The sequence below is a fragment of the Ketobacter sp. GenoA1 genome (assembly GCF_003671475.1).
GTDB lineage: Bacteria > Pseudomonadota > Gammaproteobacteria > Pseudomonadales > Ketobacteraceae > Ketobacter.
Genome location: NZ_RCHM01000030.1, coordinates 1 through 194,477 on the forward strand (window position 1 = coordinate 1; position 194,477 = coordinate 194,477).

Consider the following 194,477-nt stretch of genomic DNA (forward strand, 5'->3'; position numbering starts at 1 on the left):
GCCGCAAGATCAACCAACATCCTAGAGAGGATACCATTCCAATAAAACCCATACTCACGACATCGCTTAATTGTGCTGAGCTTGGTAATCGTATGATCACAGCTACCAATACTCCAATTATCAATCCCCCTCCTAACATGGGCCATAATTTAATAAATTTAAATTTATACAGCAGCATAATGCCTGGAAGCCCAAACAAGACCATCGCTGACATTGAATAAAAATAGAAAAGTGGAAACAAACCGATGGCGGATAGAAATTCTATCCGCCAACTCACCAAAATGAGTAAAATCCCTAGCATTGCCGAAATGACAGGAGTAAAAAGAATTACAGTCAAAAGGGCTCTAACTCTTTGCATCCACATTCAGAAAGCATCCCACTCATCACTTGCCTGTGATCGAAGGCACTGCCCTGCTCGCTGGCACATTATTTTTAACGGAGTGATCCACCAGGAAGCGGGATAATGGTTTGTTGTTTGAGGGTTGGCACGGTGGAAGCCTGGCGCCTTGCGTTGCAGGTCTTTTTTGCAACGCATGTGATCAGGCGGATTTAGAACACTAAACGGGTATCTCGACTGCTGACCAACACTCTCACTAATTCTGCTCCGTTGTCTATCGGGCGGTAATACAACACATAACGATCTACCGGGAAGCTTTTCATGCCTTCGCCCAGTTCCGGGCGTTCCACACCCAGATCCGTTTCCGCCAGCTTCTGGGCTTTGTCATTCAACTTATCCAGGAAGCGGTCGGCATTCACTGGGCTGGCTTCAGCAATGTATAACCAGATCTCGATTAAGTCTGCTTCGGCTTCCGGTGAGATGATCAGTTCCGGCATTAATCTCCGTTCCTTTTGTTCAGTAGCTGCCGCCCTCGAGCTTTGATCTGCTCCATATCCAGGGGCTTACCCTCGCCCCGCTCCAGGGAGTCCAAGCCCTGCTGGATGTCGGCTTTGAGGGCTTCCAGCTTCATGGCTTGCAGGCTGTCCCGCTCTTCCAGCAGGCGCAGGGCTTCGCGCACCACTTCACTCACGGAGTTGTACATGCCAGTGGCAACCTTTTGTTTTATATAGTTTTCCAGTTGAGGTGTCAGGGATACATTCATGCTCATCACCAGGGGTATTAGGGATTCAAACAGCCCTATAATAGCAATCTTTGCTAATTATTGTTATTCCCAGTCCTCCCCTTCCTGTTCCAGGGTATCCAGTACAGCCTGGACGCTGGGTTCGGCGGTTTCTTCTTCCCCCCACCCCGGATCACCCGCTTCATCCGCGCCGGATGGGTCAAGGTATGCACTTCTTTCAGCTTCTTGATGCTCACCTGGGTATAGATCTGGGTGGTGTCCATTCGGGCATGGCCCAACATCGCCTGGATAAAGCGGATATCCGCCCCGTTCTCCAGCATGTGGGTGGCCATGGAATGGCGGAACAGGTGGCAGGAGCCTTTCTTGCCGATATTCGTGGCGTTGATGTAATTGCGCACCAGGGCGGTTAACCGATTGGGGTGGAACAGTGTGCCCAGGTTGGTGAGGAACAGGGCCTGTTCGCTCTGGGCGGTGGCCAGCTCCGGGCGCACTTCGTTTAAGTATTTTTCAACCCAAGCCACGGCCCGTTCGCCAATGGGCAACATGCGATCCCGTTTGCCTTTGCCCTGGCGAACCATCAGGGTGCCTCGATCCAGATCAATGTCGTACAGACCCAGGTGGATGAGCTCTAATCGTCGTATACCGGTGCTGTAGAAGGTTTCGGTCACGGATGCCTAAAACCGCGGTGGTGCCGGTCTGGTTCAGTACTGTGGCCATTTCACTTTCGGTGAGGATGGCTTTTACCCAGTCTTGGTAATTCCAGTTCCGAGGCCGGGTTATACAGAATATGGTTTTCCTTGGTCAGCCATTTAAAAAAGGCTTTCACCGGCACCATGCGGGTGTGCTGGCTGTTGGCACTCAAGGGATCACCGTTCTTTTTACGGTGGTGATGCAGGTGCTTTTGATAACGCTCCAGAATCGGCTTGGTGACGTGCTGGGGCCGGATGACGGCCCGTTGGTAGCACCAGTCAATAAAGTAGCCCAAGTACTCCCTGCGGGTGCGTACGGTGTTGGGGGAATATTGTTTGACCGCCATCCACTCGAAGCAGCGTTCGGCATAAGCTGTTAACCCGTGCGGGTCGGCCACATAGCTGTGGTAAGTGCTGGCTTGGGATAGGTCACCGGCCTGACTCATGGCTTTGCACTGAGCGACTAACCCCCGACACCCCACCGACCTGGGGCCGACCTAACCCCGGCGGCACTTTGTTTTGCCCCGACCACTTCGCATCACACTGTAATGTTTCAGGGTCAATCAAGCCGGTTAAATGATGCTGACCGTGCATGGATTCCTGACTGAACAGCAGTTCATACACGAACGCCTGACCTCGACCACTGCGGTGTACCGGCACGTATTCCATGTCTTCCAGTCGCTTCATGTGAATTTTCAGTTGGGTATTGCCCCACCCGGTAAACGCTCTCACCTCTTTGCGAGTAAAACGGTAATCCGTTTGTTTCAACCGCGATGCACAATCACTTTAGCAAGTCACAAGACCCGACGCACGATTTCGCTTATGCGGGAACCGGGACATTCTGCTAGCGGGTTGTTCACTTTGGTTGCCCCAAGAGCCGCCGCACGGTATTTTCATCGGTTAATATTGCGAAAATATGCAAGCACGTAATGTTGTTCGATTTCAATCCAAAAAATCAAACTTGCTTTATCTTTTTCAAACGGAGCAATATTTTTATAAATCATCCCATTTAACAATGGATGGAATATTCCGTCCTCATTCAATGCTAATGAAACAAGCCCGAAATATTCATTAATATCTTCAATTATTACTTTTGTTAGATAATTCCATGCGCGTTCGTTTGGTACATGTTCTTTAGCCAAAAAGCCATTAAAAACCATGCTTTCTATATTCTTGAAAATTGAAACATGATCAGCTTCTTCGTACTTCAGCTTTTTTTCCGATATTTTCTGCCCAAACGTGTCAAGATCTTCTTTCTTCGAATAGAATCGCGCTCCAAAGGCATAGTTTGTACCACAAAGCCTTTGGAGCGCTTTCAAATATCCATGTAATTCGAACACATATTTTTCTGCATTCATAATGTTTTATTGGACCAGCAGTGAGCATTTCAGATACAGTACTGAACAAAATATTAATCTGATCAGTACGCCTTTTCCTTTCGAATTTATAGCCTACTTACAATCAGGCAATGCTGCCTCAAGGTTTCTCAGCGCATCTGTTAGCCTGTCTATTCTTTCCCAATGGCCAGGATCTCCTCCATTATTATCTTCACAATTCTGCTCCCTACCTTTAATGCGATTCTTCAAAGCAGTAATTGCCTCAATAAGAAGTTCACACGACTCTTCACCTGTAAGGTTTTCGCCTAGATTGAGGGCATCATTTTCATCCCCTTGATCATAGCCACCATATGGATCTGAATAGGTATCATCATCCCAGTCACCCCAATCTCCATCCCAACCACTAAGCTGAATATTTGTATTATTTATAGCTGCCAACAACGATAGTGCAAAAGCTGTTGTAGTGGTCAATCCAAGTGCCGGAGCAAACAGGAGAAAGAAAAACTGCCCATCCGGATCGTAAGCCATAAGGGGGTTCTGACCCGCATACCCGTAGGTATTAATCCCGCCCTCTAACCCAATCGGATCAGGTGTGATGTATCGTCCGCCTACGTGCGATCCTACCTACAATCGGTCACAACCCCAACGCCATCAATCACTTAAAGATCCTACACCCCGATGCTATTTCACTTTAGCAAGTCACAGGCCCCTACGCACGTTTTCGCTTATTTTTGCACTCGCAGGTAAGGTGTTGGGAATCACCAGTTCCGAGGCCGGATTGTACAGTAAATAGTTTTCCTGGGTCAGCCATTTAAAAAACTGTTTGATGCTGGTCAGGTAGTGGTTACGGCTGGTGGCTGACAGCGGTTCACCGTTGGCCTGGCGATAATAAAACAGGTGTTTTTGGTATTCCTCCAATATCGGCTTGGTGATGTCCGGGGCTGTTCCAATCCGCGCTCATCACACCAGCCAATAAAGGGCCGGATGTCGCTGTCACGGCGGTGCAGTCTAATTAAACAGTCTTTTTCCAGTTTGTGGTGTAAGCCCTGCAAGGTGCGTTTCTGGCGTTGAGCGGCGTGGATGGCTTGGGTTTGTTCCCGGCTTTCGTTCACCGACAGCACTACGCAACGGTTTAATAGCTCTTCGTCAATATCAATGGCCGTGGTGTTCATAAACAGCATCACTGGCCCTTCTACCTTGTATTCCTTGGTCACCAGATTGTCGGTAGTATCGTCCTTGCCGGTGCTGGCAATGGTCACTTCGCCTTCACTCTGCAACAGTTGCAGGTTATAGCTAGCGTTGCTCGCGCCTTCTTCTTCACTGATCGCCAGTATTTTGTTTTTTAAGTTGGTTTCACCCATGTAAAACAAGCTTTGGCCGGTCATGGCACTGTACTGCACCCGTTCTTCTTCCGGCATCAGGGCTAAGATAGCGTCCATCAAATTGCTTTTACCGGCGGCACTGCTGCTTTGGATCATCACCGCCAGCGGCTTTTCTAATTTACGGGATACACAGGCCAGATAGCCGGTTAACTTGTTGGTTTCCTCGCCCACCACTCCGGCGTTGGTAAAGTCCGACAGAACGCGGGTAAACAGATCGGGATCGTGCAACAGTTCTAGCGCGGCTTTACGGTCTTCCGGTACCAGGGCTGTGGATTGCTGGTCGTCGTCATCGGTGTGCTGTTGGCTTTGCTGTTCTTCCAGCGTCAACAACACTTTGCCCAGGTCTTTTTTAAGCACCTCATCTTTAACACCCAGCTCCACACTGGCCTGGTTGATAAACACTTGACGCTGTTTGCTGCTGTAGAGATCCAGCTTATCCATGTGGAACAGTTCATCCCGCTTCACCAGCAACTGGATTTTTAGCTGATCGTAGCCGGTGTTTTTATCCAGGCCACGTATTCGGTAAAGCCGATCACTCAAGGTAATAAATAATTCGTTATCACCATGCTGAACCGAGATACCCGACGAAGGTAACTTTGGCACCGGCGTGGCATTTTCATTAAGCTGTTTTTCTGGCGGTAGCTCACTGGCAGCCGTAATACTGATTTTTTCTTCGTTGGGTACCATTTCCGGTGGCTTAGCAGCTGGAGCAGCTAAAGAAGGAAGCGCTTCCTGTATCTCTGCATCTTCAGCCACGGTGGTAATCTTCGGGGCTTGCCCTGATCCCATCCATTCCTCTTTGCGAATCACCAGCGCCAGACTTTTCTGTGGCGGCGTCATTTTTAACGCATATTCATTTGCATCCATACCCTTGGGGAACAGGATTCTAAAGCAATCATTACCCTGCTGGTTTAACCGCTTCGCTACTTCCACAGCGGCTTTATTCCTGCCTCATCCCGGTCATAAGCAATCAATACGCGCTTAATCTTGTTGGTCAGTAACACTTGTAGAAGCTCGTCGGTAAAACCGTTAATGCCGTAACTCGTGGTCACATGCCGGAAGCCCCAGCGCCAGAAGGTTAAAGCATCGATCAACAATTCGCACAGGATCACTTCGTCCGTGTTGTTTAGACCGACTTCTTTGAACACCCCGGCATGAGGCCCAGGTAAATAGGTGTGCTTGGGCGTTCCGGGGCGCAGGTTATCCAACAGCTTGCGACCATAGACTTCATGAATCACACCATTGGCATCCTGTACTGGAATCACCAGTGAGCCGTTAAAGCGTCCCGGCCCGTGTCTCGATACAGGCCAATACGCTGTAACTCCTCCCGGATGGCTTTGCCGGGTTTTCGGTTTTTTGTGGCAGACGTAACCCCAGGGTACGGTTGGCATAGCCCAGCTCAAACGGATTGATCAGCTCCGCATCGTCCAGATCGCGTTTTTTTAGATAAGCCTGCGCCTCGACTTCCTGCTTCAAGGTCTGGTGGTAATACTCAATCACCTGGCGCAGCATGGCTTGGTCGTCGGCGTTTTCTGAGACTGGGGTTTCCAGCTTGGGCACGGTGTTGGTTTTTACCACCGTATCAGCGGCTAAAGAGGAAGGATCATTGCGCAGCAATTCCACCACGTGCCGGAAGCTAACCCCCCTGGATTTTCATTACCCAGTCGATCACACTGCCCCCTGTACCGCAGGCCCCCAGGCAGTGCCACAGGTTGGATTCGGGACTGATCACCAGGGATGGCGTGCGGTCATCGTGGAAGGGGCACCGACCCAAATAATCTTTGGCGTGCTTGTTCAGCACCACCCCAGAACCTTCCACCAGTCGCACCAGGGAGATGTCCGTTTTCAGGCGGGTTAATTCGTCGTCGGGGATGCGTGCCATATAAGAACGCTATCAAGTAGACTAAACTAGCTTTTAATTATATCATTAATGCTACCTTTGACACCCCATGTATGAAACGGGGATTATGATGCAGCTTTCCCAACTGCGGTTATTACAGCTTATGGATTTCCCCCAACGCCTGGCCACACTCCGCAAGGAGAAGGGCTTTACTCAGCAAACCCTGGCCGATGAGATTGGTCTGCATATCTCACAGCTCAAGCGCTATGAGGCCGGCACGTCCCAGCCTACCCTGGAGGTCTTGCGCAATCTCGCTATTGCGCTTAGCGTGAGCGCAGATGTGCTGCTTTTTGACAAGGAGGAACGGGGGCCGGATGAGGATCTGCGCTTGCAGTTTGAGGCGGTGCAGCAGTTCACCCCGGAAGAGAAGCAGGTGGCTAAAACGGTATTGGAGGGCTTGATCCTCAAGCACGATGCCACTCGATTTAATCGGGTTTCCTAGCCGCTAAAGGGTAATAAATGCAATATAATTACGAATGGGATAGGCTCAAGGCCAAGCTCAATTTGAGCAAGCACGGGGTGGATTTTAAAGAAGCCTGCAAGGTGTTCGATGATCCCATGGCCATCACGTTGTTTGACGATGAGGAATCCACCCCGGAAGAAGACCGTTGGGTGACCATCGGACAAGCCCAAGGCCATTATTATCTGGTGGTGGCACATACCTTTCGCAACCCCACCGAAGACGCCGTGACCATCCGCCTGATCTCAGCGCGACCGGCCACAAAGCACGAGATTCGACAGTACGAGCAAGGGTGATTTTATGCGTGACGAATACGATTTTTCCAAAGGTGAACGGGGTAAGTTTTATAACCCCAATGCCAAGCACAACATACCGGTTTATTTGGATTCCGAGGTGCTGGATTATTTTGTGGAAAAAGCCAAGGTTAAAGGCGTTGAGCTGGATGCCATGGTGAATGACTTGCTTAAAAAGGATATCGCACTGATAGAGGGAGTTAAATAACTCCCTCTTCAATACTGTGATTTTTAATGCCTCAGAATTGAATCCACGAATTAATTTCTTGGTATTGAATCCAACAAATGAAATATAACTGTAACTGAAAATGATAATGACCCTGCCAAAGAACAACCAACAATCAGAACTTCTCGCTCTAGAATCCTATATAAATTAAATACAATAAGAACTGACAAGATTACCGAGATTAATGCGCCAACAAAATTTAAACCAAATACAAAAGGCTCATAAAGTAAAGCTATCGCCTGTTGAACAAACATTCCTGTAAGCAATAAAGCACTCACTAATATAATAATAAAATCGACAATTCTCGTGGCTTGCAAAAAGCTAAAGGATATTAGCACTGACCCTGCTGCAATATAAAAATATAAACTATTGCTTCCCTCATACCAGAACACAGAAGACACAAAATCTTCAGCAATAAACCGAACACTCTGATTAACACTAAATAACCAAGGCAAAGCAACAAAAGAAGCGTTTGAAACCAAAAAAGCTCTATTTATCACAATCTTCACATTCCGACGCCATTTTCTGATCGATATTTTTATTTAATGTATCTTCTCCTAGATCCTTCCATTTATACCATGGCGGGTCTGTGTCTACGGAGAAATTAGTAAATCCATCAGCATATGAATACAATTGACCACTTGGAGATACTCCAGTTTTCGATATCGAACCAAGGGCAGTTTGACCCTGCGCATCACCGCCTTGCCCTCCACCTGTCACGGTAAATGTTTTCTTGTCGCCGTTCGGGCAAGAACATGTGCATTTATAAGTAAACTGCTTTCTACCATCTAAAACAGTTCCATTACCTCCACCAGTATTCGTATTTATACAACTGCATTGATACAGACCTAAAGGATCAATAAAAGAGATAGGATTCCCACCAACATAAGCATAGGTATTCAGCCCACCTGCTAGCCCAATGGGATCACTTTGAACGTATCGTCCGCCTGGTCGTCGTCAAAATTTCAGCAAGAAACATAGCCGCAAGATCAACCAACATCCTAGAGAGGATACCATTCCAATAAAACCCATACTCACGACATCGCTTAATTGTGCTGAGCTTGGTAATCGTATGATCACAGCTACCAATACTCCAATTATCAATCCCCCTCCTAACATGGGCCATAATTTAATAATTTTAAATTTATACAGCAGCATAATGCCTGGAAGCCCAAACAGGACCATCGCTAACATTGAATGGAAATAGAAAAGTGGAAACAAACCGATGGCGGATAGAAATTCTATCCGCCAACTCACCAAAGTGAGTAAAATCCCTAGCATTGCCGAAATGACAGGAGTAAAAAGAATTACAGTCAAAAGGGCTCTAAATGCTTTCATGAATTACTCTTTGCATCCACATTCAGAAAGCACCCCACTCATCTGATTGCCCCAATTTGTAAGTGCTCTCTCAACTGATGCAGCAAATTACTGCTTTCATTCAAGCCCGTGTGTGGACACAGGCCGAAGCCGCTACCCGTTGTGGCGTCACTCAGCCCAGGATTAATGATTTACTGCGGGGTCGGGTTTCCAAGTTCTTTTGGATGCGTTGGTGAAATTCGCTGCCGAGCTGGGGCAGCGAGTGACGGTTGAGATTGAGGCGGCGTGAGCCGCCTCATCGGTTACTGCTAGGTCATTCTTTGAGAGCTTCAGCTAACTCAGATTTAAGCTTAACAGCAGGTTTTACTAGCTTAATATCAATCAGCGACTCAAGATCTATCTGTTTCCCATATTCTTGGGATTCGCATCCACTAGATGCCTTTTCCCTCCAGAAGTTGGACGACTCTATATCCACTTCCTTTCCATAACCACCTTTCGCATAACAGATAGAAAGAAAATGGCTTGCACCATTGTCCCCTTCTTCCGCTGCCTCCTCAATTAGCATCATCGCTAACTCAGTATTTTTTGGAACGCCTCCGTCTCCCTTAAGAAACATACTTCCCGCATTCCATTTCGCATTAACGTATCCTTTCTTTAGAGCCTGGCAATACCAATAAAGGCCACCAAACTCATCCTTCTCCACAAAATTACCTGATGCCAGCTTGGCCCCTAAAATATTTTGCGCCTCTGGATCACCATCTTCAGCTAAACTTTGCTGAAAAAAAATCTCTTCCGCTTTCTCCGCGATTTTTTCTCTGCTTAATTTCATTTTTACCTCTGGGTTCTACCACTTCTAGGGCACCGAACAGGCTTCCCATTCTCGAAGCAAGGAGAATGTATTCCCATAACCCCAGCCCCCTATAGTGCTCGGGTGATTTTCGCAGTCATCAAATGTTTGCACATTACATCTTACGTATACCTTCCATCTACCACTTTTGTCTCTCCAGGGCCTATCGTTGACCGTGCTGTTAACATTGTTCACTGCCTGGTCTAGTTTATAGGCGAGAATCAATGTAAGACCAGATAGAATTGTTGTGCCTATAATATCTCCACCAGCAATTCCACCAACGGCTAAAAACCAGAAAAACTACCCTGTCGGGTCATAGGCCATTACCGGATTCTGACCAGCATACCCATAGGTATTAATCCCACCCTCCAACCCAATCGGATCTGATGTGATGTATCGTCTTAAAAGTATCAGTGAGCTGATGGTTGAACAGTTTCAGCCTGAGTGATTATTGTGAGTGAGGCAGATTGAGCTGCTTCACTCCATTGACTCAGCAGGACAATCAAAAGCTAAAGACCTGACCCCGTTTTCTCAGACCCCGCTATTCTCGTGCTGAGATAGATTTCAACGCTCTCACTGGACAAATTGGTGAATACAGCCGCCACACCGGGTGAGTGCTTGAATAATGTATAGAGGCAACTCCGCCCCTATTCATTAAATCAACGATCTGCACCCTTTATCTTTAGTCTATTCTGTACGCTTCATGTACAAGTTGTCGATCATATCTAATCGATAACTTGTACAACCTACATATTATTTAGTTCGTTAACCACGGATTCACACACATCAAAAGCACAAGTCTCACAAATGCGTACATTATTTAATCCCTCTACACAGAATAAATACTGCCCTTTACCGCGCTGACAAAATGAACAGTAGGGCGGTGTTGGGTGCGCATTTCTACTAAGCTCGCTAAGCTTTAGTTTTGCTTTCAAAAGCTCACTCTTAGCCCGCTGAAAATCTAACTCGCTATCAATGTCACTCATATTTTTTGCTTACTCGATTCAAGTCACAATGCTTCGGATCTTATCTGCTGTATATGTCGTCCAAAGATGGCGGCTCGGAATATGGCCCGCATTTTTTTTCAAATGCTGCTACCTGCGCTTTAAACCACACTCGTTGTAATGCCACATAACCCATCCTCTGGGGGTCACCTTTCGCTGCCTCCGCCATATTTTCAATAGCATGAAAAGCCTTATTAAGAGTTCTGCGCCATTGTTCACAGTCTGGTGGTTCGTCACCACCGCAATAATCTTCATCATTTGCAGCAGAATCACCCAAAAGATTAGAAAGATCATGGGCAGTTGCATATACCGCTCCAAGACCAAGCAACGACCAAACAAATATTTCAGCACCAGTAACACCTGTGCCCGCACCAGCAAGTAAAAACCAAAACCACTCACCGGTCGGGTCCAGAGCCATAATGGGATTCTGCCCAGCATACCCATAGGTATTAATCCCACCCTCAAGCCCAATCGGATCGGATGTGATGTACCGCCCTAGGCCGGGATGATAATACCGGTTCAAGTTATAATACAGCCCGGTCTCCGCATCGTAATATTGGCCCGGGAACCGAAACGGTTGCTCAACCAGGGCAATCTCCGGGTCCTCTTCTCCGAAGGGTGTTCGATTGCTCTTCCACACCACGTTGCGCTCAGCGTTGGTCACCAGTTCAGGTGTGTTCATATGATCCGTATGAACGTAATAGATGTCATCCGCTGTGGCAGAATTGGCCAGTAATCCCAGTGCCACTCCTATGCCGATAATGCCGCGTTTTAACACTTTACCCACGCCGAGTTGCTTATAGGCAGCCATACCCAATATTACACCAGCAATAATCAGTAATTGCGTCAAAACGGAGGCTTGAACAAAGGCGGCCAACGCAATAATGGGAAGCAGCAATACCCGTACCAGGGGTTTTAACCACTCATGTTGGTTGATAACCCTCACCAAATCCGGTGAATTAGCATAATAGTAGTGCACAAAAGCAGCACCCGGCTCATTTACCAGTAGATAGTCATCCCGGAAATCTCTCAGCACATGCAGATACTGGTGTTCGTAGCTACCGAACGCAGCGGTTGCAATGAAGCAGCCTGAACCGGCTTTCTTAATGGTGTTATTGGCCAGGTTGGGGTCCGTGGTGGAGCTGGTTACGCTGGCCGTCACCGTTTGACTGATATCCACATCAACCGCCGCGGTGATCGTTACCGACAGAATCGTGGTTGATCCGCTGTTCAGATCACCCAGTTCACAGTTAATGGTTTGGCCGGACTGGCTACAGCTACCCTGAGTCACCGTGAAGTTATCAATCGTTATATTGGCCGGCACGTCATTGGTCAGTTGAACGGCGGATGCCGAATCAGGGCCCAAATTTTCCACCGTGATGTCGTAGTTAACCACATTGCCACTGCGTTCACTGGCCAGTGACACGTTCAAGTCAGCCACAGGCTCACTCTGACCCACATCCACCTCCACAATGGAAAGCAACCGGTCTCCCAGATAGATGTATTCCTTGCTGATTCCCCCATCAATATCCGTTTCAGCGATTAACTTACTGGTTAACCCGTAGAGAAAATAGCGAGTGTCTGATCCAATGGTTTTGGAAACCCGCTCAGAGATCGCATTATAATCGTAACGAGCGATGGTATTGGCGCCCTGAAACACACGGGATAAGCGGCCACGTACGTCGTAGTCATAACCGTACTGCCCATCGTTGGTGATGTTGCCCACTTCATCGTAAACATAGGTGGCATTCTGACCGCCGGTGCCTGCCGCGCTCACCGCGTTCAGTCGATTTGAGTCATCCGCAATGGTGTAGGTTTCCGCATAATTCTCGCTCACGGGTGACGCTGCTGTGGCACGTAAAACCCGGTTGCCTACATCATCATAATCGTAGCTTTTTATGCCATACGGGCCAGCGGCTTCGATCAGCCTGATGTTGCCGTCGTAGTCAAAAGATTTACTGTTGTCTGCGTTTACAAGGTCCAGGATTTCAGACAATTCGTTATTGTCATTAAACCCATAATCCAGTGCCTGCAGGTCTGTGGTGCCATCCAGGGTTTGAATCACATCGGGTCGGTAGTGCAAATCATAGCTCTGAGCAAACGCCAAGCCGTTGCCATAGGTAAAGGCACTCACCGGTCCGAATGGCTGATAGTTCACGTTATCCGCCAGGACTATCCAACTGTCTGCGCTTGTTTTTCGCGTTCTGATGCGTTGAGTTCGCGACAGGGAATCTTGAATGTATTCTACTTCCCGGCCGCTCGGGTATATTATTTTGGTCATCGTACCCGCCAGGTCATACTCATATTGAACATTAAAGGATTGACCTCCTATTGTCCGAATATCCCGTACTATCTGGCCCAGATCGTTATAGATCCAACTGGTCTCAATGCCACTTGCTTCAACGATTCGGGTAAGCCGGCCTACCCCGGCATTGGGGAAACCGCTGGTGTTGGTTTCATCATAAAAATAGGTAATATTTTTTTCCGGGGCACTGGGAAAGGTAACCGTTTTGATGCGATTCAGTGCATCGTAGGTATAGTTGATCACCACACCGCGCGCATCGACTTTAGCAAGCAGATTCCCCGCCAAATCATAATCAGTATACTGAGTAATACCGGTATCGGGGCTGTTTAACTGGGTTAGAAAACCAAACCCGTTGTAATCGTAATCCGTGACGTTTTCATTGGCATCAGTAACCGTATCCACCTGGTCCAGATCATCGTACTGATAAACCGTTTCACCACCTTCACGATCCGTTACCGTCTGCAAACGATCAAGGCCATCAAAGCCCTGTACAACGTCAAGCAAATTATAATCCGTTATACGGGTGATATTACCGTTGCCATCGTAAGTGTAGGTTTCCAGTTCCTGGTCGTTGATTCCGAACTTCTTCAGGAGCCGGCCCAACTCGTCAAATGCAAAATTATGCTGTCGCACCAGTTCCCCGTTGCTGGCATGAATGCGCTCAACTTCACGATTACCCAGGGCATTCAGTTCGTACTCAACATACTGATTCAGATTGTTGGTGATACGGGTTAAGCGTTTCGCGTCATCGTACTCATAGTCCAGGCGTACGCCATTGGGTTGCACAATGCTTTGCACCAGGCCATTGGGATAATAAACGTAGTCTGTAATGACATCACCCAGCGCGCTTTTAACAGTAACGGTGTCCAACCAACCACGGGTAGTGTAGCGTAACTCGGTGACCACGTTATTCTCATCGATCATGGTCTGCGGCAGGCCTTCGGCATTGTGATCCTGGAACTGGGTTCGGTGTCCCAGCGCGTTGGTGGTCTGAATCAATAACCCCTGCTCATCAAATGTTTGCACTGTGGTGTCTGCGACATCGGTGCGGGGGCCATCGATGGTAATGGTTTCTACCTTCAGGTTTGCTGCATCATGATAGGTGTAACGGTAATCCCATTGACGTGTTGGATTCCCGGTGGTGAGTAAATCCGTTTGGGTAATCAGGTCAATCCGTTTATTGACGTAGTCGTAATCCGTTTGCCGGTGGCCTGCCACGGTAATGGTATCCGGCCGATACAAACTTTTAATCCAGGTACTGCTGATGGTTCTTCTCACCGGTTCCGGTGCGTTGGATGCTTCTATTCTTTGGGTTTCAAAGCCATCCGCATCAATATCGTAATCGGTAATGTTACCGGCGAAATCAGTGACCAGATCCTTATTACCATTACTGTCATAAGTAATACTGCTGTTGTAGCCCAGGCAATTGGGGCTGGGTTGCCCTTCCACACTGACCAGGCGGGTCATGGTATTCTCAGCACTGCCTATGGTGTTGAAATTGTAGATGGTTTCCTTACCCAATGCATTGCGGATGGTAACGGGTGAAAACGACAGTATCTCAAGTCGATCAGCACCACCGGCATGTTCTGAGACAATTGCCCGGCCCCGGCTATCATAGGTGAAGGTTGCATAACGGTTGCCCCGCTCATCGGTGATACCGGTCAGATGGGTTGGGTACAGCCGTTCGCTGGTGTCTCCGTCGCCATCCCTATCATTGACGTCTAGTTGACTGTCTTCATAATGATAACGAACACGGGGATTATCACTGGTGTTGGCGGGTGTTTCATCGGGATAGATCGCGTATTCAAGGTTCCCCAGGCCATCGTATTCATAACGAAAGACTTTATTGCCCGGAGCAGTAATCGATTGAATATGGTTGGTGCCATCGGCATAGTAGGTGTATACCAATGACCGATTAAACGAATCGGTGATGGTTTCAACTCGACCCTGGACGTCGTAACTGAAGATATGCTTTAAGCCTTGCGGGTTTTCCCGCCACATCAAACGCGATGTAAAAGACCCGTTGGCATTAAATTCAGCCAGATTCATGTAGTATATTTCTTTGCTGCCATCAACCAGCTTTAACTCCCAGAGCTCCTCACCCTGAGTATCGTTGTACATGGTCAACACTTCTTTGGTTTTGGCTTTATGTGGGATAGTGTCACCGGAGCCACTGCCCCAGCGGAAACGCAGCTCACTGCCATCAGGTCGACGTACAGTATATTGATCCACACCATTGTAGTTATTACTGTAAATTGTTGCCGTTTCAATGGAGTTCCAACCGTTGCCGAAATTGCCGGTTATATCGAACTTGCTGCTGCTGTAGAAGCGGGTGATTTCAAGCGGGTATTGGCCACCACCGCTGTAATCCGTGATGCTCTCGTGTTTGGTTCCGCTGGTAATATCGATGGGGTTTCCAACCGGACATTGGTCGGCACCAGCGCAAAATGATTCGCAGAAATTGGTAATGCCAATGGAGGGGCAGCCACCCAGATTCGCCGGCACGCCGCCAAAACACTCCCAAAAACAGCCGTAAAATCCGTTTGGATGATTGGGGCCAAATTCCAGACGTGAAGTATTACAATCCGCAGCAAACGAGATTTGACTGAAAAGCAGTAACGCGAACGCAATAATCTTGGGCATGAGACAAGCGCCGAACCGACTAGCCATGTTTATAGTCCTTTATCTGTTTTTATAGTGTCGTTTAATTGGCTGGCGTCATAAAGCTCAATACCAGACGGACAACACGATAAATAGCGTCGTTATAGTGGTCAGGAATCCGAAATAGATATGGCAAAATAGTTATCTATCAATAAATATTTTGCACTTCCCCCGGTTATCGGCTGGATGCTGGCTGTAGCATAAACAGAGTAATGGCATCCATGCCCGGCCCGCTGTAGGCGAGCAGAGGTTACACTACCGCAATTTTGTTGGCTGGATTGGGATATTTTTATTGAAAAGTGAAATGGTTCATATTTTTTATCCGATGGCGAACTTGAAGGTGGACGTCGTGTTAATTACTGACTGCAATTAACCAACCTATAAACATCCAATTAAGCACCTGTCCGTCACCGGCCCAGGATAAGCCGATTCTCTTGCACAACACGCGCCGTGAACTCTGCCACATCACAAGGGCGTCCCAGCAGGTAACCCTGCACGTAGTGACAGTTTCGTTTCCGCAAATAAGTAAGTTGCTCTTCGGTTTCCACCCCTTCCGCCACCACCTGAATATCCAATTTTTCGGCCATCGCCAGAATGGTTTCGATCAGGGTTTCACTGGTGGGATTAACACCGATACAACTGACAAAGGAACGGTCAATCTTCAGTTTGCTCACGGGGAAACGGGTCAGATAACTCAATGATGAATAGCCCGTGCCAAAATCATCAATGGATATGTCGATTCCCAGTTGCGCCAACTCACGCAGAACGCTTTCAGTGCGGGTGGATTCCGCGGTCAGCAAACGTTCGGTAATCTCCACAATAATTGGTACGGTGGCACTGGCGGAGCGCACCAGTTCGAGCCAGCGATCCAAAGCCTGATCCTTGGTTTGAAACAAGCGCGGGGATACGTTGACAGAAAGCGCTATGGGCTCGGCACGGTCGGCATTGATCCCTTGCAGCGCTGCCACGGCTTTTTCCATAATCATATAATCAACCTGATTAATCAGGCCGGTCTCCTCGGCGATTGGTACAAATTCCACCGGCGAGATCCAGCTGCCATCGGCACGCTGCCAACGGGCCAATGCTTCGCAGGCTGTGGTTTTGCCACTATGGGTAGTAATGATGGGCTGCAGGTGAAAGGTCAGTTCATCATCGAGGATGGCGGTCACCAACGCGTTATACAGATGATGGCGCTGTTCAGATTTGTGTTGCATCTCCTCGGTGTAGAAGTGCCAGCCGTTACGGCCGCTTTTCTTCACTTCATACATGGCCTGATCGGCGTTGATGATCAATTCCTCCGGCACCTTGGCATCAGCCGGGTACAAAGCAATGCCAATACTGGCACCACAATAGACCTCCACTCCCCGCACTGTGAATGCCTTACTGAGGGTGGCCACCAGGGTTTCTGCTATCTTGGCGGGTACGGTTTCATCTTCAAGATCGTTCAGAATCACCGTGAATTCGTCGCCACTGTGGCGGCTTACGGTATCGGAGGCGCGGATACACTGCTGGATTCTGTTGGCCGCTTCACACAGCACCAGATCGCCTTCCCGATGGCCATAGTTGTCATTGATGGTTTTGAAATTATCCAGATCCACAAACAACAGGGCGATGATTTTGTTGTTTCGCTGCGCCTGCGCCATGGCGGTTTGCAACCGATCATTGAACAAAACCCGATTGGGTAAATTAGTTAGCCCATCGTAGTTCGCCTGATGTTCTATCTTGGCATCAGCCAGTTTCTTTTCGGTGATGTCCTGGATTGCGCCGATGACTTCCCGATTACCCTGGTCATCTGTGACAGGATCAGCGATCAAACGCAACCAGGCCTTACGATTCTGCGATTGCAGTTCGAGGTCAATTTCTTTGCCCTGTTGCATCACCTCCCGCAAAGCCTGCGCCATGTCAATGCCCTGTGGCCGGCTGAACAAGTCTACAAACGATTCCAGTGACATCTCCGATTCCATCGAATTCAGCCCGAGCATCATTTGCGCCTGTTCTGATAGTTCATAGACCTGGCCTTTGTTATCCATGCGCCAACCACCCACTTTGGCCACGGTTTCCACCTCCCGCAGGAATTCCGCGGTCTGTCTAACCACTTTCTGGTAATGACGGCGGCTGCTCATGCGCTGGGTTTGGGTGAACAGCAGCAGCATGATCAGCACTCCCACCAGGGTAAATGCCAGGCGCAGGGCAACGATTCTGGCCGGAAGCGTTTCATCATGGGTTTCGGCCAGGGCGGCAATCTGCCAGGATCCTCCGCTGAAACTGATGGTCTGGGTCACCACACCCGCCGTATCAAACAACTCCCCCCGGCCATAAAAGACCTCACCGTCTTTTCCCATACCATCCTTACCCCGGATGGCGATCTTCAGATCCAGTGTTGGATCCAGCATTCCGGCTTCCCGATACACCGCGGCCACATCAACCGGCGCCGACACAATGCCCCACAACCGATGTTCACCCTGCTGGTTGAGAATGCGCACCGGGGCTCTGCCGATCAATGCGGTACCGCCCTGCACCAGATCAAGCGGGCCTGCCACCACCGGCTCATTGAATTCGATGGCGCGCCGAATCGCGGGCAACTGTTGGGCATTAAATCGGTAATTCAGGCCCAGCGCCGCTTCATTACCTGGTAAAGGATAGATGTATTTGATCACCAGATCTGGCGCCGCCGCCAGATTGATCAGTTGCGGATCAACTTTGAGCACGTTTTTCGCGTACTGACTGAACGCCTCCTGGGTCAGGTCCGGATTGGCGGCGATGAAGGCGGCAACCCCGGTCAGCTCTGTCAGATTACGGGAGATCGCCTGTTCCAGTCGGGAACGGATGGTGGACAGGGTTTCCAGTGTACGCAGTGATTGTTGTACATCGTTATCCCGCTGAATCCAGGTTTCCAATCCCTGTTCCACCAGCAGCAGTAACGCCAACACCGCGATCTGTAAACCATAGGCCGGTTTGCCGCGCACCAGGGCTGCGCCCAACAGGATGGCTGCCATCGCCACCACCCCAAGCAACCAGCTCATATCATGCCAGGGTTCCTGGCTGATAATGGGTTTTTTGAACAGCATCGACGCCGGGTCAAAGGGTTGCTCGATTTCTTCCAGGCGTTCCAGAATATCGTAGGTTCTCTGCCAACGCTTGATGTTCACATGTCCCAATTCAACCGCGGGATAGAAGGTGTATTGATCGATACTGTGCGCAAAGGCAAGGTTATAGGCTTTGAAATCTTCATAGCGATACAGGTAACGCGGCAATGTGGCTGAAATGCGATTGGCAATCTCCACCTTGTTGTCCAGCGCGTAGCGCCAGCCATCGAGCGTCGCGCGCCGGAAGCGCGCCACCAGTTCCGGTTGCCGGCGGGCAAGCTCGCCGCTGGTGTAAAGTGTATCGCCGTAAAACTGCACCCCATACTCAGTGGGATGCATCAGGTTCAGCGCCAGCCCCAGCTCACTGGCCCGGCTTTGCGCGGAAACGCTGTAGGTAACCAGCGCATCCGCTTTATCGTCCAGCAGGGTTTCCATGGTCAGGGGTTGATGGACAAAATTGACCCGGTTGGCGTCCACGCCGTTCATTAAGAACATGGCCCGGGCTTCCAGCATGGAATCGTCCACTTCCACCGCCGCCAGCCGCAACTGAGCGGTCTGTTCAATGTTCTGCAACGGGGTCGAGTCCAGGCTCACCAATGCCACCGGGGATCGCTGGAAGATGGGGGCCACCACCACCAGATCGTAACCACGCCCCTTGTTCACCATGATATCCGTGCCGCCGATGGCAAATTGCGCCCGGCCGCTGATCAGCTCTTCCAGCGGCGACACCACCTGGCCGTCCGGCCTGGCCCAGGAACGGATTTCCACCGCCAGGCCTTCACGCTCGTAATACCCCTGCCAGAGTGCCGCATAATAACCGGCAAACTGGAATTCATGTTCCCACTTCAGCTGCAGCACCACCTTGTCGGCACTGAAAGCATGGCTGCTGCAGAACAGCAGGGTGAGGACCTTGAAGGCTGACATGATCCAAGTGGCTGTATAACGCATAGGATGGGGTTGAGCGTCTCCAAAATTAAGGCGCGGGCTGGTTTGCGCTTATCAATACGCTGAGAACTTTGCTTAAAATATAGCGAAAAATTGCCGCAAGCGTTCTTTATATAACATCACAACGCTGCCTATTCATCATTGTGATCAGCACCGTGTAGGCATTGTAGCTTGATGCTACGCTGTTTCGAATAGAACCGGTAACCTTTGCTGCTCGCTGCTGCTTTAGTACCCACCCCCCGGCCAAAACCGAAATCAGATCCGACTATGGGGTACCCCCTGTGAACCCCCAACCCAGCTGCACGCCCATTCGGCAAGGGCTGCCGACCACTCCCATGACCCGAATTGAACCCGAACATTTGATCGGATTAGCATGCCATCCACTAATGAGACATTTATAAGGGTATACACTATGACGGCAGCGATACCCGGTCCGGCACATGGATTTTCAGTTTGATGCCCGGGAATTGGACGATCAGTTCTACCTCAAGACAGAATTTGCCACCGCGTTCTTTGAAGCCCTGTCGATCTTTTTAACCTTCGGCGAAGACCTGGTGATCGATACCGCCCGCTACCATCGCCAGTTTCTGACCGATCCACAACTCAAGCAGCGGGTTACCACCCTGATCGCGCAGGAAGCCATCCATTCAAGAATGCACAACCAGTTCAATGACGAACTGGCCAAGCACCGCTTCCCGGTGCCCCTGTATCGGTTTCTGGCCGACAAGGTCTTTAAGTACGGCTTCAAGCAACTTCCCCACCGCATGCAGTTGTCGCTGATGGCGGGCATCGAGCATTTCACAGCGGTGTTGTCGGAATACATGATGAAGCACGAACAGGTGTTTTACAGTACCGAGGATGAGAAGCAACGGGCTCTGTGGATGTGGCACATGCTGGAAGAATCAGAGCACAAAGACATTGCCTATGATGTCTTCCAAACCTTATCCGGCAGCTATCCCCTGCGGGTCGCCGGATTTGCACTGGCGGCCTTCACCATTTTGGTACTGGTGCCGTTGGGGGGATCGGTGATTCCACTGTTGCGCAAACCAACCCTGGCATTGCACCCGCGCTACTGGAAAGACGTGGCATACAGCTTAACCTTATTGGCCGGCCCGAAAGATGGGGTTTTCGGCAGCACAATGGGGCACATTCTGGACTACCTGCGGCCGGACTTTCACCCCAGCGACCACGATACAACCGAGTATCTGGAATACTACAAAGAAAAACTGCTGCATCCGGAAACCGGTTTGCTCACACCTTATCTGGTGCGGGAATTTGTTCCCGCCCTGCGTGCCTGAAAGGAATAATCCATGGTCAACATTTTCAATTCTCGCGCCAAGCGATCCAGCCACTACGCCTACGCGGTTGTCACCGGCGCCGCCAGTGGCATCGGCCGAAGTTTCGCCCTGGAACTGGCAAAACGCGGCAGCGCCGTGGTGTGTGCGGACATGAATCTGCCCGCTGCCGAAGAAACCGCCGCACAGATAATAGAAAGCGGCGGCAACGCCTACCCCGTGCACTGCGATGTGGGTGAGGCGACACAGGTGGAGCAACTGGCGCATCAGTCTGAAAGTTTACTGGGCCACCCGGTTACACTGGTGATCAACAATGCGGGCGTGGGTCTGGGCGGCAAATTTGATGAGTTGACCCTGGAAGACTGGAAGTGGTGCATGGACGTGAACCTGTGGGGTGTCATTCACGGTTGTCATTACTTTGTCCCCGGTTTCAAGCAGCAAGGTGGCGGTGCCATCATTAATGTCGCCTCCGCCGCATCCTTCACCGCTGCACCGGAAATGAGCGCCTACAACGTGACGAAAGCCGGTGTGCGTGCGCTGTCGGAAACACTCTATGCCGAACTCAGGAAAGACAACATCCGGGTCAACGTACTGTGCCCAACCCTGGTGCCCACCAACATCATTAAGGATGGCCGAATTCCCGCTCGCTATTCCAAACTGGCGGACAATATGCTGATGAACTACGCCATGACCACCAGTGATGCCGTTGCCAAACTCACCCTGAACCGGCTCGACAAGGGCGAGCTTTACACCACACCGCAGGTGGACGCCAAGCTGTTTTGGCTGATGAAGCGGGCCGCGCCGAATCTGTACGCGGATATGCTGGGCCTGTCTTACAAATTCATCGGCTAATCAACGGGAACCATTGATCAATGACAACACCTATCTATGATACCTATATCGTCGGTACCGGCCTTTCCGGACTGGCGGCGGCCATCAAACTGAAAGAGCAGGGCCTGGACCATTTCAAGATCATCGAGAAAGCGGATCGTGTGGGCGGCACCTGGCGTGAAAACACCTATCCCGGTTGCGGGTGCGACGTTCCGTCCGCCCTGTATTCCTATTCATTCGCACCCAGCAGCCGCTGGAGCCGGTTGTTTGCCGCGCAGCCGGAAATCTTAAGCTACCTGGAACAGGTAAGCCGTGATTACGGTATTGAACCACTGATCACCTTCAACACAGAACTGAAAAACGCCCGCTGGGACGAACGACGCCATCTATGGTTGCTGGACACCAGCCAAGGGCAGGACCTGGCCCGTACCGTGATCTTTGCCACGGGCCCCATCACGGAACCGCAGACACCGTCACTGCCGGGGCTGGAAAGTTTTAAAGGCGAGATGTTCCACTCCGCTCAATGGAACCATGATTACGATCTCACCGGCAAACGGGTTGCCGTCATCGGCACCGGGGCCTCGGCGATTCAGTTCGTGCCCCAGATTCAACCGAAGGTTCAATCCCTGTTCGTGTTTCAGCGCACCGCCCCCTGGGTGTTACCGAAACCGGATATGCCGCTGGGCACAGCCGGCAAACTGTTGCTGGAGAAAGTTCCGGCAATCCAGCACGCCTGGCGCGAAACGGTGGCATCCTCATTGAACGTCATCAACCTGGGATTGCGACATCCCAGCGCCCTCAAACCGGTGAGCCAGGCGGCAAAACAATTATTGAAATTACAGGTAAAAGACAAGGCGCTTCGAAAGGCCGTGACCCCCAACTTTACCCTGGGTTGCAAACGTATCCTGTTTGCCAACAACTACTATCCAGCCTTGCAGGCCGACAACACCACCCTGATTCCCCACGGCTTGGTACGCGTGGAGGGCAACACCGTGATCGCTGCCAACGGTGAGCGACACGAAGTGGATGTGATTATCTGGGGCACCGGCTTCGACGTTTCACATCCACCCATTGGCCAAAGGGTGGTGAATGCCAACGGGGTGCGGCTGTCCGATTTGTGGAAAGACAGTTCACCGGAAGCCTATCTGGGAACGGCGCTGGCCGACACACCCAACGCGTTTCTGGTTCTGGGGCCCAACGTACTGGTCTACGATTCCTTTTTCCGCCTGTCGGAAGCACAGCTTGGCTACATTGTGGATGGCCTGAAAAAGATGAAGCAAAAAGGCATCAGTAAACTTGCTGTTAAGGCTGAAGTACTGCGCTCCCACAATGAACTCGTGCAAAAGCACATAAAAGGTACCGTGTTCAACAGTGGCGGTTGCAAGAGCTACTACCTGGATCAGAACGGGCGTAATTTTGCTGCCTGGCCCTGGTCACTGGCGCGGCTGCAAAAAGCCCTTGGCCATTTCAGGTTGGGTGATTACGATGTTGTATTCAGCCCCCAGGCGCAACGCAAGGCTGCATGACGGATACAATGCGCTCCCACTGCACAAATTGCATGGGAGTCATTTTGCAGGACATTTTATTTAGAGTGGATCGACCACACTTCAGATAAGGTGTTACGCTCGGATACGAAAGAAAAGGTAAGGGGCGAGCGCTGTCCAGATCAGTATCAGGATCCAGACCCGCCCCTGAATAATATTGTAGTCGTGCAACAACGTCTGCCAGGCATGCCCCATCACATAGTGTCCAAAACCGAACTCAAACAACAGAGTCAGCAACAGCCAAACACCTCCCACAACCAACGCCATGGCAGCAGAAGGCAGTTGCCAAAGTCCGGTTAAAATCCAGATATAAAAACCGAATAACACAATCCCCAACAGTGTCGACAGTTGATGGGCGGATAACTCTGTGAGGTAGGGGCCATAGCCTTTTTCCCGCAAGGTACCGTTCATAATCGCCAACACCACCAGGCCAAACCAGGCGGCAACGTAGATCAGAATTGTCTTCATATTCACTCCCATTCCGTGCGGTTATTTGTGTGTTGCTGCCATGAGTGGCAACATGGGTGTATTGCTGTGCTTGAATGAACAGGGGATCACATGGGTTTAGCTTCACATCATGTCCGGTGGGCATTGTTCGCCTGCTGTTGGCTGGGCTTAGCCCTCATCACCGGGCAGGTTCACGCTCGGGATTTTAACACCATTCAACAACAGGGTACGTTAAGAGTTCTGTACTGGACCGGCTTTGAAAGTTACTTGCCGCGGGCCGGCTTCCCGCTGGAACAGGAAAAGGCGGCTGTCTCCCGCTTCGCGGAAGCGCATAAACTGCAGGTTGAATTCATCGCCATTGAGAACTTTGACGGCCTGATACCCGCACTGGCAGCGGATCAGGGGGATCTGATTGCCACCAACCTGACGGTGACCCGGGAGCGTTCCCTGGCCGCTGATTTTACCCATCCGTTAGCCTATACCATGGAATTTCTGGTTGCCCGCAAAGGCAGCGCGCCGGCGCAGGTTGCACAGCTCAACCAGTATGAACTGGCGGTGCCCAAAGGTACCTCCTTTGTCAACACCGCGCAGGGTTTGCAGAAGGCTTATCCGGGAATGACCCTGCGCTACCTGCCATCTGACCTCTCCACCGATCAGGTTCTGGATAAGCTGGTGGCCGGTGAGATTCAACTCACCATTCTGGATGGCAATACACTCAGCGCAGTACAGAAATACCGTAATGATGTCACGCGCAGCTTTCAGGCCAGCGGCCGGCGTTCCATCGCCTGGGCGGTGAGCAAAGGCAACCAGAGCCTATTGAAGCAACTCAACGGGTTTCTGGTCAGCGAGAATCTGGCGGCCAATAGCAAGCCCAAGATAAAACCCAAAAATCGCTGGCAAAAGATCAAGCAGGAGAAAGTAATCCGCTTTGTGATGCGCAACAATATGGCATCCTACTTTATCTGGCGGGGGGAGCTACATGGCTTTAACTATGAAATGGCCCGCCATTTTGCCAAACAGCATAACGTTCGCTATCAGATCATTGTGGCGCCGGATCATAAAAGCATGCTCGACTATCTGGTGGACGACAAAGCAGACATCGCCCTGGGCTTTCTCACCCCCACTGCCCAGCGTAAAGCCATGGGCATTGCCTTTTCACGGCCTTATCACTATGCCTCGGAGCTGGTGGTGGCCCGCGCCGACGAACCCGGTATCGACCAGGTGACGGCACTCAAGGGCCGCGAGATCTATGTGCGCCCCTCCAGCTCATACTGGTCTACAGTGAGTGCCCTGCAAAAGCAGGTGCCGGGGATAAAGTTGATGGCAGTGGCCGAGACACTGGAAACCGAAGAACTGATCGACGGAGTGGCCGAGAACCGCTACGACCTGACCATTGCCGACAGTCATATTCTGGATCTGGAACTGACCTGGCGTGACGACGTGCAGTCCATCATGGCGCTGGGCGACCCCAAGGAACAGGCGTGGGCGGTCAACGCCCGGCACGGCGAGTTACTGAAGGTGGTGAATGCCTATATCGGCAAGCAGTACCGCGGCCTGCACTACAACGTCACCTACAAAAAGTACTTCAAGAATGAGCACCGCCTGCTAAAGGTGCGCAAGGATTACGAAGCGCTGAAACAGGATGGCCGCCTCTCCCCTTACGATGACCTGGTCAAAGAGCATGCCCAGAAATACAACTTTGACTGGCGCCTGCTGGTTTCCCAGATGTACCAGGAAAGCCGGTTTGATCCCCAGGCCGAATCCTGGGCCGGGGCACAGGGCCTGTTTCAGGTAATGCCGAAGACCGCCAGGGAGCTGGGGGTGGAGAATCTGGAAGTGCCGGAGAACGGCATTCGCGCCGGTGTTGCCTATCTGGATTGGGTACGGGACAGAGCAAAATACATGAACCCGAAGAACGACGAGGAGCTAATGTGGTTTGCACTGGCCTCCTATAATGCCGGCGCCGGCCATGTGCGGGATGCGGTAAGGCTGGCCAAGCAAAAAGGCTGGCACAGTGATGTCTGGTTCGATAATGTTGAGCAGGCCATGCTTTTACTGTCAAAACGGGAATATGCCCGCAAGGCACGGTATGGCTACGTAAGAGGCGAGGAGCCCGTCAAATATCTGCGTAATATTCGCAAGCGTTATCGGGCGTATCAGGAAGTAACCGATCGCTGATCCTCGCGTTGCTTACTTTTTGTGGACACCACTGACTTTTCAAGGACAACCTTATGCCATGGATCATCCGGCTCATCGTATGCCCACTGCTGCTGATGTGCGCTTTCAATAGTATCGCCGAGCAGGTTCCCAGTAAGAGTGTTGAGCAGTGGCGCGCACAAGGTCACTACTTCGAACACAATCAGCAGCGGATCTTCTATCGGGATTCACAGACTGAACTCACATCAGCCCAGCACAAACCCGCCATCGTATTTCTGCATGGCTTTCCTACATCATCCTGGGATTGGCACAAGCTCTGGGCGTTGCTCAAAGATGACTACCGGTTGATTACTCTGGATTTTCTGGGCTTCGGCTTTTCGGATAAACCCAAATCCGGCTATTCCATTGCGTATCAGGCCGATCTGGTGGAACAACTTCTTGGGCATCTCGGGGTAACAACAGCACATCTGTTGGTGCACGATTACGGCACCTACGTTTCCCAGGAACTCGTGGCGCGACAACAGCAGTGGACACCGGCCCAGCGCCCGTTTGTCATTCAATCCCTGGTGATGTTGAACGGGGTCGTCTATCCACAGAGTTTACAGTTGCGCCCCATTCAGAAAGCGCTCAACAGCCCCTTCGGTTGGCTCGTTTCACAGTTTGTTTCGTTCAACCGGTTCAGCAAGAACTTTTCCGCGGTGTTCGGCGCGGGCTCTCAGCCGGACCCAGCCGCGCTAAAGGATTATTGGTATCTGATCACGTTGAACGACGGACACCGTATAAGCCACAAGCTGATTCACTACTATGACGAAAGCCTGCAACATTCCACCCGCTGGGTAGGGGCGCTGAGTAAAACCGATGTGCCGGTAATGCTGATTACCGGGTTGGCCGATCCGGTAGCAGGGAAGCCCATGGTGGACAAATTTGCGGAACTCATGCCCCGGCAGCAGGTTCATGTTCTGGCCGAGATCGGACACTACCCTCATGTTGAAGATGAACAACAGGTAGCCGCTTATTACCGGGCGTTCCTGGAAAAACACACCACCAGGGTGGGGGCGCCACTGCACACCAGATCCGATTCTGAATTCAGTCACGCCCTGTGAATACCGTTTTAATCCGCACCATGAACCGGTTACGGGGCCTGCCAACGGGTCAGTTCATTCTTGGAATCATTCTCTGCATTACAATGTAGGGTCAGGGTAATGGCATCCCGGGGGCCCATAAACAGAGTATCGTGATGGAAGCAGGTTCCCGCTGAATACGTTTCCGGCTCATAGCAGGTGGCAACAAAATAGTCCCAGGGTTCGGTACACAACGTAATCTGGCCAAAGGTACGGTAAGGGGTAGGTCGGGCATCCAGCAGAATACGGCCATCCCGGTCGTAAAGGCGCGTGGTGACCCGGTTTAAGGTACTGCCGGCAACACTGCCGTTGGCCAGTATGGAGCCTTCGATCTCCTCGATCGACAACCCAATGCCAATGGGCCCGCTCAGGTCATCTTCCGCGGATAAACCAAGGCTGCCATCCTCCTGTACCACCACTTTATCCAGCCCGCCCGGGATGGTGGTGTTAAAACAGTTTTGCAGCGCAATGTTGTAATCATAGCGGCAGAATTCCCAACTCTGATTGGAATTAAGCTGAAACCTGGCAATGTAGAATTCGTTCTCACCATAGAAGACTGTACCTCTCTCAAACAGTTCGGCGCCCGTCTGGCGAGATCCATCCGCATAAAAGAATTCGTACTCCCGATTGGTCACCGGTGCGGACACATATCCTGCTACAAATCCGTTGAACACTGCGCGAACCTTCACCTTTTCCGGTAACCGATAGTCCGCCACCGGATTCAATTCAGAATCCAGGAACAACATAAACCCTCTCTGTTGGCCGGTGTCATCGGCGTCGCTAACACTCCCGGTCATCAGATAGCCACTGTTTTCGCGCAGCACGTAAGTATCGATACCATAGTATGATTCATTGATCCGATAGTAAGAGAGCTCACCCGTAGCCGTTATCCTGCCCAGATATTTCTGGTAGCGCTGAATTTCATCATAGCCGTTGATGCTGATCACAACGCCGTCGGGCTTGCTGCTGATGACATTAACCGTGGGCTCGGGCAAGTCGGGTGGCAGCGCATCGGTGGTGGCGGGGCTCACGCTTTGCTGGTTCAGGTCAATCCGGGTAAGCCCCGTCACTTCTGCCTGGCTGTCCTGGGCGTAAACAATGCCACCACCAGCCTGATACAGGCCAACCCGCGCGGTAACTCCCTCCAGTATCCAGGTATCCTGAACCGTGCCCTCCACATCGTACCGGGTGAATGTCAGTGGCTGGTCGTCACGAATATGGGTTGCAAGATAGAACGTATCCACCACCGTACCCGGAACCAGCTGTGAGTATCGAGTGGCACTGTCGGCCTCTTCTATCCACAGCGGCATCAGCACTGCGCCGCAGGCACCCAGTGCAATCAGAATCGCACTCATCAAAACTGGCGTTGAACGGTTCATCATGGTTGCTTCCTTGTCATTGTATGATTGCCTTCCCCGCTATTTTTGGCCGAAGACAGCAGTACAACAATGACCGAGCATTCCAGTTTTTTGACTTTACATGCCCGAGTGACAAGGTGGACCATACCGGTACGCACAAAGCGGACACTCCAGCAGGATATGTCCACTTTGTGCCGTGATCAACGAGACGTCAGTGCAGAACCGGATAGTACGCCTTGAACACCATGTCCTTACCAGCGTTGCTGGCATGACAACCGGCGCAGCTTTCAGCCGGCGCAGCCTTGGCGGAGGGCATATAAGGGGGGGCATGATGACCAAAGTTGAAAAATCCCCAGCCGTTTTCCGAAGCGTAACGCCGGCTGTCTTTCACCATCACATCCATGCCTTGAAATTCGCCGCCGAAGTATCCACGGCCCGATGGCGCCAACTTGGAACCGTCGGGATAATCCCCTTTCTGTAGCAGCACCAGCTCCTTCACAATCACTGTGCCATCGGGAAACACGCCGGTTTGCTGATACACCTCAAAGGCGTCCGGGTTCACGTACACGTGGTGAAACTCCGGGAACCCGGCTTTTCCATTGTTCAAGCCGTGCGGTGTCAACGGTGCACCGATGAATACCCACTGCCGGTAACCTTGCGGCAACAGCAGACTCCCTTTTTTATTGAACACTGCCGCGCCAATGTTCTCCGGCGGCTGCGCTGCCGCCTGCATGCTGGCACCAACTCCGGCGGCCATCGCACAGGCCAGTACCCCGGCCCTGATTAACGTTTTCATCGCCTTTCTCCTTGTTACGCGTGCTTACAGTCGGCTCACGCCACCGCATCCAGTTTCAGCAGGGGAAAATCCACCTCGGTGCCCGCTACCCGGTTGACATAATTGGTGAGCGTATTCAGCGCCACCTGACCCACCACCTCCAGGATCAATCCGTCATCCAGCCCTTGCGCCCGGGCGGCGCTGAGATCCTCATCCGCAATGCCGCCGCGGGCTGCCGTGATGCGCAATGCCAGGCGTACGATTGCGGCGTCTGCCGCTTCAATGGCGATGCCATCACGGGCCCGGGCCACGTCCTCATCGCTGAGACCGGCGCCTTTACCCAGCGCGGCATGGGCACTTAAACAGTATTCGCAATGGTTTTCCTGTGCCACGGCGATGGCGATCATCTCCCGTTGGCGTGCGTTCAAACACCCCTGGCTCAGGGATTCCGATAACTGCAGATAACCGGTCAGCACCGCAGGGGCATGGGCCAGGGTGGTGAACATGTTGGGCAATACACCCAGTTTTGCCTGCACCGCTTTCAGGGTGGCGGCGGTTTTGGCGTCGGCGTTGTCCAGAAGGACAGGTTGAATACGCGTCATGATGTGGCTCCTTGGTTAAAGATAGTTCAGTACATTCCGTGAATGCAGAGCCATATTGACAGCCAATTGAATACTTGTGGTATCTTATGGTCTATATTTCCATACTTATCGTATTATCCAGGATTCAAAATGGAAGACAGACTGGTTGAGCTGCTGAAACGCTTTGAACTCCATGCCCGTGTGTTTCAGGCGGGTCCGCTCTGCAACACCACTGAGTTCTATGAGGGGGATAACCTGGGCTACATCCATGTAGTGAAGCGCGGCGCCATGCGCGTGGAATCACCCCAGCATCCTACCCTGCTGATCGATGAACCCAGCGTCTTCTTCTATATGAATCCCACCCGCCATCGGCTGCTGCCCATGGACGATTCCGTTGCCACCGTCTGCGCCTCGCTGGAGTTTGGTGCCGGGCTGGGTAATCCACTGACCCGGGCCCTGCCGGAGATCATGATGATCCGCTTACGGGATATGCCCAGCCTGGACCAGGCCCTGCAGCTGTTGTTTCTGGAGGCAGCCGAAACCCATTGCGGGCGCCAGGCCGTACTCGACCGGCTGATGGAGGTGGTGTTTATTCAGGTGTTGCGGGATGCCATGGATCAGCAGCGGCTGCAGGTGGGCTTATTGGCGGGGTTGGCGGACGAACGCCTGGCAAAAGCCATCAATGCCATTCACACGGCGCCGGCCGAGCCGTGGACGCTGGAGCAACTGGCGCAACAATCCGGTATGTCACGGGCACGGTTTGCCACCCACTTTCATGATGTGGTGGGCATGACACCCGGCAATTACCTGACCCAGTGGCGACTGGCCGTTGCCCAATCACTGTTACGTCAGGGCAAACCGGTGCAGTGGGTGTCGGACATGGTGGGCTATGGCAGTGCCAGTGCCCTGTCGCGGGCGTTTCGGTCACAGGTGGGCATGTCGCCAACGCAATGGCTGGACCATTTCAGCTGATGAGCCTTCCCTTCCTACAACCAACCTAGCTACCAACGTTCCGGCAACCAGCGTCATGCCAGCTTGAATTTGGCTTCCAGTTGTTTGAGTTCCGCCACCAGCTGGCTCAAATTAGTGCTGTTCTGACTGGCCTGGGTCAGGGCCGTTGCCACTGAATCCGTTCCCGTACGGATGTTCTGGATGTTGTGGTTGATTTCAGAAGACACCGCGCTTTGTTCTTCCACCGCCGCTGAAATCTGAATGTTCATATTATTGATTTCGTTGATTTTGGCCACCGTATCATCCAGGATCTGCTCGGCCGATTCCGCCTGCGCCACGCTTCTTTCAGACAGTTCCTTGCTGGCCGACATGGCGGCAACCGCATCGGACGAGCCCTGTTGCAAACGCTCGATCATGCGGTGAATCTCATCGGTGGATTGCTGGGTTCGGTTTGCCAGGGTGCGCACTTCATCTGCCACCACCGCAAATCCACGACCCTGCTCACCTGCCCGTGCCGCTTCGATGGCGGCATTCAGGGCCAATAGATTGGTTTGTTCGGCAATCCCTTTAATGACATCAATGACCGAGCCGATGCTTTCCGTTTCATTCTTCAGGCCGTTGATAACGCTGCTTGTATTGTTGATTTCATTGGCCAGCTGATGAATCAGCCCCTTGGTATTGATCACGGCATCTTTGCTCTCCATCGCCTGGGTATCGGCCAAGCCAACCGCCTGGGCGGCAACCGCTGCGTTGCGCGCCACCTCTTCAACACTGGCCGCCATCTGATTCATGGCGGTGGAGACCATCTCCGTTTCCGCCAACTGAGTGTCCACCGTTGCAAGTGCATCCTGGGCGGCGCTGGACACCTCCAGTGCGGACTGATCTATGGTTTTAATATGCTGTGCCAGTTGCAGGATGGTATTCTGCAAATCCGCCACAAAACGGTTGAAGGAGTTGGCCAGCGCGGACAGTTCATCATCACTCTTCACCGGCAGGCGTTGGGTCAGATCGCCGTCCACGTCCGAGATCACGTGCATGGCATGGGCTGATGTTTCGATGGGCCTAAGCACATACCAACGTCCACCCAATGCAATAAACCCGATCACCACCACAGCAAGCACCGTCACCAGGGACAGCAACAGCAGCATGGTGGACATGGTTTCAGCGGCAAAACTGCGCTGACTTTCAACCTGAGAATCACCCAGTTCTTCCAGCGCTTCCACGGTTTCAAGCAGCCTTTCAACCGCTACGATGTAGTCCTTTTTGCTCTGATGGAGTTTATCCGCGCTGACTCTGCCCGCCAAAACCGCGCTGTGTACTTTCAACAGCGTATCTTGCGCGCTCTGGTATTGTTCTTTATGGCGCTGGAATTCGGCAAGATCCTTATCATCGATAAGGCCGGAAGCGGTCATGCGCGCGAACGCTTCCTCGGTGAATGCGCGAGCCTCATCCACTATCCCCAGCACGGTCTGGCGTTCGGCCTGGCTCTCGGTCTCCAGCAATGCAAATACTTCGATCATCTGCCGCTGGATACCGATACTGCCCTCCATGGCGCCGTCAGCGGCGTCCCAGGCCTGGGTAATCACAAAATCCAGAATTGAACTGAGCCGATTCGTACCATAGAAACCCACTGCGCACGCCAACACGACCACACTGAAGAGCACCACCAACCCGGCATACATTTTCGACTTGATATTCATAAAGCTACGGCCCGCATTGATTCCCAAATATAGTTAGCTTAGATATTGAGTATAGTCAGCCCGGGTGGGATCTCAACGAATTGGACGACCGTACCGGTTATAAGGTGGCTTGAAGATTACCTGACAGGTAATTGCGGCTTTTGTTGCGGGCCGTATGCTTCCCATAAAACGGCGGAGCAAACACAGGTATGAAGATGGTTTCGGCAATTCTCATTGGCGTGGGGATCGTGCATTTGATTGCGCTAAAAGCGGTACTGGGCGGTGATTGGATTACGGGGTTGTACGGTGTGGACCCCCTGGACAGCAATCTGGAATTGCTGATCCGGCATCGGGCGGTGCTGTTCGGATTGCTGGGTACTTTGCTGGTAATCAGTGCATTCCAGCCTAAGTTGCAGATTGCGGCCATCGCTGCCGGGCTCATCAGCACATTCAGTTTCATTGCGCTTTCATGGCAAACGGGCCAACCCAATGAACTCATCAGTAAAGTAATACTGGTGGACTGGGTGGCCGTTGTGTTGCTGGTGGTGGCAGGCGCCATTCGCTTAACGCTCCCGCAGACCGGTTAATCCGCCATGAACCCCTTCTTCATCAACCACTCCACACATCGTCCGGTGGCCTCATCCAGTTTATCCTTCTGCCCAAAATAATAGTGATTGGCCCCTTTGACTTCGTACAACTCCTTATCATCGTGCCCCACGGCTTCATACAGGCGATGGGTGTGGCTGGGCGTACAGGCATCATCCGCCGTGTTGCCGATCACCAGCGTGGGCACGCTGATCTGCGCGGCGCAGGTGAGCCCGTTGGCATTGGAATCATCATAACTCCACTGTGACAGCCAGCCCCGCAGAGTACAGAATCGCGCTAACCCTACGGGGCCGTTGTTCACCACTTTCGGATCACCCAGATAGCACCAACCGGGAGCACGATCGTTGGGATCGATGGTGGGGTCCAGCCAGCGGGGATCGGCCATGGTCCCATGAACCACAAACGCAAACTCTTCGCTGGTGAGGCCATCCCTGCGGAAATCCTCCAGCTTCTGTTTGACCCAAGCGGTGATTTTGCGGTTGCGGGCGATCTGGACGGCGCGGTACTTATTTACAAAATCAGCGGAGTAGGGTGGCTGGTTGCGGTTGTTGGGATCGTACAGGTCCAGCTCGGGATCACGCCGGCTTGGATCGTTTTCATCCAGGATGGAGGCATCCATCCACTCGGTCATGGTGCCGGCGCGGCTGATGTGGGCGGCCAGCAACATCATGCCATCGGCCGGGATCAGGTTGGCACCCACCAGGTCCAAAGGATCACCGGCCGGCGTTTCAGTGATGGTGGGGTGTTCTGCCTGGGCCTGATAAAACAGCGACAGGGAACCACCACCGCTCCATCCCGCCAACACCACTTTTTTGTAGCCTTTCTTTTCCTTGGCATCCCGCACGCAGGCGGCCATGTCCAGCACCACCTTTTCCATAATCAGGGCACTGTCGGTGCCGCGGTAACGGCTGTTGCAATAGATAACGTGGCAGCCTTTTTTCGCCAGGGCAGACACCATGGGCAGGTAGGCGCCACCGCCGATGGGGTGCATAAAGAGGATCACTGTGTCACTGGGTTTGTCTTTGGGTTTCAGCCAATAGGATTCCAGGGCCACCAGGTCGGCACTGCCACCATAGGTGTCCTTGAACTTGGATTGCTCAGCGAAGGCCAACAGATAGGGAATGCGATCGTATTCGTACTTGGTGGTCATTATTGTGCTCCCTCTTGCTTCACTTTCGAGAAGTCCGCTTTACTCATATCAATACCGCGCTGGTCCAGCATGTGGGCATCCAGGCGTTTGAGTTTGCCGGGGCGGGTGCGCTCGGTCCATGCTTTCAGCGTGGCGTGGGCCTTGGCACCGTCCTCCTCCAGGATGGCATCGTAGTTCGTGTCCTTCACGGTAAGCTCCACCTGCACACCATTGGGATCGTACATATAGATGGAGTGCACAAAGCCATGGTCAATGGGGCCGAAGCAGGGGCGGCCCATTGTGTTGATATGACGGCGCCAGGCTTTCAGCTGTTCCATGCTGTCCACTTCAAAGGCGATGTGCTGATCAAAGCCGTGGCGGGCAATGAACATTTTCTCTTCCACATCATCGGGCACATCAAAGAAGGCAATGAAGTTACCGTCGCCGGTCTGAAAGAACAGATGCATGTATTCCCGTTGCTTCGAGGCACCGGGTTCCTCATCAAAGATCATGGCGGCGGCCAGTTTAAAGCCCAGTACATCTTCATAGAACCAACGGGTCTGTTCCGCGTCGCGGCAACGGTAGGCGGTATGATGCATGTTGTGCACGGCCCGGCGAGCAATAGTGGGTTTGCTTGCGGGCTGGTTATCGGCTGGCTGGTTCATGGCTGGCTCCTGGTCCTTCTCTGTGCAGTGCTAAAGGGTGCTCGGTGATTTTTGGGTTGACTTATGGGTCATGTTTATAGATTGTATACAATCATAATGATCGATTAGTTTCAACCACTAAATAAGGCCCGTTTTTCGGTTTATTCGACTTGAAGTCTGCCAACGAAAGCATCAATTGCATACAAAATACGAACATCAGAAGGTTTGCCCATGAGCGCTTTGTCCCACATTACGATTCTTGATCTGACCCACATGTTGTCCGGCCCTTATGCCAGCCAGTTGCTGGCCGACATGGGTGCCCATTGCATCAAGGTGGAACCCCCGGGCCGGGGTGAAGGCACCCGTAAGCTGCTGGCGGACGATGAAAAATACTCCATAGACGGAGTGGGCGCTTACTTTTTAACTCTGTCCCGCAATAAAAAGAGCGTCGCCATCGATCTCAAGAAGCCTGCGGGGCTGTCCCTGTTCTACGAACTGGTGAAGAAGGCGGATGTGGTGATCAACAATTTTGGCGCGGGGGTACCCAAGCGACTGGGCATCGATTACGAGGTGTTGAAACAACACAACCCCCGCATCATCACCTGTTCCATCACCGGTTTTGGGGAGACCGGCCCCGACCGGGACCGCGCCGCCTTTGATCTGGTGGCCCAGGGCATGGGCGGTGGCATGTCCATCACCGGAGAGGAAGGGGCACCACCACTGCGGGCTGGGATTCCCATCGGCGGTCTGGGGGGCGGCCTGTTCGCTGCCATTGGTATCCTGGCGGCGTTGAACCAACGGGACCAGAGCCCCGGGGGCAGGGGTCAGCATGTGGACATCTCCATGCAGGATTGCCAGGTGTCCATGCTTAACTACATGGCCACCATGTACCTGATGAGCGGCCAGCAGCCGCCGGCGGTGGGCAACAATCATTTTGTACATGTGCCCTACGGTACCTTTAAAACCCGCACCCGCTACCTGATCCTGGCTTGCATGGGTGATGCATTCTTCGGCAAACTGGCGACGATGTTCAACGATCCTGAGCTAATGGACCCGAAATTTTCCACTCAGCCGGTCCGCTGGGAGCACCGCCACTTTATCAACACCCGGGTGCAGCAGCATATCGGGCAGGAAACCTGTGAACACTGGCTGGAGCGGTTAAAGGAGCATCGTATTCCCGCCGCACCGGTGAACGATTTTGAACATGCACTGAGCGATCCGCAGATTATGGCGCGGGATATGGTGGTGGAGGTACCCCTGGGTAATGACAAAACCGTAAAACAACCAGGCAACCCGGTAAAGCTGTCATCACAAAGTAAGCAAGCATTCACTTCACCCCCCGCTCTGGGGCAACACACCAACACCGTGCTGAGCGAATTACTGCAAATGAATGATTCACAAATAGCACAATTGCGTCAAAATGGCGTAATCGGTTGATAAAGGCGATGTCTGTTTATTTATAAACGACAGTGTTGTTTAATAGTTGGCATATTCACTGGCATAAGAATTCATATCATGCGCGAACGTATCTACATTAATGAAGTGGGCCTGCGCGACGGCCTGCAGAATCAACCCAATCCGGTATCCACCGCGGCCAAACTGGATATGGCCCGAGCCCTGCTGGAGGCCGGGATAACCAGCCTGGAAGCCGTGGCGTTCGTCCACCCCAAAGCGGTGCCACAGATGGCGGATGCGGCGGATGTGCTGGCGGGCCTGGCCACAATCCCACTTAAGAATGATGTGGAGATCTCGGCATTAGTGCCTAATATGCGGGGCTACCAGCGGGCCCGTGACAACGGTGTGCAGTCCGTTGCCGTGGTGGTTTCCTCCACCGACACCTTCAATCAGCGCAACCTGAATATGAGCACACAACAGGCCACCGAGGTTTGCCGCCAGGTGATTTCACAGGCCAGGGCCGATGGAGTGAAGGTGCGCGGTTACGTATCCGGCGCGCTGTCCTGCCCCTACGATGGCAAGACCCCGGTGGACGTGGTACACCGTTTGGCGGCGGAGATGATCGAGGTGGGTGCCGACGAAATTTCCATCGGCGACACCATCGGTGCCGGAAACCCGCGGCAGATCAATGATATCCTGAGTCCACTTGTGCAACAATTCGGGCCTGAGCGGTTCAATCTGCATCTGCATGATACCCGCGGCCAGGCGCTGGCTATGGCCTGGGCCGGGATTACCCAGGGCGTACGCCGCTTTGACAGCTCCATCGGCGGATTGGGTGGATGCCCGTTTGCCCCCGGCGCTTCCGGCAACGTGGCCACCGAAGATCTGGTGTACATGCTGGAAGAAGCCGGTTTTGATACCGGCATTGAGATGGCCAAACTGCGCTTGGCCGTGGCAGCCGCCGAACGGGCCACCGGCCAGCAACTGGGTGGCCGCATCCTGCAATGGATGAAATCCCAGGAAATTCGGGAACAAAACAAACAAAATCCCTGTATATAAATAGAAGACCAATACGGGTTTAACGAAAAAGGTCGTACTACGCATTATGATGAGACACTGCGCCAAACGGGTGGTGGCTTGCCTGGTGGTGTTGTCGGGGGCCATGTTGCCGGGGTTAACCACCCTGGCGGATAAAACCGATCGCATTATCGAAGGTGAACAAGCCAATACCAAGTCCGCCGTCCAATCCCAGGATCGGGTCAACACCATTGCGGATAAAACCCAACAGCTGTTCCAGGATTACCAACTGGAACTGAAACGCATCGAGGATCTGACTTCCTACAACACGCAACTGACTCAACAGATTCGCCGCCAGCAACAAAGCATGCTGGAAACGGAAAAGTCCATTGATGATGTCGCCATTATTGAGCGTCAGGTCACGCCCTTGATGGAGCGCATGGTGAAATCCCTGGAAACGTTCATCAAACTGGATGTGCCGTTTCTGTTGGAGGAACGCTACGAACGCATTGCCTTTCTCAAACACACGCTGGCGCGGGCCGATGTCACCATCGCGGAGAAATTCCGCCAGGTGATGGAGGCCTACAACGTAGAGATGGATTACGGCAACACCATAGAGAGTTATCGCGGCACCCTCAAGATCGGTGAAAATGCCCGCGAGGTGGAGTTTTTGCGGGTGGGCCGCATTGGGCTGCTGTATCAATCCCTGGACGGCAGCGACATTGGTGCCTGGAACAACGAAACCCGTGACTGGCAGGAACTGGGTGGCCGCTACGCCCGCGACATTCGGTTAGGCCTGAAGGTTGCCAAGAAGCAGGCCGCTCCGGAATTGCTGACGCTGCCCATGCCGGCGCCGGAGCCTGCCTCATGATGCGCTATCTTATGCTGACCTTGCTGTTGTGTGTGGGAACACTGCCGCTGGCGGACCCGGCCCACGCCATTTGGAAACCGAAACAGGAAATCGAATCCCTGGACGAACTGCTGGATCTGGTGCAGCAGGGCCGGGTTGAACAATCCAAAGAAAACAAAGAGCGGGAACAGCGTTTTCTGGCGCAAAAGTCAAAGCAGGAGCAACTGCTGCAAGAGGCCATTGCCGAACGCAAGAAACTGGAGCGGCGCAGCGAGTTGCTGGAAACCACCTACGCGGAAAATAAAGAACAACTGGATGAGCTGACCCGGCGCCTGGAAAAGCGCATGGGTTCATTAAAAGAGCTGTTCACCCATCTGCAGGCATCCACCTCCGAAACCGCCAATCTGCTGCAGCATTCCATCACCTCGGTGGAGTATCCCTCCCGCCACCTGGAGATGGAAGATCTGTCGGATTTACTGGGCAGCAACCGTTCCCTGCCCAGCATCAACAACATCGAACAGTTGTGGTTTCAAATGCAACGGGAGATGGTGGAATCCGGCAAGATAAAACACCTCAACCTGGAAGTGATCACCACCCAGGGTGAACCGGTAAAAGCCGATGTGGTGCGCGTGGGCGCCTTCAATCTGTTATCCGGCAACCGATACCTGCAGTACATTCCGGAAACCGGCAAGGTTATTGATCTGAATCGGCAGCCGGCCCGTTATATGTTGGGTTATGTGGAAGATTATACCCAGGCCACAGAAGGGTTTAATGCGGTGGCCATCGACCCTACCCGGGGAACTCTGCTGAACATGCTGCTGGATGCACCGGATTTTGTGGACCGGGTTGAACAGGGCGGTTTCATCGGATACGTGATCATTATTCTGGGCGCCATCGGTGTGATTCTGGCACTGGAGCGCATCATGTTCCTGATCATCACCACGCGCAAGGTGTCTGATCAGATGCGCCTGCAAGAGGTCAAGCGGGACAACCCCCTGGGGCGCATCATGCTGACCTATGAACAGCACAAAAAGCTGCCCCTGGAATCGCTGGAACTGAAACTCGGCGAAGCCATTCTGCGGGAGCGCGGCCCATTGGAAAAACACCTCACCATGATCAAAATCATATCCGTAATCGCACCGCTGCTGGGGCTACTGGGCACGGTTACCGGCATGATCAACACCTTTCAAACCATCACCCTGTTTGGTACCGGTGATCCCAAGCTCATGGCCGGAGGCATTTCCCAGGCTCTGGTAACCACCGTGCTGGGATTGTCGGTGGCCATTCCCGTGGTGTTTTTCCACACCCTGGCCAGCACCCGCAGCAAAGCGGTGATCTCGGTACTGGAAGAACAGAGTACCGGCCTGGTGGCGGAAAAAGCGGAGCAGGAGAACAGCTGATGTGGGCGGTGATGGAAGCCTTTGCCATTGTGCGGGATTTCCACTTTGCCGGTGGGGTGGTGCTGTGGACCATCGGTGTCAACACCCTGATCATGTGGACACTGATCTGCGAACGCACCCTGTACTATCGCTTTGCCCTGCCCAAGGAGATCAATCGCGTCACCCACACCTGGTTCTCCCGGGATGATCGCCGCACCTGGTATGCACAACACATTCGCCAAAAGCTGGTGGCCGAAGTCTGCAGCAACGCGCACTTTTCACTGCCGGTCATCAAATGCATGATCACACTGTGCCCGCTGTTCGGATTGCTGGGAACGGTCACCGGCATGATCGAAATCTTTGATGTCATGAACGCCTTCGGCATGAACAACACCCGCTCCATGGCATCGGGTATTTCCCGCGCCACCCTGCCCACCATGGCCGGCATGGGGGCCGCCATCTTCGGTCTGATGGGGTATCGCGCCCTGTTGCGATACTATGAAATTCAGGTGCAGACGATTGCCGATCAACTGTCGCTTTCCACACGAGGTGCTGCCACATGAGACGGCCTTTCTATCACGTCACCGAAGATGAAGATACCGGCATCGACATGACACCCATGCTGGACATTGTGTTCATCATGTTGATCTTTTTTGTGGTAACCGCATCCTTTGTTAAGGAAACCGGTATCGACATCAACCGGCCCCAGGCCAAAACCGCCATCACCAAGGAAACCGCCAACATCAAGATTGCCATTGATCATGAAGACGTAATCTGGATTGATCGCCAGCAGGTGGATGAGCGCAGTGTCAAAGCCATTCTGGAACGCCTGCACATTGAAAATCCACAGGGCGGTCTGATCGTACAGGCAGACCGTAAATCCACTAACGACAAACTGGTGCGCGTGATGGACGCTGCCCGGCAAGCGGGCATTACCTCCATCTCCATCGCCGCCTCCGATAACTGATCATGGCGCGGCGCTATCTTATTGCGTTCCTACTGGCGTTCAGCATCGTCACCTTCCTGTTTGCATTGTTGATTACGCTGATCAAAACCAGCGAGGTGCCGGTGAACCGATCCGGCGCGCTGAATCTGGTCAACTTCATTCGGGAAAAGAAAGATCCGAACCTACGGCTGGAAGATCTCAAACCGGAACCCCCACCCAAGCCGGCCGAGCCACCACCACCGGCGCAACTGGAGATCGAAACCATGAGCCCCAGCGGTGAGAATTTTGCCATCGCCGATCAACCCATCAGTGAAAACTTTTCCATTGATCCCGGGCTCGGCATCGGCGAAGGCGATGGGGAATATCTGCCGATTTACCGGGTACCACCGCAATATCCACGGCAGGCGCTGTTCGATCGTACCGAAGGCTGGGTGGTGGTGGAGTTCACCATTGATACCCAGGGCCAGGTCAAGGATGCCCGGGTGGTGGATTCAAAGCCCCGTGGCGTGTTCGACCAGGCGGCACTGGATGCGGTGAAACGATTCCGCTTCAAGCCCCGAAGCCTGGGGGGTACCCCCATCGAAGTGCAGGGCGTGCAAAACCGAATTCGATTCAAGTTAAAGAAATGACGGGTTGACTGACGATATGATGAGTAAGGTACGGGTGCTGATAATGCTGTTGGCCTTACCCTGCTTTCTGGGCACGGTAAGCCCTTGCGCCCGGGCAGAATCATCGGCGTCACTCACTGCGCTGGTGTACAAAAAAATCGTTGAATCTCAACAGGCGCTGCGGGAAAAAAAGCTGGAGGCCTCGCAATCCATTCTGGAAAGCATTGCCGAAGGCTCCCGCAATACCGCCTATGACAACGCCATGATCTGGCACATGCTGGGCTACGTTTATTATGAACAGGGGGATTTGAAAAAAGCCGCCACCACTTTCGAAAAGGTATTCGACTATTCAATCCCGCAAAGCCTTAGCGTCAGTAACCATAAAATTCTGGGGCAGGTGTATATGGCTTTGTCCCAGTTTCAGGAAGCTCTGCCCCATTTACGCCTGTGGCTGGAATCCGGCGACGAGGGCAAGGAAGAAGCCCACGCACTGATAGCCCACTGCTATTACGAAATGAAGCAGTACCCATCAGCCGTATCCCATTTACAGGCGGCCATCGATGGCTATCGCGCGCAAGGCAGAACGCCGCGTGAATCCTGGCTCAATCTGCTACAGGCCAGCCTCGCCCACGTGGATGATGTTGAGCACCGCATCGACACCATTAAACTGCTGCTGGCCTGGTTCCCCAAGAAGGAATACTGGCTGGCGCTGGCCAGCGCCTACGCTCAATTGGAACAGATGGATAAATACCTGGCCATTCTGGCCCTGGCGGAACGGGATGATCTGCTCACCAGCGAATCCCAGTACGTCTCCCTGGCCAGCGTGTACTTTGCCGAAGGCGCGCCGCAGAAAACCGCGCAGATTCTGGAGCAGGGCATGCAACGTAACCTGGTACGGCGCAATATCCGCAACCTGCGCTTTCTGGCCTCCGCCTATTCCATGGCGCGGGAATACGACAAGGCCCTGCTGCCCCTGCAGGAAGCCGCCGCGCAATCCAAAGACGGCGAGCTGGACATCATGCTGGGCAACGCATTGTATCAACTGGCCCGCTGGCAGGACGCCAGTAAGGCGTTGGCGAAGGGCCTGGATAAAGGCCTGGTCAAAGGCCCGGATGACAAACGAGGCCGGGATCAGGCCACCACCGCCTGGCTCATGTTGGGACAAAGCCTGCTGAATCTGAAACAATACGACCAGGCCATCGCCGCCTTTGAGCAGGCGGCGCTGGACGAAACCCGCGGCGAACAAGCGCAGCAGTGGATCAAGTACGCCCGCTATGAACAGGAACGACAGGAAAACCTGAAGTTGGAGGCCAACCCGTCATGAGTACCGCAACCATGCACGCCATTGTTATCCAGACCGATCAATCCCTGCACTGGCAACAGCAACCACAACCCGCACCCGGGCCGGAGCAGGTGGCCATCCGGGTGCGTGCCAGTGCCGTCAACCGTGCCGACCTGATGCAACGCGCCGGGCTGTACCCACCACCACCGGGAGCCAGTGAGATTCTGGGCCTGGAATGTGCCGGAGAGATCAGCGCAGTAGGGGATAATGTAGCGCAGTGGCGGGTGGGCGACCGGGTCTGCGCCCTGTTGGCCGGTGGAGGGTACGCCGAAACCGTGGTCTGTCACGCCTCCCATGTATTGCCGATTCCCACGGGATTGGATTTTGTGCAGGCGGCAGCCTTACCGGAAGTGTTTGCCACCGCCTGGCTTAACCTGTTCATGCTGGCGGAACTGGCGCCGGGCCAGAAAGCCGTTCTGCACGCCGGGGCCAGTGGCGTGGGCAGCGCCGGCATTCAGCTGTGCAACGCCATGGGCAATCCGGTGTTTGTGACCGTAGGCAGCCAGGCCAAACTGGACACCTGCATCGCACTGGGGGCCGACACGGGCCACCTGCGCAGCGAAGGGGATTTTGAGGCCGCGGTGAAAGCCTGGGCCGGAAAGACCGGCGTTGACGCAATCCTTGATCCAGTCGGCGGCAATTATCTGGAGCAGAACATAAGATGTCTGAACACCGATGGCAGCCTGGTGATCATCGGCCTGATGGGGGGCCGCAGCGGGTCATTGGACCTGGGCCGGCTCCTGGTCAAGCGCATACGGGTGATCGGGTCCACGTTACGCAGCCGCAGCGACGCCAGCAAAGCTTCCGTGATCCAGGCGTTACGGGAGCGGGTCTGGCCATTGTTTGAGCAGGGCACATTGAAGCCGGTCATTGAATGTCGTTTCCCCATTGAACAGGCGGGGCAAGCCTTTGATCTGGTGGCCAGCAATCAAACCACCGGCAAAGTCATTCTGGAATTACCCTGAAGAATCCGCCTGCAGAAAGCCCATCAGGCTGTTAGAATTATTAATCAGAATAACGTGAAAACAGGGGGATAGGCCGTGGAAGCGCCACATCTGGCACAACCGGATCCGTTGATTGAGACCGGCGATCTGGCCATGTTTTCAGATCAGGAAGATCTGTTTAACGCCGGTGAGACCAAAACATTCAACATGTCCCGCCTCAACCAAACCATCACCGATTCCGCCCATCGCGCCCTGCAGGTCTGTAATGCCCAGGCCCAACTGATGCTGGCCAAGTATCAGACCGAATCCGCCGACGACATGAAGGTGGCCCGGCTCAAGGCCGAGCACATCGCCTACGATCTGGGGGATTCCGAATACGACCCCAATCAGGAACGGGACAACCCCTTCGATGAAACCCTGCTGGCGCAGGCCTGGCAGGAAGGCTATGACGCCGCCCGCAGCGCCAAGCGCTTTCGCCCCATGCTGCAGATCGAGCAGAAGTACTGGGAAGAAGGGGTGAACACCGAAGACGCCCGCTCACAATACGAGCTGTGCGCCCTGCAATTGTTTCGCATCGCCTCCCAGGTGGATGATCCCCACAGCAGTGAACGGGCCAAACGCCTGGCCATGGAAATGTGCCGCTATCACGAAGGGGAAACCCCCTCCAACAACCGCCAGGCGGAGATAGACCGGTTTATGGCCAAACAGGCAGAGCGCATTGCCCGGGCCATCGATTTCTGACGCGTAAATCTCACTTCACCTCGCCCCGCCATGATTCCCGTAGCGGGCCTATTCACATTAAATGTGTGCAGTATTTGGCATCGTTTTTCAAACTACGGATTGCGTAGTTTGTTACTACGCAATCCGTAGTGCATTACTACAGTTTGAGGATTAGAACACCACCGTCCGGCTCCCTACCATGGGCGCATCAAAGAGTTACCCGTATCCACTCTTGATACCAACAACGTTTCAACATAACCCCATGGAGATAATCATGACACGCTCACAACCCAACCTGAAACTCCCCTTACTCGGCGCCGTGCTGGGTGCAACCCTGACCCTGTCCGGCAACAGCCAGGCTCTGCCACCGGTGAATCAGGACCCCACTATTCCGCCGGAGTATGACCGGCCTGCGGCACCCACGCTGGCGCTATCGCGCACTGACGCCGCCATCAGCCTGCGCCTGGCGGACAGTTCCGCCTACGAAGACGGCTACTACATCCAGATGCGAAACAGCAGTAACCAGTGGGTAACCATCCGCAGCAGCGGACCCCTGCTTTCCTATCAAAGCCTGTCCACCACTCAGGCGGGCTTGAAGCCGGATAACCGGTACTGTTTCCGGGGGGCGGCGTACAACCAGACAGGCACCAGTTATTCCGCCATAAAATGCGCCTACACCTATGACGGTAACGATAACCAGGTGTGGCGCGTGCAGCTGGCCATTGAAACCGGCAGCGGCTCGCAAAGCGGCACCAACGATCTGGTGTGGGTGCGCATGAACTCCGCCTCAGGCAACGAGTATCCCAGCGGCAACCTCACCGTGGTGGATTACCCGGGGCAGGATTTCAACGGCGGCACCACTCAAACCGTTGACTTGAACCTGACCGGCCTGTCGCAAATGAGCGACATCAACACCCTTGGCATTTACAAGTCGGGCACCGATGACTGGTGCATCCGCTCGGTGAAGCTGCTGGTGAATAACATTGAAGTATTCGGTGAGGATTACAGCACTGCCGGCAGCGACTGCCAGAATATGCCCAGCCTGTTTTCCGGATTCAGCATGCTGAGCTTCAATCGGTCAGCCCTGCGGGCCGCCAGCAGCTGGCAAAACTACGACGAAGACGTGGCCCTGGGTCTGCTGGGCGCCTTAGGCATTTGGAACACTGAACTGGTGTCTCGCCTGTCCGGTATGATCGGCCACAAAATGTATTACAACGAACTGAGCTGGCGCGACAATTTCGACACTCCGGTGAGCATCACTGCGGTGTGTGACAGCAGCAATCAATGTGATCGCCTGCACGTGGATCTGAACCTGGAGGCCGCCGCCAACATTCTGGATCTGGGCACACTGCACCCCAACGTGGACATCAATTTCGACCTGCTGGTGGATTGCGATACCGATGCCCTGGTCATCAGTACCGAAAACTTCACCGTAACGGCGGATTCTACCCTGGCCCAGGAAATCCTCAGCGTTGGTTTGGTGAACTACGTGGACGGCCAGGTGGAAAGCGCCATCCGCGATGCCTGGGAGGCCATCTCCCAAACCGTCAGTGGCGTACCGGAGTGTGAGGTGATCATCAACCAGGACGGTGACGTATACCTGCAATTAGTGGATTGATCCACCCAGGCTGCGCCCCTGTAGCAGGTGGCGCAGCACAGTCTAATTTATTGATATTCCGCTGGAAAACCTCATTCCATAGACGCCGGCGCAGACCCCTGTCCGGCGCGCTGGCATCACGCCGCAAAGCTCCTACACTTATAGTTATATGTATCACCAAGGAAAGTGTTGCGGTAACCATGGCGTTGGATCTGATCCCCTATCATAAGAAGAACGTGCTGATCATTGAGGATCTGGCGGAAATGCGTTCTTCCATGAAATCCATGCTGGCCAATATGGGTGTTCAGCAAATGGAAACAGTGAACAACGGCGAAGAGGCACTGGCCAAACTGGCCCTCAATCAGTACGACATTGTTTTTTCCGATTATGAACTGGGGCGGGGCAAGGATGGCCAACAGATCCTGGAAGAAGTGCGCTACTCGGGCCTGATCCCCGCCGCCACTGTGTACATTATGGTCACCGCCGCACAGACCGTGGAAATGGTCATGGGAGCACTGGAATTCGAACCTGATGGCTACATCACCAAACCGGTCACACTGGAAATTCTGCGCACCCGCCTTAACCGTATAATCCGCACCAAAGACGTATACCGCGAAATCAATCGGGCCATCGATAAAAACGATATTAATGGCGCACTGGAAGCCTGCAATCGCCTGGCGGTGGAGAAGCCGAAATTCGCACTGCCCGCCTATCGCATCAAAGGCAAGCTGCTGCTGGGCGAAAAACGCTACGAGGAAGCCCGCGACATTTACGACACTGTGTTGGGCATCAAGCGGGTTGCCTGGGCGGTGCTGGGCATGGGCAAGGTGGAGTATTTCAGCGGCAACTACGAAGCAGCCCAGGAGCTGCTGGAAAGCCTGGCCAAAACCAAATCCAAATACGTGGAAGCCTTTGACTGGTTATCCAAAGTGCTGGAGGCCCAGGGCAAGTTCAAGGCCGCACAACAGGTACTGCAACAGGCGGTGGAAGAATCCCCCAAAGCGGTGGTACGGCAACAGGAGCTGGCGCGACTGGCGGAACTCAACGGCGATATGGAAACCATGTACAAGGCCTGTCGTAAAGCCACCGGACTGTCAAAAAATTCCGTGTTCCGCAATGCTGACAATTACATACGCTACGCCAAAGCCCTGCAGGCCAAGATCAAGCACGGCAGCATGCGGGATCAGAAGCTGGCCATCAGCGAAGCGTTCTCCCACATTGAAACGGCGAAAACCGATTTCCATCTGAATCTGTCCCAAATGGTAAAGTGCGGCCTGGTGGAAGCCCAGACTCTGTACAATTCCGGTAAGAACCTGGAAGGCAAGATGGCGTACCGGGCCGTCTGTTCCATGGTAAAAGACGATAGCACGCTGTCGCTGGATGATCAGCTGGATATGCTGGTGGCCAAATTACAATTTGAGGATGAGGCGGACTCCCGCGCCTACGGTACCGATCTGCTGAAAAAAATCGGCAGCAATCGACGCCTGCAATCCAAGTATTACAGTATTCTGGATTTCCACCTGTCCAAACTACCTGAAGCACGCATGGAACTGTTGAAACAACGGGGCAACGAACTGTTGGGCATCAAGGATTATGAAGAAGCCTGGGAGGTATTGTACAAAGCCACCCGCCTGCCCTGCACCGATGTGGATTGCCAGTTGGACGCGCTGAAGGCGGTGGTGAATCTGTACAAGCAGGGCAAGCGTAATTCCGAACTGCTGAACCAGGCCAATGAGCTGTTCAACATTCTGCAAAATATGGACAGCGGTGATCCCCGTTATCCCACCCTGGAAAAACTTCGACTGCAATGGGCCGAGCAAACCCCCGATGACTCACAATCCGCAACTGGCTGATCAGCTTCTCGCTGCCTCCATCCACGAAATCAAAAACCGCTTTGGACTGATGTTTTCGCAGCTGGACCAGCTGCTGGCGGCGCTGCCCCTGGACGACACCCTGAGCCACAACGCCCAGCAGATCAAGAGTGAGGCGGAATTTATCGGTGCCGAACTGGTGCGGGTGCTGGCCAGTTACAAAACTCTGGAAGGGGAAAATATTGTTAACGCGGATCAGCAGTTTCTGGTGGATTTTCTGGAAGAGAAAGTCGCCCGCCATGCCAATACCGTACGCGCTCACGACCTGAACCTTGCGTACGATTGTGATGAAGAGCTGGATGGCTTTTTTGACGCCGGCATCGTCAATATCGTATTGGATACCGCTATTTATAACGCCGTGCAAGAAGGGGCCAAAACCATCCTGCTGACGGCCGATCAGGATAGCGAAGGTCATGCGCTGCGTATCCAGATTCACGATGACGGCCCCGGCTTTCCCGCCGCCATGCTGGAAACCGATGCCGCAGCGGGCACCGGGCAGGGCAGGGTGAAGGCCGATGGCCAGTCCACGGGGCTGGGTTTGTATTTCGCCCGGCGCCTGATAAGCCAACATCAGGAAGCGGACCAAGCGGGCTACGTGGAGCTGGGGGCCAGCGACCGCCTCACCGGTGCCTGTGTGAGCCTGGTTTTACCTCAGTGAAACCGGCGCAGGTAAATCCTTTCATCAATTAAGTTTTCATCCTCTCCTACGGCTTATTTTTAGCTGTTTATTGTCATTCAATTTGTCTATCTAATAGGTTATGGAAATCTGTTCTGGATCGCCCATAACTACATCAAATCTAAACCGGCAACCATATCTTAAGTTAAATCCACTTGGAGCGGACAATGAACAGACCTATCAGAACAAAAGGAAGATATATATATCTTCTCTCTCTTATTTGCTTATATATTCAGATTGCCTCGTGCGGCAGTGAACAAGATCCAGTTACCATTACTTTTGGAGTAACTCCTGGAGTCATTAACTACGGGGACGAAGCTAACTTAAACTGGAACATTAGCCTGGCTTCTAACCAATCCCTGCAAGGAGTGACAATTGACCCAAATATTGGCATTGTAAATGAAAACGGAACCATTACAGTCTCACCCAATAACACCACGGAATACACTCTAACAGCACTTATAAATGATTCTGAGGGCTCCCAAACTCAATACACTAAAAAAATAACTTTACTTGTAGAACAAGGAACAGCATGGGATTGGCAACGTGACGATGTATATTCAGATTTTAATAATATCCAAATTCTCTCTCCGTGGAAATCTGATCAACACTTTGGTGTCGATGTAACCGGATATAGACATCCTGCTGCTGATGGTTGGCGCTTATTCGTAAAACGACTTTCTTGTGACGATTATATTGAAGGCTGCTCAATAGCTGATTTACCTGACTACGAAGATCGTAGAAATTTTCCTTACTTTGCGCTGTACAACATACATTCGGGACAACTTAGAATATTTGTCTACATCAACAAACCAAACTTTACCGGCAGCAAACAGCTCGTTGTAACATCTAGCATCACTGATACTGGATTTCTATCCGATTACGGATTATCACTACAAGAAACCGACTTCAGCCTTCCACTTACTGAGAAGGATCAACAACAAAATCAACAAGTTTTTATAATGAAAAGTTTTGTCAACAAATGGGCTGTGATGGATCGCCATCTGTCATATGATCCAAACGCCATTCCATCTTCACTGGCTCTTGAATTATTTTTTGAGGAAAAAGTAACTGAAGAAGTTAACCTCGCAGGTACTTTTGAATTTAGCTTAACTAGCCAGCAATCCAATGGAAGCAAAGATATTCTTTCAAGTATCTTGAAGTTACCTGGAACTATCAAAAAGAATAAAAAGAACATTGCTAATTCTGGCCAAGATATCATTGACGTTTCCAATGATCTCAGAAATTCTAACAATAGTTTGGTCGACTTTCCGGATGGTTTGCTGGATCGTGCCACGGCATTCGGTACATTTCTAATAGGAAACGCAAGTACGTTTGGTGCTATTCAAGGATTTATCGGAGGTTTAGACATAATTTCAGGATTATCTAATTTTTCAGGTAAATCTTCCTCCGTCCAGTATGGCAGCGGTACGATTACTTTGAATGGGACCATTGTAAACCAATTCCCACAAAACCAGATTGCTATCAATCTCGATGACAATACTTACAGGTTAAATAAAGATTCTTTAGGATTGTTTTCAATTGTCAGGTCACCCCAAATTTGGGTGCAGCCCTACTGCGGCAATACTACAATGCAAAGTCTTAATTTTAGTTGTCCGTTTGTGCACCGTTATATTGAAAATTCCAACGACGAGATTGAATCCGAATTTAGATATACTCCCGCTTCCTTAACGTGGCGCTTTGAAGAAAATCTTAGGGACCTGGTTTTAGTAAACCCGGATTCAGATATGATCTTGACCAATATTGCTGTAGAACCCCTAATTGAGTATAGAGAACCTTATTATCTTAGATTTAAAGACAATACTGGGCAAGATGGTGGTGTTATCGACGACTATCGGCAATTTATTAGTTGGGGCAGCGTAACCGATGAATTCGATTTCTCCAGCAGACTTGCAAAGATCACCTCTACTCCATTTCCAAGCTGGGCCACTTTAGATTCTTTTATAGGAAATAGATTTTTGACAGAAACAAGCACCAAAACTCTAGAAACAAAGGTTTCTGCTTCTAGACAGGTGGTATCTAGAATGGTCGGCCGCTATTACGATGAAGCTGAAACAGGAAACAGATTTCCTGCAGATACTGGTATCACCTGTAATTGCCAGCCTACTCGATTGGAATATCGTATATACCTTTCGTTTGTACATAAAGACGAAGTAGGCTCTACGAATCCCACAATTTTTTCAGAGCACATATTAACCTATAAACCTGAATTAATTATAGGTAGCCCAGGAGACTGAATGAAACTCTAGATCAGGTGTAGGTGTTTACACCTGCGCCTGTGTGAGCCTGGTTTTACCTCAGTGAAACCGGCGCTTAAAAGCTGCCACCACCGCCGTTAAAGTTGGCAAACGGCAGAGGGCCACTGGTGGAGTTGGGGGAGCCCAAGCCTGCGGGCCCCCCGTTAAACATGGGTGACGGCAGTGGCAGATTAACCGGTGCCCAACCACCCGAGCTGGCGCTGCCGAAATTTGCACCCATGGCGGGGGCCGGTGCGGCGGTTGCCGGCAACGCGGCCGCGGCCCGCACCGCAGCCACCTGGGGTGCATGTTCCACTCCGAAATTAGCCCGGAGAAAAGTCGAATTGCACATCTCATCACGGGACATCTGACGGTGTCGGTCACCGGCTGCAAAGCAGTGCAGCATCGCCCAGGCGGCCACAAAGGCGCCGGTACGCCCCTGCCCATAGCCGCAATGCACCAACACACCACCACCGCCAGCCAGGGTCTGCTGCATGGTATTGGCGGCGTTCTGCAATTGAAAAGCGCTGGGCGCGGTGCGATCCTGCACGGAATAATGGTGGTGGGCGATGTTAGCGCCTGCCAACAAGTCGCGGGACTGATCGGTAATGCCCAGTTCATTGGCACTGATGATGCACCGGATGCCTTTCAGCTTCAGAAACATAATCTGCACCATGCTATAGCTTTGCACAGAGTCGTGATGGCTGTTGTATCCCGGCTGGGAGGAGCGGGCCACCTTGCCATCCACCACCCATTGAAAGTTGCTGAACCCCATTTCGGTGCCGGGATTATAGTTGTAACGGTTCAGGCCGTAGAGGGTATCGGTCATGGTGCGTGCCTCGTAACAGGTGCATAGTAGGGGTTGTTATCTGTTATACGCTCCCCGCGCACCCAAAGTTGCAGCCAGAAACGTTTTTTTTCGAAAAACCCGGCGCGCGCCTAACCACCTTGATCATCAAGATAATTTACATGGCCCCCAGACAACTCCATCCAAGTATCGAAGCTTTAACGCTAATCAGGCTATAATAGGCGCCTTTTTGAATTCGAGCGCTTCACGATCAAGGTTTTCCATGAGCGAACAGACTTCCGGCCAAGATAAGCCCCTGACTTTTCAGGAACTCATTCTCACCCTGCAGAATTTCTGGGCCTCCCGGGGTTGTGTGGTGATTCAACCCTATGACATGGAGATGGGGGCCGGTACCTTCCACACCGCCACGTTCCTGCGTGCCATCGGGCCGGAAACCTGGAACGCCGCCTATGTGCAGCCCAGCCGCCGCCCCACCGACGGCCGCTACGGGGACAACCCCAACCGCCTGCAGCACTATTATCAGTTCCAGGTGGTGCTGAAACCCAGCCCGTCGGATATCCAGGAACTGTATCTGGAATCCCTGCGCCTGTTGGGCATCGATACCCGCGCCCACGATGTACGCTTTGTGGAAGACAACTGGGAATCCCCCACGTTAGGCGCCTGGGGCCTGGGCTGGGAAGTGTGGCTCAACGGCATGGAAGTTACCCAGTTCACCTATTTCCAGCAGGTGGGCGGGGTAGAGTGCTACCCGGTTACCGGTGAGATCACCTACGGCCTGGAGCGCCTGTGCATGTACCTGCAGGGTGTGGATTCCGTCTACGATCTGGTGTGGACCGACGGCCCCTTCGGCAAGGTCACCTACGGTGATGTGTTCCACCAGAATGAAGTGGAGATGTCCACGTACAACTTTGAGCACGCCAATGTGCCCAAGCTGTTTGAACTGTTCGACTACTACGAAGCCGAATCCAATAAACTGATGGAACAGGAGTTGCCGCTTCCCGCCTATGAGATGGTGGTGAAGGCCTCCCACACCTTTAACCTGCTGGACGCCCGCCGCGCCATTTCCGTCACCGAGCGTCAACGGTTCATTTTGCGTGTGCGTACCCTGGCCCGCAACATCGCCAAAAGCTACCTGAAAGCCCGGGCCAAACTGGGCTTTCCCATGGCCGAGGCCAGCCTGCGCGATGAAGTGCTGGCGAAACTGGCACAGGAGGACGCGGCATGAGCACACAGGATTTTCTGGTGGAACTGGGCACCGAAGAGCTGCCGCCCAAAGCACTCAATCAGTTGTCGCAAAGTTTTTGCGCAGGCATTGTCAGCGGCCTGGAAAGCGCCGGCCTGCCACACGCCGAGGTGCACGCCTATGCCGCCCCCCGGCGCCTGGCGGTGCTGGTGAAGGCATTGGCCACCCAACAACCGGATCGGGTGCAGAATATTGACGGGCCACCGGTCGCCGCGGCGTTTGATGCCGACGGCAACCCCACCAAGGCGGCACTGGGCTTTGCCAAAAAGAACGGTGTGGACGTGGCTGAGCTGGATAACAGCGGCCCTAAACTGCGCTACGTGAAAGAAGTCAAAGGTCATCCGGCCCGCGACCTGCTGCCGGACATCGTGGCCCAGTCGCTGAATGATCTGCCGATCCCCAAGCGCATGCGTTGGGGTGCTTCCCGGGTTGAATTTGTGCGCCCCACCCAATGGCTGGTGATGCTGCTGGGGGATCAGGTGGTGGAATGCGATATTCTGGCACAGACTGCCGGGCATGAATCCCGCGGCCATCGTTTTCACCATCCGGAGAAAGTCCGCATCAGTGCACCGGCCAACTATCTGGAAGATCTGCGCGCCGCCTGGGTGGTCGCGGATTTTGCCGAGCGCCGAGCCATCATCGAACAACGCGTGCATGAGCTGGCGGCCCGGGAAAACGGCACCGCCATCGTACCGGAAGCACTACTGGATGAAGTCACCGCCTTGGTGGAATGGCCGGTGCCGCTGGTGTGTTCCTTCGAGGAGCGCTTTCTTGAAGTACCGCAGGAAGCCCTGATTCTCACCATGCAGGATAACCAGAAATACTTCTGCCTGCTGGATGCCAACGGTAAGTTGCTGCCGCGCTTTATTACGGTGGCCAACCTGGACAGCACACAGCCCGAGTTTATCGTACAGGGCAACGAGAAAGTGGTGCGACCACGGCTCAACGACGCCGAATTTTTCTTTAATCAGGATAAGAAAACCACCTTGGCATCCCATAACCAGCGCCTGCAACAGGTGGTGTTCCAGAACGAGCTGGGCAGTGTCTTCGACAAGGCCTCACGGGTTTCCCAACTGGCGGGGTTCATTGCCGCTGCCTTGGGTGCCGATCAGGGCCTGGCGCAACGGGCCGGTTTGCTGTCCAAGTGCGACCTGTCCACCGAAATGGTAGGGGAGTTCCCGGAGCTGCAGGGCATCATGGGTACCTATTACGCCCGCCACGACGGCGAGGCGGAAGAGGTGGCACTGGCCTTGAACGAACAGTATCAACCTCGCTTCGCCGGCGATGAGCTACCGTCCACCACCACCGGTCAGGCGGTGGCCATTGCCGATAAAGTGGATACGCTGGTGGGTATTCTGGGTATCGGCAAACACCCCACCGGCGACAAGGACCCGTTTGCGTTGCGCCGTGCCGCACTGGGCGTGTTGCGCATTATTGTCGGCAGGGAACTGCCATTGGATCTGGCCGCCCTGGCACAGCAGGCCGCGGCCCTGTACGGGGATAAACTCACCAACAGCAATGTTCAGCAGGATGTTATGGCGTTTATGAACGGCCGCTACCAGACCTGGTTTGTGGAAGAGGGTATCGGCGTGGACATCGTCAAAGCGGTGTTGGCGGTGAATCCCACCCAACCACTGGATTTTTATCGGCGGGCCAAGGCGGTACAGTCGTTCAAGCAACTGCCGCAAGCGGACGCGCTGGCTGCTGCCAACAAACGGGTGGGCAACATTCTCTCCAAGCGTGATCAAAGTCAGCCCCTGCCGGCCATAAACAGTGACCTGTTGCAGGATGATGAAGAAAAAATGCTGGCCAGTGCCATCGCATTGCATCAAACCGACAGCAACATGGATTACCCGGCCCGGCTGCAATCCCTGGCTGCCTTGCGCGAACCGGTGGATGCGTTTTTTGACAAGGTGATGGTGAACGTGGACGACGAGGCTCTGCGCAATAATCGCCTGGCACTGCTGGATCAACTGCACCAGCTGTTTTTGGATATTGCGGATATTGCCGAGCTGCAGTAGCCCCTGATTAAGGAAGTCTGACGCACTCCATGAATACCGTTCGCGGATTGATCTTCAATGTGTTCTACGCCCTCAGCGTACTGATGGCCAGTGTACCGGTGGTGATCCTGGGTCCGTTCCTGGGATTTCAGGGCCGGATCCGGTTGTTCGCCTTTTGGACCCGGGTGGTATTGTGGTATCTGCGCATTATTTGCGGCATTCGCGTGCGGGTCATCGGCCAGGACAACATTCCCTCACAACCGGTGGTGGTGGTGGCCAACCATCAAAGCACCTGGGAAACCTACGCCCTGTATCATCTGTTGTACCCCGTCTGTACCGTGCTGAAGAAGGAGCTCACCTATATTCCGGTGTTCGGTTGGCTGCTGCTGTGGGCGCGCCCCATCGTCATCGACCGCAGCAAAAAGGCCACCGCGTTGAAGGAAATTCTACGCCAGGGGCGCAACCGGTTGAATTCGGGCCTGTCCGTGCTGATCTTTCCTGAAGGCACCCGGGTTCCGCCCGGGGAGACCCGTAGCCATCTGCCCGGTGGCGCCATGCTGGCGGTGAAAAGCGGCACCCCGGTATTGCCAGTGGCGCACAACGCCGGTCTGCATTGGCCGGCCCATAAGCTGGAAAAAATCCCGGGGGAAATCGTGGTGAAAATCGGTGCGCCGATTTCCTCCGAGGGCAAATCAGCCAAAGAACTGAATGCGCAGTTAGAACATTGGTTGAACACCGAAAAGGCACAATTGTTGGCCACCAATTAGCCAATGTTTCCAGTCTTCCCGTAGTGCGTTCCTATTGGTAACAAAGTTATCCACAGACTGACTGTTTACTCAATTAGATTGATTTTTTCGGGCGAAATGTAAGCCATCACTTACTGCAGAGCCGCCGGAGAGCCATTGAAACCAACATAACTCACTGTTTTTAAAGACAAAATTTCTCAGAATCCCGAAACCGGGGATAGTGGCCGTAGCAAGTACTCACCTTCAAGCACCGTTCACTGCGCCACTGGAACTGCGCCCCTTATTCACATTTTTATCCACAGCTTTTTCCAGAGCAGATCGGATAAGTTCCATATTGACCGGTTTGAGCAGATGATCGCTAAAAATCGAACGGGCCCGTTGCGCAGACGAAAATTCATGACCGGACAGGGCCACCATGGGTGGTGGTTTATCATCCAAACGCTGTAATTGCGCCGCCAGCTCTTCCCCGGAACAGTCCGGCAGGCCCATGTCCATCAGGATCAAGTCCGGCTTAAGGGCGGCATAGGCCTGCTGCGCGTCGGCTCCACTAGCGGCGATTTGCACCTGCCAACCCAGGCTCTCGATCAGCAAGGCGGTCATCCTGGCCGCATCTTCGTCGTCTTCCACCAACAGCAATCGCCGTTGATTCTCTGCCGGTGCCGGTGCCGGTGCAGGATCAGGTGATGGCGAAGGCGATGACTCCAGCAGGTGGAGAATGCATTGCACCAGGCGCCCCTCATCCACCGGTTTGCTGAGATAATCGGTACAGCCCGCAGCCAGACAGCGCTCCCGCTCCCCCTCCATGGTGGCGGCGGTCAAGGCTACAATAGGGCCACTATAGCCCTGCTTACGCAACTGTGCCGTGGCCTCCAGACCATCCATCACCGGCATCTGTATATCCATCAGTACCAAATCAAACGGTTGCTGCTGCTGCGCCGCCATCACCTTCTCCAGCGCCTCGCGGCCGTCAACGGCCACCTCCGTGCGCACACCCATGCCCGCCAGGATCTGCCCCAGTAAAACCCGCAAATCCGGCACATCGTCGGCAACCAGGATGCGTGCCTGTAACCGGGGCAGCTCCGGCGGCAAGGTACTGGCCCCCAGCCGGTCCAGCTCCAATGCAACCCACGCCACATCCTCCGGCAGCCCCACCGCAATCTTTACCGTAAAACAACTGCCCTTGCCCAGTTCGCTCTGCACCGTGATATCGCCACCCAGGCGCTGCGCCAACTGACGGCTGATGGCAAGCCCCAGACCGGTACCTTCGCTCTGCGGGCGCTGTACCGCCGGTGCCTGGGAAAACGGCTTGAACAATTTCGGCAAAAACTCCGGAGCGATCCCCATGCCCGTATCGGTTATTTGCAGGTTCAATATCCAATCGTCCAGCGCCTCTTCCAGGGTCACCTGAAAGCTCACCTGACCCTGGTGGGTAAATTTGATGGCGTTACCCAGTATGTTCAACAACACCTGGCGCAAACGTGTTGGATCGGTATGAATCACCGAGGGTAAACGTTGTGGTGCCAGGAATTGCAAGCGGATGTTCTTGTCGTCGGCCCGCACCCGCAATAAATGATAAACATCACTGAGAAAGCGGGGAAAATCCAGCGGGTGTGTTTCCAATTCCAGTTTACCCGCTTCAATCTTGGATAAATCCAGTACGTCGTTAAGCAGGCTCAACAGGTGATGGCCGTTGCGTTTGATCACACCCAGATAATCCACGGTGTCATCGGAACTTTGCCTGATGAGCAAGTCGGTGTAACCCAGAATGGACGAGAGCGGGGTGCGCAATTCATGGCTCAGGTGAGCCAGAAATTCGGACTTGGCGCGGTTCTCGGATTCGGCCCGCAGCCGTTCCATGCGTTCCACTTCGGTTTCGCGCCGGGCAATGGCGTAACGAATGGCCCGAGCCAAACGGGATTCCGTCAGATTGGATTTGACCAGATAATCCACGGCGCCGGCAGACAATGCCTGCTCATCCAGATGCTCATCATCCTGACCGGTGAGCATGATAATCGGACGGTTAAAGCCCAGCGTTTGCGCTTCCTTCAATAAGGACACACCATCACTGGGGCCCAATGCGTAATCCATCAGACACACATCATGCTCATTGAGACTCAGCAACTCACGGGCAGATTGCAGATCCGCTGCCCAATCGAGCCGGTAAGCACCGCCGGCGATATCATCCAGCAGATCGCGAGTGATGATATAATCATCCTCGTCATCTTCCACCAGTAACAAACGAATCTCTCGCACGGCGGGTTACCCGTTGCACTCACCGTTTAGGGTTTGCGGCAATTCCACAAATTCCACCCAGTAGGTACCCAGGGCTTTCATCAACTCCACCAGCCCTTCAAACGTCACCGGCTTGGTAAGATAAGAGGCAGCACCCAGATCATAACCCTTGAGCATGTCTTCTTCGGTTTTCGAGGTGGTGAGGATCACCACCGGTATGCGCCGTAACCGGGGATCAGCTTTGATTTTCGCCAGTGCCTCCCGGCCGTCCATCCGTGGCATATTCAAATCCAGCAATATAAGGCTGGGCCAGATGTGTTCCTGATCCTTGAACTGGCCTTCTCCCCGCAGATATTCCAATAACTCAACCCCATCGTTCACCAGAATCAAGGTGTTGTTGACCCGGCTTTCCTGCAACGCCTCCTGAGTCAGCAGTTGGTCGTCTTTATCGTCATCGGCCATCAGAATCACAATAGGCTTTCCGTTGTTCATGATGTCTCTCTCTCGGCTGCAAACTGCAAAGGCGGATTAAAAGGAAGCTCCAACTCGAAGGTAGTGCCCACACCGGGCTCGCTGCGTGCGGTAATCTCACCGCCATGTCGTTCCACTATGCGGCGGCAGATAGCCAACCCGATCCCGGTACCTTCGTATTCATGGCGGCCGTGGAGCCGCTGAAACGGCGTGAAGATCTTGTCCAGGTACTGATCATCGAAACCGATGCCATTATCTTCGATGGCAAGGCGATAGCGTTGTTCCTGCTGCTCACAACGAATCCTGATATGGGGGGCCCGGTCGGTGGGCACAAACTTTAACGCGTTGCCGATAATGTTCTGCAGCAACTGCTTCATTTGCGACGGGTCCGCATTCACCACCGGCAGCGTATCCTTTTCAATGACCGCACGGGTTTCTTCGATTGGTACCGCCAGATTATCCAGCACTTCTGCCAGCACCAGATTTAGATCCACCTTAAGAAATGGTTTGGCACGAGTGGATACCCGCGAGAAAGTCAGCAGATCATCGATCAGCTTGGACATGCGCAGGGCCGCGTTCTGCATTCGTTGTATGTAATCGGCACCATCACCGATCTGGTCACCATAACGGGATTTCAACCGATCGCCAAAGGTGCGGATCTTGCGCAGGGGCTCCTGCAGATCGTGGGATGCCACAAAGGCGAAATCCTGCAACTCCCGGTTGCTGCGTTTCAGCTCTTCTGAATAACGCTGCAACGCCCGGGTTCGCTCTTCTACAACAGCCTCCAGGTGGGTCGCTTCCAATTGTTGGCGGCTGATGGCCCGATACAACAGCACCGCGATGAATATCAGCAGCATAAGCACCAAACCGTTGGCCACCACGATGGTTTGCATGACGGTTTTACGGCTGCGGCCTGCCTCACGGGATTGGGTTTCCAACAGTTGGTATTCAGCCTCCTCCATCTGCATGATCAGGTTACGGATATTGGTAAGGCTCTCATGGCTGGCAAACATGTTGCTGGATGACAGCCAATCCAACTCCGCGTTCTCACTGCGCAGATTAATGTGATCGGTCATCTGATCCAAACGTTCCAGAATCGCATCCTCCAGATCATTGATACGCTGGGTTTGTTCCGGTAACTCAGGGTTAAAACTGCGCAGATGGGAGATGTGCTGCTGAATGTTTTCCAGGGAGGTAAAGTACGGCCGCAGGTGATCCGCCTTGCCGGTAATCAGAAAGCCCCGCAAGCCCAGCTCAGCATCCTGGACCGACGAAAATACATCCTTGATCGCCCGCAATATGGATTTAGTGGTGCTGGCCCGTTGCTCATTATGCACCAGCTTTTCGATGGCCTGATAGGATTGCACTGCGTTAATACCCATCAACAGGACTAAAGCGAGGATGCTGAAAAGCCAGACCCGGTGTAAGACACTGATGCTATGCTTCATAAACCGTTCGTGACAACCTCAACGTTGATTCAAATAACGGGCGCAGTGCTTACATTCCTGCAACATTTTTTCAACACTATCCAAAACCTGATCGTTAGGCACATCCTGTTGTACCATCAGTTTAACCAGTTCGGCGTTCATGGTGATGTTATTGAGCATGTTCCTCAGTGCGTGTCGATCCAGTGGTTCGTGTTCGGTGTCGGTCATACCCACCTCCTCAACCGGACTCCAGGCTGATATTCGATGACTGTTGATATTGATTTAAACGGTTATACAACGTTTTCAAACTGATACCCAACATGTCCGCCGCTTCGGGTTTGGCACCCTGTGTGGCTTTCAGCGTTTCGATTATCAGTTGCTTTTCGACTTCTTCAATGGTTTTACCTGCCTGTAATGCTGTAGGTGATGCCGCCTCACTGGCAAAAGGTGAACTCAGTTCATCAGGCAGTTGCAGCAGTGCTTCCTCCGGTGCGGTGAGGATATGCGCCCGCTGGATGGCATGCCTCAGCTCACGGATGTTACCGGGCCAACTGTACTGCTGCAAACGCTCCATTGATGCTTCATCCAGGCGGTAAGCGGTGTTCTGCTTTTGATTGAACTCGTTGAGAAACGCCTGTGCCAATAAGGGAATGTCATCCCGACGCTCCTGCAGTGATGGCAAATCAATGGGAAACACCGCCAACCGGAAGTAGATATCTTCACGCAGATACTGTTTCGAGGCCAGCTCCTCGCGGCTGCGGTTGGTGGCCGACAGCACGCGACAGTCAACGTCGATTTCCTGACTGCCTCCCACTCTGCAGATTTTACCGGTTTCCAGAACCCGCAATAGATTAGGTTGCATTTCCAACGGCATTTCAGTGATTTCATCCAGGAACAGGGTGCCACCCTGCGCCCGCTCAAACAGCCCGATCTTACGGGCACTGGCTCCGGTAAACGCTCCTTTCTCATGGCCAAACAACTCACTGGCAATGAGTTCGGTCGGTATGGCACCACAGTTTGCCGCCACAAACGCACCTTCACAACCGGTGGCATTGTGGATGGCGCGGGCTACCAGCTCCTTTCCCGATCCGCTTTGGCCTTGAATGAGGACATTGGCTGAAGACGCGGCAACGCGCTCAATCATTGTGTACAACCCCTGCATTACCGGAGTTTCGCCCACCAGTACACCGAAATGCCGGGTAATACCTTCATCTTCGTGATTGTCGTTGTCAGACACAACACGGCTCAACAGGTTTCGGATCTTGTCGACGTCAATGGGCTTTAACAGAAAGCTGACCTCCGGGCCCGCCACTGAACGTATGATGTTCTTCACCGCAACGTGTCCGGTAATAAAGGCAATGTGTGCCGACCGGTTAAAACGGTAAATGGAGTCAAGCACTTCAAACCCACTGCCATCGGGCAACATGATATCCAACAGCACTATATCGAAGCTGGTTTGCTGCAGACAGCTGCGGGCCTCTTCAACGGAACCGGCCACCTGCACCTCGTGCTGCAAAAGTTGAATAATTTTAGCGGTCGCTTCTGTGAAGCTGGCGTCATCATCCACCATCAAGATGTTTGCCACGGCTGAAATACCCTTCTGTTATCGTGAAAGCAATAGATATTACACAGTACCAAATGATGATTCCATGGCACATTTCTCGCTGCTGGCATCCCGGCGCCTGGTAGTAATTGCAAAGTGAGCAGTAACACTTACAACCCCCCCTTGAATGTTGATCAATTATTCATCGCAGGTACTGATAATTGATTGATCGGCTTAACTTTTACCTGGGTGGCACAAAACTGGCTAAGACCCCATGCGACGATTGCATCTGACAGGAGATCCAACATGAAACCAACTGTTCACCAATATACATTGATTGCCTTGTTACTCGGCGGTGTGGCCATCAGCGGGTGCAGCTCTACACCCAGCGCTGAACCGGTGGAGGAACCCGTGGCGCAAACTGAGCCGGCACCGGTTTTTGTGCCCGTTCAAAAACCCACTCCAGAGGTCACCGCCGTTGAAGCGGAACCGGTTTTGGCCGTGCATAAAAAAACCGTGTATTTTGAATTCGATTCGGCGCAGCTCACCGAAGAATCCCGGCGCGAACTGAAGCAGTTGATTACCACTGCCCAGAAGAGTGACCTGGAAAACAGCCGCATTGTTATTCAGGGTCATGCCGATGCCATTGGACCTGAAATCTACAACGATACCTTGTCCCGGGAGCGGGCAAAGTCGGTGGAATCCTTTCTGAAATCCAATCTGGATCCGGAACAATGGAAAGTGGAAGGCTTTGGTGAAAGCCAGCCCATCGCCAGCAATGAGAACCCCAACGGCAGAGAGCAGAATCGTCGTGTGGTGGTGGAATATATCTCCTCCAACAAGCCTCTGGCGATGATGCAGTAGAGAAAATCCACTATAACAGAAAGCCGGCACAAAGCCGGCTTTTTTGTTTGTAGCACTTGCATAGAGTTTGTAATCCATTCCGGTTCCTGCCCCACCTGGCTTTGCCGATAACCTGCTACTGATCTGCTTAACTTGCCTGCAAGGCCCATGATGGAAGGGCCGACCCGCTTTGCACGGAAACTGGCATGGTAGTTGAAACAACTAACCTGACACTGACCGAAGGAGAACATCATGCGCTATCTCATTTTTGCGTTTATTACCGCCCTCTCTGTTGTTATTACCGCTTGTGACGTTAACGAAGGTGGAGCCGAGGAAGCCGGCGAAAGCATCGATGAAGTGATGACCGATACCGGCAATAAAGTGGAAGACCTGTGTGAAGACGCCAAGCAAACCATGAATGCGGATAACGAAAACTGTTAATCCGATCGATTCATACACCAAGGAGGAATCTATGAAGATTTTAGTCAACGCTTCTGTCATCGCCACTCTCATGTTATCGGCCAGCTGGGTGGCCGCCGCCGGAAGCAATGGATCAGGGCCTTATCTGGGTGCCACCTATGGTTACCTCAAGGTAAAAGACAATGATGATTTCGAGGACGATAATGATGCCTATCAACTGATTCTGGGTGGAGACCTGAACCAATTCTTTGGCGTTGAAGGCAGCTATATTGATTTTGGTAAATATGGCGGCAACCTTGCCGAGGCCGACACCGACGGCTTTACCCTGGCAGTTAAGGGAACATTACCGATCACCGATTTCTTCTCACTGCATGCCAAAGGCGGTCAATTGTGGTGGGACACCGATTACGAAGTTCTGGGTTACGACGGCAGTGCCGATGGTGAAGAGCTTTTCTGGGGTGTGGGTGCAGCGTTTTCCGTAACCGAAAGCGTGGACATCACTTTTGATTACACCCGCTACAACGTGGAGTTCACCGAAGATGAAGTTGGTCTGCTGGCCAATGATTCATTGCGCGCTGATACCGATCTAGATCACGCCAGCGCCGGTGTGCGCTTTAAGTTCTAATGTCGACTTTTATTGCTTAATCTTTCCATCCCCATGTGTTTAGCCCAATTCCCCCAATTGGGCTTTTTTTTATCATACTGTGACGTCATACTCTGGCATGGTTCTCGCTTTACCTTACTGGACACTGCGTATTTTTATTTTCGTAAGAGGAGCACAGCGTATGTTTAGTTGGGCACTGACTTTTCTGGTTTTAGGACTCATTGCGGGCTTACTGGGTTTCACTGGTATCGCCGGCACCGCTACCCACATCGCCTGGATACTCTTTGTGGTGGGTATCGTTTTGGCATTGATCTTCGCCGCAACCGGCAAAACCCGCAACAATCTGTAAACCGTATTGCCATCACTTTCCATGCACCCGCCCCGGGAGAACATTGTGCATGAAGCATTCTGCAGTGATTAGCAAGACTCTATTCACCCTGGTGGCCGCGTTACTGGTGATGATCTCCGGCGCATCACTGTTCGCTGCCACCGAGCCCAACAATCAGCAACCATTGGATGAGCTGATAACCACTCTGGAAAGTGAGACCGGTCGGCAGGAACTGATTGCACAACTGAAAACCCTGCGGCAAGCCAGAGCGGAATCTCATAACGAAGCCAATGGGCTGGTGGAATGGCTTAAGATTGATGATCAGAGCAGCGCACTGACCAGAAAGATCGCTACACAATTGGACGATCTGGGTGTAAGTGATACCCGTCTATTACAGTATCTTTTGGCGTTGGGTTCAGTGCTGGTCTGGTTGGTGTGTATTCTGCTGAATAACCTGTTGGCCCGGTTTCTGGAACGACGCCTGCAGACGCTGCGCCGGCGCTTTCATCTGTCTGATGGGCGCTTTAATCTCTGCATCAAAATCCAGTGGGGATTCGTTATTGTTTTGAGCCTGGTTCTGTTGCTGTACAGTCTGGGCGAGATTCTTGAATTCGCCGATAACGGTATTCTGTTTGGCGTGCCGTTCACCTCAGTCATGACCCAGTGTTTCACCTTGTTCTTTATCGTTTTGCTGTTTGCCAGCCTATGGGAATTCAGCAACGCCACGCTGGAGTACAGCATGGCCCGCAGCCATTACGGACACAATACCCGCATTCAAACACTGTTACCGGTGATCAGAAATATCTTACTGGTGGTACTGGTGACACTGTCATCCCTTATCGTGCTCTCGGAATTGGGTGTCGATATCATGCCGCTGTTGGCCGGTGCCGGGGTATTGGGTATTGCCGTTGGCTTTGGTGCACAGACGCTGGTTAAGGATTTTCTCACCGGCATTACCGTTATCCTGGAAGATCTGCTGCAAATTGGGGATGTTGTGCAAGTGGGGCAGCGCAGCGGCCGGGTAGAGCGTATCACCCTGCGCAAGATCCAACTTCGGGATTTGGAGGGGATCGTCCATACCGTGCCCTTTGGTGAAGTGTCCATTGTGGATAACTACACCAAGGAGTACAGCTACTACCTGTTCGATGTGGGCGTGGCCTACAAGGAAGATACTGATCAGGTGATAGAGCACTTGAAAAACATTGATGAAGGCATGCGTGAGTCGGAGCAGTATCAGGATCTGATCCTAGAGCCGTTGGAGATTCTGGGTGTTGATCAGTTCGCCGACAGTGCGGTGGTAATCAAAGCCCGTATCAAAACACGGGCGCACGATCGCTGGACCATTGGCAGGGAATTCAAGCGTCGCATTAAATACACATTTGATGAGCATGGTATTGAAATTCCGTTTCCTCATCAAACTGTCTATTTCGGCGATAGTACATTGAATCTGCATTCATCGGAGCAATCCCCCGATCGTCAGTCATAAGGTGGCGCGGTTTGTAATGCTTACAGATTCACATTCCAAATCTGGTGATAATTACAATAGGTTGGTGGGCACGACAGGATAAGCTTGTGTCGTATACAGACAGCCTGATTTGGCACGATGTTCGCAAAGAATTATCGGTAAGAGAAACTAAAAAGCAACGAATGCACATGGTAAAGTACCTCAAGGAGAAGCGTCATGCACAGGCAATTTGGAACAGATTCTCACTTACATGTAATCAAGCGTATCGCACTGGCAGTCTGTGTGGGTGTCGCCTCTACAGCGGCCATTCACACCTATGCGGAAGAGCCCGCCATACAGCAAAAGATCGAGGCCATGTCCCAGGATACCAAGCGCTATTTCAATAACGGTTTACGGGAAGGTAAGATTGAAACCGCGTTACTGTTCAATGAGAATCTGAACAGTTTCACCATTGATGTTGAAGTAACGGATTCCAAGGCCATGCTCCGGGGCAATGTCAGTAATGGTGTAGAGAAAGAACTGGCTGAAGAAATCGCCCTCAGTGTCGCGGGTATCGAGGAAGTGGATAACCTGTTATTGATTTCCGAGGATGCCAAAGCAGAGGAGGAAAAAAAAGAGGGTGACAGTTTCCTGGCCGCTGTCGAAGACGCCACCATTACGGCAAAAGTTAAAATGAAGCTGCTGGCCAACGAATTCGTGGATGGTGTCGACATCAACGTGGATACCAACGAGAACGTGGTGACCCTTGACGGTGAAGTGAAAACGGAGGCAGAAAAGGATCTGGCCGAACAACTGGTGAAAAATATGGACAGTGTCAGGTCAGTGGAAAACCTGCTGAAAGTCGCCGGCTGAAACAAGGGTGTGAGTACATTGGTACAAGTGAACCGGTTGACGATGAGCAAGTTAAGTGGTGCATGCCGCACCACTTAACACCCATTAAGCTTTTTTGTGCTTTCGGGTATCCCGCACCAGGTAAGATTTCCCCTGGCCGTGCTTGATCTCAAATAAGTCGATGGATCGAAACAGGCTACTGAGGTTTTTAAAACCGTAGTTACGACAATCAAAGGAGGTTCGATTGGATATGTTCGCACCCACACTGCCCAGATCAGCCCAACCATCATCGTCTTCGGTGGCTTCAATGGCCTGACGTAACAGGGCAATTAACTTGGTGTCCGATTTTATATTCTTGGGCTTTGAAGTACTTTTTGATTCAACCGATTCGCCCTGGTCCAGGTACAGAAATTTTGAACAGGCGTTCACAAACGGCGCCGGGGTCTTACGCTCTCCAAATCCCAACACCACCTTTCCCTCCGCCAAAGCGCGGGTCACCATAGGTGTAAAGTCGCAATCGGAGGACACAAAGCACATCACATCGATGTTTTTGGTGTACATCACATCCATGGCATCGATGACTAGAGCAATGTCTGATGCATTTTTACCTTTGGTAAGATCGTATTGCTGAACCGGCTGAATGGCGTATTCGTGGATCAGTTCTTCCCACGATTTGAGGGTTGGTGATTTCCAATTGCCATACGCTTTGCGGATGGTGACCACACCGTATTTTGCCACTTCACTTAACACTACATCGAATTTACTGGCCGGTGCGTTATCTGCATCAATAAATAATGCAATTTTTTGCTGAATTTCGTTCACACCTGCTCCTGGTTAGGTGGTAACACTGAAATGTGTGAATTCCAGGGTAACTGTGCTGTTTACGTTGTTTCGCTAATGAACCGCATGTGGCTAAATGTACCGCATGTGCCTACCTAAATACCAGCTACCCGCCAAAACGCAGGCGCAATACAGAAATGAATCTGCACAGACGTTAGTAGTATAGTGTTTACGCAATATTAGATTAACGCAGTATTGGTATTGAACGGGGTGATGTTATGAAGGGCCAGAGATTGGTACATAGCGGGACAGAAAATTCAATTGATCCCGAATGTTCGTTTCAAAAGCCTCGCCCACATAGATATCAAAATGGCCGTACGGATAACGATTGACGATTCCCCTGGGTGCTTGTACGGCGTATTTCAAGGTGGGCCCGGCCGGTGCCACACTGTCGTGCTCACATACATTAAACAATATTGGGCATCTTACCTTGCGGGCCCACTTACCCGGTTGATGGGTGAGCAGCTGTAACCCGATTCGGGCGGTTATCCTTTCAGGTACATCCGTCGCACCGGTACTATCCTTGATTGCGTTGTAGCCTTGCAGGGAATCTTCTGATGTCATCAATGCCGTGGTGCCCGGTTTCCCTACCAGGTCTACCCGTACCGGCTCTTTGCCGAGCCAGGATGATATTTTATCGCGGACACCCAGCGCCGCCAATTTAGCATTGGTAACCATGTTGATAGCAAAAACGGATGAGGGCCCATCGGTAAAAGGGCATTGGGAAATAGCAGCCGTGATCTCCGGGTGCCTGGCAGCGGTAACGATGACATGACCGCCGCCAAATGAGGTACCCCAAAGCACAATACGATTCGTGTCTACCGCCGTTAGTGTTTTGGCATAGGTTATAGCTGCGTCCCAGTCAGCCAGCTGACTGGGAATGTCCAGCCATTCCCTGGGTTCGCCACCACTTTCACCAAAGTATCGATAGTCAAACACCAAACACGCGTAACCCGCCTCGCTGAACCGCTGCGCAAAGTTCGGCAAACCTGCCCGCTTCACACCCCCCAGACCATGCGCCATGATGATCACCGGGCGTTTTTGCTCACTATCCGGCCGGTATAGCCAGGCATGACAGGTATCCTGTCCCGATGGAAACCGATGATCCTCGATGGTAAAAGATGGCATAGTCTAACTCTTGAATTGTGATCAAGAGATAGACTATCATTGGTCTTAAATGTCAGTCAAGAGGCGGCTATGCCAACCAATCGATTGGACCAACCCAAGGCCGAAAAACGATCCGAGCTGGTACAGGCAGCATGCCGTCTGTTTCTGCAGGATGGTTTCGATCGTACCAGCATGAGCCGTATCGCTAGTGAAGCAGGGGTCACCCCCAATACTATTTACTGGTATTTCAAAGACAAAGACGATTTGCTACTGGCAGTGAACGATCAGTTTGTGCAGGAATATATGAAAGTTTATCTGGCAGATATGGTGGATAAACCGCTATCTGAACAACTGGTTTGGCTGGTGAACCAACTAAAACCCTTTAACGGTCTGATCACTACGGTGCATAACCGGATTCATTCTTCGGAGGCCGTGCACAAGTGGCATGCAGGTTTTCATGCGCTGATGGAACGGCTCTTGATCATGCAATTGCCCGGCGCACAACCCACTGATGGTTTTGATGCCGACATTCAGATCATCAGTTTTACTATTGAGGGGATGATATCCCACGACCTGAATCAGAAAGATATTAATAAGATCTGCCAGGCGCTGACGCAACGCATCGGCGGAGTTTGATTTGATGGATCGCACGACTGCTATGTTGGGCATACCAGTCGTGCAGGGTGAGCTCAGTGTAGGATCCCATTATTTGCAAAATCATATCTTATTGATTTTTAAGCCTTTTCATAATTTACGGTATTATTTCAACCTCAATGAAATCCCGTAAACTATGCTCTACTGCCCACCAAATCCCGTAAATCATGAAGTCTTTTTAAAATCATATACTTAATGGATATCTAAACAAATCCAGAGTTGCGCCTATCAAGCATACGACACAAGGGACCCTGACTCTTTTAAAGGCTAAAGTTATGCACAATCTTACCCACAGCCTAGGTATCGTATCAAGTAATTGGCACGATACTGCATTTTCTATTCGACTGCACAAAGTTTAGTCATTTTAGATTGCATGCCGCAGCATACTACAAGTCACCCAGCAAGGCTTTATACCTTTCCTTCTTTAAGAAATCAGAATCGACTTTGACCAATTTTCCATCTTCAGCGCTTACGAATGCGAAAGACTTGTTCTTTCCACCCGAATATCTAACCGTGTAGCCTCCAACTTGCCAAAGCTCTACATCCTTATTATCAATAAAGGTTTCTCGCATGATGCTTAAGTTTTCAGCATTACAGGTGGAGTCATCACCGGAAAACAGGTCATCAAAGAACACTTTGATTGGGCAACCATAGTCTAAAGACTTATCGTTGGTCATATCAGTAAACGCGATGTAGTTTTTCCCCTTATCACTCCCATATCGGATAATCAGGATGTTATCCTCACCACCGACATCACCAATCAATGTGAATTGGCCTGGTAGCTTAACTTTCAGATCCGAATATAAGAGTTCCACTTCAGGCTCGGCATGAACGCTCATCGTTAGCATCAGAAAGAGTGTAGCTATCGTGGTCTTGATCATAATCAAATTCCTCTCAGTGCCATCACAATCTCAGATTTAAAGTTCACACCTACCTTCACTTTACATGTGTTGTATATAGAAGTATCACCGGACAAAATTCTCTTACCAATCTTCGCTAGTTGCTTGATTGCATAAGTTGAGCTGGGAACACCCATCGGCCTAGGCACGAGATCCATAGAATCAGAACAAATATTGGTCTGCTCTAGTGCACCATAAGCCACTACTGCTGCCGACTCATTTATTGATTGTGGCGTGGTTAAATTCGGCCCCCAAAAGTAATTAATCACAGCGGCAATATAGTCACGATCATGTACATCCATTTATAAAAGCTCCCTTATCATGGGGTAAAATTAAACTTTTTATATAGCTAACACACAAAGAAAGGGATCAGATTGCATGTTTTCTCGAGAATTTATTATATAAATAGACACCTTCCACATAAACTCAAGCGCCACACGATAACCGTCAGCTTGTGTTGTGTGCTATTAAGAGAACAGCGCACTATCTATGATAGTTGTGTCAGTACTTCTTTGCTCATTTGAAAACTGAACGGTATAGCCCATCGTCTTGTAGCTCTTCTCTCGTTTATTGAACATGCGCTGGAGCATGGGGAGGCCACAGTCAACGTAGTCGTGAATGGTCACCTGCGTTTTGCCTTCTGATTCCCGATGAATCCTTCCCGCATATTGTGCCAGGAAACCTTTCCAGGCGATTGGTATAGCGAGAAACAATGTGTCCAGTCTGGGTAGATCAAAGCCCTCTCCCACATATTTCCCGGTAGCGACGACAACCTGTGCTGAATGTAAGCATTCGTCAACACGCTTGCGTTCTGCGGCCTTCATCGCCCCTTTCAAGATGACTGAATCAATACCGCTTTCTGCAAGAAGATTGTTTATCATCTGCGCGTGTTCTCGTCTTTCTGTTAGGACGATTGGGTGCCTGTCTTCACGAACGCTATTGATAACATCTGAAACAATACGTTGAGTTCGTTTATCGTTTTCCATGATCCATCGGTAGGCATCTGAAATCTTCGGCCGCTCTTCGGATCGAGAAAGATGCAGCGGGGGCGTATCGTAGAGTTGGTGAATTTGAACATCCTGCTCAAACTTTTCATCGTTTGAGCTTTTAACCTTGTGCCTGATGGGGCCGGCTGCCATAAAAATGATCTTTTGGTGGCCGTCCTGTCTTTCCGGTGTGGCTGTAAGACCAAGCACGTATTTCGCCCGAATTTCGTTTAACACCATTTCAAAGCGTGGCGCGGATACATGGTGACATTCGTCGACGATCACATGTCCGTAATCCTGAACCATGGGGGAAATGGTATTGTCTTTCTTGTTAATCAGGCTTTGATACGTCGCGATATCAATAACGCCGGTTGGCTTTTTCTTTCCACCCCGTATGACACCGATCTCCGCTTCCGGCAAAAATGAGCGTAGTCTTTCCTGCCATTAGTCAAGCAGTTGGCGGCTGTGCACCAGAATCAGTGTGTTGACTTTGCGCTTGGCAATCATTCCGATAGCCGTGACGGTTTTTCCAAACGCTGTGGGGGCATGCAGTATGCCAGATTCATGTCTGCACATTTCCTTTACGGCAGACTGTTGGTTTTTTCTCAAGGTTAATAATGGTTTTATACCTGAAAGCCTGGCGCCAAGCTCACGCTTGTCATCGATTTGGACCTCTATATTGTTCTCTTTCAATAATTCGAGAGCATCGTCCAGGCATCCGCGTGGCAATGCCAGATAACCATTTTCAATACGTGCACAGGAAATAAATCGAGGAATGCCATGAGTCGAAAATCGAAGCGCCTGTGTTTTAAAGAAAACTGGATTTGAAAAGCTGGCCAATCGTCTTAATCTGGCTGAAAGTGCGCTTGGTAGTTCCTTCATCGCAAAATACACGTGGTTGGCCAAGGTTACGGTAACTTGCTGAGGAGGGGGTTCAAGCGTCAGGGGTTTGGATTTAGCGGTTATTTCCCACGGCGGCCGGGTATCGGTGATGTTCTGATCTGACATCAGGCTTACGTTTGAGGAAATCTGCGAAATTAGCGTGCTTAAATCCTGCTTGGACAGACGCTTTATCCGCGAAAGATACTGCCATTGATCGTCAATGATATTTAATTCTGCATCAACAAATGAGCTATTGCCTGCGAGTCTCGCTTCGCGTTGCAGTGGTAGTGCAATTAAATTGCCAAACCCTCCTTCGGGAAGAATATCCTGATTGGGAAACAGCCTGTCATAAGAATCGAAAGACAGGTTAGGGTAAATCTCCATCGCCTTATCGAGCAGGCCAAAACCCAATAAGCGAGCTTCGTTGGCGGGAACTTTGTCATCAAAAAATATCCAGAGGTGCGCGCCGTTTCCAGAGCGGGAAATCTCTACTGCGTGAGGTACGTTATATTCGGTGCAGGCTCTGGACATCGCTTTTACTTCGTCTTGCCAGTTGCCTTTATCGAAATCGACAGCCAGTAGAAAGCAGGTATTATCCTGGAGTAACGGGTAGAGGCCAACTATCTGCTGTCCAGCCAAGTGGCGATAAATAACCTGATCGTTTAATTCACTAAATTGGCGGTGAGAACAATCCTGGCATTTGATACGTGGTTTGTTACAGATCCCTTTTACCCACTCGTTGTTACAAGCCACAGCATAGCCACTTCGTCCTTGTTGATTCTGCCAGCGGTTGGCAAAAATATCAATGCGGCCATGGAACAGGCCTCTGAAAATTGCTTTTTTTTGTTTTGTAGAGAAGGAGCCTGAAACAGCAGGTATTGGCTTGGATTTTAACAGTTCTTCCCTGAGAGCTATGAGTTGCTGCTTTTCCCGCTCAAGCTCATTCAACCTCGCATCAATGTTGGAGATGTCCCGAAATTTATCTGAACGATTAGGCATGCGCTTGTGGTGGTTTTATCAACGACTCTGCCGGAATGCCCAGGCCCTCATGCAGTTTCCAGATCATCTTCAAAGTCAGCGAGCGTTTGTGATTGAGAATCTCGTAAACTCGGTTGCTTTTTCCGATCATGGGCTCCAGATCTTTAACGGTTAAGCCTTTGCGTTCCATTTCAAATTTGATCGCTTCTACAGGGTCGGGCAAATCCATCGGAAAATGCCTGGCCTCATAAGCCTCAATCAGGGTGACCATGATATCCAGCTTCTCACCTTCAGGTGTGTCTGGGCCAGCCATCATCAGGCCTTCTATTTCTTTTAATGCCGCTCGGTAGTCGGCATCAGTTTTAATGGGTTTGATGTCCATAGTCTTTACCTTTCGTTTCTACTTCTTGGGCAACTAAATAGTTTGTACGTCAATCTTGTCATACTGCGCATGAGTGCCAATAAAGCGGATGTATACAACTCGATAGGCGTAGTTGATCCAGACCACCAGTCGGTACTTGTTCCCTGCAATATTGAACACCACCCGACCATCTTTAAGGATGCTGGCATTCCTGAAGTCCTGCTTTACCTCGGCAGGTGAGCTCCAATCGGCATGCAAGGTATGACGGTGCCAAGCTAATGTTGGCTCCTTTGCATCCATATACTCCGGGCTTTCTTCCCAGAAGGCTTTCAGTGTCGACAGTGCGATGATTCTCATATTGCCAACTATAGTCCCATTATGGGACTATAACAACAAGTTTTCGTAGGTGGGCAGACAAGTGCTTATAAGAAAACGAGATGATCCCCTCATAACCAATTGAATTTATAGAATAATTTCGAACAAGCACAAGGGTGCCCCCTGAATAGCCCCAAGCTCTCGTAACTCACAGAGCGACTATTCCTATGAATCAGCCTTTCGGTACCTACTTCATAGATTCCCCACCCAAATAATGGCTATAACTCCACGGACTATAATACTCAAAAGCTTAATTTAGATAATTACAAAAGAGCATCTTTCACAAAAGCTAATAGATTTCTAGGTCGACACTACCAAGAAATTTGAACATGTTACTAATGTGTGCTTTCAGTAACAGCAATCTAAATAATTTAGGTTGCTGTATCATTTGCATTACAGTGTGCCAGTCGACGAATTACGAGACGCCAATTCACGATTGTGAGACCTCAGTTCACGAATTATGAGATCCCACAAGTACTTTCTAAACATCCAGGTTGGAAACATTCAGCGCATTGGTTTCTATAAAGTCTCGGCGCGGCTCGACCTGATCCCCCATCAATGTGGTGAATATTTGATCAGCCGCAATGGCGTCCTCGATGGTAACCTGAAGCATACGTCGCGTTTCCGGGTCCATGGTGGTTTCCCACAGTTGATCCGGGTTCATTTCCCCCAACCCTTTGTAGCGTTGGATCGCGTGGCCCCGTTTGGATTCCGTCATCAGCCAACTCAATGCCTGGTCAAAACTATCCACAGGTTGTGTCTTTTCGCCACGCTTGATATAGGCCCCTTCTTCCAACAGCGTCATTAATTTTTCGCCCAAGGTGGCAATGGCTTTGTAATCATCCGATACCAGAAATTCCCTGGAGAGTATGTATTCCGTGGGCACTCCATGAGCCACCTGCAGAATCTTGGGAAGAAATATATGGCGCTCCTGGTCTTCAAACGTACTGACTTCATAGCGTTCTGTGGCCGGTGATTTACCTGCCAAATGGGCATTCAGCTGCAGGCTCCACTTTGCCACTGTTTCTGATTGGGTCAGATCAGCTTCATACAGAGTAGGGGAGTAGATCAGTTGTTCCAACACAAAGGCAGGGTAGACCCGTGACAGTCGATCGATACGCTTATAGACAGTACGGTATTCTTTCACCAACTCTTCCAAAGCGGAGCCGCTAATACCCGGTGCTTCCGCATTTACGTGCAGGGAGGCTTCGTCCAGGGCGCTTTGTGTGAGGTAGTTTTCCAGCGCTGCGTCGTCTTTAAGGTACTGTTCCTGCTTGCCTTTCTTGATTTTATACAGAGGTGGTTGGGCGATGTAGACATAGCCACGTTCGATCACCTCCGGCATTTGCCGGAAGAAGAAGGTCAGCAACAGGGTGCGAATGTGGGAACCGTCCACATCCGCGTCCGTCATAATGATGATGGAGTGGTAACGACATTTATCCGGATCGTACTCATCCTTACCAATGCCACAGCCCATGGCGGTAATCAACGTGCCCACCTCAGCGGAGGAAAGCATCTTGTCAAAGCGGGCTTTTTCTACATTCAGAATCTTACCTTTCAGGGGCAGAATAGCCTGGGTTTTACGGTTACGGCCCTGCTTGGCCGATCCTCCCGCAGAATCACCCTCCACCAGGTACAGTTCCGACAGCGCCGGGTCTTTCTCCTGACAATCCGCCAACTTACCGGGCAATCCCGCAATATCCAGAACACCTTTGCGTCGGGTCATTTCCCGGGCTCGGCGGGCTGCGTCGCGGGCCCGGGCTGCATCAATGATCTTGTTGCAGATTATTTTGGCGTCGTTGGGGTTTTCCAGCAGATAATCCTGCATGCGCTCCATCATATGCTGTTCCACCACCCCTTTAACCTCAGAAGACACCAATTTGTCTTTGGTTTGGGATGAAAACTTGGGGTCCGGCACTTTTACCGACACGATGGCGGTGAGCCCTTCCCGGGCATCATCGCCACTGGTACTGACTTTTGCCTTCTTCTGTAAGCCTTCTTTTTCGATGTACGAATTCAAGCAGCGGGTGAGGGCGGCCCGGAATCCAGCCAGGTGGGTGCCACCGTCCCGCTGGGGGATGTTATTGGTGTAGCAATAGATATTTTCCTGGTAGGAATCATTCCATTGCAACGCAACTTCCACGGTGATGCCTTCGTCTTCCCGGCTGCCCTGGAAGTAGAATACCTGGTTAAGTGGGGTCTTATTCTGGTTCAGGTACGATACAAAGGCGGACAAACCACCCTCATATTGGAAAACATCTTCTTCACCGGAACGCTCATCCACCAGCACAATGCGTACACCGGAATTGAGGAATGACAGTTCTCGCAAGCGTTTTGCCAGTATGTCGTGGGAGAACTTGATATTAGTAAAGGTTTCAGAGGAAGGCCAAAAGTGTAATTCAGTACCGGTGCTGTCCGTATCCCCCACCGGCGCCAGGGGAGCTTCGGGAACACCATCCTGGTAGTGTTGCTCCCATACTTTGCCTTCCCGGCGGATGGTGATTTTCAGTTTCGTGGACAGGGCGTTAACCACGGATACCCCTACACCGTGCAGGCCTCCCGACACCTTATAGGAATTGTCATCGAATTTACCGCCGGCATGGAGCACTGTCATGATGACTTCGGCCGCAGATCTGCCTTCTTCGGGGTGAATATCAACTGGTATGCCACGACCGTTATCCGATACGGAGATGGATTCGTCCGGATGGATGACTACCCGAATCTCGGTGCAGTGGCCAGCCAATGCTTCATCGATGGAGTTGTCTACCACTTCGAATACCATGTGGTGGAGACCTGTTCCGTCATCAGTATCACCGATGTACATGCCCGGACGTTTCCGGACAGCATCCAAGCCTTTTAATACTTTGATATTGGATGAATCATAGGTGTTATTGGAATCATCAGACATAAGTGCGGTGTGCTCCGGGTTCTGTATCAGCGTGTTTCGGTAAAGGTTCCATGTTCCACGTGGAACATCTTGTGTTCTTCCAGTGATGACAGGATTTCATCCGTAATCGATTGGTCGTTGATGGCGGTAATAAACGCCTGGCATGGAAACTCTTTTAAAAATCGAATTACATTCTTGATATTCTTTTGATCAAGCTCAGCAGGAAGATCATCCAATAGAATCAACGGTGACACTCCGGTACGCTCTATCATCAAAGCGATCTGAGCCAGCCTAACACCGTATAATACCAGCTTTTTCTGCCCTCTGGAGCATATATCTTTAGCCAATGTACCCTGCCACAGGATATCCAAATCCGCCCTGTGTGGACCGTACAGGCAGCTCCTGCGCTCAACCTCTGTTTCAACCTTGATATTAAGGCAATCAGCGAAATCCGGCACCTGATCCATAGGCCAACCCGGCCTGTACCGTAATTGAACAGGTTCATGCACATCAAAATACGCGGACAGTATACGATTCAATTGTTGTTCCAGTACGTCCGCGTAGGCACAGCGTTCCTTATGTAGCCGCGCCCCGTAGCGGGCCATCACGGAATTCCAATGTCGAAGATCCGAAACCTTGATGCTTTTTGAATGTTTAAGCAGGGCGTTCTTTTGCCGTAACGAATCCCGGTAGTGAATCCAGATTTCCATAAAGGAATGTTCCACGTGAAACATTCCCCAATCCAACATACCACGGCGTGAAGACGGACCTCCCTCAATGAGCTCTATCGAGGTGGTATCAATGGAAATAGAAGGGACGAGCTTGGCCAATGCGGAGACGCGATTCTGAGTCTTACCATCAATACGGGCTGTGGTATTGCCTGCAGTATCCTTGGAGAACCCCACTCTAGCCGTACCAAAACGCTCGGAATAAACGGTACTGAACACGACAAATTCTTTGGCTTCTTTGCGAATCAGCTTTTTAGCATCGGGGGCACGAAAAGATCGTCCATTGGACAGCAGCGAGATGGCCTCCAAGAAGCTGGTTTTTCCACTGCCATTGGGGCCAACGATAAAATTAGTACGGGGATTGGGATCGATGGAAACATGCTGGAGATTACGCACATTGGTAATCTCCAGGAAGGACAGCCGCATGAGGACCCTACAGACGCATGGGCATTACAACGTACATGGCAGAATCGTCAGTGGCATCCGTCACCAAAGCGCTGCTGTTGGAATCGGCCAACTGGATCTTGACCGTTTCACTGCGTATCACATTCATGACATCCAGCAAATAGTTAACGTTAAAACCAATCTCCAACTCGTTGCCTTCGTAATCGACGTTGATGGTTTCTTCCGCTTCTTCCTGCTCCGGGTTATTGGCCACGGTGGTTAAGCTTCCACTCACCAGCCGCAAGCGAACACCACGGTATTTCTCATTGGAAAGAATGGACACACGGGAAAAGCATTGCTTCATCTCATTCTTGTCGCTAAGAACCGTCTTGTCACTATTCTTGGGCAACACCCGCTCGTAGTCCGGGAACTTGCCGTCTATTAATTTTGACGTAAACCGTAAATCGGTGCTCTCAACGCGAATATGGTTGGGGCTCAATGCCACGGACACGTCAGAGTCCACATCAGCAAATAACTTGGCCAGCTCCAGCACCCCTTTTCGGGGAACAATGGCTTGAATGGGGCTCTCAACTTCTACCTGAATCTCGGCGTTACACAACGCCAGGCGGTGACCGTCTGTGGATACCGCCTTGAGCAGGTTAGTGGATACCTCAAACAACATGCCATTTAGATAAAAACGCACATCCTGCTGGGCCATGGCAAACCCGGTACGGTCGATTACTGACTTCAGATAACCCTGATTAATGGAGAAGGTAACATTACCGTCGGTCTCCTCAAGATTGGGAAACTCATTGGACGGCAGAGTCGCCAGACTGAAGCGGCTGCGCCCGGATTTCACCATCAACTTTTGTTCGTCCGTGACAAACTGGATCGTGCTTTCGTCGGGTAACGATTTGCAAATATCCAGTAATTTCTTGGCCGGCACCGTGATTTCAGCGTGATCGTATTGGTTATCCAGGGGGATGTGGGCAACCAGTTCCACTTCCAGGTCCGTGCCGGTCAACGACAGCGTATCGCCATCCACAACCAATAGTACATTAGACAACACGGGTAGCGTCTGGCGCCGCTCCACCACACCGGCCACCTGCTGCAATGGTCTTAATAATTTTTCACGCTCTATGGTAAAGTTCATAACCAATCCCAAAGGTTAGTTAGTGCTAACTTATGATGTTAGCAACCTCAATAAATTTGTATAATCTTCACGCACATCAGAACTGCTTTCCCGCAGCTCCTTAATCTTGCGGCAAGCATGCAATACCGTTGTGTGATCACGGCCACCAAAGGCATCCCCAATTTCGGGCAAGCTGTGATTGGTCAGCTCCTTGGCCAGCGCCATGGCGATCTGCCTTGGCCTTGCCACCGAGCGGCTGCGACGCTTGGATAATATGTCCGCAATCTTGATCTTAAAATATTCAGCCACTGTTTTCTGAATATTATCAATACTGACCTGCTTTTCCTGCAACGCCAGCAAATCCTTCAACGATTCTTTAACAAACTCCAGGGAAATAGGCTTACCGGTGAAATGGGCGTTGGCAATAACCCGCTTCAGGGCACCTTCCAGTTCACGCACGTTGGAGCGCACCCGCTGGGCGACGAAGAAAGCAGCTTCGTCCGGCAAATTGATTTTTGCTTCCTCAGCCTTTTTCATCAATATGGCAACCCGGGTTTCCAATTCGGGAGGTTCCACAGCCACAGTCAGGCCCCAACCAAAACGGCTCTTCAGGCGTTCCTCCACACCACTGATTTCCTTCGGATAGCGGTCGCTGGTGAGGATCATTTGCTGCCCACCCTCAAGCAGTGCATTAAAGGTGTGGAAGAATTCCTCTTGAGAACGCTCTTTACCAGCAAAAAACTGAATATCGTCGATCAACAACGCGTCCACAGACCGATAAAAGCGCTTGAATTCATTGATGGCGTTGATCTGCAGTGCCTTCACCATATCGGCCACAAAACGCTCCGAGTGCAGGTACACCACTTTAGCGTTAGGGTTCTGGGTCATCATGAAATTACCCACTGCGTGCATCAAGTGGGTTTTACCCAGACCAACCCCGCCGTACAGAAACAGGGGGTTATAGGCCTGACCGGGATTCTCGGCCACCTGAGTGGCGGCGGCCCGGGCCAATTGGTTGGATTTGCCTTCCACAAAACTGGTAAAGGTGAAGGCGGGGTTAAGATTGGTCTTGTGTTTGATGGTGCCGCCCATGTCCACTTCCCGTGGGCGGTTTTCCTTGATGCTATTGCCTTTATTACCCGCTGCAACGGCAGCACGTTGGCTGACGGCGTGCTCCACAACCGTTACCGAACGCCCGGAGCGCCCGGTGGTGGTGTCCACATTGGAAGGGGTTGGCCTGGACTGGCGGGAACCGATGGCCAACACCACATTCATGGGTTCCTCATCCAGGGTTAATTCTTTCATCAACTCAGAGATGCGGCCCAGAAACTTCTCATTAACCCAATCCAGCACAAACCGGTTGGGTGCCAGCAGGCGCAATTGCACACCGTCCACTTCTGCCTGAAGCGGTCGGATCCACATGTTGAATTGTTGCGAGGGTAATTCTTCTTGTAGTCGATCAAGGCATTGATGCCATAGCGAACTTACCACTTGGCCAGCCCCCAGTGATATCAGCAGTAGAAATCAGAATGAAAGAAGAATGATATACCCCGAATGGTGACTTATCCACAGAAGAAAGTGAGTTTTTTCTTCCCCAACTCCTTGACGAATCATATGAATTTACCTGTGGACAAAACCTGCATGAACGGGGGTATAGGATGGGTACCAAATTGGGTATAACCACATCAACTTACTTATCCACAATTACGTCATCAGCTTCTGATCAGTTAATACCGTTTTCGGCCACAGTGTTATTATGAATATAAGATCATGTTTTTAAAACTTTTATTAAGCTTATCCACAGAAAACATCAAGCCTAGTAACAATAACCATAATCTTTTTTCTATCTATATATTATTTATTATTACGACCTGTGGATTGTGGAAAAACCTTTCCAATTCCATGCATTGACAGTGTTCAAACTTAACCGTAGAATTGCGCCTCTTTTTCCCATGGTGCCGTCCTGGTGTAAGCCACACCCGCGGCGACACTTGAACACTCAGAGCGATCGAATCATGAAAAGAACATTCCAACCCAGCAACCTGAAGCGCAAGCGTACTCACGGATTTCGTGCTCGCATGGCGACTAAAAACGGTCGTAAAGTTCTGGCTCGTCGTCGCGCCAAAGGCCGTCAGCGTCTGTCTGCGTAAGCGCTGAATCGGTGGCGTGAGCCCATTTTCGTTTCAACGTCACCAGCGTCTACTGACACCCGCGCAATTCAAGCGCGTATTTGACCAAACCGATGGTCGTGTCAGTCATTCCGCCTTCCTGCTGCTAGCAAGCAAAACCCAGCCCGAGCAACCTGCCAGGCTGGGTTTGGTCGTTGCGAAAAAGCACCTCAAACGGGCAGTAGATCGAAATACTTTCAAACGCATCGTTCGCACCCGCTTTCGACTGGCCCAGGATCAACTCACCGGACTTGATATTGTGGTGCTCGCCCGTCCCGGCAGCCGCGCCATGGAACCCCAGGAACTGGCCTCGGAGCTGGATAAATACTGGCCCCGACTGATACAGCGATGTCATAATCACCAGCCAGACCGCAAAGCGCAAGCCAGGCATTGAGCTTCGGCTAGGGGGCATTCTGAAACAGATCGCGTTACTGCTGCTGAAATTCTATCGACTGGCTATCAGCCCGTTGATGCCGCCCCATTGCCGTTTCGAACCCACCTGTTCCACCTATGCCCAGGAAGCGATTCAACACTATGGCTTTGCGCGCGGCAGCCTGTTAACCTTGCGGCGGCTATCTAAATGTCACCCATGGCACGCTGGCGGTTACGATCCCGTACCGGGCGCCCGTTGCTGCCGCGGACCTGACCAACCTGAATTCAATCCGACAGACAGTAAGTGAAAGATGGACTGGCAACGAACGTTATTGATTGCTGCCCTGGCAGTGGTTTCTTACATGATGATTCTGCAATGGCAGAAAGATTACGTGGATGCACCTCTGGCCGAGCAGGCAGAATCTTATTCACAAAGTTATCCACAGGATGGCACGGGCGATGTTCCCACTGAAGTGAGCAACGCTTCCACTGCAGATGTGCCGGTTGATCCCACCGTAACCAGCAGTGCGCCGCAACCGGACACCCTGACCCCAACCCAGGGGTTAATTGAAGTGGATACGGATGTGCTGTCGGTGAAAATCAACCCACTGGGCGGTGACATAGTCTATGTGGGGCTGAAGGATTATCCAGCCCAGCTCAGTACCCCCGATGTACCCATTACCCTGCTGCAATCCAATGATGCCCATACCTATATTTCCCAAAGTGGTTTGATCGGGCCCAATGGACCTGATGGCAGCAAAGAGGGGCGGCCCCGTTACTCCAGTGAGCAGAACCGTTACCGAATGGAGGGTGAGACCCTTACCGTCACCTTGCGTTTTCAGCAGGATAACGGCGCCCTCATCAACAAAGAGTTCAAGTTTGAAGCGGGCAGTTATGTCATTGACGTCAATATGACGGTGGAGAATAACAGTGACCAGACCTGGCAAGGGCTTATGTATGGTCAGATCAAGCGGGATAGCAGTGAGGATCCCGGTTTGAACTCTGCAGTGGGATTTGGTCTGCCCACCTTCCTCGGCGGTGCCTACTGGGATCAGGAAAAGGCGTACAACAAGATCAGCTTCGAGGATATGGCCGAAGCCCCCCTCAACAAACAGATTCCCGGTGGCTGGCTGGCCATGATCCAGCATTACTTCATGAGCGCCTGGATTCCGGATCAGGATCAGACCCATCATTATTCCACCCGGGTAGCCAAGGGCTTCAATATCATCGGCTTCACCACACCGAAAGCAGTGGTTGCGCCGAGTGAATCCCATACCTTCAGCGCCCGTTTTTACGCCGGGCCCAAAATCCAGAAAACCCTGAAAGCGCTGGTGCCGGGCAAGGGCCTGGATCTGGCCATTGACTTCGGGCCTCTGTTTTTCATTTCAGAAATTCTGTTCTGGTTCCTGGAAATGTTCCATTCCTGGACCGGTAACTGGGGCTTTGCCATCATCATGCTGACCATGTTGGTGAAATTGATTTTCTTCTATCCCTCCGCCCTCAGCTACAAATCCATGGCAAAAATGCGCAAAGTGGCCCCGGAGTTGACCCGCATCCGCGAGCAATATGGTGATGATCGCCAGAAACTGTCCCAGGAAATGATGAATCTCTATAAGAAAGAGAAAATCAATCCGCTGGGTGGCTGCCTGCCGATTCTGATCCAGATGCCTGTTTTCCTGGCGTTATACTGGGCTCTGCTGGAAAGCGTGGAGCTACGGCAGGCGCCTTTCCTGTTGTGGATCGAAGACCTGTCGGTGATGGACCCCTGGTTTGTGTTGCCACTGATCATGGGTGCCAGTATGTGGGTACAGCAGATGCTGAACCCGGCACCACCGGATCCCATGCAGGCCAAGGTAATGAAGATGATGCCGATCCTGTTTACGGTGATGTTCCTGTGGTTCCCGGCGGGGCTGGTATTGTACTGGGTTACCAACAATATCCTCTCCATTACCCAGCAATATGTGATCACCAAACGCATCGAATCCGGTGCCAGCACCTAGATAAATCACCTGCGTGTCACCACGCCGGTTTTGCCTTATGAATGACACACTTCGTGCATTAGATAACGACACCATCGCGGCACAGGCTACACCGCCTGGCCGGGGTGGCGTGGGTATCGTGCGGCTATCGGGGCCGCAAGCCTACACGATTGCCCGCACCCTGTGTAAACGCAGCCTGGCGTTGCAACCCCGTTATGCCCACTTTGCCCGCTTTCATGATGCTGAAGGCCAGGTCATAGACGAAGGGTTAGTGTTGTTCTTCCCCGGCCCTAATTCCTTTACCGGTGAAGACGTGGTGGAACTGCAGGGCCATGGTGGCCCGGTGGTGATGGCCAGTCTGTTGAATCAGGTGGTGGCCCTGGGCGCACGGGTGGCAAGGCCCGGCGAATTCTCCGAGCGGGCCTTTCTTAACGATAAAATCGATCTGGCCCAGGCAGAGGCCATTGCCGATCTGATTGATTCGTCGTCCGAGCAGGCCGCCCGTGGCGCCCTGCGTTCCCTGCAGGGGGCGTTTTCGGATCAGGTCAACACCTTGGTAGAACAGCTGATCGCCTTGCGCATGTACGTGGAAGCGGCCATTGATTTTCCTGAAGAGGAAATCGATTTCCTTGCCGATGGCAAGGTGCTTAGGGATCTGGACGGCATCATACAACAGTTGGAACAGGTCTTCCGCGAAGCCAACCGTGGTGTGTTGATGAAGGAAGGCATGAAAGTGGTATTGGCAGGCAAACCCAATGCCGGCAAATCCAGTTTGCTCAATGCGCTGTCGGGCCGTGATTCCGCTATCGTCACCGCCATTGCCGGCACCACCCGCGATGTGTTGCGCGAACATATTCATCTGGATGGTATGCCGTTGCACATAACGGACACAGCGGGATTGCGGGACAGCCCGGATGAAGTGGAACAGGAAGGAATCCGCCGGGCCTGGCAGGAAATAGAGCAGGCGGATCGCGTGATTATGTTGGTGGATGCCACCGAGGTGACCAGTGAAGACTTGTCTCCCCAGGCCCTGTGGCCGGAATTCTATGATCAGATTCCCCACCAGATCCCCCTGACGCTGGTACTGAACAAAATGGATTTGGTGTCCACTCCGTTGGTGATGGATGAACAGGGTAATACTGTCATCCCGCTTTCCGCTAAAACCGGGGATGGAGTGGAGGCCTTGCGGCAACACCTGAAATCCGCCATGGGATATGTGGGTGACAGTGAGGGCAGTTTTACCGCGCGCCAACGCCACATTGATGCCCTGCAACGGGCGAGTTCTGCATTGGAACAAGGCCGTCACCAATTGGTCTCGGCCGGCGCCGGTGAGCTGCTGGCCGAGGATCTGCGTCTGGCACAGGAACATCTGGGGGAAATAACCGGACGGTTTACACCGGATGATCTACTGGGGCGGATATTTTCCAGTTTCTGTATCGGTAAGTAGAACAGGCTCCCTTCATTTGTCTCAAGCTGACAAATTGGCCAGTCTCTTGCAACTCTATTACGTTGTACTTTAAGGGTGACAGACAGGGTCAACATCATCGTGAGTCCCGCTGCTGTGCCCTAAATTTCCACATATCGTATGATATAAGCACACTAGTAGTGCCTGAATACCTTACCCATGGTCGGTTTGCGGAAATTCAGTGTTAATGGCTCAGGGTCTGGTTGAGGCAAGTCCATGAACAAAACGATGTTTCTTGTGAGTGTATTGATTCTGGCGGGGCTGAATCTGGCCTTACCATCAGTCGCAACCGCGCAGTCCATCTCACAACAAAACAATTGGTTTGGCCATCACCTGCCGTTTGATCCCAATGGGTCATCGCCTGCTGTCCAGTCGAACAAAAAGGTGTTTGCCCACTACTTTTTACCTTATCCGGTGAGTATTAATAACCGCAGTGGGGATCACAGTTATTACAACAAACATTACCTGAACCCGCATGGGGAAAACGACAAATTTCTCAACAAAGGTGGTTTGTTACGCCAACGACCGCTGCCACGGGTACCGCTTGCCGGTAAAGAGCATTTCAGGCTGAGTGACTTACGGCATGAAATCCAATTGGCAAAGGCCATCGGCATCGATGGGTTCGCCGTCAATATTCTGAGCCTGCACGGCCAACTGTGGCAACAAACTTTGCGCCTGTTACAGGTGGCGGAGGAACAGGATTTTACCATTCTGATCATGCCGGACATGAACGCTCAGTTTAAAGCCGAGCCCGAATACCTTGTGCCTTTACTGAAATACCTTGATCAGTATTCCAATGCCCATCGGCTGCAGGACGGGCGTTTGGTGGTGGCGCCCTATATGGCGGAGAACCAAAGCCCCCAATGGTGGGCGGATGTAATCGCCCAGCTGAATGCGGCGGGTGTGCCCATTGCTTTTGTGCCGGTGTTTCACGATATGACAAAGCAATGGCAGAATTTTCGTCAACAGCTGAAGTCCGACACCAGATCTGTGTTAAGCGGTATTTCAGAATGGGGCCCCAGAACGCCGCTGGGAGCAGACCGGCTGCAGGAAAGGCTGCAACGAATGCACAAAGAAAATCTTTTGGTGATGAGTCCGGTGGCGCCGCAGGACATGCGACCCAAATCGTCCATTTTTACCGAGGCCAATAACAGTGAAGCCTACCGCCGCATGTGGGAGTCAACCATTAACGCCGATGCAGATTGGGTGCACATCATCACCTGGAATGATTACTCAGAATCCACCGAAATCGCCCCCTCGACGGAAACCGGTTATGCGTTTTATGACTTGACCGCCTACTACATCCATTGGTTTAAACAGGGCAAACCCCCAATCCGGCGTGATGCCCTGTATGCCTTTTATCGAAACCAACCCTGGCAGGCCAGCACAACGTTTCCGGGGCTGGATAGAATGAATCCGCGTTTCGGTTATCCGGCCAAGAACGAAATCGAATTACTGGGATTTTTAACTGAGCCGGGTACGCTTCTGATTGGCATTGATGAGAAAGTGGAGCGTAAAGACGTAGATGCCGGCATGGTCAGCTTCAAAATTCCAATGCAATCCGGTACGCCTTATTTTGCCTTGCTGCGAAATGGTCAGCTGGTTCAGAGCATCAAAAGCGGTACCCGAATACGTAACCAGGTGGAAATTTCCAACTTGATTTATCGAGGTGAAACCAGCCGCCGAATCAACCCACAAGCCGGAACAAATGCGGTCAGTTGGCCCTGGCTCAACACAGACTTTGGTAAGCAGGTACGCATTCTCAATCTGATGGAAAAATCCCCCTTTGAACCCCTGACGGATAACGGTGCTTATGTTCTGGAGGATCAAAGCTCGGTGGAGAATGGTGGTATTGGGTTTTCTTTCCCCAAGGCAGAATCAGAATCCTTCCGGATTCAATTTGACGTGAAAGCAACACCAAAGGGTTCGCAGTCGTTGGCGTTTGTTTTCAGTATTCTGCAAGACGCCGGTAAACCCATACCCTTGTTGCATCTGTTGGGTAAAAAAGACGGAGCTGCCTGCCTGGTACTGATGACGCAATCGAATCGTTGTAAGGTGAACATTACCCTGAATACCTGGTATCGGATGGAACTGAGCGCAACGTCACCCCGGAACAATGCCCCGGCTGTTTGGAGATTGAGTCTAAGGGACGGCAACGGCGTGGTGGTGCGGGAAACTCTGTCCATTGCGGATGTGAAGGTTGCCTCGGCAACCGGTTTACTGATCGACAGTATTGCAGCGCCGGAAATACGGTCAAAACTGTTTGTTGATAATCTTGTGGTCACCGCAGACCGATCAATATGATGAACACTGCTACCCAATCATCAGGCACCCTATAGGGAATATGGCGTGAGCGAGACAACCGTTGCTGGAGAAACGAATTCAATGAGAGATCGATTGCGCAAATTAACGAGTCACCGCGTGGTAAGAAAAGGTGCCTCACTTGCATTGCTTCTCTACCTCAGTCCCATTGTTGGCATGATCCTGGAAATCACCTTAATCCGGGTATTCTCTGCGGGGGCTGTGTTGGATTCATTCCGCGCGCTGATGACGTTTATGCTGATGGGACAGGGCGTGGTGACGTCGCAATTGTTGAAATATGCGCTTATCCCCAAGCTGGCTCAATTCAGAGCAAGAAACCAGGATCGTGAAGGCCTGGTGTTCGCCTTCTATTTTACCATGCAGGTGCTGCTCATATTGAGCCCTATCCTGTTTATTGGTTTGGTACTGCCGGATCAGATGTTGCAGTTTTTGGCACCTGGGTTTGATGCCGGCATCCGATCCCAGTCAGCGCATATGGTGCAGGTGGCGACCTGCGGCTTTGGTCTGTTGATCGTGATGGGTGCGATGACAGCGATACTGAATTTTCACGGTGTGTTCTGGGGGCAGCCGGTTGCCACCTTAATACTGAACTCCACGATTCTGATTGCGGTTTTGTGCTTTGGCTACCGGGCTTCAGAACCGTCCACCCAATTTCAATTACTGGAGCTGGCCACCAGTACGGGTTTGCTGTGTATGTTGTTGTTGATGTCGTGGCAATGCATGAAAGTCTGGCTCAGAACGTATCCGCAGGGTGAAGCCCCGCCATTGAAACACACACTCTATACCTCATTGTTGGCACTGATGCCGCAATTGATCCTGGTAGCGGCGGAGTTGGGAAAGCATCTATCGGTTAACCGGGTGTTATCCGAGTTGGGTGAAGGCACTATTGTGCTGTATATGTTGGCCTTTAAACTGTTCATGGTGGGTCTGCTGCCGGTCATAGCCGTGGTTACCATCATATTCCCGGATTTCAGCAGGCTGAAAACCAGCACCGATGATCAGCAGTTGGCAGCAAAAATCAGTAACGGGTCATTAAGGATTTTTCTTTTATCGGCAGCGGCCTCCGTCGTGATCTGGTTGCTGGCGCCGATCATCATCGACATCATCAGCTTCTTTGCCAACATTGAACTCACAGCACGTGACCTGGTGGTGGAAGTATACCGGGCGTTCTTATTGTTCACGCCGTTTTCATCACTGTGTATTTTCTATATGGAATCATCCTATGCGTTTGGCAGAAAAAAGATTGTCCTGACCTATTCCGTGATCAACACCGCTATTATTGCATTCCTGATGCCGGTGTTCGGTAGCCTGGGGGCCTTGAATGTGGTGTACGTTTACACCTGGGTTCAGGGCGTCTGCACAGTGATTTTCGGTTTGGCGTTGTATTACAGTTTGAAGAGAGCACCGGCGCGGGTTTAACCCGCATCCAGTTTCACTTCGTCAAACATAATCCGTTGCCTGACTTTCTTTGCTGGATTACCCCGGTAGATATAAAGGCTTTCAATATCCTTGGTGACGGTACTGCGAGCGGCAATAATGGCACCTTTACCGATGGTCACTCCTGGCGCAACAAACACATCCGTGGCGACCCAGGCTTCATCTTCTATCACAATGGGTTTGGTGATCAAATCAAAACTGGGAACGGTATAATCGTGGGTGCCGGTACACAGGTAAGAAGATTGTGATACCACAACATTGCGGCCGATGCTGATGAGGCCAAGGGAATACAACATGGTATTGTCGCCAATCCAGCTGTAATCGCCGATCTCGATCTTCCATGGATAGGTAATACGGGCACTGGGTCGAATCAATACGCCTTTCCCAATCCTGGCGCCAAACAACCTGAGCAGAAAACGGCGCCAGCCGAACATAAACTGTGGTGACATACCGAACAAAACCGGTTGCACAATCCACCACAGCTGAACAATCCAGGCAGAGCGGCCCCGTTCGCCGGGTTTGAGTTTGAAACTGTTTAGATCCTGGTACATAGATTAAGAAGAAAACTCCGTGATAAGGTTATTCAAGGATTGCCGGGAATGGTTCAACGTGGAAAAAAAGCGTTTGGCCCGGTGTTGCCGATCCGACGCGCTGAAGACCTGCCTGGTATGGGATTCACTCAGGATATCCGCGATGGCTTCGGATAGGGACGGGCTTTCCGAGAGACTGTACCCGCCCAGTGAAGCAATCACTTTTTTCATGCAGCCCCGTTGTGTACCGATCAATAGGGCACCGTGATGGGCAGCTTCGTACAGAACCAGGGGTTCGGCTTCGTTAACGTACTTGGTGGGAAAAATAAACGCATCCAGTTTTTGGTAGAACTGATCCTTGTCGGTTCCGTACAGTGGCCCGATGTAGCTAACCTGTTCCAGGTCTGCCTGGGCCTTATGAATGACTGCTTTTACATTGGGGTCCGATACCGGGCCCGCGATGTGCGCCTCAAACGGAATATTACGAGCCGCCAGTGCGTAACAGACCTCCACAAAGGTATCCAGTCCCTTGTCGAAAGTAAGATTGGCAAGATGGCCTATAACCAGGCGATCTGTCTGGGTTGCCGCCCCCGGATGCGCCTGCTCGGAAAAAAACGCAAGGTTGGATTGTACCCGAATCTGTCTGTGGTCAATGTGGTACAGCGCTACCAGTTTGTCTTTCATATCCTCGCCCAATACGATATGAACCGCGTTGCTTCCGGCAATCCGGTTGATCAGACGAAACAACCCACTGTAGCGGTTCAGGTAACTGAAAGAGTGATGATGAATGTACAGTTTCATTCCGAAGCAGCGACAGATGCTGAAATAGAAAATATCAAAAAGCTGACCGATGCCGCCATTCACGGAACGGTATACCAGGCTTCGGGGATGCACAATGCCGTAGGCAATCAACCGCAGCAGACACACCAGTGTATGCAGAATCTTTAAAGGTAACCATAACGGCGTGTTAAACAATTTGGCCGCATAAGAAGGTACCGTATTGATGGTATGACACCTTATGTTCTGACTCTGCACCTGATCGAGCACCAGACTATTAATGGTGGACATGCCGTGAACCGGTTTCGGTAGGTCAACGAGAAAAAGCATTTTCAAACCTCTGTTCAAACCTGGTGACCATGAGTAAAAACCCCGTCTGCCCCGTCTGAGATATCCTTCATGAAGATTAAATTCCGAAACAGATAAATTCCGCCCAAAAATGCCAATGCCACCAGCATATAGTTCGACACGGTCATCAGGCTGCCGCGCAAAAAGTAGAACTGATAGGTGGCGAAGAAGCAATAAAAGCAACCAATCAATATGGTTCGCCGTTTGGACAATTCAAATAAATAGCGGTACAGCAATCCCAACAGCAACATACCCAGAATAGTGCCGATGAGTCCGCCATCCACATAAAACTCTGCCATCAGCGGGCTCGAGAGATTGCCAAAGGAATAGTTTCTGTCGTTGGCTACGTACATGCCGGTGGGTTCCGCTTTATTCGGCCAGACAAAGCGGGGTACAAAGAACAGTATGGAAGAGGCAAACTGCCTGCCGTACTGAACCCCGTTGTGGTCCACCACCACTTTGGCATTCACCAGTTGCTGAAAAGCATCGAAGTCCGCGTTGTACGTGAGTTCCTTGGCGGGGCTTAGCTCCACCGTGTCTTCCAGTATGTTGAAGTCGAGGGTGTTGCGATATAAATCCGCAATGGGGAACACCACCACCATCAATGTCAGGTTCAGTGTAAACCAGAAAAACGCAGTATTTTTGCGTCGGGCATACAAAGCCAGCAGAACGACCGTCAGGATAATAGCGCCCACCCAGAAACGGGCGGTGGAAATAGGATTGTTGACAACGGCCACTAGAACCACGGTCAGAAACATGAACACAGTATTGATGTTCAACCAGGGTTTGCGCGATACGCTCACCAGCCGATTGTAGAAATCGTACATAAACAGCAACATGATGACGGTGGGAGGAACCCTCATCAGAGCGTTGATCATGGTGGTGATGTGTGTGCTGCCCCCCATCTTCTCCCCGAGTAATGTTGTCGCCTTATTGCGGGGCAGAAACAGCACATCAAATCCGGTGAAAGCAATCCCCAGAATGGTAAAAAACAGGGCGATCATAAACAAGTTGAAAGCCCCGACCGGTGAAATCAACCGGGTGGGAAGGATTTTCACAGTATTGGGGGCCCGGTACCAGGTACCCAACCCCAGATAGCCCAACTCGAAGAACACCAGTGCCACCGCCGTAATTAACCACGATGTTTCCACATCCTCCGTGGTATAGGCATCCACCCAGGGGAAGATACCCACCTCAATCTGCAGCAGTGGTGCCAGAATCATGAAGATATAGAAGAAACACAGGACAGAAATATAGAGAAAGTCCACAGACTCGGTTACGGTTGCCTTAATCAGCAATACCCCGAAAATCAGTATGGTGGCCCAGGCCCCTACACTGGAGTAGCCAAAATCCAGCGCCATGAGCACCGGAATCAGGGCTATGCCCGTTGCTGATACTGTACTGAACCACAATCTCATAGAGGTATCCGGATCGAAAACTGCCGAGTTGAGGGGGATTTACCGGCCACTCTCAATCTCTGGCCGTCATCTGAAAAAAGCACAGAGCATGCCAATCAATCAGCCAAGGGTTGGTGTCCTTGACGATTAACCGTGCGTGACGGAATAGAGTTCCTGCGCCCGGGCAGGCGATTCAGGGGATGATTCTGCAACCCCCTGAAGCGATTTGGCCAGGTGGCTGACGGACTGTTCCCGAAGTTGGGCTAGGGCCTCATTGACATGGTCGAAATCAATATCCTGGTCCAGCCAGCTAAAACGGCCGAGGTCATCCAGTAATCGATCACCCAGGCCAAAGGCGTCCAGTATACTCTTGATCCGGGTGCTGGTTTTCCCAGGTGACAAGGTTACAAAATTCTTGTTAAGAATCAGTGAAAACGCCGTTGCGTGGAAGGAATCGGTCAACACCAACTGGGCATCCATAAAATAGCGCAACAAGGTGTTGGGGGAGCACATGTAAACAAACTTACCTTTTTGCATCACGCTGTTCATGGAACAGCTGAGCCGCACAATGGGTAGCCCAAGCCGTTTACTGACACTTTCTGCATATTCTTCAAAGGCGTCGCCGGAGTGCAGTTGGTAAACCAGTATATACGGAGCCATCTTCAATGGTTTGGCAGCGATGGCCTGCCATTCATCCCGGCTCAGTAAAAAGGTTGGGTCCAGTACGTGGTTGACGTTGGTGAATCCGCAATCGTTCAGAATCTGCTTGGCACTCATTTCACGGACATTGATGGCACTGTACTTGTTCATCATTTTGACCAGCGTGGCGGGATCAATGTCCGGTTGGGTGGTACCGAAGCTGGCGGAATAGGCGATGCAGCGTTTTTCCGCCGGGGCAAAATGCAGGAAGAAAGCTGGATCGTATGGTTGGGTGCCGATGTTTCCCCAAACCTGGTCACTGCCAGTGACGTAGATGTCTGCGCGTGGCGGATTGGATTTCAGTTCAGCGGGTGTGCTGTACAGGGCACCTTCCTTAATGGAGAAGCGTTTACGAAAGCGCTTGAACATGCGGTACGAAAAGCCGTAATTGATCATCTGGCTGAGCAGAAAAACAAGCTTATACAGAGGGTTGCGCTGCGAAACACCCCGGATATGGTAGCGCACAAAGGCCTGACGCCAGCTCTGCTCTTCCCGGGGCACGTAATTAATGATTTCCACCTCATGACCCAGTTTTTCGATGACGTGCTGTGTCGCATAGGTCTGTAGGAGCGAGCCATAATTCGCAACCGCATGTCTCGTGATTACCTTTACCTTCGCCATGAATTGTGCCACTCCAAATAGTCTCTGGCTGGTTTTGTGATGGTCGTGGGTTGAAAAACGCTGAACCAGCAATGTTCCCTGACGTGCTAAGTGCCCTGAATGCTCAAAGTTGATGTCGCAAGAGCCATCCTTCCCTTTGAATCTGCTTCAACACACAAGCTTCCTATCTCAACACACGGTAATGTACATAAATTCAGATGGATTGTTCACATCCGTTGCAGGCGGTTAGTGGAACGGATTTTACATTAGTCTGATTCTACTTAAAGTAGATTACCGAATTGTATTGGCATTTTTTATGCCAATTGAGTTTTGTGAATGAACGCACATGATTTGGACTGTTTTTATGGCCGTGTAAAGGGTGCCTCTTGAGATAGGCAAAGCGAAGTGATTTACTGCGCACCAAAAACAAGCATGGTGAATATCTATTGCACGAATTATATCCTTGCCTGTGTCTCCTCCCGCCGTCAATCGCGTAACCCGGACTAGGAAAGATCAAACAACCTATGTATAACCCTTCTACAGTCACCCCTGCTCACAAGGGTACGACATGTTGTGGTCATAAGAATCTGCTTTAATGGCACGGTTTTATCCGCCCGGGATTTGTGGTTTAAACGCACTAAAGGGATGTTTCCCCAAATATTCATCAGCTTACCCCGGGATGGGTGGCCGGGGCGGTATCAGGGCGGTGAAGTGGTTTGTGGTGTATCTGTCTCTATACAATATCTAACAATGATTGGCAGTATATTTGCAGAATATCCGCAACAATCGAAACCCGGTAATGGAATTAGTGAAATCACATGGTACATCTGGCGCAAACCGGTAGGTTGTTTGAAAGACTTACAAAAAGCTTACCAAAGGGAACGGACTTATACGCAACCTCAGACGCAACCCCACACTTATTGATGAAGGTGCGTCTTGCCGGATTAATCCTTTGCTGCCTGGCCTGGCCGGTGGCAGCCGCTGAAGAGGATACAGCATCTTCGGGTAAAACGGATGTGCTGATGGACGTGAATCTGAGTCTGGATTTTACCGAACAATACGACAGCAATGTGTTCAGGGACGCTGACGATGACCGCAAAGTGGATGACTGGATCAGTATTCTCTCCCCCCACGCCCAGTTGGGCCTGGGCTATGGCATTTTCAGGGCCACGCTGGATCTGGATTACACGCAGGGGTGGTATCAGGAATCCGAAGACGACAACTATCAGGATCATTGGTTAGGCAGTGATTTGCGTTGGCGTTTCAATCATCGAAACGAGCTGGCGTTTCGTTCCCGGTTTGACGCTGCCCACGAAGACCGGGGCACCGAACTAACCGAAGGCGGTGCCCGCGTTGTGCCGGAACCCGTTGAATTCGATGTCCAGCGCCATGAACTGTGGTATCAATTAGGCACACGGCAATCCGTTGGCCGCCTGGTGTTGACCGGAACTTACTACGAGAAGCAGTACAGCAACTTCCGTGAGTTCACCCGCTTTCGGGATTATGAGGAAAACCGGGTAATGTCTGCGTTCTTTTGGAATGTGGCCGGCAGAACCGGGGTTCAGTTTGAGGCGACCGCACGGGACATCAATTATTTAACGGATCCGACACCGGTCTCGGGCCAACCGGATACCCTGGACGCATTGGCCACGGAGTTCCTCACCGGGGTGAACTGGAATGTCACCGGTAAAAGCAATGCCAGTGTGTTGCTGGGCTATCGGCAACGGAATTTTGATGACAATGACCGTGAGGATTTTTCCGGACCCAGCTGGCGCATTGATACCCGCTGGTCACCGAAAGAGCATATGGCATTTACCCTCCTGACGGCGCGGGAAGATCGTGAAACCAACGGATTAGGCAGTTTCATTGATGTGAAGACCACCCGGGCCGGCTGGGAGATGGACTGGAACTCGAGGTTTTCCTCAGTGCTGACCCTGTTGGTGGACAAGGAAGACTATGAAGGAACAGAGGATGGACGGGTGGACACCAACCGGGTTGCCCGCTTTGATTTTGAGTACCACATGCGTTACTGGCTGGATTTCGGTGTCAGTTTGGTGAATGAGAGAAATAATTCGGATATAGACAGATTCAATTATGAGCGAAATCTGTTTTTGTTGTTTATGAAAATTTCAAACGAATAGAAATGGAACCAGGAATCGAGACTATGCACAGGGTAATGACTTTCAAGTTCTTGGTGGCGATAGCATGGCTGTTATCGTTCAGTTCAGTGAGTGCGGCCACGCAAGTGGAGATGTCGGAGTATGTATTGGGATCTGGTGACTCTATTCGAATCCAGGTCTATGGTGAACCCGATCTGACGGTGGAAACCCAACTGACAGACACCGGTATACTTTCCTACCCCTTTATAGGTGAGATCCGCCTGCTGGGAATGACCGTGGGCGAGCTGCAGAAAAAAATAACCGAGGGATTGTCAGGCGATTATCTGGTTGATCCCAAGGTGACGGTTTCAATACAACAGTATCGTAATTTTTACGTTAATGGTGAAGTGACCAGGCCGGGTGGATTCACGTTCCAACCCGGTCTGACGGTGCGTAAAGCCATATCGCTGGCTGGTGGATTCACCGAACGAGCGTCTAAAGGCGAGATCTACCTTATTTCCGAAAAAGAGGAAGGCGCCGAACCCAGAAAAGTGGGCCTCAATACAAGAATCAAGCCCGGAGACATCATTACCATAGAACAAAGTTTCTTCTGATTATCCGGCATCGTCAGATGCTCAGCACAGGACTGGCAAATCATGACCATGAAAAAAGACATTACGCTGTTCGCCCAAACCTATAAACAGGAGGGGGAGAACGATCTGCAACGATACTGGCGTACGGTAAAACTGTATAAGTGGTACATCATGGGATTCGTGGGCACCGTAACCCTGCTTACCATGTTCTATGTGTATTCAATGGATCCCATTTACCGTGCCAATACCACTGTATTGATCGAAAGTCAGGAAACCAAAGTCCTGTCCATTGAAGAAGTGTATGGGCTCAATACGGAAGATCAGGAATATTATCAAACCCAGTTTGAGATTCTCCGCTCCAGGGATCTGGCTGAGCGTGTGGTGAAGCACCTCGACCTCACAGCGCATCCGATGTATGACCCGGCTCAGGCCAAGCAGGGGATGATCGCAGGCCTGATGTCCATGGTGAGCGAGCCTCCGGTTGAACTGACACCAACGCAGACCCTGGAACAGGTCGTGGATACGGTGATGAAGAATCTTTCCATCACCCCGGTGAGAAACACCCAGCTGGTCAGCATTACCTTTCATTCACCGGACGCGAAGGTGGCGGCGGAAGTAACCGACACCTATGCCGAGCAGTACATTAAACACCACTTGGAAGAGCGGGAAGGCGTCACTCTGAAGGCCACCGACTGGTTGAGCGACCGCCTGGGCGATCTGCGCGAAACATTACAGGAATCGGAGCAGAAACTGCAGGCGTATCGGGAATCAGAGGAGCTGGTGGACGTGCAGGGGGTGCAGACTCTGGGTGCCGACGAAATCGAGGAAGTCACCCAACGCTATGTGGAAGCCAAGCAGATTCGATCACAGGCGGAAACCACCTACGAACAAATGCGCGAGCTGGGCCCGAATCCACCGGCATATCAGCTGCTGGCGATACCCTCCATACAGTCCAATGACCTTGTATCTGCGTTGAGTCAGCGTAAGTCGATGGCGGATTCCAAGGTAACCGAACTCAGCCAGCGCTATGGGCCCAAACATCCCAAGATGATCTCGGCGCTTTCTGAAGCCAGTTCGGCCGAAGACCAGTTGTATCAGCAGATTCTCAGTGTGGCCGATGGCATCAGAACCAATTATTTTGCTGCGTTGCAGACAGAAAAGGCCCTGCAACGCCAGTTGTCGACCGCAAAAAGTACTCTGCAGGATATCAATCGGAAAGAGATCAAACTACGCGAACTGGAGCGCGAGGTGGAAACCAATCGCAAGCTCTTTAACATGTTCCTGACGCGGGCCAAAGAGACAGAAGAGGCCAGGGGCCTGCAGGCGGCGCACGCTCGTGTGGTGGATCCTGCGGTGATTCCGCAGAAGCCGGTGAAGCCGAACAAGTCCATCAGTTTTATCGTTTCCGTCTTTCTCAGTTCCGCGTTTGCAATCGGCATCGCGATCTTTAAGGAATCCACCCGCAATACTGTGCGCACCAGTGATGATGTGGAAGAAAAACTGGGTACACCGCTGCTCGGTTTCCTGCCCAGGGTAGCAGGCAACAAAAGTACATCCACCTACCATAGCTTTCTAAGTGATCCGCAAAGCCATTTTGCAGAGTCAATGCGAACGGTGCGAACATCGTTTGTGTTATCGAATATGGATAATAACAGCAAGGTGGTGCTGGTAACCTCCTCGGTCCCGGATGAAGGTAAATCCACCGTGGCCCTGAACCTGGCGGAAGCGCTGGGTAGTATGGAAAAGGTGTTGTTGATAGACGCCGATTTGCGGCGGCCTTCATTAACCAAAGTACTGAGCCTGGATCATCACTTACCTGGCCTGACCCAGTTAATCAGCGGTAAGTGCAGCCTGAAGGAATGCATCTTTGATGTTGAAAGTTCCTCAATCAGCGTAATCACCACCGGTAATGTGCAGGGGGTTAATCCTCTGGAAATCGTGTCTTCCAAACGCATCGGCCTGTTGATCAAACAACTGGCGGAAAAATACGATCGCATTATTATCGATTCTCCACCCATCCATGCGGTGAGTGATGCCCTGGTATTGGCCGCCCAGGCGGATAGCGTCATGTATGTGGTAAAATGCGATGATACACCTGCACCGGTGGCTGCCAAGGGCATCAAAAATCTACGTGCAGTGGGCGCCAAGGTTGCCGGCGTGGTTCTCAATCAGGTTAACGTGAAAAAAGCAGCCCATTATGGCGGGGATGCCGAGCATTATTTCTCAGATTACGGTTATTCCCGGGTTGAAGCGAAAGTATGAGTACTGAATACGGTTGAATGATCACTTATGTATGATTTGCACTGCCATCTGTTACCGGGAATCGATGATGGACCGGAGACGGTCGCAGAGTCGGTGGCGTTGGTGCGTGCAGCCATGGCCGATGGCATAACCCATGCCATCGTTACTCCGCATATACATAACGGCCGCTGGGATAACGACATTGCTTCCATCGGCAAGGCGGGCAGGGCATTGGGTCAGGCCCTGCGTGAGCAGAATATTCCGCTGCGCTTGAAAGCGGCGGCGGAAGTGCGGTTGGATGCTGAGCTGCCGGCCATGGTCAAGGCCAACAGGTTGCTGTTTCTTGGCTATTGGGAGCAACATCAAATTCTGCTTTTGGAAATGCCCCACGGTCGTGTGCTTCCCGGAACGGATAAAATGATCGCCTGGTTACGAAAAAACCATATCATTCCCATGATTGCCCATCCTGAGCGTAATCGGGAGATTATGAAACATCCGGCCAAACTCAAACCACTATTGAAAGAAGGGTGTCTGTTGCAAGTGACCGCTGGATCTCTGGTGGGCCAATTCGGTGAAGGGGCACAGCGTATCGCCAAGGCACTGCTGGATGAAGATCTGATTACCATTCTGGCCAGTGATGCCCATAATATAAAAAACCGGCCACCTAATCTGGCAGCCGGTTATGAAGAAGTTGCACGCGTGGTGGGGGATGAAAGGGCCGATCGTTTACTTCACCACAACTCGCGGATGATATTTGAATCCTCCATCAGCCCTTATATCCACTAACCGGATCCGTGTTTCCGGCGGGTTTAGAGCTCCGTTACCTGTACGTTATCGACCAGTAATCCCGTGGCACCACCGTCATTTTGAACGCAGCGAAACACCAGGGAGCCCAAACCGGAAAGCGGGTTATCGAACGCCAAGTCGGTGGCCATTGCGACGATACCCAGGCTATCACTGATGGTGACATCGTATTTATTCAGGCCGTCTACTTTCATTTCCACACGGTACCAGCGGTTATTCTCCACCGTTGATGGTGTCAGCACGGATTGATTGCTGTCACTGCCACTGGCCATGGTAACCCCGGACACGGCACCGCCATCCAACACCAAGGTGGCGCCGGTATTGCCAGCGGAATCCGCAAGGTTCACCTCATACTGGATATAGCCGTTGCGGCTTGCGGTAATTTGAAAATCAAACTGTACTTTGATCTTAGCCGTGCCGGGTGAGATAAAGCTGTAACCAAAACCCAGATCGCGGTTTGCTGTGGCATCGTAATAATCAATGGCTTTGAAATTGGAGGCCGCCGTAAATGGCGATTTGATGTGAGCACTGAGTAACGACTGCGATGCACTGTAGTTGCCCAGTCGCCAAGGCCAGCTAACCATACTGGGTTGCGGTGGCTGGCGCCGGCTGCTTTGTGCATGGTACAGCATATTCTGAACCCGGATCTGGGATTTGATACTGACACCGCCAGTCATTTCCTGAATTACCTTTCCACCCCGGGTCATACGAAACACCGGCGTGCCGTCGCGCATGGGGGCGCGGAAACTGGTGATACCTGCGGCGGCTACCTGCCTTTGCACTTGACCGTTAATGTCGATCTCGAGGGTGGCAGGAGCGGTCAGGAAAGCTAGAAGCTCCACTTCGTTGTTGGGGGTACCGCCGTGAATAGCATCCATTATCTCGGTTTGTTGGGCATTTGCACCCAGCGCCGTCGCAGTATGGTGTTCACGGTAAAATGCATACAGGGCATCGCGAACGATCTCCGGTTTACCCAGTTTGAACCACTGGGTATAAAAGGTTGCGAGATCGTAAAACCCAAACCGGGTACCGGTGGAGGGTGAAATCTCGGTGCCTTCGGAATAATCGTTCCAGGTGATAATTTGTACCATATCAGCGCCGCCATTGATGGCGCTCATCCACAGAGTGCGCATGGCCAGACTGTTGCGGGACTCGACGTAGGTGGACACTTTGTGACGCACGTCCTGAGGGGCTACCGGCGCCATCCATTTTAACCCATAGGCCTGGGCTTCAACGGGATCGTTCACCAGGCGTTCAGAACCTTCAGGAGTTCGTGGCCCCCAATCCGATACACCATACAGTACGTCCTGATAACTGGTGGGAAACTCACTGATAAAATCCTGCAGATCCGCCCGCCAGCCTTGATAGACGGGCAATAACGCCACATCGATGCCATATGTGCGCAGTTTTTGGACTTGCTCAACCCACCAGGCCGGGGATTGACGCTCTGCGTAGTAGGGTGCGATCAACAAGCGGCCGTCCGCCAGGCGATAGGCCGCCGGTTTGGATGCCAGCTGCCGAATCATGTCCACGAATCCACTGGGGTCGGATAACGAAATCATGTCCGGCATCAACAGGATATGAAAATCATCGTATTCTTGGGCGGCCAAATCCAGAATCTTGACGGTGCGATCCCAGTTGTAGCCGGAATAATTGAGAATATCCACGGCAAAACCATCAATACCCATATCGGCGGCCAGGCGAATTTCCTGGCGCATATCGGTGTTGATGAAATCCTCGTAGGTGGGTATGGGAGCACGGTCCAGCGGCTTTTGCCGGATCATACCGCCCTTACTGTAAAACTTACTGTTCTCGCCGTAAGGGTTCATATAGTGGGCACGGTAATAACCTTCAGAAGGTATCTTATTGCTGAGCGAGATCGGGTAAGGGGTAAAATAGTGGGCGAACACCTTTTTGTTACTGGCGGTGAGCTGGGACCGTGGCGCCTGATCAAAAGGCAATAATGCAGAATCAACAACCAAAGTATTACTTTGATTATTGTTCTCAGTCTGACCACCAGAGGTGGTGTTGTTCGTTTGTCCGGTCTGGCTTTCCGGGTTGGAATTGCTTGTATCGTAATCGGAGCTGGTGTTGCTCGTTTGATCGGATGTCGTCAATTCACTGCTGGCGCCTTCTTCCGCGCCGCATGCTGCCAGTAGCATCGCGCTGCAAAGCGTCGCTGCCAGTAAAAAAAATCTAACTGTCATGTTACTGCCTTTAAATATTCAGCCTTTCATTTTTTTTATGGGCTGAAACAACGGTTAAGAAATGAAATAGCGTGGTAAGTTTATAGGCAGAAAACCGCTAGGAAGTCTTTAAATTCATGTATTTGTAAAATTTGCAAAGTCGCGGGCAAGGATTGAGTGAACGGAGTCAAACTAATTGCGGAACCAGTCGGTCTTTGTATGTTTAATAGACAGAAGACGGGGGATGAAGAGGGGACAGCAGAAAGGGTAAGTTAGCAAATGCCAACCAACCCTTGCAACATTTTAGTGCGTATGAGGAGAGCTAAAACTGGTAACTGATAACGGAGTCACACATTTATCCGCGGTATCGATCCTGGTTGGCAAGAAACCATTGGTAGGTTGCCTGCAACCCGGCTTTCAATTCGATACTGTATTGCCAACCCAGGTTCTTCAGGGTTGAAACATCCATAAGCTTGCGCGGTGTGCCGTCCGGTTTGGAGCTATCGAACACCACCTCGCCGGTGTACTCGGTGACTTCCGCCATGGTGTGGGCCAGCTCGGCAATGGTGCAATCGCGGCCGGTACCCACATTAATGTGGGACAGCATGGGGTCGGTATGTTTCTGAAATGTTTCTACCGGTAGATTCATCACGAAAATGGAGGCGGCCGCCATGTCATCCACGTGCAGAAACTCCCGCATGGGTTTACCGGTTCCCCACACCACCACTTGGGGATCCTGATCCAATTTAGCCTGATGAAAACGGCGCATCAACGCGGGGATCACGTGCGAATTCTCAGGATGGAAATTATCGTTCTCACCGTACAGATTGGTGGGCATCACACTGCGGTAGTTGCGTTGGTATTGACGATTGTAGGATTCGCATAACTTGATGCCGGCGATTTTCGCCACCGCATAGGGTTCGTTGGTTGCTTCCAGTACTCCGGTCAGCAGGCTGGATTCCTTGATGGGTTGTTCAGCGAACTTGGGATAAATACAGGAAGAGCCGAGAAACAGTAAATCATTTATGTTGGCCAGGTGTGCGGAATGAATAATGTTGCACTCAATCATCAGATTTTCGTAGATAAAATCCGCCGGATAATTGTTGTTGGCCGCAATGCCGCCCACCTTGGCAGCGGCCAGGTAGACGGCGTCAATATTTTCACTGAGGAAGAAATTGCGAACCTGCAGTTGATCAAGAAGATTGAGCTCGGAGCGGTCACACACAACCAGTTCAATGGCAGGATCCTGTTGTAACTGACGAACTATGGCGGAGCCGACCATTCCTTTATGGCCGGCCACGAAAACGCGTTTCATATTAACCCTCGAGCGTTACATTGATATCGAAACCATTGGTTTTCAACAACGCCAACTGGCGGGCCTGTTGCAGATCCGACTCGATCATTTCGGCGCACATGGACTCCACGCTGATTTCCGGTTCCCAACCGAGATTGCGCTTGGCCTTGGACGGATCCCCAAGCAAGGTTTCCACCTCGGCGGGGCGGAAGTAATTGGGATCAACCTTAACGATGACGTCACCGACTTTTACACCTGGCGCCAGATTGCCATTGATGCTCTCCACGCACCCGACTTCATTGACGCCGGTACCTTCAAACTTCAGGGTAATGCCCAGTTCTGCAGCGGCCATGCTGATGAATTCCCGCACCGAGATCTGTTTGCCGGTTGCAATCACATAATCGTCCGGTTGCTCCTGCTGCAGCATCATCCATTGCATACGAACGTAATCCTTGGCGTGGCCCCAATCGCGCAATGAATCCATGTTGCCCATGTAAAGACACTTCTCCAAACCCTGCGCGATATTGCACAAGCCCCGGGTTATCTTACGGGTAACAAAGGTTTCGCCGCGCCGGGGCGATTCATGATTGAACAGGATGCCGTTACATGCATACATGCCGTAGGATTCACGGTAATTGACAGTAATCCAATAGGCGTACAATTTGGCGACTGCGTAGGGTGAGCGGGGATAGAAAGGGGTTGTTTCCTTTTGCGGAATTTCCTGCACCAACCCGTACAGTTCGGAGGTGGAGGCCTGATAAAAACGGGTCTTGTTTTCCAGGTTCAAAAAGCGAATGGCTTCCAGCAGGCGCAAAGTACCCATGGCATCCACATCCGCTGTGTATTCCGGTGCCTCGAATGACACCGCCACATGGGATTGTGCACCCAGATTGTAAACTTCGTCCGGTTGAATTTCCTGAATGATGCGGGTCAGGTTGGAGGTATCGGTGAGATCACCGTACTTCATTATGAAATTAACATCACTTTCGTGGCGATCCTGGTAAATATGATCCACACGCTGGGTATTGAACTGTGATGAGCGACGCTTTATCCCGTAGACCTTGTAGTTCTTATCCAAAAGAAACTCGGCCAGATAGGATCCATCCTGACCGGTGATCCCGGTTACCAGTGCAACTTTTTGCTTTGCCATTGCTACTATACCTTATCCATTTTCTGAAGTGGTTCTGATACTGCCCCCGACCAATAACTCCAGGTCGGATCTGAACCGAGTCAGAATAGCATCCTGATTCAAGTTCGTCTCGGCGTAGCGTCTGGCTATTGGATTCACCCCATTGCGTGAAGCAGCCGCCAACTCGCTTTCCAGTCCATGCAAAAATCCATCCAGATTCTCCGGATCGACACAACTGAAGATGCCCGGGTGCTTGGCGGCAATCCGGCCCAGCTCGGTATGGGGCTCCGCTGTGACCACCGCGTGCCCTCCGGCCGACAGAATATTGGTGAGTTTGGAAGGCAGCACCGCGTCGGCCGCCCCTTTGCGCTGAATCACCAAATGGACATCCGCTGCCGCCAACATGGTGGGTACCGATTCCCAGGGCAGAAGCGGTTTGAAGTATACATTATCCAGTCCCCGGGACCGAGATTGATTTTCCAGAACCTCTTTATGGGCACCGGAGCCCACAATGAAAAACTTTATCTTACGGTTATGGGCCATCGCGGCGGCGGCATCCAGTAACAACTCCAGTCCTTGCTTAGCGCCAATATTACCGGCGTACAGCACCAGCTTTTCATCGTCGGCCACCCCCCATTCCTGACGTAGCGGAGCGCCGTCAATCCCTGGATGGACAAAATGGGTATCGGACCAATTGGGAAAAAACATTATGCGCTCAGGATCCACGCCTTTGCTTTGTGCCCTTGCCATCATGCTGTGCGAAATGGTGGACACTGCATCGAAACTGCGCAAAATGAACCGTTCCACACGAAATGCCAGGCGGGCCAGTCTACCCTGGCCATTGGATTTAGACATACTCAATCCAAACATGGCATCCAGCTCGAAATCCTGCACATGCAACAGGCTTTTTATGCCAAACAACTTGCAGAACAACAGTGCCAACGGGGTACAAAACAGGGTTGGCTGTACCACCATCAGTACCCGGGGTTTGCGCCAGCAACTGAAAAACAATGGTACCGCCGAGGTCAGTGCAAACGAAATCAGATGCATCAGGCGTTTAATGGTTGTGGGGCTTTTCGGGATATAGTGCGGACAGCGAGTGACGCTGATGTTGCCCGACTGCTCTGTTTGATACACCTTGTTGGAATAGTCGGAATGGCACTGCCACTCCGGATAATAGGGTGCCGCGCAGATCACCTTCATCGAATCATCTTTGTCGGCAAACCACTTTACCATTTCACCGTTGTACTTTCCGATCCCGGTGAGCTCCGGGCTGTAGTTCAGAGAATACAACAACAGCGTGTCACGGTTTTTCATATAGAACTGTCCTCTGGAAATTCAGGTATTCAGTATGCGTTCTTGTTAACAAACCCTTTTGTTAAGGTTGCCAGCAGAATTTTGAAATCCATCCATAGGGACCAGTTGCGTATGTACTCCAGGTCAAAGTCGATACGCTTCTGCATTTTATCCAGAGTGTCGGTTTCACCGCGCCAACCGTTCACCTGAGCCCATCCGGTAATACCCGGCTTCATTTTGTGGCGCAGCATATAGAACGCCACGCGCTTGCGGTACTCCTCATTGTGAGCCACGGCGTGGGGGCGCGGGCCCACCACAGACATGCTGCCACCCAGAACATTCAGAAACTGCGGTAACTCATCCAGGGAAGTGGAGCGCAGGAATGCACCGAACGGTGTGATCCTGCTGTCGTTGCGGGTTGCCTGAGTCACTTTACTGCCGTTTTCGGTAACCCGCATGCTGCGAAATTTAAGTACGGAAATTTTACGACCATCCAATCCGTAGCGGTTTTGTTTGAAAAAAACGGGGCCGGGGGATGTAAGTTTTACACCAATGGCGATGAACAACATGGGAATGGCGATCACCACCAGAATCAGGGAGGCCAGGACAAGATCTTCCAAACGCTTGAGAAAGGACCAGCCACCCCGCATGGGCGTGTCGTATACACTGACGGTCTGAATATCGCCCACTTGTCCGATGCGCGCGTGCAGCAGATTGTAGATGAAAAAGTCGGGTATCAGATGCACATCCACCGTGGTATCACCGAGACGGCGCATAATCTCTTCGATACGGTTTTTGGCCGAGAAGGGCAGCCCCACAAAGAGCACCTCTGTTGCACCGGCCTTGGCCTCTAGCACACCGTCTTCAACATTACCGCGCACAAAGGGGCGCAGGGTTTCTTCCAACCGGTCAGGCTGGCGATCGTCGTATATACCCACCAGCCGGTAGCCCGTTTCCGGGTGCTCCAGCAACTCCTTGGCCAGCATGCAGCCCGAATCGGACAGCCCGATAATGGCCACATTACGGCTGTTGAATCCCCGGCGACGCAGGTTAAACAGAAACAGCCGGAAGCCTGCACGCCAGCCGCACAAGCTGGTTGCCGTGAGCATGATCCACAGCGCCAGGGATACCCGCGAGTAGTGATCTGCCACCTTGGCAAAGAAAACGAATATCAATAAGGGGAAGAGGGTGATCATCCAGCTGAGCACGGTAGAAAACAGCATCTCCGACAGGGCCCCGGCGCGCCAGGAGCGGTATAACCAGAACATTTCAGCCACAAAGGTGTATGAAACCGTGGCGATCATGGCTAATAGAAAATGCTCAAAGTTGTAATCAATACCCAGCGCCAGAATGATGAAATACCACGTAAACTGGATTATGGCGATGTCCACCAGCCGGTATAAAAACGCAAATTGATTGACATTGTTCCTAACAAATCCCTTGGCCATTTTACTTCACCTTTTGTTTTGACAGTGATCCTGGGGTCCACCATCTGATTCACAGCAGACGATATCCATTCATGATGTACACCTGATGAAACGAGTTCACCGGCGCTACCGGTTACTGTTGTTTCAGATCAATTTCGAGACCTGAATACCCCTAAGTGTGTGTTCGTATACCGCAGGGGCAACGGAACTCAGCAAAAACCAAGCCAGCTGGAGACAGGAAAGATTTATCTTGTTAAACCCAGGAATGAAGGAGCATAGAAAAAGAGCACCAACGATCCTTGTTGTATGCAGATCAATCAAAAGCTGACTTGAATTACTCTGATTTAGTAATCACTTAGAAAAAGTGTCGCTGGTATAGCACACTTCAAAACATTATGGGAAGGAACGCCTAAGCAATTGTGACAGTTGAAAAAAATTATCTGATAACCGTAAGAAAAGTGATGAATTGAAATCCTGAAATGGCGTTGATTAACTGATCAAGGCTGGTGCAGTGGGGAGGTAAGTGCACCAGAACGTTGTGTCCAGTACCCAATGATAACCAAAGATTATTATCGGAAAACCGTAAAGCTTTTTTCTTTTCTCCGCCCCTGACATATAATGTGCGGCCTTTTCCGCCCGTAACCGACGGCTTAACAACGGGCGGAAAACCCAGAGATGCCAACCTTTGCAGGTGCATGCGGGCGCAATCGCGGGCAAAGAGGCAGACGGCAAGAGGCAAGAGGGCAGATTCGTGGATTATCCAAAGCAGTACGGAGTCATCATTATTGGTGGCGGTCACGCCGGTACCGAGGCGGCACTGGCCAGTGCCCGCATGGGGGTGTCGACCCTGCTGCTGACCCACAACATCGAAACCCTGGGCCAGATGTCCTGCAACCCGGCCATCGGTGGCATTGGTAAAAGCCACCTGGTGAAAGAAATCGATGCCCTGGATGGCGCCATGGCCCGCGCCACCGACCGCGGCGGCATCCAGTTTCGTATCTTGAACTCCCGCAAAGGCCCGGCGGTGCGGGCCACCCGTGCCCAGGCCGATCGCATCCTCTATAAAGCGGCTATTCGTGAGATCCTTGAAAACCAGTCCAATCTGGATATCTTCCAGCAGGCCGCCGACGACCTGATTGTGGAAGGTGAGACCATTAAAGGTGTGGTCACCAATATGGGGGTGCGCTTTTTTGCCCAATCCGTAGTGCTCACCGCCGGTACCTTCCTTGGCGGCAAGATTCACATCGGGCTGGATAACCATGCCGGTGGTCGTGCCGGTGATCCGCCTTCCATCGCCCTGGCTCAACGCCTGCGGGAGTTGCCATTCAATGTGGACCGGCTGAAAACCGGCACGCCGCCGCGCATCGACGCCAAAACCGTGGATTTTTCGGTGATGACCGAACAACCCGGGGATACACCGCTGCCGGTGATGTCCTTTATAGGATCTTTGGAAGAGCATCCGCGCCAGATCAGTTGCTATATCACCCATACCAATGAGCGCACCCACGACATCATACGGGGTGGACTGGACCGCTCCCCCATGTACACCGGGGTGATCGAGGGCATCGGGCCCCGTTACTGCCCGTCTATTGAAGACAAGATCCACCGTTTCGCCGACAAGGATTCCCACCAGATCTTCATCGAGCCGGAGGGCCTGACCACCCACGAGTTGTACCCCAACGGCATCTCCACCAGCCTGCCCTTTGATGTGCAGCTGGATCTGGTGCATTCCATCCGCGGTATGGAAAACGCCCATATTCTGCGCCCGGGCTATGCCATCGAATACGATTTCTTTGATCCGCGGGATCTGAAGTATTCCCTGGAGACCAAGTTCATCAACGGCCTGTTCTTTGCCGGCCAGATCAATGGCACCACCGGCTACGAAGAGGCCGGTGCCCAGGGTTTGTTGGCGGGCATGAACGCCGCCCTGCGGGCTCAGGAAAAAGACCCCTGGACCCCGCGCCGGGATGAAGCCTACATCGGCGTTCTGGTGGACGACCTGATCAGCATGGGCACCCTGGAACCCTATCGCATGTTCACCAGCCGGGCCGAGCATCGCCTGTTGCTGCGTGAAGACAATGCAGATCTGCGGCTAACGGAAAAGGGCCGTGAGCTGGGCCTGGTGGGGGATGAACGCTGGCGCCGGTTCTGTGATAAAAAAGAAGCCATCGAACGCGAAGAACAACGCCTGCGCAGCACCTGGGTGCTGCCGGAATCCGCCATGGCGCGGCAGTTAAATCCGAAACTGGGCAACGTCATCGGTCGCGAGTACAGTTTGAAGGATCTGTTGCGGCGGCCTGAATTGAGTTACAGGGATATCGCAGCCCTGACCCCGGAACTGGACGTGGATGCCGCAGTGGCCGAACAGATTGAAATCACCGCCAAATACGAAGGCTACATCGCCCGCCAGCAGGATGAGGTGGAACGACTGCGGCGCAGTGAAAATACCCCCTTGCCGGAGGATTTCGATTACGACGGCATCTCCGGCCTCTCCAATGAAATCAAAGCCAAACTCAGCCAGGCCCGACCACACACCCTGGGTCAGGCCAGCCGTATCCCCGGTGTTACCCCGGCGGCGGTATCCCTGTTGCTGATCCATCTGAAAAAGCGTACGGCCCAATCCCGCAAGAGTGCATAGGGGGATAAAATGAGTGCGTACGGCATCATAGATGGCCATGTGTAGGCAGTTATCGGATTTTCTATTCCATAATTAACACGGTTTAAAATTCGAAGGGCTTAATTTCGAAAAAATTTATCTCTGTTTTGTCTGTGTAGTGAGATCACTATTTTGATTTGCTGCATAGAACTTCGAACTGCTACGACCCAGCATCCAGTTCACGCAGATACAATTATCATTATTCGATTGAATATTTCAGGCAGCATGCACATGGTTGAAGCGGTTGTTTTATTTATATCCGGGACACTTTTATTATTCATGGTTAAAAAGGTATACCCATTTAGTCTGAAAGAATTTAGTCCTGTGGTTTTGTTTATTCAACAACATCCGAAATTCAACCTGGCTGTCGGAATATTGTCATTGCTTTATTCGGTTTTCTTAACGGTTCAGTTAGTTTGGTAGAAATAATGCCCTGCAAACTAAATCTGTTTGAAAGTACCTCTTATGATTTCCAGAACAGATAATACGATGTGGAAGAGTAAAACTGCTTTAGCTGCATTTTTTTTGGCTATCCTGGCATTCGTCATTTCTGCACACAATATCAGACAAAAGATCATCGTTGATCCGCTTTCGAAAGAAGATCGAGACTTCGTAACCAGCGCCATAATGAAGTCTGATGAGCTACGCAACAAAATCGGGTCTGTCCAGGAGGTTGAGTTTCATGGTGGTATCTATATTGAGAAACTTTCTGAATTATCTTATGGCGTTAATTTGATAACGGAACAGGATCGTGTTGGCGCAGACTTGAGAATTAAGAGATTTGAGCATCAGATCGTAGAGGCCAGGTTAGTTCATTTGTCACTTAACGTTCATGAGGCTTTCTTGATAGAACTCTTAGAGGTGGATGATGCGCTGGGTGTGAGACACAGTATGAGCACCACTTCGGCTAACGAGCATGATACTACTCTGGCGAAGACCTTAACCAAGATGGGATGTTATCACCAAGAGGCTATTCGCCTTCCTATCCTTGGCAAAAAGTTCGACAAGTTTTCCCGGCTCAGCAATTCGAGAGCTTCATGTTTAACGGGTTTGGCTCATCTGTTTCGTTGGACACATTGTCGATCACCTCAATGATGGATACATACAACACTATTGGGTCTAATACCAAGTATAATGCCTGGGGTAGTGGGCACGAAAATGATTGGTGGGATAATCAATTAGATCGCTATACAAATTCCTTTAACAATGGTGGTTGGAATAGCAATAATTTTGCTACATCAATATTACACTCAGGGGGAATAGGTTCATATGAAAACTCATTTGGTAGCGCTCCAAGTTTTGGTACGCCTCTTCCGCAAACGGATTGGAGCTGGTAATGGACGCCCAGTTCATATTTTTTTCTATTATGATATGCGTATTTATGTTGATATCAGAATGTATTGTTGTTGCAAAGGTGAGTAAGCGCTTCTTAAGCAAGAATCTTATCAGTATTATCCATTTACTATCGTTGATAGCGATTCTTTGTTTTCTCTTAGGATATTCGATCGCTGGAGATCGCTACGCTGATTGGGAATTAGGTGTATCTGTCGATAAGTACCTTGCGTTCAGTTTCGTTATTGGTCTTCTATCGGTGGTGACATATTCGCATAGGAAGCACCTAATTATTGGAGTTCCTATTTCGATGTTCTCAATAATCTATTCTTTTTATCTTAATAGCATTTTTATTAAGGAAGTTTTTCTATAAGTATTCAGCACAAAAACTTAGTAACATCAGTTTGGATGATGGAAGTTAGTTTTCTAGAGCGACGGCTTTGTATAGGGCAAGGTAAATTGTTGAAGACTTGTGGGATGTGGTTGGATTCGAATAGCGATGCTTTAGCAGTGAACAAAATTGTCAATGTTATGTGCTGTAAGTTCTCCCGCTGTGTCTCAGGTAGTCATTTTTTTTGTGCTTTTGTTACCAAGGTGTAGTTGGTATTGAGGGGGCGTTGGACATGAGCATAGGTTGCTTGTTTTTAAGGCTAATTGCAGCAGCTTATGCCTACAGTGCAAAAATGTATTAGGTGATGGCTTGTTGGTTCGCAAAAGCTTCTTTGTTTTTCAAAAGCAAGTTTTCGCTAAGTAAAATTCGGATTTCAATCAAACGTGTGCCCAGGGAATCTATTAACACTTGGCAAAGAGTGCTTGATAAAAACTTAGTGCCAGTTTTCTAGTGGTGTCAGGAGTGGGAGTGATATTATTTGTTTTCAATTAACCTGCAGCGCCTCCTAAGCAGGCAGTATTTTTTACCCTTTATCCTGGCCGTTGGGGCGCTGTCTTTTTACGCGTACAGTATCAGGCAACAGATCATGCTGGAGCCGTTGTCCGGGTACGAAGCTGAACAATACGCCAGGCAGATACAACAGGCTGACGTGCTGGAGAAACGACTGGGGCCCATTCACCACGTTGAGATGCTCGGTGGGTTATATGAAGAGCAAAGAGCCCGCTGTAATTACGGTGTGATGATAACGGCAGAGAAGCGCCAGATTCATGCGGAACTTTGGCTCTATAAGAAAGGGGGCCGTGTCGACTCAGTCCATTTGGTTCATCTGGCGCTCAGTGAGGATGAACGCTTCAGTATTCAACTGGATGTGGTGAAGCCTAAAGGTGTTAGCCCGCATGGCGGATGAAATAGTTACCGGTTTCCCCCCTGAATTACTGGCCTTTTTTCCCAGATGGTGTAAAAAGCTTCCTATTCAAAACACGTATTTGTCAGGGTACCCCTAGTCACCGTGCAACTAACCGAACACCACGCCGCCACACTGGCCAGCGGTTGTGAGCAGTTGGGCCTGAATCTGAGCGCAAGCCAGCTGCACATCATCCGCCGTTATCTGGAAAACCTGCTGAAGTGGAATCAGGCTTATAACCTCACCGCCATCCGTGATCCCGATGACATGGTGATCAAGCACCTGCTGGACAGCCTGTCCATCGTGCCGCACGTGCGCGGGCGCAACATACTGGATGTGGGCACCGGGCCGGGCCTGCCGGGGGTGCCGGCGGCCGTCTGCGATCCCGGCCAACGCTGGACCCTGATCGACAGCAATGGCAAAAAGACCCGGTTTCTGGTGCAGATGAAAGCCGAACTCAAGCTGGATAACGTCACTGTGCTAAAAGGGCGCATCGAATCCGTACCCACAAATCAGTGCTACGATACCATTACCAGCCGCGCCTTCTCCTCCCTGCAGAACTTTGTCAGTGTGTGCTTACCTCTGCTGGAGCCCGAGGGTGAACTGCTGGCCATGAAGGGCCAGATACCTCATGATGAGGTGGCGGCACTGCAGGATCAGGGCCTGCATATCCGTGTTGAGCCATTGAATGTGCCCTATTTGCATGAAGAGCGGCACCTGATTGTGGTAAAAAGAGCACAGACCGAATAATTCCATCCGGGGGAGATCGATTGTGGGCCAAGTAATATCAGTGACCAATCAAAAAGGCGGTGTGGGCAAAACCACCACCTCCGTGAATCTGGCTGCGTCACTGGTTGCCACCAAGCGCAAGGTGTTGATGATCGATCTGGACCCGCAGGGCAATGCCACCATGGGCAGTGGTGTCAACAAGCACGAACTGGAAGCCTCCATTTATGATGTGCTGATGGATCGAATGCCGGTGGCGGAGGCCCTGATTCATACCGAGCCGGGCTATGACCTCATCGGCGCCAATGCGGATCTGACCGCCGCCGAAGTGGAACTGTTGGACGGGGACCAGAAAGAGCAGCGCCTGAAGTCGGCGCTTGCAGGCGTGCGCTCCCAATATGATTACGTGCTGATTGATTGTCCCCCGTCGCTCAACATGCTGACGGTGAACGCCCTGGTGGCCTCCGATTCCGTGATCATTCCCATGCAATGCGAGTACTATGCTCTGGAAGGGTTGTCGGCGCTGCTGAATACCATCGAGAAAATCCAGAGCGTGCTGAATCCAAATCTGGAAATCGATGGCTTGCTGCGCACCATGTACGATCCCCGCATTGCCCTGGCCAACCAAGTGTCCAGTCAATTGACAGAACACTTCGGCGACAAGGTTTACCGCACCATTATTCCCCGCAACGTGCGCTTAGCCGAAGCCCCCAGCCACGGTTTGCCGGTATTGGAATACGACCGCCGCTCCCGGGGCGCCGTGTCCTATCTGGCTTTGGCCGGTGAGTTGATCCGCCGCGCCGAGCAAAAAATATCCACCGCCGGTGCGGAAACCGTTACCGCCTGATTGCGTCCAAGAGCAAGCCCCTTATAATGTGAAGCCCGCACAGTGGGAACGATTGCATTATTCACCGACTGCAACAGGTCACCGACTACAATAAAGGCGATACATGGCTGCCAAGAAGAAAGGATTGGGTCGTGGGTTGGACGCGTTACTGGGAAGCGCCAACATTCCGCAGAAAGAAGTGTCCACCGATGCCAGCAAGCCGGTCACGGTAAGCAAAGAAGATGTAGATGGTGAGCTCCGGCATCTGCCCATCGAATTCTTGCAGCGTGGCCGTTATCAACCGCGCCGCGATATGGATCCCCAGGCATTGGAGGATTTGTCCAACTCCATCAAGGCCCAGGGGGTGATGCAACCCATCGTTGTGCGTCCGTTGGCCGGTGCCAATCAATATGAAATCATCGCCGGTGAACGCCGCTGGCGCGCCAGTCAGTTGGCGGGTCTGGATAAAGTGCCCTGTGTCATTCGCGCGGTCACCGATGAAGCCGCCATCGCCATGGCTCTGATCGAAAATATCCAACGGGAAGATCTGAATCCCATTGAAGAGGCGGCTGCCCTGCAGCGATTCCAGGATGAGTTCGAATTGACCCACCAGCAGGTGGCCGAAGCGGTGGGTAAATCCCGTACGACGGTGACCAATTTACTGCGACTGATGAGTCTGAGCCCGGAAGCCCGTAAATTGGTTGAGCACGGTGATTTGGAAATGGGGCATGCCCGCGCGATTCTGACGCTGGACAGCGCTAAACAGACAGAAGCCGGCCGTACCATTGTTGCCAAGGGTTTGTCCGTGCGTCAGACCGAGGCACTGGTGCGTCGCCTGCAACAGGAAAAAATCGCCACCGGTGATACCAAAATCGATCCTGATATCAAATTGTTACAAGATAATCTGTCCGACAAGCTGGGGGCGCCGGTGATGATTCAGCACAGTGCCAAAGGTAAAGGTAAACTGGTCATTCGCTACGGTAGCCTGGACGAGTTGGACGGTATTCTGGATCACATCAAATAAACCCGCGCACGAGTCGCTCTACCCGTGTTGCCTGTGGTTGGGAAAGTCTCTATAATCGGCACCGCCTTACACAGGCACCTGCAATCAGCGTTTGAGCTGACCCAAAAGGTCCAAAAGGTCAAAAGAAGTAAATCGCTGGTTAAAGGGCAAACGGAAAAGACTGTGACAAAGCCAAGCACGTTAAACAAAGGGTATCTGGGTGTTTACGTGGTAGGTTCGCAGGCCCTCGTCTCAACCTTGATTCCCGTCATCGTGTTGTGTTTTGTGGGTAAAGCTGCTGCTTTGGCAGCCTTGGTTGGAGGCTGGATTGCTGTCCTGGCCAACCTTTACTTCGCAATACAGGCATTCCGCTTTTCGGGGGCGCGTGCCTCGCAAAATATGGTGCGGGCGTTTTATCGGGGTGAAGCCGGCAAATTTGTCATTGTCATGCTGCTGTTCATCGCAGCGTTCAAACTGCTCCCAGGTGTACGTGAAAGTGCAGCGTATTTGTTTTCAGCCTTCTTTGTAGTGTACGGTGTCGCCTGGTTGGCGCCGTTGTTTTTGCGCAAGTAAGCAAGGCAAAGAAGCTAAAGTCCGACTTCGATTTTAAGGTATTGGGTTACTATGGCTGCAGATTCCTCAGAATACATCAAGCACCACTTGACCAATCTGGTATATGGTCAGCACCCCGATGGTTCCTGGGGCTTCGCACATTCCGCTGCCGAAGCTGCCGAAATGGGTTTCTGGAAATTCCACGTGGATACCCTGGGCTGGTCCGTAGGCCTGGGTGTGCTGTTTCTGGCGCTGTTTGGTTTCGCTGCCAAGCGTGCCACCACCGATGTCCCCAAGGGCTTTCAGAATTTCGTCGAGATCCTGGTGGATTTCGTTGATACCCAAACCAAAGAGAATTTTCACGGCCGCAACCCGATGATCGCCCCCATGGGCCTTACCATCTTCTGTTGGGTGTTCCTCATGAACCTGATGGACCTTATTCCCGTGGATTGGATACCAGCGCTGTTCAACCTGTTCGGCGTTCACTATATGAAAATCGTGCCTTCCACGGATCCCAATATCACGCTGGGCATGTCGTTTACGGTGTTCTTCCTGATTATTTTCTACAGTATCAAGGTGAAAGGGATCGGCGGCTTTGCCGGTGAGCTCACCCTGCACCCCTTCAGCAGTAACAACCTCTTCGTTAAGCTGCTGCTGATTCCGGTGAACCTGTTCTTGGAAACGGTCAACCTTTTGGCCAAGCCGATTTCACTGGGTCTGCGACTGTTCGGCAACATGTACGCCGGTGAGATGATCTTCATTCTTATTGCTTTGATGTTCAATGCCGGTGTGATCATGGCTCTGTTCGGCGGTGTGCTGCAACTGGGCTGGGCGATCTTCCACATTCTGGTTATCACCCTGCAGGCGTTCCTGTTCATGGTGCTGACCATTGTGTACCTGAGCACGGCGCACGAAGATCACTAAGAATTGATTTAAACGTTTTACATTAACCTTAACTTTTAAAAGTAACACCAGGAGATAACATGGAAACTGCATCTGCACTTGTATTGATCGCCGCTGGTTTGGTAATCGGTCTGGGCGCGTTGGGTACTGCAATCGGCTTTGGTCTGCTGGGCGGCCGACTGCTGGAAGGTACTGCCCGTCAGCCGGAAATGGCTCCCATGCTGCAAGGTAAAATGTTCCTGATGGCTGGTCTGTTGGACGCGGTGCCAATGATCGGTGTGGGTATCGGCATGTACATGATCTTCGTATTGGCCTAAGTCCATCGCTTCGTAGAAAGTAGCGTCACACATTTACTTTAACGAGCGAGAGGGTTTGGTATGGATATTAACGCCACCATCCTAGGACAATCTATCGCCTTTGCCGTATTCGTTTTTTTCTGTCTGAAGTTCGTATGGCCGCCTTTGATCAACGCCATGCGCGAGCGCTCAGAAAAAATCGCACAGGGCTTACAGGCGGCAGACCAGGCAGAGCAAGATCTGGAATTGGCAAAAGAGAAAGCCGCCGAGACCTTGCGTGAAGCCAAGCAGCAGGCCGCTGCGCTGATTGAACAGGCAAACAAGCGTGCCAATCAGTTGGTTGAAGAAGCAAAAGATCAGGCCCGCGCCGAAGGCGAGCGTCTGAAAGCGGCTGCACAGGCAGAAGTAGAGCAGGAACTGAATCGCGCTAAAGAAGCACTGCGCGGCCAGGTTGCGGTTCTGTCGATCGCCGGTGCGGAAAAAATTCTTGGCACAGCAGTGGATCAAGGCGCTCATAACGCAATGCTTGAGCAGCTTGCATCTGAACTGTAACGGTATCGGATTATGGCAGAACTAATCACAGTTGCCCGGCCTTACGCGAAAGCGGCTTTTCAGTACGCCGATGAAAACGGCGCATTAGCTGAATGGTCCGATATGCTTGCCTTTGCAGCGGCTGTTTCCAATGATGAAGCAGTGTCCGGTTATCTGCAGAACCCCAAGATCACTTCCGCCCAGAAAGCAGAAGCCTTTGGCGAGTTGTGCAAGGACAAGCTGAATGAACAGGGTAAAAACTTCGTGACTCTTTTGGCGCAGAACAAGCGTCTGACGGCGTTGCCGGAAATCGCGGCGCTGTACGAGACACTGAAGTCCCAGAAAGAACAGAGCGTGGATGTGGAAATCACCTCCGCTTTCGCTTTGTCCGACGAGCAGGCAGGAAAACTTGCCGCTTCCCTGAAGCAGAAACTGGGCCGCGACGTCAATGTCACCACCGAAGAAGACAAGTCTCTGGTTGGTGGTGTCATCATCAGAGCCGGCGATTTGGTGATTGACGGTTCCGTACGCGGCAAGCTCGCTAAACTGGCCGAAAAATTGAATTCTTGAGTTTGAGGACATAAGCATGCAGCAACTCAACCCTTCAGAAATAAGCGAGCTGATCAAACAGCGCATCGCGAATCTGGATACAACATCCGAAGCGCGCACCGAAGGTACTATCGTTAGTGTATCTGACGGTATCGTGCGCATTCACGGTCTGGCCGACGTTATGTACGGCGAGATGGTTGAATTCGAAAACGGCATTTACGGTATGGCTCTGAACCTGGAGCAGGATTCCGTTGGTGCGGTGGTACTGGGTGATTACCTGGGTCTGGCAGAAGGCCAGAAAGCGAAATGTACCGGTAAAGTACTGGAAGTGCCGGTTGGTCGTGGCCTGCTCGGCCGCGTTGTAGACGCGCTGGGTAATCCCATTGATGGTAAAGGCCCGCTGGGCACAACCGAAACCGACGTGGTGGAAAAGGTTGCACCGGGTGTAATTGCCCGTCAATCAGTGGATGAGCCGGTTCAAACCGGTTTGAAATCCATCGACGCCATGACCCCGGTAGGTCGTGGCCAGCGTGAGTTGATCATCGGTGACCGTCAGATCGGTAAAACCGCGATCGCCATCGATACCATCATCAACCAGAAAGACTCCGGTATTAAGTGTATCTACGTGGCCATCGGCCAGAAGCAATCCTCCATTGCCAACGTAGTGCGCAAGCTGGAAGAACACGGTGCCATGGAAAACACCATTGTGGTGGCAGCGGCCGCGGCCGATCCTGCAGCCATGCTGTTCCTGGCGGCCTTCACCGGTTGCACCATGGGTGAATACTTCCGTGATCGTGGTGAAGATGCCCTGATCGTATACGATGATTTGACCAAGCAGGCCTGGGCCTATCGTCAGATCTCGCTGTTGCTGCGTCGTCCCCCGGGCCGTGAAGCCTATCCCGGTGACGTGTTCTATCTGCACTCCCGTTTGTTGGAGCGTTCTGCTCGCGTAAGTGCTGATTACGTTGAGAAGTTCACCAATGGCGAAGTAAAAGGCCAAACCGGTTCCCTGACCGCCCTGCCGATCATTGAAACCCAGGCCGGTGACGTATCCGCATTCGTACCCACTAACGTAATCTCCATCACCGATGGTCAGATCTTCGTTGAAACCAACCTGTTTAACTCCGGTATCCGGCCTGCAATGAACGCCGGTATCTCGGTGTCTCGTGTGGGTGGTGCGGCACAAACCAAGATCATCAAGAAACTGGGTGGTGGTATTCGTCTGGCATTGGCGCAGTATCGTGAACTGGCGGCGTTTGCCCAGTTTGCATCGGATCTTGATGAAGCCACACGTAAGCAGTTGGAACACGGTACCCGTGTTACCGAACTAATGAAGCAGAAGCAGTATGCTCCGCTGTCCGTGGCTGAAATGGGTCTGGTGCTGTACGTAGCCAACGAAGGTTATCTGGAAGACATTGACGTGGCCAAGATTCTGGATTTCGAAGCGGCGCTGCTGTCGTACGCGAACTCAGAAGCCTCTGCATTGATTGCCAAAGTCAATGAGAAAGGCGATTGGAACAGCGACATCGAAAGCGAGTACAAAGCACTCGTTGAGAAGTTCAAGTCCACTCAGACTTGGTAATCATTCACCGGGGCAGGGTCACCTGCCCCGAATACTGAATACGGTACACCTATGTCAGGCGCAAAAGAGATACGTGGCAAGATAGCCAGTGTTAAAAACACGCAAAAAATTACCTCTGCAATGGAACTCGTTGCGGCCAGTAAGATGCGTAAAGCGCAGGATCGTATGGCGGCATCCAAACCTTATGCGGAGAAAATTCGCCAGGTCGTTCGCCACTTGGCCAATTCCAATCCGGAGTACAAGCACACCTATATGGACGAGCGCGAAGTAAAACGTGTTGGGGTCATTGTAGTGTCTTCCGACCGTGGCTTGTGTGGTGGTTTGAACATCAATTTGTTCAAAAAGACGCTGCAGCTCACTAAGGAATGGAAAGAGAAAGGCTGTGAAGTTGATATGGCCCTGATCGGCACCAAGGCCGTTAGTTTCTTCCGCTCAGTAGGTGGCAATGTTGTGGCGACCAAAACCGGTCTGGGAGATCAGCCTTCCATTGAAGATCTGATCGGCGCGGTTAAAGTCATGTTGGACGCATTCGAATCCGGAAAGATTGATCGGTTGTATCTGATGTACAACGATTTTGTGAACACCATGACCCAGACCCCAACCAGCATCCAGCTGCTTCCTCTTGAAGCCAGTAAAGATGAAGCCTACCAGCATCACTGGGACTACATCTATGAGCCGGAAGCCAAAGAAATACTGGATTACCTGCTGGTACGGTTCGTAGAGTCTCAGGTTTACCAGGGTGTGGTTGAGAACAATGCCTGTGAGCAGGCCGCGCGAATGGTTGCCATGAAGTCTGCGACCGACAACGCGGGCAATCTGATTAACGATTTGCAGTTGGTTTACAACAAGGCACGTCAGGCGGCGATTACCCAAGAGATTTCAGAAATCTGCGGCGGCGCGGCAGCGGTGTAACGGACAGGTTTCTTACCTACAGATTTTAATAGTTACGATTCAAGAGGATACAAACATGAGTAGCGGACGTATCGTACAAATCATCGGAGCGGTAATTGACGTAGAATTCCCGCGCGATTCTGTACCAAACGTGTACGACGCACTGAACGTGGAGAACGCTCCGACCGTTCTCGAAGTTCAGCAACAGTTGGGTGACGGTATCGTTCGTACCATCGCCATGGGTTCTACTGAAGGCCTGAAGCGTGGCCTGAACGTGGCCAGCACCGGAGCGCCCATCAGCGTGCCGGTTGGTACTGAAACCCTGGGTCGAATCATGGACGTTCTGGGTAACCCCATCGACGAATGCGGCCCCATCGGTGAACAGCAACGCGCCTCCATTCACCGCAAGCCGCCTACTTATGCAGAACAATCCTCTTCTACCGATCTGCTGGAAACCGGCATCAAGGTAATCGACCTGATCTGCCCCTTCGCCAAGGGTGGTAAAGTGGGTCTGTTCGGGGGTGCCGGTGTTGGTAAAACCGTAAACATGATGGAGTTGATCAACAACATCGCAACCGAGCACTCCGGTCTGTCTGTGTTCGCCGGTGTTGGGGAACGTACTCGTGAGGGTAACGACTTCTATCACGAAATGCAGGAAGCGGGCGTTGTTAACGTTGAGCAGTTCGACAAATCCAAAGTGGCCATGGTTTACGGCCAGATGAACGAGCCACCCGGTAACCGTCTGCGTGTGGCGCTGACCGGCTTGACCATGGCGGAAAAATTCCGTGATGATGGCCGAGATGTACTGTTGTTCGTGGACAACATTTATCGTTACACCCTGGCGGGTACCGAAGTATCGGCGCTGTTGGGCCGTATGCCTTCGGCGGTAGGTTACCAGCCCACCCTGGCGGAAGAGATGGGTGTATTGCAGGAGCGTATTACCTCCACCAAGACCGGCTCCATCACCTCTATCCAGGCTGTATACGTACCTGCGGATGACTTGACTGACCCATCACCGGCTACCACGTTCTCGCATCTGGACTCCACGGTAGTACTGAGCCGTGATATCGCTGCTAAGGGTATCTACCCTGCGGTTGATCCTCTGGACTCCACCTCCCGTCAGCTGGATCCTCTGGTGATCGGTGCGGAACACTATGATGTGGCCCGTGGCGTGCAGACCAATCTGCAGCGTTACAAAGAACTCAAAGACATCATCGCCATTCTGGGTATGGACGAGCTGTCTGAAGAAGACAAGCTGGTGGTATCGCGCGCTCGTAAGATCGAACGATTCCTGTCACAGCCTTTCCACGTGGCGGAAGTATTCACCGGCTCTCCCGGTAAGTATGTGTCTCTGAAAGACACCATCCGCGGCTTCAAGATGATTCTCGATGGCGAACTGGATCACCTGCCTGAGCAGGCGTTTTATATGGTTGGTTCCATCGAAGAAGCCATCGAAAAAGGCGAAAAAGCGTAATAACGCTAGGGAGTTAGAACCATGGCGATAACCGTACACTGTGATATCGTTTCTGCTGAAAAATCCATCTTTTCCGGATTGGTGGAAATGGTTGTCGCTCACGGCACGTTGGGTGACCTGGGTATTGCCCCGGGTCACGCTCCCTTGCTGACGCAATTGAACCCCGGTCCGATTCGCGTCATCAAGCAAAACGGTGATGAAGAAGTGTACTATGTGTCTGGCGGTATGCTGGAGGTGCAGCCCAAGGTTGTCACCATCCTGGCGGACACGGCCCAGCGCGCGGACGATGTGGACGAAGCTGCAGCTCAACAGGCTGTGGAAGATGCCCGTCGCGCCCTGGCCAATCAGTCTTCTGAAATCAACTACTCTGCAGCCGCAGCGATGTTGGCAGAAGCCGCCGCACAATTGCGCACGATTCAAGCCCTCAAGAAGAAAATGGGCAAATAACCACCGGTTGTCGTGAAACGCGCAAAAAAGCATGTTAAAAAGGGTAGCTATTGCTGCCCTTTTTTCGTTTGAAACCGATATGGAATAGCTTCAATGGATCTCAATGTTGTCATCCTTGCCGCCGGCAAGGGCACGCGCATGAAATCGCGCCTCCCCAAAGTTCTGCAACCCCTGGCGAAGAAGCCCATGCTGGCCCATGTGCTGGAAACCAGCTTCAGGTTAGATGCCCATAAAGTCATCGTGGTATATGGCCATGGAGGTGATGCGGTACAAGCGGAGATCGAGCGCTACTTTCCCGATGCGCCCATTGAATGGGTGGAGCAGAGCAAGCAGCTGGGCACGGGTCACGCCGTGAAACAGGCTTTGAATCATCTGCAAACCAACACCCGCACCTTGATTCTATACGGTGATGTGCCGCTGATTTCGGAAGCCACCCTGAACCGCTTTCTCAACGAGGTGCAGCCGGGAGAGTGCGGTGTCATTACGGTAAAATTGCCGGATCCCACCGGCTATGGGCGCATTGTCCGTGACCATGCCGGTGTGGTGCGGGAGATCGTCGAAGAAAAGGACGCCGGTAAAGAGATTCGCAAAATCGATGAAGTGAACACCGGCATCATGCTGGCGGATTCCATTGATCTGCAACAATGGTTGCCCACCATTGAAAACACCAATGCTCAGGGGGAGTACTACCTGACGGATCTGGTGCGCATCTCCAATGAACACGAGGTGCCCGTGATCGGTTGCCGGGTTAAAGATCCTATTGAGGTTGAGGGGGTCAATGACAAACGCCAATTGGCTAAACTGGAACGGCTGCTGCAAAAACAACTGGCGGACAAGCTATTGCTGCAGGGTGCCACTCTGGTGGATCCGGCACGTATTGATATTCGAGGCAGCGTCGATATCGGTCAGGATTGTTTTATCGATATTAATACCGTTTTTGAAGGGAAGAATTGCCTCGGTGATAATGTGCGGATTGGTCCAAACTGCGTGATTGAAAACTCCGTCATCGGCAGTGATACGATCATCAAGGCCAACAGTGTCCTGGAGAATGCGGTCATAGGTGAGGCCTGCGACATCGGCCCTTACGCACGGCTGCGGCCGGGCACCAAACTGGGTAATCAGGCGAAAATCGGCAACTTCGTTGAAACCAAAAACATTCAAATGGGGGATGGCTCCAAGGCCAATCACTTAACCTATCTGGGTGACAGCGAAATCGGTGAACAGGTTAATATCGGCGCCGGAACCATAACCTGCAACTACGACGGCGCAAACAAGCATAAGACCGTGATTGGCGACAACGCCTTTATCGGTTCCAACAGTTCATTGGTGGCCCCGGTGAACATCGGGCAAGGTGCTACAATTGGTGCAGGCTCAACAATCTCAAAGGATGCCCGGGATAACGCACTGACCGTGACCCGTGCCAAGCAAATTACCGTCGATGGTTGGCAACGCCCGCAAAAACAACCTAAATAAAAGTTCTAGGACCGAAACATGTGTGGAATAGTTGGAGTCATTTCAACCCGTGATGTCACCCCCATTTTGTTGGAGGGGTTAAAGCGCCTGGAGTACCGGGGATATGATTCGGCGGGAATTGCCCGCTTCAATCCGGGAGCGGAGATCGAACGTATCCGCCGCGTCGGCAAGGTCAAGGAGCTGGAAACCGCTGTCCTGGAAAGCCAGGGTGGGGGCAGTATCGGTATCGCCCATACACGCTGGGCAACTCATGGGGTGCCTTCGGAAGGTAACGCCCACCCGCACATGTCATCCGATAGTATCGCGGTTGTTCACAATGGCATCATTGAAAATCATGAAGAACTGCGCAAATCCCTGACCGAATCCGGTTATACGTTCACTTCGGAAACCGACACCGAGGTGGTTGCTCATTTGGTGCATCGTCATTTGCAGCAGTCGCAAAGCCTGCTGGAAGCCGTGAAAAAAACCACAGCGGAACTGCGTGGCGCCTACGCGTTGGGAGTCATCTGCAGGGACCAGCCCGACCTCATGATTGCCGCCCGGGAAGGCAGCCCGTTAGTGCTGGGCGTGGGCCTGGGTGAGAATTTCATAGCCTCCGACCAGTTGGCCCTGTTGCCGGTCACCACCCGTTTTATCTTCCTGGAGGAAGGTGATGTGGCAGTGGTGCGCAAAGAAGGCTTCAGTATTGAAGACCGTGCCGGCCATACCGTAGAGCGCCCCATCAAGCCCTTCACCGGTGGCGACAGTACAGCGGATAAGGGCGAATACCGCCACTACATGCTGAAGGAAATTTTTGAGCAACCCACGGCCATCCGCAATACCCTCGAGGGATGCCTGAATGCACAGGGAGTGGATGCAACGCTGTTTGGTGCCGATGCGGCCGATATTTTCCCGCAAGTGGAAACGGTGCAGATCATTGCCTGTGGAACCTCCTATCATGCCGGCCTGGTGGCCAAGTACTGGCTTGAGGGCATCGCCGGCGTACAGTGTAATGTGGAAGTGGCCAGTGAGTTTCGCTACCGCAAAACTGTGGTGCGGCCCAATACGCTGTTTGTGACCATCTCACAATCCGGTGAAACGGCGGATACTCTGGCTGCCCTGCGGGACGCTAAAGGTTACCTGTCATCCCTGGCTATCTGTAACGTACCCACCAGCTCGCTGGTGCGTGAATCGGCCATGTGTTTCATGACCAAGGCCGGCCCGGAAATCGGTGTGGCGTCTACCAAAGCCTTTACCACCCAACTGGTGGCGTTGTACCTGATGACCGTGGCCATTGGAAAATTCCATGACATCGATGCCGAGAAAGAAAAACAACTGCTGAACGGTTTGCAACAGTTACCCGATATCGTTCAGGCGGCGTTACGCTTGAACGATCCCATTGAAGCGATGGCGGAAAAATTCTCCGAAAAGCACCATGCTCTGTTTCTAGGGCGTGGTGTGCAATACCCCATCGCCATGGAAGGTGCGCTCAAGCTTAAGGAAATTTCCTACATTCATGCAGAAGCCTACCCGGCCGGTGAACTTAAGCATGGCCCCCTGGCCCTGGTGGATGCGGATATGCCGGTGGTGACCGTGGCCCCCTCAGATACCATGCTGGAAAAACTGAAATCCAATTTACAGGAAGTACGCGCGCGCGGTGGCGAGTTGTTTGTGTTTCAGGATGCGGCGGCGGCACTGGAACAACAGGATGATGTGCACGTGCTGGACGTGCCCCGCATTGCTGCGGAACTTGCGCCCATTGTCTATACCGTACCGTTGCAACTGCTGAGTTATCACGTGGCCATTATCAAAGGCACCGATGTGGATCAGCCGCGGAATCTGGCCAAGAGTGTGACGGTGGAGTAAACCTGACTCAATTGGTTGCAATGGGCTGCAGGGTGGCTGCGCAATTATTGGTGGGCCGCAGTGTGATGCCGGTTTGAATATGAATGGGGTCGGTGCCACAGCTTACCTGGTAACGTGCACTGATGCCCGCCAGCAGCAAACAAGCCTCCAGCATTGCCAGGTGCTCCCCTATGCAGGTGCGGGCGCCGGCAGAAAACGGCAGGTATTGTGTGCGGTTGAGTTCTAGCCCCGACCATCGGTCCGGATTGAAACGGGCTGGCTGCGGATAAAGATCGGGATTCCGGTGAATCACATAGGGAGAAATCAGAATCAGGCTGTTCGGCTTGATGGATTCGCCCCCCAGCTGCGTCGGCTTTACCACGGTTCGGCCAAACACATACCCCGCCGGATACAGGCGCATGGTTTCACGAATCACATTGTAGGTAAACGGCAGGTTGTGCCGAATCTCGGTGAGATTGGTGAGTGCGCGTAGATCCACCGAGGTGGTTTCCTGTTGCAGGCGCTGAGCGTATTCCGGGTGTTGTGAAAGCAGAATAAAACAGAATGCCAATGTGGTGGCCGTGGTTTCATGCCCGGCCAGGAACAGGGTGACAATCTGGTCCCGCAGGTGGGATGGGTTGATCAGGCCCTGCTCCCGGGAAGCCGCAGCCAGATCGTGCAACAGGCTGCCCTGCTCACGCTGATCTTCGATGTGCTGGGATATTCCAGAATAAATCAATGCATCCAGCCGCTGTACCGCTTTTCGATAGGCTGGGTTGCCGCCCACCGGCAACCAGTCCGGGGTATAAATCGGAAAGCGCAGACGGGGTGCAAGGCTGCCCATCAGTTCTGTCATGCAGCACTCCATTTCCTCCAAATCCACATTGAGATGCATACCGAAAATGCAGCGGGTAATAATGCGGGCGGTGATGCGCGACATCTGCTTGCCGATGTCCACCTGCTGTTGACCCTGCCATTCGGTCATCAGGGTGTCGATCTCATCCAGAATTATCGGGATATAGCTATTGGTGGATTTGGGTTGAAAGGCCGGTGCCGACAGCTTGCGCAGCTGTTTCCATTGTTCACCTTCGGAGGTCAGCAGGCCGTGGCCGAACAGGCGCCGCAGGCGCCGGGCAAAGCTGCGATTACGGACATAGGATTGGGATTTATTGGTGAGCACTTCGTGCACCAGATCGGCATCGGTCACCAGATAGACCGGGGTTTTCAGCAAACGAAACCGGGTAAAGGAACTGACCGCCCCAGCGTCCTCCAGAAAGCCCAGCGTGTTGCTAACAAAGGGTCGCAGATTGCCGAAAATAATATGCTGGGGCGCCAGATGATGTGCCTGGATTGCCGTTGGCTCAACCGCCATAACAGAAGTCCTGAATTATTGTGAGACTGTGGACAGCAAGGTATTGTAACACCAGGACAGCGATGGGAAGGGATCTGAGTGAGAATGTGTGAACCGGTTGGTAGATGGATCGTCAGTCTGTTGTTGCCGCTGGTATTGATGGAGTCGGTAGCGGGTCAATCTGTGCTGATTCCGCCGGATGCCACCGTGGGGTTGGTATTAAGTGGCGGCGGTGCCCGCGGCTTGGCTCACGTGGGGGTGCTGCGGGTATTGGAGGCACAGGGCATCCATCCACAGGTGGTGACCGGCACCAGCATGGGGTCCATTGTGGGGGCACTCTACGCCAGTGGCCGCAATGTGGATGAAATCGATCGCATTGCCCGTACCATGAACTGGCATATCGCATTGAGCGATGCGTCACCCAGGCGCCATCAACCGTACCCCTTTCGCCAGTTGGATGCCCAGATGAGTACGGATCTGAGGATGTCCATCAATTCACAGGGTATCAGCTTCCCCAAAGGCGCCATTGAGGGTCAGCACCTGGATCAGACCTTGGGCAAGTTGTTTGAGAACAATGGCAGGCCCCTGCGGTTTGCAGACATGCCACGGCGCTTTGCTGCGGTGGCGGCGGATATTGAAAGCGGAGCGGCGGTGATCATGGACCAGGGTGAGGTGGCCACCGCTGTGCGGGCCAGCATGTCCATACCGGGGGTGATCGCACCGGTATCCCGCCATGGCAAGCTGCTGGTGGATGGCGGCATCGCCAATAACATGCCGGTGGATGTTGCGCGGGCAATGGGTGCGGATTTTATTATCGCAGTGGACGTATCCTCACCGCTGAAATCCCGCCACGAACTCACGTCTTTCTTCAGCATAGCCAATCAAACCACCGCCTTTCTGGTGCGGGTCAACACAGTGGAGCAGCGGGCCAATCTCAGACCGGATGAAGTGTTGATTCTGCCACCATTGGATGACTTCGGCTCGGCCGATTTTGACCAGGCGGACCCCATCATCGAGGCAGGTCTGACGGCGGCGTTACAGCGTTTTTCCATGGCCAGGGATGAGCTGCCTGCGGCAGTGCAGTCGGCGGTGGAAACCCATGGACGTGTGCCGCAAATTGATTTTATTCGCGTTGAAAATACCAGCGTGGTGAACGATGAGGCCATCAGAAGCCAAATCCGCCAGCCCATGGGGGAGCCCCTGGACCGGGCGTTGCTGGAAGAGGATATGTCGCGCCTGTATGGACTGGATTACTTCAGCGTGATGCGCTATCGGGTGGTGGAAGAGGGCGGTGAAAGCGGCCTGGAAGTGACGGGAATTGGACGGGAAACCGGTAACAACTGGCTGAAACTGGGGCTGGAATTGGCGGATGATTTTCAGGGCAACAGTGTCTTTGGTCTGACCGCCAGCTTAAGGGCAGCAGGATTGAACCAGTACGGTGGCACCGCCTTTGGCCGAGTGGTGCTGGGCACCGCGCCGGAACTGGAATTACGTTTCTTACAGCCGATCACGTCGGATCTGGCGTATTTTGTTGAACCGGCTGTGGGTTACCGGGCGGATTCCCTGGACATCTATGTGGACGACTATCAGAGCACACCCATCTCGGAATATGAGAAACAGGATCTGTGGTCCACGTTGTCATTGGGCCGATTAATCTGGAACGGGGCCGGAGAAATACGGATGGGTGTGGCCCGGGAACGGGGTGCTTTTGATTTCCGGGGTGGCTACGATCTGGAGCGTGAAGGGGCGGACTTGTCCGACTACGATGATGGCTTTTACTTTGGCCAGTTGGGTTGGGACACCCTGGACGATCTTGGATTTCCAACTTCCGGTTATCGCTGGAAGCTAAAAGCCGAGCGCCACATACCGGCATTGGAAGCAGGAGATGATTTCTCCCGGGTTGAGCTGGACGGTACGCTGCCCATCAGTTGGGGCCGCAATACACTGTTGATTGAGGCCGATGGGGAAGTCAGCGACAGTGACGAAGCCAGCTTTGTTGATATCCCGTTTATTGGTGGCTTTCTTGAACTATCCGGCTTGCCGCCCCGTTCCCGCTTCGGGCGCCATCGGGTGCTGATGCGCGGCGTATTCTACCGCCAGTTGAATGAGAACGGGCCACTGCCCATTAATGTCCCTTTGTATTTAGGTGCGTCATTGGAACGTGGGAATGTGTGGCTGGACCGCGATGAAATCCGTTGGCGAAACGCCATTGGTGCCGGTAGTCTTTTTCTGGGCGCACGCACCCCGTTGGGGCCGGCATATCTCAGTTATGGCCGTACTGAGGAGGGTGATCAGAGCGTTTCCATTTTTCTGGGGCAGCGTTTCCGTTAGTGTTGCCGGTGCACAGTGTCAGCTATAAATATGATGAATGCTGCGGCCCGGTTCGTTGAGCCCCTCACGGTTTAGATCCTCTAGAATCCGATCCAGTGTTTTGGAAATCAACGCCGCATTTTTTATCTGGGCCAGTTTTGGCCAGGTAGAGCGCATGCCGATATCAATCAGGTTTTCAATTTCGCCATCCTTGAATTCGAACACGGTTTGTCGCCATTTGAAATCCTGTTTACGCAGAAGAATATTGATGTCGCCCAGATAATTCTGTTCCAGCATACGCACCAGGTAAGCAATCTGAGCGGCAATCCGGCTGCCCATTTCGCCGCGGCGATCGAGAAACCGTTCCGATGTGGAGAGGGATTCATTGAGCACCTTGATGAAAGCCGCCGACAACGTGTGACGATAGCCTTTGGTCTGGCGGGTGGTGACGTCTTCAACAAAGGGTACCACCATGGGATTGATCAGGCTGACAATAAAGTGATTCACCCCATAGAGACGCATCAGGCGTTTGGCCGGTAAGTCACCGGAAACGGAGCCGTCCACCCAGCGGCGACTGGCAAGATAGGGCCGGGCTTTGCCGTTAAAACCCTTGGCATAGAGGCGCTCGGAGGGCATCAGCCCGGGTACACTGGAAGAAGCCGAAACGGCAGACCGAATGTAGACGTTGGGTGAGGTAATGGCGTTCATCAAACGGGAGGACTGATGTTTTTCTGCCGGTGAAATGGACACGTTAATATAGCGACCTGTCATCTCAAACGCTTCCTGAAAGGTCAGATCCAGCGGCACGATCTCATCCAGGGTGCGCTCCCGGGCGGACTTGGCCTCGGCATCGGTAACCCGGCCCATGAATACATCCATGAGCCGGGTGTTCTTGGTTTCTTCATAGTGTTTGCGGCGGAAGAAACCTGCTTTCAGCTCGGCATCGGTTTTCGTGCCCAGTAAAGCGGAAACGATGGATCCGGCACTGGCACCGGAAATCACGTTTGGCAACAGGTCGTGATCAATCAGTTCCTGAACCACACCATGATGAAAATAGATGAGCCCGGCGCCACCGCTCAACAACAATGCGCTGCGCCCATAGCAATGGCTGGCGCGACGGAAAAAATCCAGTTTCTCCGGGTAAGGGATTACCGAGTCGGGGCTGCGATGGATGCATTCCAATGCCTGGGCGATGGTGGCCACGTAACTGTCGATCAGCAGTTTGGTGCCGGCTTTTGCCCGGCTGTAAAGAATGGGGCGGCCCATACCACCCATGTTGCCGTGCACACCTTCATTGAGGGCGTAAAGCAGCTCCTGGTGGGCGCCGGCGTTGAGCAATGTTTTCAATTTGGCGTGGCGGGCTTTTATGGCCGTGTAATCGTAGAGGTGGGTTTTTTCCTGGTCGCGCCACTGGGCAGCTCCGGAACGGGAATCGTGTTCCTGCGCCAATTCAAACCAGTGTTGGTAGTGACGTACCGACGCCATTCGCTTTTCCAGCTGGCGCAACGTGGATTTATTGGAAGAAAGAACAGGAGCGATTAATGGTTGCATAGACACTGCCTCAATAATTCAAATACCACTAACCAGCAAACCGGATTATTGTTGGAATATTACGATGCTCTGCGGCTCGTTTGCTGGACAGCATTTTGTATTGGGCAAAAAATAGGAGCGTGCCAGTGGGGGCAGATGTGCAGTCAAGCAAATATTCTCTGCAATCCGAATCGCACACGATGAGCTTCATAACCTGTCGTGATAACGCTTCGAAAGACTGAAAACCACCACATTGGTGGAATGCTTCCTTGGCAGACACACTAGGGTCACGTTGCCCGGTGAGTTGAACGTTTCACAGTGAACAGCGCTTTATCGCAAATCCACAAACCCCACCAGCCTACCGCCGATGCCGTTGACGGAAAAATCCTTGGGAAACCGGAATTTTACCTTGAGGCACAACCCCTTGTACGGGGCGCTTGGTACACCTCTTCGCGGCTTCTTACGAATACTATTGGACACGCATTTGCTTAGTTGTTCCAGCCGTCATCGAGCCCGAAGGCTTTTCACACCGCAGTAGTGCTCTTCAATAAACTCTATACTCCCGTTGTTGCCTTTGCAATGGCTATTTGAAACGTTGATTCAGTGCATTTTTTGCAATATTTGCTGTGCCTTGTGAGCGTAGTCATCCTGATTTTTGCTCAGTGCGTTGAGCAGGGTCTGGCTCTCTTCCACAGCGCCGCTTTGTTGCTTGGTTAGGGCCAGATAAAAACGGTAGCGATTGTTGTCCTGATGTTGAGGTGCCACGCTGTCCAGTAATGACTGGGCCTGCTCAGGTTCACCCTGAGACAGATGCAACACCGCCAGTTCCACTTTGGATTCGTCGTCCTGGGGAATCTGCTCAACGATTTGTTGCAGATAATTCATGGCTTGTTGCCGGTTGCCCAGGCCCAGTTCGGTCAGTGCCAAGTGGCGCAGCGCATTGGCGTCGGTTGGGTTCAGGTGCAGGGCATTGTGCAGCGCCTGGCGGGCATCACCGAAATTGTTATTGAGAAAACAGGTGATGCCGTATTGAGCCCAGGCCTCGGCGTTTTGATTATCAAGCTGCAGGGCATGGCGATAACAGTTCATGGCCTCGTTGTAGCGTTTCTGGGCGGCCTGGGCAATGCCCAGCCGCACATGCAAGGGGCTGCTTTCAGGTTGTAGACTGATGGCCCGTTGTGCGGCGTATTCTCCGGTTTGAAAATCACCCAGCAGTACTTTGAAGCGGGCCAGGGTATCCCAGGCAATGGGATTTTGCGGATCTTCCGCCACGGCCTGCTCGATGTGACCCAAACCCTCTTCCACCTGATCCAGGGCGATCAATACCTGCCCCAGATTGCAGTGGCTCATGGAAGAGTGGGGGTTTAATGCTATGGCTGAACGCAGATGAATCAGAGCCCCCTGCCATTGCTGTTGCTGGCTTAACACAAAGCCCAGATTGTTGTGCGCGCTGGCGCTGTCGGGGTTCAGGTCCAGCGCCGCCTGATAGGCGGATGCGGCGCCATCCAGATCGCCCTGACTGTGTGCCTGCAGGCCCTGTTGTAATAAATCATTGACGGTATTGGTCATGCGATCCTCCCGATCAGGCCTCTCAACAGTTGATTGGTATCGATATCCGGGACTTCAAACTGCACGTCGTCCAGGGAGATGTCAAAGGGCTCGCCCTCGTGATAATGCACCGGCAGACGGATACCAAAGCGGTAGCCTGAACCGAAGCTGTAGCTGGCGAACTGCCAGCGCTCGTCGTACACGCTGAAGCCCAAGGCGCGCACGCTGACGTAGCCGCCGATATCGAAGGTGAAGCTGGGTTGGGCGTGCACCGCCAGATTAGCGGTGATATCCAGGCCCTCGCTGGGTGTCCAGTCAATATGGACACCGGCCTCGGCGGCGCCCTCAATGCCCAGGGTGCCGCCGATTTCAAGGCCGCCGGTGGCGCTGGCGCCGGTGATGCCCAAACCGATGCCGGCGCGTACCGACAGGCGCAAACCGGCGTCGGCGGGCACGCGCAGGTGGGCGTCACCGGTAACTCGAGTGTCTTCTTCGTGGGCAGGGTTATAGGTGATGCCGATGCTGAGCTCATCGATGACACCGGGCCCTATACCCGCTACGGCACTGAGGCCGCCGCCCACTTCTGCGACGATGCCCGGAACGATGGGGGCCTGCACCGCAATATTGAAAATGGATTTGTTGATTTCGCGACGGGCAAAGATTTCCACCTCATTGGGAATGCCGATTTCGCCGGACACGGTCACTTCGCCGTTGGGATCGAAGCGGATGCCGGCGGTGCCTTGCAGCCAGGGCGCGATCTGAATGGTGGCGGAGCCCGAGCCATAGATGTTGAGGGCGCCATCCGCCATCGGCTCGCCACTGGGCAGGCCGTCCTCGCCGATGGCGCGGTTGGAGGCACCGACGGTGACCCGGCCGGAGAGCATACCGCGTTGGTAAGCACCACTGAATTCAGCGGTGAAGGCACCATCGTCATAGCTCACGGTTAATTGCGAGTCGACGCCCGGGATGGCCGGTTGGGCGGTGCCTGTGGCGCTGACTTTCCACTCATCACCCTGCTTGTTGACGCTGACTTCGATGGAGCCGGAACGGATGGCCGGGTTGGCCGCCAGCTGCAGGTTGCCGCAAATGGTGAGGCCGTTCTCTTCGGAGTAATCCACTGACAGGCCGGCCTCTTCGATACCGGGAATGTCGGGCTGCACGGAACCCTCGGCGGAAAAGTCTCCTTCATTGTATTCCACGGTCACGTTGGCGGAGCGAATGCCTTTGATCTTGTCCGGTTGGTCGATGCCAATGGTGCCGCGTCCACCAAACTGTCCGTTGCGGTACCAGACGTCGATCTCTGCCCGGTCAAACAGGTTGGGATCAAAATTGAACTTGCCCTCGGCCTCGAACTGCTGCGCGGTGGACATGCTGGCGCGGATCTCGCCGCTGCCTACGTTCTGAATGTCGACACCAATTACCCCTTCTGCACCGAAACCACGGGTGCCGGCAAAGAGCCGCAACGAGCTGTGGGTAATATTGATGGGGCGGGGCAAACGGATGCCGTCGATGGGGATGGTGGCATCCACTTCGACATCTTCACCGGTGACGTTAAGCCCGATCTGGGTGCCGGACAGGAGGGGCAGATCGCAATTGATGTGACCGCCGGCAACCAGCCCCACACCCCCTTGCAATTGGGCGTTATTGATTTCCACCGGGCTGAAGCCCTTGGCCCGCAGCCGATTACGCACCCAGCTCTGTACGCTGGCGGGGTCGATGGTGCCACCATACATGACACCGGGCATGGGCACGATATTCCAAGTGAAGGGTTGTCCCATCAGGTATTTGTTCTGACTGTAGGCAAAGCCGGTGACGGTGCCTGTGCCGCCCTCGGTGGTGCCGGCTGCCTGTTGGTAGTTAAGTTGGGTGACGCGAATGCTGGCAGCGGAATTGCGACCGCTGAATCCCCAGCCGGGATCGCGTCCCAGTTCAACCTGTTGCTGGCCCTCGCTCCAGGGAATACTGGCCCGTTGACCGCCGTTGGGATTGGAGAAAATGACGATACGGGTGGGACTGCCCTGCAGGTTGAAGTGTCGAATCTGGCGTTCATTGAGAACGTTCAAGCCATCCAGGTGCACGCCGGAGTTGATCTGGTCAACGGTGTAGTGGTCTTGCGGGTGGCCGGCCACCCGCATGGAGGCCCCATGTTGCTGAATGGTGATTTCATCCCGGGCCCGGGCATTGATGGCACTGCTGCGCACCGTATTGGGTGACCAGACATGGCGGCCCAGGGCCAATAGTGAATCCAACTTGCGATTGAGCTCATTGTTGATCTTCGCGCCCGAGCTGCGGTTGGCTGAGGATTCCAGCAGCCAGAAGTTGCTGATGTCACCATCGCTACCACCTAGCTGAAACTCACGTTTGTGGTCCACATCATAGGTTCTGAAATTGCCTTGCCGGTTCCAGCGCGGCCGTTTCAGTTGCTGCACAATTTGGGGTTTGTTGCCCATGATGAACTGATTTTCACGTTTCAGTTTCAAGTAGTATGCGGGCTGGTTGTTGATGGTCATGCTGGGAGCGTTGGCGACTTTGGTGGTGAGGGCCGAGTCGAGGCTGCCATCCTGTATGGCGCCGTCCCAGACGCTGCTTTGGGTATTGTCGCGGGTACGGCCCGCCTCGATCACACAGGGTGCCGGTGTGAACGGCTTTTTCACCGCGGGCAGGTCGATTCGGGGCAGGGTGATGGTATGGGCGCTGCGATCCATCTCTCCCAGAGTGGGATGAGACAGTACACCATTGCTGCCCAGAGTGGCTCCCCGTTGAGTTGCGCGATCCGCTGGGGTGGCCGCTGCTGGCGCGCTGGTTCCGGTGGTGTTACGATAAATCTTGCGTGCCACGTGGCGACTCTGTTGCACCACATGGGTCAGTTCATGGGCCAGTAACTCGCGGCCCCGCTCGGTTTCCGGTGTAAATTCTCCTGGGGCAAAATAAATATCGCTGCCGATGGTAAACGCCCGCGCATTCAGCTCTTTGCACAGTGCCGCCGCTTCGTTGTCGTTGTGAATGACCACACTGGAAAAGTCATTGCCGAATTGGTGCTCCATATCTTTCAGCACCGTGTCCGGCAGCGGGCTGCCGTGCCCCCGGCTGTTCTGAATCCGTTGCTCCAGTTGAGTGGCGGAGGTTTCTTCCGGCTCAGGATTGGCTTCAGAACTGGTTTGTGCTTCCTCCTCTTCCTGACGCCAGAGTTTGGTTTGTGCTTCCTCCTCTTCCTGACGCCAGAGTTTGGTTTGTGCTTCCTCCTCTTCCTGACGCCAGAGTTTAGTCTGTGCTTCTTCCTCTTCTTGACGCCAGAGTTTAGTCTGTGCTTCTTCCTCCTCTTGTCGATACAGTTTTGGTTGGGCTGCTTCCTCCTCTTCCTGACGCCGGATCTTCGGCATCATCTCCTCTTCTTCCTCTTCATCATCGCCCTGGCGGGCTATGGAACGTGCCACCACCCGTTGAGCCGACTCTACCGGCGCGGCCTCTTCTTGCGGATTGGATCGCGGGCTGCGTTTGACATCGGCAGCAACCTTGTCGGCCTCTTGCTCTTCTTTGTCACCGGGGTCGCTCACCTGCAGTTTGCGTTGCAGATAGGCGGGTTTGCGCACCTTGCGCCGTACTTTACCGGGGCCTTTGTTTTTGGCCTGAGTCTTCGATTGGGTTTTGCTGAGCTGTTGGCTTTCCATGGCTATCGTCCCAGATTATCCAGCGCCGGCGGCATGCTGCGGCCCAGTTTTTGATACTCACGGGCTATGGCTTGGATCAGTGCCCGGGCGGCGAGGGGTTCCTGTGCTGATTGTGTGCCGGCGGCGGTTAAAACCGCATTCCGGATTTGGCCACCGCTTAAATCACAGTGGCTGGCAAGGCTGCGGATGATGTCTGCCCCGGGTGAGCGTTGCCCCAGATGACTGTGCCATAAACGCAGGCGTTCCTGGAAACCGGGCAGCGGGAAATCAATGATCACTTCAATACGGCGGTTAAATGCGTTGTCGATACGTTCCCGATTGTTGGTGGTGAGCACCACAATGCCGGGATGACTTTCAATGCGGGATAACAGGTAATTGGTCAGGTTGTTGGCATAGCGTTCGCCGGTTTGTTTGGCGTCGGTACGGCTGCCGAAGAGGGAGTCAGCCTCATCAAACAGCAGCATGACGTCGGCGGCGGCGGCCTGGTCCAGCAAGAGCCCCAGGTTCTTTTCCGATTCGCCGATGTACTTGTTCATCACGGCACCCAGGTCCACACGATACAGTGGCGCACCCAGCCGGTTGGCCAGATAACTGGCGGCCAGTGTTTTGCCGGTACCGCTTTCACCCACAAACAGCGCCCGCAGGCCAGGGTTGGAACTGGCTTGCATGGTGTCCCCCAGGTTGCACCACAGGGATTCCCGGCGCTGTGCCCGCGCGATCATGTCCTCCAGGTACTGATCAATCAAAGGCGGAAACACCACCGCGTTTTTACCCACATCCCGCAGCACCGGTTGCGCCAGCAGGCGCAGCTTTTCCGTGCCCTGTTGCTGGCGCGCCTGACGAATCATGTCGGCGGTGACGGGTTGATTGGATTGCCGGGCCAGGCGTTGTGCTGAGTGCGACAGCTGCAGGATGGTGGGGCCACTCAACAAGGCACTGCCACTCAACTGCTGCGCCAGGGTGTTGTCGCCCAGCGTGTGCTGCCACAGCGCTTGGCGCTGCGCCTGGTCCGGCAATCCAATAAGGTGTTCCAGGCAGCCTTCCCCCGCCACGGCACCATCCATGTTGATGATGATGACAGCCGGGTGATGGGGTTGGGATGTGGGCCATTGCAGCGCCTCACCCGCGGCCAGATTCACCTGTACCACCGGTAGCCAGTTGGCGTGTTGACAGGCAAGTTGGAATGGGCCGTTCTGCTGCCACAGGGCCAGCGGCGTGGCAATCGGTTGCAGGTCAAGCAGTGCGGCCAGTTCGGCCGCCATCAGGTGACGCCCGCTGTTGGGGTGGCCGCGAATGATCAGGGTACGCAGTTCCCCGCTGTGCAGCATTTCCGCCAGCTTGGGCAGGGCCTGGCGGGATCGGGTGGGCAGTAACTGGCGCTGTGTTTCCGGCAAGGGATGGGTGCCGGGCCAGAGCGGTCTGTGCTCATTCAGTACGGACCACAGCGCGGTGTCCATGCGCAGGCTTTGCAGTGGCAGCGGTACATCGCCTTCCAGGGTTAATACGTTGTGCTGCAGTAAGGGGCTGTTGAGCAAGTCCAGCGTGGTCCAGGGGGGGGTGGGTGCAAACAGGTTGTCCACCAGCTCCAACGCCAGATGTACCGAAAGGCTGCCGTTGCTGTCCGGTTGTTGCAATCCGTGCAGCGCGAAGGTGATATGGGGAACCGTTTCCACCTGGCCCGTCAACAACAGCAGAAACGTTTCCCTGATGTTCAGATTCAGGTCACGGATGCAGTCCGCCAGTGGGCCATTGGCCGGTGGCCAGTGCTGTTGCCACCAATCGTTTTCGGTTTCCCACGCATCACGGGGCTGTTGTTGCTGATAACAGGCCAGTCCCAATGCCACCCAACGCAATAGGGCGGCACGACTGGATTGGGGAACCGACAGCAGGGCAAGATCATTCATTGGGTGTGGCCTCGCTCCGATCAAAATGAAATTGAACCACGCGGCCCAGCCAGGGCAGCCAGCCCGGATTGATATCCAAGCCGGCCAGGCGCAGTTCCAGCTGCACATGGTTGGCGGCCACGTGCATGTCCACATGGCTGGCGCTGTAGTGAACAGTGGCAGGCAGCATCAACAGGGATGGCTGCCATAGGTCGGCCGCCCCATACCACTGCTGCGCCAGTGTCGTGATGCGCTCAGCTGCGGGCAGAGCGGGCAAGCTTTGCAATGCGTCGCTGTGATCGAAACCCAGTTGTTGCGCCAGAAACCGGGCCACCGGATCCTGAACATCCAGCTGTAATCGTTCTGCAACCCGATACAGCCAGATCCAGCCGTTGGCAATGTCTTGCCAGTAGTCGCCCATGATGGTCTGCATGGCTGGGCGATTGAGAAAGTTCAACAGATAGAAGACACCACCCTGGCGGGTATGGAAACAGTGGTCAGCTGCAGTGGAATGCAGGTCTACCTTCATGGATTGTGCAGCAGGCGGTGTGGGAACCGGCTGATCCGTTGCTGCCCCGGGATCGCCTTGCCGGCTGCCGGTGCCTTGAACCTGTGTTATCTCCTGAGCGGTTGTTTGGGCCGGCCCCGTCGCCTTGGCTGACAACGGTTGCTTTCCAGCGGGGATGGCAGCGGTTGACTGCACTGCGGTGGGTGAAGAGCGTTGCGGGTTCACATTCGTTGGCGGAGTGCCGGCCGTTGGTGTATCGGAGCCCGTTGGGGTGTGTGTATTCACGGGTGTCCCCTGCACGGGCGGCTCTGTTGGTGCAGTGGCTAGGGCCCGGTACGCGGTATCAGTTAAGGTTGTGATCAATGCGTCTACGGTGTGGTTAACACTGTGTTGCAGGCTGATGGGGCAACATTCCTGGGCCAGCAACAGTGCGGCCAGACGCACACGGTGGCACTGGGCTGTATGCGCCACCAATACCGGTTGCCAGCGTTGCAGTACGCTGCGGGGAATGGTGGCGGCAATGTTGTTGGATCGATGGGTTATACCGTGCCTTTCCGCGTTGGGTGTGGTTGCCGTCGGTGCGCTTGTTTCAGTTGTTTCCGCATCCCGGTAGCCGTTATGCCAGCACAGTTCCCGCCACAGTTGCAGTGCGTCGGCCTCGGTAAGCCGGCGCCAGACCAGTGGCAGTGTCTGCTGTTGGGACAGGTGTTCCGTGAGGGCGTTGATCTGCTCAGGGTGGTCCGCCAACACTGAGTACAGGGCCTGGCTTACCGGCATGGCGATCAGTTGTCGCCAGCGTTGCCAGTACCAACGCCGGCCGGCATCGCCCCGGGCCAGGTCGGAGAGCAAGGTCGCCAGCATGTGTTGCGTGTTGGCAAAACGCATCACCTGGTTGGGATCGTTGCCGGACAGCACACAGTGACGGGCCTCCTGAAGCAGGCTGGCACGGATCTGATCACGCCGTTGGCTGACTTTGAGTCGGCGCACAAAAACCACCTGTTGGCCGGGAGCTTCCGGCCAGTCTGCCCGTTGCAGATCCTGCTGCACGGCATCCTGGTCCGCCCTTGGGCCACGTACCCTGAGGGTACCGATGGTGGTGTCGTACAATGTGTTCAGCATCGTGCTTCCACGCCTGGGTTAACGGTTTGCCTTACCGACGGGTTCTACCAACAACGGCAAAGCGTGAATTAATGGTGATATTGGGTTGGATCACGTTCACTATGCGAACCTGGGTGCTGTCCGGGCTGTGATCAACAACACTCAGCTCCGCCGCCACCTGTTGATTCAGATCCAGTAGTTGTAAGCGGTTACCGGGCAACACACGGCGATTCAGTTTCACCCGAAAGCGTTCCCCGGGTAACACAACCCGCGGTGCCACAAATACATTGCCGCGCACGATTTCCTGTGGATCACCGAGGGAGGCAAAAATGAGCGTGGCACGGATCATATTGCGCATGGCGCTACGACTGGCGGCGTCGGCATCGTCGCTTAACTGGCGGAACCACCAGGCTATCAGCTCGGAGACCGTGCGGGTGGCGTTGAAGTCATCCTGTTCCGCCTGTTCCAGTCCGGGCCACCAGCTGACCTGTTCCACCCGAATGCGGTCGTCTTCTGCCAGTTGACCCCACTGCAGCCGAATCGAGCCGGGCAGTTGCGCCAGTTTTTCCAGCAGACAGGCCTGACATTGCTCCAGCTTTTGGCGCAGGGCCTGGGCTTCGCTGCGCAGGCTGCGGGTACCGCTTTGCGATAAATCCTCCAACGAAAACACGGTGGCGGCGCGTGCCTGGGTCTGTACACTGCTGTGGGTGAATGCGGGCAATGTCAATCGCGACCACTGCTTCAGCATGGACTGGTTCTGTATGTGCACGGTATGCAGTCGGGCCTGCAACGTGTCTGTACCGGCGTTGACCGTCAGCCGTTGGCTTCTGGCTTTAAAACGGGCCTGCCGTAACTGACCCAGATAATCGAATTTTTCAAAGGCCGGCAGTTTGCTGCGCTGCGGTTTGAGATCCGCCCAATACTGCATGGGTATCTCGGTGACGGCATCGAAAAAGTATTCCAGTTCATCGGGTAAAGCGGCATCGGTATCCCCGTCACATCCGGGGACAATATCGTTGCGGCTCTTGTAGCGCAGGGACAGGGGGTCCGCCACTGGTACGGACACCGGCGTGTTGCGTACCCGTACATAGTAGAGGCCCTGAACCGCACGGGTAAGAATACGGCTGCGTTCCAGATTGGCGTCATGGGCCCGGCGCCAGTCTTCCTCCAGCAGGCGCTGCGCCACGCCATAGTCACCCAGTTGCTCATCGAAAAAACGGTCCAGGTTTTCCAGGGTTTCCCGCGCCACCCGGATCAGGCCACTGAGTTTTTCGATCTGCGCCAGCTTGCGGGTGTGTTCCCGCAGTTTGCCCTGCAGTTTGCGTTCAATCTGGTTGTACCGGCTCTCCACAATGGAGATCCATTTGGTGAGCACCTTACCGGCATTGAACAGCGCCTCGTAGCGTTTTTGGTTGGCCAGAAGGCCCCATAGCTGTTGCCGTTTGGTGGCATCGTCTCCGGCTTGCTTGTCGGCTTCGGCCTCGATCTGCGCATCCAGTACCGCCGGTGCAGTCAGCCCCAGATTCTGCTCGCTCACTTTGAGTTTCTTGCGCAGGGCGGAGGCGTCGGTGGGATCAAACAGATCGTTGATGGTGGTCACCAGATCCTGCATGCCGAAATAGGCTTTGCGGTATTCGTTGATTTCCGGGCTGATGTGGTCCAGCACACCAAAGCGAAATTCCCTGGCCTCAAAGGCGGGCTTGCTGACCGCACTTTTGGCGAGGTTGGCCAGCAGGTCCAGGCGTTTTTTGTTGATACCCAGTTCAAACGCGGAAAAGGTCTGGGGCTTGCTGGTGAGGTAACTGGGTGTGCTGCTGGTGCTGGTGTTCAATGCGGAAGACAGCAGATTGTTGCTGAAGTTGAAGTTGCTGCCGGTGGCGGAGGTTTTGCTAGTGCTACTCACTGCCCCACTGATGCTGCGACTGGTCATGGTACCTGAGCTGATTCCAGACACCGACCGGGAGGTGGCGCTGGGGGTGGAGACTTCTTCCGGCAACAGGTTGGTATTGAGGCTGGCGTAAGGCAGCCAGCGCGCCACCTGCAGACCATTGCCATCGCCGGCAACGCCCCCGGCCAGGGCAGACAGGGCCACGGTTTGCGAATCCAGTTGCTGACGCTTCAACAGCAGCAGATCGCGGGTTTTCTCCAGGCGGGTGCGGATGGCGCGAATCTGGTTTTCAATGGCCTCCAATTCCACCAGGGCAACCGCATACTGGATCACCAGCCCATCCTGCTCCGGCGTGGGCACCGGCGGGGGTGTGGTGACGCCGTCTTCGGTCACCAGCCAACGGCTGTAGAAATCCGGCTGTGCCGGAATGCCCCGATTATAGGGGTAGGGCGGTGCGCTGCTGCCGAACTCGGTGAGTGCCCGTTGGATCACATTCTGAAACAGGGTGTTGGGCGTAAGCGGCGGCAGCGTGGGTTTTGGTAAATCCAGTTGCTTGAACTGGGTTGGGTCCAGCACACGGCGTTCAACGGCAGGCAAATCGCCGGGGCCGGTGAGAGGATCCTCGTCGGACGGCTCCACATAGTAGAGTTTGTCGAATTGCTGGCGCCAGCGATGCCAGGCGTTGTAGGCGCGCATGTAGAAACGGTAGAGGTCGGATTCCAGCTGGGTGTCGGTGGGTGGAATGTCCAGTAAGTCCGCCCGATAATCCTGGCGGCGCAACGCCAGCAGCAGACGCACTTTGTCCCCCGCCGGTTGGCGCAGATCGATCACGCGCCGTGGCAGATGGCGATGAATCAGGTCCAGCACAGAATCTTCGGGTACCGGTACCATATCCACGCTCAGGTGCTGCGGTAGCCACATAAAATCCGGGTTCGGGGAATCGGCATTCTGTAACCAGGCCAGGGGCAGCTCACCGGCCGCGGGCAGAAAATCCAGGTTCAGATTGTTGTCCAGAAAATCCGCCAATGGCGTTCCCGCATTGGCCGGCAGGCTGTGATTCTGCATCACCTGGCGCAGGGCGGCGGCGGTCTGATTGAGCAGTACCCGGTACCCGGACCGGGCGACCGCGTCATAGCGCCCGGCGGCCTCGGAGACCCAGTTAATGGTATGGTCGTCACCGCTGCTGGTGATGGCCAGCAGGGCCAGGGGAATCGCCTGATTGAAATTGTCGAGGAACTCGGCATCCACCCGATCGGCGGCAATCCAGTTTTGTAACTGGTCGGCCGGTGTTGCGGTGACCACGGCGGGGGCGATGGCCAGTCGTTGCAGGCGCACGCTGGTGACGGTGGCCAATCTGGAATCCCGGGTGGGATCGAATTCGGCCCGTTGGCAGGGTTCCACCCGGGGCGCGTCGATGGTGTTCTGCGATTGCTGCAGGGTGAGGTAATACACGCCGGTGGCGTCGGCGGTGGCGGTGCGTTGCAGGTAATCCTCAATCACCCGTTGCCATTGCGCTTTCAGCGGTGATTGCAGGTGCAGGGTATACCCCTCGGGCGTGACCGCCAGCCCCGGGTTCACCACAAAGGTGGCTGCCTCGGCCAGGCCACTGCCGCTGCTGGCCAGGCGTAAACCATACACCACGCCGGCAGGTCGGGTTTTCAGCAGGGGTGACAGGCGCGCATCAGCGTATTCCTGTTGCCGGTCAAATTCTTCTTCACCCAGGTGGCGCCCGGCAAACAGATGGACCCGTTGCAGTTTCGGATCACTGGCAATGGGTCGATGCAGCACGATTAACGACATCACGGTCTCCTTGATGCGCTGGGCATCCATTGATTCGGCATCAGTTCATTGAGTCCAACAGCGCTTCCCAACGGCGCAGTACGGTATCGTCCAGGCCCAGTTCGGCGCCGCTTTCCAGAACCTGTCGGCCGCTGGCGCCCGGCCGCTCCACCTCCTGTTCACGCAGGCGCTCCAGCATGGCCGGCAGGGCGTCCTGTTCCATCAGCTGTTGCAGGGTGGGCCAGATCGCCGGGTCGAAGTAGCGCTCCACCAACATCAGAAACTCGTTGGCCTGAAGCACTGCTGCAGCGTCACCCCGGTTATCCCTGGTCAACTGGGCAAGGGCTTCTTCGCCGTCACTGTCCCGGGGCGGGCGCATCGCGGCCAGGCGTTCGAAATTCAGAAAACGCAGCAGCACGCTGTCCTCATCCTCGATGACGCTGCCGGGATCACTGGGATCGGGATTGGTATTGTCGTCGGGCTGGCCCGGTTGCGGCAGGGTACTGCCCAATGCCAGCACGATGCCGCTGACGGCGGTTTCCGCGGCCCGCACCGGACGTCGCACGTACAGCAACTGGCTGTCGCCCAGGGTGTCCCAGATCGCCTGCCAGACGTCGGCATCCGTATCCAGCTCATGCACCGGTTGCACCGGATACAGTTTCAGGCGCAGTAGATCCAATTGTGGCAGGCGCCGGCTCTGCGGATCGTAAGCCCGTTCCAGTTGTTGGGCATAGAGCCCGTAATCCTGGTTGGACAGGGGTGCCAGCACGACGATGTCCACGGCTTCTTTAGTGTTCAGGTCGATGTTGGGCAGAGGCAGTGACTCGCTGCGGATCAGGTCTACATCCGATTGCCGGATGGGGGCAATATGGACATTGAAATGTTCGGGAAAATAGGTCTGCACGCCGGCCACGGCATCAATGGCGTCCTTGGGGGTGGTGCCCACCGGTGGCAGCAGACTGAAGTAATCCCGGGCACTGAAAGCATTATCGAGGCTGCCGCTGAGGCGGCTGTTGAGGATATCCCGCAGCAGGGCTTCGTACTGGCGCGACAAGTCCTGTTGCTGATCCCCCAGGCTTTGCTCCAGGCGCAGCGGTTGGCGCAGCAGTTCCGGATCCAGCCATTGGGGGGTGTCGTTGTGGATAGCAATGATGCCCAGGGCCACGCTGTCTTCGGGGATCAGGCTGGTGGCCAGGTGAGAGTCCAGCAGCTCCCGCATCAGGTTGGCGCGGATGTGCAGGGGGTTCTGTTGCGGCAGGGCCAGCGGCAGGGGTACCAGCCCCATTTGCACTGATTCCGTCACCAGGGCGTAATCGGAGCCCCGCTTGGACGCCAGATCCGTGGGGAACACCTCGGCAATGTCCGTGGCCACTTCCACATAGCGTAACACCACCGCATAGAGCGCGCGGTTGAGCTTGCGGTACTTGCTGTGATTGAGTTGGGCGATCAGGGCGCGGTCCGACAGGCTCACCAATAACTGACTGCCCAGGTGCAGTACCCGGCCCAGGGGGGTCATGGCCTGGCCCGGCTCCAGGGTCAGGAGGGAGGAGAAGGGATCATAGCTGAGCTGCAGGCCGCTGATGATGCCGTGGCCCAGTACCTTGCCCACCTCCCGCAGACGCTGATCCAGGTAGACCTGATCCCGTTCCAGATCCTCGGCGGTGAGCAGGCGGCCATCAAAATAATGGGTGCGGGTCATGCGGGGGTCGATGTCGGCGATGCTTTCCAGGCTTTCGCCGGCAGCCATGGGATCCCCCAGCGGTTGAAACAGTATGTCGCTCATGGTGTCTCCTTGCGCGCGGCTATTGGCGATTGAGCCAGGCCAGTTGGCTGGCGGTGGTGAGGAAGGGGCGCACCAGATTGTTGATACTGATGCGCTCCGGGTTCACCACGATATTGTTGACGTCGCTGCTGCTGATGCTGATGCGTGCCAGCAGCAGGCGGGCACCTTGTTCCAGTTCATCCGCCAGATTGGTGGTGGCCAGGCCGCTGCTGTCGAGGGCATTCAACAGCCGCGCCTGCAGACTCAGTTGTGCATGGGCGGCGGGATTGCTGAGCTCCAGATCATCCAGGGTTTGTTGTTCGGCCGCGCTCAGTGCGGGCACAGCATCGGCCACCGGTGTGTGACTGGCCCAGGGGGCGAAGCGCTCATCGGCCGGTGGCGGTAACTCCGGAATCAATTCCAGCTGCACACCATCGGCGGTGCGGCTGGGTTGCACGGCGTCGGTGCTCAGGTTGAGCTTGCGGGCCAGCACCGGCTGCTGGGCCAGGGCACAGTCCTTCTGCCGTATACAGACCTTCAGCCAGAGCAGGTCATTGCTGCCGTCGAAGCCTTCCAGCAAACTGGCTTCGCTCTGGGCATCCAGCCACTGGCGCAGATTGATGCAATAGGTTTCATGCACCAGCACTTCTCGGCCCAGTCCATCGATGGCGATCCCCGGGCTCACATGCAGTCGCACCAGAATGTCATCCACATCGTTGTCGTGACTGTCGGGGTCCATACTCACCCGCAGCCCGGCCAGGGTACCGTAGCCGTGCAGCCAGTACTGATGGCGGGTAAGGCGGCGGCGGTGGTAAGCCTGTTCATCGCGGGTGGCCGAAAGCCCCAGCATCATGCCCGCTTCGTAGGCTACCCGGCGCAGGGGCTCCGCCAGTTGATCATCCTGTTCCAGGGTGGGCAGGTCGTCCAGGTTACTCATGGGGCCTCCTCATGGCTTGTCTCCTTGCAGTCATGGTTGCAATCACTGGCTGGCGTTGATGTCCCGTGGCGAAAACGCCACCGGATTCCGCAGCAGGCCTTCTTTGCCGATCAGGGTTTGGTTCAGAATCACAGCCCTGGGTTCGGGCTGCGTTTCCAGATACGTGTCCACACTCAACAGGGGTGAAGTGCCCAGAATGAATGGGTGCTCGGTCTCGATGAGCCGCCATTGCAGGTGGGCGGGAGCCTGTTGAGTGAGCATCTCATTGACCGCGTTTCGCTGTTCCCGGGCGCGGCCGTGCAGCAGTACACTGAGACGATGGGCGTAGCGTTCAAAGAACGCGTCCACCGCCTGGTTTTCTTCTTCGCTGGCCAGCTCCGGTGCCAACAGCGCGAGGAATTCCCGGGCATTCATATCCGACAGAATCAGGCTGTCGCCGACGATGCTGTTACCGCTCTGGCCGGTGCCCAGGGTCAGGGGGTGTTCTGCATCATCCATATTGCGGCCGAGGATGGTGGCCATGGTGCGACGCAGGCGGAAGTTTTCCACCACCACCACTTCGCCCCGTTGCACACCGCCATCGGTGACAATGTCCAGGGCCAGATTGAGGGCCGGCAGGGTGCCCTTGTATTGCTGGATCAGGGTGGCGTTTTTCAGCCAGCGCCGTTGCCGTTTCAGGGGCCAGTGGGGGGGCAGATCGGCACCAATGGATTGCGCCAGCCAGGCCAGGTTGGTGTGGGGGGCGGCATCCGGATGCAGCAGTTGATCACTGGCGGCAATACGGCCTTCAATGGGGGTGAGCAGCCCCTCAAAACTGGCCAACAGGCGTTCCCGGGTATCGGCGCCGTTGGCCGGGCCGGTACTGTTGGCGGGGTCGTAGCTCAGCTCCTGCCGCATGAATTCCGGCAGATAGGCTTCCTGATAGGAAAAGCGTGGCTGGTAAACCCGGATGGCGTGCAGGGCCGGGGTGGTGCGGCCATTGCCTTTGAAATGCACCTGCAGTTGCAGATAACGTCCGGTGAGACGGCGCACCGGGCCTTGAGGCCGCTGCAACAGGATTTCAAACAGCCCCCGTTGGCCCCGGTTTCCATCCTGTCCGGCGCCGGCCAGGGAACTCTGGAACGGCCGCTCTGAGGGCAGGGGGTTCCACACCGGCGGCGGTTGGTCAATCAGCTCCGCGCTGCCCCGTTGTTCCGGCGTGTCGTACACCCGGGCAGACAGAGTGATGCTGCAGCCGGCGGGAATGCAGGCATCCAGATAGACCCGGTGCCAGATGGTATTGGGGCCACCGGAATCCAGCACCTGTTGCAGCAGTGCGTTGGCTTCCAGGTAATAGCGGGGTTGGCGCAGTGCATGCAGCTCGCGGGGCCGCGGGTTGAAATCCGGGTAGTCCGGATCCTGGTCTGCCTGGTAACGCAGTTGGCCATCGGCGCTGCTGGCAAAGCGGGGTATGGCCAGGGACAGCATGGGATAGCGTTCGCCGATGAGCTCCGCTGTGCCGCTTTCTGTGCGGGAATCCCATTGCAGGCTGAGCACCGGGCAGTCCCGTTGCCGAAACTCGGTGTCGCCGCTCTGGCGTGGTGCCAGGGCCGCCAGCCGGCCCGGCCCCGCCGGCGCCAGGTCAACGGCGAAAGGCAGTTCGCTGTCCAGCTCGTACACGGTGAAGGGCCGATCCGCGATGTTGCCCAGGGGCCGGCTCAGTATGCGTTGATTGCCGCCGTTGTCGTGCAGCAGCAGATACAGCTGCTCATCATCTCCACATACGGCCAACGCTTCCCAGCCCGCCGGCAGATCCTGTTGCCAGTTCAGCGCCAGGGCGCCGGGGTTGATGGTTAGCGGTTCGAAGCGGGATTCGGAGGGGGTATAGGGCAGCGGTAGGGGGCGGCCACTGCACAGCATTAGCCGGTCGGCACCGATGCACCAGACCCGGTTGTGGGCATCCACCCAGGCCCGCCGGGGGATCACCGGCAGGGTGCATTGGCTAAGCCAGCGTTGCCCCAGATGGAACAGCAACAGGCCATGCTGATCGCCGTCGTTGCTGAACGGAACCGCCAGGCAGCCATCGTGGTTCAGGTTCAGATCACGCAATGTCCCGGCCGGTGCCGCTACGGGATTGAGTTCGGCGTCCTGCAGGGGCAACCAGCCACGGCCGCTGTTGAATTCCACCGTGCGGGCGTCGTTACTGAGGCGGGCCACCTGATAGAATGCATCCACGGCCATGGGACGGGCATCACCCCAGGCCGCCAGGGCAGCCACCGTATCCCCTGCCGGCAGCCGCAGTGCCTGGTTTTGCGCCAGGGTCAGGGCCTCGCGGCCGGCATGCCACTGCAGACGGCGGGAGCCTTCCTCGAATTCTGCGGCCGTGCGCAGTAAAAAATAGGGGGTGTTGTTAACGTCCATCAGCGCTCACTCATCTTCAACACACATCCGGTATGACCGGCACCGCGATGCCCGTGCCACGCTCACCGGGGGCGCCATCCAGGGGGCCGATGCCCTGGGGCAGGGGTGGGGTATCCTTGGCGCTGCCGATGCCCACGTGCACGCCCATCAGCTCCGGTAACTGGTAGGCTTCCAGGTCCAGGGCCTCACTGATGGGCAGCCGCCGCCACACTGCCCGCTCGTCTTTACGCACCTGCTCAAACAGATTGGCCACGTTCACCGCCTGCACCCCTTCCACTCGGGCCGCCTGGGTCAATAGTTCGTTCACCTGTATGGGTTTGCCCAGGGGCCAGCCCTGGTTGCCGCCGCCCCCGGGGGGCAGTGGCCACAGGTATTCGGTAATGACCTGTTGCACGGCCTGCAGGGTTTCCTGCTCCGTTTGCGGGTCACGCACCTGCACCAGAATGCTCACCGCCATGGGAATAAACTGCGGGCTCAGCACGTACAGCTCGGTGCCCGCCTGCACCCGGTTCAGCAGATAATTGAAGACGTCCTTGAGCAGGCCTTTATTGGGTTTGGGCCAGTTGCCGATGGCCGGTTGTGCCGGTGGCAGCACAAACACGCTGACCACCCCGGGAACATCCCTGCGGGCGGCCGCCAGGGTGTTGCCGGGCAGAAAGCCTTTGATCAGTTCGGTGCGGGCCACCGGGTTGATGGGATTGTTGCGGCAAATCACCTGAAAATCCGTTTCCGTTACCGCCCGATTACGGTGGGTGAGAAACTGGGGAATGCGTTGCTCGGCCTGGGCCACGGTTTCGGCATCGCGGCCACCCTGTAACGGCCATTCATGGCGCAGTTTGAAACGGGGGCTGCCGTCGACGATTTCCTTGATACTGCCGGCGGGCAGGTTACCGGCTTCACCGCCACCATGGCGGTAGCGGGCCACGCGGATGCGGGCACCCCGGGGCGGGCGTTTTCCGTTCTCCAGCCCATCGCCGAAATAGGCGTAGCCGGAATCGGCATTCAGGCGGAAGACGCGGGCTTCGGCACCGTTGCCCGCCAGAAAATCCACTGCCCGCCAGCTGACCCAGGCGCCTTCTTCTTCCACCTGCAGATCCAGTGTGGCCACGTCCACCTGCTGGTCCGGCAGGGCCACCACCTGATCCGGCAGACCGGTACCCAGGCCAACGATGGTGTCCAGGCGTAAACCCTGGGCCACCACATCCACGCCATTCAAACCCAAGTAACCCAGTTGCAGGGTGGGATCATCGGGGCAGCGCAATCGAATCCACAGCGCCACCCGACTGGCTTCCACCGCATCGTCCAGGGCCGGGGGCATATTTTTACTGCCATCGAACATGGGGTCGGCGTTGGCAAAATCGGCAAACAGCGCCGCATTGTTGGGCAGCCGCAGCCGCACCACGCCGGCCTGGCGCCCTCCCAGGGAGGTGTCCGACATCTGTTCCAGGGGCAGGAAGCGGGTGCTGTTGTCCGGCCCTTGGGCCACCAGCTCCCACTGCAGGTTGCGGGCTTCAAAATCGTTGATGGCGCTGTCTTCGGCGGTGGCTTCCACATCGTCTGCAGGCGCAATGGCCACACTGAGGCGGATGCCCGCCAGGTTTTCCCGCAGTAATTCCAGGTTGCTGTCCAGCTGCTTGGGGGCAATGCAGGCCAGATAAAAGCTCTGGTCCAGGCTTTTACTCAGGGTCAGCCGTTCCCGGCCGATGTCAAAACGGCGGGGCTGGAAGGGTTGCGGCGTTTCCCCTTTGCGCAGGCCGAATTGTTCATGCAGATCCTGCAGGGTCAGGCCCAGGGCAGTCAGGTCATCGGTGGACAGGGTTTGTTTGATCAGCACCTGCAGGCTGAGGCAGGTGGGCTGCAGTTCCCCCAGGGTGGTGAGCGCCTGCTTGGCGCCGCGCAACTGGCTGCCGTCTTTCAACAGCGGGGGCAGCAGCACACTGGTGGGGCCACCGTCCACACAGACCACACCCCGGGCCGGCCGCGCCGGGCGCACCGGAATCTGCAGCAAATTGAGGAACACCCGGCGCTGACGCTCCGGAATCAGATTGGCCCGGTAGAGAATGGTTTCGGTGAGCCAGGCAAACAGGTCGATAAAACTGTGCACCGGATCACCGGGGGCAATCTGGGTCAGTTCCGGTAAATGGGTGGCCAGACGGGCCCGGGCTTCGGCAACCAGATCTTCGAAGCGGCGATCGTCCAGATTGGGGACCGGTAATGGCATGGTCTCTTTTCCTCCTTACACACCCAGGTTCAGGGTCAGGCCCAGTTCCGCCGCAGCGGGTTGATGGCGCAAGTGGTAGCGGATGGTGATGTGCACCTGTGCCAGATTGTCCGGGTTGGTTGCCACCTCCACGCCATCCACCAGCACCCGCGGCTCCCACAGGGCCAGGGATTTTTTCACCACACCGGCGATCAGATTGCGGGTGGTTTCCGTATTGGGTTGATGCACAAAATTGAGCAGGCCGGCACCGAAGTCCGGCCGCTGCAGCCGCTCACCGGGCCGGGTCAGCAGGATGTTCAGCATCACTTCCCGCACGCTCTGATCCGCCTGCGCCCAGGCAAGGGCACCGTCTTGGTCCACACTGCCCAGGGGCCAGCTTTGCAGGTTGGGCATGGGGGTGCGGCTGGGATTGACCATGGTGAGCTCCTTAATATTGGCGGGTAAACGGGTTCATGGTTATTTCTCAATCTTGGGAAACGGCAAGCAGATCCGCACCCACGGCAGCCAGAAGAACACGATGTTCAGCAGCGAGATCATGATCATCAACAGAATCATCGCCACCAGGGTGATCACTGGCAGACTGAACGAACAGATCCACTGAATGCCCAGTTTGGGGCCTTCGCCCACCACATCTTCACTGGCGCCTTTTTTCAGATTAAGGCCGTTGATCAGATCAAAGGTGTCGCCGGGGGTGAGGATACTGGCCCCTTTGGCCAGACCCCGTTTCAGGTCGCGCAGGCTGGGCATGGGAATCAGTGAAGGGCGACTGGCTTCCGGATCAAAGGGTGCCGCCACCCGGAACTGAAGGGAGCGACATTGCTCATCCGCCCATTGAATCTGCTCCTTGCCCGCATCGTTTTTGGAACGCACGAAAGGAACGATCTGGTAGACATCGGCTTCTGCCTGGCCGAACTTGGGCAGGGGTATCTCCCGCGCCTGGCTCAGGGTCTGTTCTCGAAAACGTTGGCCCAGCAGGTGACGAATGTCTTCGGCATCACTGGCCAGCAGCTGCAGGGAGTAAGGCAGGCTGCCCTGGCCGTTGCTGTTGGGAAGCGGGGCCAGGGTAGTGAGGTGCTCCAGCCCACCGGCTTTATCGGCGGCGTCTTCCTGTTCGATGATCCACTGCACCAGCGGGTTGTGCTCGCCCCGGGCAAAGCAATCCTGCAGGTAGCGGGTGAGATGCAGGCGGCGGGCGCCCTTGAGCCAGGGACGGGTATGCTCGGTGAAGAGGCCGCTCTTGAGGGTGGCGCGCAGTTGCCCGGGGTCATAGAACCAGATGTCGGAAAACAGAGACTCCAGTTCGGTGTTGGCCTCGCGGCCGGCTTCTCCCAGGTGATAACGGTTCACCAGCAGGCGCAGTAATTCGAACCAGGCTTTGCCGGGTACGCCCTGCTGAACCTGCTCGGTATGGTGACGATCCCAGGTCACGGATTGGGTGTTCTTGCTGTAGGTGCCCGGTCGGTAGCCGAAGGGCCAGGGCAGGGATTGGGCGGCAAAATCCTCTATGTTTTTTTGCTCGGTGGCGTTGAACAGGGTATTCACTTGGCGCTCATAGTAGAAGCCGCCCAACGGCACGTAACCGTACAACAGCGTGTGCCGCTTGCCATTGGCGTCGGTGCTGTTCAAAACGTGCAGAGGATGGGTTTGCTCGCCACTGTAGGTGGCCTGGTTGGTGCGTGGATGCAATACCCCGTTGACACACAGGCGGCGATCCAGATCCGGATCTTTGTGCTGGGTATTGACCGCGTGCCAGCCCAATGCTTCGCCTTCCTCCATCAGCCAGGCCTGCTCGGCCCCATCACGCTGGCGCCGGATCACAAAACCGGCGGAGGTAATGCGTGCCGGGTCCAGCGCCGGACGGCCGAAGCGCTCACAGATCACTTCACAGCACACCAGATGAAAGGCGCGGTGGGTGGGCAGGCGCAGTACCGGTTTGTCGTCGTAGGGGCTGTGGCCCTCTTCATTGACCCAGGCACTGAACTGGGCTTGCTCAAAACGTTGTTTCAGCACATCCTGCTGGAAGCGGGCGATGAAATCGGCGTCCAGATAGCGCAGTAAACTGGCCTGCTGCCCATTCTGGAAAAAGGCCGGTTGCAGGCGGACGTTATGAATGGGTTGTGCACTGGTCATCGCGTTGCCCTCATTACCAGATGTTGCCCGCGCCGGGGGTGTAGGTGGTGCCCACCACCGAGGTGGCGATGATGGTGTCGCACTGTACGACGCCACTGAAGCGGGACATGCCCGCATCCACCTGCACCATTCCGGCGGAGACATTGACGTTGCTGGCATTGATGTTCACCGGTCCGGCGCTGTCCACGGTGATATCGGATGCCGTCATGGTGACGCTTTGGCTGCCGCGTTCGATGCTGACTTCACCGCCGCCGCTTTCGGTAACCGTAATGCGGTAACCGGAGCGGGTACGCAACTCCACTTTGGGATCGTTGTCGTCGAACTCCAACACCGTTTCACTGGGGGTGCGTATCACATAGTGTTGTTCCTGGGGATCGGCGTCCTGGGGGCGGCTGTCATTGCCACACCAGATGCTGCCGAGAATCAACGCTGTGTCCTGATTGATAAAGGCCACCACCACAATTTCATCCAGCCGTGGTACGAAACTGGCGCCGTAGCCATTGCCGGCAGAGGGGGCCACCACGCTGGCCCACATTTCCATGGGGCTGGATTGCAGGCGTACCTTGATACGGCCGCGATGGTCGGGGTCGGCGTTGTCGGTGACCTGTGCCAGCTGCATGCTGTGCAGGTGGCCAAGAGTGTGGGCATTCATGAGGCAGGGCTCCAATCGGCTTTGTTCACTTTCAAATGGGTTTCGTAACCGTTCTGGCTGTCGAAGCGGTGGCTGCAGTGCACTATCTGGTAGGTGCCGCGCAAGCGCGGTGAAACCCCGCTGAGTTCAATGTCGCGGCCACTTTTTAAGCTGGGCTCACCCTGGCAGACAATGTCCCCCTGCACAAAGCGCTTGGCCATACGACGAAAATGGGCGCCGGCGTAGGCATCCGCTTCCGCCTGGCTGCGGGCGAAGGGATGAGGCACCACTTCTTCACCGGGCCAGCCCAGCTGGGCCAGCGTGGCGGCGGCGGTGGTGTCGTTGGGGGCCGGTATCATGCTGTCGCTGTTGTGATCCACCGCCTCGGCGGTGGCCACGTTGTAACCCTGCGCTCGCGATGCCAGTGGTTGTTGATTCAGATCCACCAGCAAGCGTACTTCCAGGGCGCTGTCCTGGGCGCTCAGGGCTACCGGCTCAGGATCCGGGGTCTCCGGGCGGGCGCGCAGGGTGTCGCCGTCCATACGCAGGGCAATGTCAAAACGACCCAACAGGCGCAAGAGAAAAGCCAGGTCACTTTCGTTCAATTGATGCCAGGTATCGTTGATGTTGGATACCTGAACGTCGGCCTGCAGACCCGCTTCGCTGGCGATGGCCGACACAATATCGTCCGGCGTATGTTCTTCGTAACTGCGGTTCTGGCGGGCGCGTCCCAGCCGGTGCAGTTTGTCCTGCAACAACAAACTGAGGGTGGGAGCCCCGGTTCCATACTGTTCCTCGATGGCCGTAATTTCGCCTTTGAATATGCGGATCGGATCCGGTTGCCCCATGGCAATTTCCAGCTCATCCCCCAGCGCAATATCGTCAAGCACATAGGTGGGCTCGCGGGCGCTTTGCGGTGTGCCCCAGTTGGTGAGCGTAAGCTCGCCGTGGGCGCAGCCGTGCAGGGGCAGGTTCACCACCAGGCCGGTCAGGGCGTCGGTGAGGTCGTCCCGTTGCTCCCCGCCAAGGCGGATGACGGGGCGCGTATTGATGAAGGCGTTCTCCGGCATAGGGTGTCGTTCAATCCACTTTCAGGCGTTGTTGACGTTGCTGGATGTGCTCCAGTGTCTTGGCCAGTTTGACTTCCGCAGCGGCCAGGGGTTGTTGCTGGGGCGCGGGGGCGGCTTCCGCAGCTTGCGTTACCGGCTCCTGTATATCGGCGATGACCTCTTCAATGATTACCGGCATGGTGTCGGTCTCCTCTTGATTATTCGAACCCCACACCGGTATCCAGTGTGAGGGAAGGTGTGTTCAGTTCAGCCTTGACCCCGGCTTCGGCATTGATTCCGGCATTGGTGCTGATTCCGGCACCGGCATGGGTACCGATGCTGAAAGCCCCTTCCACCTTGGTGCCCAGACTGGCGGATGCGCCGTAGGCAAAAGCCGGCTTTACCGCTACCGAAGCGCTCACTCCAACGCTGCCTTTGATGCCCAGAGCGGCGCCGGCCGATACCTTGGGCACCGCCAGCACCGATGCGCTGGGCAGGCGCGGGTTTTCAATGCCGTTGTACAGGGCGGTATCGCGCCAGTTGCCGGCGCCTTCGCTGCCGCCGGGAACCGGGTTGCTATTCTGGCCGCTGCCGGTGTCGCCGTTACCGGTGGGGGTAAGCTGCGGCGTGTCCTGTTGGGCGGCGGCCACGCCATCGCTGCGTTGCCGAAACTGATAACGGTCTTCTTTCAGTCGCAGCACCACCTTGGCCCGCAGCGGCCGGCCCTCTTTGGAAAAATAGTCCAGCGTTTCTTCGTAGTTATCCACCATGCCCACAAATTCAAAACTGCCCCACTGAAACAGGCAGCGTTTGGGGGCTTCCATTTGCTCGCCACCTTCCACCGGTTTCAGAAAACGCTCGGCGATTTTCCTGGTCTGATCGCGCACATCAGAGCCCTGTTCGATATCGTTTTGTGATTCGCCTTCACCGGCGTCGATGTAGGTGGTATCGAAGATCAGCTCAACGGCCAGGCTGGATGAGCTTTTATCCACAAACTGGGCTGCGCGACTGTTGCCGTTGCGTTCGTTTTCTTTCAGGGTGTTGGACAGGGTGACCTTGAGAGAGATGGGGTTGAATTGCACATCCACCGCATTGTCCATATCCGGTGAGTTGTTGTTACCAGATACGGGAATCAGTTTGCCGCGTTCAGGATTTATCATAACCGTTAACCTCCACTGCTGCCGGCAGCGGCCGGGCGCTCCAGCTCCAGCCCTTCGTGTACCAGGTGGATTTCCTCAATGGCCACTTGGTTGGCGGTGGAATTCAGGTCCGGGCCTTTGAACTTGGTGGCCATCACCCCTTCCAGGCGCCAGGTCATCACCGGGTTTTCCTGTTGACCTTTAATGGGATTGCCCAACACGATGATTTCACCGTGCAGGCGGTAGCCGTAGTTGGAGCCGCGAGTGCTGGCATCAAACCAGCTCCATAAATCGTTCACGCTGGTGACCCCCCGTTTCAACACCATGGGTGCAAATTTGGTGATACCACTGCGTTGCAGTTCACCCCAGTTGCGGCCGCCTTCCTGCAGGGTTTTCGGTTCCATGGTGAGTTCAAAGCCGGTGACTTCGCTGAATTGCCCGCTGCACAAGAGTTGATTGCTTTCACTGTTGTAGAGATTGACCTTGAAGCGAAAGGGTACGAATTCAGACATTGTTTTCCGCTCCTGCGATGTTGCCCTGCCATTCTCCGTGCTGGTTGGTGAACGTCAGCCGAATCTGATCAATGGGCAGTGCCGGCGCGATCATGATTTCGTAAATCATGACCGCCTCCTGGGTTTGAATCTCCTTAATCTGAAAAGCCTGCTCAGCGGTGGCGCCACGTAGTGCGCCCCGTTGCTGCAGCTGACGCAGAAAACGTTCCAGTAACAAGCGTGGCCGGGGGTCGCGATAATCCAGATTAAAAATCAGCTGTTCACCCAGGGCGGTCAACTGGCGGCGTAAATAGCCCAGCAGGCGCATCACCTCGGCGGAACGATGGCCATCAAAGCGTTCAGGGTTGTTGGCGTTGAGGTAATCCTGAGGATGCAATGCCGGCACCAGCAGACGCTCATCATCCAGTTCCACCTGACCCTGGCGCTGGCGCAGCACACAGACACCCGGGTCGTTGCGCAGGGTGACGGTGTCCATGATGGACAGAGGCGGATAGGGTAAGCCCTGGCTTTGCAGCCCCTGCCCGGCAATGGAACGCCAGGGGCCTTGCGCCTGCGCCAGAGCGGATTGCCTGCCGGCGATAATCCCCACCGGGCTTAACAGTTCGAACTGGGGCCCGCGTAAATAGGGAAACAGGCATTGCAGCTGACGCAGCCGGTGGCCACTGTCGCCATCGCGAATCTGTTGCAGCCACTGCACGGCCATGGGATCCAGAACCGGGCTGTCCAGTGCGCCGTTGTATGCCAGGGGCAGGGTCATCAAACACTGTACGTCCGGGCGCTGTGTTGCCAGCCAGGGCAGAATGCCCTGCAGTATCTGATTCAATGGTGTCGGCGCCGGCATGGCGCTGAGTTCCATTTCTGAATCATTGCGTCGTTCCCGGTGATCATCATCCAGATTGGTACTGCAGGGCACAAATTGGGGATCGGGATTATCCAGGCGCAGCCGCGGGATGTCCGGTAATTGCGCCGGAATCTGCAGCCGTTCCAGATCGGGAAACGCCACTTCCCCCAGATTGCGCAGCACCAGTGCGCAGGCCAGACCCCGCAGGGTGCTGACATCATGCAGACGGGTGTCGGCGGCGGGCAGAAAACCGCGTTGACCTTCAGCCTGGGGAATGGAAATCACCCATAGCTTGGTACCGCCGTTGGCAAAAAAATCATCCACGCAGCGCGGCAGCCAGGCACTGCGCCCGGCCAGAACGCTGACGTACTCGGTGGCGTTGCTGGCGGCATCGGGAAACAGATCGTGAAACTCGGCACTGGATCGCAAAGGCACCGGAATGTGATGCAGGGATTGCAGGCGCGGCTCGGCACTGCCGGCCAGCAGTTGATCCAGCGCCGCGCCAAAACCGGCCGCCCGCATATCCGCCACGGCGCCGGGCAGCGCCAACAGGCGTTGGGTTCGCACTCGCCCCGGGCAATGGCCGAGCATGGCCACTTCCAGCACCGCCTTACGGTTCTGCTGCGGCCGGGGGCTCAGCGTGATTCGGGAGGCCAGCAATTCCTGCATGGGTCAGCGCCTATTCCTGCTCGATCTGTTCAACGGCCAGCACCAGTTCCTCAATGGCGACGTCGCTGCCGCCCTTGGCGGTCAGTGTGGGCCCGGTCCATTTGATGGGCATGGCGTTGACGAGCTTCCAGGTGACCACCGCACTGGAACTGGTGGGATCTTCATTTTTCAGCTTGATGGTGACATTGCGTTTGGCGGTCACATCGCCGGATCGTACCTGATCCAGCCAGCTGTAAATGTTGTCGGCGCCAATAACACCGCGTTTTAAAGTGACATCGCCGGATTTATGGATGGCCGGGATTTTGGTCACATAGTTCACCGGTGCATTCCCATTGCGGTATTCCGCCACGGTGACTTCGGCATTCAAGCCGGAGACCTCAGAAAATCCGCCGGCAATCTCACCTTCGGTACCGTCATCCAGATTCACCAGATAATTGAAAACGCTGTAGGGGGTTTCGCGAAACTGTGCCATGGTGTGTCGTCCTTTTCAGTCCTGTAATTAGCTGTCTGCGGTTTTCTGGCCAATGCGGAAGATCACAAACTCCGCCGGCTTCAGTGCGGCTACTCCGATTTCACACACCAGGCGACCGTTGTCCAGATCGTTCTGGGTCATGGTGCTGCGATCACAACGGACAAAATAGGCGGTTTTTGCACTGCCCAGCAGGCGGCCATTCACCCATTCGTTGTAGAGAAAATTTTCCACTGTGATGCGCACGTTGTCCCACAGACGTTCACCGTTGGGTTCGAACACCACCCATTGGGTGGATTTTTCGATGGAGCGTTCCAGGTAGAGAAAGTAGCGGCGCACATTGACGTATTTCCATTCCGGATCGGAGCCGTCCAGGGTACGTCCGCCCCATACCCGGTGGCCACGGCCGGGGAAAGAACGCAGGCAGTTCACACCGTCCGGGTTGAGCAGTTCCTGTTGAAAGCGATTGATGTCCTGGGCAAAGCCGAGGGCACCGATGACCGGTTCGTTGGCCGGTGCCTTGTGCACACCCCGCAATACGTCGGTGTTGGCGTACACGCCGGCGATGAAGCCTGACGGCGGCAGATTGACGGTGGGAACAATACCACGGGGGTCGGCGGCCACCACCCAGGGGTAATACAGGGCCAGGCGGGAATCGTCGAAGTTGGAGCGGAACTCGCGCACTTCGGAGATGGTCATGGCTTCGCGGCTGTCGACGATGCCCACGCGATAACGCATCTTGCGGCAGTGCTTTTGCATTTCGGCAATGATGCCCTGGTGGTTGATGGCATCGGTGGCGGCCGCCGCCGGTACCATGACGATGGCAATGTCTTCGATGTCTTCCAGGGCGGCAAAGCCGGTGCTGCCGTTCACTTCATCGGTGACCCCCCCGTATTGCAACGCCACCAGAGTATCGCCATCGCTGCCGCCACCCATTGTAATCAGATAACGGGCTTCATCCACCGAGGCCGGCCCGGGATTCATGGCTGCAGGATCGAACATCTCAAACAATGCCGCCATCACATCGTCGCCGCTGATGCTGTCGGCCAGGGTACACTGTACCGGGCTGGTGAGTTTGTCGTAGCGTTTGGCGGGATCGGCGGCCAGCACGGCAGACAGGCTGTTGTCGGCCAGTGGCGCGGTGGAAATATTGCCGTAGGTGTAAATCACCGGGTCGTTGGCCCCGCCATTGCGCACGCTGATATCAAAGGTGCGTTGCACCATCATCCGGCGCACCGTATCCGGTGCCGCTGCCAATGCTGCCAGGTTGAGACTGATGGGGGTGGCGACACCGTCATTCAGACCGCTGCCGTCCACCGTAAACACGGTACCGGCGCCATTGAGGCTGCCGCGCAGGGTGAGCAGGGTGCCCCAGTGGGTACCGGTGAAGAAGGTGGACAGGTCGGTTTCTTCATTGAAACTCAACACCGCTGCGGTGCCGTCGGCGAGGGCGCCACTGGTGGGACGCTTGGCCACAACGCGGGTAAAGGTAACGGTGTTGTCGGCATCATTCACCAGGTTGGCCGCCACCAGGTGATCATCACCGGAGGCCAGGTCCGCGGCGGTCAGTGGAGCTGCATCATCGGCGGTGATTTCGCACAGGCCGTCCACGATACGGTAACTTGCGCCCACCCGTTCCACCAGGCCTCGAATGGCCATGGGGAAATGGCTGCCCGGCAGAGCGCCGTTGGCAATGGCTTCCGCGGGTAAACCTGTGGCATCCAGAAACACAATCTCATTTTCTGCCGGCGTACTGGTGACCGTTGACTGGATCAGGTTTTCGCTGTCGCGCCATTCCACTTCCAGTGTGAAATCACCCATGACTCCGGGGAAACGACTTTGAAAAATGACGTTGCCGCCGGCGTCGGAAGCTTCGGAGAGGCCGTCTTCGGCCCCACCAAAATTGGCAATACGGGACACAAACAGCTGTTTGCCGCCGCCATCAAAAAACGCTTTGGCGGCCATTGCCGTGTGATTAAGCACCGTATCGGGGCCCAGGGTGAGATCGCCCACATCGCCGTACAGACGCGTGAATTCAGCGAAGCTGGTGACCACCTCGGGCTTACCGCGCACGGGTCCAAAGCGGGTTGGCCCCACAATGCCCGCGACGCTGGTGCCGACGCCCTCGATGGATTTGGAACGAAAACTGACTTCCTCTACATACACACCCGGCGCTAGATATTCAGGCATGATCATCTCCTTTCAGGTACGGTCAACTGGGTTGCACAGCTAAGTGATCCTTGTTCGCGGATCGGATTAATTGAATTTCACCGGGTACTACGGAGAATCCGATGGGGTTGGCAAACGAGCCGGCGCTGGAGGTGCTCTCCAGATTCATGGCCACCAGATCGTCCGTGTTCAGTGGTGTATCGGCACGGGCACTGAGCAGTGCCGTGACGCTCAGCTCCAGAGCATATTGGTCGACCCCCTGGGGCAACGGCGGCAGGCGATGCAGCGGCAACAGCACATCGCCGCGATGATCCGCCTGGGCGCGATAGGTTTGCGTGCCCACAGCGGGAATGGTGACCACCGCCGTGAGTAAGGCCCAGGGCACCACGTTGCCGTCGTTGGTGTCGGCGGTGGCAAAACGCAAGGTGGCGATCAGGCCACCGGCTTTGCCGAAGCGGGTACCTTGAGGCGAGGGGTACAGCACCAGTCCCTGGCCGGCAATGGGTACGCTGCCGGCGCCCACCGTGACGGAAAATGTGCGTGGATTGTACAGGCCCCGTTGATCCTGCACGGTGCCCGCCAGGGTAAAACTGCCGGCATCCACAAACGTTTTGTCGGTTTCGGTGGCCTCGCCATTGACGATGTCGGCAACGGGCCGACGCCAGAGCGCGGTTTTACCCGGCGCCTGTCGTATCTGCACATCGCGGGGTTTATCGCTTAGGTTGAATTGCACTTCATGGGGCAGACGCTGCATCTCAGTACTGGTTTCTGCGGTGGTGCCGTCCAGCCAATAAAGCACATCACTGGCGTGCAGAACATTGGTTTCCAGAACCTTAATGGCCGCCATTACCCATTCTCCTGTGGTCTGTATTCCCGGGTTCCATCATTTCTGTGTGTCATCTGCGTTACTCCAGGCGGCCATGGGGAAACACCCGGCTGGTGACATCCGGGCCTTCACTGCGTTGCGGGTTCAGCCGCAGGCGCACGGTCTTGGCGGTGTAGGCCATGGTGCTGGTGTAGGGCGATTCAAACACATCCCAGATGCGCATCAGATCTTCGGTGGTGATGTCCACCGGTGTGATGTTCAGGACCTCCGCCTGACCCCACTCATCATCGATGTCCTGCACGTTGGAAATATCCAATTGACTGTGATTGGCCAGCTCCACCATGGCCCAACTCATGAGATCGGCTTCGATGGTGGCACTGTTGGCATTGGCGATCAGCAGGAAGTGAAGATTAACGGGCAGCTCAGGGCGCGGTCCGGAATTATCCGTGCCCTGGGGTTTAAAAAAACGGGAACGGCCGTGGTCGTCGATGGTGATGCGATGCAGGTAAATACCCAGCAGATTGCCGGTGAGTCGATTGGCGATGTCATTGCTGCCCAGTAATCTGACGCTGGCATTGGTAGGCCCATCACTGAGATCTTCTGGCAGGCGGGCCTGGAAAAATGTTTCCAATGCCGTCAAGGCGCCTTGTACACCCTTGTACGAAGCCATTCATTCTCCTATGAGGCCTGCTTTCCTGTTGGGCCAGCTTTGTGGTGTTGGTGTTTTTATTCTTATTAATTGCCGTTTTTATTTCTGTGCAATTCACTACAAAAGCGTTGCGAATTAATCAAAGTGAAGATTGGTTTTGAATTCGCATGAAAACTCGTTGGAGTACACTGACGCTGTCACTGTATTGAATGATAATTGCGCACTTTCTATGCAATACATTTTTTCAACGCATTCTTATTCAGTGTAAGACCTGCCCGGCCATGCAATTTGTTTAATGGCGTTTTGACAGACGCAGGGTCAGGCTAAAGCAAAACCCGGTGATCCTGCAAGGGGATAATCAGAACAAAACCGGGAAATTATTTTTAACGGCGTGCTTTATTGTTGCAGATCAAATCAGGTGATTGATGTCGGCACTTTTTTTAGGCTGCTGACAAACCCTGTCAGCAGGGAACCGTTACCATGAGCGCTGCTGATCGATCATGGAATAAACAACAACACACAATCCCCAACGGAGATCAAACTATGTACACGCTTTACCATGCCCCTTATTCCCAACACAGTCGGCGTATTATCTCATTGCTGGAGCAGGCGGGCTTAGACTATAAAACAATCAGTGTGAACATGGAAAACGGTGACTATTTATCCGACTGGTATCGGGCCATCAATCCCAATCATCAGGTTCCCACGTTTATTGATGACGAACTGATCATTTATGAATCCAACGCGGTACTGCGTTATTTGTGTTTAAAGCATGATTTGCAGGCATGGTATCCCCACGAGCTTAAAACACGGGCAACAACAGAGCAGTGGCTCGATTGGAACCAGTGCCTGCTGGCGCCCTGTGTGGAGAATATCGTTTTGCACGGCGTCTTTCTCGGTGCGCAAGGGGATCCTGCGCGAGTGGATCTGGGGCACACACAATGGCAGGAACGGGAGGCTATCCTGGACAGCGCACTGGCCATCACGCCCTATTTATGCGGTGACCAGCCAACCATTGCCGACCTTTCGGTGGCATCCAATATCTTTCAACTGGGCATTGCCGATGCAGAGCCTGCCGGATCATCGTTGCAACGGTGGTATGATGCGATGGCTTCCCTGCAAGGATTCCAAAAATCGTTACCGAAATGATACAGCGTCATCATGGCAACCACTGAACGGCTCTTTCGTATTGTGCAGATTCTGCGCCGCGCCCGTACACCGGTGCGGGCTGCGCAGTTGGCACAGGAACTGGAGGTGTCGGTGCGTACCGTATACCGTTATGTTGCGGAGTTGCAGGCACAACAGGTACCCATACAGGGTGAGGCGGGGGTGGGTTATATCCTGGCGGCAGGCTATGAGCTGCCACCGCTGATGTTGACTGAAGATGAGCTGGAGGCAGCGCTGCTGGGCGCGCAATGGGTGGCACAGCGGGGGGATCCGGCGCTGGCCAACGGTGCGCGTGATTTGATGACGAAACTGCAAGCCGTATTACCGTCTCACATGCAGGCTAATCTGCGCTTGCATCGGGTGGAGGCGGTGGATCAAGGCAATACGGCACTGGATCGTGTGGATGCGGCGCTGATCCGCCGGGCCATTCGCGGGCATCGGAAAATTCAGATTCGCTATCGCGATGAGCAGGGGGTTTGCAGTGAGCGAACCCTGTGGCCGGTCATGATCGCCTATTTTGATGCGGTGCGCCTGGTGGTGGCCTGGTGTGAACTGCGTAACGACTTCCGCCACTTTCGCACCGATCGTATTCTGGCGCTGCAATGCCTGGATGAGATCATTCCCTGCAGCGATGAAGATTTGCTACAGCGTTGGCGGGCCCGCCGCTGATGGTGTTAAAAATCAAAGGTTACCGAGCCCTGTAAAGTGCGCGGTTCACTCAACACCAGATAACCAAAGCCGGGAAAGCCGCCGGCGGATGTCCAACTGTTGTTATCGGTAAGGTTTTCCACCGTAAGGCGAAAAGTGGTGAGGGTATCGGCCCACAGTAAGCGCCGGTAGCGTACTCCGGCGTCCAGTCGCCACCAGGCGGGAACCGGTTGCAGATTGTCGGCATCGGCGTATTGCCGGCCGGTGAACATGGCGTGGCCGGTGAAAGCCAATCCGGGGATGGGGCTGCTCCAGTCCAGGTTTAAATTGTACTGCACCCGGGGCGCGCCGATAGCGCGCTTGCCGGCTTGGTCCGTGTGCAGAAAGCTGAGGCCGGTTAACAGTTTGAGATCCGGGGTCAGGTTGCCGTAGAGTGACATTTCCAAACCCCGGTGTATTTGGTCGTCCAGTTCACGCAGGGCGTTGTTGCTGTCGAAACCCACCATGGGTTTTCTGATTTCATAAACACTGAAAATACCCGCCAGTTGGTGGCCGAGGTATTTCATTCCCAGCTCAACCTGTTGCGTTTGATAAGGCTTCAATGCTGCTCCGGCGTTGGCAACCGGGTTGCCGTTGTTGGTGGCCGGCGCGATGTCGCCTTTGGTAAGGCCTTCAATGGCATTGCCGTAGATTATCCACTGTGTCGTCAGTGGATAAACGAATCCCAGCATGGGGGTGGCTTGTTTCTCATCGTACTCGGAGAGCAGGGTGCCGCTGTTGTAATCGTAGGATAGATCCTCGATTAACTGCTGCCGCCACCCCAGGGTCAATTGCAGACGGTCATAGAAGGAAATTTCGTCAGCCAGGGCGAAACTGTGGGTATGGATATGCTGGGTGGTGCGGGGTTGATCCAGATTGCCTCCCATAAAACCGAGTGCAGTGGGTGCGGCTGGATATTGCGGCCGGTAAAGGTTGTCGCTGTAGCCGGAATAGATGGCGAAGGCGTTGCTGGAATCGTTTTTGTAATCGTTGGCAGAAAGCGTGATGGTGTGGCGTACCGGCCCGCTGTGCAGGCGCAGCCGCAAGCCCAGCTCGCCGGTGTTGACGTGATCCTCATGCACCACTGCGAAGCGATCGGCAGTGAAGTTACCGGCGCTGTCGACCACGGTGAGGCCGGAGGCAAATACCGAATCTTCCTCTCCCCGTCGTATGCCGTAGGCCAGCCAGGCGGTGAGGGGTTGGTCGAAATCGTATTCCGCCCGCAGCGTGGCAAAGTGATCCTGCTCTGCGGAACGGGTCCAAGCCGGCGCGATACTGGTATCCGCCGGTGGCGTTTTGGGAATGTCCAGGCCTGGCGCAATGGTGATACTGGGCTGGGTCTCGTGCAGTTGATGATCCTGATAGCCTACGTCCATGGACACCCGTAATTGCCGGCCCTGATAATCCAGGCCCAGGGTCGCCATGTCCAACTGGCGCTGTTCATCTTCCACGGCACTGTCGCCTTCCCGGGCCACGGCGTTTAAGCGTGCCCCGAAAAGTTTGTCGCGACTGCGGCGGCCGATGTCGGTGGCCACATAGCGTTGGTTGTTGGACATCACACCAAAACCAACCCGATTGATGTCGGTATGGGTGGCACGCTTGGGCATAACATTGACAGAACCGCCCAGGCCGGAGGCACTGGGGGCCGCCCCATTCAGAAATGCGTTGGCACCGCGCAGAATCTCCACCCGTTCGATCAGTTCCGCCGCCAGGTACTGACGGGGCAGAATTCCATGCAGCCCGTTGTAGGACATGTCATCGGAGAACACCGGCAAGCCCCGTACTTTATACAATTGCTGAAAGTTACCGAAGCCGCGGGCCACACGCACGGAGGCATCGTATTGCAGGACGTCGCCAACGCTTACGGCTTGCTGGTCGGTGATGAATTCACTGGTGTAACTGGTGATGGAAAAAGGAATGTCACCCTGAAACTTTCCCCCCAGTATCCCCAGGCGGGCGCCGCTGGCAATCTGGCCGCCGGGCAAGGGCTGACTTAATCCCAGTGCCGAGGCATCGGCACTGGGGCTGATCTCAATGGTCATCAGGGTAGCCAGATCCAACTCCAACAGATCTGCTGTGTCCTCGGCGGCGGACGTCACAACACCGGGCGCCAACATCACCAGTAATGCACCGATCTGTAATCCCTGTCCCTGGATTCTGCTCACAGCCCGCCTACGTCCGATTTTTTCTAAGGATATCGATCATTTAAGGATAGAACAAAATTAACCAGTGAAAATTGAATGCAGGCAGCTAATGCAGGCAGCTTACGCACCCATGATTCATGGGGGCTTGCGGTGTGCTCAGGCGGGCCAATGGCGTCGGTTTCGGGGCGGTGTGCGAACCAGTGCCGTTTTTGAGGTTAAATAATGGCCAATTTCCGTTTAAAGAACGCATCCTGGGCGCAGGCGTGGTAAAAAAAAGCCAATTCCGTTATGTTGACATTCATTTATCCACTGGCGGGTCTTACCCTTCATGCCGCCTGCGATATACTGAATAAATTGTTGTATTAACTGCAGAATGACTATGACGACTTTGCGATTAACCGTGAGCAGCGCGCCACCGGACAGTACGCTGTCCGGGCAGCACATGGATATAGGTGTGACCGGAGCGACCCTGGGCCGGGCCGCTTCAAACCAATGCGTGCTGCCGGACAGCGAGCGCATTGTGTCCTCCAAGCACGCCAGTATTGCCCATGAGCTTGGCCAGTATGTGATTACCGACCACAGCACTAATGGTACCTTTATCAATGACAGCCCATCCCCCCTGGGGCCCAACAACACGGCGGTGCTCAAGGAAGGGGACAGCGTGGCCATGGGTAAGTACTTATTCACGGTGAAGCTGCTGGCGGAACAAGCGGCAGCCCCACCCAACGCGGGCACCGGCAGTTTCCTGGATGATCTGGGAGTGCCCGCGCCGGCCGCCGCGCCACCAGCACAATCCGCCCCCGCCGCAGATGCCACCGGCCTGGACGATCTGGACAAGTGGCTGGAGCCGGAGTCCGCCGCCGCGCCATCGGAACCCCGCTGGGGCGCCTCTAACGTGGTGCAGGCTGATGCCGGTTTCGAGGAAGAAAATGACCCCCTGGCCGCCATTGACCAGGCACGGCGTTCGGATGACGTGCTGGGTGGTTCCTTTTTGGATGAGGTACCCGCCGAGGATGATCAGGATTGGTGGAAAGGCAGTCAGAAAGACAGTGTAGATCCTCTGCACCAGGCCTTCGACGCTCCCCGCCAGCCGCAGACTCCCGCTTTTGATGCGGAGCCCACTCCGGTGCCGGCGCAGCCGGGCAGTGATGCGGAACCGCCGGCTTTTGCGGCGGATGACGTACCGGCGGTGGAGGATGCCGATGCTCTGGATGCACTGTTGGGCTTGGATAGTGGTGTCGCCGAGCCGGCGCCTGACATGCCAGAGCCAGCTGCTGACATGTCATCCCCCGCCATAGCAGCACAGGACATCGTGCCGGAACGCACTGAACCGCCTGTGCCGGTTCAGCCCGACGTTCAAGCAGAACCCGCAGCCCCGCAGCGGGAAGCGGCACCCGTTGCAAAGGCGCAGCAACCGGCCGCCCAAGAAGCATCTGGCAGTTCCGGCCACGGCGCAGGGGCAGCCACCCCGGCGGACACCGCCCCCCGCGAAGCTGGTGCGAGCCAGGGCGACATCGCCCCGGTGTTGGCGCAGTTGCTGGAGCTGGGTAATCTGGACCAGAAACAACTGGATGCGCTGACCCCGGAAGTGGTCTCCGTGCTGCAAGTGACCATCAGCCATTTACTGGAGTTGTTGCGCGCCCGCAGCAGCATCAAGAACGAGCTGCGCCTGGATCGCACCATGATCCAGCCGGTGGAGAACAACCCGCTGAAATTCGCGCTCACCGAGAAGGATGCATTACGTTACCTGTTTGGCGAACACTCAGGGGCTTACATGTCCGGCAGCAAAGCGGTGAAGGAAGCGTTCAACGATGTGGCCGGTCATCAGATGGCCTTGCTGGCGGGCATGCGCAGTGCCTATGAGAAGATGTTGCACAAGTTTTCACCGCAAGCACTGGAGACCCGATTTGGGGAGGCGGCCACAAAAGGTCTGCTCAGCAGTAAAAAAGCGCGCCTCTGGGATGCCTATGTGGAATACTTTGATAAACTTCAACAAGATCCCGAGACAAGCTTCAATCGTCTTTTTGGCGAGGAGTTTGCAAGTGCATACGAAACCCAAGTGGACGACATCAAATCCAGCAAGTCGGATCGCTGATGTGTCAGGTACCCTTGGCCACCATTCACCCTAACCAAAATTAAGACTGATAACATGAAGATGCCGCTTCGCCACCTTTTGCAGATTACTGTTTCCCTAGTTCTGGTGTTCACCCTGACCGCCTGTGGTACGACCCGCAAGGTGCTCAATCTGGAAACCACCGCCGAGTTCAAGCTGGTGGCCAGTCAGGATGTCAACCCCACCACCGCCGGCCGTGCCGCTCCTCTGGTAGTGCAGGTCATCACTCTGCGCGATGCCCGCCAGTTCAAGCAGGAGGATTTCCTTAATCTGTTTGAAGACCCCCAGGGGCGACTGGGCAATGACCTGATCGAGATCACCCGGTTGAAGGAGCTGGCCCCGGGGGAAAGCCGCACCGAAACCTTTAACCTGACACCGGAAGTCAAGTTCATCGGCATCCTGGGGGAATACATTCAGTATGAGGATGCCCAGGCCAAGGCAGTGATTGCCATTGAGCCGCACGCCACCAACAAGGCCCGCATCAGTCTTGAAAAGCTTAAAGTCAATATTGAAGACTGACCACACGGAAAAATGAGGCTCACGACTATCTGGATGGATGCGGAAGGAGAAGGCAGCCGGTTCCGATAAGTGAGCGAGCTCGAAGGGGAGCCCGCAATGACAATCAGTAATAAAGTGGTCTGGTCCGAAGGGTTGTTTCTGCGCCCTCAGCATTTTCAGCAACAGGACCGCTATTTTGAACGCTATATAGATGGCCGTTGCGAAGCCATCGGCGGCTATCTGTGGGGGCTGCTGGATATTACCCTGGATACGGAACTGCTCAAATTGGGCAAGGTGGGTATCAGTCAGGCCCGCGGCGTGTTTCCGGATGGCAGCCCGTTCAGTTTCCCTGATGCGGATGCCCTGCCTCCGGTGTTGAGCGTACCGGAAAACACCACCAACGAGATGGTGTATCTGTGCCTGCCGTTACGGCGAACCGGTGCCATGGAAATCGCCCAGGAGCACGGCCAGACCACCCTGGCGCGACACAACAGTATTGAAATCGAAGTGCGTAACAATGTGGGTGAACAGGGTGAACCCACGGACATCGATGTGGGTCAGCTCAATGCCATGCTCAAGTTGGGGTCGGAGGATCTCAGTGGTTACGCCAAGGTGGGTATTGCCCGAATCCAGGAGTATATTGCCGACAAGGCGGTGGTGTTGGATACCGCGTACATACCACCGATGCTGGATTGCTTGAAATCCCAGGTGATCAACAGCCACCTGACGGAAATTCATGGCTTGATCCATCATCGTGCGGAAGCACTCAGTGGCCGGCTGGCGGACAGCGGGCGTGCGGGTTCGGCCGAGATCGCTGATTACCTGCTGTTGCAGGCGTTGAACCGTATGGAACCGCTGATTGCCCACATCAGCACCATCAACCAACTGCATCCCTTGGCCTGCTTTACCGAGCTGGTGCAGATGGCCGGTGAACTGGCGACCTTTACCACGCGCAATAAGCGCCCACCTGAGTTTCCCCGTTATCAGCATGAAGAGCTGCAGCAGATATTTGATCCGGTGGTGTTGAGTCTGCGTCAGTGCCTGAGTACCGTACTGGAACAGACCGCGGTGTCGCTGGAGTTGACCGAGCGTAAATACGGTATCCACGTTGCGCCTATCTCGGATCATTCCATTATCGGCAAAGCCACCATTGTGCTGGCGGTAAAAGCGGATGTACCCGGCAATCAACTGCGTACTGCGTTCCCGGCCCAGGTAAAAATAGCGCCGGTGGAACGGATTCGCGAGTTCATCAGTGCCCAGTTACCCGGCATCGGTTTGCAGGCACTGCCGGTGGCCCCCAGACAGATACCCTATCACGCGGGCTTCACCTACTTTGAGCTGGACCGGGCCAGTGACCTGTGGAAGATGATGCAGTCTTCCGGCGGTTTTGCCATTCATCTGGGGGGCAACTTCCCCGGTCTGACCATGGAACTGTGGACCATTCGGGATTAACAACGGGAGCCACTGATGAGCAACGACGACGATAAAACCATATTCACTCCGGGCCAGCGGCAACCGTCCCAGGAAAGTTCCGAAAGCACCGTATTCATTCCCAAGCCCGGGGCGCAGCGCAGCGTGCCCGCGCCCAACGCCGGGCAGCCGGCAGCCCCTGGCCCGGCACCGGCGATGATGGCGGCGGAGCTCATGCAGGTGGAGCGGGGGTTGAATCCGGTGATCAGTGCGGCGTCTACCCTGCTGGCGGTGGCCAATAAACTGCGCAACACACCGCAACACAGTGATGTGGCCGGTTTGCATCGCAACCTGGTGGAAGAGATCAAACTGTTCGACAGCAAGCTGAAAAGCCAGAACACCCGCACAGAGATCGCGTTGGCTTCCCGCTATCAGATCTGTGCCGCCCTGGATGAGGCGGTGATGAATACACCCTGGGGTGCCCAGGCGGGCTGGGCGCAACGGTCTTTATTGAGCCTGTTTCACAAGGAAACCGCCGGCGGTGAGAAATTCTTTGCCATCCTGGCCAAAATGATGGAAGCCCCCAGTTCCAACCTGGACATCATCGAGCTGGATTATTTGCTGCTGAGCCTGGGCTTTGAAGGCAAATTCCGCATTGATCCCCGCGGCCGGGATCAGCTGGAAACCCTGCGCGACAACCTCTACCACACCATCGAAAAACTGCGGGGCGAGTTTGCCCCGGATCTGTCCCCCAATGTGGCCACCACGGTGAAAAGCAAACGCAGCCTGATGGAATTTATTCCGTTATGGGTGGTGAGCGCCGTGGTATTGGCGTTGATTCTGGTGGTCTACAGCGGGTTTCGTATTTGGATATTCCAGGCCACCGAGCCCACGGCGACACAGCTGGAAACCTTGAGCACCGAGATCTTAAAAACGGATGGGCAATAGGCATCGACACTCCTGTTATTGGAATCGTTCATGAAACGCGTAATAAGCATACTAACAAATAAAATTTTTCTGGGGTTGCTGGGCGTTATCGCGCTCTCATTGGTGATCTGGTTCGGTGCTGATTTTGTCAAATTCGGCGAAGACAACGACACCCTGTCCACCACCGCGCGGCTGTTTCTGATGCTCAGTGTGCTGCTGATCTGGTTGTTGGCGCAGCTGTTGGTTATGTGGCTGTCCCATCGCAAGAACAGCAGTATGTTAAAAGAGATCGAAGCCGATCAGGTGGACCAGGATGCGGTACGCGCCGGTGAAGAAGTGGCGGCACTGAACCAACGCTTCAGTGAAGGCATGGACATTCTGAAGCGTGCCAAGTTTGATACCGGCAAAGGCAAAGTGGCGTTGTATCAATTGCCCTGGTACATCATTATCGGCCCGCCGGGCTCCGGTAAAACCACCGCGTTGGTGAATTCCGGCCTTGAGTTTCCATTGGCGGATACGCACGGTAAAAATGCATTGGGTGGGGTCGGCGGCACCCGTAACTGCGACTGGTGGTTTACCAACGAAGCGGTGATGATCGATACCGCCGGCCGCTTTACCACCCAGGACAGCCACAAGACCGTGGACAGTTCCGCCTGGCAGGGCTTTCTTAACCTGTTAAAGAAACACCGGCCCCGGCGCCCCATCAACGGGGCTCTGATTGCCATCAGCGTACAGGATCTGCTGACCCAGCAACCGGCCCAACGCAGTTACAATGCCAAGTTGATTCGTGAACGGATTGATGAGCTGCAGAAAAGTTTTGGTGTCAGGTTTCCCATCTACGTGATGCTGACCAAGTGCGATCTGGTGGCGGGCTTCACCGAATTTTTTGCCAACCTGACCCAGCCGGAGCGCCAGCAAATCTGGGGTACCACGTTTAACATTGAATCCACTCAACAGTTGAACAGTTTACCCAGTGAACTGGATCAGTTGATTGGCCGCCTGAATGATCGTGTGTTGTGGCGCGTGCACAATGAACGGGATCCGGCCAAACGGGCATTGATACAGGCCTTTCCCCAGCAGATGGAAAATCTGAAACCGCTGCTGGTGGAATTCATGAGCGAGGCATTTGCCGCCAACCGCTTCAGTGAGCAGCCGTTGCTGCGGGGCGTGTATTTCTGCAGTGGTACCCAGGAAGGAACACCCATTGATCGCATGATGTCAGCGGTTTCGTCCAATTTTGGCTTAAGCCGTGATGCTATGCGCAATCAAAGCGGATCCGGTAAGAGCTTTTTCATCAACCGCCTGTTCCGTGACGTGGTGTTTCCGGAAGAAGAACTGGTAGGCAGTAACAAGAAACTGGAAACCAGTTTGTTGTGGTTGCGACGTGGTTATTTTGCGGTGCTGACGCTGGTTTTTGTGGTGTTGATCGGCGTCTGGTCGGTTACCCTCAGCCGCAATAATGAATACATGGCCCAGGTCAATCAGTTAATTGCCCAGTATCAATCGGAGCAGAGCAAACTGGGCCAGTTCGATCAGGATCCGGTGAACACGCTGCCGGTACTGGCGCCGTTGTACAACGCCTCGCGGGTTTACAATCAGGAAGATCATCCCTGGCTCAGCAGCGTGGGCCTGTACGATGGTTCGGTGGACGAGGCTGCAGATGCGTTGTATCTGAACGCCCTGCGCAAGGATTTTCTGCCGCGTTTCCAGTACTACCTGGAGCAGCGGCTGCAAAGCATGAACCCCACCCATCCTGAGTTGATCGATACCTTCCGCGCCTATCTGATGTTGGCGGACACCGAGCATCTGGAGCCGGCGGTGATTCGCGATTGGGCCCAGGATCAGTGGCAGCAGCGCTTGCCCGGTGAGGCCGGCAAGCAGGCCGAACTGAATGAGCATTTGAATGTATTGTTGCGTAAAGGTTTCGGCAGCGTGCAATTGAATCAGGCGGTGGTGGACAGCACCCGCTTTAAGCTGAAACAGATTCCGGCGGCCCAGCGTCTCTACAGTCAGATTCGTTCCGGCAATCTGGGTCAGGAGCAGCTGGATATCTATTCCCAGATCGGTGGCAAGTCCGCTGCCATTTTCGGTTATGGGCAGTCATCCGGTGCATTGCAGATGTCGGCGTTGTACAGTAAGCCCGGCTTCAAGTCGCTGGATTTCAGCGTCAAGTCACCCTTGCTGCAGCAGCTGGAGCGGGATCGCTGGATCTTCGGTGATGAAGAGGTGGATGACTTCACCGAAGCGGATAAAGAAAAGTTGGCGCAGGAACTGAAAAACCTGTATCTGAACGACTACAGTAGCCAGTGGCAGAGCCTGCTCAATGAATTGCACATTGCCAAATTCACCGATATGACCAGCGCCACCGCCACCCTCAAGCAAATGGCGGATCCGGTGTATTCTCCCCTGGTGGCCATCCTGAGGGTGACCAAGGAGAACACCGCACTGACTCCGGGTTGGCCTCAGCCCACGTTGCTGCCGGGTACGTCGGCGGCAACAGCGGGCGCGGCAGAAGCGATTATCGGCAAGGTGGTAAAACCCACATCGGTGGATGTGGCGTTTCGTGATATCAACCAGCTGACCACCCAGAGTGAACAGCAACCGGCGGCGGTGAATGACGTGTTGGCCGGCATCAAGGAGCTCCACGGTTACCTCAACAACATGGCGGTGTCCCCTAATCCCAATGAAGCGGCGTTTGCCGCGGCCAAGGCCCGCTACAGCACCAACAGTGCCGACCCCATTCGCAAACTGCGAATTCTGGCCACCAATGCGCCGAAGCCGGTGAGCGATTGGCTGAACGAGATGGCCGATCACAGTTGGGGTGTGATTTTACAGGGCACCAAAGCCCACTTGGACACTGCCTGGAATCAACAGGTGTATTCCGTGTACGAGCGTACGCTTGGCAGCCGTTATCCGCTGCGTAAGGTGCGGGCGGAAGCCACCGTGGATGACTTCAATCAGTTCCTGGCGCCCGGCGGGGTGGAAGCGGCGTTTGTGCAGGCCAACGTCAAACCCTTCCTGGACCGCAACTGGCGGCCCAAGGCACTGGATGGTCAGGCGGTGGCATTCACGGATGCCAGCCTCGGGCAGCTGCGTGGTGCTGACACGCTGCGCGCAGCGTTGTACCGGGCGGGGGATGCACCGGGTTACGATTTCAGTATGAAGCCCCTGAGCCTGGATACTTCGGTGGGCAAGTTTGAGTTACAGTTAGGCGAACAACGCTTCACTTATACGCACGGGCCCAAGCTCAACAAGAAAGCCAGTTGGCGCAGCGGTCGCGATACCAACATTCGGATTCTGTTCGAAGATCTGAATCAGACCCTGCACCGGGAAACCTTCACCGGTGTCTGGGCCTGGTATCGGCTGCTGGACGACGCCAGTATTCGCAAAGTGGGCAACACCACCTATCGGGCCACGTTCAATAAGGATGGACGCAAGGCGCAATACCAGCTCAGCGCCGCCAGCCGCATCAGTGGCCTGAATCTGTCGCTGTTACGTAATTATCGCTGTCCGCAGGGACTGTAGGGGGGGCCATGGCCACGGATATGGGATTTTTCGGCAAACTGCCCGGCTATGGTGATTTTATCGAGCGTCATTTGCCGCGCAGTTTTGTGGAAGTCTGGGATCAGTGGTTGCAGCGCGCCATGGCCGGCAGCCGCCAGTTACTGGGGGACCATTGGCTGGACAGCTATCTGACCTCGCCGGTGTGGCGCTTTGCCCTGTCTTCCGGTTGCGTGGACGGCCATGCCTGGCTGGGGGTCACCCTGCCCAGTGTGGATCGGGTTGGGCGTTACTTTCCCCTCACCATCGCCATGCCCATGAGCAGTAATGTGAATCTCAGTGTGGCGCTCTACCACAACGCCGAATGGTTCCAGCGTCTGCAGGAAATCGGCTTGGCCTGTTTGCAGGAATCGCCCACGGTGGACGCAGTGGTGGATGTGCTGGATGGCTTGCCCGATCCGGTATTGCGGCCGTGGCGTGCCAAGGCGGCGCACACCCGCAGCCTCGGTACCAGCGTGACACTGTATGAAGCCGGTGACGTGAAACCGGAACAAAGTGACGTGTCACTGACACAAAGCCTGCTGCTGAGTGAGTCATTACTGCGCCAGCATTATGCCAGTTACAGCCTCTGGTTCAGCGCCGGTGCGGAGCAGGCGCCGGACAACATGCTCACCAGCGAGTTTTTGCCCGATCCGGTGGGCTATGTGTCGATGCTCACCGGGCAATGGCCGGAGTACGGCTGGAATCAGGTGGAATAATGCAGTGGCAAAAGAGTGTAATTTACCAATTTGACCGGGTACCTGCCCCAGGGAGAGGGATTTTGGCTAGAATAACAGGAAGCAACGGGTCGGTACGCGAACAACAACCTACAAAACGGCGTTAAAAGGACCAGTAATGGCATCCCCACACATCATCGACATTGACGAACTGCTGCAGCCCATTTCCGCGGACTCGCCCCAGGGTTCCGATATTCGTGAGGATTCATCCCCCACCTCCCTGTATTACCAGATCAAGGATGCCCGCAATGCAGCACGGGCGGCGGAGCGGGCCAGTCTGTTCGATCCGGATGAAGCGTCCAACGTGCTCAATGAATGGCGGCCGATTCTGGATCTGGCCCCCACCATTCTGAAAGAGAACAGCAAGGATCTGGAGGTGGCCAGCTGGTTGCTGGAGGCGTTGATCCGCTTTCATGATTTCCCCGGATTGCGTGATGGCATCCAACTTACCCGGGGCCTGGTGGATCAATACTGGGATGGTTTGTACCCCGAACCCGATGAAGACGGCATAGAAACCAAGGTGGCGCCCCTGGCGGGCCTCAATGGCGACAGTGGCGAAGGCACGTTACTGGCCCCAATGCGCAATGCCCTGATCACCACCGAGAGCTCCGTGGGCGCCTTCAGTTACTGGCAGTATCAACAGGCCCGTGATGCCGCCAAGATCAGCGACCCTGACAAACGCCAGGAAAAAGAAGACACCCTGGGCTTTACATTGGCGGCCATCGAAACCGCCGTGGCTGAGGCCTCGGCCGACTACTACGTGAATCTGGTGGACGATCTGGAGCAGGCGGTGGCGGACTTCAAGGCCATGAACGACACCCTGCGTGAACACTGCAAACATGAGGCGCCGCCTTATTCCCTGATTCTGGAAACCCTGGAAGAAATCCTGCGAGCAGTACGTTTTCTGGCCAAGGACAAATTGGCGGCCGCCGCCCCTGAGGAGATCACTGTGACCGAGGAAGCCAGTACCAATGGAGCCCCAGCCACCGCAGCCCCCCGCAGCACCGGCCCTTCCGGCCCCATCGGCAGCCGTGATGACGCCCTGCGCCGATTGGAAGAAGTGGCGCAGTTTTTCCGTGCCACCGAGCCCCACACACCTTTGGTGACGGGCATTGAGCGTTTGGTGCGCTGGGGCCGTATGCCCATGAGCGAACTGATTCTGGAGCTGGTGCCGGATCCGACGGCCCGTGCCTTCTACCAGCACCTAACCGGTGCTAAGCTCAATGAAAGCGACGATCCCGCTGATGTGGCGGCCTACAACGCCACCGCCAGTACGGTCAGTGAATCCCAGCACAGCGCTGCGGACGATGCTCAGGAAGACAACAACGTGGGTTGGTAGAACCCATGTACCGAAAAACGTGAAATAGTAACAACATAGGGAAATGGAACAGAATCTGGAACGGAACATGCCTGTTGTTTATGGAAATGATGATAGCAAGACCAACGAATTCTAACGGAGGAACCACCCATGTCTGATAGCATCCACGATAAACTGAAGCGCGTTCGCAAGCCGCGCGTGCATATAACTTACGATGTCGAAACCGGCGGCGCAGAGCAGACCAAGGAACTGCCTTTTGTGATGGGCGTGATGGGTGACTACTCCGGCGACAATACCGAGAACAAAAAGTCACTGAAAGAGCGTAAGTTCGTCAATATTGATCGCGACAACTTCAACCAGGTGATGGGCAACATCAATCCCACGGTGTCCATGAAAGTGGAAAACACCCTGGCTGGTGATGACAGCGAAATGGCGGTGGATCTGTCCTTCAAGAAAATGGATGACTTTGATCCCACCGCCATCGTGAATCAGGTTGATCCGTTGAAGCAATTGCTGGAAGCGCGCAATAAATTGCGTGATCTGATGAGCAAGGCAGATCGCTCGGAAGAGCTGGAAAGCATTCTGGAAGATATTCTGCAGAACACCGATAAAGTGACTTCCATTTCGCAAGAACTGGGCCTCGATAAAAAAGAAGGGGGAGATGAATAATGGCCGAACAAGAAACTCAAGCAGAAGGCGGAGCAGAGGCCGCGGAAGGCAGTGCCAGCCTATTGGAAATGGCCATCGGTGCCACCAAGCAGACCGAGCGCGATGAAGCGCAGGATCTGCTGGCCAACCTCACCAAACAGGTGATGGATGGCACGGTTACCTGGGATCGCAACCTGACTAAAACCATCGGCAATGCCATTACCGCCATCGATGCTGCCATTTCCAAACAGCTGGCCGCGATCATGCACCACGAGAAACTGCAAAAAGTCGAAGGATCCTGGCGTGGCCTGCATCATCTGGTGATGAATTCCGAGACCGGTACCGGCTTGAAGATCCGCATGCTCAACATCGGCAAGCGGGAACTGTTCAAGGATCTGGATAAGGCGGTGGAGTTCGATCAGAGCCAGATTTTCAAAAAAATCTATGAAGCGGAATTCGGTACCGCCGGTGGTGAACCCTATGGCGCGCTGATCGGTGATTACGAGTTCTCCAATCACCCTGAGGACATCGATCTGTTGTCCAATATGTCCAACGTGGCGGCCGCCGGTTTCTGCCCATTCATCAGCGCAGCCGGCTCCAAAATGTTCGGTTTTGATGATTTTACTGAACTGTCCACGCCACGGGATTTGTCCGGAATCTTTGCCTCTCAGGAATACATCAAGTGGCGCAGCTTCCGTGACAGTGAAGATTCCCGTTTCGTTTCCCTGGTGATGCCCCGGGTATTGTCCCGCCTGCCTTACGGCGCCAATACCAAACCGGTGGAAGAGTTCGACTATGAAGAATTCGATGCCGATGAATCCGGTATGCACAAAGCTGTGGGACACGATCAATACACCTGGATGAACGCGGCCTATGTGATGGGTACGACACTGACCCGCGCCTTCGCCGAAAACGGTTGGTGTACGGCCATTCGTGGTGCCGAAGGCGGTGGTAAAGTGGAAGGCCTGCCTTCACACTTGTTCAAGAGTGATGACGGCGATGTGGATCAGAAGTGTCCCACTGAGATCGGCATCACCGACCGTCGGGAAGCGGAACTCAGCAACCAGGGTTTCCTGCCCCTGTGTCACTATAAGAATACGGATTACTCAGTGTTCTTTGGTGCCCAGACAGCGCAGAAACCCAAAGTGTATGATGACCCGGATGCCACTGCCAACGCAGCGATTTCCGCCCGCTTGCCCTACATGATGGCCACCGGCCGAATCGCCCATTACCTCAAGGTGATGGCGCGGGACAAGATCGGTTCCTTTATGGAAGCCAAAGACTGCGAACAGTGGCTGAACCGCTGGATTTCCAACTACACCAACAGCAACCCAGACGCCAGTGCTGAAATGAAAGCCAAGTTTCCCCTGGCGGAAGCGCGTGTGGAAGTCAAAGAAACACCTGGAGCCCCGGGTTCCTACAACGCCGTTGCCTATCTGCGCCCCTGGTTGCAGATGGAAGAGCTGACCACATCCCTCCGTATGGTGGCCAGTATCCCGAAAGCAGGTTAAACCTGTCGTAACGGTAGCCAGTCGGCGTGGTGCTTACCACGCCGACTGTTTTCCCGCCCCAATCAAAATGATCCGCAAACGAATTCGATGCCATGGCCAATATTGATCTTGCAGAACTGCTCAACGCTACCCAGGCCGCCGCCGCTGCCGATGGAAATCCGTTGCGGGCGTTTCTGCTGAGTGAAGCCGATGGCGACAGTTTCAGGATCTGGGTGGAGAATTTCAGTGCCCATGGCAAGCCCGCTACGTTGCCCCTACGGCAGTATCTGGCGCAGCAAGTGGCGCTGATGGATGAACTGATTGAAGAACAGGTCAATGCCATTCTTCATCACAGTCGCTTCCAGAAACTGGAAGCCTCCTGGCGCAGCCTGAAAAAACTCTGTGATGAAAGCTACCTCTATCCGGATATCAAGCTCAGGCTGTTGAATGTGAGCTGGGCGGAGGTGTGCAAAGACATCACCCGGGCGCAGGATTTTGATCAAAGCCAGTTGTTCCAACGGATTTACAACGATGAATTCGGCACCCCCGGTGGTGAGCCTTATGGTTTGCTGATCGGGGATTACTATGTCAGCCATCGGCCCTACAAGGGCCACAAATACAATGATCTGGAAGTCCTGCAGGGGTTGGCCCAGATTGCCGCAGCTTCCTTCGCCCCCTTTATATGCGGTGCCGCGCCGCAATTGTTCGGACTGGACGACTACCAGACTCTGGGCAGTCATCTGAATTTTCAGGCGGTGTTCCAACAACAGGAATACGTCAAGTGGCGGGCCTTCCGTCAGCAGGAGGACGCCCGCTTTGTCTGTCTCACTTTGCCGCGAATCATTTTGCGCAAACCCCATCAGAGTGTCGCCGGCGAACTGCCTTTTAAGGAACGCTGTGAACGGCCCCAACACTACTTATGGGGTAATGCCGCCTTCGCCTTTGCCAGCGTCATCATACGGGAGTACGGTGATATCGGCTGGTTTGCCCAGATTCGCGGTGTGCCGCGGGGGCAACTGGCCGGTGGCGTGGTGACCGGCTACGAGCCTCTGCCCATTCCTGATGGAACCGGCGTGTTCCATATTCTGACCGACGTGGTGATCACCGATGCCATTGAGCGGGAGCTCAGTGAGCTGGGTTTGATGGCACTGTGTCAGTGCTACGGTGTGCCTTTGGCGGCCTTTCACAGCAATCCGTCAGTGCACATGCCGAAGAAATTCGACAGCAAAAGCGCCACCGCCAATGCCCGCATCAGTGCCATGCTGCAACAGGTTCTGTGTGCCTCACGTTTTGCTCATTATCTGAAAGTCATGATTCGCGACAAGGTGGGTTCCTACACCACTGAAAAAGAGATCGAAGGCATGCTCACCAAGTGGTTGAACCAGTACACCACCGGACGCGACGATTTGAGTTGGGAGATGCGCGCCAAGTATCCGCTACGCGACGTGCGCTTGCAGGTGCGGGAGATGCCGGGAATGCCCGGCCAGTACACCTGCGTGATATTTCTGAAGCCTCATTACATCGCTGAAAACCTGGTATCAGAATTGAAACTCACCACCGAGCTGTCCCAGGCCGGTATCGGATCAAGGGGCTAGCGTATGATTGATCAGGAACAGAAGCTGGTGGTACCCCTGTTGGATCGTCTGCTGGACGATAATCCTCAAGAGAGCAGAGAATCAGAGCGCGCCCACCATCTGCTGATCCATCAGCTGAAAGAGAGTGTGCGACGTGATTTGGAAGAACTGTTCAATACCCGCCAGTGTTGTATTGCTCCACCGGCCTCGCTGCCACACATTCAAGCGGCCTTGCACAACTACGGCCTGCCCGACGCCGCGACCTTGAACCTCAGCTCACAAAAGGCCCGCTCTGAATTCTGTCGTACGGTGGAGCAGACCATTGCCAATTATGAGCCGCGTATTCGCAGTGCCAAGGTACAAACGCAATCGTCATTTGACCCGGAAGATCCCAGCATCCGCTTTCGGGTGGAAGCCACCCTGCGTGCCCTGAGCGCCGATGAAGTCATCGTATTCGATTCAGCCCTCAACCCGGTAACCCGTTCGGTTACGGTAGCGGAGACCCATTAATGAGTGATGAGTTGCTCAAACATTATGAAAAGGAACTGGCCTTTGTGCAAAAGGCCATGTCTGAGTTTGCCCAACGCCATCCCAAAATCGGCAACCGTTTGCGGGTGTCGGATGACCGGCCGGAAGATCCTTTTGTTGAGCGCCTGCTGGATGGGGTTGCCCTGTTGAATGCCCGCATCCAGGATAAACTAAACGATGATTTTCCCGAGATGACCGATGGCGTGATGGGGGTGATGTATCCTCATTACCAGCGGCCGATTCCGTCCATGAGCATCGTTCAGTTTCAGGCAGCCGATGCGCTGGATGAAATCATGACGGTACCCGGAAATACGGAGCTGGACACTGATACCTTTGGTGGCGAAAGTTGCCGTTTTACCACCTCTTATCCCGTACAGCTGCAGCCACTGAAAGTGGAGTCAGCGCAGTTGATGGCGCGCCCCTTTGTGGCGCCGGGCGCCGATGATGTGGGCGGGGCGGATGGGGTGTTGAAAATTGCCTTGCGCGCATTGTCACCGGCTTTGAACCTGTCGGAGTTAAAACCGGGAAAGGTACGCTTTTACCTGCGCGGACAGCCGAAACATATTTATCCCCTGTATGAGCATATGCTCAATGGCGCCGTGAAAGTGGTTTTGGCCAAGGGAGACGGTGATACCAAGCCGGTGTTCTGTGGCCCGGATGTGATCACCCCGGTGGGATTCGATCTGGATCAGGGCCTGCTGCCGTATCCGGCCAACGCCTTTACCGGCTACCGTTTGCTGACCGAGTATTTTGTGTTTCCGCAGAAGTTTTTATTTGTGGATATCGACATCAGCAAAATGCCCGCCGATACCGGCAGTGATCTCAACCTGTACCTCTATCTGAAAGAATCCGATGGTGAACTGGAACACTATGTCAATGCCAGTGTGTTTGTGTTGGGCTGCACACCCGCGGTCAATCTTTTTTCCTATGTGGCGGACCCCATAGCTCTTGATCACACTGAAACCGAATATCGGGTGATTCCCGACGGGCGCCGAACCGGTGCATTGGAGATCTATTCCATTGATCAGGTCAATGCATCGGATGCCAATGGCAATAAATTTGAGTACACACCCTTCTACGGTATTCGCCACCGTCACACTGAGCGCAATCACGGAACCTATTGGTTTGAACGACGTTTATCGGTGATTGAAGGGGAAAACCGCAATGAGGAAGCGTCAGAGCTGAACATCAGCCTGGTGGATCTGAATTTTGATCCCAACACACCCACGGATGAAACCCTGGATCTACGGCTAACCTGTTTTAACCGCAACCTGCCGGCCAAGTTACCGTCGGGTTCCAATCAGCCAAAACTAAACATGGTGGAAGGGGATGCACCGGTGGCGTCCATTCATTGCATCACGCCACCCACCCAAACCCAGCGTCCGCCATTACGCAATCGTGCCTACTGGCGATTGATGTCCCATCTGAATCTGAATCATCTTTCGCTGACCGGCGATGAAGAGGGCGAGGCACTGAAAGAAATTCTCCGTCTCTATGATTTCCGCAACGCCGACAGCACGCGCAAAATGATAGATTCCATCCGTCGCCTGCATGTGAAACCGATTATGGCGCCCATAAAAGTGGGTAAGGGCACCGCCATGTGTCGGGGTACGCAGGTGGAAGTGGAATTCGATCCACGGTTGGTGGCCGGCGGTTCGCCCTACTTATTTGCCAGTGTGCTGGAACGGTTTCTGGCCTTGTATTGCAGTTTGAATTCGTTTACCCGATTGATCGCCAAAATCAGTAACTCGGAAGGAGAAATGAAGCGATGGCCACCGCGCGCCGGCGAAAAAGCCTTGCTGTAACCAGTCAGCTACAGGAAGAGCCCTATCGCTTCGAATTTTTTCAGGCGGTCCGGCTGCTGGAAATGGCCGCACGCATCAATGCGGGTGAAGGCCGTAAGTTTGCGCGGGTGCCGGTGGCCAAAGGTGCGCCCCCCAACCGTGAAAGTGTGCGTTTTCGGGCCCAGGCCAGCCTCGCGTTTCGCGGCGCCGACGTGGATAAGGTGGAGATTGCCGAAACGGTGGAACTGGACGACAGCGAGGCGCCACAAAAACAGTGGCAGTTGTTGGTCAACAGTTTCGGCTTGTTTGGCAGCAATGGAGTATTGCCGTATCACATCAGTGAGTTGGTGATACAGCGTCTGCGGCAAAAGGACCGCTCCCTGGCCAATTTTCTGGATGTACTGAATCATCGCAGCACGTCCCTGTACTACCAGGCCTGGCATAAATACCGCCTCCCGGTGGTGTATGAGCGGGCGCACCGGGAGGGGCAGAACCGCAACGATATCTTCAGTCACATGCTGGCGGCCTTTATCGGACTGGGTACGGAAAAATTACAGGGCCGTTTGCCGATTCCCGATGACGCCATGCTGGGATTTGCCGGGCAGCTGGCCAACGGTACCCCATCGGCGCCGACGTTGGGGAAAATCCTGGCGCATTACTTTGAGTTGCCGGTTCATGTGGAGCAGTTTATCGGCAAGTGGCAGCCTTTGCCGGAGGATATGCAGAGTCGCCTGCCGGGATTGGGCGTGCCCTATGGGCAAAATAATGTGCTGGGTGAAAACGTTATCCTGGGGCGGCAATGCTGGGATATCCAGAGCAAGTTTCGTATTCACATCGAGCAACTGAATTATGCCCAGTTTGTGAGTATTGCACCGGGTAGCGCCAAGATGAAAGCAATGAAGTCGCTGGTGCGTTTTATGGCCGGAACTGAATTTGATTTTGATCTTGAAATCAGTATTCGGCAAAAAGATTTGCCCAGTGTAGGCCTGGGTCAGGTGGCGCAGGTGAATGGCGTGGCCATCGACGGTGGCGAACTGATGCTGGGCTGGAACAGTGGCCTGGGTAATCATAGTCCACAGCAACAAGACCAGAATCGACTGATCCGAATTCGGGTGAGTGAATAAACTACTAACCATTAAAAAATACAGGGAAGCTCGACATGATTAACGTGAACCTAAAATCCCTGGTGGACAAAATGTCCCCCACCCTGCGCGACAGTCTGGAAGGTGCCGCCGGCCTTTGCATCGGCCGCAGTCACTATAACGTCGAAGTGGAACACTGGTTATTGAAACTGCTGGAAAGTGTGGATACCGACTTCAATACGTTACTGGAAAAGCACGGTCTGGATATCAGTCACCTCAACAAGCAGCTCACCAACACGGTGGAAAAATTCAAATCCGGCAGTTCGCGCCCGGCCGCCCTTTCACCGGCGATTGTGGAAGCCAGCAAGAATGCCTGGATGATCAGCTCAGTGGATTTCGGCCATGGCATGATTACCAGTGGCCACCTGCTGGCGGCATTGATGCTGGATGATCAAAGCCGTCGCGCGTTGTTGGATTCGGCGCCGGAGTTCAAGAATATTGCACCGGAATCGTTACGGGAAACAGCCCGCGCCATTATCGGCACCACCGGTGAATCGTCCAGTGGCGCGCCGGCGGGCAGCTCAGGGGCGTCGAGCGCAACAGATGCCCCGGTACGCCCCAGCAAGACTCCGGCACTGGATAAATACACCATTAATCTTACTGACAAGGCCCGACAGGGTGGTATTGATCCGGTGTTGGGCCGTGACGATGAGATTCGTCAGTGCATCGACATTCTCACCCGTCGCCGTCAGAACAATCCGATTTTGACCGGCGAGGCTGGGGTGGGTAAAACCGCGGTGGTGGAAGGATTCGCGCTGCGCATCGCCAATGACGATGTGCCCGAGCCACTCAGGGGGGTGGACTTGCATACCCTGGACCTGGGTCTGCTGCAGGCCGGTGCCAGTGTGAAGGGCGAATTCGAAAACCGCCTGAAATCGGTGATCGAAGAAGTTAAATCCAGCCCCAGGCCCATCATCATGTTCATTGACGAGGCGCATACGTTGATTGGTGCCGGCGGCAAGGAAGGTCAGGGTGATGCCGCCAACCTGCTGAAGCCTGCCCTGGCGCGGGGTGAGTTGCGGACGGTGGCGGCAACCACCTGGGCCGAATATAAAAAATATTTTGAACGGGATCCGGCCCTGACCCGCCGTTTCCAGGTGGTGAAGGTGGAAGAACCGGACGAAGAGAAAGCCATCAACATGATGCGCGGCATCTCCAAGGTACTGCAGGATCACCATAAAGTGCGCATACTCGACGAGGCCATTGAGGCTTCGGTCAAACTGTCCGGGCGCTATATTCCCGGTCGGCAGCTGCCGGACAAGTCCGTCAGCCTGCTGGATACGGCCTGCGCCAGGGTGGCCCTGAGCCAAACGGCGACGCCTTCCGCCATCGAAGACTGCCGCCGCAAAATTCGTCAGGATACGTTCAACATCAGCAATCTGGAAAAGGAAAACTCCTCCTCCGGTGTTCATGATGACCGTATTGCCGCCCTGCGGGCCAGTAAAACACAATCCGAGCAGGAACTGGAACAGCTGGATGCCCAGTGGGAAAAGGAGAAATCCCTGATCCAGGAAATCCGCAGTGTGCGGGATCAGATTGAAGGCGATTTTCTGCGTACACAGGGTGGCGAAGCGCGTGAGATCGACGACAATCAACTGGCTGAATTGAAGAGCAAACTGAAGGAACTCAGCGCTCAACTGGCCGAGGTGCAGGGTAAGGAACCCTTGATGCAGGCTTCCGTTGATGAGCAGGCGGTTGCTGAGGTGGTGGCCAACTGGACAGGTATTCCGGTGGGCAAAATGGTCAGTGATGAAATCAATGCGGTCCTTAACCTCAAGGATCGGCTGGAAGATCGGGTGATCGGACAACCCCATGCACTGGAAGCCGTGGCTAAGGCAGTGCGCACTTCGCGGGCCGGCTTAACCGATCCACGTAAGCCCATTGGGGTTTTTCTGTTTGTTGGTACCAGCGGCGTGGGTAAAACCGAAACGGCCCTGTCTCTGGCGGATGTGATGTACGGCGGGGAGCAGAACCTGACGGTGATCAACATGTCCGAGTTTAAGGAAGAGCATAAGGTCTCCATGTTGGTGGGCTCGCCACCGGGATACGTGGGCTACGGTGAAGGGGGTGTGCTGACAGAGGCGGCGCGCCGCAAACCCTATTCCATTATCCTGTTGGATGAAATGGAGAAAGCCCACCCCGGAGTGCAGGATATTTTCTACAACCTGTTCGACAAGGGCACCATCAAAGATGGTGAAGGCCGTGACATCGATTTCAAGAACACCATCATCATCATGACTTCAAATGCCGGGGAGGACGCCATTCGCGCCATCTTCAATCAGGTGGAGGAGAGACCTGATCCGGATGTGGTGCTGGATAACATCCGGCCCCACCTGCTGCAGCATTTCAAACCGGCGTTCCTGGGCCGCACTACGCTGATTGCCTATAACCCATTGGATGACGAGGATCTGATGAAGATTGCCGCCATCAACATGCGTCGTATCGAAAAACGGGTGAAGGGTCACTACGGGGCGGATTTCGGCTACGATGAGGATGTTCTGTTGCATATCGTGGCCCGCTGCCAGGAATCAGAAACCGGCGCCCGTAACATTGAAAATATCCTCAACAAAACCCTGCTGCCGGAGTTGGCCAGTGAATGTCTGCACCACATGGCCAATGAAGAGCCGGTGCAGGCGATCCATGTGGGTGTGACTGAAGAAGGTGATTTCACCTATCAGGTGCAATGATGGCCGGTGCAGTAATGGCAGGCACCATGATGACAGGTACCATGAAGACAGGCACCGTGAATGGATTGAAAGGAGTGTGATATGAGCAGGGCAACCATGAATACCGGCGCTGTGCCAATGGGTCACGGGTCTGATCAGGATGGACCGGCGCTGGTACGTCATCGGCCCTGCCATATTCTGGTGCTGGCGGATTTCAGTGGCCGTGATCATCGAGGCCAAAATGATGCTGGCGCGCTGGCTGAGCGTAAAATTTTCGAACTGACCCGGGATAATTTCGACGATATTTTTGTGCGCATGGGGGTAACGCTGGATTTATCCATTGCCGATCAGCCAATCCAGTTTCTGGAAATGGACGATCTGCATCCGGACTTCATTTATGAACGGGTGGATATGTTCAGCCAGTTTCGTACCTTGAAGCGTAAACTGAAAAACAAGGATACCTTTGAAGCCGCTGCCGCTGAAATTCAGAGCTGGTCCCAGGCGCCCAAGACAACGGGCAGTAGTGAAGAACCCAGTGCGCCGCAGGATGATGTATTGGACATGCTGCTGCATTCCACGCGGGCACAGGCTGAAGTGGCCCACTCCGTTAAAGGCCTGATTCAGCAGATTGTCGCACCCTATGTGATCCCAAGCCCCGATCCCCGGCAATCAGAATTGATGGATACCGTGGATCAGGCGGCCAGCCATTTGTTGCGGAAGATACTGCACAGTAGCGCGTTCCAGGACATTGAATCCTCCTGGCGTGGGCTGTACTGGCTAATGAAGCAGCTGGAAACAGAGCAGGGATTGCGGGTGTTTGTGGCGGATGTCAGCTTGTTGGAAATCGTGGCGGACAACGAAGCTAATGCAGAAACCACCACGGAGTTGCACAAGCTGTTGTTGGAAAACCGGGTGGGTGAAGGCTCTGTTCCATTCAGCGTGATCGTGGCGGATTATCAACTGCAGGATGAGGTACAACATTGTGAGGCCTTGGCTAACCTGGCCAGTGTGGCAGCGGATTCCCATGGGGTATTGGTGAGTGGTGGTTCGGAACGGTTGGCCGGTTGCCCCAATTTGACTCAGGTGCCTGATCCGGAACACTGGTATCTGCATCGTCAAGGAGATAACGATTTTGCGTTACTGTGGAATGCAATTCGTGAGCAGGAGTACAGCCGGCACGTGGTGCTTACCTGCCCCCGTTTCATGTTGCGTTTGCCCTACGGTACCCATACCAGTCCAATGGAAGCGTTCGACTTTGAAGAGTTACCCAAAGACGGCCAACATGCTTATTACCTGTGGGGCAATGGTGCCTGGCTGGTTGCGGCGCAGCTGGGGAACTACTTCATTCGTGGTGGTTGGTCCCAGGAGGCAACCCGGGGCAGCAAAATCACACAACTGCCGCTGCACGTTTATAAGGAACACGGACAAAGCCAGGTAAAACCCTGTGCTGAAATACCAATGCTGGATACCACCGCCCGGGCGTTGCGGGAGCATGGTTTGGTGCCGATTCGCTCGGTGCGTGACGAAGACAGCGTGATCATACCGCCGTTGCAATCCATCAGTAGTGAATCAACGCAGTTACAGGGTCCTTGGGACGAAGTACGCAGCTGACCCGTAATCCGGCATTAGCCGGATCGTAATGCGCTGAAAAAGCTCAGTTGGGGTAGATCGGATTCCTGTCCCAGTACTTTGAAAACATCATTAAACCATTTCACAAAACGGTCTGCGTGTTCGCCGGTGCCGATGGGGTACTGCCGCATTTTCCAACGATTGTGGCTGGAATCATTGTAATAGACGCCACCCGCATTATAGGCACAGGCCACCTTGGGTGGATTGAAATGGGTGTGTTTCCATTGCCTTGCTATATAGGCGGTTCCGGCTTGAATGGAATTACCGGGAATCTCCAGCCAGGCTCGGTCTATATCATCCTTGCCAATGGCTTCCCTTGCCGTTGAGATCAGGGTTTGCATGATGCCCGGTGATACCCGGTGTGGTGTTTCATCATCGGACACGTAACCCGGTTCCTCCCGTGCCCTGATCGTTAGATTGCCGCTGCTTTCGGTGCAGATGGTGGACATAATCAACTCCACCGGTACACCGTAATGCGCACTCCAGTGTGTGAGATCATTACGCAGACCGCGCCAGACTTTATCAACCGTCACAGGCTCGCCGGACGTACCAAGAGGCGGGGCGCCATCAATACTGATACCCGCATCCGTCAACTGCCAGCCGACACTGTCGCGGAAGCGATTGGGTAACTTCAGTTCGTTAACGATGGTATGCAGTCGTGCAACATACTGGTTGTCCAGATTGGTTGGTGTGATCACCGAACCGGTCACACTCGGTACGATGCCTGATGCGGCCTCAGGTTCACTGAACAGCTTTCGCCAGGTCAGCGGGCCTACCTGGCCATCCGGCCGCAACCCCTGTGCCTGCTGAAAGCGCTTCACCGCCGACTCGGTGGAAGGGCCGTACAGGCCGTCTGCCTCACCTGCCAGATGCCCACACTGGTTTAACGCCTGTTGCACCGCCAGTACGTCTTCGCCGCGCACCAGTGGAAACTGAAATCGTAGCAATCGCTCGTACATAAGAATCATCCCCAATAGCTTACTTACTGCCTCTATTCACAGTTGGCGTTGATGTAGGCATCCACCGCCAACTTGACGCCGGATATGGGTGCCTGGTAGCGGGCATCGGTCATGAACCGGGACTGCACCTGCGCAGCTTGTTGCTGCAACTGTTGCCAGTCCGTGCAACCGGCCTGCAACAGATCAAGCTGATATAACTGGTTTTGAATGAAGTAGTAATTGGCCGCTGCCTGGTCGGGCGCGTTCCGTTTAAATTCCCTGGCCCGTTGATCAAAGATGGCCAGCGCCTGTTGACGATCAGGGAGGGTAGTTTGCAAGCGGGTGGCCTCCAGGGCGTTACTGTAGATCCGCTGACGCTTTTCATCTTCACTCAGGCCCTGTATCGAAATTTCATCCCAGTCTTCCGTGTCGTCCAGGACTGTAAACAGATTGTCACCGGCGCATTGCAGATAACGCCCGTAGTCAGGTGACGTTTTTTCGGTTTTACCAGCCAGAATAAAGCAGGCATCACCCTTGAGAAAATGCTGCTTACTGCATCCGCACTGGCCAGGGTCACAATCCACATCGGACTTGGCCAGCTGTTTGAAATCACCTGCCTGTTGCAGTTCGGTCATGTGGTCCACTTCACGCAGTTGCATAAAGCAACAACCATTCAAGCTAATGGCGGCCACCAGTAACAAGATAATCTTAGTTGGCATGGCTTTCCATCTCCTGCTGTACTTTCTCCATAATCTGCAGCACCGGCTGTCCTTCCCGCATCAGACCTTCCACAATCAACATGAACTCATCCAGACTGGCCTTTGCCGCTTCGTCTTCGTGCAGTGTGTCGATGGCGGTCATCAGTTTCTGGTAGGATTCCGCGGGCCCGACACCGATGCTGTCAACATATGGTTTTAGCTCCCTATCCATCAGCATCTGTCGAAACTGCAGCACGCATTGATCGAACGCTGCCTCGCTGTCAAAGCGGGCACCGTACTTCTGCCACAGGCCATCCTTGTCGATGCGGATAAAGTCGTTGGCTGCACTTTCCAGTGTTAACAGATCTTCCTGTTGCAGTTCCGGCTGAAAGGCCGCAGCCAGCAGAGGTTTGCTTGAAAACAGAATTTTGGCGGTAATGCCGTCAAAGGTTTGTGGTGGAATCTGGGCAATGGTGATGGGGGCGAACAGAACGCGACGCTTCCATTTTTCATAACGGGCACTGCCCAGTTTAACGCCAATGGTGGCAACGGTGATTAACAGCCCCAGCGCCGGAACGGAACCCTTCAATACCTGTTCAAACGCGGGAATGGCACGTTTGACCGCATCCACTACCGGATTGTTTTTGGCAAAGTCATCGAAGACCTGCTCCATTAAATCCTTGGCACCGGAGGCGTTCTTCTTGTTAATCAGCGTATCGGCGGTGCTGAGCCCGGTCTGTACCTTATTTATGATGTCACCGTATTTCTCGCGATATTTCTCCGGCAAAAAGCGGGTACCCGCCGACAATACCTGACTGGCTTTGCTCAACTTGCTAATCAGTTTTTGGGTGTCGGATTCATCTTTGTCCTTGCGGGCGGTATCCAGATCCTGCTGCATCTCCTTGGTTTGCAGCGCCACAGAGGCTTCCGCTCCCTGGGCGCTGGCACGGTTGGCAAAGTAAAAGGCCACCACGGCGCTGAGCAGCGTCATTAAACCTTCGGGTACGGATTTTTCCCGATCAAAGAAAAACTGCAGTGTGATAAAGAACAGCGAGATGACCACGATCATCATGGCGAGGATAGAGCGAATGGTGCCCTGGGGCAGCCCGGCGGGGACACTGAAAAATTTATCCAGCTTATTGGTTTTCATGGCACCGGCGTAAAAACGTTTCTGCAGATCGCTCATATACCAAACGGCACCCACCACCACCAGCATAACCATGGCCATGGCCACCAGGCCAAGTTGCCAATTGACGGAGCCGGGATGCTCCTCTGCGTGGGATAATCCGGGTAATGTCAGCAGAATTATAAAAGAAACGCACATCGGTAACGGAGCTGATCGATTAATGATCATCTAAGTATCCCTCCCCACAGGTCTGGTTCCGTCAATGCTGTTGAACAAAGTAACGGCTTAGTTACGCTAAGTCCAGCTTCCTTAAGCGTCATTGCGTCACAAAAATATTTCAGATTGAGACCGCTTTCCAGTTGGAATATTCCACAACCATCTGCTTCAACTGTTTACATCATTCCACACAGAGATGGGCGTAGTCTGTAAGAGTCGCTGCCTTCGCGGGGCACGACGTCCTTTCACTTTAGGGTTCGTTTATGAACCAGGAGCAACAGTCTATGGATAGACTCGCAAAGCAACACCCTCAATCCACCCCTGTAATCAGGGAACTCAATCAACTTGAAGTGCAGCAAGTATCGGGCGGCCTGGTGGGCGAAGGAAATCTTTCTGATTTTCATCCCATCGCCTGGCCGGTGATCAATGTGGCACTGGACGCCAAACTGAAAGCCATCAAAACCCGTTTTTAACCGGGTTTTGATGGTCAAAAAGTAAACCAAAAGGAGCTCGCTATGAAAACCTTTAAAAAACCGCAACGTATATCCAAACTGGAACTTGCCGATGTTACGGCAGCCGGTGTCGAACGGGCGCTTCAGGTACGCGAATTATCTGAGCAGGAAGTGTCTGAAGTCAGTGGTGGTGCCCTTGCACTGCCCAAGGAAATCATTGCCGGCGGCATCCGCGCGGCCTATCTGGATTCCCTGGCCAGTAAAATGAGCACCGCTCTGACGGGTATGGACAGTGGCATGCTGACCCAGGATTTCACAACACTGGGGTAGGTCATGAAAAAAACCGATCAGCAAACCCTTTGCCCCAGTGCCCAGCCGGATTGGCAGGGTGCCAAGGTGTTCGGTGTGGTCGGTGGTACGCCAGATGCGCCGGAAACGGCGTATCTGGATTCCCCAGCGCCGGTCACGGAAGAACTGCTGGAGATGGCGGAACCGGTATCAGCGGATGAAGTGTTTCGCATTGCAGCACCCTGTGCCTGCAGTGATTGTGGACATTTCGACAGTGAGCAGTCCAACTGTCGCCTGGCACAGAAAATTGTGCGTTGGGTACCGATGGTGTCGGAATCGCTTCCGGTTTGCAGCATTCGTGCGGAGTGCCGCTGGTGGCAGCAGGAAGGGCGAGCAGCCTGCCTGCGTTGTCCACAGGTGGTAACCCGCAACAAGCAACCCAGCGAGGCGATGCGTGATGCCGCCAACCCGGAGTTGACGTGACATGACCACAACACTCTTTCGACCTGAAGCCATTGCCCATCAACAGGAGGTGAAGATGGGCGATGCGTTTCACGCTCACACGTCCATGTTGATCTGGCTCAGCGGGCTGATGGTGTTGTTGGCCATTGCCGTTGCCGTGTTTTTGGTTTGGGGAGAATACACGCGTAAAGCCCGGGTCGCCGGTTTTCTGGCACCTTCCAGCGGCATGATCAAAGTATTCACACCACAATCGGCCACCGTTGTTGAACGCCGGGCGATGGAAGGTCAAGCGGTTGAGCGGGGTGATGTGTTATTCGTTTTATCCTCGGAGCAGGCTTCGCTGGAGAACGATGATGCCCAGGCTGCGGCCATTGAATCCATCGTTGCACGCCGCGCCAGCCTGTTTGAAGAGCTGGAGCAGCAGGATGAGTTGAATCGGGTTCAATGGCAGGATATGCAGCGGCAGGTGCGGAATCTGGACGCTGAATTACGCCAATTGGATCAGGCGATTGCTGTGCAGCAACAACGGGTTCAGGTCGCAACACAGACACTGAATAAATTCCGCCAACTGTACGCAAACCATTATGTATCGGAAGTGCAGTGGCAGGAAAAGCAGGAACTGACACTCGCGCAACAGGCGTTGTTGCAGAATCTAAAACGGGATCGTGCCACCCTTGACCGGGAACGTGGGGTGTTGCAGGCGAACATTGATTCCAGCCGCTACCAGTTTGCCAGGCAGCGGGCGGAGCTGGACAGATTGATCTCTACCACAGAGCAACAGCTAACGGAGTATCGAGCCAAACGCAGTATTGTCATTCGTGCGCCTGCAGCAGGTACGGTCACCGCCGTGCTGCTGCAGGAAGGTCAGGTGGCAAACAGGCAGGCTCCTTTGTTATCTATATTGCCCAAGGATTCTCAATTACAGGTCAATCTGTTGGTGCCCAGCCGGGCCATTGGTTTCATTGAGCAGGGCCAAGCCGTGGCGTTGCGTTATCAAGCCTTCCCCTATCAGCGATTTGGATTACAGCCGGGCACGGTAAAAGAAGTTTCCCGCACTTTAATCAAACCCGGTGAAGCGGATTTTCCGGTTGCTCTTGCTGAGCCGGCTTACCGAGTCATTGTGCAACCGGAGCAACAAAGCTTTCATGCTTATGCGCGGGATATTCCGTTACAGGCGGGTATGCTGCTGGATGCTGATATTGAGCTGGACAAGTATTCATTGATCGAGTGGGTGTTTGATCCTTTATACAGTTTGGCGGGAGCGTTATGAGTGTGATGCATTCCGAGGGACTGCATTTTGGCCGCCGTTGCAAAACTCCCGTTATTCTGCAATCGGAAGCCGCTGAGTGCGGCCTGGCGTGTCTGGCTATGGTGGCCAATCATCATGGCCTGAACACCGATCTTACTCACTTGCGACGTCAAATCAGTATTTCCTCCCAGGGTAGTACATTGTCGCAGTTAATGGAGTTTGCCTCCCGCCTGGATCTGTTGGGGCGCCCGCTTCGAGCAGAACTGGATAGCCTGGATCAGGTAGCTCTGCCCGCCATACTGCACTGGGACTTCAATCACTTTGTGGTACTGGTGGAAATCGCTGGTGGACGAATAACGTTGCATGATCCTGCCAAAGGTAAGGTTACGCTGGATTTGGATCAGGCCTCCCGCCACTTCACCGGCGTAGTGATGGAAGTGCAGCTAACCGCAAACTTTGTTCCCCGTACATCCCGGGAGCGCATTAAGTTGCGACAGTTGATCGGCCGTATTCCCGGGTTGGGTAACGCGGTTGGACAGATTCTAATGCTGGCATTGGTACTGGAATTATTCGCACTACTATTGCCCTGGTTTGCACAATTGGTTCTGGATGACGCTGTGGTTGCCGGTGATCGGGAACTGTTGAGCGTGCTGGGGCTGGGATTCATATTGCTGGTGGTGTTCAAGGTTGCCACCGAAGCGTTACGGGGCTGGATTGTGATGATTCTCAGTACCACCATGAACTTTCAGCTGTTAAGCCAGCTGTTTCACAGGTTGGTACGGTTACCCTATGGATATTTTGAAAAACGTCATTTGGGGGATATTGTATCCCGTTTTGATTCCATGAGCGTAATCCAGCGGACACTGACGGGCAGCTTGCTTGAGGCGATGATCGATGGTGTGATGGCGATATCCACCTTCATTATGTTACTGGTTTATAGTCCGAAACTGACCATTGTGGTGATCTGTGGGGCAGTATTATACGGAATGTTGCGTCTGGCCCTGTTCCTGCCTTTGCGAATGGCCACGGAAGATAAAATCAGTCGGGGCGCACTGCAGCAATCTAATTTACTGGAGACCGTGCGTGGCATACAGAGCATTAAGTTGTTTAATCGGGAGCAGTATCGTCGTGCACAGTTTCAAAATCTGGCGGTGAATCATTTTAATGCCGATATTGCGATGCAGAAACTGCATATCCTGTATCGTGGTGCCAATGGTTTGATCTTCAGTATAGAGCACATCGTTGTCATTTGGCTGGGCGCCTTGTTGATTATGGATCAGCGCTTTTCAGTGGGGATGATGTTTGCTTATCTGGCATATAAAGACCTGTTTAGCCAGCGTGTGATTGCATTGATTGAGAAAGGGATCGAATTGAAGATGCTGGGCCTGCATACTGAACGTGTTGCGGATATCGCATTGAGCGAACCTGAACTCGCGGAGCAAAACGGCGTAGCAACGCAGACCACCCGGGTACCGCAGGCCAGCATACAGGTACGCGGCCTTCAGTTTGCCTGGGGCGATGCGCAAGCGCCGGTATTGCAGGATCTGTCACTGGATATTGAAGCGGCTGAGTGTGTTGCTATTGTTGGGCTATCGGGTTGTGGTAAAACCACACTGGTAAAACTGTTGCTAGGATTACTGCAACCGGATAAGGGAACCATCTGTATGGGGGGCAAAGACATTCACACCCTCGGTATTGCACAATACCGGCAATGGGTGGGTTCCGTACTGCAGGAGGACCAGCTTTTTGCCGGCTCGATAGCGGATAATATCAGTTTCTTCGATCCTGAGGCGGATCAGCAACGCATTGAAGAATGTGCACAGTGTGCTTGTATTCATCAGGATATCGCACAGATGGCCATGGGTTATAATACCCTGATTGGAGAAATGGGCGGAGCCCTGTCCGGTGGGCAGAAGCAACGCCTGCTTCTAGCGCGAGCTTTGTACAAACAACCACAGATATTGATACTGGATGAAGCCACCAGTCACCTGGATGTACAGCGGGAAAAACAGGTAACCGAAGCCGTACGCAAGCTGAATCTTACTCGCATAATCATCGCTCACCGCCCAGAGACCATCGCTTCCGCGGACCGGGTGATCCTGTTGCAAAAAGGAAAAGCCCAAACCTTGTCGGTGACATCCTCCCCTTCCCATAAAGTAGTGATGGAGCCCGCCGAGTAGCGTGCAGCTGGTTCATTTATCTTATTATTATGATTCCATTCCAAATCAATCGGACTGACTACACCACGCTCTTGAACACCAACAATATGAGTATAAATCTGTGTGGTGGACAGATCGGCATGCCCCATCATTTCCTGAATGTTGCGAATATCCACTCCGGAACGTAACAAATTGGTGGCAAAACTATGGCGGAAGGTGTGACACCCTGCCTTTTTATAGATGCGTGCACTTTGTATGGCGACCTTTACCTTGCGTTGTACTGATTGTTCGCCCAAGTGGTGTCGTCTGGGTGTATTGGATCTAGGATCAGTGGACCTGATATGCGCGGGAAACACGTATTGCCATTGTGGGAGTCGTGCCGCGTTTGGGTACTTGCGGGACAGTGCCGCGGGTAGATAGACCTCACCATAACCTTCATCAAGATCTTTTGCATGCAGCGCCAGGGCGAAATCGATCTGATTCTGTAAGGGTTTCACCAACGTATTGGGCAGCAATGTTCGCCGTGACTTTGAGCCTTTGGCCTCCCGAACGATAATACAGTGATTAGAAAAATCAACATCCTGAACCCGCAGCCGTACGGCTTCCATGACCCGCAGGCCAGATCCATACATCAAAGATGCCAGAATTCTGTACACGCCGGACAACTGTGTGATCACAGATGTTGCCTCGCGATGACTGAAAACCGCAGGGATTAACTTGGGTTTGGCGCTGTGGGTAAATTCAAGCTGCAGATCGTGAAGACCATAAAATTGTTTATATAGATAAACCAAAGCATTGAGGGCAGTTTTTTGAGTATTGACCGCCAAATTCTTGTGCACGGCAAGGTGGGTGAGGTATTCATTAATTTCTTTAGCACCCAGCATACGTGGATGTTTCTTGCCGTGAAAGTAAATGAAATTCTTAATCCAGCTTAAATAAGTCTGCTCTGTTTTATAGGCTAAATTTCGGCTCCGCATGTGGACACGGAGTTGATCCAACAATCGAACTGGTTTAGCGGGGATGGGTACGGGTATATCGTCCATGATTAGATTCTTGAATAGGCTGTATTAATATACAGTATAATCTTTTTGACTGATTGGCAATCAAAAATGCAGCCTGTTGTTCAAGGGTACTGTGGTTTATGATCTGGTGATGACTGGAGAACGCTGAATTTTATTGTTTAAAATCAGGTGTTTGGTGCGGTATAAGTTATTGGTGATAGATGTATGAGAGACAGATATCTCGGTGGGCTAAGTTAGGGGTTATTGCTATTATATGTTGGATAATCAGCGAATTACGGGATCATGTGTGCAGATATGGTAAGGTTGATAACAGTACAGAGACGGTTGATTTGGGGATATACGTTTTTGGTACGTAGATGTAAATGTTAAATGGTGCCCTGTAGTTTGATTCGTTTTAAGTGATATTCGGCTTCGCCGGAGCGCTATAAGGTTGGGTGGTGGTATCTCAGATCTGTGTTGCTGCTAGTGACTATGTTCGTCGAACACTACCAGCAATGGGTATCGCAATCGTATTATCCCAGCAGGTCTAAAGCGTAGAATTGATAGTTTTAAATAGGTTTAGCAGGCTGTTGAAGGTCGACCAACGAACCGTTCGTTCTTCGTGAGTCTATCGGTTTTGATGGTTGGGGCAATTAAGGTATTCTAATTGTCACGGTTTATAGGTTTAGGTGGCGCGCTCGCGCCACAACGTGGTTGTTGGTAGGTTGGTACCGGCACCGTTTTAACTATCCGGTCAACGCGGACCCATCTACGCCGCGCCAACATGTGGTCGCTACGCTTTTTACCACATGTTGGCACAACGCAGCTGGGCCGGTTACCTCAGCGTTAGGCGAGGTTGCTCTCGTGCAAATTGAATATGAAGTCAAACCTGGAAAGATAGTCAAAGTGCTCTCGCTTGATGAAACAGGCGAGATTGAAAAATCATGGATGAGTGTGTTCGCTAAAAACA

165 protein-coding genes and 3 pseudogenes are annotated in these 194,477 nt (G+C 53.8%); 86 read left to right on the forward strand and 82 right to left on the reverse strand.

What is annotated here, in order from left to right; all coding sequences use genetic code 11:
* From D9N13_RS12045 to D9N13_RS12100, 12 genes are all read right to left on the reverse strand, one after another.
* On the reverse strand, positions 1-364 hold a 364-nt coding region (locus D9N13_RS12045; protein WP_290590087.1), incomplete at its 3' end, for a hypothetical protein.
* Between the two features lie 185 nt (positions 365-549).
* Positions 550-834, reverse strand: a complete 285-nt coding sequence (locus D9N13_RS12050) for a type II toxin-antitoxin system RelE/ParE family toxin (RefSeq protein WP_290590090.1) — start codon at positions 832-834, stop codon at positions 550-552.
* Positions 834-1,100, reverse strand: coding sequence for a type II toxin-antitoxin system ParD family antitoxin (locus tag D9N13_RS12055; RefSeq protein ID WP_290590093.1), 267 nt, complete (start codon positions 1,098-1,100; stop codon positions 834-836). The genes D9N13_RS12050 and D9N13_RS12055 overlap by 1 nt, the downstream gene beginning before the upstream one ends.
* Positions 1,101-1,153: 53 nt before the next feature.
* Entirely contained in the window at positions 1,154-1,747 is a 594-nt protein-coding gene (locus D9N13_RS12060) for a tyrosine-type recombinase/integrase (protein ID WP_290590096.1), read from the reverse strand.
* Between the two features lie 50 nt (positions 1,748-1,797).
* Positions 1,798-2,214, reverse strand: a complete 417-nt coding sequence (locus D9N13_RS12065; RefSeq protein ID WP_290590098.1) for a phage integrase SAM-like domain-containing protein — start codon at positions 2,212-2,214, stop codon at positions 1,798-1,800.
* Positions 2,198-2,455 carry a hypothetical protein gene (locus D9N13_RS12070; protein WP_290590101.1) on the reverse strand — a complete coding sequence of 86 codons (258 nt, stop codon included), beginning with the start codon at positions 2,453-2,455 and terminating at the stop codon, positions 2,198-2,200. The genes D9N13_RS12065 and D9N13_RS12070 overlap by 17 nt, the downstream gene beginning before the upstream one ends.
* Positions 2,456-2,661: 206 nt before the next feature.
* Positions 2,662-3,126 carry a hypothetical protein gene (locus D9N13_RS12075; protein WP_290590104.1) on the reverse strand — a complete coding sequence of 155 codons (465 nt, stop codon included), beginning with the start codon at positions 3,124-3,126 and terminating at the stop codon, positions 2,662-2,664.
* Positions 3,127-3,219: 93 nt separating this feature from the next.
* Positions 3,220-3,702 (reverse strand): hypothetical protein, encoded by a 483-nt coding sequence (locus D9N13_RS12080; RefSeq protein WP_290590628.1) that lies wholly within the window; start codon positions 3,700-3,702, stop codon positions 3,220-3,222.
* 236 nt (positions 3,703-3,938) lie between these two features.
* Positions 3,939-5,420: a hypothetical protein gene (locus tag D9N13_RS12085; protein WP_290590107.1), complete on the reverse strand. Its 1,482-nt coding sequence runs from the start codon at positions 5,418-5,420 to the stop codon at positions 3,939-3,941.
* Complete coding sequence (locus tag D9N13_RS12090; RefSeq protein ID WP_290590110.1) at positions 5,411-5,725, reverse strand: toprim domain-containing protein; 315 nt, start codon at positions 5,723-5,725, stop codon at positions 5,411-5,413. The genes D9N13_RS12085 and D9N13_RS12090 overlap by 10 nt, the downstream gene beginning before the upstream one ends.
* A gap of 37 nt (positions 5,726-5,762) precedes the next feature.
* Entirely contained in the window at positions 5,763-6,113 is a 351-nt protein-coding gene (locus D9N13_RS12095) for a hypothetical protein (RefSeq protein ID WP_290590112.1), read from the reverse strand.
* Between the two features lie 10 nt (positions 6,114-6,123).
* The gene (locus D9N13_RS12100; RefSeq protein ID WP_290590115.1) at positions 6,124-6,369 is read right to left on the reverse strand and encodes a CHC2 zinc finger domain-containing protein; all 246 of its coding nucleotides are present in this window, start codon (positions 6,367-6,369) and stop codon (positions 6,124-6,126) included.
* Between the two features lie 85 nt (positions 6,370-6,454).
* Here D9N13_RS12100 and D9N13_RS12105 point away from each other — a divergent pair, with 85 nt between their 5' ends.
* From D9N13_RS12105 to D9N13_RS12115, 3 genes are read left to right on the forward strand one after another with little or no spacing between them, the layout of a single operon-like run.
* Positions 6,455-6,829: a helix-turn-helix domain-containing protein gene (locus D9N13_RS12105; protein WP_290590118.1), complete on the forward strand. Its 375-nt coding sequence runs from the start codon at positions 6,455-6,457 to the stop codon at positions 6,827-6,829.
* Positions 6,830-6,846: 17 nt separating this feature from the next.
* On the forward strand, positions 6,847-7,143 hold the full coding sequence (locus D9N13_RS12110) for a BrnT family toxin (protein ID WP_290590121.1): 297 nt from the start codon (positions 6,847-6,849) through the stop codon (positions 7,141-7,143).
* 4 nt (positions 7,144-7,147) lie between these two features.
* The gene (locus D9N13_RS12115; protein ID WP_290590124.1) at positions 7,148-7,348 is read left to right on the forward strand and encodes a hypothetical protein; all 201 of its coding nucleotides are present in this window, start codon (positions 7,148-7,150) and stop codon (positions 7,346-7,348) included.
* Between the two features lie 50 nt (positions 7,349-7,398).
* Here D9N13_RS12115 and D9N13_RS12120 read toward each other — a convergent pair whose 3' ends face one another.
* The 3 genes and pseudogenes from D9N13_RS12120 to D9N13_RS12130 form a co-directional block, all read right to left on the reverse strand.
* Positions 7,399-7,875: a hypothetical protein gene (locus D9N13_RS12120; RefSeq protein ID WP_290590126.1), complete on the reverse strand. Its 477-nt coding sequence runs from the start codon at positions 7,873-7,875 to the stop codon at positions 7,399-7,401.
* Positions 7,876-8,209: 334 nt separating this feature from the next.
* Positions 8,210-8,311 (reverse strand): annotated as a pseudogene (locus D9N13_RS24330) (RHS repeat-associated core domain-containing protein); the annotation flags it as partial.
* Positions 8,312-8,323: 12 nt separating this feature from the next.
* Entirely contained in the window at positions 8,324-8,704 is a 381-nt protein-coding gene (locus D9N13_RS12130) for a hypothetical protein (RefSeq protein ID WP_290590129.1), read from the reverse strand.
* 77 nt (positions 8,705-8,781) lie between these two features.
* On the opposite strand from D9N13_RS12130, the gene D9N13_RS24265 reads away from it, so the two are divergent.
* Positions 8,782-8,919: a helix-turn-helix domain-containing protein gene (locus D9N13_RS24265; RefSeq protein WP_317622501.1), complete on the forward strand. Its 138-nt coding sequence runs from the start codon at positions 8,782-8,784 to the stop codon at positions 8,917-8,919.
* 77 nt (positions 8,920-8,996) lie between these two features.
* Here D9N13_RS24265 and D9N13_RS12135 read toward each other — a convergent pair whose 3' ends face one another.
* From D9N13_RS12135 to D9N13_RS12155, 5 genes are all read right to left on the reverse strand, one after another.
* Entirely contained in the window at positions 8,997-9,512 is a 516-nt protein-coding gene (locus D9N13_RS12135) for a tetratricopeptide repeat protein (RefSeq protein ID WP_290590132.1), read from the reverse strand.
* A gap of 318 nt (positions 9,513-9,830) precedes the next feature.
* Positions 9,831-9,953, reverse strand: a complete 123-nt coding sequence (locus tag D9N13_RS12140; protein WP_317622502.1) for an RHS repeat-associated core domain-containing protein — start codon at positions 9,951-9,953, stop codon at positions 9,831-9,833.
* A gap of 323 nt (positions 9,954-10,276) precedes the next feature.
* Positions 10,277-10,516: a ClpX C4-type zinc finger protein gene (locus D9N13_RS12145; RefSeq protein ID WP_290590135.1), complete on the reverse strand. Its 240-nt coding sequence runs from the start codon at positions 10,514-10,516 to the stop codon at positions 10,277-10,279.
* A 40-nt stretch (positions 10,517-10,556) separates the two neighbouring features.
* A complete protein-coding gene (locus tag D9N13_RS12150) occupies positions 10,557-15,509 on the reverse strand; it encodes an RHS repeat-associated core domain-containing protein (RefSeq protein WP_290590138.1) in 4,953 nt (1,650 codons plus the stop codon).
* Positions 15,510-15,907: 398 nt separating this feature from the next.
* Positions 15,908-19,510 carry an EAL domain-containing protein gene (locus D9N13_RS12155; RefSeq protein WP_290590141.1) on the reverse strand — a complete coding sequence of 1,201 codons (3,603 nt, stop codon included), beginning with the start codon at positions 19,508-19,510 and terminating at the stop codon, positions 15,908-15,910.
* A 461-nt stretch (positions 19,511-19,971) separates the two neighbouring features.
* Here D9N13_RS12155 and D9N13_RS12160 point away from each other — a divergent pair, with 461 nt between their 5' ends.
* The 3 genes from D9N13_RS12160 to D9N13_RS12170 are packed head-to-tail and all read left to right on the forward strand — an operon-like array spanning position 19,972 to position 23,183.
* On the forward strand, positions 19,972-20,829 hold the full coding sequence (locus D9N13_RS12160) for a metal-dependent hydrolase (RefSeq protein WP_290590147.1): 858 nt from the start codon (positions 19,972-19,974) through the stop codon (positions 20,827-20,829).
* 12 nt (positions 20,830-20,841) lie between these two features.
* The gene (locus D9N13_RS12165) at positions 20,842-21,678 is read left to right on the forward strand and encodes an SDR family NAD(P)-dependent oxidoreductase (RefSeq protein ID WP_290590154.1); all 837 of its coding nucleotides are present in this window, start codon (positions 20,842-20,844) and stop codon (positions 21,676-21,678) included.
* A 20-nt stretch (positions 21,679-21,698) separates the two neighbouring features.
* Entirely contained in the window at positions 21,699-23,183 is a 1,485-nt protein-coding gene (locus tag D9N13_RS12170) for a flavin-containing monooxygenase (RefSeq protein WP_290590156.1), read from the forward strand.
* 93 nt (positions 23,184-23,276) lie between these two features.
* Here the strand turns inward: D9N13_RS12170 and D9N13_RS12175 are convergent, their stop codons facing one another.
* Positions 23,277-23,669 carry a hypothetical protein gene (locus D9N13_RS12175; RefSeq protein WP_290590164.1) on the reverse strand — a complete coding sequence of 131 codons (393 nt, stop codon included), beginning with the start codon at positions 23,667-23,669 and terminating at the stop codon, positions 23,277-23,279.
* Between the two features lie 90 nt (positions 23,670-23,759).
* On the opposite strand from D9N13_RS12175, the gene D9N13_RS12180 reads away from it, so the two are divergent.
* Both D9N13_RS12180 and D9N13_RS12185 read left to right on the forward strand, forming a co-directional pair.
* On the forward strand, positions 23,760-25,826 hold the full coding sequence (locus D9N13_RS12180) for a transporter substrate-binding domain-containing protein (RefSeq protein WP_290590167.1): 2,067 nt from the start codon (positions 23,760-23,762) through the stop codon (positions 25,824-25,826).
* Between the two features lie 53 nt (positions 25,827-25,879).
* Positions 25,880-26,908, forward strand: a complete 1,029-nt coding sequence (locus D9N13_RS12185; RefSeq protein WP_290590170.1) for an alpha/beta fold hydrolase — start codon at positions 25,880-25,882, stop codon at positions 26,906-26,908.
* A 29-nt stretch (positions 26,909-26,937) separates the two neighbouring features.
* Here D9N13_RS12185 and D9N13_RS12190 read toward each other — a convergent pair whose 3' ends face one another.
* From D9N13_RS12190 to D9N13_RS12200, 3 genes are all read right to left on the reverse strand, one after another.
* Positions 26,938-28,308 (reverse strand): hypothetical protein, encoded by a 1,371-nt coding sequence (locus D9N13_RS12190; protein WP_290590173.1) that lies wholly within the window; start codon positions 28,306-28,308, stop codon positions 26,938-26,940.
* Between the two features lie 187 nt (positions 28,309-28,495).
* Positions 28,496-29,080 carry a cytochrome P460 family protein gene (locus D9N13_RS12195; RefSeq protein WP_290590185.1) on the reverse strand — a complete coding sequence of 195 codons (585 nt, stop codon included), beginning with the start codon at positions 29,078-29,080 and terminating at the stop codon, positions 28,496-28,498.
* 35 nt (positions 29,081-29,115) lie between these two features.
* A complete protein-coding gene (locus D9N13_RS12200; RefSeq protein ID WP_290590188.1) occupies positions 29,116-29,661 on the reverse strand; it encodes a carboxymuconolactone decarboxylase family protein in 546 nt (181 codons plus the stop codon).
* 129 nt (positions 29,662-29,790) lie between these two features.
* Between D9N13_RS12200 and D9N13_RS12205 the strand changes: the two genes are divergently transcribed.
* Entirely contained in the window at positions 29,791-30,612 is an 822-nt protein-coding gene (locus D9N13_RS12205; RefSeq protein WP_290590191.1) for an AraC family transcriptional regulator, read from the forward strand.
* Positions 30,613-30,665: 53 nt separating this feature from the next.
* Here D9N13_RS12205 and D9N13_RS12210 read toward each other — a convergent pair whose 3' ends face one another.
* Entirely contained in the window at positions 30,666-32,291 is a 1,626-nt protein-coding gene (locus tag D9N13_RS12210) for a methyl-accepting chemotaxis protein (protein WP_290590194.1), read from the reverse strand.
* A 188-nt stretch (positions 32,292-32,479) separates the two neighbouring features.
* Between D9N13_RS12210 and D9N13_RS12215 the strand changes: the two genes are divergently transcribed.
* On the forward strand, positions 32,480-32,857 hold the full coding sequence (locus tag D9N13_RS12215; protein ID WP_290590197.1) for a hypothetical protein: 378 nt from the start codon (positions 32,480-32,482) through the stop codon (positions 32,855-32,857).
* On the opposite strand, the gene D9N13_RS12220 is transcribed toward D9N13_RS12215, so the two are convergent.
* Together D9N13_RS12220 and D9N13_RS12225 are read right to left on the reverse strand one after the other, a co-directional pair.
* Complete coding sequence (locus tag D9N13_RS12220; RefSeq protein WP_290590200.1) at positions 32,854-34,026, reverse strand: alpha/beta fold hydrolase; 1,173 nt, start codon at positions 34,024-34,026, stop codon at positions 32,854-32,856. The two genes, D9N13_RS12215 and D9N13_RS12220, sit on opposite strands and share 4 nt — an antisense overlap.
* Positions 34,026-34,670 (reverse strand): VOC family protein, encoded by a 645-nt coding sequence (locus D9N13_RS12225; RefSeq protein ID WP_290590203.1) that lies wholly within the window; start codon positions 34,668-34,670, stop codon positions 34,026-34,028. The genes D9N13_RS12220 and D9N13_RS12225 overlap by 1 nt, the downstream gene beginning before the upstream one ends.
* Before the next feature lie 210 nt (positions 34,671-34,880).
* Here D9N13_RS12225 and D9N13_RS12230 point away from each other — a divergent pair, with 210 nt between their 5' ends.
* The 14 genes from D9N13_RS12230 to D9N13_RS12295 all read left to right on the forward strand — a co-directional run bounded on the left by D9N13_RS12230 (position 34,881) and on the right by D9N13_RS12295 (position 50,252).
* Positions 34,881-36,086, forward strand: a complete 1,206-nt coding sequence (locus D9N13_RS12230) for a CaiB/BaiF CoA transferase family protein (protein ID WP_290590206.1) — start codon at positions 34,881-34,883, stop codon at positions 36,084-36,086.
* Positions 36,087-36,164: 78 nt separating this feature from the next.
* On the forward strand, positions 36,165-37,103 hold the full coding sequence (locus D9N13_RS12235) for a hydroxymethylglutaryl-CoA lyase (protein WP_290590209.1): 939 nt from the start codon (positions 36,165-36,167) through the stop codon (positions 37,101-37,103).
* Between the two features lie 46 nt (positions 37,104-37,149).
* Positions 37,150-37,932: a DUF3450 domain-containing protein gene (locus tag D9N13_RS12240; protein WP_290590218.1), complete on the forward strand. Its 783-nt coding sequence runs from the start codon at positions 37,150-37,152 to the stop codon at positions 37,930-37,932.
* Complete coding sequence (locus D9N13_RS12245) at positions 37,929-39,311, forward strand: MotA/TolQ/ExbB proton channel family protein (RefSeq protein WP_290590221.1); 1,383 nt, start codon at positions 37,929-37,931, stop codon at positions 39,309-39,311. The genes D9N13_RS12240 and D9N13_RS12245 overlap by 4 nt, the downstream gene beginning before the upstream one ends.
* The gene (locus D9N13_RS12250) at positions 39,311-39,853 is read left to right on the forward strand and encodes a MotA/TolQ/ExbB proton channel family protein (RefSeq protein WP_290590224.1); all 543 of its coding nucleotides are present in this window, start codon (positions 39,311-39,313) and stop codon (positions 39,851-39,853) included. The genes D9N13_RS12245 and D9N13_RS12250 overlap by 1 nt, the downstream gene beginning before the upstream one ends.
* The gene (locus D9N13_RS12255) at positions 39,850-40,257 is read left to right on the forward strand and encodes an ExbD/TolR family protein (RefSeq protein ID WP_290590227.1); all 408 of its coding nucleotides are present in this window, start codon (positions 39,850-39,852) and stop codon (positions 40,255-40,257) included. Before D9N13_RS12250 ends, D9N13_RS12255 begins: the two co-directional genes overlap by 4 nt.
* Positions 40,258-40,259: 2 nt before the next feature.
* Positions 40,260-40,865, forward strand: coding sequence for an energy transducer TonB (locus tag D9N13_RS12260; RefSeq protein WP_290590230.1), 606 nt, complete (start codon positions 40,260-40,262; stop codon positions 40,863-40,865).
* A 16-nt stretch (positions 40,866-40,881) separates the two neighbouring features.
* On the forward strand, positions 40,882-42,168 hold the full coding sequence (locus D9N13_RS12265) for a tetratricopeptide repeat protein (RefSeq protein WP_290590233.1): 1,287 nt from the start codon (positions 40,882-40,884) through the stop codon (positions 42,166-42,168).
* Positions 42,165-43,151 carry an NAD(P)H-quinone oxidoreductase gene (locus tag D9N13_RS12270; protein WP_290590236.1) on the forward strand — a complete coding sequence of 329 codons (987 nt, stop codon included), beginning with the start codon at positions 42,165-42,167 and terminating at the stop codon, positions 43,149-43,151. Before D9N13_RS12265 ends, D9N13_RS12270 begins: the two co-directional genes overlap by 4 nt.
* A gap of 75 nt (positions 43,152-43,226) precedes the next feature.
* A complete protein-coding gene (locus tag D9N13_RS12275; RefSeq protein ID WP_290590239.1) occupies positions 43,227-43,871 on the forward strand; it encodes a hypothetical protein in 645 nt (214 codons plus the stop codon).
* Positions 43,872-44,124: 253 nt separating this feature from the next.
* A complete protein-coding gene (locus D9N13_RS12280) occupies positions 44,125-45,468 on the forward strand; it encodes a fibronectin type III domain-containing protein (protein ID WP_290590242.1) in 1,344 nt (447 codons plus the stop codon).
* A 179-nt stretch (positions 45,469-45,647) separates the two neighbouring features.
* Positions 45,648-47,300, forward strand: a complete 1,653-nt coding sequence (locus D9N13_RS12285; protein WP_290590245.1) for a tetratricopeptide repeat-containing response regulator — start codon at positions 45,648-45,650, stop codon at positions 47,298-47,300.
* Positions 47,275-47,976, forward strand: a complete 702-nt coding sequence (locus tag D9N13_RS12290; protein ID WP_290590248.1) for a sensor histidine kinase — start codon at positions 47,275-47,277, stop codon at positions 47,974-47,976. Before D9N13_RS12285 ends, D9N13_RS12290 begins: the two co-directional genes overlap by 26 nt.
* A 185-nt stretch (positions 47,977-48,161) precedes the next feature.
* Positions 48,162-50,252 (forward strand): hypothetical protein, encoded by a 2,091-nt coding sequence (locus D9N13_RS12295; protein ID WP_290590251.1) that lies wholly within the window; start codon positions 48,162-48,164, stop codon positions 50,250-50,252.
* A 76-nt stretch (positions 50,253-50,328) separates the two neighbouring features.
* Here the strand turns inward: D9N13_RS12295 and D9N13_RS12300 are convergent, their stop codons facing one another.
* On the reverse strand, positions 50,329-51,081 hold the full coding sequence (locus D9N13_RS12300; protein ID WP_290590261.1) for a fused DSP-PTPase phosphatase/NAD kinase-like protein: 753 nt from the start codon (positions 51,079-51,081) through the stop codon (positions 50,329-50,331).
* A 241-nt stretch (positions 51,082-51,322) separates the two neighbouring features.
* Here D9N13_RS12300 and glyQ point away from each other — a divergent pair, with 241 nt between their 5' ends.
* Genes glyQ through D9N13_RS12315 form a run of 3 tightly spaced genes read left to right on the forward strand, consistent with a single transcriptional unit; the run spans position 51,323 to position 55,070 of the window.
* Positions 51,323-52,285 (forward strand): glycine--tRNA ligase subunit alpha, encoded by a 963-nt coding sequence (gene glyQ / locus D9N13_RS12305; RefSeq protein WP_290590264.1) that lies wholly within the window; start codon positions 51,323-51,325, stop codon positions 52,283-52,285.
* Positions 52,282-54,324 (forward strand): glycine--tRNA ligase subunit beta, encoded by a 2,043-nt coding sequence (gene glyS / locus D9N13_RS12310; protein WP_290590267.1) that lies wholly within the window; start codon positions 52,282-52,284, stop codon positions 54,322-54,324. The genes glyQ and glyS overlap by 4 nt, the downstream gene beginning before the upstream one ends.
* A 29-nt stretch (positions 54,325-54,353) precedes the next feature.
* Positions 54,354-55,070: a lysophospholipid acyltransferase family protein gene (locus D9N13_RS12315; protein WP_290590270.1), complete on the forward strand. Its 717-nt coding sequence runs from the start codon at positions 54,354-54,356 to the stop codon at positions 55,068-55,070.
* A gap of 222 nt (positions 55,071-55,292) precedes the next feature.
* On the opposite strand, the gene D9N13_RS12320 is transcribed toward D9N13_RS12315, so the two are convergent.
* Genes D9N13_RS12320 through D9N13_RS12340 form a run of 5 tightly spaced genes read right to left on the reverse strand, consistent with a single transcriptional unit; the run spans position 55,293 to position 60,764 of the window.
* Entirely contained in the window at positions 55,293-57,302 is a 2,010-nt protein-coding gene (locus D9N13_RS12320; protein WP_290590273.1) for a response regulator, read from the reverse strand.
* A 6-nt stretch (positions 57,303-57,308) separates the two neighbouring features.
* Positions 57,309-57,773, reverse strand: a complete 465-nt coding sequence (locus D9N13_RS12325) for a response regulator (RefSeq protein ID WP_290590276.1) — start codon at positions 57,771-57,773, stop codon at positions 57,309-57,311.
* A complete protein-coding gene (locus D9N13_RS12330; protein ID WP_290590279.1) occupies positions 57,770-59,200 on the reverse strand; it encodes a sensor histidine kinase in 1,431 nt (476 codons plus the stop codon). Before D9N13_RS12330 ends, D9N13_RS12325 begins: the two co-directional genes overlap by 4 nt.
* Positions 59,201-59,218: 18 nt before the next feature.
* Positions 59,219-59,407, reverse strand: coding sequence for a hypothetical protein (locus tag D9N13_RS12335; protein WP_290590282.1), 189 nt, complete (start codon positions 59,405-59,407; stop codon positions 59,219-59,221).
* Between the two features lie 10 nt (positions 59,408-59,417).
* Positions 59,418-60,764, reverse strand: coding sequence for a sigma-54-dependent transcriptional regulator (locus tag D9N13_RS12340; protein WP_290590286.1), 1,347 nt, complete (start codon positions 60,762-60,764; stop codon positions 59,418-59,420).
* A 264-nt stretch (positions 60,765-61,028) separates the two neighbouring features.
* Between D9N13_RS12340 and D9N13_RS12345 the strand changes: the two genes are divergently transcribed.
* The 6 genes from D9N13_RS12345 (at position 61,029) to D9N13_RS12370 (ending at position 65,234) form a co-directional block, all read left to right on the forward strand.
* Positions 61,029-61,586: an OmpA family protein gene (locus tag D9N13_RS12345; protein WP_290590289.1), complete on the forward strand. Its 558-nt coding sequence runs from the start codon at positions 61,029-61,031 to the stop codon at positions 61,584-61,586.
* Between the two features lie 231 nt (positions 61,587-61,817).
* Complete coding sequence (locus D9N13_RS12350; RefSeq protein ID WP_290590297.1) at positions 61,818-62,006, forward strand: hypothetical protein; 189 nt, start codon at positions 61,818-61,820, stop codon at positions 62,004-62,006.
* 31 nt (positions 62,007-62,037) lie between these two features.
* Positions 62,038-62,610: a porin family protein gene (locus tag D9N13_RS12355; RefSeq protein ID WP_290590300.1), complete on the forward strand. Its 573-nt coding sequence runs from the start codon at positions 62,038-62,040 to the stop codon at positions 62,608-62,610.
* Positions 62,611-62,770: 160 nt separating this feature from the next.
* The gene (locus D9N13_RS12360) at positions 62,771-62,938 is read left to right on the forward strand and encodes a DUF1328 domain-containing protein (protein WP_290590303.1); all 168 of its coding nucleotides are present in this window, start codon (positions 62,771-62,773) and stop codon (positions 62,936-62,938) included.
* A gap of 49 nt (positions 62,939-62,987) precedes the next feature.
* The gene (locus tag D9N13_RS12365) at positions 62,988-64,403 is read left to right on the forward strand and encodes a mechanosensitive ion channel family protein (RefSeq protein WP_290590307.1); all 1,416 of its coding nucleotides are present in this window, start codon (positions 62,988-62,990) and stop codon (positions 64,401-64,403) included.
* Positions 64,404-64,598: 195 nt separating this feature from the next.
* Positions 64,599-65,234, forward strand: coding sequence for a BON domain-containing protein (locus D9N13_RS12370; RefSeq protein WP_290590310.1), 636 nt, complete (start codon positions 64,599-64,601; stop codon positions 65,232-65,234).
* 84 nt (positions 65,235-65,318) lie between these two features.
* On the opposite strand, the gene D9N13_RS12375 is transcribed toward D9N13_RS12370, so the two are convergent.
* Together D9N13_RS12375 and D9N13_RS12380 are read right to left on the reverse strand one after the other, a co-directional pair.
* On the reverse strand, positions 65,319-66,035 hold the full coding sequence (locus D9N13_RS12375; RefSeq protein WP_290590313.1) for an NYN domain-containing protein: 717 nt from the start codon (positions 66,033-66,035) through the stop codon (positions 65,319-65,321).
* Between the two features lie 234 nt (positions 66,036-66,269).
* Positions 66,270-67,181, reverse strand: a complete 912-nt coding sequence (locus D9N13_RS12380) for an alpha/beta hydrolase (protein WP_290590316.1) — start codon at positions 67,179-67,181, stop codon at positions 66,270-66,272.
* 69 nt (positions 67,182-67,250) lie between these two features.
* Between D9N13_RS12380 and D9N13_RS12385 the strand changes: the two genes are divergently transcribed.
* Positions 67,251-67,796: a TetR/AcrR family transcriptional regulator gene (locus D9N13_RS12385; protein ID WP_290590318.1), complete on the forward strand. Its 546-nt coding sequence runs from the start codon at positions 67,251-67,253 to the stop codon at positions 67,794-67,796.
* A gap of 404 nt (positions 67,797-68,200) precedes the next feature.
* On the opposite strand, the gene D9N13_RS12390 is transcribed toward D9N13_RS12385, so the two are convergent.
* From D9N13_RS12390 to dnaA, 10 genes and pseudogenes are all read right to left on the reverse strand, one after another.
* Entirely contained in the window at positions 68,201-68,695 is a 495-nt protein-coding gene (locus D9N13_RS12390) for a hypothetical protein (protein ID WP_290590320.1), read from the reverse strand.
* Positions 68,696-68,697: 2 nt separating this feature from the next.
* Positions 68,698-69,015, reverse strand: coding sequence for a hypothetical protein (locus D9N13_RS12395; protein ID WP_290590322.1), 318 nt, complete (start codon positions 69,013-69,015; stop codon positions 68,698-68,700).
* 165 nt (positions 69,016-69,180) lie between these two features.
* Complete coding sequence (locus tag D9N13_RS12400; protein ID WP_411268160.1) at positions 69,181-69,852, reverse strand: DEAD/DEAH box helicase; 672 nt, start codon at positions 69,850-69,852, stop codon at positions 69,181-69,183.
* Between the two features lie 39 nt (positions 69,853-69,891).
* Positions 69,892-71,580, reverse strand: a pseudogene (locus D9N13_RS12405) (TOTE conflict system archaeo-eukaryotic primase domain-containing protein); the annotation flags it as partial.
* Complete coding sequence (locus D9N13_RS12410; RefSeq protein ID WP_290590332.1) at positions 71,573-71,941, reverse strand: type II toxin-antitoxin system HigA family antitoxin; 369 nt, start codon at positions 71,939-71,941, stop codon at positions 71,573-71,575. The gene D9N13_RS12410 and the pseudogene D9N13_RS12405, both read right to left, overlap by 8 nt.
* A gap of 33 nt (positions 71,942-71,974) precedes the next feature.
* Positions 71,975-72,277 (reverse strand): type II toxin-antitoxin system HigB family toxin, encoded by a 303-nt coding sequence (locus D9N13_RS12415; RefSeq protein WP_290590335.1) that lies wholly within the window; start codon positions 72,275-72,277, stop codon positions 71,975-71,977.
* Positions 72,278-72,776: 499 nt separating this feature from the next.
* Complete coding sequence (gene gyrB, locus D9N13_RS12420; RefSeq protein ID WP_290590338.1) at positions 72,777-75,203, reverse strand: DNA topoisomerase (ATP-hydrolyzing) subunit B; 2,427 nt, start codon at positions 75,201-75,203, stop codon at positions 72,777-72,779.
* 26 nt (positions 75,204-75,229) lie between these two features.
* Entirely contained in the window at positions 75,230-76,336 is a 1,107-nt protein-coding gene (gene recF / locus D9N13_RS12425; RefSeq protein WP_290590340.1) for a DNA replication/repair protein RecF, read from the reverse strand.
* A 7-nt stretch (positions 76,337-76,343) separates the two neighbouring features.
* Entirely contained in the window at positions 76,344-77,447 is a 1,104-nt protein-coding gene (gene dnaN, locus D9N13_RS12430; RefSeq protein WP_290590343.1) for a DNA polymerase III subunit beta, read from the reverse strand.
* A 30-nt stretch (positions 77,448-77,477) separates the two neighbouring features.
* Positions 77,478-78,917 carry a chromosomal replication initiator protein DnaA gene (dnaA, locus tag D9N13_RS12435; protein ID WP_290590346.1) on the reverse strand — a complete coding sequence of 480 codons (1,440 nt, stop codon included), beginning with the start codon at positions 78,915-78,917 and terminating at the stop codon, positions 77,478-77,480.
* 524 nt (positions 78,918-79,441) lie between these two features.
* On the opposite strand from dnaA, the gene rpmH reads away from it, so the two are divergent.
* From rpmH to D9N13_RS12470, 7 genes are all read left to right on the forward strand, one after another.
* Positions 79,442-79,576, forward strand: coding sequence for a 50S ribosomal protein L34 (gene rpmH, locus D9N13_RS12440; protein WP_290590349.1), 135 nt, complete (start codon positions 79,442-79,444; stop codon positions 79,574-79,576).
* A 16-nt stretch (positions 79,577-79,592) separates the two neighbouring features.
* Positions 79,593-79,988: a ribonuclease P protein component gene (gene rnpA / locus D9N13_RS12445; protein ID WP_290590353.1), complete on the forward strand. Its 396-nt coding sequence runs from the start codon at positions 79,593-79,595 to the stop codon at positions 79,986-79,988.
* A gap of 19 nt (positions 79,989-80,007) precedes the next feature.
* Positions 80,008-80,274, forward strand: coding sequence for a membrane protein insertion efficiency factor YidD (yidD, locus tag D9N13_RS12450; protein WP_317622503.1), 267 nt, complete (start codon positions 80,008-80,010; stop codon positions 80,272-80,274).
* 3 nt (positions 80,275-80,277) lie between these two features.
* Positions 80,278-81,966: a membrane protein insertase YidC gene (yidC, locus tag D9N13_RS12455; protein WP_290590356.1), complete on the forward strand. Its 1,689-nt coding sequence runs from the start codon at positions 80,278-80,280 to the stop codon at positions 81,964-81,966.
* Positions 81,967-82,003: 37 nt separating this feature from the next.
* Positions 82,004-83,392 carry a tRNA uridine-5-carboxymethylaminomethyl(34) synthesis GTPase MnmE gene (gene mnmE / locus D9N13_RS12460; protein ID WP_290590358.1) on the forward strand — a complete coding sequence of 463 codons (1,389 nt, stop codon included), beginning with the start codon at positions 82,004-82,006 and terminating at the stop codon, positions 83,390-83,392.
* 234 nt (positions 83,393-83,626) lie between these two features.
* Entirely contained in the window at positions 83,627-85,714 is a 2,088-nt protein-coding gene (locus D9N13_RS12465; RefSeq protein ID WP_290590361.1) for a glycoside hydrolase family 71 protein, read from the forward strand.
* Positions 85,715-85,795: 81 nt separating this feature from the next.
* Positions 85,796-87,151, forward strand: a complete 1,356-nt coding sequence (locus D9N13_RS12470) for a lipid II flippase MurJ (RefSeq protein ID WP_290590365.1) — start codon at positions 85,796-85,798, stop codon at positions 87,149-87,151.
* Here D9N13_RS12470 and D9N13_RS12475 read toward each other — a convergent pair.
* The 4 genes from D9N13_RS12475 to D9N13_RS12490 form a co-directional block, all read right to left on the reverse strand.
* Entirely contained in the window at positions 87,148-87,720 is a 573-nt protein-coding gene (locus D9N13_RS12475) for a putative colanic acid biosynthesis acetyltransferase (RefSeq protein ID WP_290590368.1), read from the reverse strand. The genes D9N13_RS12470 and D9N13_RS12475 overlap by 4 nt on opposite strands.
* Before the next feature lie 3 nt (positions 87,721-87,723).
* Complete coding sequence (locus D9N13_RS12480; protein WP_290590371.1) at positions 87,724-88,767, reverse strand: glycosyltransferase family 4 protein; 1,044 nt, start codon at positions 88,765-88,767, stop codon at positions 87,724-87,726.
* A gap of 53 nt (positions 88,768-88,820) precedes the next feature.
* Positions 88,821-90,242, reverse strand: coding sequence for an O-antigen polysaccharide polymerase Wzy (gene wzy / locus D9N13_RS12485; protein ID WP_290590374.1), 1,422 nt, complete (start codon positions 90,240-90,242; stop codon positions 88,821-88,823).
* Between the two features lie 126 nt (positions 90,243-90,368).
* Positions 90,369-91,541 carry a polysaccharide pyruvyl transferase family protein gene (locus D9N13_RS12490; protein WP_290590377.1) on the reverse strand — a complete coding sequence of 391 codons (1,173 nt, stop codon included), beginning with the start codon at positions 91,539-91,541 and terminating at the stop codon, positions 90,369-90,371.
* Positions 91,542-92,443: 902 nt separating this feature from the next.
* Here D9N13_RS12490 and D9N13_RS12495 point away from each other — a divergent pair.
* Genes D9N13_RS12495 through D9N13_RS12510 form a run of 4 tightly spaced genes read left to right on the forward strand, consistent with a single transcriptional unit; the run spans position 92,444 to position 97,239 of the window.
* Complete coding sequence (locus D9N13_RS12495; protein WP_290590380.1) at positions 92,444-93,661, forward strand: outer membrane beta-barrel protein; 1,218 nt, start codon at positions 92,444-92,446, stop codon at positions 93,659-93,661.
* A 35-nt stretch (positions 93,662-93,696) separates the two neighbouring features.
* Complete coding sequence (locus D9N13_RS12500; RefSeq protein ID WP_290590383.1) at positions 93,697-94,233, forward strand: polysaccharide biosynthesis/export family protein; 537 nt, start codon at positions 93,697-93,699, stop codon at positions 94,231-94,233.
* 42 nt (positions 94,234-94,275) lie between these two features.
* Positions 94,276-96,474 carry a GumC family protein gene (locus D9N13_RS12505; RefSeq protein WP_290590386.1) on the forward strand — a complete coding sequence of 733 codons (2,199 nt, stop codon included), beginning with the start codon at positions 94,276-94,278 and terminating at the stop codon, positions 96,472-96,474.
* Between the two features lie 27 nt (positions 96,475-96,501).
* Positions 96,502-97,239, forward strand: coding sequence for a tyrosine-protein phosphatase (locus tag D9N13_RS12510; protein WP_290590389.1), 738 nt, complete (start codon positions 96,502-96,504; stop codon positions 97,237-97,239).
* Between the two features lie 23 nt (positions 97,240-97,262).
* On the opposite strand, the gene D9N13_RS12515 is transcribed toward D9N13_RS12510, so the two are convergent.
* The 5 genes from D9N13_RS12515 to D9N13_RS12535 form a co-directional block, all read right to left on the reverse strand.
* A complete protein-coding gene (locus D9N13_RS12515) occupies positions 97,263-99,464 on the reverse strand; it encodes a glycoside hydrolase family 71 protein (RefSeq protein ID WP_290590392.1) in 2,202 nt (733 codons plus the stop codon).
* 334 nt (positions 99,465-99,798) lie between these two features.
* A complete protein-coding gene (locus D9N13_RS12520; RefSeq protein ID WP_290590395.1) occupies positions 99,799-100,758 on the reverse strand; it encodes a GDP-L-fucose synthase family protein in 960 nt (319 codons plus the stop codon).
* A 1-nt stretch (position 100,759) separates the two neighbouring features.
* Complete coding sequence (gene gmd / locus D9N13_RS12525; RefSeq protein ID WP_290590398.1) at positions 100,760-101,887, reverse strand: GDP-mannose 4,6-dehydratase; 1,128 nt, start codon at positions 101,885-101,887, stop codon at positions 100,760-100,762.
* Between the two features lie 12 nt (positions 101,888-101,899).
* Entirely contained in the window at positions 101,900-103,183 is a 1,284-nt protein-coding gene (locus D9N13_RS12530) for a WcaI family glycosyltransferase (protein ID WP_290590400.1), read from the reverse strand.
* 29 nt (positions 103,184-103,212) lie between these two features.
* Positions 103,213-104,610, reverse strand: a complete 1,398-nt coding sequence (locus tag D9N13_RS12535) for an undecaprenyl-phosphate glucose phosphotransferase (protein ID WP_290590402.1) — start codon at positions 104,608-104,610, stop codon at positions 103,213-103,215.
* A gap of 730 nt (positions 104,611-105,340) precedes the next feature.
* Between D9N13_RS12535 and mnmG the strand changes: the two genes are divergently transcribed.
* The 17 genes from mnmG (at position 105,341) to glmS (ending at position 122,970) form a co-directional block, all read left to right on the forward strand.
* Entirely contained in the window at positions 105,341-107,227 is a 1,887-nt protein-coding gene (gene mnmG, locus D9N13_RS12540) for a tRNA uridine-5-carboxymethylaminomethyl(34) synthesis enzyme MnmG (protein WP_290590405.1), read from the forward strand.
* A gap of 483 nt (positions 107,228-107,710) precedes the next feature.
* The gene (locus D9N13_RS12545) at positions 107,711-108,340 is read left to right on the forward strand and encodes a hypothetical protein (protein WP_290590408.1); all 630 of its coding nucleotides are present in this window, start codon (positions 107,711-107,713) and stop codon (positions 108,338-108,340) included.
* Positions 108,341-109,446: 1,106 nt separating this feature from the next.
* The gene (locus tag D9N13_RS12550) at positions 109,447-109,875 is read left to right on the forward strand and encodes a hypothetical protein (RefSeq protein ID WP_290590411.1); all 429 of its coding nucleotides are present in this window, start codon (positions 109,447-109,449) and stop codon (positions 109,873-109,875) included.
* Positions 109,876-109,977: 102 nt separating this feature from the next.
* A complete protein-coding gene (gene rsmG / locus D9N13_RS12555; RefSeq protein WP_290590414.1) occupies positions 109,978-110,622 on the forward strand; it encodes a 16S rRNA (guanine(527)-N(7))-methyltransferase RsmG in 645 nt (214 codons plus the stop codon).
* A gap of 22 nt (positions 110,623-110,644) precedes the next feature.
* Entirely contained in the window at positions 110,645-111,445 is an 801-nt protein-coding gene (locus D9N13_RS12560; RefSeq protein WP_290590417.1) for a ParA family protein, read from the forward strand.
* Between the two features lie 103 nt (positions 111,446-111,548).
* On the forward strand, positions 111,549-112,448 hold the full coding sequence (locus tag D9N13_RS12565; protein WP_290590420.1) for a ParB/RepB/Spo0J family partition protein: 900 nt from the start codon (positions 111,549-111,551) through the stop codon (positions 112,446-112,448).
* Positions 112,449-112,472: 24 nt separating this feature from the next.
* Positions 112,473-113,000: an ATP synthase subunit I gene (locus D9N13_RS12570; protein ID WP_290590424.1), complete on the forward strand. Its 528-nt coding sequence runs from the start codon at positions 112,473-112,475 to the stop codon at positions 112,998-113,000.
* A gap of 51 nt (positions 113,001-113,051) precedes the next feature.
* Positions 113,052-113,903, forward strand: a complete 852-nt coding sequence (gene atpB, locus D9N13_RS12575) for a F0F1 ATP synthase subunit A (protein ID WP_290590427.1) — start codon at positions 113,052-113,054, stop codon at positions 113,901-113,903.
* A gap of 59 nt (positions 113,904-113,962) precedes the next feature.
* Positions 113,963-114,199 carry a F0F1 ATP synthase subunit C gene (gene atpE / locus D9N13_RS12580; RefSeq protein WP_101894459.1) on the forward strand — a complete coding sequence of 79 codons (237 nt, stop codon included), beginning with the start codon at positions 113,963-113,965 and terminating at the stop codon, positions 114,197-114,199.
* Between the two features lie 60 nt (positions 114,200-114,259).
* On the forward strand, positions 114,260-114,730 hold the full coding sequence (locus tag D9N13_RS12585) for a F0F1 ATP synthase subunit B (protein ID WP_290590430.1): 471 nt from the start codon (positions 114,260-114,262) through the stop codon (positions 114,728-114,730).
* 12 nt (positions 114,731-114,742) lie between these two features.
* Positions 114,743-115,279, forward strand: a complete 537-nt coding sequence (locus D9N13_RS12590) for a F0F1 ATP synthase subunit delta (protein ID WP_290590433.1) — start codon at positions 114,743-114,745, stop codon at positions 115,277-115,279.
* 16 nt (positions 115,280-115,295) lie between these two features.
* The gene (atpA, locus tag D9N13_RS12595; protein WP_290590437.1) at positions 115,296-116,840 is read left to right on the forward strand and encodes a F0F1 ATP synthase subunit alpha; all 1,545 of its coding nucleotides are present in this window, start codon (positions 115,296-115,298) and stop codon (positions 116,838-116,840) included.
* 51 nt (positions 116,841-116,891) lie between these two features.
* The gene (atpG, locus tag D9N13_RS12600; protein WP_290590441.1) at positions 116,892-117,752 is read left to right on the forward strand and encodes a F0F1 ATP synthase subunit gamma; all 861 of its coding nucleotides are present in this window, start codon (positions 116,892-116,894) and stop codon (positions 117,750-117,752) included.
* A 55-nt stretch (positions 117,753-117,807) separates the two neighbouring features.
* Complete coding sequence (gene atpD, locus D9N13_RS12605; RefSeq protein ID WP_290590444.1) at positions 117,808-119,205, forward strand: F0F1 ATP synthase subunit beta; 1,398 nt, start codon at positions 117,808-117,810, stop codon at positions 119,203-119,205.
* Between the two features lie 21 nt (positions 119,206-119,226).
* Positions 119,227-119,652: a F0F1 ATP synthase subunit epsilon gene (locus tag D9N13_RS12610; RefSeq protein ID WP_290590447.1), complete on the forward strand. Its 426-nt coding sequence runs from the start codon at positions 119,227-119,229 to the stop codon at positions 119,650-119,652.
* A gap of 93 nt (positions 119,653-119,745) precedes the next feature.
* Positions 119,746-121,125 (forward strand): bifunctional UDP-N-acetylglucosamine diphosphorylase/glucosamine-1-phosphate N-acetyltransferase GlmU, encoded by a 1,380-nt coding sequence (gene glmU, locus D9N13_RS12615; protein ID WP_290590450.1) that lies wholly within the window; start codon positions 119,746-119,748, stop codon positions 121,123-121,125.
* An 18-nt stretch (positions 121,126-121,143) separates the two neighbouring features.
* Positions 121,144-122,970 (forward strand): glutamine--fructose-6-phosphate transaminase (isomerizing), encoded by a 1,827-nt coding sequence (glmS, locus tag D9N13_RS12620; protein ID WP_290590453.1) that lies wholly within the window; start codon positions 121,144-121,146, stop codon positions 122,968-122,970.
* Between the two features lie 7 nt (positions 122,971-122,977).
* On the opposite strand, the gene D9N13_RS12625 is transcribed toward glmS, so the two are convergent.
* A complete protein-coding gene (locus tag D9N13_RS12625) occupies positions 122,978-124,321 on the reverse strand; it encodes a cytochrome P450 (protein WP_290590456.1) in 1,344 nt (447 codons plus the stop codon).
* An 84-nt stretch (positions 124,322-124,405) separates the two neighbouring features.
* Between D9N13_RS12625 and D9N13_RS12630 the strand changes: the two genes are divergently transcribed.
* The gene (locus D9N13_RS12630; RefSeq protein WP_290590459.1) at positions 124,406-126,631 is read left to right on the forward strand and encodes a patatin-like phospholipase family protein; all 2,226 of its coding nucleotides are present in this window, start codon (positions 124,406-124,408) and stop codon (positions 126,629-126,631) included.
* A gap of 18 nt (positions 126,632-126,649) precedes the next feature.
* Here D9N13_RS12630 and D9N13_RS12635 read toward each other — a convergent pair whose 3' ends face one another.
* From D9N13_RS12635 to D9N13_RS12740, 22 genes are all read right to left on the reverse strand, one after another.
* Positions 126,650-128,161 (reverse strand): DUF3336 domain-containing protein, encoded by a 1,512-nt coding sequence (locus D9N13_RS12635; protein ID WP_290590462.1) that lies wholly within the window; start codon positions 128,159-128,161, stop codon positions 126,650-126,652.
* A gap of 579 nt (positions 128,162-128,740) precedes the next feature.
* Positions 128,741-129,709: a tetratricopeptide repeat protein gene (locus D9N13_RS12640; RefSeq protein WP_290590465.1), complete on the reverse strand. Its 969-nt coding sequence runs from the start codon at positions 129,707-129,709 to the stop codon at positions 128,741-128,743.
* Complete coding sequence (locus D9N13_RS12645) at positions 129,706-133,356, reverse strand: DUF4157 domain-containing protein (protein ID WP_290590468.1); 3,651 nt, start codon at positions 133,354-133,356, stop codon at positions 129,706-129,708. Before D9N13_RS12645 ends, D9N13_RS12640 begins: the two co-directional genes overlap by 4 nt.
* A gap of 2 nt (positions 133,357-133,358) precedes the next feature.
* Positions 133,359-135,260: an ATP-binding protein gene (locus D9N13_RS12650; RefSeq protein WP_290590471.1), complete on the reverse strand. Its 1,902-nt coding sequence runs from the start codon at positions 135,258-135,260 to the stop codon at positions 133,359-133,361.
* Positions 135,253-136,866 carry a hypothetical protein gene (locus D9N13_RS12655; RefSeq protein WP_290590474.1) on the reverse strand — a complete coding sequence of 538 codons (1,614 nt, stop codon included), beginning with the start codon at positions 136,864-136,866 and terminating at the stop codon, positions 135,253-135,255. Before D9N13_RS12655 ends, D9N13_RS12650 begins: the two co-directional genes overlap by 8 nt.
* 31 nt (positions 136,867-136,897) lie before the next feature.
* On the reverse strand, positions 136,898-140,533 hold the full coding sequence (locus D9N13_RS12660) for a hypothetical protein (RefSeq protein WP_290590478.1): 3,636 nt from the start codon (positions 140,531-140,533) through the stop codon (positions 136,898-136,900).
* Positions 140,534-140,573: 40 nt separating this feature from the next.
* A complete protein-coding gene (locus D9N13_RS12665) occupies positions 140,574-142,295 on the reverse strand; it encodes a hypothetical protein (protein ID WP_290590481.1) in 1,722 nt (573 codons plus the stop codon).
* Between the two features lie 19 nt (positions 142,296-142,314).
* A complete protein-coding gene (locus D9N13_RS12670) occupies positions 142,315-143,211 on the reverse strand; it encodes a hypothetical protein (protein ID WP_290590506.1) in 897 nt (298 codons plus the stop codon).
* 42 nt (positions 143,212-143,253) lie between these two features.
* Positions 143,254-145,611, reverse strand: a complete 2,358-nt coding sequence (locus tag D9N13_RS12675) for a phage tail protein (RefSeq protein WP_290590509.1) — start codon at positions 145,609-145,611, stop codon at positions 143,254-143,256.
* 16 nt (positions 145,612-145,627) lie between these two features.
* Complete coding sequence (locus tag D9N13_RS12680) at positions 145,628-147,832, reverse strand: baseplate J/gp47 family protein (RefSeq protein WP_290590512.1); 2,205 nt, start codon at positions 147,830-147,832, stop codon at positions 145,628-145,630.
* A 15-nt stretch (positions 147,833-147,847) separates the two neighbouring features.
* On the reverse strand, positions 147,848-148,249 hold the full coding sequence (locus D9N13_RS12685) for a GPW/gp25 family protein (RefSeq protein WP_290590515.1): 402 nt from the start codon (positions 148,247-148,249) through the stop codon (positions 147,848-147,850).
* Between the two features lie 39 nt (positions 148,250-148,288).
* A complete protein-coding gene (locus D9N13_RS12690; protein WP_290590519.1) occupies positions 148,289-149,962 on the reverse strand; it encodes a hypothetical protein in 1,674 nt (557 codons plus the stop codon).
* Between the two features lie 13 nt (positions 149,963-149,975).
* Complete coding sequence (locus tag D9N13_RS12695) at positions 149,976-150,614, reverse strand: phage baseplate assembly protein V (protein WP_290590522.1); 639 nt, start codon at positions 150,612-150,614, stop codon at positions 149,976-149,978.
* Positions 150,611-151,663 carry a phage late control D family protein gene (locus D9N13_RS12700; RefSeq protein ID WP_290590525.1) on the reverse strand — a complete coding sequence of 351 codons (1,053 nt, stop codon included), beginning with the start codon at positions 151,661-151,663 and terminating at the stop codon, positions 150,611-150,613. Before D9N13_RS12700 ends, D9N13_RS12695 begins: the two co-directional genes overlap by 4 nt.
* Before the next feature lie 10 nt (positions 151,664-151,673).
* Complete coding sequence (locus D9N13_RS12705; protein WP_290590528.1) at positions 151,674-151,841, reverse strand: hypothetical protein; 168 nt, start codon at positions 151,839-151,841, stop codon at positions 151,674-151,676.
* A 19-nt stretch (positions 151,842-151,860) separates the two neighbouring features.
* Complete coding sequence (locus D9N13_RS12710; RefSeq protein WP_290590531.1) at positions 151,861-152,802, reverse strand: hypothetical protein; 942 nt, start codon at positions 152,800-152,802, stop codon at positions 151,861-151,863.
* A gap of 5 nt (positions 152,803-152,807) precedes the next feature.
* Positions 152,808-153,293, reverse strand: coding sequence for a phage tail protein (locus D9N13_RS12715; protein ID WP_290590534.1), 486 nt, complete (start codon positions 153,291-153,293; stop codon positions 152,808-152,810).
* Entirely contained in the window at positions 153,286-154,803 is a 1,518-nt protein-coding gene (locus D9N13_RS12720; protein WP_290590536.1) for a hypothetical protein, read from the reverse strand. The genes D9N13_RS12715 and D9N13_RS12720 overlap by 8 nt, the downstream gene beginning before the upstream one ends.
* A gap of 10 nt (positions 154,804-154,813) precedes the next feature.
* Positions 154,814-155,275 carry a phage tail protein gene (locus D9N13_RS12725; protein ID WP_290590539.1) on the reverse strand — a complete coding sequence of 154 codons (462 nt, stop codon included), beginning with the start codon at positions 155,273-155,275 and terminating at the stop codon, positions 154,814-154,816.
* 27 nt (positions 155,276-155,302) lie between these two features.
* The gene (locus tag D9N13_RS12730) at positions 155,303-157,462 is read right to left on the reverse strand and encodes a phage tail sheath subtilisin-like domain-containing protein (RefSeq protein WP_290590542.1); all 2,160 of its coding nucleotides are present in this window, start codon (positions 157,460-157,462) and stop codon (positions 155,303-155,305) included.
* 22 nt (positions 157,463-157,484) lie between these two features.
* Positions 157,485-158,288 (reverse strand): hypothetical protein, encoded by an 804-nt coding sequence (locus D9N13_RS12735; RefSeq protein WP_290590545.1) that lies wholly within the window; start codon positions 158,286-158,288, stop codon positions 157,485-157,487.
* Between the two features lie 58 nt (positions 158,289-158,346).
* A complete protein-coding gene (locus D9N13_RS12740) occupies positions 158,347-158,937 on the reverse strand; it encodes a DUF4255 domain-containing protein (RefSeq protein WP_290590548.1) in 591 nt (196 codons plus the stop codon).
* A 522-nt stretch (positions 158,938-159,459) separates the two neighbouring features.
* Here D9N13_RS12740 and D9N13_RS12745 point away from each other — a divergent pair.
* Together D9N13_RS12745 and D9N13_RS12750 are read left to right on the forward strand one after the other, a co-directional pair.
* Complete coding sequence (locus D9N13_RS12745) at positions 159,460-160,065, forward strand: glutathione S-transferase family protein (protein ID WP_290590551.1); 606 nt, start codon at positions 159,460-159,462, stop codon at positions 160,063-160,065.
* Positions 160,066-160,077: 12 nt separating this feature from the next.
* Entirely contained in the window at positions 160,078-160,752 is a 675-nt protein-coding gene (locus D9N13_RS12750) for a helix-turn-helix transcriptional regulator (protein ID WP_290590556.1), read from the forward strand.
* Between the two features lie 5 nt (positions 160,753-160,757).
* On the opposite strand, the gene D9N13_RS12755 is transcribed toward D9N13_RS12750, so the two are convergent.
* Positions 160,758-162,935, reverse strand: coding sequence for a TonB-dependent receptor (locus D9N13_RS12755; RefSeq protein WP_290590559.1), 2,178 nt, complete (start codon positions 162,933-162,935; stop codon positions 160,758-160,760).
* A gap of 358 nt (positions 162,936-163,293) precedes the next feature.
* On the opposite strand from D9N13_RS12755, the gene tagH reads away from it, so the two are divergent.
* The 15 genes from tagH (at position 163,294) to D9N13_RS12830 (ending at position 184,900) form a co-directional block, all read left to right on the forward strand.
* A complete protein-coding gene (gene tagH / locus D9N13_RS12760) occupies positions 163,294-165,009 on the forward strand; it encodes a type VI secretion system-associated FHA domain protein TagH (RefSeq protein ID WP_290590562.1) in 1,716 nt (571 codons plus the stop codon).
* Between the two features lie 54 nt (positions 165,010-165,063).
* A complete protein-coding gene (gene tssJ, locus D9N13_RS12765) occupies positions 165,064-165,546 on the forward strand; it encodes a type VI secretion system lipoprotein TssJ (RefSeq protein ID WP_290590565.1) in 483 nt (160 codons plus the stop codon).
* Positions 165,547-165,642: 96 nt separating this feature from the next.
* Positions 165,643-166,977 (forward strand): type VI secretion system baseplate subunit TssK, encoded by a 1,335-nt coding sequence (gene tssK, locus D9N13_RS12770; protein WP_290590568.1) that lies wholly within the window; start codon positions 165,643-165,645, stop codon positions 166,975-166,977.
* A 15-nt stretch (positions 166,978-166,992) separates the two neighbouring features.
* Positions 166,993-167,883 carry a type IVB secretion system protein IcmH/DotU gene (icmH, locus tag D9N13_RS12775; protein ID WP_290590571.1) on the forward strand — a complete coding sequence of 297 codons (891 nt, stop codon included), beginning with the start codon at positions 166,993-166,995 and terminating at the stop codon, positions 167,881-167,883.
* Positions 167,884-167,913: 30 nt separating this feature from the next.
* A complete protein-coding gene (gene tssM / locus D9N13_RS12780) occupies positions 167,914-171,387 on the forward strand; it encodes a type VI secretion system membrane subunit TssM (RefSeq protein WP_290590574.1) in 3,474 nt (1,157 codons plus the stop codon).
* A gap of 8 nt (positions 171,388-171,395) precedes the next feature.
* Positions 171,396-172,121: a type VI secretion system-associated protein TagF gene (gene tagF / locus D9N13_RS12785; protein WP_290590577.1), complete on the forward strand. Its 726-nt coding sequence runs from the start codon at positions 171,396-171,398 to the stop codon at positions 172,119-172,121.
* Between the two features lie 136 nt (positions 172,122-172,257).
* Positions 172,258-173,478 carry a type VI secretion system protein TssA gene (gene tssA, locus D9N13_RS12790; protein WP_290590580.1) on the forward strand — a complete coding sequence of 407 codons (1,221 nt, stop codon included), beginning with the start codon at positions 172,258-172,260 and terminating at the stop codon, positions 173,476-173,478.
* A 129-nt stretch (positions 173,479-173,607) separates the two neighbouring features.
* Positions 173,608-174,126 (forward strand): type VI secretion system contractile sheath small subunit, encoded by a 519-nt coding sequence (tssB, locus tag D9N13_RS12795; protein WP_290590583.1) that lies wholly within the window; start codon positions 173,608-173,610, stop codon positions 174,124-174,126.
* Positions 174,126-175,616, forward strand: a complete 1,491-nt coding sequence (gene tssC / locus D9N13_RS12800; RefSeq protein ID WP_290590586.1) for a type VI secretion system contractile sheath large subunit — start codon at positions 174,126-174,128, stop codon at positions 175,614-175,616. The genes tssB and tssC (D9N13_RS12800) overlap by 1 nt, the downstream gene beginning before the upstream one ends.
* A gap of 92 nt (positions 175,617-175,708) precedes the next feature.
* A complete protein-coding gene (tssC, locus tag D9N13_RS12805; RefSeq protein WP_290590589.1) occupies positions 175,709-177,190 on the forward strand; it encodes a type VI secretion system contractile sheath large subunit in 1,482 nt (493 codons plus the stop codon).
* 3 nt (positions 177,191-177,193) lie between these two features.
* On the forward strand, positions 177,194-177,679 hold the full coding sequence (gene tssE, locus D9N13_RS12810) for a type VI secretion system baseplate subunit TssE (protein WP_290590592.1): 486 nt from the start codon (positions 177,194-177,196) through the stop codon (positions 177,677-177,679).
* A complete protein-coding gene (gene tssF / locus D9N13_RS12815; RefSeq protein ID WP_290590595.1) occupies positions 177,679-179,502 on the forward strand; it encodes a type VI secretion system baseplate subunit TssF in 1,824 nt (607 codons plus the stop codon). Before tssE ends, tssF begins: the two co-directional genes overlap by 1 nt.
* Positions 179,466-180,605, forward strand: coding sequence for a type VI secretion system baseplate subunit TssG (gene tssG, locus D9N13_RS12820; RefSeq protein ID WP_290590598.1), 1,140 nt, complete (start codon positions 179,466-179,468; stop codon positions 180,603-180,605). The genes tssF and tssG overlap by 37 nt, the downstream gene beginning before the upstream one ends.
* A gap of 44 nt (positions 180,606-180,649) precedes the next feature.
* Positions 180,650-183,310 carry a type VI secretion system ATPase TssH gene (gene tssH, locus D9N13_RS12825; protein ID WP_317622504.1) on the forward strand — a complete coding sequence of 887 codons (2,661 nt, stop codon included), beginning with the start codon at positions 180,650-180,652 and terminating at the stop codon, positions 183,308-183,310.
* Between the two features lie 81 nt (positions 183,311-183,391).
* A complete protein-coding gene (locus D9N13_RS12830; protein WP_290590604.1) occupies positions 183,392-184,900 on the forward strand; it encodes a type VI secretion system contractile sheath domain-containing protein in 1,509 nt (502 codons plus the stop codon).
* A 14-nt stretch (positions 184,901-184,914) separates the two neighbouring features.
* On the opposite strand, the gene D9N13_RS12835 is transcribed toward D9N13_RS12830, so the two are convergent.
* From D9N13_RS12835 to D9N13_RS12845, 3 genes are read right to left on the reverse strand one after another with little or no spacing between them, the layout of a single operon-like run.
* Complete coding sequence (locus D9N13_RS12835; protein ID WP_290590606.1) at positions 184,915-185,877, reverse strand: peptidoglycan-binding protein; 963 nt, start codon at positions 185,875-185,877, stop codon at positions 184,915-184,917.
* A 32-nt stretch (positions 185,878-185,909) separates the two neighbouring features.
* Positions 185,910-186,575, reverse strand: coding sequence for a hypothetical protein (locus D9N13_RS12840; protein WP_290590609.1), 666 nt, complete (start codon positions 186,573-186,575; stop codon positions 185,910-185,912).
* Positions 186,565-187,908 carry a hypothetical protein gene (locus D9N13_RS12845; RefSeq protein ID WP_290590612.1) on the reverse strand — a complete coding sequence of 448 codons (1,344 nt, stop codon included), beginning with the start codon at positions 187,906-187,908 and terminating at the stop codon, positions 186,565-186,567. Before D9N13_RS12845 ends, D9N13_RS12840 begins: the two co-directional genes overlap by 11 nt.
* Before the next feature lie 272 nt (positions 187,909-188,180).
* Between D9N13_RS12845 and D9N13_RS12850 the strand changes: the two genes are divergently transcribed.
* The 5 genes from D9N13_RS12850 to D9N13_RS12870 are packed head-to-tail and all read left to right on the forward strand — an operon-like array spanning position 188,181 to position 192,527.
* A complete protein-coding gene (locus D9N13_RS12850; protein ID WP_290590614.1) occupies positions 188,181-188,369 on the forward strand; it encodes a hypothetical protein in 189 nt (62 codons plus the stop codon).
* A gap of 42 nt (positions 188,370-188,411) precedes the next feature.
* A complete protein-coding gene (locus D9N13_RS12855; protein ID WP_290590616.1) occupies positions 188,412-188,678 on the forward strand; it encodes a hypothetical protein in 267 nt (88 codons plus the stop codon).
* A gap of 3 nt (positions 188,679-188,681) precedes the next feature.
* Positions 188,682-189,119: a hypothetical protein gene (locus D9N13_RS12860; RefSeq protein WP_290590619.1), complete on the forward strand. Its 438-nt coding sequence runs from the start codon at positions 188,682-188,684 to the stop codon at positions 189,117-189,119.
* A gap of 1 nt (position 189,120) precedes the next feature.
* Positions 189,121-190,368, forward strand: coding sequence for an HlyD family efflux transporter periplasmic adaptor subunit (locus D9N13_RS12865; protein WP_290590622.1), 1,248 nt, complete (start codon positions 189,121-189,123; stop codon positions 190,366-190,368).
* Complete coding sequence (locus D9N13_RS12870; protein WP_290590624.1) at positions 190,365-192,527, forward strand: peptidase domain-containing ABC transporter; 2,163 nt, start codon at positions 190,365-190,367, stop codon at positions 192,525-192,527. The genes D9N13_RS12865 and D9N13_RS12870 overlap by 4 nt, the downstream gene beginning before the upstream one ends.
* A 56-nt stretch (positions 192,528-192,583) precedes the next feature.
* Here the strand turns inward: D9N13_RS12870 and D9N13_RS12875 are convergent.
* Positions 192,584-193,549, reverse strand: a pseudogene (locus D9N13_RS12875) (integron integrase); the annotation flags it as partial.
* Positions 193,550-194,477 lie beyond the last annotated feature (928 nt).

What these genes read in the sequence shown, in the direction of transcription:
- D9N13_RS12840 (WP_290590609.1), bottom strand. Translation starts at nt 186,575, where the DNA reads ATGCCAACTAAGATTATCTTGTTACTGGTGGCCGCCATTAGCTTGAAT.
- tssK (WP_290590568.1), top strand. Translation starts at nt 165,643, where the DNA reads ATGACAATCAGTAATAAAGTGGTCTGGTCCGAAGGGTTGTTTCTGCGC.
- D9N13_RS12855 (WP_290590616.1), top strand. Translation starts at nt 188,412, where the DNA reads ATGAAAACCTTTAAAAAACCGCAACGTATATCCAAACTGGAACTTGCC.
- D9N13_RS12590 (WP_290590433.1), top strand. Translation starts at nt 114,743, where the DNA reads ATGGCAGAACTAATCACAGTTGCCCGGCCTTACGCGAAAGCGGCTTTT.
- D9N13_RS12285 (WP_290590245.1), top strand. Translation starts at nt 45,648, where the DNA reads ATGGCGTTGGATCTGATCCCCTATCATAAGAAGAACGTGCTGATCATT.
- D9N13_RS12075 (WP_290590104.1), bottom strand. Translation starts at nt 3,126, where the DNA reads ATGAATGCAGAAAAATATGTGTTCGAATTACATGGATATTTGAAAGCG.
- D9N13_RS12670 (WP_290590506.1), bottom strand. Translation starts at nt 143,211, where the DNA reads ATGAGTAACCTGGACGACCTGCCCACCCTGGAACAGGATGATCAACTG.
- D9N13_RS12740 (WP_290590548.1), bottom strand. Translation starts at nt 158,937, where the DNA reads ATGGCTTCGTACAAGGGTGTACAAGGCGCCTTGACGGCATTGGAAACA.
- D9N13_RS12750 (WP_290590556.1), top strand. Translation starts at nt 160,078, where the DNA reads ATGGCAACCACTGAACGGCTCTTTCGTATTGTGCAGATTCTGCGCCGC.
- D9N13_RS12725 (WP_290590539.1), bottom strand. Translation starts at nt 155,275, where the DNA reads ATGGCACAGTTTCGCGAAACCCCCTACAGCGTTTTCAATTATCTGGTG.
- D9N13_RS12535 (WP_290590402.1), bottom strand. Translation starts at nt 104,610, where the DNA reads ATGGCCAAGGGATTTGTTAGGAACAATGTCAATCAATTTGCGTTTTTA.
- tagH (WP_290590562.1), top strand. Translation starts at nt 163,294, where the DNA reads ATGACGACTTTGCGATTAACCGTGAGCAGCGCGCCACCGGACAGTACG.
- rpmH (WP_290590349.1), top strand. Translation starts at nt 79,442, where the DNA reads ATGAAAAGAACATTCCAACCCAGCAACCTGAAGCGCAAGCGTACTCAC.
- D9N13_RS12655 (WP_290590474.1), bottom strand. Translation starts at nt 136,866, where the DNA reads ATGCTGAACACATTGTACGACACCACCATCGGTACCCTCAGGGTACGT.
- D9N13_RS12280 (WP_290590242.1), top strand. Translation starts at nt 44,125, where the DNA reads ATGACACGCTCACAACCCAACCTGAAACTCCCCTTACTCGGCGCCGTG.
- D9N13_RS12520 (WP_290590395.1), bottom strand. Translation starts at nt 100,758, where the DNA reads ATGAAACGCGTTTTCGTGGCCGGCCATAAAGGAATGGTCGGCTCCGCC.
- D9N13_RS12500 (WP_290590383.1), top strand. Translation starts at nt 93,697, where the DNA reads ATGACTTTCAAGTTCTTGGTGGCGATAGCATGGCTGTTATCGTTCAGT.
- D9N13_RS12195 (WP_290590185.1), bottom strand. Translation starts at nt 29,080, where the DNA reads ATGAAAACGTTAATCAGGGCCGGGGTACTGGCCTGTGCGATGGCCGCC.
- D9N13_RS12660 (WP_290590478.1), bottom strand. Translation starts at nt 140,533, where the DNA reads ATGTCGTTAATCGTGCTGCATCGACCCATTGCCAGTGATCCGAAACTG.
- yidC (WP_290590356.1), top strand. Translation starts at nt 80,278, where the DNA reads ATGGACTGGCAACGAACGTTATTGATTGCTGCCCTGGCAGTGGTTTCT.
- D9N13_RS12180 (WP_290590167.1), top strand. Translation starts at nt 23,760, where the DNA reads ATGGGTTTAGCTTCACATCATGTCCGGTGGGCATTGTTCGCCTGCTGT.
- tssE (WP_290590592.1), top strand. Translation starts at nt 177,194, where the DNA reads ATGATTGATCAGGAACAGAAGCTGGTGGTACCCCTGTTGGATCGTCTG.
- atpG (WP_290590441.1), top strand. Translation starts at nt 116,892, where the DNA reads ATGTCAGGCGCAAAAGAGATACGTGGCAAGATAGCCAGTGTTAAAAAC.
- D9N13_RS12705 (WP_290590528.1), bottom strand. Translation starts at nt 151,841, where the DNA reads ATGCCGGTAATCATTGAAGAGGTCATCGCCGATATACAGGAGCCGGTA.
- gyrB (WP_290590338.1), bottom strand. Translation starts at nt 75,203, where the DNA reads ATGTCTGATGATTCCAATAACACCTATGATTCATCCAATATCAAAGTA.
- D9N13_RS12295 (WP_290590251.1), top strand. Translation starts at nt 48,162, where the DNA reads ATGAACAGACCTATCAGAACAAAAGGAAGATATATATATCTTCTCTCT.
- D9N13_RS12625 (WP_290590456.1), bottom strand. Translation starts at nt 124,321, where the DNA reads ATGGCGGTTGAGCCAACGGCAATCCAGGCACATCATCTGGCGCCCCAG.
- D9N13_RS12850 (WP_290590614.1), top strand. Translation starts at nt 188,181, where the DNA reads ATGGATAGACTCGCAAAGCAACACCCTCAATCCACCCCTGTAATCAGG.
- D9N13_RS12360 (WP_290590303.1), top strand. Translation starts at nt 62,771, where the DNA reads ATGTTTAGTTGGGCACTGACTTTTCTGGTTTTAGGACTCATTGCGGGC.
- D9N13_RS12355 (WP_290590300.1), top strand. Translation starts at nt 62,038, where the DNA reads ATGAAGATTTTAGTCAACGCTTCTGTCATCGCCACTCTCATGTTATCG.
- D9N13_RS12205 (WP_290590191.1), top strand. Translation starts at nt 29,791, where the DNA reads ATGGAAGACAGACTGGTTGAGCTGCTGAAACGCTTTGAACTCCATGCC.
- D9N13_RS12735 (WP_290590545.1), bottom strand. Translation starts at nt 158,288, where the DNA reads ATGGCGGCCATTAAGGTTCTGGAAACCAATGTTCTGCACGCCAGTGAT.
- tssA (WP_290590580.1), top strand. Translation starts at nt 172,258, where the DNA reads ATGGCATCCCCACACATCATCGACATTGACGAACTGCTGCAGCCCATT.
- D9N13_RS12390 (WP_290590320.1), bottom strand. Translation starts at nt 68,695, where the DNA reads ATGATCAAGACCACGATAGCTACACTCTTTCTGATGCTAACGATGAGC.
- D9N13_RS12160 (WP_290590147.1), top strand. Translation starts at nt 19,972, where the DNA reads ATGGATTTTCAGTTTGATGCCCGGGAATTGGACGATCAGTTCTACCTC.
- tssM (WP_290590574.1), top strand. Translation starts at nt 167,914, where the DNA reads ATGAAACGCGTAATAAGCATACTAACAAATAAAATTTTTCTGGGGTTG.
- D9N13_RS12465 (WP_290590361.1), top strand. Translation starts at nt 83,627, where the DNA reads ATGAACAAAACGATGTTTCTTGTGAGTGTATTGATTCTGGCGGGGCTG.
- D9N13_RS12410 (WP_290590332.1), bottom strand. Translation starts at nt 71,941, where the DNA reads ATGGACATCAAACCCATTAAAACTGATGCCGACTACCGAGCGGCATTA.
- D9N13_RS12635 (WP_290590462.1), bottom strand. Translation starts at nt 128,161, where the DNA reads ATGCAACCATTAATCGCTCCTGTTCTTTCTTCCAATAAATCCACGTTG.
- D9N13_RS12680 (WP_290590512.1), bottom strand. Translation starts at nt 147,832, where the DNA reads ATGCCATTACCGGTCCCCAATCTGGACGATCGCCGCTTCGAAGATCTG.
- D9N13_RS12720 (WP_290590536.1), bottom strand. Translation starts at nt 154,803, where the DNA reads ATGCAGGAATTGCTGGCCTCCCGAATCACGCTGAGCCCCCGGCCGCAG.
- tssF (WP_290590595.1), top strand. Translation starts at nt 177,679, where the DNA reads ATGAGTGATGAGTTGCTCAAACATTATGAAAAGGAACTGGCCTTTGTG.
- D9N13_RS12300 (WP_290590261.1), bottom strand. Translation starts at nt 51,081, where the DNA reads ATGACCGATACCCTCTACGGCCTGAACCGTTACAACTATAATCCCGGC.
- D9N13_RS12170 (WP_290590156.1), top strand. Translation starts at nt 21,699, where the DNA reads ATGACAACACCTATCTATGATACCTATATCGTCGGTACCGGCCTTTCC.
- D9N13_RS12190 (WP_290590173.1), bottom strand. Translation starts at nt 28,308, where the DNA reads ATGATGAACCGTTCAACGCCAGTTTTGATGAGTGCGATTCTGATTGCA.
- D9N13_RS12845 (WP_290590612.1), bottom strand. Translation starts at nt 187,908, where the DNA reads ATGATCATTAATCGATCAGCTCCGTTACCGATGTGCGTTTCTTTTATA.
- D9N13_RS12150 (WP_290590138.1), bottom strand. Translation starts at nt 15,509, where the DNA reads ATGGCTAGTCGGTTCGGCGCTTGTCTCATGCCCAAGATTATTGCGTTC.
- D9N13_RS12640 (WP_290590465.1), bottom strand. Translation starts at nt 129,709, where the DNA reads ATGACCAATACCGTCAATGATTTATTACAACAGGGCCTGCAGGCACAC.
- D9N13_RS12055 (WP_290590093.1), bottom strand. Translation starts at nt 1,100, where the DNA reads ATGAATGTATCCCTGACACCTCAACTGGAAAACTATATAAAACAAAAG.
- gmd (WP_290590398.1), bottom strand. Translation starts at nt 101,887, where the DNA reads ATGGCAAAGCAAAAAGTTGCACTGGTAACCGGGATCACCGGTCAGGAT.
- glyQ (WP_290590264.1), top strand. Translation starts at nt 51,323, where the DNA reads ATGAGCGAACAGACTTCCGGCCAAGATAAGCCCCTGACTTTTCAGGAA.
- tssC (WP_290590589.1), top strand. Translation starts at nt 175,709, where the DNA reads ATGGCCAATATTGATCTTGCAGAACTGCTCAACGCTACCCAGGCCGCC.
- D9N13_RS12650 (WP_290590471.1), bottom strand. Translation starts at nt 135,260, where the DNA reads ATGAATGATCTTGCCCTGCTGTCGGTTCCCCAATCCAGTCGTGCCGCC.
- glmS (WP_290590453.1), top strand. Translation starts at nt 121,144, where the DNA reads ATGTGTGGAATAGTTGGAGTCATTTCAACCCGTGATGTCACCCCCATT.
- D9N13_RS12710 (WP_290590531.1), bottom strand. Translation starts at nt 152,802, where the DNA reads ATGATAAATCCTGAACGCGGCAAACTGATTCCCGTATCTGGTAACAAC.
- D9N13_RS12630 (WP_290590459.1), top strand. Translation starts at nt 124,406, where the DNA reads ATGTGTGAACCGGTTGGTAGATGGATCGTCAGTCTGTTGTTGCCGCTG.
- D9N13_RS12050 (WP_290590090.1), bottom strand. Translation starts at nt 834, where the DNA reads ATGCCGGAACTGATCATCTCACCGGAAGCCGAAGCAGACTTAATCGAG.
- D9N13_RS12155 (WP_290590141.1), bottom strand. Translation starts at nt 19,510, where the DNA reads ATGTCAGCCTTCAAGGTCCTCACCCTGCTGTTCTGCAGCAGCCATGCT.
- D9N13_RS12330 (WP_290590279.1), bottom strand. Translation starts at nt 59,200, where the DNA reads ATGAAGCATAGCATCAGTGTCTTACACCGGGTCTGGCTTTTCAGCATC.
- tssJ (WP_290590565.1), top strand. Translation starts at nt 165,064, where the DNA reads ATGAAGATGCCGCTTCGCCACCTTTTGCAGATTACTGTTTCCCTAGTT.
- D9N13_RS12385 (WP_290590318.1), top strand. Translation starts at nt 67,251, where the DNA reads ATGCCAACCAATCGATTGGACCAACCCAAGGCCGAAAAACGATCCGAG.
- tssC (WP_290590586.1), top strand. Translation starts at nt 174,126, where the DNA reads ATGGCCGAACAAGAAACTCAAGCAGAAGGCGGAGCAGAGGCCGCGGAA.
- atpB (WP_290590427.1), top strand. Translation starts at nt 113,052, where the DNA reads ATGGCTGCAGATTCCTCAGAATACATCAAGCACCACTTGACCAATCTG.
- D9N13_RS12490 (WP_290590377.1), bottom strand. Translation starts at nt 91,541, where the DNA reads ATGGCGAAGGTAAAGGTAATCACGAGACATGCGGTTGCGAATTATGGC.
- tagF (WP_290590577.1), top strand. Translation starts at nt 171,396, where the DNA reads ATGGCCACGGATATGGGATTTTTCGGCAAACTGCCCGGCTATGGTGAT.
- D9N13_RS12695 (WP_290590522.1), bottom strand. Translation starts at nt 150,614, where the DNA reads ATGAATGCCCACACTCTTGGCCACCTGCACAGCATGCAGCTGGCACAG.
- D9N13_RS12675 (WP_290590509.1), bottom strand. Translation starts at nt 145,611, where the DNA reads ATGGACGTTAACAACACCCCCTATTTTTTACTGCGCACGGCCGCAGAA.
- D9N13_RS12215 (WP_290590197.1), top strand. Translation starts at nt 32,480, where the DNA reads ATGAAGATGGTTTCGGCAATTCTCATTGGCGTGGGGATCGTGCATTTG.
- atpA (WP_290590437.1), top strand. Translation starts at nt 115,296, where the DNA reads ATGCAGCAACTCAACCCTTCAGAAATAAGCGAGCTGATCAAACAGCGC.
- D9N13_RS12715 (WP_290590534.1), bottom strand. Translation starts at nt 153,293, where the DNA reads ATGTCTGAATTCGTACCCTTTCGCTTCAAGGTCAATCTCTACAACAGT.
- D9N13_RS12830 (WP_290590604.1), top strand. Translation starts at nt 183,392, where the DNA reads ATGAGCAGGGCAACCATGAATACCGGCGCTGTGCCAATGGGTCACGGG.
- D9N13_RS12870 (WP_290590624.1), top strand. Translation starts at nt 190,365, where the DNA reads ATGAGTGTGATGCATTCCGAGGGACTGCATTTTGGCCGCCGTTGCAAA.
- atpD (WP_290590444.1), top strand. Translation starts at nt 117,808, where the DNA reads ATGAGTAGCGGACGTATCGTACAAATCATCGGAGCGGTAATTGACGTA.
- D9N13_RS12185 (WP_290590170.1), top strand. Translation starts at nt 25,880, where the DNA reads ATGCCATGGATCATCCGGCTCATCGTATGCCCACTGCTGCTGATGTGC.
- tssB (WP_290590583.1), top strand. Translation starts at nt 173,608, where the DNA reads ATGTCTGATAGCATCCACGATAAACTGAAGCGCGTTCGCAAGCCGCGC.
- D9N13_RS12835 (WP_290590606.1), bottom strand. Translation starts at nt 185,877, where the DNA reads ATGTACGAGCGATTGCTACGATTTCAGTTTCCACTGGTGCGCGGCGAA.
- D9N13_RS12220 (WP_290590200.1), bottom strand. Translation starts at nt 34,026, where the DNA reads ATGACCACCAAGTACGAATACGATCGCATTCCCTATCTGTTGGCCTTC.
- D9N13_RS12400 (WP_411268160.1), bottom strand. Translation starts at nt 69,852, where the DNA reads ATGGCAGCCGGCCCCATCAGGCACAAGGTTAAAAGCTCAAACGATGAA.
- D9N13_RS12685 (WP_290590515.1), bottom strand. Translation starts at nt 148,249, where the DNA reads ATGGTCAATCCCAGCCGCACCCCCATGCCCAACCTGCAAAGCTGGCCC.
- D9N13_RS12475 (WP_290590368.1), bottom strand. Translation starts at nt 87,720, where the DNA reads ATGTACCAGGATCTAAACAGTTTCAAACTCAAACCCGGCGAACGGGGC.
- D9N13_RS12325 (WP_290590276.1), bottom strand. Translation starts at nt 57,773, where the DNA reads ATGAACAACGGAAAGCCTATTGTGATTCTGATGGCCGATGACGATAAA.
- D9N13_RS12700 (WP_290590525.1), bottom strand. Translation starts at nt 151,663, where the DNA reads ATGCCGGAGAACGCCTTCATCAATACGCGCCCCGTCATCCGCCTTGGC.
- D9N13_RS12245 (WP_290590221.1), top strand. Translation starts at nt 37,929, where the DNA reads ATGATGCGCTATCTTATGCTGACCTTGCTGTTGTGTGTGGGAACACTG.
- D9N13_RS12335 (WP_290590282.1), bottom strand. Translation starts at nt 59,407, where the DNA reads ATGACCGACACCGAACACGAACCACTGGATCGACACGCACTGAGGAAC.
- recF (WP_290590340.1), bottom strand. Translation starts at nt 76,336, where the DNA reads ATGCGGCTGTCCTTCCTGGAGATTACCAATGTGCGTAATCTCCAGCAT.
- D9N13_RS12370 (WP_290590310.1), top strand. Translation starts at nt 64,599, where the DNA reads ATGCACAGGCAATTTGGAACAGATTCTCACTTACATGTAATCAAGCGT.
- D9N13_RS12515 (WP_290590392.1), bottom strand. Translation starts at nt 99,464, where the DNA reads ATGACAGTTAGATTTTTTTTACTGGCAGCGACGCTTTGCAGCGCGATG.
- D9N13_RS12115 (WP_290590124.1), top strand. Translation starts at nt 7,148, where the DNA reads ATGCGTGACGAATACGATTTTTCCAAAGGTGAACGGGGTAAGTTTTAT.
- D9N13_RS12165 (WP_290590154.1), top strand. Translation starts at nt 20,842, where the DNA reads ATGGTCAACATTTTCAATTCTCGCGCCAAGCGATCCAGCCACTACGCC.
- D9N13_RS12665 (WP_290590481.1), bottom strand. Translation starts at nt 142,295, where the DNA reads ATGAGCGACATACTGTTTCAACCGCTGGGGGATCCCATGGCTGCCGGC.
- D9N13_RS12860 (WP_290590619.1), top strand. Translation starts at nt 188,682, where the DNA reads ATGAAAAAAACCGATCAGCAAACCCTTTGCCCCAGTGCCCAGCCGGAT.
- D9N13_RS12610 (WP_290590447.1), top strand. Translation starts at nt 119,227, where the DNA reads ATGGCGATAACCGTACACTGTGATATCGTTTCTGCTGAAAAATCCATC.
- D9N13_RS12260 (WP_290590230.1), top strand. Translation starts at nt 40,260, where the DNA reads ATGGCGCGGCGCTATCTTATTGCGTTCCTACTGGCGTTCAGCATCGTC.
- glmU (WP_290590450.1), top strand. Translation starts at nt 119,746, where the DNA reads ATGGATCTCAATGTTGTCATCCTTGCCGCCGGCAAGGGCACGCGCATG.
- D9N13_RS12100 (WP_290590115.1), bottom strand. Translation starts at nt 6,369, where the DNA reads ATGGCACGCATCCCCGACGACGAATTAACCCGCCTGAAAACGGACATC.
- D9N13_RS12290 (WP_290590248.1), top strand. Translation starts at nt 47,275, where the DNA reads ATGACTCACAATCCGCAACTGGCTGATCAGCTTCTCGCTGCCTCCATC.
- D9N13_RS12345 (WP_290590289.1), top strand. Translation starts at nt 61,029, where the DNA reads ATGAAACCAACTGTTCACCAATATACATTGATTGCCTTGTTACTCGGC.
- D9N13_RS12745 (WP_290590551.1), top strand. Translation starts at nt 159,460, where the DNA reads ATGTACACGCTTTACCATGCCCCTTATTCCCAACACAGTCGGCGTATT.
- D9N13_RS12235 (WP_290590209.1), top strand. Translation starts at nt 36,165, where the DNA reads ATGCGCGAACGTATCTACATTAATGAAGTGGGCCTGCGCGACGGCCTG.
- D9N13_RS12225 (WP_290590203.1), bottom strand. Translation starts at nt 34,670, where the DNA reads ATGAACCAGCCAGCCGATAACCAGCCCGCAAGCAAACCCACTATTGCT.
- D9N13_RS12135 (WP_290590132.1), bottom strand. Translation starts at nt 9,512, where the DNA reads ATGAAATTAAGCAGAGAAAAAATCGCGGAGAAAGCGGAAGAGATTTTT.
- D9N13_RS12585 (WP_290590430.1), top strand. Translation starts at nt 114,260, where the DNA reads ATGGATATTAACGCCACCATCCTAGGACAATCTATCGCCTTTGCCGTA.
- glyS (WP_290590267.1), top strand. Translation starts at nt 52,282, where the DNA reads ATGAGCACACAGGATTTTCTGGTGGAACTGGGCACCGAAGAGCTGCCG.
- atpE (WP_101894459.1), top strand. Translation starts at nt 113,963, where the DNA reads ATGGAAACTGCATCTGCACTTGTATTGATCGCCGCTGGTTTGGTAATC.
- D9N13_RS12415 (WP_290590335.1), bottom strand. Translation starts at nt 72,277, where the DNA reads ATGAGAATCATCGCACTGTCGACACTGAAAGCCTTCTGGGAAGAAAGC.
- D9N13_RS12145 (WP_290590135.1), bottom strand. Translation starts at nt 10,516, where the DNA reads ATGAGTGACATTGATAGCGAGTTAGATTTTCAGCGGGCTAAGAGTGAG.
- tssG (WP_290590598.1), top strand. Translation starts at nt 179,466, where the DNA reads ATGGCCACCGCGCGCCGGCGAAAAAGCCTTGCTGTAACCAGTCAGCTA.
- D9N13_RS12255 (WP_290590227.1), top strand. Translation starts at nt 39,850, where the DNA reads ATGAGACGGCCTTTCTATCACGTCACCGAAGATGAAGATACCGGCATC.
- D9N13_RS12065 (WP_290590098.1), bottom strand. Translation starts at nt 2,214, where the DNA reads ATGAGTCAGGCCGGTGACCTATCCCAAGCCAGCACTTACCACAGCTAT.
- D9N13_RS12380 (WP_290590316.1), bottom strand. Translation starts at nt 67,181, where the DNA reads ATGCCATCTTTTACCATCGAGGATCATCGGTTTCCATCGGGACAGGAT.
- D9N13_RS12565 (WP_290590420.1), top strand. Translation starts at nt 111,549, where the DNA reads ATGGCTGCCAAGAAGAAAGGATTGGGTCGTGGGTTGGACGCGTTACTG.
- D9N13_RS12130 (WP_290590129.1), bottom strand. Translation starts at nt 8,704, where the DNA reads ATGAAAGCATTTAGAGCCCTTTTGACTGTAATTCTTTTTACTCCTGTC.
- D9N13_RS12110 (WP_290590121.1), top strand. Translation starts at nt 6,847, where the DNA reads ATGCAATATAATTACGAATGGGATAGGCTCAAGGCCAAGCTCAATTTG.
- D9N13_RS12105 (WP_290590118.1), top strand. Translation starts at nt 6,455, where the DNA reads ATGATGCAGCTTTCCCAACTGCGGTTATTACAGCTTATGGATTTCCCC.
- icmH (WP_290590571.1), top strand. Translation starts at nt 166,993, where the DNA reads ATGAGCAACGACGACGATAAAACCATATTCACTCCGGGCCAGCGGCAA.
- D9N13_RS12730 (WP_290590542.1), bottom strand. Translation starts at nt 157,462, where the DNA reads ATGCCTGAATATCTAGCGCCGGGTGTGTATGTAGAGGAAGTCAGTTTT.
- D9N13_RS12250 (WP_290590224.1), top strand. Translation starts at nt 39,311, where the DNA reads ATGTGGGCGGTGATGGAAGCCTTTGCCATTGTGCGGGATTTCCACTTT.
- D9N13_RS12350 (WP_290590297.1), top strand. Translation starts at nt 61,818, where the DNA reads ATGCGCTATCTCATTTTTGCGTTTATTACCGCCCTCTCTGTTGTTATT.
- D9N13_RS12530 (WP_290590400.1), bottom strand. Translation starts at nt 103,183, where the DNA reads ATGAAAAACCGTGACACGCTGTTGTTGTATTCTCTGAACTACAGCCCG.
- D9N13_RS12645 (WP_290590468.1), bottom strand. Translation starts at nt 133,356, where the DNA reads ATGGAAAGCCAACAGCTCAGCAAAACCCAATCGAAGACTCAGGCCAAA.
- D9N13_RS12865 (WP_290590622.1), top strand. Translation starts at nt 189,121, where the DNA reads ATGACCACAACACTCTTTCGACCTGAAGCCATTGCCCATCAACAGGAG.
- D9N13_RS12200 (WP_290590188.1), bottom strand. Translation starts at nt 29,661, where the DNA reads ATGACGCGTATTCAACCTGTCCTTCTGGACAACGCCGACGCCAAAACC.
- D9N13_RS12480 (WP_290590371.1), bottom strand. Translation starts at nt 88,767, where the DNA reads ATGTCCACCATTAATAGTCTGGTGCTCGATCAGGTGCAGAGTCAGAAC.
- D9N13_RS12265 (WP_290590233.1), top strand. Translation starts at nt 40,882, where the DNA reads ATGATGAGTAAGGTACGGGTGCTGATAATGCTGTTGGCCTTACCCTGC.
- D9N13_RS12270 (WP_290590236.1), top strand. Translation starts at nt 42,165, where the DNA reads ATGAGTACCGCAACCATGCACGCCATTGTTATCCAGACCGATCAATCC.
- D9N13_RS12545 (WP_290590408.1), top strand. Translation starts at nt 107,711, where the DNA reads ATGATTTCCAGAACAGATAATACGATGTGGAAGAGTAAAACTGCTTTA.
- D9N13_RS12690 (WP_290590519.1), bottom strand. Translation starts at nt 149,962, where the DNA reads ATGACCAGTGCACAACCCATTCATAACGTCCGCCTGCAACCGGCCTTT.
- D9N13_RS12070 (WP_290590101.1), bottom strand. Translation starts at nt 2,455, where the DNA reads ATGAAGCGACTGGAAGACATGGAATACGTGCCGGTACACCGCAGTGGT.
- mnmE (WP_290590358.1), top strand. Translation starts at nt 82,004, where the DNA reads ATGAATGACACACTTCGTGCATTAGATAACGACACCATCGCGGCACAG.
- D9N13_RS12175 (WP_290590164.1), bottom strand. Translation starts at nt 23,669, where the DNA reads ATGAAGACAATTCTGATCTACGTTGCCGCCTGGTTTGGCCTGGTGGTG.
- D9N13_RS12395 (WP_290590322.1), bottom strand. Translation starts at nt 69,015, where the DNA reads ATGGATGTACATGATCGTGACTATATTGCCGCTGTGATTAATTACTTT.
- D9N13_RS24265 (WP_317622501.1), top strand. Translation starts at nt 8,782, where the DNA reads ATGCAGCAAATTACTGCTTTCATTCAAGCCCGTGTGTGGACACAGGCC.
- D9N13_RS12510 (WP_290590389.1), top strand. Translation starts at nt 96,502, where the DNA reads ATGTATGATTTGCACTGCCATCTGTTACCGGGAATCGATGATGGACCG.
- D9N13_RS12315 (WP_290590270.1), top strand. Translation starts at nt 54,354, where the DNA reads ATGAATACCGTTCGCGGATTGATCTTCAATGTGTTCTACGCCCTCAGC.
- D9N13_RS12365 (WP_290590307.1), top strand. Translation starts at nt 62,988, where the DNA reads ATGAAGCATTCTGCAGTGATTAGCAAGACTCTATTCACCCTGGTGGCC.
- D9N13_RS12470 (WP_290590365.1), top strand. Translation starts at nt 85,796, where the DNA reads ATGAGAGATCGATTGCGCAAATTAACGAGTCACCGCGTGGTAAGAAAA.
- wzy (WP_290590374.1), bottom strand. Translation starts at nt 90,242, where the DNA reads ATGAGATTGTGGTTCAGTACAGTATCAGCAACGGGCATAGCCCTGATT.
- D9N13_RS12240 (WP_290590218.1), top strand. Translation starts at nt 37,150, where the DNA reads ATGATGAGACACTGCGCCAAACGGGTGGTGGCTTGCCTGGTGGTGTTG.
- D9N13_RS12210 (WP_290590194.1), bottom strand. Translation starts at nt 32,291, where the DNA reads ATGAATATCAAGTCGAAAATGTATGCCGGGTTGGTGGTGCTCTTCAGT.
- dnaN (WP_290590343.1), bottom strand. Translation starts at nt 77,447, where the DNA reads ATGAACTTTACCATAGAGCGTGAAAAATTATTAAGACCATTGCAGCAG.
- D9N13_RS12505 (WP_290590386.1), top strand. Translation starts at nt 94,276, where the DNA reads ATGACCATGAAAAAAGACATTACGCTGTTCGCCCAAACCTATAAACAG.
- D9N13_RS12495 (WP_290590380.1), top strand. Translation starts at nt 92,444, where the DNA reads ATGAAGGTGCGTCTTGCCGGATTAATCCTTTGCTGCCTGGCCTGGCCG.
- D9N13_RS12230 (WP_290590206.1), top strand. Translation starts at nt 34,881, where the DNA reads ATGAGCGCTTTGTCCCACATTACGATTCTTGATCTGACCCACATGTTG.